A 228371-nucleotide genomic window follows, 5' to 3' on the forward strand; every position below is an offset into this window, starting at 1 on the left:
TCTCCCACCACTCGCTGACCGCCTACGGCCGCGTCGCCCTCGCCGGCGCCGACGTCCCCGTCGCCCGCCCCGAGACCGCCCTGCAGGACCGCCCCGGCTGGGGAGCCGACCTCACCGCCCGCATCGACGACCAGGCCAGCACCCTCCCCGACCGCCACCGGCTCGTCGACGTCCCCGCCGGCACCGACCTCCTCGACGCCCTGCGCGAGGTCCCCGTCGCCCTGTCCACCATGGGCCGCCGCCTCGACGACGACCCCGCCGCCTTCGTCACCGCCGCCGTCGCCGGCACGCACGCCCAGGCCCTGCGATGACCACCCCCCGCGACCGGCTCACCCACCCGGCCGCCCTCCTCGGCCTCACCGCCCTCGTCCTCGCCGGCGCCGCCGCCGCCACCCCCTGGGACCTGCGCCTGCCCACCCTCGGCCTCGACCTCCGCCTCGACGAGGCCCCCACCCCCACCGACAGCGCACCACCACCCCCGAACCCTTTCCCACCGACCCGCCCGAGACCGGCCAGACCCTCGTCACCGTCCTGATCGCCCTCGCCGTCCTCGCCGCCCTCCTCCTGCTCTGGTGGGCCGGACGCCGCATCCTCGCCGCCCTGCGCGACGCACCACCCCCACCCCACGACCCCGACCAGCTCGACCCCGGGCGCGACCTCGGCGCCACCCAGCCCGCCCTGCCCACCGCCGAGCTCGCCGACGCCGTCACCCGCGCCCTGCGCCACCTCGACCAGGCCACCACCCCCACCGACGGCGTCATCGCCGCCTGGGTCGCCCTCGAAGAAGCCGCAGCCACCCACGGCACCGCCCGCGACCCCGCCCAGACCAGCACCGAGTTCACCACCGCCGTCCTCACCACCACCCCCGCCCCCGCCCCCGAGCTCACCACCCTGCGCACCCTCTACCAGCGCGCCCGCTTCACCGACCACCCCGTCACCGACACCGACGTCACCACCGCCCGCACCGCCCTCACCACCATCGCCCGCACCCTCGACGAACCCCCCACGGCAGCACACCCATGAGACGACACCTCCCCTGGATCCTCGCCCTCACCGCCGCCGCACTCCTCACCCTCACCCGCACCCTCGACCCCGCCCACGCCCTCCTCCTGCCCGCCGCAGCCCTCACCCTCCACCACCTCTGGCGAGCCCTCGACGACGGCGACCAGGCCACCTGGCCCGAACCCCCCGACGAGACCCGCCACGGCGCCCGCCACGACCTCTCCGACCTCGGCTGGGCCGCCTTCACCCGCGACGGCCGCGTCTCCGCCCGCGTCACCCGCCGCGTCCACGCCGTCGCCACCCACCGCCTCGCCCCCCACGGCATCCACCTCGACGACCCCACCCACCACGCCGCCGCCGCACACCTCCTCGGCACCGACGTCGTCACCGGCCTCACCTCCCGCCGACCCCCCACCCCCCGCACCCTGCACCGCTGGCTCGACGCCCTCGACCACCTCCCCACCCCACCCGGAAGGCCCCGCCGATGACGCCCCCCGCCCCCCTGCCCGTCCCCGACATCGCCACCCACGCCCGCACCGTCCTCGACGAGATCGGCACCGCCGTCGTCGGCATGCGCGACACCCTCGAGCTGGCGCTCGCGGCGGTCCTGGCAGGCGGGCACGTGCTGTTCGAGGACGTGCCGGGGCTGGGCAAGACGCTGGCCGCACGGTCGCTGGCCACGGCGCTCGGGCTGGACTTCGCCCGCCTCCAGTGCACGCCGGACCTGCTCCCGAGCGACGTCACCGGCTCGAGCGTGTTCGACCCGGCGACGCGGGAGTTCGTGTTCCACCCGGGACCGGTGTTCACGGGGCTGTTCCTCGCCGACGAGATCAACCGGACGGCGCCGAAGACGCAGTCGGCGCTGCTCGAGGCGATGGCGGAGCGGCAGGTCTCGACCGAGGGCACCACCCGCCCCCTGCCGCGACCGTTCCACGTCGTGGCGACGTCGAACCCGGTGGAGTACGAGGGCACCTACCCCCTGCCCGAGGCCCAGCTCGACCGGTTCATGGTGCGGCTCGCCGTCGGGTACCCCGACGCCGCGCAGGAGGTCGACGTGCTCCTGCGCCGGGTGGAGCGCCGTCAGGAGGCCGCGCCGGTCCGCCGGGTCGTCGACCCCGCGACCGTGCTCGCCATGCAGGCCGGGGTGGAGGCCGTCGCCGTGGACCCGGACGTCGCGCGCTACTGCGTCGACCTCGCCGCGGCGACCCGCGGCCACGCGTCGCTCGAGGTCGGGGCGTCGCCCCGCGGGTCGCAGAACCTCCTGCTGCTCGGGCGTGCGGTGGCCGTGCTCGACGGGCGCGACCACGTGCTGCCCGAGGACGTGAAGCGCGTCGCCGTGCCCGTGCTGGCGCACCGGCTCACCCTCACCCCGACCGCGTGGGCGTCGGCCGTGCGCCCGGAGGACGTCGTCACCGAGCTCCTGGCCTCCGTCGCGGGTCCGGCGACCGTGGGACGGGGCCGGTGAGCTTCGGCGCGACCGGCCGGGACGCCGCCCGCGAACGCGGCGAGCGGCGGCCCGGCGAGCCCGTCTGGCGCTGGACGCCGACCGGCGCGGGCTCCGTCGTGCTCGGCGCGGCCCTCCTCGCGGTCGGTCTGCTCACCGGCCGTGCGGACGTCGCCCTCCTGGGCGTGCCCGTGCTGCTGTCCGCGACGTGGGCGGGACGCCCGGGCGCGTGGACGGGCCCCGTCCTCGACCGGCCCACGCACGCCGAGCTCGCCGCCGCGCCGACCTCGGCGCCCGGACGGCTGGGGGCGGTCCTGACGATCGACCCGCCGCCCGGTGCGGAGCTCGTGCAGGTGCGCGTGGCCGCGCCGGGGCACCGGAGCGTCGAGCTGGTCGTCCCGGCCGCGCGGCGCGAGGTGACCCTGCACCTGTCCACCGTGCGCACCGGGCCGCAGCCGACGTTCGTCGTGGACCTGCGCGGGCACGGGCCGGGCGGTGCCACGGCCGAGGACCCGGTGCGGGCCGTCGCCCCGGACCAGCTCGTCCTGCCCGCCGCCATGCCGCTCGGCCGCGTGCCGCTGCCGCCCCGCCTGCGGGGCCTCACCGGTCCGCACACGTCCCGCCGGCTGGGGTCCGGGGACGAGCTGCGCGACATCCATGCGTTCGTGCCCGGGGACCGGCTGCGCCGCATCGACTGGCGCACGACCGCCCGCCGGTCGCCCGACCTGGAGGAGCTGTACGTCCGGCGCACCTTCGCCACGGCCGAGGCGACGACGATGCTCGTGCTGGACTCCCGCGACGACGTCGGTCCCGATCTGCGCACGTGGCGCGGCAGCGGGCCGCGCCGGGTCGACGAACCGACGTCCCTGGACCTCGCCCGGCACGCGGCCGCGTCGGTCGCCGGTGCCGTCGTCGACGCCGGCGACCGGGTCGGCCTGGAGGACCTCGGCCGTCGCCGTCGCCCGTTGCCCGCCGCGGCCGGGCGGCGCCACCTGCGGCGCCTCCTGCTCGGGCTGGCGCTGAGCAGCCCGCTCGGCACGCCGGCCCGGCGGCTGCGCGCGCCCCGGCTGCCCGCCGACGCCGTGGTGTACCTGTTCACCACGGTCCTCGACGACGAGGTGCTGCGTGTCGTGCGGACCTGGCGCGAGCTCGGGCACCGCGTCGTGGTGGTCGACACCCTCCCGCGCGTGCACCCCGTGGCGGAGCCGCACCTGAGCATCGCGTGGCGGGTGACGGCGCTCGAGCGGCAGGACCGGCTCGACCAGCTCGTCGCGGAGGGCGTGCCCGTGGTGCCCTGGGCGGGTGAAGCCCGCGCCTCGGCCTCCGCCCGCCTCGAGGCCTTGGTCCGCGCAGGCGAGCGGCACCGCGCCGCCCCTGCCGGCCCGGTCGCGGGAGGTGCCCGGTGAACGTGTCCGCCGAGCTGCGGTCGTGGCGCGCCCGCCGCCAGGAGCGGCCCCTGCCCGTCGTCGAGGTCGACCACGCCCCCGCCGTCCCCGGGGTCGTGCTGCGCGTCGTGTGCCTGGCGCTGGCCGCCACCCTCGTCGTCTCCGCCGTCTCCCGCGTGCCGCAGGGCATCACGGGGCTCGTCTGGCTGGCCGGAGGGGGCGCCCTGGCCTGGCTGCTGCTCCGTCCCGGCCGGGCCCCCGCCGCGATCACCCTGTGCGTCGCCGCGGTCTCGCTCCTCGCGTCCCCCGCCGCCCCGTTCGACCCGGCCGTGTGGTGGACGGCACCGCTCGGCTACGCGGTGCTGCGCACCGCGTGGTGGGCGGAGCAGGTCGGCCCCGGCGCACGGGTCGAGGTGGCCGCGCTCGTCCGCGCGGGCGGTCGCGACGTCGTCGTCGTGGCGGCCGCGCTGGTGGCCGGCACGCTGGTGACCCTGCTCGTGTCGGGGCCCTCGGCGGTGCTCGTCGCGGCCGGGGGCGGAGCGCTGGTGGTGCTGGTCGTGGTGCTCCTGCGACGATGACCGCCATGACCGACCTGGAGATCCGTCCCTACCGTCCCGGTGACCGCGACGCCGTCGCCGAGGTGTGCGTGCGCACCGCCGCCGGCGGGGGCGACGCGCGCGGCGTGTACTCGGACGACACCCTCATGCCCGACGTGTACGCCCTGCCCTACGTGGACCACTCCCCCGACCTCGCCTTCGTCGTGGTCGAGACCGGTGCCACCGCCGCGGACGACCCGCTGGCCGTCGAGGACGGCCGGATGCTGGGCTACGTCATCGCGGTGGCGGACACCAAGGACTTCGCGGACTGGTGGGAGTCGGACTGGAGCCCGCGGTTCCGTGCACGGCACCCCGAGGTGGGTCCGGCCACCGGGGCCGACCCGGGGTACAGCGAGGCCGCACTCGTCCGGGACGGGACCGACCCCGCGCGGATGGTGCGGGGACTGCGCGGCGGCGAGCTGGAGACGCACCCGGCGCACCTGCACATCGACCTCGTCCCGGAGGCGCAGGGCCGGGGCCTCGGGCGTCGCCTCATCGACACGCTGCGGGCCGCGCTCGTCGAGCAGGGCGTGCCGGGCGTGCACCTCGGCTACGACCCCGCCAACGTCGGCGCGCGGGCCTTCTACGACCGTCTCGGCTTCGACGAGCTGCCCTCGCACCGCCCGGACGCTCCCCTGCTCGGCCTGGCGACCCGGTAGGGGCGCCGCGCCGCTGTCTTCGTAGGCGGTCAGCGGCTTGACGTGCGCTTGGCACACTATTTATACCCGTCTCAGGAGGACGAGGACTGCTCGACGCTCTGACCTCATCCCTGCTCGGAGGTCACCACCTCGACCCCGAGGTCGGGCACGCCCGCATCGCACCAGGCCCGGCGCACCTGCTCGAACCGGGTGGGCAGCGGCGGCCGCGTCGCCCCGTACCGGGCGTTCGTCCGCAGCACGAACCGCCGCCACGAGAGCACCAGCCCCTGCCGGGTGATCGGCAGCCCGGAGGCGACCGTCGTGCCGTTGTCGTGGGTGTGGTGGACCGTGAGCAGCAGCGCCCGCGGCACCGACCCCTCCAGCTCGGCGGCCAGCTCCTCGCGCACCGTCATCCAGTGCCGCAGCACCAGGAGCACGTCGCCGGGCACCCGGTGCCGGCGCGGCGTCCGGTGCTTGCCGTGCCGGACGAGCACCCTTCCCTCCCCTGCGCCCCGCTCCCCCGCCACCCGACCTCGGCCCGCGGCACCTGCCGGCCCGAGGTCGAGGTCGTCCACCCGCACCCGCAGCAGGTCGCCGTAGCGCGCTCCCGTCGCGCGGGTCAGGCCCGCGATGACGGCCAGCCGGACCGTCTCGGGCCGGCCGTCCGGGCGTAGCGCCTCCACCCCCAGGTGCCGCCACACCCACTCCGCCTCGTCGAGACCGACCGTGGGGCGCGGGTACCGAGCAGCCTGCGCCGCGGGGTTCGTCGGGGCCTTGTCGTTCGCATCGTCGCCGGTCACGGGCTCATCCTCGCGCTTGGCACACTTTTCTCCGAGCATCGGTCCGGCGTGTCGCCGATAGCCTCGTGCCGTGAGCTCCATACCGACGCCCGATGCCGACCTGCCGTCGACCCTGGGGAGGGTCGTCGAGCACGAGCTCGTGGTCAAGCGGTCACGCTTCCTGGCCCACCTGGCACCGGTGCGCACCCAGGACGAGGCCGACGACGTCGTCGCCCGGGTGCGCAAGCGGCACTGGGACGCCCGGCACCACTGCGTCGCCGTCGTGCTCGGCACCCACGCGGACACCCGGCGCTCGACCGACGACGGCGAGCCGTCCGGCACCGCCGGGGTGCCGATGCTCGAGGTGCTGCGGCACCGCCGCACCACCGACGTGGTGGCGGTCGTCACCCGCTGGTTCGGCGGCGTCCTGCTCGGCGCGGGCGGGCTGGTGCGCGCCTACTCGGGAGCCGTCGCGGCCGCGCTCGACGACGCCGACCGGGGCGGCCTCGTCCTGGACCGGCGGCGGCTCGTCGAGGTGGCCCTCGACGTGCCGCACGCCGACGCGGGGCGGGTGGAGCACCTCCTGCGCGACTGGGCCACGCACCATGACGCCGTCGTCGAGGACACCCTCTACGCGGCGACGGCGCGGCTGCGGCTGCTCGTCCCGCCGGCTGCGCTGGACAGCCTCGGCGCGGACGTCGGGGCCGTCGGCGCCGGGACGCTGCGCCCCGAGATCGGGGCGCAGCGGGTGGTCGACGTCAGGCGATCCCGGACTCCGTGACCGTCGCGCCGTCTGGGACGGTGCCCGCTCCCCCGTCCGGGGCGGGCAGCGCGGCGTCCCCCTGCACGACGACGTCCGCGCCGAACGTCCAGTCGCCGTCGACGGCCAGCCCGGAGGCCCTGCGCAGCGACGGCGCGCCGGCCGGGAAGCGCGCGTCGAACGCACCGATCGTCTTGTAGTCCTTCGACAGCTGCACGAGCGGCGCGGGCACCTGCGCGACCACGCGGTACGCGTCGGTGAGCTCGTAGACGTCCGAGCGCAGCAGCAGCAGGTCGTTCGTCGTCTTCACCGGCAGGAACCGCTCACGGCCCACCTCGATGGCGGTGGCGCCCTCGAACACCGCGACCGCCGCACCCATCGCGGACTCGATCTGCACGACCTCGGGCGACGCGGGGTCCGTCGGGTCGACCGTCTTGGCGTTGCGGATGAGCGGGAGCTCGAGCACCCCTCCGGTCCGGTCCAGCTCGGCGGCCAGGGCCTCCAGGTCGAACCACAGGTTGTTCGTGTGGAAGTACCGGTGCCGCGTCGGGTCGAGCGAGACCTCGACGTCGTCGGGATGGGTCTGGGCGGTCTCGCGCTGGATGATCCGTCCGTCGGCCTTGCGGACCACCAGCTGGCCGCCCTTGACGTCGGCCGGCGTCTTGAGGCACATCTCGGCGGCGTACGGGGCGCCGGACGCGGCGAACCACGCCGCGATCTCGGCGTCGGGGGCGGCGCCCAGGTTGTCGGAGTTCGAGACGCTCGCGTAGCGGAAGCCCGCGTCCAGGAGTGCGCGGACGATCCCGTGGGCGTGCAGCGCCGGGTACAGGTCGCCGTGGCCCGGCGGGCACCACTCGAGGGTCGGGTCGGCGGGCCAGTCGACGGGCTCGAGAGTGTCGGCCGCCAGCTTCGGCTCGCGGTTCTGCAGGAAGTCCAGCGGCAGCCCCTCGACCGCGACGTCGTCGTAGGGCGCCAGCGCCGCCAGGGTGTCGTCCTGGGTGCGGAACGAGTTCATGAGCACCAGCGGCAGCCGGGCGCCCGTCGCGGCCCGCGCCGCCCGGACCTGGCGGACGATGACGTCCAGGAACGTCAGGTCCTCGCCGTCCTCGGTGCGGCGCACCGTGAGCAGCGACTTGGCCCGGTCCATGCCCATCGACGTGCCGAGTCCGCCGTTGAGCTTGATGATCGCGGTGCGCGCGAGCGCGGCGCCGGCCTCGTCCGGGCCGACGGTCAGGTCGGCGGCGCGGGGCAGGTCCGACAGCGGCTCGACGTCGGCCTCGCGCACGTACCCGCTGACGTCCTCCTCCAGCAGCCGGTAGAACCGCGTGAACACGTCCACCGCGGCGGGCACGACGCCCGCGTCGCGCATCTTGTCCTGGGCCAGCTCGAGTCCGCGTTCGCTCATGCCCGCACCCTAACCGGCGCGCGTGACGCCCGGGTGAACGGCCCGCGACACGTTCGGCGCGAGCCGCCGGACGGCCGTCACTCGAAGGGCGCCGGGTCCCCCGCGCCGACGCGGACCACCTCCGGGTAGCCGGCGGAGAAGTCGACGACGGTGGTCGGCGCCGCCACGACCTCGCCGGACTCCACCACGACGTCGACGACGTGGTCGAGGGCGTCCGCGACCTCCCAGCCCTGCGTCATCGGCTCGGTGTGGTCCGGCAGGATGAGGGTCGAGCTGAGCAGCGGCTCGCCCAGCCCGTCGAGCAGCGCCCGCACGACGCGCGAGTCGGGGATCCGCACGCCCACGGTCTTCTTCTTCGGGTGCGCGAGTCGCCGCGGCACCTCGGGGGTCGCGGGCAGGACGAACGTGTACGGGCCCGGGGTGGCGGCCTTGATCGCCCGGAACTCGGCGTTGTCGAGCCGGACGAGCTGGCCGAGCTGGGCGAAGCTCGAGCAGACGAGCGTGAAGTGGTGCCGGGCGTCCAGCCGCCGGATCTGCCGGATCCGTTCGGTGCCGTCGTGCTGGCCGACCTGGCAGCCGAGGGCGTACCCCGAGTCGGTCGGGTAGGCGATGAGCGCCCCGTCGCGCAGGGCGTCCACGACCTGCTGCACGGCCCGGGGCTGGGGGTCGGTCGGGTGGATGTCGACGACGCGTGCCATCCGGCCACACTACGCCGGAACGGTCGCCCCGGTGCTGGTCAGCGCGCGCAGCAGCTCGTCGGACGACGCGTTCCCGCCGCTGCACATCACGCCGACCCGGCGTCCGGCGAAGCGCGCGGGGTGCGCGAGCACGGCCGCGAGCGCCGCCGCGCCGGCCCCCTCGGCGACGGTGCGGCCCGCGGTGAGGTAGGCGTGCTGGGCCTGCGAGATCGCGTCGTCGTCGACGAGGAGGAAGTCGGTCAGTCCCGCGCGCAGCAGCTCCTGGGTGAGGGCGAAGCCCCGGCCGGTGGCGAGCCCTTCGGCGCGGGTGGCGATCGGGCGGGTGACGAGCTGCCCGGTGCGCCACGAGTCGTGGGCGGCGGGGGCGCCGGCGGCCTGCACGCCGATCACCTCGACGTGCGGGGCGAGGGCCGTGGTGACGAGGCAGGCGGCTGCCGCGCCCGATCCGCCGCCGACGGGCACGACGAGCACGTCGAGGTCGTCGGTGTCCTCGAGGAGCTCGAGGGTGGCGGTGGCCACGCCGGCGACGAGGTCGGGTTCGTCGGCGGCGCTGACGAGGCGGGCCCCGCTCTCGGCGGCCAGCTCGCCCGCGTGCGCCGCGGCGGTGGTGAGGTCGGGCCCGTGGAGGACGACGTCGGCGCCGAGCGCCCGCACCGCGCGCTCCTTGACGGGGTTGGGGTCGCGCGGCATGACGACGGTGCAGGGCAGGTCGACCTGCCGGGCCGCGTGGGCGAGCGCCTGGGCGTGGTTGCCGGTGGAGTAGGCGACGATGCCGCCGGCGGGCAGGTCGCCGCGCAGGGCGAGGTTGAGCGCGCCGCGGACCTTGAAGGAGCCGGTGCGCTGGAGGTTCTCGTGCTTGACGACGAGCCGGGTCGCGGTGACGCCGGCGGCGTGCGCGACGTCGTCGAGGGCCGGGTAGGTGGTCGCGGGGGTGCGCACGACGTGACCGGCCAGCCGGCGGCGGGCGGCCAGGACGTCGCTCAGGGTGGGCGGCTGCGCGGTCATGGTTCCAGCGTCCCCGAGCCCCATCCATCGGTCCAATACGTAGTTTCTCGTCGATGCATCGTCTGCGTCGATCGGTCGTAGGCTGGACGCATGACCGACGTCCCTCCCCCGGCCGCCCAGCTCGACCTCACCCGGCTGCGGGTCCTGGCCGCCGTCGCCCGGACGGGGTCGGTGACCGCGGCCGCGCGCGAGCTGCACTACGCCCAGCCCTCGGTCAGCCACCACCTGTCCCGGCTGGAGGCCGAGGCAGGCATCCCGCTGCTGGAGCGGGCGGGTCGCGGGGTGCGTCTCACCGAGGCGGGGCGGATGCTCGCGGAGCGGGCCGAGGAGATCATCGCCCGCGTGGCGGCCGCGCAGCGTGAGCTGGACGCGCTGGCCGGCCTGCGCGCCGGGCGGGTACGGCTCGCCGCGTTCCCGTCGGCGCTGGCGACCGTGGTGCCCGCCGCCGTGCAGGGGCTGCGCGCGGCCCACCCCGGGCTCGGCGTCACGCTGGTCGAGGCCGAGCCGCCAGAGGCCGTCGCCGCCCTGCGGTCCGGGGAGGTGGACGTCGCGGTCGTCTTCGAGCACCCCGACGTGCGGCACGCCCGCAGCGTCGACGACCTGTCGCCGTTCCGCGTCACCCCGGTGCTGGCGGACTCCGTGCACCTGGTGACCGCTCCGGACGGCGCTCCGACCGGAGCGGACGAGGGCCCCGGTGCGGGCGCGCCGTCCACGGACGACGACGCCGCCGGCACCGCGCTGCTGCGCCGCCATGCCGAGGCGACCTGGATCGCGGGCTGCGAGCGCTGCCGCGCGGACCTGGTGGCCCGGTGCGCGACGGCCGGGTACGCGCCGCGCATCTCGTTCGAGACGGACGACTACGTCGCCGTGCAGGCGCTGGTCGCCGCCGGCGCGGGCGTGAGCCTGCTGCCGGGGCTGGCCCTGCGCGCCCACCGGCACCCCGACGTCGCCACGCACCCCGTCCCGGGGGCGCGGCGCGACGTGCTCGCCCTCACGGTCGGGGAGCCGTCGCCGCCCGCCCGGGCGCTCGTCGAGCAGCTCGTCGCCACGGTCGGCTGACCGGGCCGGGCCCGCCCGCGGGGCGCCCCGCCGACCTCGGGGCGCCGGCGGGACCGCTCAGGCGATGGAGGCCCGCCAGGCCGCGTCCAGCGCGGCGTACCGGCCGCCGGCCGCGGCGAGGTCCGCCGGGGTGCCGTCCTCGACGACCCGCCCGTGCTCCATGACCAGGACCCGGTCGGCGATCTCGACGGTGGACAGCCGGTGCGCGATGACGAGGGCGGTGCGGTCGGCGAGCAGGGTGCGCAGGCCGCGCTGCACGAGCCGCTCCCCCGGCAGGTCGAGGGAGCTGGTGGCCTCGTCGAGGACGAGCACCGCCGGGTCGGCGAGGAACGCCCGGGCGAAGCTGATGAGCTGCCGCTGTCCGGCCGACACCCGCCCGCCACGCTTGTTGACGTCCGTGTCGTACCCGTCGGGAAGCGACGCGACGAAGTCGTGCACGCCCACCGCGCGGGCGGCCGCCTCGATCTCGGCGTCCGTGGCGTCGGGCCGCCCCAGGGCGATGTTCTCCCGCACGGACCCGCTGAACAGGTACGCCTCCTGGGTGACCATGACGACGGCCCGGCGCAGGTCCGTGGTGGACAGGTCGCGCAGGTCCACGCCGTCGAGCGTCACGGCGCCGGCCGACGGGTCGTAGAACCGTGTCACCAGCTTCGCCACGGTGGACTTGCCGGCGCCGGTCGTGCCCAGCAGGGCGACGGTCTGCCCGGCGGGCAGGTGCAGGTCGAGGTCCGGCAGCACCACCGGGCCCGCGCCGTACCGGAAGGTGACGTCCGCGAGGCGCACGTCGCCGCGGGCGGCGCCCAGCGGCACCGGTCGGCGCGGTTCGGCGACCGTGGGCTCCTCGGCGAGCAGCCCCGACACCTTCTCCAGGGCCGCCACCGCGGACTGCAGCGCGTTGTAGAACATGCCGAGCTGCTGGATCGGCTGGAAGAAGCGCTTGACGTAGAGCAGCACGGCCACCAGCGCGCCGACGTCGAGGGTCCCCTCCACGACCCGCCAGCCACCGAGGGCGAGGGCGACGGCGACGGTCACGTTGCCGATGAGGACCAGGCCCGGCTGGTAGCGGCCGTTGACGCCGAAGATCCGCAGGTTCGCGTCGCGGTACTCCTCGCCGAGGCGGGCGTACTCGGCCTCCGAGGCGCGCTCGCCCCGGAACGCCTGCACGGCGCGCATGCCCGTCATCGTCTCGACGAACCGGACGATGAGGCGCGCCGACGCCGTGCGCTGCTCGCGGTAGAACAGCTGGGAGCGGCGCTGGAACCAGCGCGTGAGGAACCAGGCGGGCACGAGGGCGCACACCAGGACGAGGCCGGAGCGCCAGTCCACCCAGAACAGGGCCGCGCCGGTGAACACCATGAGCATGAGCGACGACACCACGCCCGTGAGCCCGCCGTCGAAGAGCTCGCGCAGCGCCTCCAGGTCGGACGTCTGGCGGCTGATGACCCGCCCGGAGGTGTACGACTCGTGGAACTCCAGCGAGAGCCGCTGGGTGTGCCGGAACACGCGGCGTCGCAGCTCCAGCAGGACGCTCTGCGCGACGCGCGACGCGGCGCGCACGTACGCGCCCGCGCAGATCCCGCCGAGGACGGCGGCGAGCAGGTAGGCGCCGCCGACGACGACCAGGGTCGTGGGGTCCCCGTCGGTGAGGGCGGGCAGCGCGGTGTCGATGGCGGCCTGGACCAGCAGGGGTCCGGCCACCTGGCCGACCGTGCTGACCACGACCAGCAGGCCCGCCCACGCGAGCTGCCGGCCACGCGGGCGCAGCAGCCCGCCGAGCAGCGCGAGGGAGCGAGCCCGCACGGCCCGCGAGGCGGCGGCGTCGAGCGTGGTGGCGTCGTCGGCGGCGGCCGTCGTGGCGCGCCGGTCGGTGGGTGCGGTCACGAGCGGACCTCCGTGGTGTCCTCGCGGTGGGCCCAGTCGTCCTCCAGCGAGGCGATGACGTGGCGGTAGTGGGCGTCGGTGGCGAGCAGCTCGCGGTGCGTCCCGACGGCGGTGACGCGGCCGTCGGCGAGGACGGCCACGCGGTCGGCGAGCGCCACGGTCGAGGAGCGGTGGGCGATGACGAGGCTGGTGGTGCCGGCGAGCACCCGGCGCAGCCGCTCGGTGACGGCCTCCTCGGTGGCGACGTCCAGGGCGGACAGCGGGTCGTCCAGGACGAGGACGCGGGGCCGGGCGGCGATGGCGCGGGCGAGCGCGAGGCGCTGCCGCTGCCCGCCGGACAGCGAGTGGCCCTCCTCCCCGACGAGGGTGTCGACGCCCTGGGGCAGGTCGCGCACGAACTGCGCCTGGGCGATGTCGAGCGACTCGCGCAGGAGCCGGTCGCGGGTGTCGGCGGGCAGGTCGGGGTCGACGCCGAGCAGGACGTTGTCGCGCACGGACGCCGAGAACAGGGTGGGGTCCTCGAAGGCGACGGCCACCGCACGGCGCACGTCCTGGCGGCGCATCGCGCGCACGTCCACGCCGTCGAGGAGCACGGCGCCGGCGGTGACGTCGTGGATGCGCGGGACGAGCAGCGCGAGCGTCGACTTGCCGGAGCCGGTGAGCCCGACCAGCGCCGTGCTGGTCCCGGCCGGCAGGTCGAGGTCGAGGTGCTGCAGGACGGGCGGGCCGTCGGGGTGGGCGAAGGTGACGTCGCGCAGGGTGACGTGCCCCTCGACGTCGGCGGGCTCCACCGGGTCCGCGGGGTCGGTGAGCGGGTTCGGGGTGTCGAGCACCTGGAAGAAGCGGTCGACGGCGGAGCGGGCGTTGAGGGTCATCGACAGGGTCTGACCGAGGTCGACGACGGGCCCGTTGATGACGGCAGCGGTGAGGAAGAAGGCGGCGAGCGCGCCGACGGTGATCTGGCCGGTGGAGGCGAGCCACACGCCCAGCACGAGGCACGCGGCGAGCGTGGCCTCGGGGATGAGCTGGAGAGAGGTGGTGACGGTCGCCTGGTTGGAGGCCTTGCGCAGCTCGGTGCGCCGCAGCTCCTCGGCCTGCCCGGTGAACGAGTCGAGGGCCTCGCGGTGCCGGCCGAACGCCTTGAGCACGCGGATCCCGTGGACCGACTCCTCGACGGTGTTGGCGAGGTCGCCGGACTGGTCCTGGGACAGGCGGGCGATGACGCGGTAGCGGCGGGAGAACCGGAACGCGATGACGGTGACGGGGATCGCGCCGGCGAGGTAGACCAGGCCCAGCCACCCGGCGGTGGTCACGAGGAACCCGACGCCGACGACGATCGTGATGGTCGACACCACGAGCTGCAGCAGGCCGAACACGAGCCAGCGGCGCAGGAGGCCCAGGTCGCCCATGGACCGGCTGAGGAGCTGCCCGCCGGGCCAGCGGTCGTGGAAGGCGGCGGGCAGGTCCTGCAGGTGCCGGAACAGGGCGATCCGCAGCGCGGCCTCGACCCGGGTGCCGGGGTACATGACGAGGTTGCGGCGCAGCAGCACCAGGCCGGCCTCGGCCAGGCCGAGGGCGAGGACGGCGAGCGTGGGGCCGACGAGGGCGGTGTGGTCGCCGGTGGCGACGCCGTCCGCGAGCGGTCCCTCGACGAGCGCCTGGAGGACGCGCGGGATCGCGAGCGCGGCGAGGCTGGCGCCGAGGGCGGCGAGCATGCCGCCGAGCAGGCGCGGCAGCGCGGGTCGGACGAACGGCAGGAGGCGGCGGAGCGAGGCGACGGTGCTCAGCTCGGAGCCGACGGGGGCGGGGGGTGCGGTGGGACCCGGTCTGCCGGGATCGGTGGTGGGGGGCATCGGGGTCCATTGTGGCACCGCGCACCCTCACTGTTGCCCCGGCACACCGGGACCCGGGTAACCGCTTCCCGGGGTCGTCCCGACCGCGGTCGCCGTGCCGCCGCACCGTCCGGAGCCCGTACGATGCCGGGCATGGGTGGAGCAGCTGTCGTCGGACTGGTCACGGGTGCGGTGCTGGTGGTGACGGTGCTGGTGGCCGTCGTGGTCTGGTCCGTGCGGCGCCGTCGCGGGCGCGCCGCCGACGCCGCGGCCGAGCTCGACCGGCTCGGCGTCCGGGCCGGGTCCGCGCTGGTGCGCGCCGACGAGCGCGCCCGGCTCGCCGAGGACGAGCTCGCGTTCGCCGAGGCCGAGCTCGGCACCGAGGCGACGGCCGATCTCGCCGGGCACGTGCGCCGGGCCCGCGAGCACGTCGGCGAGGCGTTCCACCTCAACCAGCTCCTGCACGACCACGTCCCCGACACCGACGCGGAGCGACGCGAGTGGTCGGCGCGGATCGTCGGGCTGTGCACCGACGCCGAGGCGGTGCTCGACTCCCTCGAGTCCGGTCTCGCCGAGCGGCGCCGCACCGCGCGGGCGACCCCGGCGGCGCTGGACCGCATCGCCGCGGAGGTCGAGAAGGTCCGCGGCGCCGTCCCTGCCGCGCGCGACGACGTCGCCGAGCTCGCCACCCGCTACGCGCCGTCCGCGCTGCGCCCGGTCGCCGACAACCCGGCCCAGGCGGACCGGCTGCTGGAGTTCGCCGGCCGGGGCCTCGCCGCGGCACGCCGCAAGCTGGACGACGGCGAGCCCACGCAGGCCGCGGCGACCGCCCGGGCCGCCGAGGAGTCGGTCAACCGCGCCCAGGGGCTGCTCAAGGCGGTCCGCGACTTCGAGGCGGACGCCCTCACGGCCGAGGCGGCCCTGGGCGCGATGGTCGCCGAGTCCCGCAGCGAGCTCGCCCAGGCCCGTGCCCTGCCCGCCCCCCAGCGCGCCGGCGCGGTCGACGCCGCAGCCACGGCCCTGCAGTCCGCGCTCGACGCGCTGCCCGCACCCGGCGCCCCGCAGGACCCGGTCGGCTCCCTCACCCAGGTGCGCCAGGCGAACACCGCGCTCGACGACGCCGTGCGCCGCCGCCTGGAGGCCGACGACCGCGCCCGCCGCGCCACGGCGCAGCTCGCCCCCGCCCTGGACGACGCCGAGCGCCAGGTGGCCGCGGCACGTGCCGTCGTCGACGACTACCGCGCCCCGGTCGGCCCCGACGCCCGCACCCGGCTGGCCGAGGCGCAGCGCGAGCTGTCCGCCGCGCGGTCCCTGTCCGAGCCCGAGCGCGCGGTCGACGCCGCACGCCGCGCCGCCGCCCTCGCCGCGGAGGCGGCGACCCTCGCCCACCGCGACATCGCCCGCACCCACCACGGCCAGTCGTGGGGCACGCAGCACGCCGGCCACCGCCCCCGCGGCGGCGGCATGGGCGGCATGGGCGGTACCGGTGCCTTCGGGGCCGTGCTGGGCGGCATGGTGCTCGGCGGGATCCTCGACGACATCGGCGACATGGGCGATCTCTTCGACTGACCGACCCCGGCCCGCGCACCGGCGATTGTGCCGATGCCCCCGGGCCGGAGCGTCCCGCACGCTGGCGGAGCAGCCACGGCACGCGCCGCCGGCCCGGCGTCACCGACGACGCCCGGGTGGGTGCGTGCCCCGTCAGAGAGGACGACACGTGCAGCACTCCACGAGCACCCTGAGGGTGCGTCACCGCATGTCCGGGATCCTGGCCTCGCTCGCCGTCGCCGTCGGCGTCGGCGTCCTCGCCGGCCCCGGGGCCACCGCCGCGGACAACCCCTTCGAGCGCGGTCCCGCGCCGTCGGAGTCGAGCATCGAGGCGTCGCGCGGCTCGTACCAGGTCTCCACCCGCAACGTCTCGAGCCTCGTCACCGGGTTCGGCGGCGGCACGATCCACTACCCGACGACCCGCGCGGACGGCACGTTCGGCGCGGTCGTCGTCTCCCCCGGCTACACCGGCACCGAGAGCTCGATATCCTGGCTCGGCCCACGCCTCTCGTCCCAGGGGTTCGTGGTGCTGACGATGGCCACGAACTCGGTCTACGACCAGCCGGACTCCCGCGCCACCCAGCTCCAGGCCGCGCTGGACTACCTGACGAGCTCGTCCAGCGGGGTGGCCGACCGCGTCGACGCCGGCCGGCTCGCCCTCATGGGCCACTCCATGGGCGGCGGGGGCACCCTGCGGGCCGTGGAGGAGAACCCGGCGATCAAGGCCGCGATCCCCATGACCCCGTGGCACACGGACAAGACGTGGGGCCAGGTGAGCACGCCGACGCTGATCTTCGGCGCCGAGTACGACACGATCGCCCCGCACGGGACCCACGCCGAGCTGTTCTACGGCTCCCTGCCCTCCGGCCTGGACAAGGCGTACCTGGAGCTGAACGGTGCGTCCCACTTCGCGCCGAACACGAACGACACCACGATCGCGAAGTACTCGATCGCCTGGCTCAAGCGGTTCGTCGACGACGACACCCGGTACACCCAGTTCCTGTGCCCCGGTCCCTCGTTCCTCGACCTCGACGTCGAGAAGTACTCCGCCACCTGCCCGTTCTGAGACGCACGCCCCGGGGTCGCGACGTCGTCGCGGCCCCGCGGTGTGCACCGGCACAGTCCGCGCAGGACGCCCGGTCGGGCGGTCCCTACGCTCGGCCCATGTCCGCGACGACGCCGACCCTGCCCTCGGGCCCCTCCGCCCTGGACCGTGGGCTGCGACTGACCGCCCGTGGCCCGGCGCCCGACGCGTGGGCGAGCCTCGTCGTGGCGCGGGACGCACCGTCGGCGACGCCCGCCGAGTCCCTCACCGCTGCCCTCGCGGCCGCGGACGTCGCGTGGGCGGCCGGCGACCATCCCGGCTGCGTGGCGGCCGTGGAGGCGGCGCTGCACGTCGTGGGCGACGAGCCCGGGTTCCTCGCCGACCACCTGACCGGCATGCTGGCGCTGCTCGCCGAGCGCCGCCGGGACGCGGTGGGGCCGCTGCGCCGGGCGGTGACCACGGGGCTGGCCAGCACGAGCCCGCAGGTGCTGGTGCGGTGCTCCGGCACCGCGCTGCTGCTGGGCGACGTCCGGGCGGCGGCCCGGGCCGCCGCCCTCGCCCTCGCCGTGAGCCGCGCGCACCAGGACGCCGGCACGGCGGTCCGCGCGGTCGAGCAGCTCGCCTACGCCGAGCTGCGCGCCGGGCACCACGCGCTCGCGCGCGAGCACGCCACCGCCGGTCTGCGCGCGGCCCGGCGGTCCAGCCTGCTCAACGCGACGGCGCACCACCACGCCGTGCTGGCGCTGGTGGCGTCCGTCCAGGACACCGCCGCGACGACACGCCGCCACGCGGCGGCCGCGACGACGATCGCCCGGCGGCACGGCCTGGCCCAGCCGGTGACGCTGGCGCAGTGGGCGCTGGCGCGGGTCGAGCTGCGCCAGGGGGACGCCGGTGCCGCGGCCGACCGGCTGCGGACGCTGCTGGACGGGGCGGGCGGCGGCGCGCACTTCGCGCTGCGGGGGCTCGTCCTGCCGACCTGGGTCGAGGCCGCGGTCGCGGCGGGTGCCGCGCAGGACGCCCGCGGGCTGCTGCCGGAGCTGGAGCGCTGGGCGGAGCAGGCCGCCGACCCGCAGACGCCCGCGCTCGTGCTGCGGTCGCGCGCCCTGCTCGCCGCGACCGACGAGGCTCACGACCTCTTCGAGCGGGCGCACGCCGCCCACCGGGACGCCGAGGGCGACTTCGAGCGCGCCCGGACCCTGCTGCTGCACGGCCGGTGGCTGCGTGGGCGGCGCCGCCCGGCGGACGCGCGCGACCGGCTCCGGACGGCGCTGACGCTCTTCGACCGGTGCGGGGCACCACCGTGGGCCGCTGCCGCTCGCGCCGAGCTCCGGTCGGCCGGGGCGGCGCGCGCCGACGACCCGGTCGGCGCCGGCCCGGGCGCGCTGGGGGCGCTGACACCGCACCAGCAGCGCATCGCCCGGCTCGTGGCCGCCGGGGGTACCAACCGCGAGATCGCCGCTCGCCTGTCGGTCAGCGTGCGCACCGTGGACTGCCACCTGCGCAACGTCTTCGTGGCGCTCGGCGTGCGGTCCCGGGTCGAGCTGGCGCGCCTGGTCCCCGCCGAGGACGCCTAGAGACCGACTGGACGGTATGCGATGATCGGCGGGCGCCACCGCCGTCGCACCCCGGGAGGGAACATGCCGTCCGCACCGACCGTCCTGCCCCGCCCCGACCGGGCAGCTCCCGTCCCGGCGGGACGCCCCGCCGCACCCGCCCTGCCCGGGCCGGTCCGCCGGCCGGGGCACCCCGACCGCTCCCGGCACCAGCTCGTCGGGCACCTGCTCGACGGGACCTGCCGCACCGGGGACGTACCGTGGATCGCCGCGCGGCTCGGCCTGCCCGTCCACGGGAGGTACACCGTGGTCGCCCTCGCCGGCGGCTCGGCCGCCGCGAGGATCGCCGCCCGCACGCTCGTCGAGGGGCCCGCGCACTGGCACACGACCGCCTCGGGCGCCTACGGGATCGTCGGCGGCACCGCGCCCCTGCGTCCCGACCCGCTGCCCCCGGGCGTCCGGCTCGGCGTCGGGCTCGGCGCACGGGGGCTCGCCCGCGTGGCGCAGGACCGCCGCCGCGCCGACCTCGCCCTGGCGGTGGGGGGCGCCGGTGTCGTCCGCCTCGGCGAGCACCTGCCGGCGGCGCTCGTCGCCGGCGACCACGAGCTCGGCACCCTGCTGGCCCTGCGCGTCCTCGGCCCCGTCCTCGCCACGGGCGACGAGGCGGAGGTCCTCCTGCGCACGCTGGAGACCTGGCTGGACGCCGACGGGTCCACCCGGACCTGCGCCGACCGGCTCGGCTGCCATCGCAACACGGTCACCAACCGGCTGCACCGGATCGAACGGCTCACCGGGCACCGCGTCGACCGCCCGCGCGACGTCGTCGAGCTCGCGCTCGCGCTCGCCCGGGCCCGCTCGGGACCGCTGCCGCCGGCGGCCGCCACCACCGGACCCTGACGCCGCCGCCCGACGTCCCGGCGCCGTCGCCTACCGCCCCGGCGCCGTCGACACCTCGCTCGACACCCCCGTCGGCGGCACCGGGACGGGCCGCAGGTGCACGAGGTGGTCGACCGGCCCGCGGCCCGACCCGACGTCCAGGCCCGGCCCGGCGCGCAGGGCGGCCGTCAGCCACTCCTTGGTCGCCGCGAGCGCCGCCGCCCAGTCGCCCCCGGCGGCGTACCGGGTGGCGAGCCCGCTGGACAGCGAGCAGCCGGTGCCGTGCCCGGCGGTGGTGACGACGCGGGGGGCGGTGAGCTCGACGAGGACTCCCCCGGGTCCGACGAGCGCGTCGGGGGCGAGCGGGCCGTCGAGGTGGCCGCCCTTGGCGACGACGAGCACGCGATGACGGGCGGCCAGCGCCGTCGCCTGGTCGAGCGCGGTGGCCCAGTCGGCGGCGACGGGCGCGCCGAGCAGGGTGGCCAGCTCGGGCAGGTTGGGCGTGACGACGTCGGCCTGGGTGAGCAGGGCACGGACGGCGTCCTCGGCGCGGCGGTCGAGGAGCCGGTCGCCGGAGGTGGCGACCATGACCGGGTCGAGCACGACCGGCGGACGCGTGTCGCCCAGCGCGCCGAGCCAGTCCGCCACGACGTCGGCGACGTCGGCGGTGGCGAGCATCCCGATCTTCACCGCGTCGACGGTGACGTCGGCGGTGAGGGTGGAGAGCTGGAGCGCGAGGAACTCCGGGGGCGGGACGTGCACCCCCGTGACGCCGTGGGTGCTCTGTGCCGTGAGGGCGGTGAGCGCGGCCATCCCGTAGCCGCCGGCCGCGGCCACGGACTTGAGGTCGGCCTGGATCCCGGCGCCTCCCGAGGGGTCGGAGCCCGCGACGGCCAGGACGCGGGGCACGGCGGGGCGGGGGCGGGGCAGGAGGGTCATGGGCGACATCCCTTCGTCAGTACGAGCTGCGTCAGGTTCGACGGGTGTGATCTCAGCGCCTGGCGGCGCACCCCGTGCCGGGTGCCACGGTAGCGCGACGAGGGCGGCCGACCTGCCGGTCGACCGCCCTCGTCGGGTCCTGCGGTGGTGGGGTCAGGCGGAGCGGGGCACCACCTGGCCGAGGACGTCGCGCAGCGTGACCACGCCCACGACGGCCGAGCCGTCCACGACGACGGCGAGCTGCTCGCTGGCGCGCCGCATGCCCGCGAGGGCCTCGTGCACCGGCTGCTCCGCGGTGACGGCGTGGACGGGCCGGGCCAGGTCGGCGGCGGCGCGGCCCGGCGGTTCCAGGAGCGTGTCGCGGACGTGCACGACGCGCGGACGACCGGGGTCGTCGGTGGCGACGAGGATCCGCAGGTGCCCCGTGGACCGTGCGGCGTCCTGCACGTCGGCGACGGTCGCCGTCGCCGGCACCGCGGTCGGGACGGCACCGGGCGGGACGAACGACCCGACGGTGCGGGTCGTGAGGTCGATCGCGCCGGCCAGGGGCGAGCGGACGCTGGCGTCGAGCACACCGACCTGCGCGGAGTGCTCCACGAGGTGCCGGATCGTCGCGGCGTCCTGGCCGCCGACGGCGGCGCTCTCGACCGGTTCGACGCCCGCCCGCCGCACGAGCCGGTTGGCGACGTGGTTGGCGAACGCGAGTAGCGGCCGGAAGGGCAGTACGTACCAGCGCGCCGCGGGCGCCACGAGGACGGCGGCCCGCTCGGGGTGCGCGATCGCCCAGGACTTGGGGGCCATCTCGCCCACGACGAGGTGCAGGAAGGTCACGACCAGCAGCGCGAGGGCGAACGACAGGACGTCGGCGACCCAGGCCGGCAGGCCGGTGGCCTCCAGCACGGGCGTGAGCCAGGCGTCGACCGCGGGCTTGGTGACGGCACCGAGCGCGAAGGTGCACACGGTGATCCCGAGCTGGGCCCCGGCGAGCATGGTCGTCAGCTCGTTCGTGGAGCGCAGTGCGGCGCGGGCGCCCCGGCTGGTGGGCGCCGCCTCCTCCAGGCGGTGGCGGCGTGCACCCAGCAGGGCGAACTCGATGATGACGAAGAAGGCGCTGAGGGCGATGAGCGCCGCGGTGGCGCCCAGCACGAACCACGGGTTGCTCATGACCGGTCTCCTTCGAGGTCCGTGCGCGGGTCGTCCGCGCCGGGGGACGGCGCCTCGGCGACCAGGAGCCGGACCCGGGAGGGCACGCGGCGGGCGACGTCGAGCACGTGGGCGCGCAGGACCCGGCGGGGCGGCTCCTCCAGCGCGAGGTCGGCCGGGTCGACGGGCAGGTCGACGTCGACGACGTCGTCGGTCGCCGGCAGCCCGCCCGCGGCGGCGATGAGCAGGCCGGCCAGGGTCTCGAAGTCGCCGCGGGGCAGCTCGTGGCCGATCGACCGCTCGACCTCGTCGAGGTGGGCGTCCCCGGCCGCGAGCCAGGCTCCCGGACCGTCCGCCACCACGTCCTGCGGCTCGGCGGCGTCGTGCTCGTCGGTGATCTCGCCGACGACCTCCTCGGAGAGGTCCTCGACCGTGAGGATGCCGACGAACCCCCCGTACTCGTCGATCACGCAGGCCAGCTCCTGGCCGGCCGACTCGAGCGCGCCGAGCGCGTCGGGCAGCGCCATGAGGGTCGGGACGACGACGGGCGTGCGCGCGACGGTGGTCACCGGGGCGTCGTCGTCGGGGGCGGCGAGCACGTCGAGGAGGTGGACGACGCCGAGGGGCTCGTCGTCGGCGCCCACCACCGGGTACCGGGTGTGGGCGACCGCCATGAGGGCGCGGACCTCACCGACGGTGAGGTCCGGGGCCACGACGTCCACGCGCGAGCGCGGCACCATCGCGTGCTCGACGTCCCGGCTCGGGAAGTCGAGGATGCGGTCGAGCACGATCGACAGGTCGGCCGGCAGGTCTCCGCTGTCCCGGGCGTCGGCGACGATGTGCTCGAGGTCGTCCGCGGTGGCGCTGGAGTCGACGTCGTGGACGGGCTCGATGCGCACGAGGCGCAGCAGCGCGTTCGCGGACCGGTCGAAGACGGTGATGAGCCAGCCGAAGGCCGCGAGGTAGACCTGGGTGGACCGGGCGAGGCGGAGCGCGAGCGGCTCCGGCGCCGCGATGGCGAGGTTCTTGGGGAACAGCTCGCCGAAGATCATCTGCACGATCGTCGAGGCGGCGAGGGCGAGGACCGTGCCGACGGCCACGCTGACGCCGGTCGGCACGCCGACGACGCCGAGCAGCTCACCGAGCGAGTCACCCACCAGCGGTTCGGCGACGTAGCCGACCAGCAGGCCGGTGACGGTGATGCCGAGCTGCGCGCCGGACAGCATGAAGGAGGTCCGCCGGGTCACGGCGAGCGCGCGGCCCGCCGCGGCGTCACCGGCGGCGGCCCGTGCCCCGAGGCGCGACCGGTCCACGGACATGTAGGCGAACTCCTGGGCCACGAAGTAGCCGTTCGCCGCGATGATCGCGCCGATGGCCACGATTCCCGCGAGGAGGGACAGCCAGGTCGTCAGCACGTCGTCCCCTCCCGGTCGGTTCGCGGGACCCGGCAGGGTCGGGGGGTCGGACTGTGACTCTGGTCGCCGTCGGGCGACCCGGTGGTGCTCACGAGCGTTCTCACGCCTCTCTGTCTGATGATGACGATCACCGACATCAACCGACGGCGGCGCCCGGGAGTTCCCGACACCCGCACGCCGCCCGGGCGGCGCGCGGGCCGTCGCGGACGGTCGCCGGGGGCGGGAGGTCAGGAAGCGAGCCGGGGGCTCGACAGCACGAGGCGGAGCACGTTGCGGGCAGTGCGCTGGAGCTCGCCGAGCGTGATGCCGTCCGCGGCGTGCAGGGACGTCAGCAGCGAGCCGTCGCCGTGGCGGTCGTCGCGGTTCCACGCGCCGGGCATGTGGACGTCCACCTGGGCGCGCACGCGGTAGGCGTCGTTGGTCAGCGCCGGGAAGTCGGGGTCCGTGGCGGGGCGCATCCACCAGTCGGTCATGACGGTGCCGGTGTAGCCCCACTCGTCGCGCAGCACGGTGGTCACGAGGTCGTGGTGGTAGTGCGCCCAGACGCCGTTGACCTTGTTGTACGAGGTCATGATCGTGCGCGGCTCGGCGCGCGTCACGCAGATCTCGAAGCCCCGCAGGTAGATCTCGCGCAGCGCCCGCTCGGAGACGCGGGAGTCGTTGTGCTCGCGGTTGGTCTCCTGGTTGTTCGCCGCGAAGTGCTTGGGGCACGCAGCCAGCCCGGCACCCTGGATGCCGTCCACGGTGGCCGCCGCCATGACGCCCGTGACGAGCGGGTCCTCCGAGAAGTACTCGAAGTTGCGGCCGCACAGCGGGTCGCGCTGGATGTTCATGCCCGGCGCGAGCAGGACGTCGGACCCCTTGGCGGCCATCTCGGCACCCAGGAGGGCGTTGAGCTCGCGCACCAGGTCCGGGTTCCACGTCGAGGCCAGTGCCGTGCCGCAGGGCAGCAGCGCCGTGTGCACGGCGAGCCGGATGCCGGCGGGCCCGTCCGTGGTGGTCAGCGGGGCCACGCCCTTGGCCCGCAGCGCGGCGATCGTGCCGCCCAGCGCACCGGCGTTGCCGGCCTCCCCCAGCGGCGAGTCCATCGTGAAGTCGCCGCGCGTCAGCGCCTCGAGCTCGTCGTCGTCGAGCTGGGCGACGAACGCGTCCAGCGTGGCCCGGCCCGCGGCCACGTCCGCCAGCACGATCTCGACGTCGCCCGTGCGCTCCAGCGGCTCCGGCAGCCCCGCCAGGACCCGGTCGCGCCGCGCCACCGTCGCGGTGGGGACCTTCTCGACGCCCTGCACGGCACGGCCGTCCTCGCCCGGGCGCGCCACGACACGCTCGAAGGCGTGCTCCGGCCGCGGGGCCGCGACCTCGCGCAGGGTGCGCACGACCCGCAGCTCCGGCACCTCGACGGCACCCACCGGGTGCGCGGCCCGGACGTCGGCGCCGACGAGCACCTCGTAGGCGCCCGCCTCGAGGACGTAGGCCGACCGGTGCCCGGTGACCCCTGCGTCGTCGTAGGCGGCGACGTCGGTGAGGTCGAAGGTGACCTCGACGCGCTCGGTGGCGCCGGGGCGCAGCCGGCCGGTCTTGGCGAACCCGGCGAGGTGCCGGGCGGGACGCCCGAGCAGCCCGTGGGGGGCCCGGACGTAGACCTGGACGACCTCGGTGCCGTCGTGGTCGCCGGTGTTGGCGACCTCTGCGGTCACGGTGACGGTGTCCCCGTCGGCGGCGACGGCCACGTCCCGGACGTCGAGGCTCGTGTACGACAGCCCGAACCCGAACGGGTAGAGCACCGTCTGCGGGGCGAACGTCTCGAACCACCGGTAGCCGACGTAGACGTCCTCGACGTACTCGTTGTACTCCTCGGCACCGAAGTTCTCGTGCGTGGGGTAGTCCTCGTAACGGGTCGCGATCGTGGACGTCAGGCGGCCGCCCGCGGGCACCGCGCCGGTGAGGACGTCGACGACGGCCCGCCCGGACTCCATCCCGCCCTGCCAGGCGAGCACGACGGCGTCCAGCGCCTCGTCGCGGGTCCAGGCGAGGTCGATCACGTTGCCGGTGTCCACGACGACGACCGTCCGGTCGAAGGCCGCGCCGACGCGGGCGAGCAGGGTCCGCTCGTCGTCGGTGAGGTAGAAGCTGCCCGGCTCGAGCGCCTGCTCGCGGGCCTCCCCCGCGGCACGGCCGACGACGACGACGGCCAGCCCGGAGCGCGCGGCGACCTCGGCGATCTCCGCCTCGGTCAGCGGCATCTCCGGGTGCGAGCGCGGCCAGGTGCCCCACTCGGGCTCCGCCTCCACCGCGTGCGCGGCGCTCCACTCCTCGTAGCGTGCGGCGAGAGCCTCGTCGACCTGGACGGCCGGGTCGGCGCGCAGCGCGTCGAGCAGGTTCCAGGAGTAGGGCGGGCGGACGTCGCCGCCGGATCCGTACCCGACGGCGAACCAGTCGACCTGCACGCGCCCGAACACCGCGATGGGAGCGCTCTCAGCGAGCGGCAGGACCCCACCCTCGTTCTTCAGCAGCACGATGCCCTCGGCCGCCGCCCGCCGGGAGACCTCGCCGAGACCGTCGGGGATCCACGTGTCGTCGGACCTCAGCTGCACGCGCCCCTGGGCGAGCTGGTCCTCGCTGGCGACCTGACCGATTCCTGCACTGCGCTCGTTCACGCCGAGAACTGTACGCGGCGCGCCACCTTCCGACATCTTCGCAGGTCACGCCGCAGGGCGGGCCGGACGGGAGCACCCGTCGACCCGCCCCGCGTCCGGCGTCGGCGGCCGTCAGCCCTCGACGACGGTGACCGTCACGTCGATGTTGCCGCGGGTGGCGTTCGAGTACGGGCAGACCTGCTCGGCGGCGTCCGCCAGCGCCTGGGCCTGCTCGCGCGGCACGTCGGGCACGACGACCTCCAGCTCCACCGCCAGCTCGAAGCCGCCCTCGCCGTTCGACCCGATGTGGACGCGGGCGCCCACGGAGGTGTCGGCGACCGCGACCTTCTGCTGCCGGGCCACCGCCTGGAGCGCGGAGTGGAAGCAGGCGGCGTAGCCGGCGGCGAAGAGCTGCTCCGGGTTGGAACCCTCCCCCGACCCGCCGAGGCCCTTCGGCGGGGCCATCTCGAGGTCGACGCGCCCGTCGTCGGAACGGACGTGCCCGTCCCGGCCGGCGCCGGTGGACAGGGCCTCGGCGGTGTACCCGATGGTCTGGATCATCGTGCTGGTTCCTCTCGTCGTCCGGTCACGCCGGGTTCGGCGTGACGTGCCAGGAAGTCGTTCGCCGCCCGGAGCCGCTCGCGCAGCTCCGCTGCGCCCTGCGGGTCGGGCGGCATGCGCTCTGCGAGGCACCGCTGGACGTCGCCCAGCTCGTCGTGCAGGGCCCGGCCGGCGTCGGTGAGGGTGACGACGACCACCCGCTCGTCGCCGGCCGACCGGTCCCGTCGGACGACGTCGCGTGCCTCGAGCCGCTTGAGCAGCGGTGACAGCGTGCCCGAGTCGAGGTCGAGGACCCGGCCGAGCTCCCCCACCGTCAGACCAGCGCCGGCGTTGCCGCCGAGCGCCGTCACCACGACGTACTGCAGGTAGCTCAGCCTCCAGGGAGCAAGGAGCTCGGCGTACAGCCGCGTGATCCGCCGCTCCAGGGAGTAGACGGCGAAGCACAGCAGCGGGTCGAGCGCGCGGGAGGCGCCGGAGTCGGGCACCCACACACCATTGCACACCATTAGATTGTGCGCAATACATTGTGGACGGCGGCCAGGAAGCGCTTGCCGCCCTGGTCGCGCTGTGCAAGAGTGCCGGTGAAACCGGTTTCTCCGGTCCGATCCACCACAGGAGGCAACGATGCCTTGCCGACGCACCGCCGCGTCCGCGACCCTCACCGCCCTGCTCGCCGTCGGGGCGCTGGCCGCCACCACGGGACCCGCGCAGGCCGGCGACCGCCATCACCCCCACCGGCCCCACGACCACGACCGCATCGTCGTGGCCGCCGACGGCAGCGGTGACGCGACGACCGTCCAGGAAGCGGTCGACCTCGCCCCGACCGGATCGGCGGAGCGGGTCGAGATCCTCCTCCGCCCGGGCGTCTACCACGGTCGGGTGGACGTGGACGCCGCCCGCACGAACCTGACGTTCGTCGGGGCGACCGGCGACCCGGCGGACGTCGTCATCACCGACGACCGCGCCGCGGGCACCCCGAAGCCCGACGGCGGCACGTGGGGCACGTCCGGCTCGGCGACGATCACGATCTCCGGCGACGGCTTCCAGGCACGGTCGGTCACCTTCGAGAACGCCTTCGACGAGGCCGCCCACCCGGAGATCACCAACCGCCAGGCCGTCGCGGTCAAGACCCGGGCCGACCGCGTCGTCTTCGACGACGTCCGGTTCCTCGGCAACCAGGACACCCTCTACCTCGACACCCCGAGCGTGGACGTCCCGGCGCGCGTCTACGTGCGCGACAGCTACGTCGAGGGCGACGTGGACTTCGTCTTCGGCCGGGCGACCGCCGTCATCGAGGACTCCACGATCAAGGGGCTCAGCCGCGACAGCACCCCGAACGGCTACGTGTTCGCGCCGAGCACGTCGAAGGGGTTCGCCCACGGCTTCCTGGTCGTGGACTCCCGGCTGACGACGAACGCCGCGGACGGCTCGTACTTCCTGGCCCGCCCGTGGCACCCGAGCAGCGCCCCCGACAACGACCCGCGCCTGGTGGTGCGGGACTCGTGGCTCGGCAAGCACCTCGCCGTCGACGACCCGTGGACCACCATGTCCGGCTACGACTGGCTCCCGGGCAGCAACGCCGAGCACCGCAACGTCGGCCCGGGCGCCCGGGTGACGGCCGACCGCCCGCAGCTCACGCGGGCCCAGGCGCGCGACCACGAGGTGGCCGACTACCTGGCCGGTGACGACGGCTGGGCGCCGCACCGCGACCACCGCTGCCGCTGATCCGGTCCACGACGACCGACCCGTGCACGACGACGGGCCGCCACCCTGGGCAGGGTGGCGGCCCGTCGTCGTCGGTGCTCAGTAGCCCGTGTACCGCCCGGGGCGATGGTTCATCGCGAGGATGACGTTGAGGACGACCGCGCCGAGCGCGGACACCAGGACGGTGCCGGGAGCCACGACCGCGAGCGCCGAGAGCACGACGGCGGTGTCCAGGCCCATCTGCACGTAACCCGCCCGCCAGCCGAGGCGGTCCTGCGCGACGAGGGCGACGATGTTGAACCCGCCGAGGCTGGCCCGGTGGCGGAACAGGATGAGGAGCCCGACGCCCGCCAGGACGTTGCCGGCGACGACGCCGTAGACGGGCTCGATCTCGATGTTCCCGAGCATCGCGGGGTGCAACGTGCTGAAGCCCGACACGAGCGCGATCGACAGCCCCGTGCGCACCGTGAAGTCCCAGCCCTTCATGCGGATCGCCAGGAGGAAGAACGGCAGGTTGACGACCGCGAACAGGACCGCGAAGGGCATCGGCAGCACGTAGCTGACGAGCAGCGACAGGCCCGCGGTGCCGCCGGTGACGGCGGAGACCGACCCGAGCAGGAACAGGCCGAGGGAGATGACGAACGTCCCCGTGAGGATGCCGAGCACGTCCTCGGCCACGGTGTGCTTGACGGCGAGCGGTCGGTCCGCGGGGTCGGTGGCGGGGCGTGCGGTGCTCATGTCTCCTCGGGACGGGCGCGGGTGGGCCCGGGTGTCGCTGCCCTGGTGGGGCGGGTGGGTCGGTGGCACGGGTGGTGCCGGGGCGAGCCTAGCGGACCCCGCCGGGCGACATCCCGGCCTCGTGCGCCGCGTGCCAGGATGAGGTCCATGACCCTGCGCTTCGGCCTCAAGCTCGCCCAGGACGCGCCGGTGGAGTCGTTCCAGGAGGTGTGGCGGACGGCCGACGAGGCGGGGTTCGACCACGTCTGGGTGATGGACCACATCGCCTCGCTCGGCGCGGACCCGACCCGGCCGATCTTCGACGCCTGGGCGCTCCAGGCCGCCATGGCCGTGGGCACGTCGCGGGTGCGGATCGGCTGCATGGTCACCGGGAACTCCTACCGGCACCCCGGGATGCTGGCGAAGCTCGCCACGACCGTCGACCACCTGTCCGGCGGGCGCCTGGAGTTCGGCATCGGCGCGGGCTGGAACGAGCGCGAGCACGAGATGTACGGCCTCGACCTCGGGTCGGTGCGCACCCGCATGGACCGGCTGGAGGAGTCCCTGCAGATCCTGCGCTCGCTCTGGACGGCACCGACGACGACGTTCCACGGCGAGCACTACCACCTGACCGCCGCCGTCGCCGAGCCCAAGCCCGTGCAGCGTCCTCACCCGCCGATCTGGATCGGCGGGTCGGGGCCGCGGCGCACCCTGCGGCTCGTGGCGCAGCACGCCGACGCCTGGAACGACACGTCCAGCCCGCCCGAGCGGCTCGCCGAGCTCGGGCAGGTCCTGGACCGGCACTGCGCCGACGTCGGCCGCGACCCCGCCGCGATCCGCCGCACCGTGCAGCTGCGCCTGCGCGAGCACGCGCTGGGCGACCTCGCGCCGCTGGTCGAGCGGTACGCGGCGCTCGGCGTGAGCGAGTTCGTCGTCGTGCTGCCCCCGGAGGGCGACCTGCGCGCCCACCTCGACGACGTCGTCGCCGAGCTGCCGCGGCTGCGGACGGCGGGCTGACCGGCCCCGACCGGCGCGAGCCGCCCTCAGACCGTGCGCGGCACGGGCTCGCCGGGGAACAGCCCCCGGAACGTCCGCTCGAACTGTCGGCGGCCGACCAGCCGGTACATCCACCGGACGGGTCGGGGCGCGCCGGCGAGGAACGACGGCCCGGCGTCGGGCGAGGCGGTGATGAGGAAGCCGAGCTGCGGCAGCAGCCGCGAGCGCGGGATCGCCCCCATGGAGTGCTCCCCCAGCTCCGCCCACTCGGCCTCGGTGAGCACCTTCTCCACGACGGGGATCATCTCGACGACCTCGCGGCGCAGGTGGACCGTGAGCACGGCGAGCATGCGCTCGTAGGCGTCGGCGAGGCGGTCGCCGGTGTCGGGGTCGGCGGTGGCACGCCAGCGCGTGAGCAGCGGCTCGGCCTCGCGCAGCAGCTCTTGGACGCGGGCGTGGTGGGCGCGCATCTGCCCCACGTGCAGCGCGCAGGCGGGGGCCCGGCCCTCGAGGCGGTCCCACAGCAGGGTGTCCTCGCTCTCGTGGTGGACGTGCAGCGTCGCGTCGAGGTCGGCGAGCCACCGGCCCACGAGCTCGCTGCGTGCCGTGTCGCCCGCCGCGACGCCCCGGACGAGCCCGGGAGCGCGTTCGTACCCCCACAGGAAGGCGTTGTGGACGATCCGCATGTCGTCGCCCTGGCACAGTCGTGGTCCGTCCGGCACCGGTGGGGCGGTCTCCCCCGGTGCGGCGACGTAGAAGTCGGTCACGGTCCCTCCCGCTCGCTCGGCGGCGCGCCGGTGCCTGTGCCCGGTGCGCCACCCGGAGGGAGGGCCGTGCCGCGCCCGCTGATACCGGGTGCGGCATGGCCCTTGGCCGTCGGGTGCGGACCTGCTACTTCACCGCACCGCCGAGCGCGCCCGCGGCGATGTACCGCTGCGCGAGGACCAGCAGGACGATGGCGGGGACCGAGGAGATCACGGCGCTCGCCATGACGGGCCCCAGCTCTGCACGTTGCCCTGGAGGTAGTCATAGATGCCGAGGGTGATCGGCTTGATGTCGGCGCCGGTGGTGAGGGTGAGGCCGAACATGAAGTCGCTCCACGCGAACAGGAAGCTGAACAGGCCCGCGGTGATGAGCGAGTTCTTGCTGACCGGCACGATGATCGACCAGAAGGCCCGGAAGTGCCCGGCGCCGTCGACCCGTGCCGCCTCGGTGAGCGCGGGCGGGATGGACCTCATGAAGGCGCTCATGATGAGGATGGCGAACGGGATGCCGTGGGTGGCGTTGGCGAGGATCAGGCCGGCGTAGGTGTTGAGCAGGCCCAGGTCGTTGAACAGGGTGTACAGGGAGTTCGCGATGACGATGCCCGGGATCATCTGCGCGAGCAGCAGCACGAAGAGGAAGATCCCCATGCCCCGCAGCCGGAACCGCGACAGCGCGTACGCGGCCGGCGTCGCGACCACGAGGGACACCGCCACGGCGCCGAGCGCGACGACCAGGGAGGTGACGAGGTTGCCCGTCTGGTCCTCCCAGGCCCGCTGGTAGCCCTCGAAGGTGATGTCGGTCGGGAAGAACGAGCTGTTCGCCGCCGTGCCGCCGCCCTGGAGGGACACGTTGACCATCCAGTAGACGGGGAACAGCATGAACGCGAGGAGCACGATCCCGACGATCGTGTCCCGCAGCCGGGTGGCGTCGGTCGTCTGCTTCACGATGAACCTCACTCATCCACGGCGCGCCGGTTGGCGCGCAGGTACACGACGGCGAAGACCAGCGACACCACGATGAGGATGTTGCTGACGGCCGCCCCGGTGCCGAACGAGAACTCCTGGAACGAGCGGCGGTAGGAGTCCGTGGCCAGGGTCTGGGTGGCGTTGGCGGGTCCGCCGCCGGTCAGGCCCAGGATGATGTCGAGGACCTTGAGGGTGTAGATCACGCCGAGGACGAGCACGACGCTGACGACCGGGCGCAGGTTCGGCCACGTGATGTGCCGGAACGCCTTCCCGCCGGTGGCCCCGTCCAGGGCGCCCGCCTCGTAGAGCTCGTCGGGGATGTTCTGGAGCCCCGAGTACAGCAGCGTCATGTTGAACGGGATGCCGACCCAGACGTTCACCATGATCACCGCCACGAGGGCGACGTCCGGGCTGGTGAGCCAGTGCACCGGCGCGATCCCGACCGTGCCCAGCGCCTCGTTGAGGATGCCGCCGTCCTGGTCGAGGATCCACTTCCAGACGGCGGTGCCCGCGATCATGGGCAGCAGCCACGGCAGCAGGAGCAGGGACCGCAGCACGTTCCCGAGGGGGAACCGGCGCTGGAAGAACAGGGCGAACAGCAGGCCGATGACGAACTGGCCGACGATCGAGCCGATCGTGAACAGCGCCGTGTTGAGCACCGTCGTGCGGAACAGGCTGCTCGAGACGACCTCGACGTAGTTGTCGAGGCCGACCCACGGCGCCTCGCCCGAGACGAAGGTCCGCACCGTGTAGTCCTGGGACCCCATGACGAGGTTCTTGACGATCGGGTACCCGAAGAACACGAGCACGTAGCCGATCGCGGGCACGAGGAACAGCCACTGGGCGGTCCGTTCCCGCAGCCTGGCCCGGCGGCGCCGGGGGTCGGTGCCGGTGTCGGACGCCGCGACGACAGGCGCGGGTCCGGCGGCGAGGGTGGTGGTCATCGTCGGTCCTTCCTCGGTGACGACACGGGCGACGTCGGCGTGCGCATCAGTTCTCCGCCGCTCGTTCGAGGGCGGCCGCGGGCGGCTCGCTGCCGGTCAGCGCGAGCTGCTGGGCGGTGTAGATCTGGGTGGCGGCCTTCGGCCAGTCGGGCCCGAGCAGCGCCGTGCGGGAGCGCGCGGTCTGCACCGTGTCGACGAACGTCGCCACGACCGGGTTGGCGGCCGCGGCCTCGGCGGCCACCTCGGTGTCGGACGGCACGGCGCCGCGGCCGGTGGCCATGGCCAGCTGGTGCTCGCCCCGGGTCACGCAGGCGACGAACTCGCCGGCCTTGGCCATCTTGTCGGGGTTCTGGGTGCGAGGGACGGTGAACGCCTCGCCGCCGAGCGGCGCCTGGAGGGTGTCGCCCGCCTGCGGGACCGGCAGCGGGACGGCGGCGTAGTCGAGACCCTCGGCGGCCTCGAGCGCGGGCATGTTCCACGGGCCGTTGACCATCATCGCGGCGTTCCCGGCGATGAACTGGTCGTTGACGTCGTTCTGCGACCAGTTGACGACGCTGGAGGACGCGAACCCGTCGGCCACGAGTCCCTCGACGAACGTGAGTGCCTCGACGGCCTCGGGCGACGTGAGGTCGTCCTCGTCGGCGCCGTTGCTCCACAGGTAGGGCAGGAACTGCCAGGTGCCCTCGAAGGTGTTGGCGGCGCTGAACGCGATGCCGTAGCGGTCCCCGGTGGTGAGCGCCTCGGCGGCGGCCCGGAGCTCGTCCCACGTGGTGGGCGGCTCGATCCCGGCCTCGGCGAGGGCGTCGACGTCGTAGAAGAGCCCGATCGTGTTGACGACCGGCGCGACGCCGTAGAGGTCGCCGTCGTAGGTCCCGGCGTCGACGACACCCTGAGGGAAGCCCTCGCCGGTGATGCCGTGGTCGGTGAGCGGGCTCAGGGCGCCGGAGGACGCGATCTGCTGGACGTCGGGGTTGTCGAGCATGAGGACGTCCGGCAGCGTGTCGGACGACGCCTGCTGCAGCACGGTCGCGATGAGGCCGGAGCCCGCCACATGGTTGGCCTGCACCTGCATGCCGACCTCGGCGGCGCAGGCGTCGTACACCTCCTGGTAGATCGGCGCGCTGGTGTCCGACAGCGTGTCGGTCACGACCAGCGTGGCGTCGTCGGCGCGGGCGCCGCCGCTGCAGGCGGCAAGGCCCAGGACGACGGCGGCGGCCGACGCCGCGCCGACGGCGGTTCGGGTTCGTCGCACGGTGGAAGCTCCTTCGCTCGGGTCACGTGACGGCGAGGTTAGGCAGGCCGTCGGACGGTTGTCAAAGCGCTTTACCAACTCGGCGCGATGTGCGAGCATCGGTCGCAGCACCGTTCCCGAGCCCGAGGAGAGCCCCGTGGTGACCATGCAGGACGTGGCCGACCGTGCCGGTGTCTCGCTGACGACCGTCTCGTTCGTCGTCAACGGGACCAAGCGCGTCGCCCCGGCCACCCGGGGCCGCGTCGAGGCGGCGATGGCCGACCTCGGCTACCGCCGCAACGTGCTCGCCCGGGCGCTGGCCAGCCGGCGCAGCCACATCGTGGCGCTCGTGTTCCCGGCCCTGCAGCACCGCCTGGGCAGCACCGCGCTGAGCATCGTCACCGCCGCCGCGAGCGCCGCCACCGAGCGCGGGTTCAACGTCGTGCTCTGGCCCGTCGACGACGTCGCCCAGCTCGACGACTACCTCTCCGGCGGGCTCGTCGACGGCGTCCTGCTCATGGAGGTCACGGCCGACGACCCGCGCGTCGCGCTCCTCACCGAACGCGAGGTCCCGTTCGGGCTGATCGGGCGCACCGACGACCCGACCGGGCCGAGCTTCGTCGACATGGACTTCGCCGGGATGGTGACCACCGGGCTGGACCACCTCACCGACCTCGGGCACCGCCGCGTCGCGCTGCTCCTCGGCGACCCCGGCGGCCCCGCCTGGTCGGGCTACGGGCCCGTCGTGCGCACCGAGCAGGCCTACCTCGCCGAGTCCGCGCGCCGCGGGCTGGAGCCGCTCGTGGTGCGTGCCGGCCAGGACCCGCGCTCCGGGCGGCGCGCCGCCACCGCGCTGGCCGCCGACCACGCCGACGTCACGGGCGTCATGGTGCTCGACGAGGCGGCGCTGTCCGGGTTCGTCAACGGGCTGGTCGCGGCAGGACGCGCCGTCCCGGACGACGTGTCCGTCCTGGCGCTGGCGACCTCCGCGGCCGACGTCGCCACGGCGGACCCCGCGGTCAGCGCCGTCGTCGCCCCCGGCTCCGAGCTCGGCACCCGCGCCGTCCACGGCCTCGTCGAACGGCTGGCCGACCCCGCTGCACCGCCCCTCCACGTCCTCCTGCCGGGCACGCTCGAGCTCGTCGGCTCCACCGCCGCCCCGCGCTGAGCAACCCCGCACCTCGCACCACGACCACCGGAAGGCCCCCACCCCATGAAGTTCACCGACGGTTTCTGGCACGCCCGCCCGGGCGTCGCGATCCACTACGCCCGCGAGGTGGACCGTGTCGCCACGGACGGGACGAGCCTGCGCTCGGTCGCCCCGACGAAGGCCGTGCGGCACCGCGGCGACACCCTCAACAACCCGGTGATCACCACGACCGTGTCGTCGCCGATGGAGAACGTGGTGCGGGTGCAGCACGTGCACCACCGGGGCCGCCCGGAACCGCGCCGCTTCGAGCTCGACCTCGTCGACGGCACCGGCGAGGCGAAGGTCGTCGACGGCGAGGGCACCCTGACCACCGGAGACCTGTCCGTCCGCCTCGCGGTCGGGAAGTCCTGGGAGCTGTCGTTCCACGCGGGCGGCCGCCGCCTGACCGGGTCGAGCGGGAAGTCCGCGGCGTGGGCCGACGTCGCCCCCGACGCCGCGGTCGACCACGGCCCGATCGAGCTGCGCCGCGAGGGCCGCACCAGCTACGTGTTCGACCAGCTGGACCTCGGCGTGGGCGAGCTCGTCTACGGCCTGGGCGAGCGGTTCGGCCCGGTGGTCAAGAACGGCCAGACGATCGACATCTGGAACTACGACGGCGGCACGTCCAGCGAGCAGGCGTACAAGAACGTGCCCTTCTACCTGACGAACGCCGGGTACGGGGTCTTCGTCAACGACCCCGGTCACGTCTCCTTCGAGGTCGGCTCCGAGGCCGTGGAGCGGGTGCAGTTCTCCGTGCCGGGCGAGTCGCTCGACTACTTCGTCGTCCACGGGCCCGACCCGAAGACGATCCTGGAGCGCTACACCGCCCTGACCGGCCGCCCGGCCGAGGTCCCGGCCTGGACCTACGGGCTGTGGCTGTCGACGAGCTTCACGACGGACTACGACGAGGCCACGGTGAACTCGTTCATCGACGGGATGGCGGAGCGGGACATCCCGCTGAGCCTGTTCCACTTCGACTGCTTCTGGATGCGCGAGTTCAACTGGTGCGACTTCGAGTGGGACGCGCGCACGTTCCCGGACCCGGAGGGCATGCTGGCTCGGCTGCACGACCGCGACCTGCGCGTGTGCGTCTGGATCAACCCGTACATCGCCCAGCAGTCGCCGCTGTTCGACGAGGGCATGGCCGCCGGCTACCTCGTCAAGCGGCGCGACGGCTCGGTGTGGCAGTGGGACCGCTGGCAGGGCGGCATGGCGCTGGTCGACTTCACCAACCCGGACGCGACCGCCTGGTACAAGGACAAGCTGCGCGTCCTGGTGCGCCAGGGCGTCGACGCGTTCAAGACGGACTTCGGCGAGCGCATCCCGGTCGACGTCGAGTACTTCGACGGCTCCGACCCGGAGCGCATGCACAACTACTACACGCACCTGTACAACGAGGCGGTGCACGAGGTGCTCGCCGAGGAGCGCGGGGCGGGCGAGGCCGTGCTGTTCGCGCGGTCGGCGACCGCGGGCGGCCAGCAGTTCCCCGTGCACTGGGGCGGCGACTCCACGGCGTCGTACGTGTCGATGGCGGAGTCGCTGCGCGGCGGGCTGTCTCTCGCATACAGCGGGTTCGGCTACTGGAGCCACGACATCGGCGGCTTCGAGATGACGCCGGACGCCGGGGTGTTCAAGCGCTGGACGGCGTTCGGGCTGTTCTCCAGCCACAGCCGCATGCACGGCAGCGGCTCCTACCGGGTGCCGTGGATGTTCGACGAGGACGAGTCGGACCCGACGAGCGCCGTGGCCGTCACCCGGAAGTTCGCGCGGTTCAAGAACCGGCTCGCCCCCTACCTGGTCGCCACCGGGCTCGAGGCGCACCGGGCTGGCACCCCGATGATGCGGCCCATGCTGCTGGAGTTCCCGCACGACCCGTCCGTGCCGCACCTGGACCGCCAGTACATGCTCGGGTCCGACCTGCTCGTGGCGCCGGTGTTCGACGCCGCCGGCGACGTCGACCTCTACCTGCCGGAGGGCGGCTGGGCAGGCCTGCTCACCGGCGAGCGCGTCTCCGGCGGTCGCTGGGTGCGCGAGCAGCACGACTTCGACTCCCTGCCCGTGTACGTGCGTCCCGGTGGCGTGATCCCGCTGAGCGCCCACGAGGAGCGGCCCGACGCCGACCACCTCGACGGGCTCACGCTGCTCGTGAACCCCGGCGCGGACGGCTGGTCGCGGACCGTCGAGGTGCGTGACGCCGACGGCGGCCCGGTCGCCTTCGCGGTCCGGCGCGACGGCGACGAGGTCGTCGTCACCTCGCCGATCGGAGCGGGCTGGTCGGTGGAGGTCGTCGGCGGGGGCTGCGCGGCCGCCGTAGACGGCACCGCCCGGGTGTCCGCATGAGCGCCCCGGTGCCCGGCGTCGCCGTGAGCGTCGCCCGGCCGGGCCCGGACTGGTTGGCGGACTCGGTGGCCGCGGCCGGCGGGCGGCTCGTCCCGCCGGGCCCGGACACCGAGGCGCTGCTCTGGTTCGGCGGCGACCTCGCCGACCTCCGCTCGGCCCTCGACGCCGCACCCGGCACCCGCTGGGTGCAGCTGCCGTCGGCCGGGGTCGACTCCTACGCCGACGCCGGGCTGCTCGACTCCCCCGGCATCACGTGGACGTCCGCCAAGGGCGCGTTCTCGCGGCCCGTCGCCGAGCACGCCCTCGCCCTGACGCTCGCCACGCTGAGGCACCTGCCCGAGCGCGCCCGTGCCCGGTCGTGGGGCCGCCCCGCGGGGACCTCGCTGTTCGGGGCGGACGTGCTCGTCCTCGGTGCCGGCGGCATCGCCCGGACGTACCTCGACCTGCTGGCGCCGTTCGGCACCCGCAACGTCGTCGTGCGCCGCCAGGCCGCACCGGTGCCGGGCACCGAGCGGACCGTCACCACGGACCAGCTGCACGCCGAGCTGGCGCGCGCCGACGTCGTCGTGGTCGCCGCGGCGCTCACGACGCGGACCCGGGCCCTGCTCGGCGCCGACGAGCTGGCGGCGATGCGGCCCGGGGCGGTGCTCGTCAACATCGCGCGCGGCGGTCTCGTCGACACCGACGCGCTCGTGGCGGCACTCGCCTCCGGACGGCTCGGCGGCGCCGCGCTCGACGTCACCGACCCCGAGCCGCTGCCGGACGGCCACCCCCTGTGGGACCTGCCGACGGCGCTGGTGACCCCGCACACCGCGGACACCCGGGAGATGATCGAGCCGCTGCTGCGGGCCCGGGTCGAGGAGAACCTGCGCCGGTTCGTCGCGGGCGAGACCCTCGACGGCGTGGTCGACCCCGTGGCCGGGTACTGACCGTGGCGGCCACGACGGCGCCGACGACCGGCCTCGGGGCGCGCGTCCCGGGCGCGGGCGAGGCGCCCTGGCGGGGAACGGTCGTCATGGGGGTCGCAGGGTGCGGCAAGTCGACGGTCGGGGGCCTGCTGGCCGCACGCCTCGGCGTGCGGTTCGTGGACGCCGACGACCTCCACCCCGCACACAACGTCGCCACGATGGCGGCCGGGACGCCCCTGACGGACGCCGACCGCCTCCCCTGGCTCGCCCGGGTCGCCGACGTCCTGAGCCAGGGCGCCGACGCCGGCGAGCCCGTGGTGGTGGCGTGCTCCGCCCTGCGGCGGGCGTACCGCGACGCGCTGCGAGCAGGTGCGGGCGGCGACGTCGCCTTCGTGCACCTGCACGGGGACCGCGCCCTGCTCGCCGAACGGATCGCCGCCCGCGCGGACCACTTCATGCCGCCCGCGCTCCTGGACTCCCAGCTCGCCACGCTGGAGCCGCTGGAGGCCGACGAGACGGGCTTCGTGCTCGACGTCGCCCGGCCGCCCGGCCGCACCGCCGTCGCAGCGGCGGACCGGCTCGGCGGCCACCCGGGCACGGCGCCTGGCGCATGACGGCTCACGCCGGCCGGTCGACCACCGGCCGGCGGGCGGTCTGGACGCCGTACCAGAGGTAGGCGGCCGCGAACAGCAGGCGCTCGGTGACCCCGGAGGTCGCCGCCATGGTCAGGGAGGCGGCGGCCGGCACCACGACGGCCGCGACGACGAGCACGTCGACGACGCCCGGCGCGCCGGCCGGCGTCCCCCGCCCGACACGGACGGCGACCACGCCGGCGACGAACGCCCCGACGGCGACGGCGGCCAGCACGGCGTGCCAGGTCGCCTCGACCTGGCTGCCGGGGCGGCCGTCCCACGCCAGCGGCGCGAACACGGCGAGCAGCACCACCGCCGTGCCGTAGACGCCGTGCGCGGCCCGGGCGACGCTCGACCAGCGATCCACGGACCACGCCGCGAGCGCCAGCACGGCCACGCCGAGCAGCGCCAGACCGGTCCGGGCGAGCCACCCACCCGGGACCCCCTGGGCGGTCGCGTCGGCGACGGTGTGCCGGACCACGTCGTAGGAGTCGGGCAGCACGAGCGGTGCGCACGCGAGGCAGCCCAGGCTCGCCCCGAGCAGGACCAGGACCGTCACCGTCGCACCACGTCGCACCCTCCCAGGGTGCCCGCCCGGCCCGCGGTCCGCTCCCGCGGGACGGTACCGACGCCGCGCGACCGCGAGTCGGCGGGACTGAGACGAACCTCGCAGCCCGGGCGGGGCCGGAACCGCCCGCAGCCTCCCGGACGCCCAGGTTCGTGGCCTAGTCTCGCGACATGGCCACCTTCTCCTCCGTCACCCCTCAGCACGTGCTCGCAGCGATCGCCGAGCACGACGACCGCGGGGCCCAGGCGTTCCTCGGCGTCTACGGGTTCACCCCCACGCCGGGCGTCACGCTGACCCACGACGGGCAGACCTACGACGCGACCGCGATCCTCGCGGTCGCCCACCGGTACGCGACCGGGCGGGCGGCGCTGCCGGAGGAGATGAGCGGCGGCAAGGTCGCGGTGAGCACCCTCCTGACGAAGCGCGGCTTCGAGGTCTCGGGCGGTCGTGCCGCCACCGCCCCGGCGCGCCGCACCACGACGCGCGCCACCAAGGCACCGGCGGCCCCGCGCGTGCGCAAGGCCGCGGAGCCCGAGGCACCTCCGGCGCTGTGCCCCACCTGCTACATGGCGCTGCCCGCCACGGGGATCTGCGACACCTGCTCCTGACCCTCTCTCGCGCAAGGATGTTGCGCTAGCCTTAACCCAAGAGCGCCTCCGGCGAAGGGTGGGCATGTCCGAGAACGACGCGCAGCGGCTCTGGGTCCGCGAGGACCAGCCGCCGGACCTCACCGCGCGGCGGTCCGCGGACCGCCGCGGCGGGCACTACCTGCGCTACTACCCGGCCCACCTCGACGAACGGATGGCGACCTCCGTCGACGCCGCCGCGATGGAGGTCGTGTCGGACGCGGCGGCCGCCGTCGCCGCCGTCGGCGAACGTCTCCGCCAGCGGCCCCTCGCCGTCCTGTACGCGACCCTCCTGCGCAGCGAGTCGATCTCGTCGTCGTGGGTCGAAGGCCTGCACGAGACCCCGCGCAACGTCATGGTCGCCCAGCTCCGCGACCGCGACCCCGGGCTGGCGGGGCACCAGTTCGAGCGCCTCGGGACGGCCACCGGCATCCTCGGCAACCTCGACTCGGTCCGCGAGGGCGTCGCGCTCCTGCGCGAGACGTGGGTGGACTCCTCGATCCACCACATCCACCGCCTCATCGCGCCGCGGGTCCACACCGGCGGGTACCGCGACGTCGACGTCCAGATCGGCGGCTCGTCGAAGCTCACCGCCTCGTACGTCGCCCCGCCCCCCGCCGAGGTGCCGGCCCTCATGGCGAACCTGCTGCACTACGCCAACCACAGCCCGGACAACCCCTTGGTCAAGGCCGCGATCCTCCACGCGCAGTACGAGACGATCCACCCGTACGAGGACGGCAACGGCCGCTCGGGTCGGGTGCTCGTGCACGGCTACCTCGCCCGCGCGGGACTGCTCGACCACGGGGTGCTCCCCCTGTCGGTCGTCCTGCGCCAGGACGTCGACGGGTACGTCCGGGAGCTCACCGCGTTCCGCCACGGCGATGCGGCGGCACGCGGGGAGGCCGTCAGCGGGTTCGTGGCCTGGTTCGCCGACCTCCTGCTCGCCTCGTGCGAGGAAGCAGAACGCACCGCAGCCGAGTCCGAGGCCGTCCAGCGGGACTGGGCGGACCGCGTCGCAGGGTTCCGCTCGGACTCGGGCGTGCACCGGGCGCTCCCCCTGCTGGCGGAGCAGCCGGTCGTGACCGCGCGATACCTCGCGCAGGCCCTCGACGTCTCCGGGGTCACCGCCCGGACGGTCGTCGACCGGCTCGTCGACGTCGGCGTGCTCGAACCCTCGGGCGGCAGGTTCCGACGGTCCGAGGTGTACCAGGCGTCGGCCCTGCTGCGCATGATGGACCGGCTGGTGCCGGGCGTCCAGCCCACGGCGCTCCCCCGGGTGCTGCCAGGCTGAGCCCCCGGACGACGTACGCGTTCTCCCGTACCCTGCGCCGGCAGGTCGGTGGTGATCCCTCATGTCGCGACGGCCCCGCGCCTCCTAGCGTCGAGGTCGACCGGCGCACCGCGCCGGTCCCCCGACCCCAGGAGGACCGCCGTGAAGATCTCCCCCCGACCGGGCGGACGTGCCGCCCGGCCCGTGCGCGCGATCGCGACCGGGCTCGCCGCCGTCGCCCTCGCCGCCGCGGGCGCACTGGCCGTCGTGCCCGCCACCGCCGCTCCGGCCCCGCAGGCCGCCCCCGCGGCGGCCCCGGCTGCGGCCCCGGCAGCGACCGGCACCCAGTGGCTGACCGGCTACTGGCACAACTTCGACAACGGCTCGGTGACGATGCGGCTGTCGGAGATCCCGCAGGCCTACAACCTGGTGGCCGTCGCCTTCGCCGACAACAAGGCGGGCACACCGGGCGGGATCACGTTCAACCTGGCATCAGCCGAGCTCGGCGGGTACACCGTCGCCCAGTTCAAGGCGGACGTCGCCGCGATCCGCGCCCAGGGGCGCAAGGTCGTCATCTCGGTCGGCGGCGAGCGCGGCAACGTCGTCGTGTCCAACGCGACCGAGGCGAAGAACTTCGCCGACACCACGTACGCCCTCATGCAGGAGTACGGGTTCGACGGCGTGGACATCGACCTCGAGCACGGCATCGACGCCACCCACATGGCGGACGCCCTGCACCAGCTCTCCGCGAAGGCGGGTCCCGACCTGATCCTCACGATGGCGCCGCAGACCATCGACTACCAGGCGACCTCCATGGGCTACTACCAGCTCACCCTGGCGATCAAGGACATCCTCACGATCGTCAACACCCAGTACTACAACTCCGGCACCATGATGGGTTGCGACCAGAAGGTGTACCCCCAGGCCACGGTCGACTTCCTCACCGCGCTGTCGTGCATCCAGCTCGAGATGGGCCTGCGCCCCGACCAGGTCGGCATCGGCGTGCCCGCCGTCCCGCGCGCCGCGGGTGGCGGCTACCAGCCGCTCGCGAACGTCGTCAGGGCCGTGGACTGCCTGGAGGTCGGCACCGGCTGCGGCACGTTCCGCCCCGCGACGCCCTACGGCAAGATCGGCGGCGTCATGACGTGGTCGATCAACTGGGACAAGACCAACGGCTACGAGCTCGCGAACACGATCGGCGCGCGCCTCGCCGGCGGTCCGGGCAGCACCCCCAGCCCGACGCCGACTCCGACACCCACCCCGACCCCGACGCCCACCCCGTCGCCGTCGAACCCTCCGGTGACGTGCACGGCCGCCCCGGCCTGGTCGGCCTCGGCGGTCTACGTCGGCGGCAACCGCGTCTCCCACCAGGGTCGGCTCTACGAGGCCAAGTGGTGGACGACCGGCGAGAACCCGACGCAGAGCGGCCAGTGGGGCGTCTGGCGCGACCTCGGCGCCTGCTGAGACCCCGACGACGACGGCGCGACACCTCGACCAGGGTGCCGCGCCGTCGTCGTGCCCGCCCCGTTCCCGCCGGGCGAGGCCCCGGCCGCCTGCCTACGCTGACCCGCATGGCCGAGATCGTGCTGTTCCACCACGCCCTCGGCGTGACCGCCGGCGTCCGCACCTTCGCGGACGCGCTGCGCGGCGGCGGGCACGTCGTCCACCTGCCGGACCTGTTCGACGGCCTGACCTTCGGGACGGTCGAGGACGGTGTCGCCCACGCGGGCGTCGTCGGCGAGGACGTGCTCGCCGAGCAGGCGGCCGCGTACGTCGACACCCTGCCCGCGCAGATCGTCTACGGCGGGATGTCCATGGGCGCCGCCCGCGCCGCCGAGGGCGTCCTGCGCCGGCCCGGCGCCCGGGCGGCGTTCTTCCTCTCCGGGGCCGTCGCCCCGTCGTGGTGGGACGCCATGTGGCCGGACGACGTCCCCTCGCAGGCGCACGTGGCCGCGGACGACCCCTGGCGGGAGCCCGAGGCGGAGGACGAGTACGTCTCCGCCGTCGCGGGCGGCGAGCTGTTCGTCTACCCCGGGTCGGGGCACCTGTTCGCCGAGCCGGGCCACCCCGACCACGACGCCGAGGCCGCCGCCCTCGCGACCGCGCGGGTGCTGGAGCTCCTCGGGACGCTCTGACCTGGAACGTCAGGAGGCCTGCGGGACCTCCGTGTCGCCCCGCAGGATCGACGTCATCTTCTTGCCACGCGCGACCTCGTCGACGAGCTTGTCGAGATACCGGATCTTCTGCATGAGCGGGTCGGTGATCTCCTCCACCCGGTGGCCGCAGATCACGCCCGTGATGAGGGACGCGTTCGGGTTCCACCGGGGAGCGGCGGCGAAGAACTCCTCCATCGTCACCTCGTCGGCGACCACGCGGGCGATCCCGGCGTCGTCGTAGCCCGTCAACCAGGTGATGACCTGGTGCAGCTCGGCGACGGGGTGGCCCTTGCGCTCGACCTTGGTCACGTAGTGCGGGTAGATGCTCGCGAAGCTCATCGCGAAGATCCGGTGTCCTGCCATCGTCCAGCCTCCGGGAAGCGTCGTGCGGTGCGACGACAATGGTCCCACGCCGGCCGCTCGCCCCGTCCTCGACTGGCGCTCCCCCGGCCGGGGCGGCACGGTGGGACGAGGTGCTCGAGCAGCGTGGCACGCCGACCGAACCGGCAGGAGCGATGCCCCGTGTCCCGTGCACCCCAGACCCGATCCGAGCGCCCGTGATGCGCGCCCTCACCTGGCAGGGCCGCGAGCGCCTCGCGGTCGACGACGTCCCCGACCCGCGCGTCGAGCGCCCCACCGACGCGGTGATCCGGGTCACGTCCACGGCGATCTGCGGATCCGACCTGCACCTCTACAGCGTCCTGGGGATGTACCTCGACCCCGGTGACGTCCTCGGCCACGAGGCGATGGGTGTCGTCGAGGAGGTCGGTGCGGCCGCGGGCGACCTGCAGGTCGGCGACCGGGTCGTCGTCCCGTTCACCATCGCCTGCGGTCGCTGCTGGATGTGCGAGCGCGGCCTGCAGAGCCAGTGCGAGACCACGCAGGTCCGCTCCCAGGACAAGGGCGCCGCCCTGTTCGGCTACACCCGGCTGTACGGCCAGGTGCCCGGCGGGCAGGCCCAGTACCTGCGGGTTCCGCACGCCGACTACGGCCCGGTGCGCGTGCCGGACGACGGTGCTCCCGACGAGCGCTACCTCTACCTGTCGGACGTCCTGCCCACGGCCTGGCAGGGCGTCGAGTACGCGGACGTCCCCGAGGACGGCAGCATCGTGGTGCTCGGCCTGGGGCCGGTGGGCCAGATGGTCGCCCGCATCGCCCGGCACCGGGGCGCGGGCACGGTCGTCGCCGTCGACCCGGTGCCCGCGCGGCGGGCCATGGCCGAGCGCCACGGCGTCACCACGCTCGACCCCGGGGCGGTGGGCGACCTGCGGGCGGCGATCCTCGACCTGACCGCGGGGCGCGGGCCGGACGGCGTCGTCGACGCCGTCGGCATGGAGGCGCACGGGTCGCCCGTCGCCGAGGCCGCGCTCAAGGTGGCCTCCCGGCTGCCGGACGCGATGGCCGCGCCGCTGACCGAACGCGCCGGGATCGACCGGCTCGCCGCCCTGCACACCGCGTTCGACCTGGTGCGGCGCGGCGGCACCGTGTCGATCTCCGGCGTGTACGGCGGCGCGGTCGACCCGGTGCCGATGATGCAACTCTTCGACAAGCAGGTCACCCTGCGCATGGGGCAGGCGAACGTCCGGCGGTGGATCGACGACCTGCTGCCGCTCGTCGAGGACCCGGCGGACCCGCTCGGGGTGCTCGACCTGCGCACGCACCGGCTCCCCCTGGAGCAGGCCCCGGACGCGTACCGCACGTTCCAGCGCAAGGACGACGGCTGCATCAAGGTGGTGCTCGACCCCTGGGCGGCCGACGGCGCGGCGTGACCCGGCTCGGTACCGTGGTGCCCGGTCCGTCGTGCCGGCCTGCCGAGCTCGGCCTACGGTGGGAGTGCTCCGCACGTCGAGCCCTGGCGTGTGCGTGAGCGCCGACCCGGAGGCCACGATGCCACCCACCCCGAGCACCACCACCGGACCCCTGGCCGCCGCGCGGTCCCTGGAGTCCGCAGCAGTCCTGGACCGTCTCGCCGCCGTCGTCGACCGGCTGTCCGGTGCCGTCGTCCCGGCCGGCCGCGCGCACCACGCGCTGCGCGGCCGGAGCCTCGGCCATCCCCTGCACGCGGTGCTCACCGACCTGCCGCTGGGACTGTGGAGCAGTGCCGTCGCGCTCGACCTCACGGGTCCTGAGAAGTATGCCGACGCCTCGCGACGGCTCGTGGGGCTCGGTCTCCTCACGGCCGTCCCGACCGTGCTGGCCGGCCTCGCCGACTTCCCGGCGCTCGGCACCCGGGCCCGGCGCGTCGCCGCGGTGCACGCCGCCGTCAACGGCGTGGGCAACGTCCTGTTCGCCACCTCGTTCCTCGCCCGGCATGCCGGCCGCCGCCGGCTGGGCGCCGCGCTGTCCGTCGCAGGCATGGGCGTCGCCGGTGCCGGCGGGTTCCTCGGCGGGCACGTCGCGGGCGGCATGCACGAGCCCGCGCCGCCCACGGCGTGAGCGGCGCGCGCTACGCCGTCATGTCCCCCGTGGCGGGGACGCCGTCGAGCCGCCCGTAGCGCAGGAGCACGGTGCCGCGGGGGCTCGGTGCGGGCGGTTCCAGCAGCTCGAGGTTCGTCGGGACCTCGCTGCCGTCGAAGAGCTTCTTGCCGGCGCCGAGCACGATCGGGTGCACCCACAGGTCGAGCCGGTCGAACAGCTTCTCCCGCAGGAGGGTCTGCACCAGGTCGAGGCTGCCCACGACCTTGACGTGCTCGTGCCGGCCCCGCAGGGCGTGCACCTCGGCCACCAGGTCGGTGTCGAGCCGGGACGACCCCGCCCACGGCAGGTCGGGCTCGCCGCGGGTCGCCACGTACTTCGGCACGCGGTCGAACAAGCGGCCGAACTCGTCGTCCTGGTGCGGCCAGTAGGCGGCGAAGATGTCGTAAGTGCGCCGCCCGAGCAGCAGGGCGTCGGTGCCCTCGTACGCTGCGGCGACCTGGGCACCGGCGACGTCGTCCAGCAGGGGCGCCTGCCAGCCGCCGTACGCGAAACCGCCCGCCGGGTCCTCCTCCGGCCCGCCCGGTGACTGCCCCACCAGGTCGAGGCTGACGAAGAGCTCGATCTCGATGCTTCCCATGGTTCCGTCCCTCCCGTCGTCGTCAGGGGGTGGACCGGACGGCGACGGCGGAGTCATCGGCGCGGCGTCGCAGGTTCAGGACGGACGGGTCAGATGGACGGTCACCGTGTCCCCCACGTCCTTGCCCAGCGCCTTGCGCACCTTCGCGCTCAGCGACAGCATCAGCCCTCCGCCGCCCGTCGGCATGAGCCCGACGTTCGGCAGCGCCACCCCGTCGACGGTGGCGTCCACCCGTACCGAGCGCAAGGAGCCGAAGAGCTCCCGGGCGTCCGGCACCTCGACGCAGGACCACACCTCGCCCTTGACGTCGACGCCGATCGGCGCGGTGAACGTGTGGTCGAGGATCGGGTCCGGGGTCATGATGCTCCTTCGTCGGTGGGTGGTCGTCCGTTCCGACGACGCCGAGCGCCCGGACTCATCGGTCCGCGCGGACGACGGGCCGCTGCACGCTCCCCGGGCACGACGACGCCCGGCACCCCGGGAGGGGTACCGGGCGTCGTCGTGGCCGGAGGCTCAGGCGGTCACGCGGACAGCCCGGCGTAGCGCAGGTCGAAGCGGTCGGCGTTCATGACCTTGACCCAGGCGGCCACGAAGTCCGCGACGAACTTCTGCTGCGCGTCGTCGGACGCGTAGACCTCGGCGAGCGCGCGGAGCTCGGAGTTCGAACCGAAGACGAGGTCGGAGCGGGTGCCGACCCACTTCTGCTCGCCGGTGGCACGGTCGAACCCGGCGTAGGCGTGCTTGCCCGGGTCGAGAGCCTTCCACTCCGTGCCCATGTCGAGCAGGTTCGCGAACCAGTCGTTCGACAGCACGCCCGGGGTGTCGGTGAACACGCCGTAGGCGGAGCCGTCGTAGTTGGTGCCCAGCACGCGCAGACCGCCGATGAGCACGGTCAGCTCCGGGGCGGAGAGGCCGAGCAGGTTGGCGCGGTCGACGAGGCTGTACTCCGCCGGCAGCGGGCTCTTGCCGGAGTAGTTGCGGAAGCCGTCGGCGACGGGCTCGAGCCAGGCGAACTGGTCGAGGTCGGTCTGCTCCTGCGTGGCGTCGACGCGGCCCTGGGTGAAGGGCACCTCGACCTGGACGCCGGCCGCTGCGGCCGCCTGCTCGACGCCGACACCGCCGGCGAGGACGATGACGTCGGCCAGCGACACCTCGGCGCCGGTCTGCTCGACGAAGTCGCGCTGGACGGCCTCCAGGACGGGCAGCACGCGGCCGAGCTCGTCGGGGTTGTTGACGGCCCAGGAGCGCTGCGGCTCGAGGCGGATGCGGGCGCCGTTGGCGCCGCCGCGCTTGTCGGAGTCGCGGTACAACGACGCCGCGGCCCACGCGGTGGAGACGAGCTGGGAGACGGTGAGGCCGGACTCCGCGATCGCCGTCTTGAGCGCGGCGAGCTGGGCGTCGGTCAGGTCGGCGGCCGTGCGCGCAGGCAGCGGGTCCTGCCAGGGCAGGTCCTCGGCCGGGACCTCGGCACCGAGGTAGCGGACCTTGGGGCCCATGTCACGGTGCGTCAGCTTGAACCAGGCGCGGGCGAACGCGTCGGTGAAGGCCTGCTGGTCGTCCTTGAACTTCCGCGAGATCGCCTCGAGCTCGGGGTCGAAGCGCAGCGCGAGGTCGGAGGTGAGCATGCGCGGCTCACGACGACCCTCGGAGTGGGCGAGCGGGACGAGGTCCGCGCCGCCGTCGTCCTTCGGCCGCCACTGCTTGGCGCCGGCCGGGGACTCCATGAGCTCCCACTCGTAGGCGAACAGGATGTGGAAGAACTCGTTGTCCCAGCGGGTCGGGTGATAGGTCCAGGTGACCTCCAGCCCGGACGTGGTGGTGTCGTCGCCGACACCGGTGCCGTGGGCGTTCTTCCAGCCCAGGCCCTGCATCTCGAGACCGGCGGCCTCGGGGTCGGCGTCGAGGTGCTCGTCGGACGCCGCGCCGTGGGTCTTGCCGAAGGTGTGGCCGCCCGCGATGAGCGCGACGGTCTCCTCCAGGTCCATGCCCATGCGGCGGAACGTCTCCTTGACGTCCACGGCGGAGGCCAGCGGGTCCGGGTTGCCGTTCGGGCCCTCGGGGTTGACGTAGATGAGGCCCATCTGGACGGCTGCCAGCGGCTCCTCCAGGTCGCGCTCACCGGTGTAGCGCTGGTCGGCGAGCCACGTGGTCTCGGGGCCCCAGTAGACGTCCTGGTCGGCCTCCCACACGTCGGCGCGACCGCCGCCGAACCCGAAGGTCGGGAAACCCATGTCCTCCAGCGCGACGTTGCCGGCGAGGATCATGAGGTCCGCCCACGACAGGGACTGGCCGTACTTCTTCTTGACCGGCCACAGCAGGCGGCGGGCCTTGTCGAGGCTGACGTTGTCCGGCCAGGAGTTCAGGGGCGCGAAGCGCTGCTGACCCTCGCCGCCGCCGCCGCGGCCGTCGAAGCTGCGGTAGGTGCCGGCCGAGTGCCAGGCCATGCGGATCATGAAGGGGCCGTAGTTGCCGAAGTCGGCGGGCCACCAGTCCTGCGAGTCGTGCAGGACGGCCTGGACGTCGGCCTTGACGGCGGCGAGGTCGAGGGCGAGGAAGGCCTCGCGGTAGTCGAAGCCGTCGTCGAGGGGGTTCCCGACGGCGGGGTTCTTCGCCAGCATGCGCAGGTTGAGCTGGTTGGGCCACCAGCCACGGTTGCCGCCGCCCTCGGTCGGGTGGGGCGCGCGGTCGCCGTGCACGACCGGGCACTGCCCGGCCGCCTCGGTGGCCTCGCCGCCGGTGCCGCCGATGGGCTCGTGGTCATCGCTGACAGGGACGACGCCGTGGTGCTCGTGGGTCATGGAAGTCCTTCCGGTGCTGATCAGATGGGCAGGAGGGGAACGTGTGGGCGCGCTCACTCGCAGGCGAACGCGGAGCCCGCGAGGTAGGGCGGGGTCAGGACGTGGTCGTGACGGCGGCCGCCGGGGCTGCCGCACGGCAGTCGGGGCACAGGCCCCAGTACACGACCTCGGCCTCGTCGATCTGGAAGCCGTGGTCGTCCGACGGGGCGAGGCAGACCGTCTCGCCGACGGCGCAGTCGACGTCGGCGACGACGCCGCACGAGCGGCACACGACGTGGTGGTGGTTGTCCCCCACCCGCGTCTCGTACCGCGCGACGGAGCCGGCGGGCTGGATCCTGCGCACCAGGCCGGACGTCGTCAGGGTGCGCAGGGAGTCGTAGACGGTCTGGTGGGAGACCTCCGGCAGCGCCTGCCGGACGGCGGTGAGGATCGAGTCGGTGTCGGCGTGCGGGAGCAGGTCCACGGCCTCGAGCACCGCGATGCGGGGGCGCGTCACCCGCAGGGATGCCTCCCTCAGCATCTGCAGTGCATCGATCGCCGTCGTCATGACGGACACTCTGCCCTGTTTTCTGGAACGAGTCAAAACATGGACCCGCTCCAGACTGCGGCGTCCAGGGACGCTCCCGGGCGACGCTGCCGCTTCCCGACGGGCCGTCGAAAGGCCGGTGGCGCAGCCCCGGACGATCCCCGGACCAGCGCTGACACCGCACCGCCCGCTCCGTCGCGCGACCGGTTCCCGGGCGCGGCATGATCGAGACGTCCTGCTCACTCGACCCCGGCGACGACCACCCGATCCACCGGTGGGCGACCGCCAGACAGGAGAAGGCATCGTGCGCAGCATTGCTCGTCGCAACGTCGCGACTGGCGCAGCGGCCGCGCTGTTGACAGTCACGTTCGTCACCGCCGGTCAGGCGGCCACCACCACGGCCGACGACCCGCCGCCGGACAACAGGTTCCAGAAGGTCACGCTCAACGATCGACCCGGCGAGCCGATGGACCTCGCCGTCCTGCCCAACAACGACGTCCTGCACGTCACCCGGGCCGGCGACGTCTGGCACAACGACGCGCGCACCGGCGTCAACCGCGTGATCGCCCGGCTCGACGTCTACCAGCACGACGAAGAGGGACTGCAGAGCATCGCGATCGACCCGGACTTCGAGGACAACCACTGGGTCTACATGTACTACTCGCCACCGCTGGACACCCCGGTCGACGACCCCGCGACCGCCGACGTCAACGAGGGCGACGCACCCGTGACGGGGACGCCCGCGGACTTCGAGCCGTTCGAGGGACTCATCCGCTTGTCACGGTTCCAGTACCGCGACGACGAGATCGACCTCGGCTCGGAGCAGCAGATCATCGACGTCCCCGTCGACCGCGGCATGTGCTGCCACGTCGGCGGCGACATCGTGTTCGACTCCGACGGCAACCTTGTCCTCTCGACCGGGGACGACACCAACCCCTTCGCCTCGGACGGCTACTCCCCGATCGACGACACCCCTGGCACGAACCCCGCGTTCGACGCGCGCCGCACGGCGGGCAACACCGACGACCTGCGTGGCAAGCTCCTGCGGATCACGCCGAAGCGCGGCGGAGGCTACACGGTTCCACGAGGCAACCTGTTCCGGCCCGGCACGCCGGGCACCCGCCCCGAGATCTACGCGATGGGGCTGCGCAACCCGTTCCGCATCGAGATCGACCCGGACACGGACGCCGTGTACGTCGGGGACTACTCCCCGGACGCCGGCGTCGCCGACCCCGAGCGCGGTCCGGCGGGTCACGGGAAGTGGACCGTCGTCGACAAGGCGGCCAACTACGGCTGGCCGTTCTGCGCGACGGCCGAGCTGCCCTACGTCGACTACGACTTCGCGACCGGAGAGTCCGGCGAGCCGTTCGACTGCGCCCGCCCAATCAACGACTCCCCGTACAACACCGGGCTGAACCTGCTGCCCCCGGTGCGTCAGCCGGACGTCTGGTACTCCTACGACGTCTCCCCGCAGTTCCCCGAGCTCACCGCCGGGGAGGACGACGGCATCGGCCCGATGGCCGGCCCGGTGTACCAGTTCGACCGCAAGGACACCCTGAAGCCCCGACCGGTCGCGTGGCCGTCGTCCTACGACGGCATCCCGCTGTTCTACGAGTGGACGCGCGACTACGTCAAGGCCATGCACCTCGACCGCCGGGGCAACCTGACGGACATCGAGCCGGTGCTGCCCTCGTTCGTGTTCGACAACCCGATGGACATGGAGTTCGGGCCCAACGGCGCGCTCTACGTCCTCGAGTACGGCGACGGATACTTCGCCGAGAACCCGGACGCCCAGCTCTCGCGGTACGACCACATCGGCCGCCGCGGGAACCACAGCCCCATCCCGGTCATCAGCGCCGACGAGACCACGGGTCTGCCGCCGCTGACGGTCACCTTCTCCAGCGCGGGAACCACGGACCCGGACGGCGACCGCCTCCGCTACGCGTGGGACTTCGACGGTGACGGCGACGTCGACGCGCGCGGGCCTGACGCCACCCACACCTACGACGAGGAGGGCGTGTTCCGCGCGACCCTGACCGTCACCGACGTCGGCGGGCGGGACCGCGGACGGCACGCCTCGGCCGACATCGACGTCGTCGTGGGCAACGAGACCCCGCAGGTGAGCTTCGTGACCCCGGTCCCGGGCCAGGAGTTCTCCTTCGGCGACACCGTGTCCTACGAGGTCACGGTCACCGACGACCAGCCGGTCGACTGCGACCAGGTGGAGGTGACCTTCATCGTCGGCCACGACGAGCACGGCCACCCGCAGTCCACCGCGTCCGGGTGCACCGGTTCGCTCGTCACCACCGTGCCGTCGGGCCACGACCCCGGGAACGACACGCTCCGCGGCGTCTTCGTCGCCGAGTACACCGATCCCGGGACAGACGGCACTCCCGGCCTCACCGGCAGCGACGAGGTGGTGCTCGTGCCCACCGAGTGACAGCACGTCAGGTGCCCGGCCGGCCACGGCCGGGCACCTTCATCGAACTGATGCCTCAACGAAGAGGAGTGTCGAAATGTGTTACGGATACGACGGCGACGAGGCGTTGCGCCGTTCGCTCGACGTCAAGGACGTCCCCGGGCCGAGCAGCCCGTCCCGGCGCGTGCTGCTGCGGGGTGCCCTCGCGGGTGCGGCTGGGCTGGTCGTGACCGGCGCGTCCGCGGGTACGGCGGCCGCCGGGCAGCACCAGCGCGGGAGGCCGGCCCAGCGCCGCCGGGTCCCGCCGGGGCGGATCAGCCTCCAGCTGTGGACCGTGCGCGAGGGCCTGGGTGAGCCGTGGGGGCCCGGCGACTACGACGCGACGCTCACCGCCGTCGCGCAGACGGGCTACCCGCGGATCGAGCAGGCGCTGGGCTACTTCGGCAGGACGGCCAGGGAGCTGCGGGCCTTCTACCGCGAGATCGGTGTGCGAGCGACGTCGTCGCACGACGGCATCTCGGACTCCCGGGCGGCCCTGCACGAGAAGCTCCAGAACGCCGTCACGCTCGGCCAGCGCTACATCGTGGTGCCGTACCTCGCCTCGGACTCCCTGTCGGACTGGACCACCTGGGCCGAGCAGATGAACACCGAGGCCCGGACCGCGCGGAAGTACGGTCTCTCGTACGGCTACCACAACCACGCGCACGAGTTCACCACCGACCTCGGCGGCGGCATCACGCCCTGGGACGTCCTGACCTCGCGCCTCGACCGCCGGTACGTGCACCTCGAGATCGACATCTACTGGGTCGTGACCGCCGGCGTGAACCTCGGGCTCTCCAACGACGACGCCCAGCGGTTCGCCCTCCGCACGATCCGCAGGTCGCCGCTCGACGTGCGTCAGTACCACGTCAAGGACCGGCACACGACGGGCCCCGAGGAGACGAGCCACGCCGACCTCGGCACCGGCTTCATCGACTTCGAGCGGTTCTTCCGCGCGCACCAGGTGGAGGAGTACATCGTCGAGAACGACACCCCGGACGTGACGTACCTCCAGACGGCGGACGTCGGCTACGACTACCTCCGCAGGATCCGCTTCTGACCCCTGTGGCCCGGCGGCTCCGGTCGAGACCGTCGACCGGAGCCGCTCCACCTTGTCACGAAGCCTGCGACTCGAGCACAGACCTGCAGACGTCTCGACTGGAGATCATCCACTGCGTCACCCATTCGTCCCTCGGGGCGGCGGACTTGGACGGCCTCTACGCCTCTGGGTGCGCCGAGTCCGGCGACGGTCTTCGTCCACTCATCGCACTTCGGGTAGCCATCTGCAGTTCGAGCAGGAAGCCCTGGTAGGCATTGAGGTGAATGGCGTGGAGCCCTCCGACGGCCGAGACAGGAATGAGGTAGTAGTCGAGGTCCCCGTCGATCACGAAGAACTCGTCGATCTCGTCCGGGTCGTACGGGCGCCTTTCTCCACTCGTCGTCGAGAGATAGACCTTCCATGACGCACCCTGGCGCACGGTAGTCGTCTTCACCTGGACGCGATGGAGGCCATCGGCCCTGTGGACGATCAGGTCGTACCTGCTCGGCTCCAGCGGCCAAGAGACGTCATGGCCACACAGCGTGAACCATGCGGCAGCCAGGAGCGGACCGGCACGGTCGAGATTGGTGATCTGGGGCCCCCACTCCTGCGAGCTCTCAGTCGGCGCGCCGACATCGAGGTGCGAGGTCGAGAGGCCGAGTCTGGTGGCGTGGCCCTTTGCCGTAGCGACACCGACGCGGCCTATGAGCCCGATGCCGTCTGCGGCCTGAGTCCACGTGGTCGCGTTGGCCACGGCGGCTCGGAGCTGCTCCTCCGTCCAGCGCCGCTGTCCGACGAAGTGTCCGTAATCGAGCCCGAGGTGGTCTGCCCTTGCCCGGACCGATCGAATGGCGCCGGACGACGTACCGGCCAGGCCGAGCGAACCCAGGACTCCTCGCCAGGATCGCGACTCCGCGACCGCTCGACGGAGATCTTCGTCGACGTAAGAACGTTGTCGGGTCACCGGCGCAACCTACCGGCCACCTGCGACACGCGGGCACGGGTGGACTGCGCGGCCGCATCTGCCTCGAACGACATGTCCCGCGTCAAGCTGCTGGCAGATTCTGGGTCTCGGGAAAGTTGGGGATGAGGGGGTCGGCGTAGCCGAGGTGGACCTCCACGGGACGGTTCCAGGCGATGGCTTCGTGGGGGCGCACGGTGTTGTACTCGGTTCGGTAGTCGTCGGCGTGGGCGACCAGGGCCAGGACGTCGTCGACCTCCTCGAGGTAGAGGCGCTCGTACTTCAACGACTGGAGGCCGCGTTCGCGTGAGCCGTTCTGTCCGGGGGTCTTGACCCTCGTGCGAACGTGCCGCAGCTCGGGGTGGGCGATGATGAACGCTTCGAACCGGAACGAGCGGAACGGGCCGCCGTTGTCCGTCACGATCGTCACCGCAGGGATCACGCTCCCGTCGGCGTCACGTGAGCAAGTGTCGATCAGCGGGCCGCCGAACATCGTCTCGTAGTCCGCCAGCGCGGCCTCGATCGCCGCGATCGCGTCGTGCTGGTTCGCGGTCGGGGACACGTGCCACGGATGCTCGTACTTGGACCAGTAGTCCCGGCAGCCCGCGATCCGCCACGTCCCGCCGGTCGTGGTCTCGAACTCGGAGAAGTCCAGCTGCCACACCTGGTTCGGGCCGGTCGGCTCGGTCGCGAACGCGGCCTTGCGTCGCTGGGCGAGCTGACGACGTTCACGCTGGTAGGCCGCGGGCAGGATCAACCCTTCGTCGCGCAGCAACCGCAGCACCGTGGCCTGGGAGACCCGGTGCCCGTCGTGACGCACCATCGCCCAGACCTTGCGATGCCCCCACGCCGGATGGGCGAGAGCGTGCCGGCGAGCCGCTTCCCGCGCGCCTTCCCGCACGGGGCGCGGCCACGGGCCCTTGACCGGCGTGCCGGCCCGGGCGCGAGCCTGCCAGCATCGCCACGACCGCTCGGGCACGCCGACCAGGGAGCAGAACCTCGTGGTCGGCATGCCCGCCTCGACGCGGATCACCTCGAGGTCCTCGAAGGGCCCGGCCTGCCCTCCGCGGACTTCTTCCACACCCGGGCCTCCAGATGCGCCTCGCCGAGCGCCTGGGTCAGCTCGGCGATCTCGGCCTCGAGTTGCTGCTCGCGGGTCGAGGGACCGGACCTCCCGGCAGCCAGACCCGTCTTGCCGGCCTCGAGGAACTGACGCTTCCAGTTCCCCACCGACTGCTCGGACACCTTCGCCCGCCGGGCGGCCTCGGCGACGGTGACCTCGCCGGCCAGGACCGACAACACGATCCTGGTCTTCTCCTCAGCCGGAACAGCTGGTGGTCTTGCCATAAACGATCAGACTCCTCACAGGTCAGGCCCGCAAGCAACGGGCCCTGCCACTAAGTCTGACGCGCGACACACACCAGCCACCGCCTACACCGCCACACCGAAAGCCGCCCCCCACCCCACCAACCGGACCGACAGCCACGACCGGCTACGCCGCGACAAGATCGACAAGACCGGATGCGTCACCCTGCGCATCGCCGGCAAGCTCCGACACATCGGCATCGGACGACCCCACGCAGGAACCCACGTCCTGCTACTCGTCCACGACCACGACGTGCGCATCATCAACGCCGCCACCGGCGAGATCCTGCGCGAGCTCACCATCGACCTCACCCGCGACTACCAGCCACGCGGCACCACCCCCACCGACACATGACAAAGGCCCGAACCCACATTCGTGGGTCCGGGCCTTGCCGATGTCCTGAGACATCACAATGTCGGGCTGACAGGATTTGAACCTGCGACCCCCTGACCCCCAGTCAGGTGCGCTACCAAGCTGCGCCACAGCCCGTCCGGCCTGACCCGGTGCCGGAGCACCAGAACCTGGCCGGTTCGACCCCGGAGGGCCGACCGAAATACTACCCCAGACCGGACGTGGTTCGTGCACCGGGTCGGGGGCGTGTGTCGGGGCTCACCCGACGGGCGCCGGCGCCCCGGCCCGGACGGCCCGGACGACGTGCGCGGTGGCGAGCGCGGCGGCGGCGGCCTCGTACCCCTTGTCCTCGTGCGAGCCCTCCAGGCCGGCGCGGTCGAGGGCCTGGGCGTCGTCGTCGCAGGTGAGCAGGCCGAACCCGACGGGGACGGTGTGGTCGAGCGCGACCCGGTTCAGGCCGTCCGTGGCGGCGGAGCACACGTAGTCGAAGTGGGGGGTGCCGCCACGGATGACGACGCCGAGCGCGACGATCGCGTCGTAGCCGGCCTGGGCGCAGGCCTGGGCGGCGACGGGCAGCTCGAACGAGCCGGGCACGCGCAGCACGTCGGGGGTGACGCCGTGGTCGGCGCAGGCACGCGCGGCCCCGTCGAGGAGGCCGTCCATGACGGTCTCGTGCCAGGAGGCGGCGACGACGGCGACGCGTAGACCGGAGGAGTCGACGGCGCGCGTGGCGGGCGCCCCGTGGCCGCTCATCGGGTGACCTCGGTGAGTCCGGTGGTCATGGTGTCTCCTTCGGGTTCGAGGTGGGGCAGGTCGTGGCCCATGCGGTCGCGCTTGGTGCGCAGGTAGTCGACATTGTCGGGGGCGGGGTGGATGGCGAGAGGGACGCGTGCGACGACGTCCGCTCCCCCGGCGCGCAGGCCGTCCACCTTGTCGGGGTTGTTGGTGAGCAGCCGCACCGCCCCGACGCCGAGGTCGCGCAGCACGTGCGCGGCGGCGGTGTACTCCCGGGCGTCGACGGGCAGCCCCTGGTCGAGGTTGGCGTCGACGGTGTCGCGGCCGGCGTCCTGCAGGGCGTACGCGGTGAGCTTGGCGGCCAGCCCGATGCCACGCCCCTCGTGCCCGCGCAGGTAGACGACGACGCCCCGCCCCTCCTCCACGACCGCGCGCAGGGACGCGTCGAGCTGGGGCCCGCAGTCGCAGCGCAGCGACCCGAAAGCGTCGCCGGTGAGGCACTCGGAGTGCACACGGGCCAGCACGGGCTCACCGTCCGCGAGCGCCGCGAGGTCTCCGGCGACGAGGGCGACGTGCTCGACGCCGGTGAGGGCGTCGCGGTAGCCGACGGCGGTGAGGTCGCCGTGCCGGGTGGGCAGGCGGGTGACGGCCTCGCGCCGCACGAGGGTCTCGGTGGCCTGCCGGTAGGCGACGAGGTCGGCGACCGAGATGATCTCGAGCCCGTGCTCGGCGGCGAAGTCGACGAGGGCGGGGCGGCGCATCATGGTGCCGTCGTCGTGGACGAGCTCGGCGAGCACGCCGACGCTGCCGCGGCCAGCGAGGCGGGCGAGGTCGACCGCGGACTCGGTGTGGCCGCGGCGGGCCAGGACGCCGCCGTCGTGGGCGCGCAGCGGGAGCACGTGCCCGGGCCGGGTGAGGTCGGCGGGGCCCGCGGCGGGGTCGGCGAGTGTGCGGGCGGTCAGGGCGCGGTCGGCGGCGGAGATGCCGGTGGTGACGCCGTGGGCGGCGTCCACGGTGACGGTGTACGCGGTGCGGTAGGCGTCGCGGTTCTCGGTGACCATGAGGGGCAGGGCGAGCCGGTCGAGGGTGGGGCCGTCGGCGGCGACGCAGACGAGGCCGCTGGTGTGGCGGACGACGAACCCCATGAGGGCGGGGGTGGCGGCCTCGGCGGCGAGGACGAGGTCGCCCTCGTTCTCGCGGTCGGTGTCGTCCATGACGACGACGGCGTGGCCGGCGGCGACGGCGGCGATCGCGCGCTCGACGCGGGCGAGCTGGTCGGGCTGGGTGCTCATCGGGCGACCTCCACGGGCTGGGCGGCGGGGAGGACCCCCGCGGCGAGGAGTCTTTCGACGTGGCGGGCGAGGACGTCGGTCTCGAGGTTGACGGTGTCGCCGACGGCGCGGGTGCCCAGGGTGGTGCGGGCGAGGGTCTCGGGGATGAGGCTGACGGTGAACGACGCCTCCCCTGCGGCGACGACAGTGAGGGAGACGCCGTCGACGGCGATCGACCCCTTGGCCACGACGTACCGGGCGAGGTCCGCGGGCAGGGAGATCTCCACGACGTCCCAGCGTTCGCCGGGGGTGCGGGCGAGCACGGTGCCGACGCCGTCGACGTGCCCCTGGACGATGTGTCCGCCGAGGCGGTCGCCGACGGCGAGCGCGGGCTCGAGGTCGACGACGTCGCCGGGGCGCAGGTCGCCGAGGGTGGTGCGGTCGAGGGTCTCGGCCATGAGGTCGGCGGTCCAGGTCTCCCCGTCGTGGGCGGCGACGGTGAGGCAGCAGCCGTCGACGGCGATCGAGTCGCCGAGGCGGACCCCGGCCAGGACGGCGGGCGAGCGGACGGTGAGCCGGGCGGCGTCGGCGGTGCGCTCCAGGGCGACGACGGTGCCGAGCTCGGTGACGATGCCGGTGAACATCTACTGCTCCTTCCGCGGCCGCAGGGCGAGCCGCACGGTGGTGTCGCCGGGCGCGTCGGCGTCGTCGGGCGCGACGAGGGTCACGCCGGTGACGTCGAGCCGGGCGGCGCCGGTGATGGTGGTGATGCCGAGGTCGGCGACGGCGGCCGGACCGGCGCCGAGCAGGACGGGCGCGACGTAGGCGACGACCTCGTCGACGAGCCCGGCCCGCCAGAACGCGGCGGCGAGGGTGCGGCCACCCTCCAGCAGGACGTGGCGCCGTTCGTGGTCCCACAGCTCGGCGAGGGCGGCCCGGGGGTCACGGGTGCGCAGGTGCAGGGCGCGGGAGCCGTCGGGGCCGGGGGAAGCGAGACGCGCGCCGGCGGGCACGTCGCGCAGCCCCATGACGGCGCGCAGCGGCTGGGCACCGACGGCGTCGCGGACGGTGAGGGCGGGGTCGTCGGCGAGCAGGGTCCCGGTGCCGACGAGCACGGTGTCGACGCCGGCACGCAGCCGGTGCACGTCGCGCCGGGCGGCGGCCGAGGTGATCCAGCGGGACGTGCCGTCGGCGGCGGCGGTCCGTCCGTCGAGGCTGGTCGCAACCTTCCAGGTGACGTACGGCCGGCCGAGGGTGACGGCGGTCGTCCACGCGTGGTTGAGGTCCCGCACCCTGGACGCGAGGTCGTCGTCGAGCAGGTCGGCGGCGTCGACGACGTCGATCCCGGCGTCGCGCAGCACCTGGGCCCCGCCCGCGGCGACCCGGTGGGGGTCGGTCTGTGCGTAGACGACCCGCCCGACGCCTGCGTCCCGCAGCGCGTGCGCGCACGGTCCGGTGCGACCGGTGTGGGCGCACGGCTCGAGGGTCACGACGGCGGTGGCGCCGCGCAGGGCGTCGGGACCGACGGCGTGCCGCGCGTTGGTCAGCGCGACGGCCTCGGCGTGCGGGGTGCCCGCGCCGCGGTGGAAACCCTCGGCGAGGGTCGCGCCGTCGGCGTCGAGCAGCACGCACCCGACCCGGGGGTTGCTGCCCAGCACGAGGCCGTCGGTGGCCGCGAGCGTCAGAGCGCGCGCCATCGCGTCCCGCTCGGCGGGGTGGAGGGTGGAGGCCGCCACGTCGGCGGAGGTCATGCGGTGCCCCTGTCGTCCGGTCGCGGACCCTGGGGCGTGGCACGGCGTCGCCGACCGACCGCCGGCAGGGTGCGCGGCGGCACCCGCGTCGCGGAGGGTCCACGACGTCGGCGGACGGGCGGAGGCCGTCGCGTGCGTCTTCCCATCCGGACTTTGACCGTCGGTCCAGGAGTTCCACCTGGTCAACCGGTCACCGTGAGGTGACCGGGTCGCGGACTTTCACCGCCGGTTCGGAATTTCACCGACCCCAGAGCACGCGAGCATCTGCTCGTTCGCGTCGAGACTACACCTCGGCGCGCACCGCGGGAGGAGACGGGTGTCACGCCCGGTCCGGGCACGGCAGGGGCTCAGCGGCGGCGCTTCTCCCGGACGCGCACGCTGATCTGCAGCGGCGAGCCCTCGAAGCCGAACTCCTCGCGCAGGCGGCGCTCGATGAAGCGCCGGTAGCCCGCCTCGAGGAAGCCCGTCGCGAAGAGGACGAACCGCGGCGGACGCGTGGCCGCCTGCGTGGCGAACAGGATGCGGGGCTGCTTGCCGCCGCGCACCGGGTGCGGGTGGGCCGCGACCAGCTCGCCGAGGAACCCGTTGAGGCGGCCGGTGGGGATGCGGGTGTCCCACGACTCCAGCGACGTCTGCAGGGCACGCACCAGCTTGTCGGTGTGCCAGCCGGTGCGGGCCGAGACGTTGACGCGCGGTGCCCACGTGATCTGCACGAGGTCACGCTCGATCTCCCGCTCCAGGTACGGGCGACGGTCGTCGTCCATGAGGTCCCACTTGTTGTAGGCCAGCACCAGCGCCCGACCGGCGTCGACGACCTGCGAGATGACGCGGGTGTCCTGCTCGGTGAGCGGCACGGACGCGTCGACCAGGACGACGGCGACCTCCGCCTTCTCGATCGCGGCCTGCGTGCGCAGCGAGGCGTAGAAGTCCGCGCCGGACGTCTGGTGGACCCGTCGGCGGATGCCCGCGGTGTCCACGAACCAGTACGGGATGCCCTTGATCTGGACCAGCTCGTCCACGGGGTCGCGGGTGGTGCCCGCGATCTCGTCGACCACGACGCGCTCCGACCCGGCGATCTTGTTGAGCAGCGACGACTTGCCGACGTTGGGACGCCCGACCAGCGCCACGCGCCGCGGACCGTCGGGACGCACCTCGCCGAACGCGGAGTGCTCCGGCAGGACGTCGAGGACGGCGTCGAGCATGTCGCCCAGGCCGCGGCCGTGCAGCGCGGACACCGCCCGCGGCTCCCCGAGGCCGAGGGCCCACAGGTAGGAAGCGTCCGCCTCGCCCGCGGGACCGTCGACCTTGTTGGCGCACAGCACCACCGGCTTGCCGGCGCGGCGCAGCAGCTCCACGACACGCTCGTCGCTCGCCGTCGCGCCGACCTGCGCGTCCACGACGAACACCACGGCGTCGGCGAGCGCGATCGCGACCTCGGCCTGCTCGGCCACCTTCGACTCGATGCCCGCGACGTCGACCTCCCAGCCGCCGGTGTCGACGAGCGTGAAGTCGCGGCCCGCCCACTCGGCCGGGTAGCTGACGCGGTCGCGCGTCACGCCCGGGGTGTCCTCGACGACGGCCTCGCGGCGGCCGAGGATGCGGTTGACGAGCGTCGACTTGCCGACGTTCGGGCGGCCGACGACGGCCAGCACGGGAAGCGCCTGGGGCGCGGGCTCGGCGTCGAGGTCGTCCCAGTCGGCGTCCAGCAGGGCACGGTCGGCCTCGTCGAGCTCGAAGTCCTCCAGGCCGGCGCGCAGCGCCCGCTCGCGGGCCTCGTCGTCGGCGTACGACACGGTGACGTCGTCGTCCAGGGCGTCGGCAGGCGTGAGGTCGGGGCCGTCGGCGGGGGTGGTCATGGTGACCATTGTCCCAGGTGCGCGACCGAGGGCACGCCATGGCCCGGCCGGGCGTGACGAGAGTCGCGTCACGCCCGGCCGTCCGGAGCACGCCCGCGGCGTGCAGGTGTCAGGCGGTGACGTGCGCGACGACCGCGAGGACGGCCTCGACCGTCTGGTCGAGGTCCAGGTCGCTGGAGTCGACCGTGGCGACACCGTCGGCCGCCACGAGGAACTGGCTCACCGTGGCGTCGTCGCGGTCCCGGCGCAGCACCTGGTCCTTCGTGGCCTCGACGGCGTCGGCGTCGGCGGCGCCGTGCACCTCCAGCGAACGGCGGCGCAGGCGCGCCTCCTCGCTGGCGGTGAGCAGCACGCGGGCGTCGGCGTCGGGGGCGACGACGGTGGTGATGTCGCGGCCCTCGGCGACCACGCCGCGCCCGCCGGAGAACCCGCCGGTGGCCTCCGCCTCGATGACGGCCCGCTGCCGGCGGCGCAGCTCGGCGCGCACGTCGAGGTTGGTCGCGACCTGCGACACGACCGAGGACACCTCGGTGGTGCGGATCGCCTCGGCGACGTCGTCGCCGTCCAGGCAGACCGTCGGCGCGGCAGGGTCGACACCCATCTCCAGCGGCATCGCGACGACCGCCGTGGCGACCGCGCCCGCGTCGTCCAGCGCCACGCCGGAACGCACGCACCACAGCGTGGCGGCCCGGTACATGGCCCCGGTGTCGAGGTAGGCCAGGCCCAGCCGGGTCGCGACGGCCCGGGAGACGCTGGACTTGCCGGACCCGGAGGGGCCGTCGACGGCGATGGTGACCACAGGTGCTCGCATTCTGCTCGGTGCCCCGGGACGCTCCGGGGCGGGACTTCGGTGGTGGCGGGACGGTGCGGGGTCAGAGGTCGACGGCGCGCATCAGCGTGCCGAGCTCCGTGCGGCCGAGGACGCGGGTGCGCCCGGACTTGAGGTCGCCCAGGGCGATCGGGCCGATCCGGGTGCGCACCAGGCGGGTGACCGGGTAGCCGACCTCCTCGAGCATGCGGCGCACGACGCGGTTGCGGCCCGAGTGCAGCACGACCTCCAGCATGGTGCGCCCCGGCACCGCGTCGACGACGCGCACCGAGTCCATGCGGGCGACGCCGTCCTCGAGCTCGACGCCGTCGGTGAGCTGCTTGCCGACGCGCGGGTAGAACTCCGGGCCCTCGATCTGCACGCGGTACGTCTTGGCGATCTCGTAGCGCGGGTGGGCCAGGCGGTTGCCGAGCTCGCCGTCGTTGGTGAGCAGCAGCAGGCCCTCGGAGTCGGCGTCGAGCCGGCCGACGTGGAACAGCCGCTCGGAGCGGTCGGCGACCAGGTCGGTCAGCGTGGGGCGACCGTCGGGGTCCGACATGGTCGAGACCATGCCGATGGGCTTGTTCACGGCCAGGGTGATCTTGGTCGGGTCGAGCTGGACCCGCATGCCGTCGACGCGCACCACGGCCTTCGTGGGGTCGACGCGCACGCCCAGCTCGGTGACGATCTGGCCGTCCACCTCCACGCGGGCGGCCGCGATGAGCTCCTCGCAGGCGCGCCGCGACCCGAGGCCCGCCTGGGCGAGCACCTTCTGCAACCGGATCCCGTCGGGGTCGTGGACGTCGATCTGCGGGGTGGCGGGGGGCTGCTGGCGCTGGGGGCGGCGGCTCCCGCCGCGGCGTGACGTGGGCATGGGGACCATTGTCGCAGGCGCGGCCGTCGCCCACCGCACCACGGCGGGCGGGCCGCCGTGATCCGCGCCTCACGTCAGTCGACGGCGAGCCCGTCCAGCTCGCCGACCGCCTCCACGCCGGGCAGGTGCGGGGCGAGGGCGGGCAGCTCGTCGAGCGACGTCCAGCCCATGCGGTCGAGGAACTCGCCGGTCGTGCCGAACAGGGACGCACCGGACGTCGGGTCCTGCCCCGTCTCGGCCACCAGCCCGCGGGCCAGCAGCGTGCGCACGACGCCGTCGACGTTGACGCCGCGCACCGCGGACACCTGGCCGCGGGTGACGGGCTGGCGGTACGCGATGACCGCCAGGGTCTCCAGGGCCGCCTGGCTCAACCGCGACGACTGGCCCTCCAGCACGAACCGCCCGACGACGTCCGCGAGCGCCGGGCGGGAGTAGAAGCGCCAGCCCTCGGCGCCCTCGCGCAGCTCGAAACCGCGGGGCCGGGCGCCCTCGTCGCCGCGGTACTCGGCGGCGAGCGCGGCGAGGACGTCCGCGACGACGGGGGCGGGCCGCTGCACGGCGGCGGCGAGCCGGGGCAGCGCCACGGGAGCCTCGGCGACCATGAGGATCGCCTCCAGGGCGGCCGCCAGGCCGCCGGGCAGGTCGTCGACGTCGACGTCGGGCACCTCGGCGGCGGACCGGGCGGACCGGGCCGACGCGGCGGTCGAGTCGTCCTCGGGCGCCACGGACTCCCGGACCTCCGGTGCGGACTGCCGGCTCATGCGACTCCCTCCACGGCGCCCTCGAACTCCTCGAAGGCCTCGAGCTCGACGGACCGTCCGCCGTCGGACGCCTCGTCACCGGCGTCGCCGGTCCAGCGCACGGTGAGCTCACCGAGCGGGACGACCTGGTCGAACGCGACCTGCCCGGCGCGGAACAGCTCCAGCAGCGCCAGGAAGCGGGCCACGACCACGAGGCGCTCGGCTCCCGCGGTGAGGGACCGGAACGTGGCGATCTGGTCGCGGCGCAGGTGCGCCACGACGACCTCGGCCTGCTCGCGCACGCTGACCGCCGGGGCGTGCAGGTGGGCGAGACCGACGACGGGCGGCGGCTTGGGTTCCAGGGCCCGGGCGGCGAGCGCGGCGAGGCGTGCGCCGTCGAGGGTCCAGACCAGGTCGGGCAGCATCGCGGCGAGGTGGGGCTCCAGGGGCACGCCGCGCGGGACGCGCCGCCCCTCGGTGGCGAGCCGCTCGGCCAGCACCGCCGAGACCTCCTTGTACGCGCGGTACTGCAGCAGCCGGGCGAACAGCAGGTCGCGGGCCTCGAGCAGCTCGAGGTCCTCGGCGTCCTCCTCCACGAGGCCGGGCAGCAGCCGGGCGGCCTTGAGGTCGAGCAGGGTCGCGGCGACCACGAGGAACTCGCTGGCGGTGCCCAGGTCCCACGACGGGTGCTCCTCGCCGCGGTCCGCCGCCGCGGCGGCGGCCTGCTCCGACGCGCGGATGTGGGCGACGAAGTCGTCCGTCACCTCCGCCAGCGCCAGCTCGGTGACGTCGAGGCGTCGTGCCGTGATGAGCGACAGGAGCAGGTCGAAGGGGCCGTCGAAGTTGTCCAGGTGGACCTGGAAGGCACCCGCCCGGGCCGCGGTGTCAGGCGATGCTGCCACGGCCCACGAGCTCACGGGCCAGGTGCCGGTAGGCGGCCGCGCCGGCGTGCGTGGGCGCGTACGCGGTGATCGGCTCCGCGGCGACGGACGCGTCGGGGAACTTCACGGTCCGCCCGATGACGGTGTGCAGCAGCCGGTCGCCGAAAGCCTCGTGCACACGGGCCACCACCTCGCGCGAGTGCAGGGTGCGCGAGTCGTACATGGTGGGCAGGATGCCGTCGACCTCGAGGTCGGGGTTGAGCCGGTCGCGCACCTTGTCGATCGTCTCCACCAGCAGCGCCACGCCGCGCAGCGCGAAGAACTCGCACTCCAGCGGGATGAGCACGCCGTGGGCGGCGGTCAGCGCGTTGACGGTGAGCAGGCCGAGCGAGGGCTGGCAGTCGACGAGGATGACGTCGTAGTCGTCGAGCGCGGGACGCAGGGCACGGGACAGCACCGACTCGCGGGCCACCTCCCCCACCAGCTGGACCTCCGCCGCGGACAGGTCGATGTTGGCGGGCACGACGTCGAGGCCCTCGATCGCCGTGGTGCGCACGACGTCGCCGATGTCCACGCCGCGGTCCATGACGAGGTTGTAGACGCTGAGGTCGAGCTCGTGCGGGCTGACACCGACGCCCACGGACGCGGCGCCCTGCGGGTCGAAGTCGACGAGCAGCACCCGGCGGCCGTACTCCGCGAGCGCGGCGCCCAGGTTGATGGTGGTGGTGGTCTTGCCGACCCCGCCCTTCTGGTTGCACATCGCCACGATCCGCGCGGGCCCGTGGCTGCTGCGCGCCGGGGGCACCGGGTAGTGCGGCAGCGTGCGTCCCACGACATCCGTCGCGGGCCCGTCCGCCGTGGCCTCGCGCCCGGGGATCCCGGGCAGCGTGTCGGCAGTCGCCGGTTGCGTCATCTTCTCGCTCCCCCCGGATCGTCGCTCACGTCCGTCACGCTAACACCGGGCCCGGGTGCCGGTGCCGTGCTCGCCCGGCGCGGCGTGGCTTCGCCGCGAGGCGGGCGCGGGCCCCCGCCGACGGTCACGGCGCGCCGTCACAGCGCACGCGGGTGCGCGGCGGCGTAGACCTCGCGCAGCGCGTCGGGCGTGACCATCGTGTAGATCTGCGTGGTCGTCACCGAGGCGTGGCCGAGGAGCTCCTGCACGACGCGCACGTCGGCGCCGCCGGACAGCAGGTGGGTGGCGAACGAGTGCCGCAGCGTGTGCGGGGAGACGTGCTCGGCGAGCCCGGCCCGTTCCGCGCTGCGCTGCAGCACCGCCCACGCGCTCTGCCGGGACAGCCGCGCACCCCGGGAGTTGAGGAACAGCGCGGGGGTGCTGCGGCCGGCGCCGTCGGCGACCAGCACGGGCCGGGCGCGCACGCGGTACGCGTCGACGGCGTCGCGGGCGTACGAGCCGACCGGCACGATGCGCTCCTTGCTGCCTTTGCCGAGCAGCCGCACGACGGCGTCCTCGTGGGTGACGTCGTCGACGTCGAGGCCGACGACCTCGCTGATGCGTCCCCCCGTGGAGTACAGGAGCTCGAGCAGGGCACGGTCGCGCAGCGCCGCCGGCGTGTCGCCCGCCGAGGCCGCCTCGAGCAGCCGGGCCACGGCGTCCACGCTCAGCGCGTGCGGCAGCCGCCGGTGCTGGCTGGGCGCCGTCACCCGCGCGGACGGGTCGTCGACGGCGAGGCCTTCCGCCTGGGCGAAGCGGTGCAGCCCCCGCACGGCCGCGAGCGCCCGCGCGGCCGACGCCGCCGAGAGCGCCCGCCCCCCGTCGGACCCCTCGCGCAGGGCGGTGACGTACTCGCCGACGTCGGCGGGGCCGACCGCCCCGAGGTCGGTGCGGCCGAGGGTGGTGAGGTACGCGGTGTACCGGGCGAGGTCGCGCCGGTACGCGGTGGTCGTGTTGGCCGAGAGCCCTCGCTCGACGCGCAGGTGGGCGAGGTAGTCGCCCAGCGCGGAGTCCAGCGCGGACGCGTTCTCGGTGGTGGCGCTCACGCGCCCATCATGCCCCGGCGGGCGGTGCCCGCCGGCCGGGTCCGGCGGCGCGGCGCGGCGGACGCCCGGGTGGCGCCGGTCAGAACGGGAGGAAGACGTCGACGGCGACGGCGACGAACAGCAGCGTCAGGTAGGTGATGGAGGCGTGGAACACCTTCATCGCACCCGGGCCCTTGGTGGTGCGGCCCTGCGCCTTGCGCAGCATCGAGACGGTGAGCCAGAGGAACCAGCCACCCAGTCCGGCGGCGGCGGCGGTGTAGGCCCACGACATGTCGGCGAGCGGCACCAGTGCGAGCGAGCAGGCCACCATCGCGATGGTGTGACCCAGCATCTCGGCGGCCACGCGCCGGTCGGAGGCGACCACGGGGAGCATCGGCACCCCGGCGGCGGCGTAGTCCTTCTTGAACTTCACCGACAGCGGCCAGTAGTGCGGCGGCGTCCAGAAGAAGATGACGCCGAACAGCGCGACCGCGGCCCAGTCGAGGGAACCGGTGACCGCCGCCCACCCGATGAACACGGGCATGCAGCCCGCGATGCCGCCCCACACGATGTTCTGCGGCGTGCGCCGCTTGAGGATCATCGTGTAGCCGACGACGTAGATCGCGATGGCGCCGAACGTCAGCCAGGCCGCCGCCGGGTTGACCAGCCACGCGAACCACACGAGCGAGACGGCCCCGAGCGCCGTGGCGAAGATCAGCGCGTCGCGCGGCCGGATCTCCCCGGTGACGAGCGGGCGCCGCTTGGTGCGGTTCATCACCGAGTCGATGTCGCGGTCGAGGTAGCAGTTGAACGCGTTGGCCGAGCCCGCGGCGAGCGCGCCGCCGATCAGCGTCTTCACGACGAGCCAGAGGTCGGGCAGCCCGTTCTCCGCGAGGATCATCGTGGGCACCGTGGTGACCAGGAGCAGCTCGATGATGCGGGGCTTGGTCAGGGCCACGTAGGCGCCCACGCGGTCGCGCCACCCGGCCCGGTTCGAGCCGTCGGTGCGGTGCACGGCGGCGCGGGTCGTCGCCGACGGGGTGGACGTCGTGCTGCGGGGTGTGCTCACGCGCGTGCTGGCTTCCGATCGCGGGGACGGACTGGGGCGGGACCATGCTACGACGTCGCCGCACCTCCCACCCGCCGCGACCGGGTCCGGGACCTGTGAGAAAGGCCCGGCGGCGTCCGGTGGCGACGCTCACATCGTGGGACGTTCTGCGATGGTGAACGCGCCGTCGGACGCTCCCCGCTACTGTGGAGGAGCACACCGCAGGGCACTGGTGCCGTCGAGCGCGCCGTCCTGTGCGTTGCGCCCGGCCCCGGGTCCTCGCCGCCGGGCAGGACCGCCACGCCCGGCACCGGCACAGCAAGCATCCCGGGGCGACGCCTCGGGCCAGGAAAGAGGCATTCGTGAACGCGTTCGACCCCGCACTGACGCCCCTCGAGTGGAACGACCTCGACACGCGCGCGGTCAGCTCCATCAAGGCGCTGGCCGCCGACGCCGTGGAGAAGGTCGGCAACGGCCACCCCGGTACCGCCATCTCGCTCGCCCCCGCGGCGTACCTGCTGTTCCAGAAGACGATGCGGCACGACCCGGCGGACCCGCACTGGGTCGGGCGCGACCGCTTCGTGCTGTCCGCCGGCCACTCGTCCCTCACCCTGTACCTGCAGCTGTTCCTCGCGGGCTACGGCATGGAGATGGACGACATCGCCGCGCTGCGCACCTGGGGCTCGCAGACCCCCGGTCACCCCGAGTTCCGGCACACCCGGGGCGTCGAGATCACGACCGGCCCGCTCGGCCAGGGTCTCGCCAGCGCCGTCGGCATGGCCTTCGCTGCGCGCCGCGAGCGGGGTCTGCTCGACCCCGACGCCGCGCCCGGCACCTCGCCGTTCGACCACCACGTGTACGTCATCGCCTCCGACGGCGACCTGCAGGAGGGCGTCACGTCCGAGGCGTCGTCGCTCGCGGGTCACCAGCAGCTCGGGAACCTCGTCGTGATCTGGGACGACAACAAGATCTCGATCGAGGACGACACCGACATCGCCTTCACCGAGGACGTCCTGGCCCGCTACGCGGCCTACGGCTGGCACACCCAGCGCGTCGACTGGACCGGCGGCGGCACCGGCTACGCCGAGGACGTCGAGGGCCTGGCCGCCGCGCTGGACGCGGCCCGTGCCGAGACCGGCAAGCCGTCGATCATCGCCCTGCGGACCATCATCGGCTGGCCGTCGCCCACCAAGCAGAACACCGGCGGCATCCACGGCTCCGCCATGGGTGCGGACGAGGTCGCCGGCCTCAAGACGGCCCTCGGGCTCGACCCGGAGGCGACCTTCGCGATCGACGACGAGGTCCTGGCCCACACCCGCGCCGTCGCGCAGCACCAGTCCGCGCAGCGCGAGGCCTGGGACACCGCCTTCGCGGCGTGGAAGACCGCCTCCCCCGCGGGCGCCGCCCTGCTGGAGCGCCTGACGGCCCGCGAGCTGCCCGAGGGCTGGGCCGACTCCCTGCCCGCGTTCGAGGCCTCGGCCAAGGGTGTCGCCACCCGCGCGGCGTCCGGCAAGGTGCTGTCCGCCCTCGCCGACGTCCTGCCCGAGCTGTGGGGCGGGTCCGCCGACCTCGCCGGCTCGAACAACACCACGATGGACGGCGCCGAGTCGTTCGTCCCGGTCGAGCACGCCACGAAGAAGTTCCCGGGCAACCCGTTCGGCCGCACCCTGCACTTCGGGATCCGCGAGCACGCGATGGGCTCGATCCTCAACGGCATCGTCCTGCACGGGCTGACCCGCCCCTACGGCGGCACGTTCCTGCAGTTCTCCGACTACATGCGCGCGTCGGTGCGTCTCGCCGCGCTCATGGAGATCCCCTCGACGTTCGTGTGGACCCACGACTCGATCGGCCTCGGCGAGGACGGCCCCACCCACCAGCCGGTGGAGCACCTCGCCGCGCTGCGCGCCATCCCCGGCCTCGACGTCGTGCGCCCCGCGGACGCCAACGAGACCGCCTGGGCCTGGCGCGGGATCCTCGAGAACACGTCGAACCCGGCCGGCATCATCCTCACGCGCCAGAACGTCCCGACGTTCCCGCGCGGGACCGACGGCTTCGCCGGCGCCGAGGGCACCCTCCGCGGCGGCTACACCCTCCTGGACACGGACGGCACCCCCGACGTCGTCCTCGTCGGCACCGGCTCCGAGGTGCAGCTCGCCGTCGAGGCGCGCGACCTGCTCGCCGCCGAGGGCGTCGCGGCGCGCGTCGTGTCGCTGCCGAGCCGGGAGTGGTTCGACAAGCAGGACGCCGCCTACCGCGAGTCCGTGCTGCCGCCGTCGGTCAAGGCCCGCGTCTCGGTCGAGGCGGGCATCGCCCAGGGCTGGCGGGACATCGTCGGCGACGCCGGGCGCACCGTGTCGCTCGAGCACTACGGCGCCTCGGCCGACTACCAGACGCTGTACCGCGAGTTCGGCATCACCGCCGAGGCCGTCGCGGCCGCCGCGCGGGAGTCGATCGCCGCCGCCCGCGGCGGCGACACCCCGGGCGGTCCCGCCGCCCCGACCGAGGGTGGCGCAGGCGACCTCGCCTGACCAGCCGTAGATTCCGAGGTGGGGCCCACGTCCCGGCGCCCCACCTCGGGATCTCCCTCGCCGACCCCGTGTCGGTGCACGCCGGGACCCCAGGTACGACGAGAGGACTTCTGATGACGCAGGCCACCGTCCCCGGACCCATCGACGACCTCACCCGCGCGGGTGTCTCGGTGTGGCTCGACGACCTCTCCCGTGAACGCCTCCGCAGCGGCAACCTCGCCGAGCTCGTCGCGACCCGCGGCGTCGTGGGCGTCACGACCAACCCCACCATCTTCGCGGGCGCGCTGTCCGGCGGTGACGCGTACGACGCCGCCCTGGCGGAGCTGACCGGCACCGACGTCGAGGCCGCCGTCGAGCGCATCACCACCGACGACGTCCGCCAGGCCGCGGACGTCCTGCGCCCCGTGTACGACGCCACCGGCACCGTCGACGGCCGGGTCTCCATCGAGGTCGACCCCCGCCTCGCCCGCGACACCGCCGCGACCGTGGCGACCGCCGAGCGCCTGTGGGCCACCGTCGACCGGCCGAACGTCATGATCAAGATCCCCGCGACCGTGGAGGGGCTGCCGGCCATCACCGCCGCGCTCGCCCAGGGGATCAGCGTCAACGTGACCCTCATCTTCTCGATCGAGCGCTACCGCGCCGTCATGGACGCGTTCGTGACGGGCCTGGAGCAGGCCCGCGCGGCCGGGCACGACCTCGCCCCGATCGGCTCGGTCGCCTCGTTCTTCGTCTCCCGGGTGGACGCCGCGGTCGACGCGGCCCTCACCGACGTAGGCACGCCGGAGGCCCTCGCGCTGCGCGGCCGCGCCGCGATCGCCAACGCCCGTCTCGCCCACGCCGCCTACGCGGAGGTCTTCGCCTCCGACCGGTGGCAGGCGCTGGCCGCCGCGGGCGCGCACCCGCAGCGCCCGCTCTGGGCGTCGACCGGGGTGAAGAACCCCGACTACCCCGACACCCTGTACGTGACCGAGCTGGTCGCCCCGGGCGTGGTCAACACCATGCCGCAGGGGACGCTCGACGCCGTGGCGGACCACGGCGAGATCACCGGCGACACCGTGACCGGCCGCGGCGAGGAGGCCGCCGCGACCCTCGCCGCGGTCGAGGCGCAGGGGGTCTCGCTGGACGAGGTCACCGCGCAGCTCGAGGCCGAGGGCGTCACCAAGTTCGAGGTCAGCTGGGACGAGCTCCTCACGACGACCAAGACCGGCCTGGACGCCGCCGGCGCCTGACGTCCACCCACGTACGAGACACGAGAGACGGGGCACCCGTGAGACCGGCCAAGATCACCGCCGAGCACAACCCGCTGCGCGACCCGCTCGACCTGCGCCTCCCGAGGATCGCCGGCCCCTGCGGCCTCGTGATTTTCGGGGTCACCGGCGACCTGTCGCGCAAGAAGCTGATGCCCGCGGTCTACGACCTCGCCAACCGGGGGCTCCTGCCCCCGGGTTTCGCGCTCACCGGCTTCGCCCGTCGCGACTGGGCCGACGAGGACTTCGCGCAGGTCGTCCACGACGCCGTCAAGCAGCACGCGCGCACGCCGTTCCGCGAGGAGACCTGGCAGCAGCTCGCCGAGGGCATCCGGTTCGTGCAGGGCAGCTTCGACGACCCCGAGGCGTTCGAGGAGCTGCGCCGCACGGTGGAGACCCTGGACGCCGAGCGCGGCACCGGCGGCAACCACGCCTTCTACCTGTCGGTGCCGCCCAGCGCGTTCCCCCTGGTGTGCGAGCAGCTCTCGGCCTCGGGGCTGTCGCGGTCGGAGCCGGACGCCTGGCGCCGTGTCGTCATCGAGAAGCCCTTCGGGCACGACCTCGAGTCCGCCCAGGAGCTCGACAGCGTCGTGAGCCAGGTCTTCGAGCCGGAGTCGGTGTTCCGCATCGACCACTACCTGGGCAAGGAGACCGTCCAGAACATCCTGGCGCTGCGGTTCGCGAACCAGATGTTCGAGCCGCTGTGGAACAGCGGCTACGTCGACCACGTGCAGATCACGATGGCCGAGGACATCGGCATCGGCGGCCGCGCCAGCTACTACGACGGCGTCGGCGCCGCGCGCGACGTCATCCAGAACCACCTGCTCCAGCTCCTCGCGCTCGTCGCGATGGAGGAGCCGGTGAACTTCGACGCCGCCGCGCTGCGCGCCGAGAAGATCAAGGTGCTGTCCTCCGTCCGGCTCCCCCGCGACCTGTCCCGGCACACCGCACGCGGCCAGTACGCGGCGGCGTGGCAGGGCGGCGAGCAGGTCGTCGGGTTCCTCGAGGAGGAGGGCTTCAACCCCGACTCCACGACCGAGACGTACGCCGCCGTGCGACTGGACATCGACAACCGCCGCTGGGCGGGCGTCCCGTTCTACCTGCGCAGCGGCAAGCGGCTGGGCCGGCGCGTCACCGAGGTCGCGGTCGTCTTCAAGAAGGCGCCGCACCTGCCCTTCGAGACCTCCCTCACCTCCGACCTGGGCAGCAACGCCCTGGTCATCCGGGTGCAGCCCGACGAGGGCGTCACCCTGCGCTTCGGCGCGAAGGTGCCGGGCACCGCGATGGAGGTCCGCGACGTCACGATGGACTTCGGCTACGGCCACTCCTTCACGGAGTCGTCCCCGGAGGCCTACGAGCGGCTCATCCTCGACGTGCTCCTCGGCGACCCGCCGCTGTTCCCCACGCGCGAGGAGGTCGAGCTGTCCTGGAAGATCCTCGACCCGGTGATCGACCACTGGGCCGGCAAGGGCCGCCCCGAGCCGTACCCGTCGGGCTCGTGGGGTCCGCCGTCCGCCGACGCCATGATGGCCCGCGACGGCCGCACCTGGCGCCGACCCTGACCCGCCGGCACGAAGGAGCACTCCCATGATCATCGACATGCCGGACACCACCGCCAACAAGGTGAGCAAGCGGCTGGACCAGCTCCGCGACGAGGGCGGCGCCGTCGCCCTCGGGCGCGTCCTCACCCTCGTCGTGGTCGCGGCCGAGGCGGACGTCGAGTCCGCCGTCGACGCCGCCAACGAGGCGAGCCACGAGCACCCGTGCCGGGTCGTCGTGGTGGCGCCGTTGGACGAGGTCAGCAGCACCGGCCGGGTGGACGCCCAGATCCGCGTGGGCGGCGACGCCGGCGCGTCCGAGGTCGTCGTGCTGCGCTGCACCGACCCGCTGCGCGACCACCCCGACACCCTCGTCATGCCGTTGCTGCTGCCCGACGCCCCCATCGTGGTCTGGTGGCCGGCGGACGGCCCCGTCGCCCCGGCGTCCGACCCGCTGGGCGCGATGGCGCAACGCCGCATCACCGACTCCACGACGTCCGACGAGCCCGTGGCGATGCTCGCCCGCCTCGCGGAGTCGTTCACCGAGGGCGACACCGACCTCGCCTGGGCACGCGTGACCCTGTGGCGCGGCCTCATCGCGGCAGCCCTCGACCAGCCGCCGTACGAGGCGGTGACGGCCGTGCGGGTGGAGGGTCAGGCGGGCCACACGTCCCTCGACCTGCTCGCGGCGTGGTTGGGCGTCAAGCTCAAGTGCCCGGCCACGGTCGTGCGCACCGGCGGCGAGGACGCCATCACCCGCGTCGTGCTGGAGCGCAAGGAGGGGCCGATCGTCCTCGACCGCCCCGACGGCCGCGTCGTCACCATCAGCCAGCCCGGCAAGCCGGAGCGGCACATGGCGCTCCCGATCCGCGCGCTGTCCGAGGCCCTCATCGAGGAGCTCCGCCGGCTCGACCCGGACGAGATCTACGGCCAGGTGCTCCGCCGCGGCCTCGGCCGCGTCGAGACCGTCGAGGCGGGAGCATGAGCACCCGGCTCGTCGTGGTCCACCCCGACGCCGGCGTCCTGGCCGCCGCGACCGCCGCACGCCTCCTGACCCGCGTCCTGGACGCGCAGTCGGTGCACTCCCCCGTCCACGTGGTGCTCACGGGCGGGACGGTGGGGATCCGCACGCTCGCCGAGGTGGCCGCCAGCCCGCTGCGGACCGCGGTCGACTGGTCCGGCGTCCACCTGTGGTGGGGCGACGAACGGTTCCTGCCCGCCGGGGACCCCGACCGCAACGAGACGCAGGCCCGCGAGGCCCTGCTCGACCTGCTCGTCGCGGAGCACGGGCTGCCGGCGGCGAACGTGCACGCGGTGCCCGGGCCCGGCGAGGGCCCCGCGGACGTCACGACCCCGGAGGAGTCGGCGGCCGCGTACGCGCGCACCCTCGCCGCGCACGCCGTCCCCGGCGAGCCCGTGCCCGCGTTCGACGTGCTGATGCTCGGCATGGGCCCGGACGGGCACGTCGCGTCCCTGTTCCCGCACCACGCGGGCCTGGAGGCGCCCGGCAGCACGGCGGGGGTCCACGGCTCCCCCAAGCCGCCGTCCGAGCGGGTCACCCTGACGTTCGCGGCGATCGGTGCCGCCCAGGAGGTCTGGATCGTGGCCGCCGGGGCCGAGAAGGCCGCACAGGCCGCCGCGGCGCTCTCCGGAGGGCCCGTCACCCAGGTGCCCGCGGTGCGGGCGGTGGGCCACCGGCGCACCCTCTGGCTGCTCGACGCCGCCGCGGCGTCCGAGCACCGCTGACGGCGCGCGCGAGCACACGCGAACGACGAAGGAGGGGCGGGCCCGCACGGGCCCGCCCCTCCTTGTCTCCGGTCACGCGCGGCTGGTCGCGAACCCCCGGCGACGCGCCCGCAACGTGGCGAGCGCCTCCTCCAGGAGAGCCGCACCGTCCTCCTCCGAGCGCCGCTCCTTCACGTACGCCAGGTGCGTCTTGTACGGCTCGTTGCGGATCGGCGCCGGCGGGTTCGCGCGGTCCTGACCGGCGGGGAACCCGCAGCGCGGGCAGTCCCACACCTCCGGCGGCTCGACCTCGTCGAGCAGCGCGAAGCTCGGTCGGATCTCGTGCCCGTTGAGGCACCAGTACGAGACCGTCCGACGGGGGGCCGCCTCACCGCGCTCCTGCTCCCCCAGGGGCCCCGCCCCGACGCGGGAGCCACGGATGGCATGTCCGGCTGATACCACGTGTCGTCCTCACCTTCGATCTAGTGGGAGTGCTCCCACGGACGAACCTCGGCCCGGACCGACGGCCGGGCGCGGATCCGGATGGTGCCGTCAGCCCACCTTGGTGGCGAGACCCAGCAGGACGATGACCACCGTCCAGACCAGGGCGATGCCGATCGTGATCCTGTTGAGGTTCCGCTCGGCGACGCCCGAGCTGCCCGCCGCGCTGGAGATCCCCCCGCCGAACATGTCGGACAGGCCCCCGCCCTTGCCCTTGTGCATGAGGATGAGCAGGATGAGGAACGCGCTGGTGAGGACCAGCAGAACCTTCAGGAGGATGATCAACGCGGCGAACATGTGTCCTCGACTCTCGGTCGCCTTACGGCGGGCTGTCGGCGCCGGGGTTGCCCGGCGGGGTCAAGACTAGGTGAAGAGGACCCCCTGTGGCGAACCCCTCATCCCGGGACGAGAGGGCCACCGCAGGGGGCCGGTGAGGAGCAGCGCTCCCCGGGGGGCTACGTCAGGCGACGTGCGACTGGAAGCGCGCGATCTTCGCGAACTCCTCGGGGTCGAGGCTCGCCCCGCCGACGAGCGCGCCGTCGACGTCCGCCTCGGCCATGATCTGCGCGACGTTGCCGGACTTCACCGAACCGCCGTAGAGCACGCGCACGCCGGCGGCGAGCTCGGCGTCGTACAGCTCGGCGAGCCGGGCGCGGATCGCGCCGCAGACCTCCTGCGCGTCCTGCGGGGTCGCGACCTCGCCGGTGCCGATGGCCCAGACGGGCTCGTAGGCGATGACGACGTCCTTCGCCTGCTCGGCGGGCACGCCCTCGAGCGCCGCGTCCACCTGGGCCAGCGAGTAGGCGACCTGGTCGCCGGCCCTGCGGACGTCGAGGCCCTCGCCGACGCAGAGGATCGGGACGAGCCCCTTGCCGAAGGCCGCCTTGACCTTGGCGTTGACCAGCGCGTCGTCCTCGTGGTGGTACTCGCGGCGCTCGGAGTGGCCGACGGCCACGTAGGTGCAACCCAGGCGCTTGAGCATGGCACCCGACACCTCGCCGGTGTACGCGCCCGACTCGTGCTGCGAGATGTCCTGGGCGCCGTAGCGGACGCCCAGCTTGTCGGCGTCGACCAGGGTCTGCACCGAGCGCAGGTCGGTGAACGGCGCGAGCACCGCCACCTCCACCGCGGAGTAGTCGTGGGAGGCGTCCTTGAGCGTCCACGCCAGCTTCTGGACCGCGGCGATCGCCTCGGCGTGGTCCAGGTTCATCTTCCAGTTGCCCGCCATGAGCGGCGTGCGGTTCGTGGCCACGGGTGTGCCCTTCAGTTCGTGATCGGTAGGTCGTGCGCGGTGCGCGGGGATGCTCAGGCCAGGACGGTGAGGCCGGGGAGCTCCTTGCCCTCCAGCAGCTCCAGGCTCGCGCCGCCCCCGGTCGAGATGTGGCTGAAGCCGGCCTCGTCGAAGCCGAGCCGGCGCACGGCGGCCGCGGAGTCGCCGCCACCGACGATGGAGAAGCCGCCCGCCGCGGTCGCGTCGATGATGCCCTGCGCCACGGCGCGCGTACCGCCGGCGAAGGCGTCGAACTCGAAGACGCCCATCGGGCCGTTCCAGGCGATGGTGCGGGCGTCAGCCAGCTTCGCCGCGAAGAGCGCGCCGGAGTCGGGGCCGATGTCGAGGCCCATCTTGCCGTCCGGGATCGCGTCCGCGGCGACGGTGGTGTGCGGGGCGTCCGCGGCGAACGAGTCCGCCGCGACGATGTCCGTCGGGAGCACGATCTCGACGCCGCCGGCCTCCGCCTGCGCGAGGTAGCCGCGCACGGTGTCGATCTGGTCCTCCTCGAGCAGCGAGGAGCCGACCGAGTGGCCCTGGGCGGCGAGGAAGGTGAACACCATGCCGCCGCCGATGAGCAGGCGGTCCGCCTTGGTCAGCAGGTTCGCGATGACGCCCAGCTTGTCGGAGACCTTCGAGCCGCCGAGCACGACCGCGTAGGGACGCTCGGGGTCGGTCGTGGCGCGCGAGAGCGACTCGACCTCCTGGAGCACGAGGTCGCCCGCCGCGGACGGGAGCACCTTGGCGACGTCGTAGACCGACGCCTGCTTGCGGTGCACCACGCCGAAGCCGTCGGAGACGAAGGCGTCGGCGAGCCGGGCGAGCTCGCCGGCGAGCTCCTCGCGCTCGGCGTCGACCTTCGAGGTCTCGCGGGCGTCGAAGCGCACGTTCTCCAGCAGCGCGACCTGGCCGTCGGCCAGCGCCTCGACGGTGGACCGGGCGGACTCGCCGACGAGGTCGGAGGCCAGCGCGACGTCCTGGCCGAGCAGCTCGCCGAGGCGCGCGGCGACCGGCGCGAGCGAGTACTGCGGGTCCGGCGAGCCCTTGGGGCGGCCCAGGTGGGCGGTGACGACGACGCGGGCGCCGGCGTCGACCAGGCGGGTGAGCGTCGGGAGCGCGGCGCGGATCCGGCCGTCGTCGGTGATGGTGGTGCCGTCCAGCGGCACGTTGAAGTCGGAGCGGACGAGGACGCGCTTGCCGCGCAGGTCCCCGAGAGAGTCGATCGTCTTCATGAGCTCACCTCGTGCTGGTCGTTCGGGTGTGTCGGGAAGGTGGTGGCACGACGACGTCCGCGGGGCGCGGGGCCCGCTCGTCGCGGGGACGGGCGGGGCCGCGCACCCGCGGACGTCGTGGTCACGCTGGGGCGGTGCGGATCGTCAGAGCTTCTCGCCGACGAAGACCGTCAGCGCGACGAGCGAGTTGGAGTAGCCCCACTCGTTGTCGTACCAGGAGACGACCTTGACCTGGTTGCCGATCACCTTGGTGAGCTTGGCGTCGAAGATGCTCTGGTGCGGGTTGGTGACGATGTCCGTCGAGACGATGTCGTCCTCGACGTACTCCAGCACACCCTTGAGCGGGCCCTCGGCGGCGGCCTTGACCGCGGCGTTGACCTCCTCGACCGTCACGTCCTTCGGCGCCTCGAAGGTGAGGTCCGTGGCCGAGCCGGTGATGACGGGCACGCGCATCGCGAAACCGTCGAGCTTGCCCTTGAGCTCCGGGAGCACGAGCGAGACGGCCTTGGCCGCACCGGTCGAGGTCGGCACGATGTTCTGCGCCGCGGCACGCGCACGACGCAGGTCGCCGTGCGGGCCGTCCTGGAGGTTCTGGTCACCGGTGTACGCGTGGATGGTGGTCATCAGACCACGCTCGATGCCGATCGCGTCGTTGAGCGCCTTCGCCAGCGGGGCGAGGCAGTTCGTCGTGCAGGACGCGTTCGAGATGATGTGGTGCGCGGCCGGGTCGTACTGGTCGTTGTTCACGCCCATGACGAACGTCGCGTCCTCGTTCTTCGCCGGGGCGGAGATGATGACCTTCTTGGCACCGGCGGTGATGTGCGCCTTGGCCTTGGTGGCGTCCGTGAAGAAGCCCGTCGACTCGATGACGATGTCGGCACCCAGCTCACCCCAGGGGAGGTTGGCCGGGTCGCGCTCGGCGAGCGCACGGATCTTGTAGCCGTCGACGATGATGTTGTCCTCGTCGAACTCCACGGTCTTGCCGAACCGGCCCAGCACGGTGTCGTACTTGAGCAGGTGCGCGAGCGTCTTGTTGTCCGTCAGGTCGTTGACGCCCACGACCTCGATGTCCGCACCGGACTCGACCAGAGCCCGGTAGAAGTTACGTCCGATGCGGCCGAAGCCGTTGATACCGACGCGAATGGTCACGATAGCCCTCCTCAGGGCGCGCCGGATCTGGCCCGGCGCACACGGTAGATGCCAATCTCATGCGCGCACACGGCGCGCTGATGCTCGCGGTGTCCCCTGGTAGCCCGTGACGATGCCTTCCGGGACCTCACGTCCAGGGGTCACCGTCGTCACCTGACGCCCCCGAGCCTATACCCTCCCGTTGCCGGTCGCAGACCTCGGCCCTCGGTGAGACAGGTGGGCCGCCCACCGCGTCACAGGTCCAGCAGGTCCGGGCTCAGGCCGGCCTCGGTGTCCGGGACGCCGAGATCCATGGCCCGCTTGTCCGCGGTCGACAGCAGGCGGCGGATCCGGCCCGCCACCGCGTCCTTGGACAGCGGCGGGTCGGCGAGCTGCCCCAGCTCCTCCAGGGAGGCCTGCTTGTGCGCCAGCCGCAGCTCGCCCGCCTGGCGCAGGTGGTCCGGCACCTCGTCGCCGAGGATCTCGAACGCGCGCTCGACCCGCGCGCCGGCGGCCACCGCGGCGCGCGCCGAGCGGCGCAGGTTCGCGTCGTCGAAGTTGGCGAGCCGGTTCGCGGTGCCGCGCACCTCGCGGCGGGCACGCCGCTCCTCCCAGGCCTCGCGCGTAGTCACCGCACCGACCCGCTTGAGGAGCGCGCTGATGGCGTCACCGTCCCGCACGACCACCCGGTCCACCCCGCGCACCTCGCGGGACTTCGCCTGCACGCCGAGCCGACGCGCCGCGCCGACCAGCGCGAGCGCCGCCTCCGGACCGGGGCACGTGACCTCCAGCGCCATCGAGCGGCCCGGCTCCGTGAGCGACCCGTGGGCGAGGAACGCGCCCCGCCACACCGCCTCCGCCTCGTCGACGCCGCCCGAGACGACCTCGGGGGCCAGCCCGCGGACCGGACGGCCCCGGGAGTCGAGCAGGCCCGTCTGCCGGGCCAGCGACTCGCCCTCGCGCACCACGCGCACCACGTAGCGGTCGTTCTTGCGCAGGCCGCCGGCCCGCACGACGATCAGCTCGCTGGCGTGCCCGTAGAGGTCCGAGATGGCGCGGCGCAGCCGCGCCGCCGCCGCCTCCGAGTCCAGCTCCGCCTCGATCACGACCCGCCCCGAGATGATGTGCAACCCGCCCGAGAACCGGAGCATCGCCGACACCTCGGCCTTGCGGCACGACGTCCGGGTCACCGTGTAGCGCGCGAGCTCGTCCTTCACCTCTGCCGTGAGAGCCATGCGGTCATCCTGCCACGCGCGCGGGCGTCCGACCGTCCTCAGCAGGGCACGTCGGACGTGCCCTCGAACACGTCCCGGAACGCCGCTGCCAGCAGCAACGGGTCGTGCCGGGCCGAGCCGTCCCGCTGGCGGACCGGGCGCAGGACCAGCCGAGCGCCGAGCGCCGCCGCGGCCTCCGCGAGCGCCGCGGGGTCGTCCACCCCCGACGGGTCCGCCAGGACGACGTCGATCCGCAGACCCGGTGCGTGCTTGCGGAGGGCCTCCAGGTGCTCGGCGTGCGTCAGCCCGTGCGTCTCGCCGCGCTCCGCGCTGAGGTTGAGGGTCACGCAGCGCCGGGCCGTCGTCGCCTCCAGCGCGGCGGCCAGCCCCGGCACGAGCAGGTGCACGAGCACCGAGGAGTACCAGGAGCCGGGACCCATGACCACCCAGTCGGCGTCCAGGACCGCGCGCACCGCCTCCGGGCACGCCGGCGGGTCGGCGGGCACGAGCCGCAGCTGCTCGATCCGACCGTCGGTGACCGCCACCCGGCTCTGGCCCACGACGGTCGAGCGCCCGCCGTCGTCGTGCGCCACGTCGGCCTCCACCACGAGCGGGACGGATGCCATCGGCAGCACCCGGCCGCGCGCACCCAGCAGCCGGCCGACCCAGTCCAGCCCCTGCACGGTGTCCCCGAGCCGCTCCCACAGGGCGACGATGAGCAGGTTGCCCACCGCGTGCCCGTCCAGGTCGCCGCCGGAGGTGAACCGGTGCTGGAGCAGCTCGCTCCACGTGCGGCCCCACTCGGAGTCGTCGCACAGCGCGGCGAGTGCCATCCGCAGGTCCCCCGGCGGAAGCACGTCGAGCTCGTCGCGCAACCGTCCCGACGACCCTCCGTCGTCGGCGACCGTCACCACCGCCGCGATGCGGTCCGACAGCAGGCGCAGGGCGCTCAGGGACGCGGACAGCCCGTGACCGCCGCCCAGGGCCACGACGGAGGGGTCGGAGCCCCGCGGTGCGCCGGACCGCGCGCCCGCGCCGTCGTGCGTGCTCAGGGTCATTCCTTCCCGAGGTCGCGGGCGGTCACCGTGACCTGCTGCCCAGCGACCCGCAGCCGCTCGGCGATCTCGCCCGCGATCGCCACCGACCGGTGCTTGCCGCCGGTGCAGCCGACGGCGATCGTGACGTACCGCTTCTCCTCGGCGAGGTAGCCCGCCAGGACGGGCTCCAGCGCGGCCACGTAGCGGTCGACGAACTCGAGCGCGCCGGGTCGTTCCAGCACGTACTGCCGGACGGCCTCGTCGCGGCCCGTCAGGTGGCGCAGCTCGGTGATCCAGTACGGGTTGGCGAGGAACCGGACGTCGACGACGTGGTCCGCGTCGAGCGGTATCCCGTACTTGAAGCCGAAGGCGAGCACGTTGACGCGCAGGGCGTCGTGGGCGGCGCTCCCCACGATCGCGTCGCGGACCTCCTTGGCGAGGTCGTGGACGCTCAGCACGGACGTGTCGATGACGACGTCCGCCCGCTCGGCGAGCGACGCCAGCACGCGCCGCTCGGTGCCGATGCCGTCGAGGATCCGGCCGTCGCCCTGCAGGGGGTGCGGGCGCCGGACGCTCTCGAACCGCCGCACGAGCACCTCGTCGCTCGCGTCGAGGAACAGGATGCGGTAGCTCGCGCCGCCCGCCTGCAGGTGGTCGAGCGCCTGGGAGAGCTCGGAGAAGTACTCCCGCCCGCGGACGTCCACCACGACGGCGAGGCGCTCCACCGACGAGCCGGCCCGCGTCATGAGGTCCACCAGGGGCACGATCATCAGCGGCGGCAGGTTGTCCACGACGAACCAGTCGAGGTCCTCCAGGACGCCGGCGGCGCGGGACCGGCCGGCGCCCGACATCCCGGTGATGATGAGGACCTCGGGGTCGGAGCGGTCGGGCGCGGGCGTGGCCGCCTCGATCGCGGGGATGCCGGCGGGGACGGTGATGGGCGACGGTTCGCTCATGGACCCAGCATGCCAAACGCGGCCCGGTCGCTCATGACGCCGCACCGGCGGCGAGCGCCTCCACGACCGCCTGGGCGGTGTGGGGTCCGACACCCTTGACCTGGGCGATCTCCTCGACGGTGGCCGACCGGAGCCGCTTGACGGACCCGAACTCGGCGAGCAGCGCCTGCTGCCGCGCCGGCCCCAGGCCGGGCACCCCGTCCAGGACGGACGCGGTCATCCCCTTGCTGCGGCGGCGTCGGTGCTGCGCGATCGCGAACCGGTGCGCCTCGTCACGGACCCGCTGGAGCAGGTACAGCCCCTGGGAGGCCCGCTGCAGGATCACCGGATGGTCGTCCCCGGGGACCCACACCTCTTCCAGCCGCTTCGCGAGGCCGCACAGCGCCACGTCCGTCACGCCCAGCTCGGCCAGGGCGCGTGCCGCGGCGGCCACCTGCGGCGGCCCGCCGTCGACGACGACCAGGTTCGGCGGGTACGCGAACCGCCGCCGGGCGGGCTCGGCCGCGTCGGGGCCGTCGTCCGCGGGCACGCCGTCGCCCGGCACCTCGCCGGCCGGCACCTCGCCGGACATCGCGGGGTGGGCGTGCTGGTCGGCGAGGTAGCGCCGGAACCGACGCGTGATCACCTCGTGCATCGCCGCGGTGTCGTCCGCCGCGCCGTCGCCGTCCGGACCGCGCACGGAGAACGTGCGGTACTCCCCCTTGCGGGGCAGCCCGTCCTCGAACACCACCATGGACGCGGACTGGTAGCTCCCCTGGGTGTGGGAGACGTCGTAGCACTCGATCCGCAGCGGCGCCTCGTCGAGCCCGAGGGCGTCCTGGATCTCCGCGAGCGCCTGGCTGCGGGTCGTGAGGTCGCCGGCCCGCCGTGTGCGGTGCAGCGCGAGCGCCTGCTCCGCGTTCTTGCGCACCGTCTCCGCGAGCTCGCGCTTGTCGCCCCGCTGCGGGACCCGCACGTCCACCTGGGAGCCGCGCAGGCCGCGCAGCCACGCGGTGACCTCCGTCAGGTCCGGCGGCAGGACGGGCACGAGCACCTCCCGGGGCACGGCGTCGCGTGCCGCGGCGCGCGCCTGCGCGGACGGGACGTCCGGGTCGACCGCGTCCTCGACCGCGCCGTACACCTGCTGCAGCAGGTGCTCCACGAGCTCGGCGTCCGTGACGTCCTCGACCTTCTCCACCACCCAGCCCCGCTGGCCGCGGATGCGGCCGCCGCGCACGTGGAAGACCTGGACCGCCGCCTCGAGGTCGTCGCCGACGAGCGCGAACACGTCCGCGTCGGTGTCGTCCGACAGCACGACCGCGTTCTTCTCCGTCACCCGTCGCAGCGCCGCCAGGTCGTCGCGCAGCCGCGCCGCCTGCTCGTACTCCATCGCGGCGGCCGCCTCGGCCATCTGCCGCTCCAGGCGACGCACGAACCGGCCGGTGTCCCCCGCCATGAAGTCGCACAGGTCCGACGCGAGCGCCTGGTGGTCCTCCGGGCTGATGCGCCCCACGCAGGGTGCCGCGCACTTGTCGATGTAGCCGAGCAGGCAAGGCCGCCCGGACTGCTGGGCCCGGCGGTACACCCCGGAGGAGCAGGTGCGCACCGGGAACACGCGCAGCAGCAGGTCGAGGGTCTCGCGGATCGCCCAGGCGTGCCCGTAGGGACCGAAGTAGCGGGTGCCGCGACGCTTGGTGCCCCGCATCACCTGGGCGCGCGGGATCTCGTCACCCATCGTCACCGCGAGGTACGGGTACGACTTGTCGTCGCGGTACTTCACGTTGAACCGCGGGTCGTACTCCTTGATCCAGGAGTACTCCAGCGCGAGCGCCTCGACCTCCGTGCCGACCACCGTCCACTCCACGGACGAGGCCGTGGTGACCATCTGCTGGGTGCGGTGATGGAGGTTCGCGACGTCCTGGAAGTAGCTGGACAGCCGCTGGCGCAGGTTCTTCGCCTTGCCGACGTAGACGACCCGGCCGTGCGGGTCGCGGAACCGGTAGACGCCCGGCGAGGTGGGGATCTCGCCCGGTCGGGGGCGGTACGTCGCGGGGTCGGCCATGGCCACAGACTAGGTCAGACCGCCCACACGACCGCTCGTCGGCGGGGCGGCTCAGACGACCGTCGAGGTCCGCAGCGGCGCCGGGTCGACCAGCACGGGGAAGTTCACGCTGCGCGCGAGGAAGCACAGGGAGTGCGCCCGGTGGTGGAGCTCGGCGAGCCGCTCGTCCGTCGCCCCGGCGCCCGGGTCGACCAGGACGTGCGGGCGCAGCGTCACGTCGGTGAACTGCCCCTCGCCGCGCGCCTCGACGCGCATCGTGCCCGTCGCCTCGTCGGTGTAGCCGCGCACCACGACGCCCGCCTCGGCCGCGAGGTGCAGGAACCACAGCATGTGGCACTGGGACAGGCTCGCGACGAACAGCTCCTCGGGGCTGTACCGGCCGGGGTCGCCGCGGAACGCCGGGTCGGCGCTGCCGGGCAGCACCGGGCGGCCCGGGGCGGTGACGTCGTGGTCGCGCGTGTAGGCCGTGTACGACGTCGTGGCGCCGGCGCCGTCCCCCGCCGCCACGGTGCTGGTGGGCCAGGTGACGGCGACCTCGAACGAGTGCTGGGCTCCCATGCGCCCACCGTAGGGGGTCAGGCGGCGTCGTGCTTCGTGGCCCGCCGCTTCGTGGTCTTCTTCGCCGCGGCCGGGCGGGGCTGCCCGACGGCGACGACGCGGTCGCCGACCGGGACGGCCGGGTGGTCGGCCAGGAGCGGGGCGAGGTAGCGCCCGGTGTGGCTCTCCTCGACCGCTGCGACCTGCTCGGGGGTGCCCTCCGCGACGACCAGGCCGCCGCCGGAGCCGCCCTCCGGCCCCATGTCGACGATCCAGTCGGCGCTCTTGACCACGTCGAGGTTGTGCTCGATGACGAGCACGGTGTTCCCCTTCTCGACGAGCGACTGGAGCACACCGAGCAGCTTGCGGATGTCCTCGAAGTGCAGTCCCGTGGTGGGCTCGTCGAGGACGTACACCGTGCGACCGGTCGACCGCTTCTGGAGCTCGCTGGCGAGCTTGACGCGCTGCGCCTCGCCGCCGGACAGCGTCGGGGCGGGCTGACCGAGGCGGACGTACCCGAGGCCGACGTCGACCAGCGTGGACAGGTGCCGGGAGATCGCCGGGAACGCGGCGAAGAACTCGGCGGCCTCCTCGATCGGCATGTCGAGCACGTCGGCGACCGTCTTGCCCTTGAAGTGGACCTCGAGCGTCTCGCGGTTGTAGCGGGCGCCGTGGCAGACCTCGCAGGGCACGTAGACGTCGGGCAGGAAGTTCATCTCGATCTTCAGCGTGCCGTCGCCCGAGCACGCCTCGCAGCGGCCGCCCTTGACGTTGAAGGAGAAGCGCCCGGGCCCGTAGCCACGGACCTTCGCCTCCTCGGTCTCGGCGAAGATCTTGCGGATCCGGTCCCAGACGCCCGTGTAGGTGGCGGGGTTGGACCGCGGCGTGCGGCCGATCGGCCCCTGGTCGACGTGCACCACCTTGTCGAGGTGCTCGGTGCCGGTGACGCGCGTGTGCCGCCCGGCGACCTGGCGGGCACCGTTGAGCTCGTTCGCCAGGACCGTGTGCAGGATCGAGTTGACCAGGGTGGACTTGCCCGACCCGGAGACGCCCGTGACCGCGGTGAGCACACCGAGCGGGAAGGACACGTCGATGTCGCGCAGGTTGTTCTCCCGCGCCCCGACGACCGTGAGGCGACGCTTCGGGTCGGGGGCGCGCCGCGCGGCGGGCAGCGCGATGCTGCGCCGGCCGGACAGGTACGCGCCCGTCATCGAGCCCTCGGCCTCCAGCAGCCCGGCGTAGTCGCCCGAGTGCACGACCTGTCCGCCGTGCTCGCCGGCGCCCGGGCCCACGTCGACGATCCAGTCGGCGGCGCGGATCGTGTCCTCGTCGTGCTCGACGACGATGAGGGTGTTGCCCATGTCCCGCAGTCGCGTGAGCGTGTCGATGAGACGCCGGTTGTCCCGCTGGTGCAGGCCGATGCTGGGCTCGTCGAGGACGTAGAGGACCCCGACCAGCCCGGACCCGATCTGGGTCGCCAGACGGATGCGCTGCGCCTCGCCGCCGGACAGCGTGCCCGCCGCCCGTTCCAGCGTGAGGTAGTGCAGACCGACGTCGAGCAGGAACCCGAGGCGGGCGTGGATCTCCTTGAGCACCTCGCCGGCGATCGCGGCCTCGCGCGGGCCCAGGTCGAGGCCGTCCAGGTACTCCTTCGACCCCGAGATCGGCATGCGGCAGACGTCCCAGATGGACTTCGTGCCGATCTTCACCGCGAGGACCTCGGGCTTGAGGCGCGCCCCCTCGCACACGGGGCACGGGACCTCGCGCATGAAGGCCTCGTAGCGATCCTTGGACCAGTCCGACTCGGTCTCCCCGTGGCGGCGCTCGAGGAACGTGATCGCGCCCTCGAAGCCGGTCGAGTACTGCCGCTCGCGGCCCCATCGGTTGCGGTACTTGACGTGCACCTCGTGGTTGCGGCCGTGCAGCACCGCGTCCCGGGCTCGCTGCGGCAGCGCACGCCACGGCACGTCGAGGGAGAACTTCATCTCGTCGGCGAGCGCCGACAGGACACGCTCGAAGTACTCCGAGGACGTCTGCGCCCACGGCGCCACGGCACCCTCGCGCAGCGTCTTCTCCTCGTCGGGGACGACGAGGTCGGGGTCGACCTCGAGCCGGAACCCGATGCCGGTGCACTCCGGGCAGGCGCCGTACGGCGCGTTGAAGGAGAAGGTGCGGGGCTCGATCTCGTCGAGGGTCAGCGGGTGGTCGTTCGGGCAGGAGCGCTTCTCGGAGTACTTGCGAACCCTGTCCAGGTCGTCGACGTCGGCGTCCACCAGCTCGATCATGACGAGCCCGCCCGCCAGCCGGAGCGCGGTCTCGACCGAGTCGGTGAGACGGCGGCGCACGCCGTCGCGCGCCACCAGGCGGTCGACGACGACCTCGATGTCGTGCTTGAGCTTGCGCTCCAGCGCCGGCGGGGACGCGAGCTGGACGACCTCGCCGTCGACCCGTGCCCGGGCGAAGCCCTGCGTCTGGAGCTCGGAGAAGAGCTCGGCGTACTCGCCCTTGCGCCCGCGCACCACGGGGGCGAGCACCTGGTACCGCGTGCCCTCCGGCAGCTCGAGGACCTTGTCGACGATCTGCTGCGGGGTCTGCGCGCGCACCGGCTCGTCGCACACCGGGCAGTGCTGCGTGCCCGCGCGCGCGAACAGCAGGCGCAGGTAGTCGTACACCTCGGTGATCGTGCCGACGGTGGACCGGGGGTTGCGGTTGGTCGACTTCTGGTCGATCGACACCGCCGGGCTCAGACCCTCGATGAAGTCGACGTCGGGCTTGTCCATCTGGCCGAGGAACTGGCGGGCGTACGCCGACAGCGACTCGACGTAGCGCCGCTGGCCCTCGGCGAAGATCGTGTCGAAGGCGAGCGACGACTTCCCCGACCCGGACAGCCCGGTGAACACGACCAGGCGGTCGCGCGGGAGGTCGAGGTCGACGTTGCGGAGGTTGTGCTCGCGGGCACCGGAGACGACGAGGCGGTTGCTCACCGCAGCATCGTACGGCGCGCCACCGACCTTCGTACAGGTGTTCTACGACACCCTCGGGCGGTGGCGGGTCGACCGGCCACCGGACGTCGCCGCCCGCAAGGCTCCGACGTGCTTGGATGCGGCCATGGCCACCTTCGTCGTCACGTACGCCTACCGCCCCGACCCTGCCCGGCTCGACGCCGTGCGGCCCGCGCACCGCACGTTCCTCGGGGAGCTGAACGCGCGCGGCGTCGTGCGCGTGTCGGGGCCGCTGCCCGCCACGGCCGACGCGCCCGCTGGCGCCCTGCTCGTCGTGGAGGCCGACGACGCCCAGGACGCCCTGCACACGCTGGACCCCGACCCGTTCCGCGACGCCGACCTGATCGCCGAGCGGTCGGTCCGCGAGTGGCTGCCCGTGATCGGTGGCTTCGCCTCCTGAGTCAGGAGTCGGCGGGCTCCTCGGCGCCGGCCCCGGCGCGCACCCGCCCGCGGGTCCTCAGCAGGCTGGCGACGGTCGCGATCGCGAGCGACCCGATGATCACGGCGAGCGAGAGCCAGATCGGGATCTCCGGGGCCCACGCCACGTGCTCGCCACCGTTGATGAACGGCACCTCGTTCGTGTGCAGGGCCTCGAGCACCAGCTTGACCCCGATGAACCCGAGGATGAACGCCAGCGCGAACGGCAGGTAGACCAGCCGTTCCAGGAGACCGCCCAGCAGGAAGTACAGCTGGCGCAGGCCCATCAGCGCGAACAGGTTGGTCGCGAAGACGATGAAGGGGTCCTGGGTGAGGCCGAAGATCGCGGGGATCGAGTCGAGCGCGAAGAGCAGGTCCGTGGTGCCGATCGCCACGAAGACGACGAGCATCGGCGTCCACAGCCTGCGCCCGTCGACCACGGTACGGATCTTCGCGCCGTCGTAGCCGTCGCTCACCGGGAGCACCCGGCGCAGCCCGCGGATCGCCACGTTCTCCTTGAACTCCTCCTCCTCGTCGCCGCCGGACACCAGCTTGATCGCGGTGTACACGAGGAACGCGCCGAAGAAGTAGAAGATCCAGGTGAACTGCTCGATGAGCGCGGCGCCCGCGAGGATGAACGCCCCGCGGAGCACCAGCGCGATGATGATGCCCACCATGAGCACCTTCTGCTGGTGCTCCCGCGGCACGGCGAACCTGCTCATGATGATCACGAACACGAACAGGTTGTCGACGCTGAGGGAGTACTCGGTGAGCCAGCCCGCGTAGAACTCCCCGGCGGGCTGGATCCCGCCGACCGCCCACACGACGAGGCCGTACACGAGCGCCAGACCCACGTAGAGAGCCACCCACAGGCCGGCCTCGCGCATGGAGGGCACGTGCGGCCGCCGACCGACGACGACGAGGTCGGCGAGGAGGATCGCGGCCATGGCCGCGAGCGAGACCCCCTCGAACCAGAGGGGCAGCTCGTGGGTCACGCGTCCTCCGGTCCCGCCCCCGCGGTCACGCGGTGGTCACGACGTGTCTTGAGCAGCGAGGCCACCGTGGTGATCGTCAGGACCACGACGATGAAGGCGAGCGACACCGTCGTGGAGATCTCGGGGATCGCCTCGACGTGCTCACCGCCGTTGATGAACGGCACCTCGTTCGTGTGCAGGGCGTGGATCACCAGCTTGATGCCGATGAAGCCCAGGATGGCGGCCAGGCCGTAGTTGAGGAAGACGAGGCGGTCCAGCAGCCCGTCAACCAGGAAGTACAGCTGGCGCAGGCCCAGCAGGGAGAAGGCGTTCGCGGTGAAGACCAGGAACGTCTCCTGCGTGAGGCCGAAGATGGCGGGGATCGAGTCGACGGCGAAGAGCAGGTCGGCGCTGCCGATGGCGATCATGACGATGAGCATCGGCGTGATGAACCGCTTGCCGTCGATCTTCGTCGTCATGTGGTGGCCGACGTAGTCGTCGGTCGTCGGGAAGATGCGGCGCGTGAGGCGCAGGACGCCGTTCTCCTGGAACTCCTCGTCGTGGTCGGTGCCCGAACGGGCCTGCGCGATCGCGGTCCAGATGAGGAAGGCGCCGAAGATGTAGAAGATCCACGCGAAGTTCGCGATGAGGGCGGCGCCCGCGAGGATGAACACGGTGCGCAGCACGAGCGCGATGGTGATGCCGATGAGCAGCACTCGCTGCTGGTGCTCCCGCGGGACGCGGAAGCTCGTCATGATCAGGACGAAGACGAACAGGTTGTCGACGCTGAGCGACTTCTCGGTGATGTACCCGGCGAAGTACTCACCGCCGTACGTGGTCCCCCAGACCGCCATGACGACGAAGCCGAACGCCACCGCCACGGCGACGTAGGCGAGCGACCACCAGGCCGACTCCTTGAGGGTGGGGGCGTGCGGTGTGCGCACGTGGCCGACGTAGTCGACGACGAGCATCGCCACGATGGCGGCGACGGTGACGATCCAGACCCAGGGGGCGACATCCATGCGAGACTCCTCCGGTACGCAGCACTGTGACCGAAGGTCTCTTCCGCCACGCACCGCCATGCGCACCCGCACGGTGCGCGGGCTGGTGGTTGCGGGACCGATGGCGCCGGGCCGACGACTGCGCCGACCGTGATGACGACGTCACCGCGGAGGAATACTCCCCTTCAACGAGGTGTCAGCATACGGCACCCGGACGGTGACCGGCGATGGTCGGCACGCCGGTCAGGCGGTCGCGGCGCGCATCTGGCGCAGCTCCTTCTTCAGCCCGCCGATCTCGTCGCGCAGGCGCGCCGCCACCTCGAACTGCAGCTCCGCCGCGGCGGCGTGCATCTGGTCGCTCAGCTCCTGGATGAGCTCGGCGAGCTCGTCGGCGGCCAGCCCGGCGAGCCGGTTGCCCGACGTCGACGCCTCCTTGGGCGAGCCGGGCACCGGCGCCTTCGGTCCGCGCCCCTCCCCCGGCGAGCGCCGGTACCCGCCGGCCAGCAGCTCGGCGGTGTCGATGTCCTCGCGCGCGAGCATGTCGGTGACGTCGGCGATCCTCTTGCGCAGCGGCTGCGGGTCGATGCCGTGCTCGCGGTTGTACGCCTGCTGCTTCTCGCGGCGCCGGTCGGTCTCGTCGAGCGCGAACCGCATCGCCGGGGTGACCTTGTCGGCGTACATGTGGACCTGACCGGTGACGTTGCGGGCCGCGCGGCCGATCGTCTGGATGAGGGAGCGCTCCGAACGGAGGAAGCCCTCCTTGTCCGCGTCGAGGATCGCCACCAGCGACACCTCCGGCAGGTCGAGGCCCTCGCGCAGCAGGTTGATGCCGACCAGGACGTCGTACTCGCCCTGGCGCAGCTCGCGCAGCAGCTCCACCCGGCGCAGCGTGTCGACCTCCGAGTGCAGGTAGCGCACCCGGACGTCCTTGCCGAGCAGGTAGTCGGTGAGGTCCTCGGCCATCTTCTTCGTCAGGGTCGTCACGAGCACCCGCTCGTCGCGGTCGACCCGGTCACGGATCTCGCCGAGGAGGTCGTCGATCTGGCCGGTCGTCGGCTTGACCACCACCTCGGGGTCGACGAGCCCCGTCGGTCGGATGATCTGCTCCACCACGCCGTCGGACTGGGCGAGCTCGTAGCTGCCGGGGGTCGCCGACAGGTAGACCGTCTGACCGATGCGCTCCACGAACTCCTCCCAGCGCAGCGGCCGGTTGTCCATCGCGCTCGGCAGCCGGAAGCCGTGGTCGACGAGCGAGCGCTTGCGCGACATGTCGCCCTCGAACATCGCGCCGATCTGCGGGACCGTCACGTGGGACTCGTCGATGACGAGCAGGAAGTCCTCCGGGAAGTAGTCCAGGAGGGTGTGCGGCGCCGTCCCGGCGTCGCGGCCGTCGATGTGCCGCGAGTAGTTCTCGATGCCGTTGCACGTGCCGATCGTGCGCATCATCTCGATGTCGTAGGTGGTGCGCATGCGCAGCCGCTGCGCCTCGAGGAGCTTGTTCTGGCGCTCCAGGTCGGCCAGCCGTTCCTCGAGCTCCGCCTCGATGCCGGAGATCGCGCGCTCCATGCGCTCCGGCCCCGCGACGTAGTGCGTGGCGGGGAACAGGTGGACGCTCTTCTCCTCCCGGATCACGTCGCCCGTGAGGGGGTGCAGCGTCTGGATCGCCTCGATCTCGTCGCCGAACATCTCGATCCGGATCGCGAGCTCCTCGTAGACCGGGATGATCTCGACCGTGTCGCCCCGCACGCGGAACGTCCCCCGCGTGAATGCCAGGTCGTTGCGCGTGTACTGCATCTGCACGAACCGGCGGAGCATCTCGTCACGGTCGACGACGTCCCCCACGTCGAGCCGGACCATGCGGTCCACGTACTCCTGCGGGGTGCCCAGGCCGTAGATGCACGAGACCGAGGCGACGACGACCGTGTCGCGCCGCGTCAGGAGGTTGGACGTCGCCGAGTGCCGCAGCCGCTCCACCTCGTCGTTGATCGACGAGTCCTTCTCGATGTAGGTGTCCGTCTGCGCGATGTACGCCTCGGGCTGGTAGTAGTCGTAGTAGGAGACGAAGTACTCGACGGCGTTGTTCGGCAGCAGCTCGCGGAACTCCGTGGCCAGCTGCGCGGCGAGCGTCTTGTTCGGCGCCATGACGAGGGTGGGGCGCTGCAGCTGCTCGACGAGCCAGGCGGTGGTCGCGCTCTTGCCCGTGCCGGTGGCGCCGAGCAGGACGACGTCCTTCTCCCCCGCCCGGACCCGTTCCGTGAGCTGGGCGATGGCCTTGGGCTGGTCACCGCTCGGTCGGAACTCGGACACCACCTCGAACGGGGCCACGGTTCGCTGCAGGTCGGTCACAGGACGCATGGACCCACCGTACGTCGCGGCACCGACACCCGCGGCGGCCCGCCGAGCTCAGGCACCCGCACCCCTCGGCGCCGGACGGCCTCAGTGCTCGGCGCCCGCGGCGACGGCCACCTCGGGCAGCTCGCCCCGCGCCGCGCGGACCGCGACGGACGCGACGACGCCGAGCGCCCGCGCGGCATCGGCGACCGGCAGCGCGTCGGCACGCGGCACGTGCACGAACCCGCCGACGACACCGGGAGCCTGCGCGAGGGCGTGCGCGAGGGCGTAGAAGACCGCGTTGCACACGTAGGTGCCGGCGGTGTTGCTGACGACGGCGGGCAGACCGGCGGCGCGCAGCTCCACGAGCGCCGCCTTGAGGGGCAGGCCGGAGAGATAGGCGGTCGGGGCCCCCGGCACGACCGGCACGTCGACCGGCTGCGTACCGTCGTTGTCGGGGATGCGGGCGTCGGCGACGTTGACGGCGACCCGTTCCAGCCGGACCGCGTCGGTGCCGGCGGCCAGGCCGGTGGCGACGACGACGTCGGGACGGTGCGCGGCGACGAGCGCGGCGAGCGCGGACGGCGCGCCGACGAAGGTGACGGGCAGCAGCGCGGTGACCAGCTCGACGTCCGGCGGCAGCGCGCCCGGTTCGGCCGCGAGCCGGCGCACCGCTTCCCAGGACTCGTTGACGGCGTCGCCGCCGAAGGGCTCGAAACCCGTCATCACGACCTTCACGGCCACCTCGCTCTCCTCGGCGACCGAGGCTACGCGACGTCGGGGGGCCGCCGAGGACGACCCCTCGTCGACCTGCGACGACATCCGTGGTGCGCGCACCCGGGACTGATTTGTGAATGCTCCTGCTATATCGCTAGGGTGACGCACGCCACGCGCGCCCGTCCGCCTCTTTCCGGGCCGCGTGGCACCCCACGTCCCCTGCCCGCGGAGAACCATGCGCCACGCCCGTCCGGCCCTCGCCGGCATCGCCCTGCTGTCGACCGCTCTCGCCGGTGCCGCCGTCGTCGGGGCGCCCGCCGCGGCGGCCACCGCCGACGGGTCAGGCCTCACCACCTGCACCACGACCGGCAGCGGCCTGCAGAACGACGTCCTCGCGTCCGACGACGGCACCGCCGTCGTCGTCGGCGGCGACTACACGGCGCACCCGGCCGCCGCCGAGAGCGAGGGCCGGCTCGTCGTGGCGGGGACGACCACGATCGACGCGGGGTACTTCAACCTCGGCCGCGTCGGCGTCGGCTCCGGCGTCGTCGCGCTCGGCGACGTCCTCGTCTCCGGCGGCGACGTCGTCGTGCGGCCCGGCTCCACCCTCGACGTGAACCACGGCGTCACCGGGGGCGGTGACGTCCGCACCGGCGGGGAGGTCACCGGCCGCCTCGAGCTCAACGGCGGGACCGTCCGCGCGGGCGACCCCGCCGCCGCCGGCACCGCGGCCGACCACGTCGCCACCCTGCGCTCGGTCTCCGCGCGGCTCGGCGCGCTGCCGGCCACCGGCACGCTCACCACGGCGGGAGGGTTCCCCGCCCTGGTGGGAGACGGCACGTCGGACCCGCAGGTCTTCACGCTCACCACCGCCGAGGCGTCCGCCCTCGACACCGTCGTCCTCACCGACGTCGGCGACGCGGCGGTCGTCGTGAACGTGGCCGGTCCCGACGGCGTCCTGGACACCGTGCACACGGCGGCGGGCACCGTCGCGGACCGGATCGACGACGGGGCCGCGCTCGGCGCGTGGGCGCCGCGCGTCCTGTGGAACTTCACCGACGCCACGTCCCTCGCGCTCGGCGGCGACCAGCCCAGCCAGCTCGTGGGTTCCGTGCTCGCTCCGCAGGCCGACGTCGTCCAGAGCACGCACACCAACGGGCGCCTGTGGGTCGGCGGCGACCTGGACCTCGGCGGCGCCGGCAGCGGCAGCGGCCTCGAGCACCACAACTTCCCGTGGGAGGGCCTCGTCGAGACCACCTGCGATCCCGGCACGACCGTGCCGACGCCCGCACCGACGACCTCGCCCACCCCCGCGCCGGACGGGACCGCGACGCCGCGGCCCACCCCCGCGCCGACCACCAGCACGGCACCGAGCACCGCACCGAGCACAGCACCGGACGAGGAACCCGGCACCGAGCCGGGCGAGCCCACGACCGCCGAACCGTCGGCGGCCCCGGTGACGGTCGCCCCGGCCCCCGGCGACGACGAGACGCCAGACGCCCGGGACCAGACCGTCGCGGACGGCGACGGCGGCGACGACACGGGAGGCGAGAAGGTCACGGGTGGCGAGCAGCTGCCCCGGACCGGCGCCTCGGTCGGGGCGCTCCTGGCCGTCGTCGGCACGCTGCTCGCCGCCGGCACCGCCGTGCTGCTGTGGCGCCGCCGCCTGGCGGCTCGCTGACCGGTCCGCCCGAGGCGGGTCGTGGCACCCCTGCCGCGCGGACGACGGACCCCCCTTGTACCGTGCACCCAGGAGCACGGGGCAAGGGGGGTTTGTCCGATGAGGTCGACAGCGACAGGGGCCCGCCCGCCCGGCCGGCGGTCCCGCACCGGCGGCACCCTGGCCGTGGCAGCCCTGGCCGCCGTCCTGGCCGCTGCTGGCGTCGTCGTCGCCCCGGGCCAACCGCCCGCGGCCCAGGCGGCACCCGCCGACCTTCTTCCCCCGGCGAGCGGCATCCTGCCGGGTCCGGCGCCGGGCGGCGCCACGCCCGGCGCGTGGGGACCCTGCGTGCCCGACCCGGCCGCGGACGACAGCTGCGCCGGCTGGCTCGTCCCTCCGGGTGCGATCCTCGAGTCGTTCCCCGGCACGGACGACGCCCCGAACGTCGTCGTCGGCGGCGACTTCACCGCGGGCCTGGGGTCCGCGGAGACCGAGGGCCTCCTGGTCGTCGCCGGGGACGCCGACTTCCTCAAGGGCTACAACGTCGGCGTCGCGGGCGGTGGCACCGGGGTGGTCCCGGCCCACCGCGCCGACATGCTGATCGTCGGGGGCGACGCGACGGTGGCGAACCCGAGCGAGGACCCGAACGCCGCCGGGAACCCCGCGACCGTCGGCGTCGGGCTCACCACGTCCGACGGGTCCAACCGTTACGGGACGATCCACGTGGGCGGCGCCCGGAACTTCCGCGACCCCTCGTTCGGCGCGGCCGACACGACGTACGGGGTCCTCGGCAACATCGACACCGCGAACCAGGAACCGCCGGCCACCGAGACGCAGAACGTCCTCGACGGCGACGTCTCGGTGCTCGTGGACGACGGCTACACCGAGCTCTTCGGCGCCGAGGGCAAGATGGCCCGCTACTCCCAGCAGTGCTACGCAGAGCTCAGCACCGAGACCGAGGCGACGACGATCCTCAACGAGGGCGGCAGCCTGTCCCTGGAGCACGGGACGTTCGCGCAGTCGGGAGACGTCGTCACCCTGACGAGCACCGGGTCGGCCGACGTGGTCGAGTTCGTCCTGCCCGCGACGCTCGGGACGGTCGCGAACCCCGTCCAGATCAACATCGTCGGCGCCACCACGGCGCAGACGGTCCTGGTGAACACCCTGGCGGCCGGGACGGTGACGCACTTCATCGGGGACGTCTACTGGGGGGCCGGGGTCGGCGACGAGCTCAACACCCGCGCCCTCGTCGAGGGCCGGCACCTCCTGTGGAACTACCCCTTCACCACGGACCTCGTCCTCGGCGGGGCCACGCAGTTCCCCGGGTCGGTGCTCGTCGGCGACCCGGGCTCGGTCACCCAGATCGGCTTCTCCGGCGCCAACGGACGCATCTACACCCCGGGCGACCTCGTCCACAGCGGCACGGCCACCGCGACCTCCGGGAGCGAGCTCCACGGATACCCGTTCGACGGCGCCCTGGGCTGCATCCGCGAGATCCCCGGCACGTTCTTCGTCACGAAGGAGATCACCGGGGACGGAGCGGACGCGGTGCCGCCGGACGTCACCTTCACCGTGGCCTGGGAGGTCACCGGGCCGGCCGACAGCCCGAACCTCGGCCGCACCGGTACGGTCGAGGTCCTGGCCGACGGCACTCCCGCCCTCGGGCCGGACGACCTGGCCGAGGGCGACGTCGTCACGTTCGCCGAGCCGACCGTGCCGACCGTCGACGGCGTCGTCTGGGGCGCGCCGCAGATCCAGCCGAACCCGCTGACGGTCGCAGGTGACACCGCCGCCACGGTCACCGTGACCAACGAGGCCGTCCTCGTGCGGGGCGGGTTCACGATCCGCAAGGAGGTCACGGGCGACCCCGGCGGCACGACCGACGAGTTCACGGGGACCTGGACCTGCGACGCGGAGGACGTCGACGGCGACGACTCCGGCACGTGGACCCTCGCCGACGGCGAGGAGGCGACCGTCGACGGCCTCCCCGTCGGCACCACCTGCACCGTCGCCGAGGACCCCGTGACCGACGCGAACGGCACCTGGACGACCTCGATCGACCCGGACACCGTGGTCGTCGCCGAGGGCGACGCCTCGGCGACCGTGGTGACGGTGACGAACGAGTTCACGAGCACCGTGGGGGCGTTCACCATCGCCAAGGAGGTCACGGGCGACGACGGGGCCACGCTGACCGAGTTCACGGTCGCCTGGACCTGCACGGCGCCCGACGGTTCCGTCACCTCCGGCACCGCCACCGTCGCCGCCGGCACCTCGTCCGACCCGGTGGGCGGCCTGCCCGTCGGCACGCTCTGCACGGTCGAGGAGGCCGTGCCCGACGACCCGAACGGCACCTGGACCGCCGAGGTCACGCCGTCCGAGATCGTCATCGCCAGCGACGACCCCGCCGACGTGGGTGTCGTGACGGTGACGAACACCTTCACCGTCGATCGTGGAGGGTTCACGATCCGCAAGGAGGTCACGGGCGACCCCGGCGGCACGACCGACGAGTTCACCGGGACCTGGACCTGCGACGCGCAGGACCTCGACGGCGACGACTCCGGCACGTGGACCCTCGTCGACGGTGACGAGGCGACCGTCGACGGCCTCCCCGTCGGCACCACCTGCACCGTCGCCGAGGACCCCGTGACCGACGCGAACGGCACCTGGACGACCTCGATCGACCCGGACACGGTCGTCGTCACCGACGGCGACGTGGCGGCCACGATCGTGACCGTGACGAACGACTTCACGGTCTCCCCGACGCCGAGCCCGTCCGCGCCGACGCCCACGGCCTCGCCGTCCACGGCGGCACCGACGCCGGTCGCCCCGACCGAGGGACCGACCTCGCCCGCCCCCACGGCGGGTCCTGACCTGCCCCGCACGGGCGCCGACGTCGGAGGCTGGGCGATGCTGGCCCTGACGCTCGTCGGGCTCGGCACGGTGGCGGTGCTCGCCGTCCGTCGCCGCGCCTGACGCGGCGCGGCATCCAGCTCAGCCGCCAGGCGCTCCGGCCCCTTTGAATCTGGCCTGCGAGGGCCGGGTCGGCTCGGTCAGGCCTCGAGCTCGTCGGCGTCGAGCTCCTCGGCGATCTCCTGGCGCACCCGCACCCAGAGGTCGTCGACCTGCTCGTGCAGGTGCCCGACGTCCCCGCTGCCGTCCAGCACGACGTCCGCGACCGCGAGCCGCTCGTCGTCGCCGGCCTGGGCCGCCACGCGCGACCGGGCGTCGTCGTCCGTCATGCCGCGCCCGTCCACCAGCCGTGCGACGCGCGCCTCGACGGGCGCGTGGACGACCACGAGCAGGTGGAAGGCACCCACCTGCCCGGTCTCCACGAGCAGCGGGATGTCGTGCACGACGACGGCGTCGGGCGTGGCCGCGGCCGCGGCCGCCTCCCGTTCGGCGGACAACCGGCGGACCTGCGGGTGGACGATCCCCTCGAGGCGGGCCAGGGCGTCGGCGTCCCCGAACACGACGCGCCCCAGGGCGGGGCGGTCCAGCGCCCCGTCGGCGGTCAGCACGCCGTCGCCGAACGCCTGCACGACCTCGTCGAGGCCCACGGTGCCGGGCGCCACCGCCTCGCGGGCCAGGACGTCGTGGTCGATCACCACCGCCCCGAGCTCGGCGAAGCGCCGGGACGCGCTGGACTTGCCGGACGCGATGCCACCTGTCAGACCGATGCGGAACATGGGGACCATCCTGCCGCCGTCCGCCCGGCCGCGCCACGAGCGGGCGCCCGTCGGGACGTGCACGCACCGCCGGGCCGCTCCGGGAACGGCGCAGGCCCGCCGCCCCCGGAGGGGCGACGGGCCTGCGTCGGGCACCGGCGGGTCAGCGACCCGCCGAGGCGTGCTCAGTTGCCGGTGAGCTTCTCGCGGAGCGCCGCGAGAGCCTCGTCCGAGGCCAGCGTGCCGCCGACCTCCTCCTGCACCGCGGGGGCGGAGGAGTACGAGGACGAGGAGGACGACGAACCGCCGCCGGCGACGGCGTCCGCCGCGGCGTCGGCGTCGGCCGACAGCGCCGCACGGACCTGCTCGCGGTGGGACTCCCAGCGGGCGTGCGCCGTGGCGTACTCCGCCTCCCAGGCCTCACGCTGCGTCTCGAAGCCCTCGAGCCACTCGTTGGTCTCCGGGTCGAAGCCCTCGGGGTACTTGTACTCGCCGTTCTCGTCGTACTCGGCAGCCATGCCGTAGAGCGCGGGGTCGAAGTCCTCGGACTCCGGGTCCATGCTCTCGTTGGCCTGCTTGAGCGACAGCGAGATGCGACGACGCTCGAGGTCGATGTCGATGACCTTGACGAACACCTCGGCCCCGACGGTGACGACCTGCTCCGGCAGCTCGACGTGGCGCACGGCCAGCTCCGAGATGTGCACCAGGCCCTCGATGCCGTCCTCGACGCGCACGAACGCACCGAAGGGGACGAGCTTGGTGACCTTGCCCGGGACGACCTGGCCGATGGCGTGGGTGCGGGCGAAGGTCTGCCACGGGTCCTCCTGCGTCGCCTTCAGCGACAGGGAGACACGCTCGCGGTCGAAGTCGACGTCGAGCACCTCGACGGTGACCTCCTGGCCGACCTCGACGACCTCGGACGGGTGGTCGATGTGCTTCCAGGACAGCTCCGAGACGTGGACGAGACCGTCGACGCCGCCGAGGTCCACGAACGCACCGAAGTTGACGATCGAGGAGACGACACCGGGGCGCACCTGGCCCTTCTGCAGCGTCTGCAGGAAGGTGGAGCGGACCTCGGACTGCGTCTGCTCGAGCCAGGCACGGCGCGACAGGACCACGTTGTTGCGGTTCTTGTCGAGCTCGATGATCTTCGCCTCGATCTCCTTGCCGACGTACGGCGCGAGGTCGCGGACGCGGCGCATCTCCACCAGCGAGGCGGGGAGGAAGCCACGCAGGCCGATGTCGAGGATGAGGCCGCCCTTGACGACCTCGATGACGGTGCCGGTGACGACGCCGTCCTCCTCCTTGATCTTCTCGATCGTGCCCCAGGCGCGCTCGTACTGGGCGCGCTTCTTGGACAGGATCAGACGACCCTCCTTGTCCTCCTTCTGGAGGACGAGCGCCTCGACGGCGTCGCCGACGGCGACGACCTCGCCGGGGTCGACGTCGTGCTTGATCGACAGCTCGCGGGAGGGGATCACGCCCTCGGTCTTGTAACCGATGTCGAGGAGGACCTCGTCGCGGTCGACCTTGACGATCGTGCCCTCGACGATGTCGCCATCGTTGAAGTACTTGATGGTCGCGTCGACGGCTGCGAGGAAGTCCTCTTCGGTGCCGATGTCGTTGACGGCAACCTGCGGGGCGGACTTCGTGGTGGAGATGGTCATTGAGTGGGTGCTCCAGTGCGGACAGGACGTAGTACGGACAGGGTCTGGTGCAGGCGTCGCACGGCTGCCGTCGTGCCGGACACGTGTCTCGGCACTGCGGGAGCGCTCGTGACGGTGTCCGACGCCGTCGACGGGAGTGCGCACGGGCGCACTGCACCGCCAGCCATCTTAACGACCGGGGAGGGGCGGGTCAACGCGGCGTCGGGCACACCGCGTCGACCCGCCGCACCGGCCTCAGGCGAGCGCCCGGGCCGTCTCCAACAGGTCGGCCGGCACCTGCTTGACCTTGCCCGCGATGTCGGCGAGCGGCACCAGGACGACGTCCTCGCCCCGCAGCGCGGTCATCACGCCCGACTCCCCCGCCGTCACCGCGTCGATCGCCGCGACCCCGAACCGCGAGCCGAGGATCCGGTCCGCGGGTGTCGGCGTGCCGCCGCGCTGCACGTGCCCGAGCACCGTGACCCGGGTGTCGAAGCCCGTGCGCTCGGCGATCTCCGCGCCCAGCCGCTCGCCGATCGCCCCGGCGACGATCTCGCCGAAGCGTCCGACCTGCGTCTCGTAGCTCATCGACGTGCCCCGGGCGGGCACCGCCCCCTCCGCCACGACCACGATCGAGAAGCTGGCGTGCGCCCGGTGGCGGTGCTGGAGGAACCGCACGATCCTGTCGATGTCGAACGGCTCCTCCGGCGCCAGGACGACCTCCGCGCCGCCCGCGATGCCCGCCGTCGCGGCGATCCAGCCCGCGTGCCGGCCCATCACCTCGACGATCATCACACGGTTGTGGCTCTCGGCCGTGGTGTGGATCCGGTCCACCGCCTCGGTCGCGATCGTCACCGCCGTGTCGAAGCCGATCGACCGGTCGGTCCCCCACACGTCGTTGTCGATCGTCTTCGGCACCGCCACGACCCGCACCCCGGCCTCGGCGACCTTGCTGGCCGCGTGCAGGGTCCCGTCGCCGCCGATGCAGATGACGGCCTCGATCCGTTCCGCCTCCAGGGTGGCCAGGACCGCGTCGAGGCCGCCGTCGTCGGCGTGCGGGTGGTACCGCGCCGTGCCGAGCAGCGTGCCGCCCGAGGCGAGGACGTTGCGGATGTGCTGCCGCGTGAGCGGCATGACGTCGCCGTCGGCGAGCCCCTTCCAGCCGTTGCGGAAGCCGACGACCGAGTGGCCGTGCTCCCCCTCGCCGCGCTTGACCACCGCCCTGATCGCCGCGTTCAGACCGGGGACGTCCCCGCCTCCCGTGAGCAGTCCGACCCGCACCCTGCGCTCCTTCACCTCGACCGATGTCGTCACCGACCAGGCTATCGACCCGCGCGGCACTCCCGGGACGGATGTCACGATGGGCACGTGACGGTCGCACGACACGGGTACCGCGAGGTCCCCGACGACGAGGGTGGCCGGGCCGCCCGCACATGGTGGGACGACAACGCCGCCGAGTACCTCGCCGACCACGGCGACTTCCTCGGTGACGCCGGGTTCCGGTGGGGGCCCGAGGGGGTGACGGAGGCCGACCTCGGCCTGCTCGGCGACGTCCGGGGCGCCCGGGTGCTCGAGGTGGGTGCCGGTGCGGCGCACTGCTCCCGCTGGCTGGCGGGCCGGGGCGCACGGGTCGTGGCCACCGACGTCGCGCCGGCCATGCTCGACGCCGCCGCCCGCATCGACGCGGGGCGAGCCGACACCGTGCCGCTGGTGGAGGCCGACGCCCGCGCGCTGCCGTTCGCCGACGCCACCTTCGACGTGGCGTTCACGTCCTACGGCGCGGTCCCGTTCGTCCCGGACGCCGTCGCGGTGCACGCCGAGGCCGCCCGGGTGCTGCGGCCCGGCGGCCGCTGGGTCTTCTCCGTGACGCACCCCGTGCGCTGGGCGTTCCCCGACGACCCCGGCCCGGGCGGTCTCACCGCGCACCGGTCCTACTTCGACCGGCGCCCCTACGTCGAGTCCGACCCCGCCGGGCACGTGGAGTACGCCGAGTACCACCGCACGCTGGGCGACCACGTGCGCGACGTGGTGGCGGCGGGTCTGCGCCTGCGCGACGTCGTCGAGCCGGAGTGGCCCGCCTGGAACGGCCAGGTCTGGGGCGGGTGGAGCCCGGGTCGAGGCGCCGTCCTGCCCGGGACCGCCGTCTTCGTCACGACCAAGGACTGACCCCGACCGCCGAACCCGTCAGTGCCCGGCGTCGTGCCAGGTCTCCCCCGCGCCGACCGACACGTCCAGCGGCACGTCCAGCGCCACGGCCGCGCCCATCTGGGTGCGCAGCACCTCCTCGACCACCTGCCGCTCGCCCTCGGCGACCTCCACGACCAGCTCGTCGTGGACCTGCAGCAGCAGCCGCGAGCCCAGCTCGCGCTCGTCGAGCTCACGCTGCACACCGAGCATCGCCAGCTTGATGATGTCGGCCGCGCTGCCCTGGATCGGGGCGTTGAGCGCCATCCGCTCGGCCATCTGGCGGCGCTGGCGGTTGTCGCTCGTGAGGTCCGGGAGGTACCGGCGGCGACCGAGGATCGTCGCCGTGTAGCCGGTCGCGCGGGCCTCCTCCACCACGCCGGTGAGGTAGTCGCGCACCCCGCCGAACCGGGTGAAGTAGTCGTCCATGAGTCCCTGTGCCTCGCCCGTGGGGACGCCGAGCTGCTGGGACAGGCCGAAGGCGCTCAGCCCGTAGGCCAGCCCGTAGCTCATCGCCTTGACCTTGGCCCGCATCTCCGGGGTGACGTCCGCCGGAGCGACGTCGAACACCCGCGACCCGACGTAGCGATGGAGGTCCTCCCCCGACCGGAAGGCCGCGATGAGCCCCTCGTCGCCCGACAGGTGCGCCATGATCCGCATCTCGATCTGGCTGTAGTCCGCCGTGAGGAGCTCGGCGTAGCCGTCGCCCACCCGGAAGGCACGCCGGATCCGCCGACCGGCCTCGGTGCGGATGGGGATGTTCTGCAGGTTCGGGTCGGTCGAACTGAGCCGCCCCGTCGCGGCGATGGTCTGCTGGAACGTCGTGCGGATCCGGCCGTCCGGCTGCACGGCCTTGAGCAGGCCCTCGACGGTCGTGCGCAGCTTCGCGGCGTCGCGGTGCGCGAGCAGGTGCGCGAGGAACGGGTGCTCGGTCTTGGCGAAGAGCTCCTGGAGCGACGCGGCGTCGGTCGTGTAGCCGGTCTTGATCTTCTTCGTCCTCGGCATGCCGAGCTGGTCGAAGAGGACCTCCTGGAGCTGCTTGGGGCTGCCCAGGTTCACCTCCCGCCCGATGATCGCGTAGGCCTCCGCCGCGGCGTCCGCGACGCCGGTCGCGAAGTACTGCTCGAGCTCGGTGAGGAAGGCGGTGTCCGCCGCGATCCCGGTGGCCTCCATCCCTGCCAGCACCAGACCGAGCGGCAGCTCGAGGTCCCGCAGCAGGTCGGCCCCGCCGCGGTCGGCCAGGAGCTCGGCGAGCGTGCCGGCCAGGTCGGCGACCGACGCCGCGCGGACCACCGCGTCACCGCCCGGCTCGCCGGCGTCCAGGTCGAGGTCCAGGGCGCCCTGGGCACCGCCGTCCGCCACCGTCAGCTCGCGCCCGAGGTGGCGGACCACCAGGTCGGTCAGGTCGTAGCCGCGCTGGTCCGGGTAGCACAGGTAGGCGGCGAGCTCGGTGTCGAACACGACGCCGGCCAGCGGAAGCCCGCGCGCGGCGAGCATGTGCCACGCCGCCTTCGCGCCGTGCACCACCTTGGGCGCGCCGGGGTCGGCGAGCCACGCGGCGAGGGCCCGCTCGTCGTCGCCGGAGACCTCGGCGAGGTCGACCACGACGCCCTCCGCGGCGCCGTCCCGGCTCGCACCGGCCAGCGCGAGCTGCCAGGCGTCCCCCGCCCCCGGGCGGGCCGTCCCGGAGACGTCCAGGCCGGTCGGCTGCCCCGCACGGGCGCGCAGCCACGGGCCGACCGGGCCGTCGTGGACCGTCACCTCGACGCCCTCGCCGGGGGTGTCGTCGGCGTCCGGGCCGGCCGCGGGGTCGACGGCCAGGAGCCGGTCGCGCAGCGTGCCGAACTGCAGGGTGTCCGAGACCCGGTGCACGGCCTCCCGGTCGAAGCCGGCGAGCGCGAGGTCACCCACGCCCAGCGGCAGCTCCACGTCGGTCAGCAGCGCGTTGAGCTCCCGGTTCAGCCGGACCTGGTCGGCGTGGTCGCGCAGCGCCTCGCCGCGCTTGCCCGTCACCTCGTCCTGTCGGGCCAGGAGCGAGTCGAGGTCGCCGAACTGCTCGATCCACCTCGCCGCCACACCCGGCCCCACGCCGGGCACGCCCGGCAGGTTGTCGCTGGTCTCCCCCACGAGGGCCGCGAGGTCCGGGTAGCGCTCGGGGCGCACCTTGTACTTCTCGACGACGGCGTCCGGTGTCATCCGGGCGAGCTCCGAGACGCCCTTCTTCGGGTACAGGACGGTCACGTCGTCGGTGACGAGCTGCAAAGAGTCCCGGTCCCCGGAGCAGACGAGGACCTCCATGCCTGCCTCCCGGCCCTGCCGGGCGAGGGTCGCCAGGATGTCGTCCGCCTCGATCCCCTCCCGCTGGAGGAACGGGACGTGCAGGGCCTCCAGCACCTCCTGGATGAGCGGCACCTGGCCCCGGAACGTGTCGGGCGTGGCGGCCCGGTTCGCCTTGTACTCGACGTACCGCTCGGTGCGGAACGTGACCCGTCCGGCGTCGAACGCGACGGCGAGGTGGGTCGGCGCCTCGTCCCGCAGCAGGTTGGTCAGCATCGACGTGAACCCGTACACGGCGTTCGTCACCTGGCCGCTGGACGTCACCAGGGTGTCGGGCAGGGCGTAGAACGCCCGGTACGCCATGGAGTGGCCGTCGATGAGGAGGAGCCGGGCCCGAGGTGTCGCACCGGTCTCGGTTCGCGCTGAGGTCGTCACGGGTGCCAACCTATCGCCCATGACCGACACGACGCCGGGCCACCCCCGGACCACCGCCGACTGGCAGCGCGCTGCCGCCGGGACGCTGCTGGAGCGCACCGGGATCGAGCTCGTCGAGGTGGGCGCAGAGCGCACGCTCGGCACCATGCCCGTCGCGGGCAACACCCAGCCGGCCGGCCTGCTGCACGGTGGGGCCACCGCCACGCTGGCGGAGACCCTCGGGTCCGTCGCGGCCCAGGTGCACGCCGGGACCGGGCGCGCGGCCGTCGGCATCGAGCTGAACGTCACCCACCACCGGGGCGTCCGCGAGGGGACCGTGCACGGCACCGCGACGGCGATCCATCTCGGGCGGTCGACGGCGGCCTACGAGATCGTCGTGGTCGACGACGACGGCCGCCGCGTCGCGACGGCGCGCCTGACCTGCATGGTGCTGGGCACGCCCTGAGGGGGCGTCGTCAGGACGCGTCGGCGCCGGTCGCCCGCGACCCTGCCGGGACGACGACCTGGAGGACGTCCTGCTCGGCCTGCGCCGCGCGCTCGGCCTGTGCGGCGTGCTCGGCCTGGAAGGCCCGCAGGTCCACCGGGCCCGTCGGCAGCCCGGCCTCGCGGGCCCGCCGGCGGCGGGCCACCAGGTCCTCGATCGCCGCACGTGTCGCGTCCCGGCGGCGGCGCGGGTCGCCGCGCCGGATGATCGTCGGCCGCGGTGCCGCGTCCTGCGTGAGGCGCCGCTCGAGCACCGCGGTCGTCACGACCCGGTGGCCGGCCGCCGGCGCGAAGCCGAGCTGGGCGAGGAACCGGTGCATGTCGCGGGCACCGGGCGCGGGGGCGCAGTACACGTTCTCCGCGCCGGCCGTGGTGGCGAGCTCCAGGGCGGAGGCGAGCAGCGCACGTCCCACGCCGTGGCGCCGAGCGCCGGGGGCCACCATGATCGCGTCGACGTAGAGGCTCGGGGCGGTCGAGAACAGCCGCGGACCGAGCACGCGCGCCAGCAGGAAACCGACGGTCTCGCCGTCCTCGAGGGCCACCAGGACCTCGCCGCCCGCCGCGACCAGCACGCTGAGGTGCTCGCACAAGCGGCCCGGTTCGGCCGTCGCGACCGCACCGCCCTCCGGGACGTGGGTCGCGGTCAGCTCGGCGACGGCCCGCAGGTCGCTCTCGACCGCGGACCGCACCTCGATCCCTGCTCGCATCGCACCCCCTACCGAAACCTGTGACCGCGCACCGCCGTCGCCCGGGAGGCGAGCGGGAGGGGTCACGAAACGATAACGACTCCCTGGCGACCTTAGCGGTCCCCAGGGAGTCGCACAACGTGTCTCAGGCGCCGCCGACCTGCTCGATGACGGCGTCGGCGACCTCGCGCATGGTCAGACGGCGGTCCATCGACGTCTTCTGGATCCAGCGGAAGGACTCCGGCTCGCTCAGACCCATCTTGGTCATGAGCAGCCCCTTCGCGCGGTCCACGCGCTTGCGGGTCTCGAACCGGTCCTGGAGGTCCGCGACCTCCGACTCCAGGGCACCGATCTGCTGGTACCGCGAGATCGCGATCTCGACCGCGGGCAGCAGGTCGGCCGGCGTGAACGGCTTGACGACGTACGCCATGGCCCCCGCGTCGCGGGCACGCTCGACGAGCTCCGTCTGCGAGAACGCCGTCAGCAGGACGACGGGTGCCGCGTGGGCCTTGCCGATCCGCTCGGCCGCCGAGATCCCGTCGAGCTCCGGCATCTTGACGTCCATCACGACGACGTCCGGCTTGAGCTCCACGGCCAGCTGCACGGCGGTCTCGCCGTCGCCGGCCTCGCCGACGACGTCGAACCCTGCCTCGCGGAGCGTCTCCACGACGTCCATCCGGATGAGCGCCTCGTCCTCGGCGACCACGGCGCGCCGCGACGGCTTCGCGGGCGCGGCAGGTGCCGGAGCCGGCTCAGCGTCGATCATCGGGGGCAGGTCGAGGGGCAGCTTCTCGTCGGTCACGGTTGTCATCGTAGTCCCCCGACAGGCCGGGTGCGCGCATCGCGACCGGTCGCGTGCTGTGACCGTCGGCACGGCCGGCCGCCCCGTCGTCCGACGCCCGGGACGGGTTCGGCGGCGCACCGGCCGGTGTGGTTCGATGGGCCCCGCGCCCCGGTAGCCCAATCGGCAGAGGCAATCGGCTCAAACCCGATCCAGTGTGGGTTCGAGTCCCACCCGGGGCACCCAGGACGCCGCAGGGCCCGCCCACGAGACGTGGACGGGCCCTGCGGCGTCAGGACGTCACTCCGAGCGGGCGTCCGAGCTCGAACCCACCTTGTGCACCAGGATCGAGTTCGTCGTGCCCGGGACGCCGACCGGCGCGCCGGAGACGATGACGACCCGGTCGCCGACCTCGGCCAGCCCGTTCGCCTGCAGGGTCTGGTCGACCTGGCTCACCATCGCGTCGACCGAGCCGACGGCGGGCACCTGGTACGACGTGGTGCCCCACGTCAGGGCCAGCACGTTGCGGACCGACTCCTCCGGCGTGAACGCCAGGTGCGGGATGCCCGAGCGCAGGCGCGACATGCGCTTCGCCGAGTCGCCCGACTGGGTGAACGTCACGAGGTACTTCACCCCGAGCGTCTCGCCGATCTCGGCGGCCGCGCGGGTGATCACACCACCGCGCGTGTGCGGGGTCGAGCCGAGGGGCGCGATGCGCTCCCGGCCGAGCTCCTCGGTCGCCTCGATGATCGAGGCCATCGTCTGCACCGTGATGATCGGGTAGTCACCCACCGAGGTCTCCCCCGAGAGCATGACCGCGTCGGCGCCGTCGAGGACCGCGTTGGCGCAGTCGGAGGCCTCGGCACGCGTCGGGCGCGGGCTCGTGGTCATCGACTCCAGCACCTGCGTGGCGACGATCACGGGCTTGGCGTTGCGACGCGCGAGCTCGATGATCCGCTTCTGGACGAGCGGCACCTGCTCGAGCGGCATCTCCACGGCGAGGTCGCCACGGGCCACCATGAAGCCGTCGAACGCGGCGACGACCTCCTCGAGGTTGTCCACCGCCTGCGGCTTCTCGATCTTGGCGATGACGGGGACGACCCGCCCCTCCTCGTCCATGATGCGGCGGACGTCGTCGTAGTCCGCCGCGTTGCGCACGAAGGACAGCGCGATGAGGTCGGCACCGAGTCGCAGCGCCCAGCGCAGGTCATCGGTGTCCTTGTCGCTCAGGGCGGGCACGGACACGGCCACGCCCGGCAGGTTCAGGCCCTTGTTGTTCGACACGGGGCCCGGCACCTCGACGACCGTGGTGACCCGGGGGCCCTCCACGGCGGTCACGCGTACGCGGACCTTGCCGTCGTCGATGAGGATCGGGTCGCCGACCCGCGCGTCCTGCGGGAGACCGTGGTGGGTCGTGGAGACGAGCTCGCGCGACCCCTCGACGTCCTCGGTGGTGATGGTGAACGTGTCACCCTCGTTCAGGAAGTGCTTCTCGTCACCGGCGAACCGGCCGAGCCGGATCTTGGGACCCTGCAGGTCCACCAGCACGGCGACGTTGCGCCCCGCGTCCTGGGCCGCGGCCCGGACGCCGTGGTAGACGGCCTCGTGCTCCGACTTCTCCCCGTGGCTCCGGTTGATCCGGGCCACGTCCATACCCGCGTCGACCAGCTCCCGGAGCTTCTCCGGGGACGCCGTCGCGGGTCCGATGGTGCACACGATCTTCGCTCTGCGCATGTCTCCAGCCTCGTCGTCGTACGGTCCCGGCGCCACCGGGACCGCGCCCGGGCGCCCCACGGCGCCCGGGTCTCATGTCATCCTCTCAGGGCGACGGTGCGCGGGCCCACCGGGGCCGGCAGCTCCGTGGAGCCCTGGAGGAATGCGTCCACCGCGGCGGCGGTCGCCCGCCCCTCCGCGATGGCCCACACGATCAGCGACTGACCGCGGCCCGCGTCACCGGCGACGAAGACGCCGGGCACGGTGGCCGCGTAGTCCTCGCCACGGTGCACGAGGCCCCGATCGGTCGTGCCGGCGCCCGTCTGGGCGACCAGCGAGTCCGTCTCCGGACCGGTGAATCCCATCGCGACCAGCACGAGGTCCGCGGGGATCTCGTGCTCGGTCCCGGCCTTGGGCGCCCGGCGCCCGTCGGGGAGGTACTCCGTCTCGGCGACGCGCAGCGCCACCACGCGACCCTCGGCGTCGCCCACGAGCTCGACCGTCGAGGCCAGGAAGCGGCGCTCGCCGCCCTCCTCGTGCGACGTCGACACCTCGAACAGGATCGGGTCCGTCGGCCAGGGCTGGCTCGCGGGGCGCTCGCTCGGCGGGCGCTTGCCGATCGCCAGCGTCGTCACGCTCGCCGCGCCCTGCCGCAGGGACGTGCCCACGCAGTCGGAGCCGGTGTCGCCGCCGCCGATGACGATGACGTGCTTGCCCTCGGCGCTCGGCGCACCCTCGACCGGGCTCCCCGCGACCGCCTTGTTGGCGGGGGTGAGGAAGTCCATCGCGTAGTGCACCCCGGCGAGACCGCGGCCCTCGACCACCAGGTCGCGCGGGACGGTGGCCCCGGTCGCCACCACGACGGCGTCGAACCGGCGGCGCAGCGCGTCCCAGGTGATGTTCCTGCCGATCTCCACCCCCGGCCGGAACCGGGTGCCCTCGGCCGTCATCTGCTCCAGCCGACGGTCGATGTGCTTCTTCTCGAGCTTGAAGTCGGGGATGCCGTACCGCAGCAGACCGCCGATCGCGTCGTCCCGCTCGTACACCACGACGGTGTGCCCGGCGCGGGTGAGCTGCTGGGCGGCCGCGAGGCCCGCAGGACCGGACCCGACCACGGCCACGGTCTTGCCGGTGAGCCGCTGCGACACCTGCGGGCGCACCAGGCCGCGCTCGAACGCCTCGTCGATGATCGAGACCTCGACGTTCTTGATCGTCACCGCGGGCTGGTTGATGCCCAGCACGCAGCTCGTCTCGCACGGTGCCGGGCAGACCCGGCCGGTGAACTCGGGGAAGTTGTTCGTCGCGTGCAGGCGCTCGATGGCGTCGGCCCACTGGCCCTGGCGCACCAGGTCGTTCCACTCCGGGATGAGGTTGCCCAGCGGGCAGCCCTGGTGGCAGAACGGGATGCCGCAGTCCATGCAGCGGCCCGCCTGCTCCTGGAGGAACGGCTGGCCCTCCGCACGGTGCGCGTGGGTGTCCTTCCAGTCGCGCAGCCGCACCTCGACGGGGCGGTTCGGCGGGAGCTCACGCTCCCGCACCTTCAGGAATCCGCGGGGATCAGCCACGAGCCACCTCCATGATGCGCTCCCACAGGGTGGGGTCGAAGTCCTCGCCCTCGCCGAGCGGCGTTCCCGCCGCCTCGGCCTCGGCCAGTGCAGCGCGGACGTTCGCCCACGCGGGCGGCAGCACCCGGGAGAACCGGGCGCGCGCGCCGTCGTCGTCCAGCAGCGCGGCGGCGACGGTCGACCCGGTCTCGGCGGCGTGCCGCTCCAGCAGCTCGCGCACCCGGGCCCAGTCGTCGTCCGCGAGCGGACCGACGACGAGCTCGCCCGAACCCACCGACGCGCCGTTCATCGCCGTGGGACGCAGGTCCAGCACGTAGGCGACGCCGCCGGACATGCCCGCGCCGAAGTTGCGTCCGGTCGGGCCGAGCACCAGCACCTCGCCCCCGGTCATGTACTCGCAGCCGTGGTCCCCCACGCCCTCGACGACCAGCGTGGCACCGGAGTTGCGGACGCCGAACCGCTCGCCCACGCGGCCGCGCAGCAGGATCTCGCCCGACGTGGCGCCGTAGCCGATGACGTTGCCCGCGATGACGTTCGCGGCGCCCTCGAGCACGGCGGCCTTGTCAGGGCGGACGACGACGCGTCCGCCGGAGAGCCCCTTGCCGACGTAGTCGTTCGCGTCGCCGAAGAGGCGCAGCGTGACGCCGCGCGGCAGGAACGCGGCGAACGACTGGCCGGCGGAACCCGTGAGCACGACCTCGATCGTGTCGTCCGGGAGGCCCGCGCCGCGGTACCGCTTGGTCACCTCGTGGCCGAGCATGGTGCCGACCGTCCGGTTGACGTTGCGCACGGGGAACTCCATGCGGACGGGCAGCCCGTCCTCGAGAGCGGGCCCCGCGGCCGCGATGAGCTGCTGGTCGAGCGCACGGTCCAGGCCGTGGTCCTGCGCCTGGGTGCGGAACAGGGCGGAGCCGGCCGGGGGCTCGATCCGCTCCAGGACCGGGGCCAGGTCGAGGCCCTGTGCCTTCCAGTGGTCGACGGCGCCGCGGGTGTCGAGCACCTGCACCTGACCGACGGCCTCCTCGATCGACCGGAAGCCGAGCGCGGCGAGGTGCTCGCGCACCTCGGTGGCGATGAACTCGAAGAAGTTCACGACGAACTCGGGGGTGCCGGTGAACCGGCGCCGGAGCTCCGGGTTCTGCGTGGCGACGCCCACCGGACAGGTGTCGAGGTGGCAGACGCGCATCATGATGCAGCCCGAGACCACCATCGGCGCCGTCGCGAACCCGAACTCCTCGGCACCGAGCAGCGCCGCCACGACGACGTCGCGGCCGGTCTTCATCTGGCCGTCGACCTGCACCGTGATCCGGTCGCGCAGGTTGTTCAGCACGAGCGTCTGCTGGGTCTCGGCCAGGCCGATCTCCCACGGCGTGCCCGCGTGCTTGAGCGACGTCAGCGGGCTCGCGCCCGTGCCGCCGTCGTGGCCGGAGATGAGCACGACGTCCGCGTGCGCCTTGGACACGCCCGTCGCGACCGTGCCGACGCCGAACTCGGAGACGAGCTTGACGTGCACGCGGGCGCTCGGGTTCGCGTTCTTGGCGTCGTGGATGAGCTGCGCGAGGTCCTCGATCGAGTAGATGTCGTGGTGCGGCGGCGGCGAGATGAGGCCGACGCCCGGCGTCGAGTGCCGGGTGCGGGCCACCCACGGGTAGACCTTCGGCCCGGGCAGCTGGCCGCCCTCGCCGGGCTTGGCGCCCTGGGCGAGCTTGAGCTGGATGTCGTCGGCCTGCGTGAGGTACTCGCTGGTGACGCCGAAGCGCCCCGAGGCGATCTGCTTGACGCGCGAGCGGCGCTGCGGGTCGTAGAGCCGCTCCGGGTCCTCGCCGCCCTCGCCCGAGTTCGAGCGTCCGCCGATCTGGTTCATCGCGACCGCGAGGGTCTCGTGCATCTCCTGGCTGATCGCGCCGTAGGACATGGCGCCGGTGTTGAACCGCTTCAGGATCTCGCTGACCGGCTCGACCTCGTCCAGCGGCACCGGCTCGCGGCCCTCCGCGAAGCGCAGCAGGCCGCGCAGCGTCATGAGCCGCTCCGACTGCTCGTCGACGCGGTGCGTGTACTGACGGAAGATGTCCATCCGCTTCGAGCGGGTGGCGTGCTGGAGGCGGAACACGGTCTCCGGGTCGAAGAGGTGCTCCTCGCCGTCGCGGCGCCACTGGTACTCGCCGCCGGTGGTGAGGCGCTCGTGCGGCGTGTGGTTGCCCGACGCCGGGTACGCCTCGGTGTGGCGGGCGGCCGTCTCGGCCGCGAGCACGTCGAGGCCGATGCCGGCCAGGCGGCTCGTCGTGCCCGTGAAGTAGTCCTCCACGAGCTCGTGGGACAGCCCGACCGCCTCGAAGACCTGTGCGCCGCGGTACGACATGATCGTCGAGATGCCCATCTTGGACATCACCTTCAGGACGCCCTTGCCGAGCGCCTTGATGAGGTTCTTCACGGCCGTCTCGGGGGCGACGTCGAGGTAGCCGCGGCGGGCCAGGTCCTCGACGGTCTCCATCGCCAGGTACGGGTTGACCGCGGCGGCGCCGTAGCCGATGAGCAGCGCGACGTGGTGCACCTCGCGCACGTCGCCGGCCTCGACCAGCAGCGAGATCCGCGTGCGGGTCTGGCGGCGCAGCAGGTGGTGGTGCACGGCGCTGGTGAGCAGCAGCGACGGGATGGGCGCGCGCTCGGCGTCCGAGTCACGGTCCGACAGCACGATGTGGGTGGCGCCGTCGGCGATCGCGTCGTCGACCTGGGCGAAGATCTCCTCGAGCCGCTCGTGCAGCGCACGGCCGCCGCCGGAGACGTCGTAGAGGCCCCGCACGATGACGGCGCGGAACTCGCCCTCGAGCCGGGCGTCCCGGTCGATGCGGACGATCTTGGCGAGCTCGTCGTTGTCGAGCACCGGGAACGGCAGCAGGAGCTTGCGCGCGTGCGCCGGGGTGTCCGAGAGCAGGTTCGGCTCGGGGCCGATCGCGCCGCCGATCGACGTGACGAGCTCCTCGCGGATCGCGTCCAGCGGCGGGTTGGTCACCTGCGCGAACATCTGCGTGAAGTAGTCGAACAGCAGGCGCGGCCGGCTGGACAGCACCGCGACGGGCGTGTCGGAGCCCATGGCCCCGAGCGGCTCGGCGCCGGTGTTGGCCATCGGCGTGAGGATGACCTTGAGCTCCTCGGAGGTGTACCCGAAGGCCCGCTGCCGCCGCTGGACGGACGCCGGGGAGTGCGCGACGTGCTCGCGCTCGGGCAGGGACTCCAGGGCGATGGAGTTCTGCTCGATCCACTCGGCGTAGGGACGCTGCGCGGCGAGCTGGGACTTGACCTCGTCGTCCTCGACGATCCGGCCCTGGGCCGTGTCCACGAGGAACATGCGGCCCGGCTCGAGGCGACCCTTGCGCACCACGGTGGCGGGGTCGATGTCCAGGACGCCCGCCTCGGAGCCGAGCACGACCAGGCCGTCCTCGGTCACCCAGTAGCGTCCCGGGCGCAGGCCGTTGCGGTCGAGGACCGCGCCGATGAGCGTGCCGTCGGTGAACGTGAGGCAGGCGGGGCCGTCCCACGGCTCGATGAGGTTCGCGTGGTACTGGTAGAACGCCCGGCGGGCCGGGTCCATCTCGGCGTGGTTCTCCCACGCCTCGGGGATCATCATGAGCACCGAGTGCGGCAGCGAACGACCCGACAGGTGGAGCAGCTCGAGCACCTCGTCGAAGCTCGCCGAGTCGCTGGACCCCTCGCTGCACACGGGCAGCAGCGGGGCAAGGTCGCCGAGGACGTCGCTGGCGAGGGTGCCCTCGCGCGCGGCCATCCAGTTGCGGTTGCCCTTGACGGTGTTGATCTCGCCGTTGTGCGCGATGAGCCGGAACGGCTGCGCCAGCGGCCACGACGGGAACGTGTTCGTCGAGAACCGGGAGTGGACCAGCGCGATCTCCGACGCGTAGCGCGGGTCGGACAGGTCCGGGAAGAACGGCTCGAGCTGCGCCGTCGTCAGCATGCCCTTGTACGTGATCGTCCGGGCCGACAGCGAGGCGAGGAACAGGTCGAGCTCGTGCTCGGCACGCTTGCGCAGCCGGTAGGCACGGCGGTCCAGGTCGAGGCCGCCGAGCTCCCGCTCGGGGTCGGCCACGACGACCTGGCGGAACGTCGGCATCGACGCCCGGGCGGTCGGGCCGACCAGGTCGGCCGTCACGGGCACGTCGCGCCAGGCGAGCACGTCCAGCTTCTCCTCGACGGCGATCGCCTCGAAGCGGCGCGCCAGGGCGTCCGCCTCGGCCGGGTCCTGCGGCAGGAAGGCCATGCCGATCGCGTAGCGACCCGCGGGCGGCAGCTCGGCGTCGACGACGTCGCGCACGAACGCGTCGGGGATCTGGGTGAGGATCCCGGCCCCGTCGCCGCTGTTCTCCTCGGCACCCACCGCACCGCGGTGGTCGAGGTTGAGCAGGGCGGTCAGGCCCGCGTCGACGATGTCGCGGCCGGGGGTCCCTCGCAGGGTCGCCACGAAGGCGACACCACAGGCGTCGTGCTCGGACGCGGGGTCGTAGAGGCCCTGCGCCGAGGGGGGCGCGACCCAGTGCTGCGGCGTGGTCATCAACACCGTCCTCCTGTGCGCCCGCACGCGGGCGCGTCTGCTTCTTGCATGGTGGTTCGGGACGTCGTCGGCCCGTCGGATTGCGCGACGCGGTGCTCCGGGTGGGTGACCCGGGTCGCCGACGTCAGGCGTGCGGTGCCGGGTCCTGGTCGGACCCGGCGACCTTCGTTCCCTCGGCGGTCGTGCCGTCGTCGCCCTCCGGGGCGGACGCGTCCGGTCCTCGGGGAGCGTCGTCGGTCTCGGTCTCCGCCTCGGCGGCGTCCTGGTCGCGTGGTGCGCGACCCGGGAGCGCCACACCGTCCTCGCGGCCCGGGCGCAGCCGTCCGATGACGACGAACATGACGAGGGCAGCGAGCCCCAGCACGATCGACGTCCACACGTTCAGCCGCAGACCGAGGACCACCTCGGCGGTGTCGATGCGGAGCATCTCGATCCACACCCTGCCGAGGGTGTAGAGCGCGACGTAGGCCCAGAATACCCTCCCATGACCGAGTCTGTACCGACGGTCGAGCCAGATCAGCAGGGCGGCCGCGCCGAGGTTCCAGAGGATCTCGTAGAGGAACGTCGGGTGGAACAGGGTGCCCTCGGCGAACGAGGTGCCGGTGGCGGTGTTCAGCCGCTGGATGACCTCGGGGTCGATCTCCAGGCCCCAGGGCAGGGTCGTCGGCGCGCCGAAGAGCTCCTGGTTGAACCAGTTGCCGAGCCGTCCGATCGCCTGCGCGACGAGCAGCCCGGGCGCGAGGGCGTCCGCGAAGGAGCTCAGACGCACGCCCTTGCGGCGGCACCCGATCCACGCGCCGACGGCACCGAGCGCGACCGCGCCCCAGATACCGAGACCGCCCTGCCAGATGTACAGGGCACGGACCGGGTCGCCGCCCTCCCCGAAGTAGGGGTCGGGGGTCGAGATCACGTGGTACAGGCGGCCGCCGACGATGCCGAACGGCACGGCCCAGAACACGATGTCGAGCACGTCGTCGGGGTCCCCGCCGCGCGCCTCCCACCGCTTCATGGTCATCCACGCCGCGACGACGATCCCCACGAGGATCGCCAGCGCGTAGGCGCGCACGGGCACCGGGCCCAGGTACCAGACGGACTCGGCGGGGCTCGGGATCGACGCGGCGACCTGGCCGATGGTGGTCACGAAGGTCCTCCGGTGGTGCTCGTACGGGCACGTGCCACGCCGTCGGCGAGCTCGGCGGTCACCCGGCCCAGCGCGTCCAGGCGGGCGGCCCACGGGTCGTCGCCGAGCAGCGTGCGCACCAGTGCGGAGCCGACGATGACGCCGTCCGCGTAGCGCCCGACCTCCGCGGCGTGGTCACCGGTGCTGACGCCGATGCCGACGCAGACGTGCTCGGCGCCCGCGGCGCGGGTGTCCGCGACGAGCTGCTCGGCACGTCGCCCCACGGCCGCGCGGGCGCCCGTGACGCCCATCGTCGAGGAGGCGTAGACGAACCCGCGCGACGCCCGCGCGGTGAGCTGCAGGCGCTCCGGGGTGGAGCTCGGCGCGACGAGGAAGACCTTGTCGAGGTCGTGCTCGTCGGCAGCCGCGACCCACTCGCCGGCCTCGTCGGGGATGAGGTCGGGCGTGATCATGCCCGCTCCACCCGCGGCGGCGAGGTCCCGCGCGAACGCTCCCACCCCGTAGCGCAGCACCGGGTTGTAGTACGACATGACGAGCGTCGGCACGCTGCCGCCCGAGCGGTCCGCGACCGCCTCGACCACCCGCAGCACGTCGCGCACGCGCGCACCGGCCGCCAGCGCGGCCTCGGCGGCGGCCTGGATGACGGGACCGTCCATCACCGGGTCGGTGTACGGCACGCCGATCTCGACGACGTCCACGCCGGCGTCGACCATCGTCGTCACGGCCTCTACCGACCGCGCGACGTCCGGGTAGCCGACGGGCAGGTAGCCCACGAGGGCCGGACGGCCCTGGGCGCGCAGGGCGTCGAGCCGGGCGCCGGTGCGCGAGGTCGTGGTGGTGCTCACCGCTCCTCCTCCGCGTCCGGCAGCAGGCCGAACCATCGTGCGGCCGTGGCCACGTCCTTGTCGCCACGTCCGGAGAGGTTCACCAGCACCACCTGGTCGGTGCGTCCCTCGGCGACGAGGCGGCGGCCGACCCGCAGCGCCCCGGCGAGCGCGTGCGCGGACTCGATGGCGGGGATGATGCCCTCGGTGCGGCAGAGCAGGCGGAAGGCGTCCATGGCCTCGGTGTCGGTCACCGGCTCGTACGTGGCGCGCCCGAGGTCGTGCAGCCACGAGTGGGCCGGGCCGACGCTCGGGTAGTCCAGGCCCGCCGAGACCGAGTGGCTGGGCCGGGTCTGGCCGTCGTCGTCCTGCAGCAGGTACGACCGCGCGCCGTGCAGGACCCCGGGTGCACCACCGGAGAAGCGGGCCGCGTGCCGACCGGAGTCGACCCCCTCGCCGCCGGCCTCGAAGCCGTACAGCTCGACGCCCTCGTCGTCGAGGAACGCGTTGAACAGGCCGAGCGCGTTCGAGCCGCCGCCGACGCACGCGGCGACGACGTCGGGCAGGCGGCCGACGCGGTCGAGCACCTGCTCGCGCGCCTCCTCGCCGATGATCCGGTGGAACTCGCGGACCATCTCGGGGAACGGGTGCGGGCCGGTGACGGTGCCGAGCAGGTAGTGCGTGTCCTCGACGTTGGTCACCCAGTCGCGCAGCGCCTCGTTGATGGCGTCCTTGAGGGTGCGGGTGCCGACGGCGACGGGCACGACCGTGGCGCCGAGCAGCTCCATGCGGGCGACGTTCAGCGCCTGACGGCGGGTGTCCTCCTCGCCCATGTAGACGACGCACTCGAGGCCCAGGAGCGCGGCCGCGGTGGCGGTGGCGACGCCGTGCTGGCCGGCCCCGGTCTCGGCGATCACGCGGGTCTTGCCCATGCGCTGGACGAGCAGCGCCTGCCCGAGGACGTTGTTGATCTTGTGCGAACCGGTGTGGTTGAGGTCCTCGCGCTTGAGGAACACCCGCACGTCACCGGGCTCCCCGCCCGCGTGCGCGGCGAACCGGGGCACCTCGGTCAGCGGCGACGGGCGGCCCGTGTAGTCACGGTGGAGCCGTGTGAGCTCCGCCGCGAACGCGGGGTCGCCCTGCGCCTTGCGGAACTCGGTCTCGAGCTCGTCGAGGGCGGCGATCAGCGCCTCGGGGACGTAGCGGCCGCCGAACGGCCCGAAGTACGGGCCCTGGACGTCGGCGAGCCGGCCGGCCACCTGGTGCGCCAGCGTCTCGGTCAGCGCGTCGCGCACGGGCTGGTCAGGCACGGTCGCTCCTTGGTCGGTGTCGGGGGGTTCGGTCGGGGCGGGCGCCGCCGTCAGGGCTGCGCGGCGGGCCGCACCGACCACAGCGAGGGGTGCGCGCCCGCGGCGACGAGGTCGGCGACGGACCGTCGCGGCTCGCCGTCGGTCACCAGGGCCTCGCCGACGAGCACCGCGTGGGCGCCGGCGCGAGCGTACTCGAGCACGTCGTGCGGCCCGCGCACGCCGGACTCGGCCACACGCACGACGTCGTCGGGGATGAGGGGTGCGAGGCGGGCGAACGTGCCGCGGTCGACCTCGAGGGTCTTGAGGTCGCGGGCGTTGACGCCCACCACCCGCGCGCCGGCGTCGAGCGCCCGGCGCACCTCGTCGGCGGTGTGCGCCTCGACGAGCGCCGTCATGCCGAGGGAGTGCACCCGCTCGATCAGCGACGTGAGCACGGTCTGCTCGAGGGCCGCCACGATGAGCAGGACGACGTCGGCGCCGTGGGCGCGCGCCTCCCACACCTGGTAGGGCGTGACGACGAAGTCCTTGCGCAGCACGGGCACGTCCACCCGGGCGCGGACGGCGTCGAGGTCGGCGAGGCTGCCGCCGAAGCGGCGCTCCTCGGTGAGCACGGAGATGACGCTCGCGCCACCGGCCGCGTACTCCGCGGCGAGGGCGGCAGGGTCGGTGATCGGGGCGAGGTCACCCTTGGACGGGCTGGACCGCTTGACCTCCGCGATGACGGCGACCCTGTCCTCCGACAGCAGCCGGCCGCAGCACTCGAGGGCTCCCGGCACCTTGGCGGCGCGCTCCTTGAGCTCGTCGAGCGAGGTGCGCGCCTGGCGCACGGCAAGGTCTTCGCGAACACCCGCGACGATGTCCTCCAGGACTGTCATGCGTCTCCCCTCCCCCGGTCGTGTCCTGCCATCGTAGGCCCGGTTCGCCCAGCGGATGACCACCGCCCGAGGCGCGAGACGCACCGTCGGCGACGTGGTGCGGATCACGTCCGGCGCGTCAGGAGATCGTTACGGCACCGTGACGCGGCGCACGCCGCCGCCACGCAGCACGACGCCCGCGCCCCGGGGACGGGGCGCGGGCGTCGTGGTGGAGTCTCAGTGACCGGAGCCGGCGCGCTTGGGCACCACGCCCGGCTTGGGCTGGCCGTAGCCCATGTTGCGCAGGACGACACCGACGACGAGGGCGCCCGCGGCGATCGCGAGGCCGACCCAGAACAGCACGAAGGGCACGCCCGGCAGGACGCCGACCGACGAGACGAGGGCGCCCAGGATCACGCCGATCATGGCGGTCCAGGCGGCGACGGTGTGCCCGTGGTTGGTGGGCGGGACCGCCTCCGGCAGGTAGATCGGCTCGGCGGTGCGGTTCTCGGTCATGGGTGTCTCCGGCCTCTCGGTCACGTGATGCGGGGTCAACACTACCGGTCCGCCGAGGGGTCGGTCCCCCCGGACAGGGCGTCCCAGTCGGACTGCGCGTCCGGTGCGGCGCCGACGGCGGGGCCCGGTGCGGCGCCGGCGCGCTCGTGCCGCCCGCCGGAGGCCTGCCACGACGACGCGCCCAGCAGCGCGGCGACGGAGACCAGGACGATCGCGAGACCGACGACGACGGCCAGCCACGGCCACGGCGTCACGCTCACCGCCGAGGTGAGGGTCGTGACGCCGGCCGCGTCCGCCGCGCCGGCCACCGCGGGGGCCTCGGGGTCGAGCAGCACCGCCACCGCCCCGCCACCGACGGCCAGGCCGCCCAGCAGCGCGACCACCAGCGCGACGCGACGCGCCACCGCGCCGGCGAGGGTGGTCGCCAGCGCGCAGGCGAGCGTGACGAACGCCGCCGCGCTGACGGCAGGCGCCGCCGTCGTCCCGGTGACCTCCACCGTGACCTGCGGCTCGAGCGCGGTCGCGACGGTGGTGCGCAGCCACACGGGGGCGGACACGGCGAACGCGGCCCCGCCCAGCAGCAGGAGCGCGACGACCGCCCGCGAGCGGCTCCGGATCGCGGGGCTCATGCGTCGCCCAGGTCGGTGAAGCGGGCCGCGAGCTGGACCGCGCGCACCGCGGCGGCCGCCTTGTTGCGCGACTCCGCGTACTCCAGGGCCGGCACCGAGTCGGCGACGATCCCGCCGCCCGCCTGCACCGACGCCCGGCCGTCGCGCAGGAACGCCGTGCGGATCGCGATGGCCATGTCCATGTTCCCGCCGAAGTCGAGGTACCCGCAGGTACCGCCGTAGATCCCCCGCGACGCGGGCTCGAGCTCGTCGATCAGCGCGATCGCGCGCGGCTTCGGCGCGCCCGACAGGGTGCCCGCCGGGAACGTGGCCCGCAGTGTGTCGAGCGCGGTCGCCCCGTCCCGCAGCCGCCCGACCACGGTCGAGCACAGGTGCATGATGTGGCTGAAGCGTCGGGTCACCATGAACTCGACGACCTCTACGGAGGTCGGCTCGCACACCTTGACCAGGTCGTTGCGCGACAGGTCGACGAGCATCAGGTGCTCCGCGCGTTCCTTGGGGTCGGCGATGAGCTCCTCGCCGAGCTCGACGTCCTCCTCGACCGTCGCGCCCCGGGGGCGCGACCCGGCGATCGGGTAGGTGGTGACGTGCCCGGCGTCGACCTTGACCAGCGTCTCCGGGCTGGACCCGACGACGGCGAAGTCGCGGTCGCGGTGGTCACGGAGCTGGAAGTAGTACATGTAGGGGCTCGGGTTGATCGTCCGCAGCGCCCGGTAGACGTCGAGCGGGTCGGCCGGGCAGTCGAGGTCGAGGCGCTGGGACAGCACCACCTGGAACACCTCGCCGTCGCGGATGGCCTCCTGCCCGGCCCGCACCGCGTCCTCGAACTCGGCGCGGGTCGACCGGAACTCCAGCGCGGGCTCCGGCCCGTCGCCGAGCACGGTCCGCACCGGCGCGGTCGGGCTTGCCAGGCGTGCGGCCAGCGCGTCGAGACGGGCGACGGCGTCGGCGTGCGCCTCGTCGACCCGCTCGTCGGTGGCGTCACCGTTCACGGCGTTCGCCACGAGCCACACGGCGCCCGTGTGGTGGTCGACGGCGACGAGGTCGGTCGCCAGGGTGAGGGCGACCTCGGGCACGTCGAGCTCGTCGGGCGCGGTCGCCGGCAGGGTCGGCTCCCAGTGCCGCACGACGTCCCAGCCCATCGCCCCGACGAACCCGCCCGTCAGCGGGGGCAGCCCGTCGATCGGCTCGCTGCGCAGCGCCTCCAGGGCGGCACCGAGGACGTCCAGGACGTCGCCCTCGGTCGGGATGCCCGCGGGCACGTCGCCGCGCCACACGGCCCGGCCGCCGTCGGACAGCAGCGTCGCGCGCGCCTCCACGCCCACGAACGACCAGCGCGCCCACGCGCCGCCCGCCTCGGCCGACTCGAGCACGAACGTGCCCGGACGGCCCTGCGCGAGCGTGCGGTACAGACCCACCGGGGTGACGTCGTCGGCCAGCACCCGGCGCACGACCGGGATGACGCGGCGGTCCCGGGCGAGGTCGCGGAACGTCTCCAGGCCCGGCCAGGTCGCGCCCCAGGCGAGCTGCTCGGACGTCGGTGCGACGGCAGCGGGGGCGGGCGTGGCGGGCGTGGTGGTCACCGGTTCTCCTCGGGGTCGGGGTGGCCGACGACGGCGGGCAGCGCGCCGCCGGCCTCGAAGCAGGTCCGGGCCCCGGTGTGGCACGCGGCGCCCACCTGGTCGACCCGCACGAGCAGGGCGTCGCCGTCGCAGTCGATCGCGACGGAGCGCACGTACTGACGGTGCCCGGAGGTGTCCCCCTTGCGCCAGTACTCGCCGCGCGACCGGCTCCAGAACGTCACCCGGCCCGTGGTCAGCGTGCGGTGCAGGGCCTCGTCGTCCATCCAGCCGAGCATCAGCACGTCACCGGTGTCGTGCTGCTGCACGATCGCGGCGACGAGCTCGTGCTCGTCCCGCTTGAGGCGGTCGGCGACGGACTTCTCGAGCGAGGTCTGGTTCTGCACGCAGGCATCCTTTCACGCCGGGTCGGCTCCCCGGACGCCGTCTCAGCGGGTCTGGGCCACCCAGCTCGCGTGCATGCGGGCGTACACGCCGTCCGCCGCCGCGAGGTCGTCGTGGTGCCCCACCTCGACGACGTGGCCGTCGTCCACCACGACGACGAGGTCGCTCGCCTCGGCCGTGGAGAGCCGGTGCGCGATGGTGATCGTCGAGCGGCCGGAGGTCAGCGTGTCCAGGGCACGCGCGATGCGCACCTCGGTGGCGGGGTCGACGGCGGAGGTCGCCTCGTCGAGGACGAGCAGGTCGGGCGCCGCGAGGTAGGCGCGCGCGACCGCGACGAGCTGCCGCTCCCCCGCCGACAGCGCCTCGCCGCGCTGCCCCACGTCGGTGTCGAGCCCGCCGGGCAGCCCGGCGACCCAGTCCGCCAGCCCGAGCGCGGCGAACGCCGCCGTGACGCGGGCCCGCACCTCGGGGTCGGCCGGGTCGGCCGTGGGACCGCGCAGGCCGTAGGCCGCGTTGGTGAGCACGGTGCCGTCGAAGAGGAAGCCCTCCTGCGGGACGAGCACCACCCGCTCGCGCAGCCGCGCGAGCGGGATGCGGCGCAGGTCCACGCCGTCCAGCTCGACGCTGCCCTCGGTCGGGTCCATGAGCCGCGTGGCCAGCTTCGCGATCGTCGTCTTGCCCGACCCGGTCCGGCCGACCACCGCGATCTTGCGGCGCGCGGGCAGATCCAGGTCGACGCCGTGCAGCACCTCCGGCCCGTCGGGGTAGGAGTACCGGACGCCCCGCAGCGTGACCCGGGCGTCGCCGCGCGGGCTGTCGGCGGCGTCGGCCCCCGGGTCGGGGACGTCGAGCGGCGTGTCCACGACGGCGATGACGCGCCGCCACCCGGCGACGGCGTTCTGGAGCTCGTTGAGGATCTCCGTGGCCATCTGCACCGGACCGGTGAAGAGCTGCACGAGGAACAGGAAGGCGACGAGCTCACCGGCCGTGAGATGGCCGCCGATCCCGAGGTAGGTGCCCGCCACGACCACGACGGCGAGCACGAGGTTCGCCATGAGCGTGCCGGAGGAGAAGACGGCCGCGACGAGCACCTGGGCGCGGCCCTGCGCCAGCCGCGTCTCCTCGACGGCGGCGTCGATGCGCCGTCCGGTCCGCGCGGCGACTCCGTACGCCCGGACGGTCTCGGCGCCGACGACCGCCTCCGACACCGCGCCCAGCATCGCGCCGACCCGCGCGCGGACCTTGGCGAAGCGGCCGCCGACCGACCGCTGGGCGTGCCGCAGCACGAGGAACAACGGCACGAAGCAGACCCACACCACGACCGTCAGCACCGGCGAGTAGACGGCCATGAGCACCGTGGCCACGGCGATCTGCAGGCTGGAGACGAGCAGCATGATGCCGCCCCACTGGACGAACAGCGAGATCGTGTCGACGTCGCCGGTCACGCGCGAGACGAGCGATCCGCGCCGTTCCGAGCCCTGGGAGAGGGTCGACAGGTCGTGCACGTGCCGGAACGCCCGCACGCGCAGGCCCGCCAGACCGGCCTCGGTGGACCGGAAGAGCCGGACGTTGACCACGGCCGTGCACATCCCGGCCACGACGATCGCGCCCGCGGCGAGGCCCGTGAGGAGGGCGATCCGGCCGGCGTCGGGGCCGCCGGCGGCGAGGATGCCGTCGTCGACGGTGCGCTGCACGGTGAGGGGCACGACCACGCGGCCGGCGGCGGCGACCACGGCGATCGCGAGGGTGAGCCACAGCCCGTGCACGATCTGCGGGGAGATCGCCACGCCGCGGCGCAGCGTGGCGAGCACGCCGAGGTCGCTGGCGACGGCGATGCGGGAGTCGGTCATCGGACGACCTCCTGGTCCTCGTCGGCGACGGACGGCTCGACGGCGGCGTCCGGGTCCTCGACGGCCCGCTCGTCGGCGCGCTCCTCGCGGCGGCGCTCCGTCTCGGCCTCGTAGGCGGTGGCGAGCGCGCGGTACCCGGCGTCGCGGGCGAGCAGCTCGCCGTGGGTGCCGACGTCGACGACGCGTCCGGCCTCCAGGTGCACGACGACGTCGGCCATCGCGACCGACGACATGCGGTAGGCGACCATGACGACCGTCGTCGGCCGCCGGCCGCCCTCGCCGTGGGCGAGCCCCGCGAGGATCTCCTGCTCGACCCGCGGGTCGACGGCGCTGGTGGCGTCGTCGAGCACGAGCAGGCGCGGGCGCCGCACGAGCGCGCGGGCCAGGGCCAGGCGCTGCCGCTGCCCGCCGGACAGGTTCGCGCCGCGCTCGCCCAGCGGCGCGTCGAGGCCGTCGGGCAGCGCGGACACGACGTCGTCGACGCGGGCGAGCCGCAGGGCCTGCCAGACCTGCTCGTCGACCTCGGGCGAGACCTCGTCGGCCAGGGTCACGTTGGCCCGCACCGTGTCCTCGAAGACGAACGTCTGCTGCGCGACGAGCGCGACCTGCGCGGGCACCTGGCCGTCGGCGAGGTCACGGACGTCCGCGCCGTCGAGGCGCACCACGCCCCGCGTGGGGTCGCTCAGTCGGCTCAGCAGGGACACCAGCGTCGTCTTACCGGCACCGGTGGGGCCGACGACCGCGACCGTGGTGCCGGGCGTGACGTCGAGGTCGACGCCGTCGAGCAGCGTGATCCGGCGACCCGCCACCGGCACGTCGACGCCCACGCCCTCCAGCCGGACGGCGAGGCCCTCCTCGCCGCCGGGCAGGGTGCCGGCACCCGCGGCGAGCTCGCCGCGGGTGTCGAGCACCCGGCTGATGCGGTCGTGACCGACCAGCCCGCGCGGCAGCTCGCCGAGCACCCAGCCGAAGGCGCGCACGGGCACGGCCATGAGGGTGAGGAGGTAGGCGGCGGTGACGACGTCGCCGACGTCGACCGCGCCGGTCGACGCGCGCCACGCCCCCACCCCGAGCACCAGCAGGGTGCCGAGGTTCGGCAGGAGCTCGACGACGGGGTCGAAGATCGCCCGCACGACGCCGACGCGCACGTTGGCCTGTCGCAGCGCGTCGGTCCGCTCCGCGAAGCGGGCCTCCTCCCGGTCGGCGGTGCCGAGGGCCTTGACCAGCAGCGCCGCCTCGAAGGACTCGTGCGCGACGTCCGCGACGTCGGCGCGCAGCTGCTGCGCGCGGGTCGCGGCCGGGTCCATGTAGCGCTGGAACACGAGGTTCGCGGCGATGGTGGCCGGGATGACGACGAGCGCCGCGGCGGCGAGCCACGGGTCGATGGCGAGCAGCATCACCGTGGCGACGCCGATCATCACCACGACGCCGAGCGCGAACGGCAGCGGGTTGAACACGCCGGTGGCGGCCTCGACGTCGGCGCTGGCGTTGGACAGGAGCTGCCCGGCCGGGTGCGCGCGGTGCCAGGACATCGGCAGCCGCAGGAACTGGCGGGTCAGGGCGCGCCGGTGGTGCGCCTGGATCCCCACGTACCCCCAGCCGGCCCAGATCCGGCGGAAGGCGACCGAGACCGCGAGGGTGACCGCGACGCCCACGAGCACGAGGCCGGCGAGCCAGACGTCGCCGCGGGCCGCCTCGTCGCCGGCGATGGCGGGCACGACGACGGCGTCCGTGGCCCAGCCGACGGCGCGGCTGATCGCCACGGTGGTCGCACCGAACACGGCGGCGGCCAGCACCGCCAGCAGGTAGAGCCGGGGCCGGGTCCGCATGCCGCGCCACATCAGGGCGGCGCTGCGTCGCAGCCGCGACCCGCTCAGCGTGGCCGGGCGGTCGTCGGCGGGCACCTCGGGCACAGGGGGTCCTCACGTTCCGTCCAGGGGGGTCGAATCGATCCTAGCGCCCCGGGCAACCGGATTCCGCCCGTCGCCGCACGGCCCCCGGAGCGTCAGCGGACGACGACGCCCGCCGCGCGCATCGCGTCCTTGACCTGGCCGACCGTCAGCGCGCCGAAGTGGAAGACGCTGGCCGCCAGCACGGCGTCCGCCCCTGCGCGGGCGGCCTCGACGAAGTGCTCGGGGGTCCCGGCACCGCCCGACGCGATGAGCGGGACCGTCACCCGCTCGCGCACGGCACGGAGCATCTCCAGGTCGAACCCGCCCGTCGTGCCGTCGGCGTCCATCGAGTTGAGCAGGATCTCCCCCGCGCCCAGCCCGGCCGCGCGCTCCGCCCACTCCACGGCGTCGATGCCCGTGCCGCGGCGGCCGCCGTGCGTCGTGACCTCGTACCCCGACGGGGTGGTCACCTCGCCCGTGACCCGACGCGCGTCGACCGACAGGGTGAGGACCTGGTTCCCGAACCGGTCCGCGATCTCCGCGACCAGCTCCGGGCGGGCGATGGCGGCGGTGTTGACACCCACCTTGTCGGCCCCGGCCCGCAGCAGCCGGTCGACGTCGTCCGTGGAGCGCACCCCGCCGCCCACGGTCAGCGGGACGAACACCTGGTCGGCCGTGCGCCGCACGACGTCCACCATCGTCTCCCGGTTCCCGGACGACGCCGACACGTCGAGGAACGTCACCTCGTCCGCGCCCTCGGCGTCGTACCGCGCCGCGAGCTCGACCGGGTCCCCGGCGTCGCGCAGGTTCTCGAAGTTCACGCCCTTGACCACCCGGCCGGCGTCGACGTCCAGGCACGGGATCACACGGACAGCCACGGTCATGCGCAGGTCACCCTTCTTCGGTGGTGCCGGCGGGCTCGCGCCCGCCGGAGGCCTCGTCGGTGGTGCCGCCGTCCTCGCCCTCGGCGGGCGGGACCTCCTCGGTCACCTGGTAGCGGGCGTCGAGGACGTCGACGACGTAGACGATCGTCTCCTCGGCGAGCTCGTTGCCGGTGCCGCCGTGCGCCAGGTTCGGCGGCGCCACCAGCAGGACGCGCGAGCCGACCGACTGCTCCAGCAGGCCCTGGTCCCACGCCTCGACGAGCTGGCCGATCCCGATCGTCGCGGACTGCGGCGCCACGCCCGCACCCCAGCTGGAGTCGACCACCGTCCCGTCGCTCCAGCGCACGGCCACGTAGCGGGCGGTGACGACCTGTCCCACGGAGACCTGCGGGCCGTTGCCGCGCTGCACCGGCTGCACGACGAGCTCCTGCGGCGGGTCCGCGTCGGGCACCACGACGCGCGGCGACCCGTCGGTCTCGCGCAGCACCTGGGGCAGCCCCTCGGGCACCTCCACGGGCTCGCCCGCCGCGACGGTCGGCAGCACGTCCACGACGAGGACGACCGGGACGCCGTCGTCCTCCTCCACGAGGAGCACCCGGGCGCCGACCCGCTTGCCGCGCAGCGAGTCGTAGAGGTTCTGCCCGAGCGCCTCGGGCGTCATGTCGTACCAGGCCGGCGCGTCCTGGAAGGTCGAGGTGATGACGCTCCCGTCGCGCCCGTCCTCGGCGTACATGTCCAGCAGCACCGCGCCACCGTCCTCGAGCACGTCACCGGTGCCCTGCAGCAGGGTGCGCGAACCCGCCCGGGACACGGCGTACGGCTGCGGGTAGTCCAGCTCGGGCGGCGCGCCCTGCGCGCCGACCACCTCGACCGGCACCTGCTCCGGCGGCGCCGAGGGCGTCACCTGCGACCACACCGACGACGAGCAGCCGGCCGCCAGCAGCACCGCCGCGACCGTGGCGCCCGCGAGGGCGCGGCGGAGACGGGTGGTGGGGAGCACCGGGACAGTCTGCCACGACCGACCGGCACCACCTGCGCGCTCACATCGACTCGATGAGCCGCTCCACCCGCTCGTCGACGCTGCGGAACGGGTCCTTGCACAGCACCGTGCGCTGCGCCTGGTCGTTGAGCTTGAGGTGCACCCAGTCGACCGTGTAGTCGCGGCGCGCGTCCTGGGCGGCCCGGACGAAGTCGCCGCGCAGCTTGGCGCGCGTCGTCTGCGGCGGGACGGCCGTCGACTCGAACACCTCGAGGTCCGTGACGATCCGTTCCACCATGCCGCGGGCGGCGAGCAGGTTGTACAGCCCCTCGGTGCGGGAGATGTCGTGGTAGGCGAGGTCGAGCCGGGCGATCCGCGGGTCGTCGAGCTCCAGCCCGTGCTTGGCCCGGTAGCGGTCGATGAGCCGCAGCTTGATCACCCAGTCGAGCTCGCGGTCCACCAGGCTGAGGTCCCCCGACTCCAGCGCGCGCAGCCCCCGCTCCCACAGGTCCAGCACCTGCTTCACCTGCGGGGTGGGGTCCACGTGCGCGTCCACGTGCTCCCGCACCCGCTGGTAGTACTCGGCCTGGATGTCGACGGCCGTCGCGGTGCGCCCGTTCGCGAGCTGGACGAGGTGCAGCCCGGTGGAGTCGTGGCTGATCTCCCGGATCGCCCGGATCGGGTTCTCCAGGCTGAGGTCGCGCACCGGGACGCCGGCCTCGACCAGCCGCAGCACGAGGTCGGTCGCGCCGACCTTGAGCATCGTCGTCGACTCCGACATCGACGAGTCGCCGACGATGACGTGCAGGCGCCGGTAGTGCTCGGCGTCCGCGTGCGGCTCGTCGCGCGTGTTGATGATCGGGCGCGACCGCGTCGTCGCGCTGGAGACGGCCTCCCAGATGTGGTCGGCCCGCTGGGACAGGCAGTACGTCGCTCCGCGCGGGGTCGGCAGCACCTTGCCCGCGCCCGTGAGCACCTGCCGGGTGATGAGGAACGGCACGAGCACGTCGCTCAGCCGGGAGAAGTCGCCCTGCCGGCGCACCAGGTAGTTCTCGTGGCAGCCGTAGCTGTTGCCGGCCGAGTCCGTGTTGTTCTTGAACAGGTGGACCTTGCCCGGCAGCCCCTCGTGCTCCAGGCGCTGCTGGGCGTCCGCGACCAGGCCCTCGAGGATCCGCTCACCGCCCCGGTCGTACGCCACGAGCTGGCGGACGTCGTCGCACTCGGCCGTCGCGTACTCCGGGTGCGAGCCGACGTCGAGGTACAGCCGGGACCCGTTGCGCAGGAACACGTTCGACGACCGGCCCCACGCGACGACCTTGCGGAACAGGTAGCGCGCCACCTCGTCCGCGCTCAGACCACGGCCGTCCTCGGCCGCGCACGTCACCCCGTACTCCGTCTCCAGCCCGAAGATGCGTCGGTCCATGGCCGTCCCCCTCAGTTCTCGTCGCCGGCCAGCAGGCCCGCGAGCGCCTCGCCCTGGAGCCGCCGGAACGCGCGCCGCGGGCGGCGCCGGTCCAGCACGGCGACCTCCAGGCCGGCGGCCGGGATGTCGCGCTCCTCGCCGGCGGGCACGACCGTGCCGTCCGCCGACACCGCGCCGAGCGTGCGCACCGCGAGCCGCAGCGCCTCCGCCAGGCCCATGCCCTCCGACCAGCCGTCCCGCACCCGGGCGGTGAGGTGCTCGGCCTGCCCGCCCATGACGACGAACCCGTGCTCGTCGGCCACGGACCCGTCGTAGGACAGGCGGTACACCTGGTCCTCGGCCGGGGAGGCGCCCACCTCGGCCACCACCAGCTCCACCTCGAGCGGCTTCGACTCGGTGGTGAACACCGTGCCGAGGGTCTGGGCGTACGCGTTCGCCAGCCCGCGGGCCGTGACGTCCGCTCGGTCGTAGGAGTACCCGCGCAGGTCGGCGTAGCGCACGCCCGCCACCCGCAGGTTCTCGAACTCGTTGTACTTGCCCACGGCGGCGAACGCGATGCGGTCGTAGATCTCCGAGATCTTGTGCAGCGCCCGGGACGGGTTCTCCGTCGCGAACGCGATGCCGTCGTCGTGGGCCAGGACGACGACGGACCGGCCGCGGGCGATGCCCTTGCGGGCGAAGTCCGCCCGGTCCTTCATCAGCTGCTCGGGCGAGACGTAGAACGGCATGCTCATGCGCGCACCCCTCCCGCGTCCCCGCCGCGACGGTCCGCGACGATCCGTTCCACGACCACGGCCAGGTCGTCGTCGGCCACCCGCTGGTAGCCCTCCACGTCCACCGTGGCCACGACGGGCCAGATGCGCCGGACGGTGTCCGGCCCCCCGGTGGCGCTGTCGTCGTCGGCGGCGTCGTAGAGCGCCTCCACGGCCACGGCCACGGCGTCCGCGGCGTCCAGGCCGGGGCGCCACAGCTTCTTCAGCGCGCCGCGCGCGAACACCGAGCCCGATCCCACCGAGTGGTGGTCGTGCTCCTCGTAGCGACCGCCGGTGACGTCGAAGCTGAACAGCCGGCCGGTGCCGCGGTCCAGGTCGTAGCCGGCGAAGAGCGGCACGACGGCCAGGCCCTGCATGGCCAGCGGCAGGTTCCCGCGGATCATGGTCGACAGCCGGTTCGCCTTGCCGTCGAGCGACAGCAGGGAGCCCTCGATCTTCTCGTAGTGCTCCAGCTCGAGCTGGAACAGGCGCACCATCTCCACGGCGATCCCCGCCGAGCCAGCGATGCCCACGGCCGAGAACTCGTCCGCCGGGAAGACCTTCTCGATCTCGCGGCTCGCGATGAGGTGACCCATCGTGGCGCGCCGGTCGCCCGCCAGGACGACGCCGCGCGGCGCCCCCGGCCCGCCGAACGTCAGCGCCACGATGGTGGTCGCGTGGGGGGCGAGGTCTGCGCCCGGCGCCCCGCCCGGCGTCGGGCGGCGACCCGGGAGGAGGTCGGGCGCGTGGTCCGCGAGGAACTCCACGAACGAGCTCGACCCCGGCCGCAGGAACGCGTCGGGCAGGCGGCCGGCGGCCTCAGCGGCAGTCGTCACTCACTGACCGCCCTTCTGGACGAAGCCGCGCACGAACGACTCGGCGTTCGACTCCAGCACCTCGTCGATCTCCTCGAGCAGGGAGTCCACCTCGGCGTCGCGCTCCGAGGTCTGGGGGGCCGCCGCGGGCGGCGGGTCCTGGGCGTCGTCGTCGGGCGTGCGGTCGTCGTGCTGTCCCGAGATCCGTTCCTGACCGGCCATGGTTCCGCCTCCTTCGTCGTACCCCGTACGGGTGTGGTCAGCCTATGCCGATCGGGCACCGGTTGGCGCACCCGGCTCACGTGTCGCCGCGCAGACCCGCCAGCAGGGCGGCCGCGTCCGGGCTCGCGTCCAGCAGGGGGCCGATGTGCGCCCGGGTGCCGCGCAGGGGGTCGGGCATCGGCACGCGCTGCAGGGACGCCGTCCCGGGCACGTCGAAGATGACCGAGTCCCAGCTGGCGGCCGACACCTCGTCGGCGTACCGCTCCATCACCTCGCCGCGGAACCACGCGCGCGTGTCGGTGGGCGGGTGGTGCACGGCGTGCGCGACGTCGTCCTCCGACACCAGCCGCTCGACTGCACCCGCCGTCAGCAGCCGGTGGTAGACGCCGCGCTCGGGGCGCACGTCCGACCACTGCAGGTCCAGCGCCCGCAGGCGCGGGTGGTCCCACGCCAGGCCGTCGCGCGTGCGCATGCGCTCCAGCAGCCGCAGCTTCGCGACCCACTCGACCTCCCGCGCGCAGGCACCCGGGTCGACGGCGAGACGGTCCAGCACCGAGCGCCAGCGCTGCAGGACCTCCACCGAGTCGTCGTCGGTGCCGAGCGCGGCCAGCGCCCGCCCCACGATGTCGGCGTACGCGGCCTGGACCTCCAGCGCCGTGGCGGTGCCGCCGTCGGCGAGGTCCAGCGGGCGGCGCAGCCCGAGGTCGCGCGACACCCGGCGGACGTCGCCCACCGGGTCGGCCAGGCGCAGCGCCGCGAGCTCGGCGGCCGCGGGCACCCCCGCCTCGGCGAGCTCGTCGAGGTGCTCGGCCACCCACAGGACCAGCGACGTGGTGCCCAGCTTGAGGAAGGTGGCGACCTCCAGGTGGTTCGCGTCGCCGATGATGAGGTGCAGCCGGCGCCAGCGCGCGCGGTCCGCGTGCGGCTCGTCACGGGTGTTGACGATGGGGCGCCGCAGCGTGGTCTCCAGGCCCACCTCGGCCTCCATGTAGTCGGCGCGCTGGGAGAGCTGGAACCCCGCCTCGTCCCCCGTCGCGCCGAGCCCCACCCGGCCCGACCCGGTGAACACCTGGCGGGTCACGAGGAACGGCGTGAGGACGTCGACCAGGGTGCCGAAGGACAGCCGCCGGTCGACGAGGAAGTTCTCGTGCGTGCCGTAGCTGGCGCCCTTGCCGTCCACGTTGTTCTTGTAGAGCACCACCTCGGCGTCCGGCACCTGCGCGAGGCGCCGGCTGGCGGCGAGCATCACCCGTTCGCCGGCCACGTCCCACACCACCGCGTCCCGCGGGTTCGTCACCTCGGGCGACGAGTACTCCGGGTGCGCGTGGTCCACGTACAGTCGCGCCCCGTTGGTGAGGATGCAGTTCGCCGCGCTCGGGTCGTCGTACTCCTCGGTGGTGGGACGCTCCACCGTCTGGGTCGGGCCGTCCGACGCCGTCGGGCCGGACGGCGCGGGGGCGTCCGGGTCGTCGGTGAGCAGCGACGGGTGCGCGGAGGCCCGCTGCAGGTGGAACCCGCGGGCGTCGGCGAGAGGGTCCTCGTCGTCGTAGTCCCAGCGTGCCGGCGGGTGGCCGGGGCGCCCCCCCTGCACGCTCGCACGGTAGGTCGTCACGACCTGGGAGCTCATGAGCATCGGGTTGGCCATCGGGCGCCCCGGGGACAGCACCCCGTACTCGGTCTCGATGCCCATCACGCGTCGCACGGTCACGACGCCACCCTATGCGCCCTGGTCCGGGTGCTGCCGGGTCGTCCGCGGGCGGCACCGCGCGCGCCGTGCGCGAGGCGGCTCCGGGCGCCGGGGAGCGACACGAGTCAACGGCGACTTAGGATTCTCCCGTGTCCGACTGGTTCGAGTCCGCCGTCCGCGGCGGCGAGTGCGCAGACCTCGCGCGAGGGGTCGACTGGTCGCGCACTCCCCTCGGCGACCCGTCGACCTGGGCGCCCGCCCTGCGCAGCGCCGTCGAGCTGTGCTTCAGCACCCGGTTCGCCGTGCTGGTCACCTGGGGACCCGAGCTCACGATGATCTACAACGACGGCTACCGCGAGATGCTCGGCACCGACCTCCACCCCCAGGCGATGGGCGCGTCGGCGGCCGAGCTGTGGGGGCACGTCTGGGCCGACATCGGCCCGCTGTTCACCGAGGTCCTGGCCACGGGCACCCCGACGTGGGACGTCGACCTGCTGCTGTGGATGCAACGCTCCGGCTACACCGAGGAGACCCGCTTCACCTTCTCGTACAGCCCGCTGCGCGACGAGGACGCCGTCGTCCGCGGCGTGCTGGACATCGCGACCGAGACGACCGACCAGGTGGTGGACCGGCGTCGGCTCGCCCTGCTGGGCAGGCTCGCGACCGCCCTGCAGGGGCACCGCGACCAGGTCGACGACACGGCCCGCATCGTCACGGAGGTCCTGGGCGGCAACCAGGACATCACCGCCGCCCACCTCTACCGCGGCGACGACCCCGTCGCGACCATCGGGCCCGCACCGGACGCGGCGACCACGCTGCTCGCCCGGGTCCACCGCACGGGCCGGGCCGTCTGGCACGACCACCTGCTGGCCACCCCCGTGGGCGACGGCCGACCGGACGGCCCCGCCGAGGTGCTGCTGCTCCGCGGCAACCCGCACCGCCCCCTCGACGCGGCCCACCGGGGCTTCCTCGAGCTGGTGGCCGCCACGATCGGCACCGCACTCGCCGAGGGCGCCGCGCACCGCCGCCGGATCGCCCGCATGCGGACCGTCAGCGACGCCCTGCAGCACGCCATGGTGCCGGACACGCCGCCGTCGTCGCGCTGGGAGACCCGCTACCGGCCGGCGGACGACACCCTCTTCGTCGGCGGGGACTGGTTCGACGTCGTCGAGCTGCCGGACGGGCGGTTCGGGCTGGTGGTCGGCGACTGCGTCGGCCACGGCGTCGACGCCGCCACCAGCATGGGCCGCCTCAGCAGCGCCGGGCGTGCGCTCATGCTGTCGGGGGCGGGGCCCGCCCGCACGCTCGAGCTGCTCGACGACTTCGCCCGCACCGTGCCCGGCACCGAGTTCACCACCGTGTTCTGCGGGGTCGTCGACCGGGCCGCCGGGACCCTCACCTACTCGAGCGCCGGCCACCTGCCGGGACTGGTCGTCCACGACGGCTGCGAGCGGTCGGCGTGGCTCGAGGACGCGCAGGGCACGCCGCTCACCCTGCACCGCGGCCCCCGGCCCGAACGGACCACCAGGCTGTCCCGGGGCGACACCGTCGTGCTGTACACCGACGGCCTCGTCGAACGTCGCGGCGAGCACCTCCGCACCGGCCTCGACCGCCTCGTCGACGTCGCCCGCGAGGCGTGCCGGGGCGAGGTGCTCGCCGACCTCCCCGACCATCTGCTCGGCGGGATGCTGCCCACCGGGGCTCGCGACGACGTCGCGATCGTCGTCTACCGCGCCGACTGACGTCGGCCGACGCGGTCGACGACGTTCGCCCGTCAGAGGTACTGACCGGTCGAGCTCACCGTGTCGATGGTGCGAGGTGCGCCCTGCTCGCCCTTCTTCTGGAAGATCGTGCGGATGAAGACGATGCGCTCGCCCTTCTTGCCGCTGATCCGCGCCCAGTCGTCGGGGTTCGTGGTGTTGGGCAGGTCCTCGTTCTCGTGGAACTCGTCGACGCACGCCGACAGCAGGTGCTCGACGCGGATGCCGCGGTTGCCCGTGGCGAGGAGGTCCTTGATCGCGGACTTCTTCGCCCGGTCGACGACGTTCTGGATCATCGCGCCGGAGTTGAAGTCCTTGAAGTACAGGGTCTCCTTGTCGCCGCTGGCGTAGGTGACCTCGAGGAACTGGTTGTCCTCGTCCTCGGCGTACATGCGCTCGACGACCGAACGGATCATCGCGTCCACGGCGAGACCTCGGTCGCCGCCGTGCACCGTGAGGTCGTCGGCGTTGATCGGCAGGTCGGTGGTGAGGTACTTCGCGAAGATCTCCTTCGCGCCCTCGGCGTCCGGCCGCTCGATCTTGATCTTCACGTCGAGGCGGCCGGGGCGCAGGATCGCCGGGTCGATCATGTCCTCGCGGTTGGAGGCGCCGATGACGATGACGTTGTCGAGCCGCTCCACGCCGTCGATCTCCGCGAGGAGCTGCGGCACGATCGTCGTCTCGACGTCGGACGACAGCCCGGTGCCGCGGGTGCGGAACAGGGACTCCATCTCGTCGAAGAACACGACGACCGGCATGCCCTGGGACGCCTTCTCGCGGGCCCGGGCGAAGATCAGCCGGATGTGCCGCTCCGTCTCGCCGACGTACTTGTTGAGCAGCTCGGGGCCCTTGACGTTGAGGAAGTAGCTCTTGGCCGACGGCTCGCCGTCGCGCTCCGCCGAGACCATGGTGGACAGGGAGCTCGCCACCGCCTTGGCGATGAGCGTCTTGCCGCATCCCGGCGGGCCGTACAGCAGCACGCCCTTCGGCGGGCGCAGACCGTGCTCGCGGAACAGGTCCGGGTGGGAGAACGGCAGCTCGACGGCGTCCCGGATCGCCTCGATCTGCGGCCCGAGCCCGCCGATGTCCTCGTACGCGATGTCCGGGACCTCTTCGAGGACCAGCTCCTCGACCTCGGACTTCGGGACGATCTCGAACACGAAACCGCTGCGGACGTCGACCGTCAACGAGTCGCCGACGCGCAGCGGCGCCCCGGCGAGCGACCCCGCGAGCCGCACGACCCGCTCCTCGTCGGCGCGGCCGACGACCAGGACCCGGTCCTCGCCGAGCAGCTCCTTGACCGTGACGAGCTCGCCGGTGCGCTCGAAGCCGCCGGCGGACACGACCGTCATCGCCTCGTTGAGCTTGACCTCCTGGCCCGCGCGCACGCCGGTCAGGTCGAGGCTGGGGCTGGCCTGGAGGTGCATCTTGCGGCCCGACGACATGACGTCGACCGACCCGTCGTCGTGGGCGGCGAGGAACGTGGCGTACGTGCCCGGAGGCTTGGCGAGGTCGTCGATCTGCTTCTTCAGCTCGACGATCTGGTCGCGGGCAGCGCGCAGGGCGTCGGCGAGGCGTTCGTTCTTGGCGACCAGCAGGGCCAGCTGGGCGTCACGCCCCGCGGGCGTGACCACGGCGTCCGGGCGGGCAGGGTTGTCGGTCATCGCGTCCCCTCTCGTACGGCCCGGGTCGACTCCTCCGACGAGGAGACGTCCCCGGACACAGCACCTTACGGGTCAACACCGACGACGTGTGCGTCATTTCACGGTGCGGTCACGACGTTCACAGGATCAGGACCTCGCCGTGACCGCACCGAAACCTGCTGGGACCTCAGGCGGTCTGCTCGGGGGCCTGCCCGACCTCGCGCCGCACCTTGCGGATCTTCTTGTCCGACACGGGGCGCTCGCCGAGGTCCTCCTCGGTCCACTCCTCGGCCGGGCCGGGGTGCGCCCCCTTGGCGGGCCGACGCTTGCGCTCCGGCGGCACCACGCCGTCGGCGAGACGGCGGGCGCTGACGAGGAACCCGGTGTGCCCGATCATGCGGTGCTGCGGGCGCACGGCGAGACCCTCGAGGTGCCAGCCGCGGACCATCGACTCCCACGCGACCGGCTCGGAGAACCGGCCGTCGGCGCGCAGGTCCTCCGCCGTGCGGGACAGCTGGGTGGCGGTGGCGACGTAGCAGACGAGCACGCCGCCGGGGGCGAGGGCTCCGGCGACGGCGTCGACGTTCTCCCACGGCGCGAGCATGTCCAGCACGACGCGGTCCACGGTGCCGGGCTCCACGACGTCGGCGACCCGGTCGGCGAGGTCGCCGATGTGCAGCCGCCACGCCGGGTGCTCGCCGCCGAAGAACGTCTCGACGTTGCCGCGTGCGATGGCCGCGAAGTCCTCACGCCGCTCGATCGAGTGCAGCTCGCCGGCGTCGCCGACGGCGCGCAGCAACGACATCGTCAGGGCGCCGGAGCCGACGCCCGCCTCGACGACGCGCGCGCCGGGGAAGATGTCCGCCATCTGCACGATCTGCCCCGCGTCCTTGGGGTAGACCACGGCGGCGCCGCGCGGCATCGACAGCACGAAGTCGCTGAGCAGGGGCCGCAGCACGAGGTACTCGATGCCGGCCGTGTTGGTGACGACCCACCCCTCGGGCTTGCCGATGAGGTCGGCGTGGCGGAAGTAGCCCTTGTGGGTGTGGAAGGTCGCGTGCTCGTTCAGCGTGATCGTGTGCATCCGACCCTTGGGGTCGGTGAGCTGGACCTTGTCGCCGACGCGCAGCGGGCCGCGCCGCTCGTCAGCACCGGTGGCGGGAGAGGAAGTCACGGTGGGCCAGTCTACGGGCGGGCGTCGGGCCGCACCGCCGCGGCGACCCGGGCGACGTCGAGGACGCCCACGACACGGCCGTCCGCGACGACGGGTACGACGCGCACGCCGCCCGAGGTGCGGGCCAGGTGGTCGAGCAGGTCGGCACCGCTCGCGCCGACGTCGACGGGAACCGCGGTGCCGAACGGCACGAGGACGGACTCGATCCCGACGGTCTCGGCCTGCCCGGCCGGGACCTGGGCCGCGGCGCGCGGGTCGACCCACCCGGAGGGCGCGCCGTCGTCGGCGACCACGACGACGGAGACCTCGCCGCGCCCGGCCGCGGCCCGACCGGCGTCCACGACCGCAGCGCCGCTGGGGAGCACGACGGCGGGGGTCATGAGCGAGGCCACGGTGATCCGGTCGACGACGTCGCGGCGCTGCCCGTTGCGCATCGCGGCGGAGGCCCCGGACCAGAGGAACGCGCCGATGAGCGCCGCACACATCACGGTGACCACGTCGGCCTGGCGGCCCTGCGTGAGCGGCCACAGCAGCGCCACCGCGACGACGCCGACGCCCACGACGCGCCCGGCCCAGCCCGCGACCAGGTCACCCTTCGAACGGGACCCGGTGGCGGCCCACACCGCCGACGACAGCACCTGCCCGCCGTCGAGCGGCAGACCGGGCAGCAGGTTGAACACCCCGACGAACGCGTTGGAGAACGCCCCCGCGTAGAGGAGCAGCGCGGGCACGTCCAACGACGACTGGGCCTGGAACGCCCCCCAGAAGACCGCCGCGAGCGCCAGGTTGGTCAGCGGGCCGACGATCGCGACCAGGGCGTTGTCTCCTGGACGCTCGGTGCCGGAGTAGGCGGTGTGCCCGCCCCAGAGGGTGAGCGCCACCTCGTCGACGCGACGGCCGCGGGCGTGCGCGGCGAGCGCGTGGGCGGCCTCGTGGCAGAACACGGAGCCGGACAGCAGGACGACGAACGAGAACGACACCACGGCGACGCCGACGAGGTCCATGCGCGGGGCGACGGCACGCAAGTTCGGGGCGAACAGGACGGTGAGGACCACGACGGCGATGACCCAGGAGCGGGTGATGATCACCGGGGCGCCGACGATGCGGCCGACGGTCCAGCCGGGGGAACGGGGAGGCACCCGCCCAGGCTAGCCGGGCGGGCGCCCGGCCCCACCTCTCGCCGCACCCCGGCGCGGCTCAGGAGAGGAGGTCGACGACCTCGCCGCCGGCGATGCGCCGCACGACGTCGAGGTCGACGTCCACGAGGCTCTTGGCCCGGCTGAGGCCGGGGCGCGGCTCGACGGGCAGCACGGCCTCCACCCCGAGGGTGCGGGTCCCGGCGGCCAGCGCCGAGGTGATGCCGGTGGGCGAGTCCTCGATGGCGACGCACTCCCCCACGGCGACGCCGAGGCGGGCCGCGGCGACGAGATAGGGCTCGGGGTCGGGCTTGCCGCGGGAGACCTGGTCCCCGGTGACGAGCGTGGTGAACGCGCCGGGCACGTGCGCGACCACGGCGTCGGCCAGCACGGAGTAGCTCATGGTGACCAGCGCGCAGGGGACGCCCGCGGCCCCGAGCGCGGCGAGCAGCTCCCGGGCACCCGGGCGCCACGGCACCTCGGCGTCGACCTGGTGGCGCACCTTGCCGAGGAGGTGGTCGACGATCCCCGCGACGGGCAGGTCGACTCCGGCGGCCTGGAGCAGCTCGGCGGACACCGTCAGCGGGTTGCCGACGAGCTCGAGCGCCTGCTCGTGCGACCAGGACCCGCCGTGCGCGGCGACGAGCTCGTGCTCGGCCCGGATCCAGTAGGGCTCGGTGTCCACGAGGGTGCCGTCCATGTCCCACAGGACGGCGGCGGGCAGGGGCGTGGTGGCGTCGGAGGTCATGCCCCCATCGTAGGAAGCGCCGCGCCGCGCGTCCGACGACGGGTGGGCACCCGCTGTATAGGGTGACCAGATGAGCACGGAGCAGCCGGCCGGCCGCCATGCCGCACGTCAGACCGTCATGATCGCCGCGTTCGAGGGCTGGAACGACGCCGGGGGTGCCGCCTCGTCCGCGATCGAGCACCTCACGGAGGTGTGGGGCGCGTCGCTGCACACCGAGCTGGACCCCGAGGACTTCCACGACTTCCAGGTGAACCGGCCGATGGTCGGTCCGGGGCCGGACGGCCGGCGGATCATCGCGTGGCCGACGACGACGATCGCGGTGGCGGAGCTGCCCGAGCGACGGGTGGTGCTGGTGCACGGCATCGAGCCGTCGTTCCGCTGGCGGGCGTTCTGCCAGGAGATCCTCGACACGGCCGAGGAGCTGGACGTGCGCACCGTGGTGACGCTCGGCGCGCTGCTCGCGGACGTCCCCCACACGCGCCCGATCCCGATGTCCGCCACGACCGAGAGCGACGGCCTGCAGGCGCTGCTCGACGTCGAGCCGAGCACCTACGAGGGGCCGACCGGCATCGTCGGGGTCCTCCAGCACGAGGCGACGGCGCGCGACTTCCAGTCGGTGTCGCTGTGGGCCGCTGTGCCGCACTACGTGGCGAACCCGCCCTCGCCCAAGGCGACGCTGGCGATCCTGACGCGCGTCGAGGAGCTGCTGGCCGCTCCCGTGCCGCTGGGCGACCTGCCCGAGGACGCCGAGGCGTGGCAGGCGGGCGTGGACGAGCTCGCGGGCGAGGACGCGGAGATCGCCGAGTACGTCTCGCAGCTGGAGGAGGCGAAGGACGCCGTCGAGCTGCCCGAGGCGTCCGGCGAGGCGATCGCCCGCGAGTTCGAGCGCTACCTGCGCCGGCGCGACCCCGGCGCCGGGACCGACAAGCGGTCGGGTCCGCCGGAGCTCTGAACCAGGCTCAGAGGCGGACGCCGAGCAGCGTGTTGACGGCGCGGGAGACGATCCCGGGAGCGCCCTCGTCGTCGCCGGAGGTGTCCCGGCCCGGAGCCAGGGAGCGTTCCGCCCAGGCGTCGACGGCGGCCAGCGCGCGGGGCGCGTCGAGGTCGTCGGCGAGCGCGGCGCGCAGGTCGGCCAGCAGCGCGGTGGCGGACGGGCCGCCGTTGCCGGAGACCGCGGCGCGCCAGCGCTCCAGGCGGGCGACGCCGGCGTCGAGCACGGCGTCGGTCCACTCCCACTCGCAGCGGTAGTGGTGGGCCAGCACGCCGAGACGCACGGCCATGGGGTCGACGCCCTGCGCGCGCAGCCTCGACACGAGCACCAGGTTGCCGCGCGACTTGCTCATCTTGTGGCCCTCGTAGGACACGAGCGCGGCGTGCGCGTGGACGCGCGGTGCGCTGTGCGGGCCCGCGAGCACGCGGCCGTGCGAGACGGACATCTCGTGGTGCGGGAAGACGAGGTCGGCTCCCCCGCCCTGGACGTCGAACGGCAGGCCGAGACCGTCGCGGGCGATGACGGAGCACTCGACGTGCCAGCCCGGGCGGCCCGTGCCGAGCACGCCCGCCTCCCAGGCGGGCTCGCCGGGACGCTCGCGCCGCCACAGCAGCGGGTCGAGCGCGTTCTTCTTCCCCTCGCGGTCCGGGTCGCCGCCGCGCTCGGCGAACAGCGTGGCCATCGTCGCGTCGTCGTACCCGGACACGGTGCCGAACGCCGGGTCGGCCGAGAGGTCGGCGTACACGTCGCCGAGGCCCGGGTCCGCCCCGCCCGCGCCGGGCTCCACCGGGACCCGGTAGGCGGTGCCGTCGGCCAGCATCTGCGCCACGGCGGCGGCGATGGCGTCGACGTGCTCGACGACGCCCGTCCACGGCTGCGGCGGGATCACGCCGAGGGCCGTCATGTCCTCGCAGTACAGCGCGATCTGGTCGCGGGCGAGGTCGCGCCAGTCGACGCCGGTCGCCTCGGCGCGCTCCAGCAGCGGGTCGTCGACGTCGGTGACGTTGGAGCAGTAGACGACCGTCTTGCCGGCGTCGGTCCACGCCCGGTGCAGCAGGTCGAACGCGACGTAGGTCGCGGCGTGACCGAGGTGGGTGGCGTCGTACGGGGTGATGCCGCACACGTAGCTGCGCGCCGTGTCCCCCGGGGCCGGGTCGACCAGCTCTCCCGTCGTGGTGTCGTGCACCCGCACGACGGGACGGCGCCCGTCGACGGGGGCGGGGAGCTCGGGGATCTGCGGGAGGGGCCAGGAACGCACGGCCTCAGGGTACCGGCGTCAGACGTGCGCCCCGGAGTCCGCCTCCAGCACGCCGGTGAGCAGCAGCACCACCACGACGGCCGCGAGCCCGTACCGGTAGTAGACGAACGGCCGGTAGGAGTACGTCGAGATGATCTTGAGGAAGCCGATGAGGACGACGTAGCCGACGGCGAACGCCACCAGGGTCGCCAGCACGATGTCGACGGCGTCCGCGGACCCCGGCGCCGCGTCCCCCGCGGCGGCCTTGGCGATCTGGTAGAAGCCGGACCCGAGCACCGCCGGGACGGCGAGCAGGAACGAGTAGTCGGCCGCCGCCTTGCGGGTGAAGCCCATCGCCAGGCCGGCGGTGATGGTGCCGCCGGAGCGGGACACGCCGGGCACCAGGGCGAGGGACTGCGCGAGACCGAAGCCGATGGCGCGCTTCGGCGTGAGCTCCTCGATCTGGCGCTCCCGGGCGCCGAACCGGTCGGCGACGTCCAGCAGGACGGCGAAGACCACCAGCATGACGACGGTGATCCACAGGTTGCGCAGGGACGTCTCGATGGCGTCCTGGAACAGCAGGCCGAGGACCACGATCGGCACGGAACCGAGCGTGATGTACCAGGCCATCCGGGCGTCGGAGTCGTGAGCGCCCATCCGCGACCGCCAGTCGGAGCCGTGGTCCCCCCGCAAGGAGGTCCACCAGCCCACGCAGACGGCGCGGATGGTGCGGCGGTAGTACAGCAGGACGGCCGTCTCGGTGCCGATCTGCGACACCGCCGTGAACAGCGCGCCCGGGTCGGCGCCGCCGATCAGCTCCCCGACGATGCGCAGGTGCGCGCTGGAGGAGATGGGCAGGAACTCGGTGAGGCCCTGCACCAGGCCGAGGAGGATCGCTTCCAGGGGACTCACGAGCGGCAACCCTACCGGTGACCTGGCCGTGCACGGCGCGGGACCGGACCGGCGCGCCCGGTGCGCCGGTAGGCTCCGCCGCATGGAACGACGGCAGGTGGGCACCTCGGGCCTTCGGGTCTCCGCGCTCGGCCTCGGCACGATGACCTGGGGCCGCGACACGGACGAGGTGGACGCCGGCGACGTGCTGCGGACCTTCCTCGACGCGGGCGGCGACCTCGTCGACACGGCCGCGTCGTACGCGGACGGCGACGCCGAGCGGATCCTCGGCGGCCTGCTCGCCGGGACGGTGGAGCGCGAGGACGTGGTGATCGTCACCAAGGCGGGGGTGCGGCAGGGGGCGCAGGGAGCGCGCCGCGACGCCTCGCGGGGCGGTCTGCTCGGCGAGCTCGACGCGTCCCTGCGCCGCCTCGGCACCGACCACGTCGACCTGTTCCTCGTGGCGTGCCCCGATCCCGTCACCCCGCTGGAGGAGACCGTCTCGGCGCTGCGGCTGGCCGTCACCAGCGGGCGCGCCCGCTACGTCGGCCTGTCGAACCACCCGGCGTGGGCGTCGGCGCGCGCCGCGACGCTGCTCGCCGACGACGGCGTCGGGCTCGCCGCCCTCGAGCTGGAGTACTCGCTGCTGCAGCGCGGCCTGGAACGTGAGATCGCGCCCGCCGCCGCCGCCCTCGGCCTGGGCGTGCTGGCCTGGTCGCCCCTCGGACGGGGCGTGCTGACGGGCAAGTACCGCCGGTCGGTGCCGGCGACGTCCCGCGCGGCCTCGGACCATCTGGCCGGGTTCGTCGCGCAGTACCTGGAGGACGCCGCCTGCGCGGCCGTCGTGGAGGCCGTCGCGACGGCCGCCGACGGCCTCGGGAGAGCCCCGCTGGAGGTGGCGCTCGCCTGGCTGCTCGACCGTCCTGCGGTCGCGGCGGCGGTCGTGGGCGCCCGCACCCCCGCCCAGCTCAAGGGCACGCTCGGCGCGCTCGACCTCGTCCTGCCGCAGGAGGTGCGCGGCGCGCTCGACGACGTCTCCGCGATCGAGGTCGGCTACCCCGAACGCTGGTAGCCCGCGTCGTCACCCGGCGTCGACGGGACGGCCGTCCGCGGCGGCCTCAGCGGGCGCCGGCGTCGACGGCGTCCAACGGGTCCCCGTCGTCGTCCTCGTCGTCCTCGTCGTCATCGTCGTCATCGTCCTCGTCGTCCTCGTCGTCGTCCTCCCCGTCGTCGAGGTAGAACGGCGTCACCTCCGTGTACACCTGGGCGAGGGCGTCCTCGTACACCTCGAACGCGTCGGCGAGCACCTCGTAGGCGTCGTCGACGGCGGGGTCGTCCTCGGCTCGTCGGGTCTCCACGGCGTGGAGGTGGCCCTCGAGTGCGGCGACGAAGCGGTCCAACGCGGCACGCGGATCAGCGGTCATGCTCTGACGTTAGCCGTAGCGGGGGCACAATGGGCAGACGAAGACGGAGGACGACCTGTCCGGGAGGCGACGGATGGCATCGAGCTGGCGCAGGCACGGGCACTACGAGTACCGCGTCGTGACGATCGACCGGGACGTGTCCGTCCCGGACGCTCGCAGGATGCTCACCGAGGAGGCCGAGTACGGCCGGTGGGAGCTGGCCCGCACGCGGCTCTACGTCGGCGGGCACCGCAAGGTCTGGTTGCGCCGCAAGGTGATCCGGGCCGCGTCCACGCTCTGACCGACCCGTGGGCGCGTACCGCAAGTCCCGGCACGACGCACCGGCGGGGTTCTTCGCGACGGAGGCGGCCGGGCTGCGCTGGTTGGACGTCGACGGCGGTCCCCGGGTCGCCCGGGTGCTCGACGTCGGTCCGGGTCACCTCGACCTGGAGCGCCTCGACCCGGCCACGCCGACGCCGACGGCCGCCCGTGCGTTCGGCCGCGCCCTCGCCGCCCTGCACGACGCCGGGGCGTCGGCGTTCGGGGCGCTCCCCCCGGACGCGACCGCCGGGTTCTTCGGCCCCCTGGACGACCCGTTGCCCATGGAGCACGGCTCCTGGACCGACTGGCCGACCTTCTACGCCGAGGCACGGCTGCGACCCGTCGTGGCGCAGGGCCGCGCGCGGGGCGTCCTCGACCGGGCCGACGCGGAGGCGTTCGAGACCGTGTGCGCGGTGCTGCCGCGGCTCGCCGGGCCCGCCGAGCCGCCGGCGCGGCTGCACGGCGACCTGTGGTCGGGCAACGTGCTGTGGGTGCGGGGCGGCGACGGCGGCGAGGCCGTGCTGATCGACCCGGCCGCGCACGGGGGGCACCGCGAGACGGACCTGGCGATGCTCGCCCTGTTCGGCGCACCGCACCTCGACGTCGTCCTGGCCGCGTACGACGAGGCCCACCCGCTGGCGCCGGGGTGGCGCGAGCGGGTGGGCCTGCACCAGCTCTACCCGCTGGCGGTGCACGCCGTGCTGTTCGGCGGCGGGTACGTGGACCGCACCCGCGACCTCGTGGCGCGGCTGGGCGCGCGCTGACCGGCCGGCACCGGCGGCGTCAGCAGGTCGTGAGCAGCCTGTCCAGGACCCGGGTGCCGAACCGCAGCGCGTCGGTGGGCACCCGCTCGTCGACGCCGTGGAACATCCCGGCGAAGTCGAGGTCGGCGGGCAGCCGCAGCGGGGCGAACCCGTACCCGGTGATGCCGAGCCGCGCGAGGGACTTGTTGTCCGTCCCGCCGGAGAGGGTGTAGGGCAGCACGGCGGCACCCGGGTCCTCGGCGTGCAGGGCGTCGACCATCGCGTCGACCAGGCCGCCGGTGAAGGGCACCTCGAGCGCCTGGTCGGCGTGGATCGTCTCGACGCGGACGCCGGGACCCGCGAGCTCGCGCAGCGCCGCGGCGGCCTCCGCCTCGTGGCCCGGCAGGGTCCGCATGTCGATCGTCGCGGACGCCGAGCCCGGGATGACGTTCACCTTGTACCCGGCGTCGAGCTGGGTGGGGTTCGCCGTGTGCCGCACGGTGGCCCCCACGAACTTCGCGGCCGGGCCGAGCGCCGCGACGAGCGCGTCGACCTGCGCGCGGTCGGCGCCGCCCTCGGGGTCGAACGGGAGGCCGGTGAGGTCGGCGACACCGCGCAGCAGGCGCTCGACCGTCGGGGTGAGCGTGTACGGCCAGGCGTGCCGGCCGATGCGCGCCACGGCGGCGGCGAGCTCGGTCACGGCGTTCTCGGTGTTGACCTGCGAGCCGTGCCCGGCCCGGCCGTCCGCGACGAGCCGCAGCCAGGCCAGGCCCTTCTCCGCCGTCTGGACGAGGTAGGCGCGGCGTCCGCCGACCTCGACGGAGAACCCGCCGACCTCGCTGATCGCCTCGGTGGCACCCTCGAACAGCTCGGGGTGGTGGTCCACGAGCCAGCGGGCGCCCAGCACTCCCCCGGCCTCCTCGTCGGCGAACATGCCGATGACGACGTCCCGCGCGGGACGCCGGCCCTCACGGACCATCTGGCGCACGACCGCGAGGATCATCGCGTCCATGTCCTTCATGTCGACGGCGCCCCGGCCCCACAGCAGGCCGTCGCGCTCCTCGCCGGCGAACGGGTCGACCGTCCAGTCCGAGGCCTGCGCGGGCACGACGTCGGTGTGGCCGTGCAGCACGAGCGCGCCGCGCGACGGGTCGGTGCCCTCCCAGCGCGCCACGACCGAGGTGCGACCCGGGGCGGCCTCGAAGACCCGGGGCTCGAGACCGACCTCGGCGAGGAGCTCGGCGACGAGCTCGGCGGCCTGGCGCTCACCCGGCCCGGAGCCGTCGCCGAAGTTCGAGGTGTCGATCCGCAGGAGGTCCTGGCAGAGCCCGACCACCTCGTCCTCGGCGGTGGGGTGCTGCTCGGTGCGCGGGGCGGGGTCGATGCTCACGCGTCCACCGTACCCAGGCCGCGGCGGGCCAGGAGCGGGTCGATCGCGGCGTCCCGGCCGCGCAGGTCGCGGAAGGAGTCGAGCGGGTCCTGCGACCCGCCGCGGGCGAGCAGCAGGCGCCGGAACGCGTCGCCGTTGGCACGCGTGAGGCCGCCGTTCTCGCGGTACCACTCGACAGTGTCGGCGTCGAGCACCTCCGACCAGATGTAGCTGTAGTAGGCGGCGGCGTAGCCGGAGCCCCACACGTGGTTGAAGTACGCGGTGCGGTAGCGCGGCGGCACCGGCGCGTAGTCGAGCCCGGCCTCTGCGAGAGCGGTGGCCTCGAAGGTGGCGACGTCGGCGGGGTCGGTGGGCACCTCGTCGGGGCCGAGCCGGTGCCAGGCCTGGTCGAGCAGCGCGGCGCCGAGGTACTCGGTGGTGGCGAACCCCTCGCCGTCGGCGCGGGCGGCGAGCAGGGTGTCGACCCAGGCCGCGGGCATCGGCTCGCCGGTCACGTGGTGCACGGCGTACGACCGCAGGATCTCGGGCTCCCACGCCCACATCTCGTTGACCTGGGAGGGGAACTCGACGAAGTCGCGCGGCACGCCGGTGCCGGACTGCGACGGGTAGCGCACGTCGGACAGCAGGCCGTGCAGCGCGTGCCCGAACTCGTGGAACAGGGTGATGACCTGGTCCCAGGAGAGCAGGGTGGGTCGCCCGGCCTCCGGCTTGACGACGTTGAGGTTGTTGAGCACGACGGGCCGCTGCCCGAACAGGTGGTTCTGGTCGACGAGGGTGTTCATCCAGGCGCCACCGCGCTTGGTGGGGCGGGTGTACCAGTCGGCGAGGAACAGGCCGAGCCCGGTGTCCGGCTCGCCGGGCTCGGTGGCGTCGAACACCTCGTAGACGCGCACGTCGGGGTGGTAGCCGACCAGGTCGTCGCGCTCGACGAAGGAGAGCCCGTACAGGCGACGGGCGGCCTCGAGGACGCCGTGCTGCACGACGCGCTCCAGCTCCAGGTAGGGGCGCAGCTCGGCGTCGTCGAGGGCGTACCGCTCCCCCTTGACCTGCCCGGCGAGGTGCGCCCAGTCGGCGGCGCGCAGCTCCGCGCCCGGGTCGGTGCGGTGCAGGTGCGCGGCGAGCTCGGCGCCCTCGGCGCGGGCGTTCGCCACGGCCGGCGGGGCGAGGCGGGCGAGCATCTGCGCGACGGCGTCGGCGCTGCCCGCGGTGGCGTCCTCGGCGACGTAGGAGGCATGGTGCGGGTGGCCGAGCAGGCGGGCGCGCTCGGCGCGCAGCCGGGCGATCTCCAGCAGGGTGGCCCGGGTGTCGTGGTCGTCGCCGTGCGTGCCGCGGGTCTCGCTGGCCTGCTGCACGCGCTCGCGCACGGCCGGGTCGGCGAGCGCCCCGACGACGTCCTGACGGGTGGGGAGCTGCAGCACGATCAGCCACCCGCCGGGGTGGCCGGCCTCGGCGGCGGCCTGCGCGGCGGCGGCGACCTCGTCGTCGGAGAGCCCGGCGAGCTCGGCGCGCTCGGTGACGAGGACGGCGGACGCCTTCTCCCCCGCGAGCAGGCGACGGGAGAAGAGGGCCGACAGCTCGGACAGGCGCGCGTTGAGCTCGCGCAGACGCTCCTGCTCGACCGGGGCGAGGTCGATACCGGCGCGGCGCAGGTCCTTGCGCCAGGTGCGCAGGAGCCACGCCTGGTCGGGGTCGAGGGCGACCTCGCCGGCCTCGACCCGCGCGGCCAGGGAGGCGAGCCGGGCGTGCAGGCGCGCGTCCTGGTAGATCGCGTCGTGGTGGGCGGCCAGCAGGGGCGCGACGCGCTCGTGGACGTCCTCCACGTCGGGGGTGGCGTGGGCGCCGACGAGGTTGAACAGCACCTGCGCCGCGCGGTGCAGCAGGCGGCCCGAGCGCTCCAGCGCGTCGAGGGTGTTCTCGACCGTGGCGGGTGCGGTGTCGGTGGCGATCGCGTCGATCTCCGCGCGCTGCTCGGCGAGCCCCTCCAGCAGCGCGGGCTCCAGGTGCTCGACCCGGAGCACCCGGAAGTCGGGGAGCTCGTAGGGCAGGTCGGACGGGCGGGCGAGCGGGTTCTCCGCAGCAAGGGCCATGGCGTCATCCAACACCGTCGCCCGCAGGGAGGTCGAACCGCGGGGGTCGGCCCGCCGGGTGCGTGGCCCCGGGCCCGCGCGCGGTGCGAAACGTTTAGCGCCGTCGGCAGCGCGGGCACGGTGCGGCAACGTGGACTGGTCCCGTCCGGTGAGAACGAAGGAGTTCGACATGCGACGACTCGCAGCCCTGGCCGCCGTGGTGGCCCTGGGCGCAGCTGGCCTCGTGGTGGCGACGGCGCCACCCCCGGCCGAGGCGCACGGCGCCCAGGTCTTCCCCGGCAGCAGGCAGTACTTCTGCTGGGTCGACGGCACCTCCGCGGGCGGCGACATCCAGCCGTCCAACCCCGCCTGCGTCGACGCCGTCGCCGCCAGCGGCAAGACACCGCTGTACAACTGGTTCGGCAACCTCGACTCGAACGGTGCGGGCCGCACGGCCGGGTACATCCCCGACGGGCGGATCTGCGACGGCGGCGGCAACGGCCCCTACGACTTCGAGCCGTACAACGCCCCGCGGACCGACTGGCCGACGACCCACGTCACCGCCGGCGACACCTACCAGTTCCAGCACAACAACTGGGCGGCGCACCCGGGCCGGTTCGACGTGTACGTCACCAAGGAGGGCTTCGACCCGACCGCCCCGCTCGGCTGGGACGACCTGGAGAAGATCGACACCGTCACCGACCCGCCCGCGACGGGCGGCCCCGGCGGGCTGAACTACTACTACTGGGACGTCACCCTGCCGTCCGACCGCACGGGTCGGCACGTCGTCTTCACGCACTGGGTGCGCTCGGACAGCAACGAGAACTTCTACTCCTGCTCCGACGTCGCCTTCGACGGCGGCGACGGCGAGGTCACCGGCCTGGACGGCGACGTCCCGGGCCCGACCCCGACGCCGACCCCCACGGACGATCCGGAGGGCTGCCCCGACGCGGCGCCCGGGGCACCCGGGGCGGCCATGGCCTCGAGCATCACGCAGACGGGCGCGCACGTGATGTGGGGTGCCGCGGAGGCCGGCTGCGTCACCGGCTACGACGTGCTCGACGCCGCCACCGGCGAGGTGCTGGCCTCCACGCACGGGTCACCCATGGTGGACCTCACCGGCCTCGACCCCGGTACCGAGCACTCCGTGGTCGTGCGCTCGCGCAACGACAACACCGACACGACGTCGGCGCCGACGGCGGTCCTGACGTTCACGACCGAGGCCGACGACGGTGAGCCGGAACCCACCCCGACGCCCACCCCGACCGAGGACCCGGTCGGGGCGTGCACCGCGGACTACACCGCGTCCCACTGGGGCAACCATCCCGGGTACACCGGGTCGGTGACCGTGACGAACACCTCCGACGCCGCGGTCACGGGCTGGGTGGTCACCTTCGACTACCCGGGCGGTCAGGAGGTCGACGCGCCGGGCTGGAACGCCACCGTGGCGCAGTCCGGCACCCGGGTCACCGCGACCCATCCGGCGTGGGCCTCCTCGATCGCCCCGGGGGCGTCGGTGACGTTCGGGTTCAACGGCACGGCGACGTCCGCGACGAACCACCCGGACCCCACGGGCTTCACGCTCGCCGGGGTGGCCTGCGACTGACCCGGCCCGGCCGGCGCACGACGCGGCGGGCGCCGGCGGGGAGCACTCTCGCCGGCGCCCGCCGCGTCAGCCCGCCACCACGCCGTCGGCCGTCACCTCCAGCCGCGTGTCGATCCCGGCCCGGTCCAGGAACGACCGGTCGTGGCTGACGACGAGCAGCGCGCCGCGGTAGCCCACGAGCGCCTCGACCAACCGGTCCGCGCCCGCCAGGTCGAGGTTGTTCGTCGGCTCGTCCAGCACGAGGAGCTGCGCAGGCGGGTCGGCGAGCAGCAGCCGGGCCAGGTGCACCCGGAACCGCTCCCCGCCGGACAGCGTCGACACGGGCCGGTCCACCTGGTCGCCGCGCACGAGGAACCGCGCCAGCCGTCCCCGCAGCTCCCCCGGCGTGGCCTCGGGGGCGCCCGAGCGCACCGCGTCGAGCACCGTCGCGTCGTCGTCGAGGTCGTCGAGGCGCTGCGGCAGGTACCCGACGCGGTCCGTGCAGAGCTCGCCCGCCGCCGACGGCCCGTCGACGAGCCTCTCCAGGAGCGTCGTCTTGCCGACGCCGTTCGGCCCGGTCAGCGCCACGCGCTGCGGCCCCGCCAGCACGACGTCCCGTCCGCCCGCGCCCCGCAGCACGGCGATCCGACGGCCCGCCGGGACCTGCGGGTCGGGCAGGTCGACGACGATCCGGGCGTCGTCGCGCACCGTCCGCTGCGCCTGCTCCACCGCGTCGCGCGCCGACTGCTCCGCGGCGAGCGCCGCACCCCGCCGGTTCCCCTGAGACTTCTCCGCCGCGTTGCGGCGGTCGTTCACCACCGCCTTGACGTACTTGCGGTTCGCGGTGTCCGTCCGTCCCTGCCGTTCGGAGTGCGCGATCCGTTCGGCGGCCTTGATCCGCTCGCGGCGTTCGCGGCGCCACGTCTGCTCGGCGTCGCGGACGGCCCTCTGGGCGGCGTCCTGCTCGACGGCCAGCCGCTCCTCGTACGCCGAGTAGGGGCCGCCGTAGGTCGACAGCGACCCGGCGCGCAGCTCGGCGGTGGCGTCCATCCGTTCCAGCAGCTCGCGGTCGTGGGACACCACGACCAGCGCACCGCGCCAGGTGCGCACGAGCTCGCCGAGCCGTTCCCTGGCCGCGCCGTCGAGGTTGTTCGTCGGCTCGTCGAGCAGGGCGACGTCGGCGCGGCCGAGGCGCACGCCGGTCACCGCCGCCAGGACGGCCTCGCCGCCGGACAGCGTGCCGACGGTGCGGTCGAGGACGCCGGGCGAGCTGGGCAGGCCGATCGCAGCGAGCGCGGCGACGGCACGCTCCTCGACGTCCCAGTCGTCGCCGACGACGTCGAAGAGCTCGGGCCGGACGTCGCCGTCGGTGATCGCGCGCACGGCGTCGAGCGGGGCCCGCACGCCGAGCAGGTCGGCCACCGTGGCGTCCGTGTCGAGGGTGAGGCGCTGCGGGACGTAGGCGACCTCGCCGGCGACCGAGACGACGCCCGCGGTGGGTGTCAGGTGCCCCGCGACGAGGCGCAGCAGCGTGGACTTGCCGGTGCCGTTGTCACCGACGAGACCGGTCCGGCCGGTGCCGAACGTGCCGGACACTCCGCTGATCGGGGTGCCGCCGTCGGGCCAGGAGAAGGTGAGGTCGCGCAGGACGACCGCGGCAGGGGTGGGGAGGTGGGAGGGCACGGTGCTCCTCGAGGACGGGTCGGGTGCGCCGACGGCGTCAGTCCACCAGGGATGCACCGGTCCGGGTGCGGGTGGGCAGGCGTCAGCGCGGGGTCGGACCGACCGTCGTGCCCGTCACCTCGAGATCCCTTCGCCCGTCCCCTCTCACCTGCGGCCTGCCCGCGGGGACGCCGTCCACCATCGCACCCGTCGCGGTGGTCGCGCAACGGATATGAAGAACGTCACCGGACGCGCAGCCACTCGTCGAAGGCCTCGGCGCTGGTGAACCGCGGCACGTAGCCGAGGACCTCGGCCAGGCGGGCGTTGTCCAGCACCGGTCGGTACCGCAGGAACCCGACGCGTTCGGGCCCGTGCACGGTCAGCCGCAGCGTCCGCCCCACCCGCAGCGCACCGGCCAGCACCGGCGCCGGGACGTCGAGAGTCTTCTTCCCGAGGCGTCGGGCGATGTCCGCCACCGTCATCCGCCCGTCGCCGCAGACGTTGAACGCGCCCGTGGCCGTACCGGTCGCACCGGCGACGATCGCGCCGGTCACGTCGTCCACCCAGGCGAAGACGAACGGGCTGTCGCTCCCCCGCACGCGCAGGAGCCGCGGGGCGTCCCACAGCGCCGTGATCTGGTTCGACACGCCCGGCCCCAGGATCGTGCCGATGCGCAGCACCACCTGTCCCAGGCCGGGGTGCGCGTCGCGGTAGCGCGCCAGCATCTCCTCGACGAGGCGCTTGTGGCGCGAGTACGTGAACTCGTCGTTGCCCCGCAGCACGTCGGACTCCCGCAGCGGCACCGGGTTGTCGGCGTGGTAGCCGTACGCCGCCCCGGAGGAGGAGACGACGACCCGTCGTACCCCCGCGGCCACGCAGGCGTCCAGCACGTTCCGGGTGCCGTCGACGTCCACGCGACGCTCGGTGGCCTCGTCGAGCGTGCCCGGGTTGACGATCGCCGCGAGGTGCACGACCACGTCGACGCCGTGCTCGGCGACCGCCTGCCGCACCGCGTCCGCGTCGGTGACGTCGAGCGTCACGGCGGTGACGCCGTCGGGCAGGGCGGCGGGGGGCCGGACGTCGGCCGACACGACCGTCGTGACGTCGGACCGGGCCGCGAGCGCGGCGACCGCGTGCGAGCCGAGGAACCCGGACCCGCCGGTGACCAGGACCGTGCTCATGCGACCACCTCCGAGGTGCGGGACCGGGTGCGGCGGGCCCAGACGGTGGCGAGCGCGAGCCCCGCCAGGATGTCCCAGATCCCCCACCATCCGGCGACCACGGCCATGCCGCCGATGCCGTCGAAGAACGTGAAGACGAGCCCGAGGCCGAGACCGGCGTTGCGGATGCCCGTCTCGAAGGTCATGGCCTTGACCTCGCGCGGCCCGAGGCCGCCGAGGCGTCCCGTGAGGTACCCGGTGCCGAGCGCGACGACCTCGTGGCAGAACACCGCCAGCAGCACCATCGAGATGTACGTGACGAAGATCTGGTAGTTGCCCGCGAGCGCCGCCACGATCAACCCGACGAGCGCGACGAGGCTGAACCAGCGCACCGGCTTCTGCAGCCGCGCGGCCACCCGCGGCCAGCGGGCGCGCACGGTGAGGCCGACGGCGAAGGGCACGCCGATGACCAGGGCGATCTCGGTGAACATCTTGGCCGGGTCGAGGCTGACCTCGGCGAGGATGTCGCGGGCCGTGGGGTGCAGGCCGCCCCAGAACGCGATGGACAGCGGCATCGTGAACACGTAGACGGCGTTGGCGACCGCCGTGAACGACACGGACAGCGCGACGTTGCCGCCCGCCCGGTAGGTGAGCACCTGGGAGACGTTCCCCGGCGGGCAGCAGGCGACGAGGATCAGGCCGAGCGCGATCGACGCCTGCAGGTCGAGCGCGAGCGTGAGGCCGAGGGTGACGGCGGGCAGCAGCAGGAGCTGCGCGCCGAGCGCGAGGACCATCGCCTTGGGGGCGCGGCGCACGACGGCGAAGTCGGACGGCGCGGTGTCCAGCGCGATCCCGAGCATGATGAGCCCCAGCACGACGGACAGGACCACGAGGTTGCCGTCGGAGAACGCGACGGCGGCGTCGTCGATGTTCACGCCGCCCCCTGCGGTGCGAGGTCGGCCGCGAGGCGGCGCACGGTGCGCCGGTAGGCGTCCTTGTTGACGTAGTAGCTCATGCGTTCCAGCCCGAGGTAGCGGTATCCGCCGGTGAGATCCGGCCAGGGCTCGGCGAGGCGCGCCCGGAACCGCGCGGCGCGGGCGGCGGCCGCGGCGTCGCCGTCCACCCCGGCGGCGTCCGCCGCGAGGAAGCGGGCGACCAGCTCGGCCTGCTCGGCCCGGCCCTGCCACCCGATGCCGGACGCCTCCAGCATCCCGACGACGAACAGCCCGTTGGCCGACGGCGGCACGACGTTGCAGAACAGCCGCGGCGACGTGCCCGACCCGGGGCCGCCCCACGCGAGGTGCGCGGGGTCGACGAACGGGTAGTCGAGGCGGTAGCCGGTGGCGAGCAGGATCAGGTCGTAGTCACCTGCCGTACCGTCGGCGAAGCGGACGGTGCGGCCCTCGACGCCCGCCAGGTCGGGGCGGACGCGCAGGTCGCCCTGGCCTGCGTGCTGCAGCACCAGGGAGTTCACGACGGGGTGCGACTCGTAGATCTTGTGGTCGGGCGCGGGGAACCCGAACCGCCGCGGGTCGCCATTGAGCAGGGTGAGGAGCCGGGAGTCCACGGCCTGCTTGATCCGGGCGGGCAGCGGGCGGCCCTGGTTGAGGGTGTCGGTGGGGCGGCCCAGGAGGTAGCGGGGCACGAACCAGTACCCGCGTCGCACGGACAGGTCGACGGACGCGGCGCGGTGCACGGCGTCGACCGCGATGTCGCAGCCCGAGTTGCCGCCCCCGACCACCAGGACCCGCTTGCCGGCGAAGACCTCCGCGCTCTTGTAGGCGCTGGAGTGCAGGACCTCGCCGTCGAAGTCCCCGGGCAGGGCGGGGACGTTCGGCTCGGCCAGGGTGCCGTTGGCGACGACGACGTGGCTGTAACGGGCGACGCCGGGGCCGGCGGGGCCGGCGGCGTGCACGTCCCAGCCGGACGCCCCGCTCGCGTCGCCGTCGACCGGCTCGACGGCCGCCACCCGCGTGGCGAACCGGACGTGGCGGCGCAGGTCGAAGGTGTCGGCGAAGGTGCGGAAGTAGCGCAGCAGCTCGCGGTGGCTCGGGTAGTCGACGTCGGAGTCCATCGCCAGCTCGGCGAACTGCGTCGTCGTGCGCGACGAGATGAGGTGCGCCGACTCGTAGACGGTGGACCGCGGGTTGTCGATGTCCCACAGGCCGCCGACGTCGTCGTGGGCCTCGTACCCCGTCCAGGCCAGACCCTCACGGTCCAGCGCCCGCATCGTCGCCAGACCGGACGGACCCGCCCCGATCACGGCGACGTGTCGTTGCAGCGTCATCGCCTCGTGCTCCTTGCTCACCGCCCGCCGAGCGCGGGCCGCACGAGTGTACGGCCCCGCGCAGGGTGCCCCGGGCGGGGCGGCGTCCACCAGGGAAGGGGGTCCGCCGAGGCCGGGGCGGGCGCGGTCAGGCGGCGGCGGTGGGCGCCTCGTCCGGCCACGGCTCGGCCGGCTGCCGCGGGTCGTCGGGCAGCAGCGACGCCATCCACGAGTCGCGCAGCGTGCCGCGCTGCGCGCCGTAGCGACGCAGCGTGCCCTCGAACCGGAAGCCGAGCTTCCAGGCGACGCGACGCGACGCCCAGTTGCCCGTGAACGCCTGCCACTGCAGCCGGGTCAGGCCCAGGCCTTCGGGGTCGAGCGCCCAGTCGACGACCAGCCGGGCCGCCGCGGTCGTGAGACCGCGACCGCGGGCGTCGGGCGCCGTCCAGTAGCCCAGCTCGCCGCGCCGCTGCTCCCCCGGCTCGCCGCCGCAGGACACGCCGACCATCCCGAGCACTGCGCCGTCGACCGACCCCGGGGCCCGCACGGCCCACGTGAAGTCGCGTTCCTGCTCCCACCCGGCGGGCACGAACCCGGAGACGAAGCCCGTGGCGTCCTCGACGGAGTAGGGGGACGGGACGACCGTCCACGCGGCGATCTCCGGGTCGACGCAGACGGCGGCGATGCGCTCGACGTCGGCGCCGGTGGGGACGGACAGGGTGACGGCGCTGCTGCGCAGGACGAACGGCTCCATGGGCGGATCCTGCCAGGCGGTCCGTGGTCCGTCAGGTCCTTTGCGGTGCGTCCCCCGCGGCGGGCGCGTCGTCCCCGGCGGGCTCCTGCTCCGCGGCCGCACCGGCGTCGCCCGCGGCGTCGTCGTCCGGCGAGGCGGAGCTGTCGTGGGCGCGGAGCAGCGGGACCGGCGGGTCCCCCCGCAACGTCGAGAAGACCGTCCACACCACCGCCACGAGCGGCACCGCCACGACCGCCCCGAGGATCCCGGACAGCACCGTCCCGCCGAACACGGCGATCGCCACGACGACCGGGTGCAGCGACACCTGCTTGCCCATGATGAGGGGCTGCAGCACGTGCCCCTCGAGCTGGCCGATGAGGGCGATCCCGACGGTGACGATGAGGGCCGTGACGATCCCCTCGGCGGCGAGCGCCACGACCGCGGCGATGATCATCGCCAGCGGTGCACCGATGAGCGGGATGAACGCGCCGATGAGCACGAGCACCGCGAGCGGCGCCGCGAGCGGCACGCCCAGGATGCTCAGCAGCACGAACGCGAGGATGCCGTCGATGAACGCGATGATGACGGTCCCGCGGGCGAAGCCGGAGAACGTGTACCAGCCGGCGCCCGCCGCCTCCCGGAGCCGGCGCCGGTTGCGCGCCGGAAGCTGGTGGACGAACCAGTCCCACATCCGGCCGCCGGAGTTGACGAAGAAGATCGTGCAGAAGATCGCGAGCGCGATGACCATCAGCGCCTCGAAGACGGATCCCGCGCTCTCCGCGGCCCGGGAGGCGAGCGTGTCGGCGTTGTCGGACAGCCACTGCCCGGCCGCCTGGAACCACTCGTCGAGCTGGTCACCCGTGACGGACAGGCCGAAGGGCAGGTGCTGCAGGAAGTCGAGGATCTGCTGCAGGCCGGTGTCGAACTGCCCGGCCAGCTCCGTCCACTGCCCGGCCACCGACGCCACCACGAACGTCATGAGCCCGCCGAACACGACGAAGCCGGTCAGCAGGGACAGCACGGTGGCCAGCGGCCGGGGCATGACCCGGTCGTAGACGTTCGCGAGCGGTCGGAACACGGACGTCAGCACGAGCGCGAGGAACACCGCGACGAACACGAGCTGCACCTGTGCCGTGGCGTACACCACGAGCGAGAGCCCGACGACGAGCGCCACCAGCCGCCACGACCAGCCCGCGGACGTGCGCAGCCACTGCGGGACGTTCTCCCTCGTCACGCGCCCGTCCTCGCTCGTCACCCTCGCTCCCTCCGCCCGGTGGTGCCAGTGTGTGCCCACCACCGGCTCAGTGCACGGAGAACCCGCCGTCGACGTGGATCGACTGCCCGGTGACGTATCCGGACGCCGCCCCGGCGAGGAACACCGCGGCCCCCGCGAAGTCGGCCGGCACACCGTTGCGGCCCACCAGCGTGCGGTCCGCGAGCGCCGCGACGCGCACCGGATCGTCCTGGAGGCGCTGGTTGAGGGGGGTGAGCACGAACCCGGGCACCAGGGTGTTGGCGGTGACGCCGTGGGCGGACCACGCCTCGGCCTGCGAGCGCGCGAGGGACTCGAGCCCGCCCTTGGACACGCCGTAGACGCCGCTGGTGACGAACGCGCGGTGCGCCTGCTGGGAGCTGACGTGGATCAGGCGACCGTACCCGCGCTCGGCCATGCCGGGCCCGAACCGCTGCCCGAACCAGAACGGCGCCTCCAGGTTGACGGCCATGGTGGCGTCCCACACGTCCGCGTCGATGCTCGCCATCGGCGGGCGCAGGTTGATCCCGGCGCTGGAGACCACGACGTCCGGCTCGCCGAACGGGGCGGCCGCGTCGTCGGCGGCCTGCTGCGCACCGACGCGGGTGGACAGGTCGCCGACCACGACGGCGACGCGGCAGCCGAGGCCGGTCAGCTCGCGCGCGGTGTCCTCCAGGGCCGGGCGGCCCCGGGCGACGAGCACGACGGCGGCACCCGCCCGGGCCAGCGCGGTGGCGATGCCCCGGCCGATGCCGGAGCTGCCTCCGGTGACGACGGCCGTGCGCCCGGCCAGGGAGAACAGGTCCTCGACGTAGCTCATGACGGGAGCGTAGGCCGTGGGCGGGGTGGGGTGGGACGACGCCCGGGACCGGGCTCGTCCGTTGCGGTGGTGGTCGCTGCCGCGGCACCTCGGTGCGCTCGCGATCCGCGCCTACCAGGGTCTGGTCTCGTCGCGGACCGCCGCCCGGTGCCGGTACGTCCCGACGTGCAGCGCCTACGGGCTCGCGGCGGTCCGCACGTTCGGGCTGTGGCGGGGGTCCCGGCTCGCGCTCGGCCGGGTCCGCCGCTGCGACCGGGACGTCGCGCCCGGGACCGCCGACCCGTTGGTCGTGCGTCCGGCCTGAGCGCCGTGGCCGCGATGCGCGCGCCGGCCCCGGACGCACGAAAGGCAGGGAGACCACTCCCTGCCTTTCTCAAGGTATAGCGCACGGGGGGTCTTGCCGCAAGGCCCCCCTGGGGGCGCACCATCGAGTCTTCGGACCGGCTGCACGACCTGCCCCGCAGCCTCGGTCCGCAGTCCCGAGGACGGAGCCCGATGCCCCCGCAGACCCTGCCCCTGTTCGCCCTGCCCGCCGCCCGGGCAGCCCAGGCCGACCCCGCGCTCGTCGCGGCCGACGAGAAGCACCTCACCGCGATCGCCACGCACCTGGCCGCGACGGCGGACGACGTCCGCGACCGTCTCGACGCCGCCCGCCGACTGCCGGCGGGGCGCGGACAGGCCGCGTTCGACCGTGACCAGGAGGTGCACCGGCTGTCCGGCCGGCTGCGGCTGCTGGAGCGGTACGGCGTCGACCTCTGCCTGGGCCGCATGGTCCCGGCCGACGGCGGCGACCCCGTGTACGTGGGGCGCCTCGGCCTGACCGCCGCGGACGGGCGCACCCTGCTCGTCGACTGGCGCTCGGCGGCCGCCGAGCCGTTCTTCCGCGCCACGCACGCCGACCCGCGCGGTCTGTCGAGCCGCCGCCGGTACCGCTGGGCGGACCGCCGGGTCGTCGACTACTGGGACGAGGTGCTGACCCTCGACGGCGACACCACCGGTCTGGCCCCCGACGACGACTCGGCGTTCTTCGGCAGCCTCGCCACCAGCCGGACGGAGCAGATGCGGGACGTGCTGGGCACCCTCGCCGCGGACCAGGACGCCGTCGTGCGGGCGCCCGCGCGCGGCGCGCTCGTCGTGGACGGCGGCCCCGGCACGGGCAAGACGGTCGTGGCCCTGCACCGGGCCGCGTACCTGCTGCACGCCGACCCGGCCGTCGGGGGCCGGCACGGCGGCGTGCTCGTCGTCGGGCCGCACGACGGCTACCTCGCCTACGTCGCGGACGTCCTGCCGAGCCTCGGGGAGGACGGGGTACGGCTGGGCACGCCCACCGACCTGGTGCCCGAGGGTGCGACGGCGCGACCCGAGCCCGACCCACGGGTCGCGGCGCTCAAGGGTGACGCCCGCATGGTCGACGCCCTCGACCCCGCCGTCGCGCTGCACGAGAACCCACCGACCAGCACCCTGCTCGTCGAGACGCCGTGGGCGGACGTCGTGGTGACGCCGCGGGACTGGGCCGAGGCCTTCGCCGCCCCCGACCCGGGCACACCCCACGACGACGCCCGGGACGAGATCTGGTCCGCGCTGCTCGACCTGCTGGTCGACCAGGCGACCGACGCCCTCGACGGCGGGCGGGCGTCGGCGTTCGACGACGAGGGCTGGGGTCGCGACCAGGAGCGGGACGACGGCGCCGAACGCGGGTCCGACGGTGACGACGACCAGTTCGACGCCTACGGCCTGGCCGGCGAGGACCCGACGACGGGACTGCGCCGCGCCCTGGAGGGCAGCGCCGAGCTCGTCCGCGCCCTCGACCGCGCCTGGCCCCTGCTCGACCCGGCGGACGTCGTCGGCGACCTGTGGACCGTGCCCGCGTACCTGCGCCGGTGCGCGCCGTGGCTCACCGCGGAGGAGGCGGACCTGCTCCGGCGGGACGACCCGCACGCCTGGACGACGGCCGACCTGCCGCTCCTGGACGCCGCACGCCGGCGCGTCGGGGACCCTCGCGCCGTGCGCGAGCGCCGGCGCCACGAGGCCGAGCGCGCCGCCGAACGTGCCCGCATGGACGACGTCGTCGAGCACCTGCTCGCCACCGACGACTCCGACCTCGGGGTCATGTCCATGCTGCGCGGGCAGGACCTGCGCACCGCGCTCGACGAGCCCGCCGTCGTCGCGGGGACCGCCGCCGACGCCTGGGCGGGGCCGTTCTCGCACGTCGTCGTCGACGAGGCGCAGGAGCTCACCGACGCGCAGTGGCGCACGATCCTCGCCCGCTGTCCGTCCGGCAGCCTCACCGTCGTCGGCGACCGGGCGCAGGCCCGTCACGGTTTCACCGAGACCTGGGCGCAGCGGCTGGCACGCGTCGGGGTGCGGGACGTCGCCCAGGCCACCCTGACGATCAGCTACCGCACCCCTGCCGAGATCATGGCCGTCGCCGGGCCCGTCGTCCGCGCGGCGATCCCCGACGCCAACGTGCCCACGTCCGTGCGCAGCACCGGCACCGCCGTCCGCCACGGGTCCGCCCGCGACCTCGAGCACGTCGTCGACGCCTGGCTCGACGACCACGCGGACGGCACGGTGTGCGTCGTCGCGGCGGACCCCGGCACCGCGCCGGACCGGCCACGCGTGCACCGCCTCACCCCCGAGCTGACCAAGGGCCTCGAGTTCGACCTCGTCGTCCTGATCGACCCCGCGTCGTGGGGCGACGGCGTCACCGGCGCCGTCGACCGGTACGTCGCCATGACCCGTGCCACCGCCGAGCTCGTCGTGCTCACCTGAGGTCGGTGCCGTTCACCCGCTTCCCGGCGGGTGAGCGGGGGCGTCCGCGCGCACCATCGAACCAGGTCGCCCCGCCCCGGAGGACGGCCCGTCCGGAGGTGACGCGATGACGACGATGCCCGCGTACGACGCCGACCAGCTCGCGCAGGTGCTCGGGATGCTGCCCGACGTCGACGCCGTCGAGCTCAAGCTGACGGTCCCCGACGCCGAGCACCGGCGCGTCGTCGCCGCCCTCGGGATCGACGTGCTCGACGCGCAGATCCGGCAGGTCGCGTTCGTCGACACCCTCGACCTGCGGCTCGCCGCCGCCGGAGTCGTCGTGCGGGCCCGCCGCACCCAGGCCAAGGCCGGCGACGTCACCGTCAAGCTGCGCCCGCTGCTGCCGACCGAGGCACCCGAGCACCTGCGCCGCCGACCCGGCTTCAAGGTCGAGCTCGACGCCTCCCCCGCCGGGTTCACCTGCTCCTGCTCCCTGACCACCGAGGTGAGCGACCGCAGGGTCCGGGCGCTGCTCGACGACTTCGGCACGCTGTCGAAGATCCTCGACCGGGACCAGCGCTCCCTGCTGGAGGAACGGCTCCCCGCCGGCACCGGGCTCGACGACCTCGTCGTCCTCGGACCCCTCACCCTGCTCAAGGCCCGGTTCGCCCCCGAGGGGCAGCAGCGCCGCATGGTCGCCGAGCTGTGGTTCCTGCCCGACGGGACCCGCATCCTCGAGCTCTCGACCAAGACCACACCCGCCGGGGCCTTCCACGCCGCCGCCGAGACCAAGGTGTTCCTCGCCTCCCGCGGCATCGACCTGGGCGCCCCGCAGGAGACGAAGACCCGCGCGGCGCTCGCCGCGCTCGTCGCGCAGCGTGACGTCACAGGGACAGCTTGAAGCCCTCGTGCGACGGTGCGTACCCGAGCGAGCGGTAGAAGCGGTGGGCGTCCGGCCGTTCCTTGTCGGAGGTGAGCTGTGCGAGCGCGCAGCCCCGCGCACGTCCCCGGGCGTGCGCGTGCTCCATGAGCGCACGGCCCACGCCCCGGCCACGGAGCCGCGCGTCCACCCGGACCGCCTCCACGAGCAGCCGCGTCGCGCCCTGGCGAGAGATCCCCGGGACGAACGTCAGCTGCATGCACCCGACGACCTCGCCGTCGAGGGCGGCGACGACGAGCTCGTCGTTCGGGCTGGCCTCGATCGCCTCGAACGCGGCGACGTGCGCGGGCCCGAACGCACCCGTGCGGGCCGCGGCCACCGGGTCGTCGGCGATGAGCTCCACCACGCGGGGCAGGTCGTCGCGGGTCGCCGCACGGAACGAGACAGGCACGGTGGTCGCGGCGGGATCAGGCACGCCCGGAGGCTAGCAGCGTGCCCGATGGTGGTTGACCTAGGCACACGCGGTCGCCGACGGCTCTCACGGGGCGCTGGCTGGTCCTTCGCTGTTCCCGACGGAAACAGCGCCCACGGGTCCACACGCCCGGACGATGCGGACCCTTGCCACATCGAGGTCACTCATCGATGAAGTTCCCCGCGATTCCCCATGACGGCCGAGGACGAACCCCAGTTTGAGGGCGATGTCTCGGCTGGAGCGCATCGTCATCGATCCGGAGGTCGTCCACGGGCGCCCGCGCGTGCGGGGCACCCGCATGCGCGTGACCGACGTGCTCTCGCTGCTCGCCGCCGGCGCGGCCGAATCAGAGATTCTCCAGAACTATCCGTACCTGACTGCAGACGACATCAAGGCGTGCCTTGAGTACGCAGCGGCTCAGGCTGACCACGCCGTCCTGATCGCCTCGTAGCGTCGTGCGGTCCTCATCGACGCACAACTTCCCCCTGCGCTCGCGCGGATGCTGATCGAACAAGGCCATCAGGCCGAGCACGTCATCGATGTCGGCCCGGCCGACGCATCCGACGGCGACCTGTGGCGATACGCGCTGGACAACCAGGCCGTGATCGTCACGAAGGACGAAGACTTCGCCGACATGACCGCGGTCCGTAGCCCGGCGCCAGTCATCGTCTGGGTTCGGATCGGGAACACCACACGACGCGGACTCCTCGAGTGGTTCCAGCCATTGCTCGGACAGGTGGTTGAGATGGTCGAGACCGGCAACAATTTCATCGAACTGCGCTGACTCGACGCTCGGACGACGCGGACGCCTCCATCATCAACGTCACCTCTACGTGCAGCAGTCCCGGGAACAACAGAAAGCCTCCCGGTTGTGGACCCGGGAGGCCTTCGTCGTCGCTGTCTCCACGAGTGTCCGGAGGGGGACTTGAACCCCCACGCCCGATAAAGGGCACTAGCACCTCAAGCTAGCGCGTCTGCCATTCCGCCACCCGGACAGGTGGACCGTGGCGAGGCGTTGCTGCCTCGCTCGGTGCTGGAAAAACATAGCACGCCAGGGGTGGCGAACTCCAAACCGATGGGCGGTGGCGCAGGTCACGGTCACGACCTAGCGTGAGGCGCGATGAGGCAGCGCATCGAGGACTACGGGATCGTCGGCGACCTGCGGACCGTGGCGCTGGTGGGGCGCGACGGGTCCGTCGAATGGCTGTGCCTGCCCGACATCGACGATCCCGCCTGCTTCGCCGCCCTGCTGGGTGACGAGCGGCACGGCTTCTGGCGGATCGCTCCGGCGCAGGGCGGCCCGTGCACCCGCCGCCGCTACCGCGGTGAGACGCTCGTGCTCGAGTCCGAGTGGGACACGCCCGAGGGTCACGTCCGCATCATCGATCTGATGCCGCCGCGGGGCCGCACACCGGACCTCGTCCGGATCGTCGAGGGCGTCTCCGGGCGGGTGGCCATGCGGTCCGAGATGGTCCCCCGTTTCGACTACGGGCACGTTCGCCCCTGGCTGACGGACCGCGGTGACACCCTGCTCGGCAGCCACCTGCACGGCACCGTCGGCGCGGTCGCCGGCCCGGACGCGCTGAGCCTGTCCACGCCTGTCCCGCAGGAGGTGTCCGTCGAGGACGGCGCCGTGCACTCGCGCTTCGAGGTGTCCGCCGGCGACCGGGTGGCGTTCGTCCTCACCCATCATCGCTCGCACGAGCCCGAGCCGGAACCCGTGGACCCGGAGCGCGCGCTGGCCGCGACGGTCGACCACTGGGAGGACTGGGTAGGGCGGACCCGCTACCGCGGCGAGTGGCCCGACGCGGTGCGTCGTTCACTCGTCACGCTCAAGTCGCTCACGTACGCGCCGACCGGGGGCATCGCCGCCGCGGCGACGACGTCGCTGCCCGAGACGATCGGCGGCGTGCGGAACTGGGACTACCGGTACTGCTGGTTGCGGGACGCCTCGTTCACCCTGCTCGCCCTGCTCGGCACCGGGCACACGGACGAGGCGAAGGCGTGGCGGGAGTGGCTGCTGCGTGCCGTGGCCGGCGACCCCACGCAGCTGCGCATCATGTACGGGCTCGACGGCCGACGTCGTCTGCCCGAGTCGACGCTGGACTGGCTGCCCGGCTACGAGGGCAGCGCGCCGGTGCGGATCGGCAACGGCGCGGCCTCCCAGCTCCAGCTCGACGTGTGGGGCGAGACCCTCGTCGCGCTGCACCTGGCCCGGTCCGACGAGCTCGCCGAGGACGTCGACACCTGGAACCTGCAGAAGTCGCTGCTGGACTTCCTCGAGGGCCACTGGGACGACGACGACAACGGCCTGTGGGAGGTGCGCGGGCCTCGTCGACCTTTCGTCCACTCCCGGGTGATGGCGTGGGCCGGCGTGAGCGCGATGGTCCGCGGCGTCGAGCGGTTCGGCCTCGACGGGCCGGTGGACCGGTGGCGCGCGCTGCGCGACGAGATCCGCACCGACGTCCTGACCCGCGGCTACGACGCCGAGCGCAACACCTTCACCCAGTTCTACGGCTCCGAGGGGCTCGACGCCTCGCTGCTGCTCCTGCCCCGCGTCGGGTTCCTCCCGTGGGACGACCACCGGGTGGTGGGCACGGTCGACGCCGTGCAGCGCGAGCTGAGCCACGACGGCCTCCTGCTGCGCTACCACACGCACGCCGACGACCGGGTCGACGGACTCCCCGGGGACGAGGGCACCTTCCTGGTCTGCAGCTTCTGGCTCGTCGACGCCCTGCACGGCATCGGCCGCGACGCCGAGGCACGCGCCCTCTTCGACCGGCTGCTGTCCTTGCGCAACGATCTCGGGCTGCTCGCCGAGGAGTACGACGTGCGCACCGGTCGGCAGCTCGGCAACGTCCCGCAGGCCTTCAGCCACGTGGGCCTGGTCAACTCCGCCCGCATCCTGTCCGGCATCCGGGGCCCGGGCACCGACACCGCCGGGATGCACGAGCATCCCGGCCAGTGAGGAGGACATCGTGCGTGCACTGACCGTCGTCCCCGGGCAGGCCGGCTCGCTGGCCGTCACGGACGTCAAGGACCGCTCCGCGAGCACCGACCTTCTGCTCGTCGACGGGATCGCCGTCGGCGTGTGCGGGACGGACAAGGAGATCGCCGCCGGCGAGTACGGTGCCGCGCCGCCCGGGCACGAACGCCTGATCATCGGGCACGAGTCCCTCGGTCGGGTGCGCGAGGCGCCCGCCGGCTCCGGCTACTCCCCCGGTGACCTGGTCGTCGGGGTCGTCCGCCGCCCGGACCCCGTGCCCTGCGGCGCGTGCGCCCACGGCGAGTGGGACATGTGCCGCAACGGGCTGTTCACCGAGCACGGCATCAAGGAGGTCGACGGCTTCGCCTCGCAACGGTGGACGATCGAGCCCGACCATGCCGTGCGTCTCGACCCGTCGCTCGCGGAGGTCGGCGTGCTGCTGGAGCCCACCACGGTGGTCGCCAAGGCGTGGGACCAGGTCGACAGGATCGGCGCGCGCGCCTGGTTCGACCCGCGGACGGTCGTCGTCACCGGCGCCGGGCCCATCGGCCTGCTGGCGGCGCTCATCGGGGTGCAGCGCGGACTCGACGTCCACGTGCTCGACCGCGTCACCGCCGGACCCAAGCCGACCCTGGTGCGCGACCTCGGGGCGACGTACCACACCGGCCCCCTGCCGGCGGTGGCCGACCACGTGGGAGCGGGGATCATCATCGAGTGCACGGGCGCCCCCTCTGTCGTGGTCGACTCCTTGACCTCGACCAGGCCGTACGGCATCACCGTGCTGACCGGGGTGTCGTCGGCCGGGCGGCACGTCCCGATCGATGCCGGGGCCACGAACCGCTCCCTGGTGCTGGAGAACGACGTCGTCGTGGGGTCCGTCAACGCCAACATGTCCCACTACCGCGCGGGCGCCGACGTCCTCGCCGCCGCCGACGCCGACTGGCTCGGGCGGCTGATCACCCGCCGGGTGCCCCTGGAACGTGCGACCGAGGCGTTCGAGGCCCGGCCGGACGACGTGAAGGTCGTCATCGACCTCTGATCCCCGCCGCCGGGCGGCGACACGCGCCGCGGAGGCCCGCACCGAGACGCTGCGCGGGTGCGACAGTGTGCGCATGGTCGACGAACGTGAGCTGGTCCGGGAGTTCCACACGGCGTTCGACGTGCCGGTCGGCGACGGTCCGCCGGACCTGACGCTGCCCGACGACCGGCTGCGCATGCGGTACCGCCTGGTGGCCGAGGAGTTCGCCGAGCTCACCGGGGCGATCCTCGGGCCCGTCGCGCGCGCCGTCGTCGAACGGGCCGTCGAGGACGTCGCGGGCTCCCCCACCGACGGTGCGGACCTCGTCGCGACGGCCGACGCGACCGTCGACCTGCGCTACGTGCTGCACGGCCTCGAGCTCGAGTGCGGCATCCCCGGCGACGAGGTGTTCGCCGAGGTCCACGCGTCGAACCTGGCGAAGCTCGGCCCCGACGGCACCGCCCTGCGCCGGGCGGACGGCAAGATCCTCAAGCCGTCCGGCTGGCGGCCGCCCGACGTCGCCGGGGTGCTGGCGCGGGCGACGGCGCGGGGCGTCGGCGGCGGCGTGTAGCGTGCTCCGCGACCCGGACCAATCGGTCACCGGGTCGCAGACCGGACGAAGGAGCACACGCGCCATGATGGGTGGGCACCACGCCGCCTCCGGGGCGGCCGCCTGGGTGGCGGTCACCTCCACGACCCCGATCGCGTTCGGCTGGTACCCGGTGTCCGAGGTGGGGGTGATGACCGGCGCGCTGGTCTGCGCGGGCGCCGCCCTCCTGCCGGACGCCGACCACCACAACGGCACCATCTCGCACTCGCTGCCCCCGGTGTCCGAGGCGATCACCAAGCTCGTGTCCGGACTGTCGGGCGGGCACCGCAACGGCACCCACTCGATCCTCGGCATCGCCGCGTTCACAGCCATCGCCTGGCTGGTCGGCAAGCTGTCGTTCCACACCGAGACGTTCGGCGACGTCCTCGTCGGCCCCGGCATCATGGCCGTGCTGCTCATCGCGTTCGCGGTGCGTGCCCTCAAGCTGACCGGGCAGCAGCGCTGGTGGACGTGGAGCCTGTCGATCGCGCTCGCCGCGTTCGTCGCGGTCTTCGCGCCCGAGGAGTGGTACTGGATGCCGTTCTGCGTCGGCCTCGGCTGCGCCGTGCACATCCTCGGCGACTTCCTCACCACGCGGGGGGTGCCGCTGCTCTGGCCGCTGCGGTTCCGCTCGCCGCGCTGGGTCCGTCGGCACCGCTGGCTGCCGTTCGACGACATGTGGAGCCCGAAGGGCAACCTGTCGCTGCCGATCCTCGGCGACGCCGGGTCGTGGCGCGAGTGGGTGCTCATGACCCCGGTGAGCATCTACGCCCTGGTGGGTGTCGCCTGGGCGATGCTCGACCAGATGGGCTTCGACACCCTCGGCGTGTGGGAGAGCGCGACCGCCCTCGTCGCCGGCGCCGTCGGCTGACCGCACCCCGACCCGACCGACGTCACCCGTCCGCCCGCACCCGCGCCACCGTGCGGGCGTGCTCCGCCGCGACGGCCGGGTCGGCCAGTCGCGGGTCGTCCGGCGGGCGCCCGGCCCCGACGGCGTCGAGGTAGCGCAGGTCGGCATCGATTCGTGCGGACGGCCTCCGCGTGGGCACGCCGTGCCCCGGCACCAGCACCGCGGCTCGGGCCACGTACGGGGCGATCCTGTCCAGCCCGGCCCGGTACCCCGCCAGGTCGCCGCGACCGCTGATCTCGTCGAACGGCAGCGGCACCTCGACGTCGCTCAGCAGGTCGCCCGCGAGCAGCACGCGCGCGCCCGGCAGCCACAGCGCGGCGTGACCGGGCGCGTGGGCGCCGTGCTCGACCACCTCGACGTCGGGCAGCGCACCCGCGCCGTCGGGGAGGCGATCTGCTCCGGGCGCGAGCCCTCGCACCCGCCCCAGCTGGGCGAGCACCGCGGGCGGATGGTCCGCCCCGCCGTACCGCTCGGCGTCGAGCCGCGCCTCGGCGAGCAGACGTCGCCGCTCCCGCCCGGCCGTCGCCGCCGTCGTCGCCGTCGCCCAGCGCGGCACGTCACCCAGCGCGGGATGCCAGAGCAGGTGGTCGTGGTGGGCGTGCGTCGCGAACCCCGCGACGACGGCGGCGCCGAGGTGCCGGACCTCGCGCGCGAGGCCCTCCAGCTCGTCGGGCTCCCACGCCGGGTCGACCAGCAGGCCGCACCGCCCGGTCGGACCCGGGCCGCCCAGGACGAGCGTCGTGGTGGTCGCGAGCCGGCGGCTCACCGCGACCAGCACGCCGTCGGCGACGGCCTCGAGCCTCATGGGGGCACGGTATCCGGCGCGCGGCACGTCGGCGGTCCCCCTCCGACGGCGCGCAGGTCCGGCCCGCGCAGGGCTCGGCCGTAATTCGCTGGACCGCGGTCCGGGCGCGGGCGCAGGATCGACCCCGGAGACGCGCACCGGGCGCGTCGGCGCAAGGAAGGAGGGCGACGAGATGGACGTCTTCGTCACGCACGCCCTCCCCACGGGACGGGCGACGACCCCCCTCCTCTGAGGAGCCGACGCGGCTCCTCCCCCTGCCTTGGAGCCCGATCGTGCCTCAGCACACCCCCGACCGTCAGATCCTCACCCTCGACACCGGCACGGACGCCGTCGAACCCGACCCCGACCAGCGGTGGTCGACCTGGCCGAGCATCGCCAAGGGTCAGCGCGGACCGCAGCCCCACCCCGACTGGGTCGTGACCGCTGCCGCCGCGCTCGACACCGAGCTCGGCGTCCTCAAGACCGGCAAGGAGGCCGACGTCTTCCTCGTGGAGCGCGCCGTGCCCGACGACCCGGACCGCTCGGTGCTGCTCGCCGCCAAGCGGTACCGCGACACCGAGCACCGCCAGTTCCATCGCGCCGGCACCTACACCGAGGGGCGGCGCGAGCGCCGCAGCCGTGACCAGCGCGCCGCCCAGGACCGCTCGTCGGCCTGGGGCCGTGCCGTGCGGGCGACGCAGTGGGCGGACGCCGAGTTCGCGACGCTGTGCGCCCTGTGGGAGGCGGGAGCGCCGGTCCCGTACCCGGTGCAGATCGACGGCACCGAGCTGCTGCTGGAGTTCGTCGGTCACATCGACGACTCGGGTGCCGCCGTGGCTGCGCCGCGCCTCGCCCAGTGCCGCCCGGAGCCCGACCTCCTCGCCGACTGGTACGAGCAGCTCCGCACCGCGATGGGCGTCCTGGCGCGGCTCGGCTGGGCGCACGGCGACCTGTCGCCGTACAACGTGCTCGCCGACGGTGAGCGGCTCGTCGTCATCGACCTGCCGCAGGTCGTCGACCTCGTGGCGAACCCGTTCGGCGGCGAGCTGCTGCACCGCGACTGCCGGAACATCGGCGCCTGGTTCTCTGCGCGCGGGCTGGAGGTCGACGTCGACGCCCTGTTCGCGGAGGTGTTCGCCCAGGCCTGGTGACACCGCGCGGCGCTTCCTCCGGCATCGACGACGCGAGCTGCGAGGAACCGCAGCGCCGACGTCGGCGGCCGCGCGGTTCCTCACGGTATCCAGGGCCGCCGTCGACCTCAGGAGCTGCTGAGGTCGCGGCGCAGGTGCCAGCGGGGCAGGCGCCCGCTGGTGGCGAGGGTCCCGCCCACGGTCTCGAACCCCTCGGACTCGAAGAGCGGGACGGTGCCGACGAACGCCGCGCTGACGGGCACCCGCCGGTCGGCCTCCGGCTCGACAGGAAACCCCTCGACGACGCGCCCGCCGCGGGAGCGGGCGTGCTCGACGGCACCGCGTAGCAGCGCCCGGGCGACGCCACGGCCCCGGTGTCCGACGCGGACGACGAAGCACCGCACCACCCACGTCGTCGGCCACTCCTCGGGTTCCCCGACGGGCAGCACCCGGGAGCGTTGCAGGGCGACGGCGGCGCTCCGGGGTGCCAGACCGACCCACCCGACGACGGTCGACCCGTCGACGGCCCGGTCGGTGTCGACCGGCCCCGGTCCGTCGGCACGGGCGCCGCCGCCGTCCGGCTCGTCGAGGTAGGCGAGCAACCCGGGCGGCTCGTGCGCGCAGAGCTCGCGCAGGTGCTGCTCGCGCCCGCCGACGGGCAGGCCGGGCGGCTGGCGCCAGTGCAGGCACCAGCACGCCTCCGCGCGACCGCGCGGGTTGAGCAGGGTGACGACGTCGTCGAACCGTGCGCTGGTGGCAGGTTCGATCCGGTAGGCCATGCGACGAGGGTAGGCACGACGACCGACACCCGGCCGTGACGGCTTGGGCCGGCGAGACGTGGGGGCGGTCGACACGAGCGTCGAGCCGTGCTTGTATATAAGCACCAACTTAAGGAGTAGGTCATGAGCATCGACATCGACCCCGTCGCCACGGCCGGCCTCGTCACCCGCGAGGTCCGCAGCGGTGAGCGGGACGGCACCCCCACGAAGATCGCCGTCGCCCGCCGCAGCTACACCGCCGCCCGCGGCGACGTCTGGGCAGCGGTGACCGACCCCGAGCGGATCCCGCGCTGGTTCATGCCGATCAGCGGCGACCTCGCCGAGGGCGGGCGGTACCAGCTCGAGGGGAACGCGGGCGGGACCGTCGAGCGCTGCCAGGCGCCCGAGGCGTTCGCGGTCACCTGGGAGTTCGGGGGCGGCGTCTCGTGGGTGACCGTCACGCTGCATCCCTTCGACGGCGGCACGATGCTGCAGCTCGTCCACGAGTCGCCCGTCGAGCCGGAGTTCTGGGAGCAGTTCGGGCCGGGCGCCGTCGGCGTCGGCTGGGACATGTCCCTCATGGGCCTCGGCCTGCACCTCGGCTCCGGGGAGTCGATGGACCCCGCCCAGGCCGAGGCCTGGAGCGTCTCTGCCGAGGGCAAGGCCTTCGTCGGCGCGGCGGCGGCCGGCTGGGCCGAGGCGGCCGTGGCCGACGGCGACGACGCCACCGACGCCCACGCCGCGGCCGAGCGGACTGTCGCTTTCTACACCACCGTCCCCGAGGCGTGATGTGACCCCGTCGGCGGCGGGCGGGACGCCCGTCGGAACGCCGGACGCCGTGTTCGCCGCGCTCGGCGACCCGGTGCGGCGGCGGCTGCTGATGCTGCTGCACGAGGTCGGCGAGGCCCCCGTCGGCGGGCTCGTCGCCGCCGTCCGGGCCACGACGACCATCTCCCAGCCCGCCGTCTCCCAGCACCTGCGGGTGCTGCGCGAGGCCGGTCTGGTCCGGGTGCGACCCGACGGCACCCGCCGCCTGTACGCCGTCGAACCCGCCGGGATCGACGCGGCCCGCGCGTGGCTGGCGGCCTTCACCGACCCGTTCGCCCAGCCGCTCGACGCCCTGGGGACCGAGATCGCGCGCGGCCGCCGCGAGCGCCGTCGGGCGGACGAGGTCAGCGGAAGTCCCGCGACCGGGTCGCGAGCGGCAGGCGCAGCACGGCGAGATGCTCGGCGAGCAGGTTGACCGACCCGTCGGACCGCTCGACCCGCCCCCGCACGACGAGGGCGGGGGCGCCGCGCGCCACGGTGCGGAAGCGGCGCCACAGCCCGGGCGAGCAGATGACGTTGAGCAGCCCGGTCTCGTCCTCCAGCGACAGGAACGTCACTCCCCCGGCGGTGCCGGGTCGTTGCCGGTGGGTGACGACGCCCCCGACGGCGACCCGGCGACCGGCCTCCGCCCGGGTGGCGGCCTCGACGGTGAGCACGCCCTGGTGGTCCAGGCCGGGGCGGACGTGCTCCAGCGGGGACGTGGAGTCCGGGGTGACGCCGGTCGCCCACGCGTCGGCGACGTCGACCTCGAGCGGGTCCATGCCGGGCAGCGGCGGCGCGGCCACCCCGACGCTGACGCCCGCCAGCGTGTCGGGGCCCTCCTGACCGAGCGCCCCGGCCGCCCACAGGCCTTCGCGGCGGGTGACGCCGAGGGATCCCAGGGCGCCCGCGGTGGCGAGCGCCTCCAGCCGTGCGGTGGACAGGTCGACGCGGCGGACCAGGTCGTGCAGGTCGCGGAACGGCCCGCCCTCGGCACGCGCGGCGACCATCGCGTCGGCGACGTCGGACCCGAGGCCGCGCACCGCTCCCAGGCCGAGCCGGACGGCCAGACCGGTGTCGACGTCCAGCGGGACCAGCCCGACACCGCCCTCGTCGTCCCCCTCCCCGCCGACCATGCCCTGGCGGACCGTCCGCTGCCCCGGACGGTCCGGCACCGCATGGTCGGCCGCCGTGAGGGAATGCTCGGCGGCAGGGCCCGCGGTCCCGGTCGTCCGCTCGACGCCGGCCAGGGCACCCGACGCGTTGACGTCCGGGCGCAGCACGCGCACCCCGTGGCGGCGGGCGTCGGCCACGAGGGACGCCGGGGAGTAGAACCCCATCGGCTGGGCGGCGAGCAGCCCGGCGTAGAACGCCTCGGGGGCGTGCACCTTGAGCCAGGCGGAGGCGTAGACGAGGAACGCGAACGAGTAGGCGTGCGACTCGGGGAACCCGAAGTCGGCGAACGCCTTGAGCTTGTCGTAGATCTGCTCCTGGACGTCCGGCGGCACGCCGCGCTCCGTCATCCCGGCGTACAGCCGCCCGCGCAGCGCCTCCATGCGCTCCACGGACCGCTTGGACCCCATCGCCCGGCGCAGCCGGTCCGACTCGGCCGGGCTGAAGCCCGCCACGTCGATCGCCATCTGCATGAGCTGCTCCTGGAACAGCGGCACGCCGAGGGTGCGCTTCAGCGACGGCTCCAGCAGCGGGTGCAGGTAGGTGACCGGCTGCCGGCCGCGCGACCGCTCGATGTACGGGTGCACGGACTGGCCCTGGATGGGGCCGGGCCGGATGAGCGCGACCTCCACGACGACGTCGTAGAAGCAGCGGGGCCGCAGCCGCGGCAGCGTCGCCATCTGGGCGCGCGACTCGACCTGGAACACCCCGACGGTGTCGGCGGCGCACAGCAGGTCGTACACGCGCGGGTCCTCCGGCGGCAGGGTGTGCAGCGCCAGCTCCGGCCCGCCGGTGTCCCGCACGGAGGTGAACGCGTACCGGATGGCGGTGAGCATCCCGAGGCCCAGCAGGTCGAACTTCACCAGCCCGGCGTCCGCGCAGTCCTCCTTGTCCCACTGCAGCACGGTGCGGCCCTCCATCCGTGCCCACTCCACCGGGCACACCTCGATGACGGGCCGGTCGCACATCACCATGCCGCCCGAGTGGATGCCCAGGTGCCGCGGCAGCCGCAGGAACCGGTCGGCCAGGTCCACCACCGCGGCGGGGATCTCGCCCTCCTGCTCCGCCGGCGGCGGCGCGTGCCGCGGCACGACGTCGTGCGCGTCGTCCGCCCGCCTCAGCGCGTCCCGGCCCTCCGCGTCGGCGGCCAGCGGGTCGACGGTGCGCCCCTCCCAGAGCTCTGCGACGTGCGCCTCCTTGAGCTCCCGGCGGGTCACGGGCACCTGGCCCCCTGCCCCCGCACCGGCCCCGCCGTCCGGAGCCCCCTCGGCGGCGCGCACGGCGCCCGCGGCGCGGTCCGCGGCCGGGCTCACCGGGTCGGGGCCGCGCAACGACCCCCAGCGCTCGATGGACTTGCTCCACGCGTCGGCCTGCCCGACGTCGTAGCCGAGCGCGCGGGCGGCGTCACGCACGGCGGAGCGCGGCCGGTAGGAGATGACGTTCGCGACCTGCGCGGCGTGGGTGCGGCCGAACCGGGCGTAGACGTGCTGGATGACCTCCTCGCGGCGCACCGACTCGATGTCGACGTCGATGTCCGGCGGGCCGTCCCGTTCCGGGGCGAGGAACCGCTCGAACAGCAGGCCGTGGGTCACGGCGTCGACGGCGGTGATGCCGAGCGCGTAGCAGACCGCGGAGTTCGCGGCGCTGCCCCGCCCCTGGCACAGGATGCCCTCGCGCCGGCAGAACTCCACGAGGTCGTAGACGACGAGGAAGTAGCCGGCGAACCCGAGGTCGGTGATGACGCGCAGCTCGTGATCGAGCTGTGCCCACGCTCCCGGCACCCGTTCCGCGTCCCGCGAGCCGTACCGCTGCGTGGCACCACGGCGCACCAGCTCGGCCAGCCAGCTCGCCTCGTCATGCCCGGCGGGCACCGGGTAGGGCGGCAGGTGCGGCGCGACGAGGTGCAGGTCGAACGCGCAGTCCGCGGCGAGGTCGGCCGCGGTGGTGACGGCGTGCGGGTGGCGGTGGTGCAGGCGCGCCATCTCGGCTGCCGAGCGCAGGTGCGCCGTCGGGGCACCGGGCAGCCAGCCGTCGTGGTCGTCCAGCGAGGAGCGGGCGCGCACGGCGGCGAGCGCCGCGGCGAGGTCGGCGTCGCGGGGCCGGGCGTAGTGCGCGGCGGTGGTCGCGACCAGCGGCAGGCGTGCGTCCCGGGCGAGCGCCGCGAGGGCGGCATGGCGGTCGCCGTCGCGCGGGTCGCCGGTGGCGGTGACCTCGACCGCCACGTTGTCCCGCCCGAACACGGCGACCAGGCGGTCGAGCTCGGCGCGCGCGGCCCGCAGCGGGTCGGGGCCCCCGGCGTCGAGGGCGCGACGTACGGCGCCCTTGCGGCAGCCGGACAGGACCAGCCACTGCCCGGCAGCTTCCTGCCCGAGGCGCTCGAGGTCGTAACGGGCCTTGCCCTTGACCCCCGCCTCCAGGTGGGCGGTGGCGATGGCACGGGACAGGTTCCGGTAGCCGTCCGCACCGCGGGCCAGGACGAGCAGGTGGGTGGCGCGCGGGTCCGGGACTCCGGTGGGCTCGTCGAGCACCGGGGCACCGCCGGGCACGGGGGCGGGCAGGTGCAGCTCCGCGCCGAACACCGTGGGCAGCCCGACGGCACGGGCCGCCTCGGCGAACCGCACCACCCCGTACAGGCCGTCGTGGTCGGTCAGGGCGAGCGCCTCCAGGCCCAGCCGGGACGCCTCGGCGGCGAGCTCGGCCGGGTGGCTGGCGCCGTCGAGGAAGCTGAACGCCGAGTGCGCGTGCAGCTCGGCGTACCGAGCGGGCAGGTCAGTCATAGCAGGCCTCCACCGTCCAGGTGCCCGCGGTCTGGGCGAGCAGCAGCCCGCGGCCGTCGTCGAGCACCACCTGCAGGTGCACGCGCCGCGTGCCACCGCCGTGCCACCAGCGCTCGGCGAGCGGCCAGGGCCCGGCCCAGTCGGTGACGGTGCCGGAGCCGTGCTCCCAGCGCACGGTGGCGGGCGAGCCGCTGGCGGCGAGGCGGGCGTCGACGACGACGTCGTGCCCGGCGGCGTCCAGGACACGGGCGGGCAGCGGCTCGGGCAGCACGGTGGCGGGCGCCGGGCTGGGCAGCGCGCCGGGCCACGGCCGGTCGGCGGGCCGGCCGGGGTCGGCCTCCTCCCCGAAGGGCACGAGCGCGACCCGGCTGCGGGCGTCCCGGCCGCCCTGGAGCCGCACGGCGAGCACGCCCTGCCCGCCGAGCAGGCCCTGGACCCGGTCGACCGCCTGGTGCGCGCGGGTGTCTCCCCCGGCGTCGGGACCCCACAGGCTCGGCTGGTGCGTCCCGGCGGGGGCGACGTCCTCCGCGGCGAGCGCCAGGTGCACCAGCGGGGCGACGTGCGGGGAGTCGCCGGTGCCGGTGCGGCGCAGGGCCGCGTCGGTGAGCCAGCCCTCGAGCTGCCAGCGCACGCGGTCGGTGAGGCGGGCGGCGTCGAGCCCGCCGGCGACGGCGTCGGTGCGCCACAGGCGTTCGAGCTCGCCCTCCGTGGTGCGGGCGGTGATCCGCAGGCGGGAGCAGGCCAGCCCGTGGCCGAGCAGCAGGGCGTGCAGCTCCTCGGCGAGGCGGCGGGCGGCGAACGCTGCGACGTCGACCCGGTCCGCGGGCGGGTCGAGGTCGGTCGCGACGGCGAGGTCGGCCTCGGGGCGCCGACGGGCGGGCGGGCGCTCGTCGAGGCCGCGGGCCAGCCGGTGCGCCCACGTGCCGAGGTCGCCGAAGCGGGCGGCGACGCTCGCGGGCGGCAGCGCGGCGAGGTCGCCGAGGGTGTGCAGCCCGAGCCGCCGCCACAGCCCGGCGGCGTCGCGCACCGCTGTCACGACCCCCGGGTCGCAGACGGCGTGCACGAGGTCGTCGACGGGACGGCCCGCGAGGGCGGCGGCGGACTCCCCCGGCGGCACGACGGCATCGGAGCGGGCGGCGAGGACGGCGGCGAGCAGGCCGTCGGCCACCCCCACCTGGCACTCGTGGCCCGCCTCGGCGACCGCGGCGACGAGCCGTTCGGCCAGCGCCCGCTCCGAGCCGTGGTAGCGGGCGGCGCCCGCGGCGGGCAGGAGCAGCAGGCCGGGCCGGGCGACCTCCAGCCCGGCGACGACGGTCTCCACGGCGAGCGCGACCGGTTCGAACGCGCGGGCGTCACGGGCGTCGTCGACGTCCAGCAGCACGAGGTCGGGGCAGGTCTCCTGCGCCTGACGGCGACGCATGCCGCGCCGCACCCCGGCGGTGCGGGCGACGGCGGTGGTCGCGACGACGCTGCGCCCGGCCCGGGTGCCGCCGCCGGAGCGGGCACCGAGGACGGCGGCGGGCACGTGGGCGTCGAGCCCGGCGGTGGTGAGCGCGGCCACGACCGGCCAGTCGGGGACCCAGAGCACGGCGGTGCGGGTGGTGCTCATCGGACCTCAGGCCGCCCGCAGGTGTCGTCCGCCCGGTGCCGCCGCTCCCCCGCCCGGCGGCGGCGGGAGGTGGTCGACGGCACCGAGGGGGACCTCGACGTCGATCTCCACGGGGCGCGCGACGGCACCTCGGCCGGTGCGCAGCACACGCAGGGTGCGCCGGCGCAGCCAGCCCGCACCGGCGTCGGTGCCGGTCCAGGTGCCGCCCCGGGCGTCGAGGACGACGTGCGCGCCGGGCCAGCGCTGCGTGGCCACGAGCACGACGTCGCGCTGCCGGGCGCGTGCGGCGAGACGACGGCGGTCGGCGTCCGCGAGGGCGGCGCCGGGCCCGACCACGACGACGTCCATGCCGTCGAGGAGCGCGGCCAGCACGGCGGGGGTGTCCGGTCCGGGCGCGGGGACGACGACGGTGCGCTCCAGGTCGAGGCCGGCGTCGGCGGCGGCGAGGAGCCCGACGGCGGGGGCACCGACGAGGGCGGTCCAGGAGCCGCCGCGGGACGGGACGGCGAGGAGCCCGAGGAGCAGGCTGGTGGATCCCTGGACGGCGAGCACGCCGCCCAGCGGCAGGACCCCGCCGGGCAGCAGCGGGGCCAGCGCGGGGTGGACGGGCAGGGTGGTGCGCGGCGGGGCCTGGTCCGCCGGCACGACGAGCGCCCCACGGCGCCTGCCCTGCTCACCGGCGGCCAGCGCGGCGAGCGCCCGTGCCCGGGCGGCGTCCGCGGCGGGCCTGGCCCCCGGCGCCTCGACGGCGACGCTCATGCTGCCCCCTCCCGGCGGTCGAGCTGTCGGCAGGACCGCAGCGCTTCGAACGCATGTTCGAACACCTCTAGTACACGCCCGCGGCGGAGGGGTGTCAACCGCGCTGGTGAGGGCCACGAGAGGCGCGTCGCGCGGGTCGCGCGGAGGCTTTCGCGAGGGCGACGTCGCCGGTCGTGGATCACATACCGTACAGTCGGTATGCTGGCAGGACACCGACGACGAGGAGGTCGTGACCGTGCAGATCACCGGCGCCGTGCTCGAGCGCTGCGGCGCACCCGCACCCTGGAGCGCCTCGAGGCCGTTCACCATCGGACCGCTCGACCTCGACCCCCCGGGTCCCGGCGAGATCGCCGTCCGGATCGAGGCCGCGGGCCTGTGCCACTCCGACCTGTCCGTCGTCGACGGCAACCGGGTGCGCCCCACCCCGATGCTCCTCGGGCACGAGGCCGCCGGGATCGTGGAGGCCGTCGGGGCCGACGTCGGCGCCTGCAGCGGGATCGCCGTCGGCACCCGCGTCGTCATGACGTTCCTGCCCCGCTGCGGGACGTGCGCCGCCTGCGCCACCGACGGCCGGCTGCCGTGCAGCGTCGGCTCCGCGGCGAACGCCGCCGGGGAGCTCGTCGGCGGGGCACGCCGCCTGCACCGCGACGGCGCCGACGTCCACCACCACCTCGGCGTCAGCGCGTTCGCGACCCACGCCGTCGTCTCGGCCACCTCCGTCGTGCCCGTGCCCGACGACGTCCCCGCCGACGTCGCCGCCCTGCTCGGCTGCGCCGTGCTCACCGGGGGCGGGGCCGTGCTCAACGCGGGGCGCCCCGCCCCCGGTGAGCCCGTCGTCGTCGTCGGGCTCGGCGGCGTCGGGATGGCCGCCCTGCTCGTGGCCCGCGCGCTCGGGCACGAGGTGACCGGCGTCGACACCGTGCCCGGCAAGCTCGACCTCGCCCGGGAGCTCGGCGCCGCCCGCGCCCTCACCCCCGCCGACGCCCTCGCCGACGACACCGTGCGGGCCCCCGTCGTCGTCGAGGCCGCCGGGTCGGGCCGCGCCTTCGAGACCGCGTACGCCCTCACCGCCCCCGGCGGGACGACGGTCACCGTCGGCCTGCCCGCCCCCGAAGACACCGCGACGATCGCCCCGCTGAGCCTCACCGCGCAGGCCCGCACCGTCGTCGGCTCCTACCTCGGGTCGGCCGTGCCGAACCGCGACATCCCCCGATACGTGGAACTCTGGCGAGCAGGCCGACTGCCGCTGGAACGGCTCGTCTCGGCCCGCATCGGGCTGGACGAGCTGCCCCGGGCGCTGGACCGCCTCGCCGCCGGCGAGGAGCTGCGCCAGCTCATCACCTTCGACGAGAGGAACCTCACATGACAGCCACCATCTCCCGCGTCGCGGTCGTCACCGGCGGCGCCCGCGGCATCGGCGCCGCCGTCGCCGCCCGGCTGGCCGCCGACGGCCACGCCGTGGCCGTGCTCGACCTCCTGGAGGACGTCGCGGCCGAGACCGCCGCGAAGCTCGTCGCCGACGGGCACCGCGCGATCGGCGTCGGCGTGGACGTCGCCGACGAGCAGTCCGTCGCCGACGCCGTCGCCCGCGTGGACGCCGAGCTCGGCGCCCCGACGATCCTCGTCAACAACGCCGGCATCCTGCGCGACAACCTGCTGTTCAAGATGTCCGCCGACGACTGGGATGCCGTGCTCGGGGTGCACCTGCGCGGTGCGTTCCTCATGACGCGCGCCGTCCAGGGCGGCATGGTCGAGGCCGGGTTCGGGCGCATCGTCAACCTGTCCAGCACGTCGGCGCTCGGCAACCGCGGGCAGGCCAACTACGCCGCCGCCAAGGCCGGCATGCAGGGCTTCACCAAGACGCTCGCCATCGAGCTCGGCAAGTTCGGGATCACCGCCAACGCCATCGCGCCGGGCGTCATCGCCACGGAGATGATCGCCGAGACGGCCCGCCGCGTCGGCGTACCCCTGGAGGACTTCCTGGCGCACATGGCCGCCGAGGTACCGGTCGGCCGCGTCGGGCAGCCTCAGGACATCGCCGCCGCGGCGTCGTTCTTCTGCTCCGAGGAGGCCGGGTTCACCAGCGGGCAGGTCCTCTACGTGGCGGGCGGGCCGCGCGCATGAGCGCGAGGAGCCCCCGCGCAGGGACCCCGAGGGACGAGGAGCACCGCAGCGAGGCACCGCAGCGGTCGTGCCAGAGGGCCACGGCATGAGCGCGCCGATCGTCGTCGAGAGCCCGGCGGCGCTCGCGGGCGCTGTCGGGGAGAAGGCCACGGGCGAGTGGTTCACCGTCGAGCAGCCGCGCATCACCGCGTTCGCGGACGCCACCGAGGACCACCAGTGGATCCACCTCGACGCCGAGCGTGCCGCCGCCGGGCCGTTCGGCGGCACCATCGCGCACGGGTACCTCACTCTGTCGCTGCTGCCCCGGCTCACCGGCGAGCTGGTCGAGGTGGGGCGCACGGCGATGGCCGTCAACTACGGCCTCGACAAGGTCCGGTTCCTCACGCCGGTCCCCGCCGGCGGGCGGGTCCGCGCCACGGTCGAGATCACCGGCGCCGAGCCCACCGGGCAGGGCGTCCGGCTCGCCTCGACGGTCACCGTCGAGCTGGAGGGCGCCGAGCGGCCGGCGCTGGTCGCCCAGACCCTGGCGCTCTACGTCCCGCAGCCCTGACCCTCTGCGTCGAGCATGCGACGGGGGCCCGTCCGGATCACCGGACGGGCCCCCGTCGCATGCTCGGCGGTGCTCACCGCATGGTCGACAGGGCTGGCTCAGACGCGCTCGAGCACCATCGCCATGCCCTGACCGCCGCCCACGCACATGGTCTCCAGCCCGAACCGGCCGCCGGTGGCCTCCAGCCCGTTGAGGAGCGTGGTGGTGATCCGCGCGCCGGTCATGCCGAACGGGTGCCCGACGGCGATGGCGCCGCCGTGCACGTTCAGCCGGTCCTCGTCGACGCCCAGCTCGCGCGCCGACGGCAGGACCTGCGCGGCGAACGCCTCGTTGATCTCCACGAGGTCCATGTCGTCGATCGACAGCCCCGCGCGGGCCAGCGCCTGCCGGCTCGCCTCCACCGGGCCGAGACCCATGATCTCGGGCGACAGCCCCGTCACGCCGGTCGAGACGATGCGGGCCAGGGGCTGCAGGCCGAGCTCCTCGACGACCCGGTCCGAGACGATCACCAGCGCCGCGGCGCCGTCGTTGAGAGGGCACGCGTTGCCCGCCGTCACGGTGCCGTCCGGACGGAACACCGGCTCCAGCGCGGCCAGCTTCTCGACCGTCGTCCCGGCCCGCGGGCCGTCGTCGGCGGCCACGACCGTCCCGTCCGGCAGCGTCACCGGCGTGATCTCGCGGGACCAGAACCCGTCCGCGACCGCCTGGACGGCGCGCTGCTGGGAGCGCGCGGCGAACGCGTCCTGCTCGGCGCGGGTGATGCCGTGCACGGAGGCGAGGTTCTCCGCCGTCTGCCCCATGGCGATGTACGCGTCGGGCAGCAGACCGTCAGCGCGCGGGTCACGCCACGCCTCGGCGCCGCCGACGGCGCGCTTGGCGGTGCGTTCGGTCGCGTCGGCGAACCGGGGGTTCTCCAGTTCCTGCCCCACGATGTAGTCCGACGAGCCCTTGACCATGCGGCTGACGGACTCGGCGCCCGCGGAGACGAAGACGTCCCCCTCCCCCGCCTTGATGGCGTGGAAGGCCATCCGGGTGGACTGGACGCTGGACGAGCAGTACCGGGTCACGGTGGTGCCCGGGACGCCGTCGAGCCCGAGCAGGACGGCGACGATCCGTCCCATGTTCATCCCCTGCTCGCCACCGGGCAGGCCGCAGCCGAGGATCAGGTCGTCGATGCGCGCCGGGTCGAGGGCGGGCACCTGGGCGAGCGCCGCCTCCACCATCCGGGCGGCGAGGTCGTCGGCGCGCAGGTCGCGCAGCAAGCCCTTGTAGGCCCGCCCGATCGGCGAACGGGCGGTGGCCACGATGTAGGCCTCGGTCATGATGAAAAGTCCTCTCTCAGACGAGTTCGTGTCGCGCGTGTCTTCGGTTCCGCGTCACACGAAGGCCGCGTGGCCGGTGATGGAGCGGCCGACGATGAGGTGGTTCATGTCGCGCGTGCCCTCGAAGGTGTAGACGGCCTCGGCGTCGGCGAAGTAGCGGGCCACGCCGGTGTCGAGGGTGATGCCGTTGCCGCCGCAGACCTCACGGGCGAGCGCGACGGTCTCCCGCATGCGCGTGGTGACGAACGCCTTGGCGAGCGCGGCGTGCTGGTCGCGCTGGGTGCCCTCGTCCTGCATCTGAGCGACCCGGACGCACAGGCCGATGCTGGCGGTGATGTTGCCGAGCGCCGTGGCGAGCTTGTCCTGGACGAGCTGGTAGGAGGCGATCGGGTGGCCGAACTGCTCGCGCTCCTTGGTGTACGTCACGGCGGCCTCGTAGGCGCCGATCATCGTGCCGAGGGCCTGCCAGGAGACCCCGTCCCGCGTCACCCGGAGCACGTTCGCGAGGTCGCGGAAGCTGTCGATCCGCTGCAGGCGGTCCGCCTCGGCGACCTCGACGTTCTCCAACGAGATGTCGGCGTTCTGCACGATGCGCAGCGACTGCTTGCGCTCGATCTTGGTGGCGGTGAAGCCCGGGGTGCCCTGGCGCACGAGGAAGCCCTTGACCTGGTCGTCGGCGGTGTCCTTCGCCCAGATCACGACGACGTCGGCGAAGGTGGCGTTGCCGATCCATCGCTTCGCTCCGTTGAGCACCCAGGTGTCGCCGTGGCGGGTCGCGGTGGTGCGCAGTCCGCGGGCGGTGTCGGAGCCGGACAGCGGCTCGGTGAGCCCGAACGCCCCGATGACGTCGCCGTCGGCCATGGGCGGGAGCCACTGCGCCCGCTGCTCGGGCGATCCGCCGAGGCCGATCGAGCTCATCGCGAGCCCGCTGGAGACCCCGATGAACGTGCAGAACGAGGAGTCCACGCGGGCCAGCTCCATGCCGACCCAGCCGCGGAAGACCGCCGAGTTCTCGAACCGGGACGTCTCGTCCCAGGCGGCGCCGACGGAGCCGAGCTCGGCGAACGGCTTGAACAGGTGGACGGGGCACTCGGCCCGTTCCCAGTAGTCGTCGGCCAGGGGCCGCACCTCGCGCTCCATGAAGTCCCGGACGCGCGCCACGGCGTCCTGCTCGACGGGCGTCAGCAGGTCCTGGAAGCCGTAGAAGTCGGCGTCCAGCCGGTCGGGTACCGCGGGTGCGGGAGCCGGCGGGGTGGTGAGAGTCATGTCGCTCCGATCGTCGTCGATCTCGTGATGCCAGTGTGCATCATTCTCGATTATGTTGCACCACCCGAGGCCTTCGGCGCTAGGCTGCGTTCATGCTCACCGCGACCGGCGAGATCGCCGACGTCGGCCTCCGGGCCGCTCCCACGAGGCTCTCGAACCGCCTGGCCCCCGGGGTGCACCCCGACGCGCTGCGCGCGTTCGAGCACGCCCGCGAGACCTTCGTCGCGGGGCGTCGGATCGACATGGGTGGCCTCGCGACCGAGCTCGGCGTCGACCGGACGTCGGTCTTCCGCTGGGTCGGCAACCGCGACGCGCTGCTGGCCGAGGTCCTCTGGTCGCTGGCCGTGCCCACGCTCGTCCAGGCGCGCCGCGCCGCGGCCGACGCCGGCCACGAGGGCGCCGAGCACGTCGCGACCCTGCTGACCCGCTTCGCCACCGACCTCATCCGCGCGGACTACTTCCGCGACTTCCTCGCCCGGGAGCCGGCCCGCGCCCTGCGGCTGCTCACCACCACGGCGAGCCCCGTCCAGCACCGGTACGTCGCGACCGTCGAGCACCTCGTGCGCGCCCACCTCGGGCCCCTGCCGTTCGACGGCGCCATCGACCCGCACGCCCTGGCCTACCTGCTCGTGCGGGTGTCCGAGTCCTTCACCTACGCCGACCTCATCGCCGGCGAGGACCCGAGCCCCGACGCCGCCGGGTCGGCGTTCCGCCACCTGCTGCGCGTCTGACCCGGCCGGGTGCGGCGGCGCCGTGACGCACCGGTCGGCCGCCCGTCCACCGTCCACCCGCCCGACCCGAGAGGACCCCGATGCCCCGCCCCCGCCACCCGTTCGCCCTGCGCTGGAACGACAACGACCAGTACGGGCACGTCAACAACACCGTCTACTACCAGGCGATGGACACCGCGGTGAACACGTGGATGATCCGCGAAGCAGGCCTCGACCCCGCCGGCGACGTCCGCGGGTACTGCGTCGCGTCGTCCTGCGAGTTCCGCGCCCCCGCCTCCTACCCCGACGACCTGGAGGTCCTCGTGGGGGTCGCCCGGGTGGGCACGACCAGCATCACCTGGGACCTGCCGATCGTGCGGGCCGGCGACGACGAGCCGCTCGCGCACGGCCGCTTCACCCACGTGTTCGTCGACGCGGCCACGCAGCGGCCGGTGCCGGTGCCGACGGCGATCCGGGCGGCCGTCGAGGAGCACCTCGGCGCACCCGTCGGCTGATCAGCGCGCGTCCCACCACCGCAGCGCCAGGGTGCCGGTGAGGGTCAGCCACGGCGACGGCTCCCCCACCGGGACGTCGACCTCGAACCAGACGTCGCCCGCGTGCCGGTGCTCGCGGGCCCAGGTGCCGTCGTCGCGGCGCGCCCCGCGGACCACGTCGACGGCGTCGGCGAGACGCCCGTCGGGCGCCGTGCCGTCGTGGGCGGCGGCGCGGCGGAAGTGGTCCAGGGCTCGCAGCACGCTGTAGTCGCCGCGGTACGGGTACTCGAACCGGCGCACCCAGGGCCCCACGACCTCACCGGTCGACAGCCGGTACATCAGCCGCCGGGCCAGCAGGTACTCCTCGCCCGCACGACGCGCCTCCCGGGCGCGGGCGTCGCCGCCCACGAGCTGCTCGTGGTCCAGCAGGCCGGACACCACGTTGAGCGTGGACCAGAACGACGACACCTGCGCGCCGTCGACCCACGAGCAGTTCCACCCGCCGTCGGGCATCCGGCCCCCCGCCGGCCCGACGAGCCGCTCCAGGATCGCGCCGACGTCGACGCCGAGCCAGTCGCCGTTGGCGAGCGTGAAGGCGTTGATGCAGCAGTCGACCTCGCCCTCCCAGTAGGGCAGGTCGTCGTACTCCCAACGGCAGTGGCGGGCCAGGAGGCCCGGGGTGTCCCGCTCGAGCAGCACCACGGGGTCCAGGCCCCACTCGCGCAGCGAGCTCAGCGACCAGGTGGTCGCGGTCCACGGCTGCGGCACCTCGCCCTGGACCGCGAACCACTCCTGGCCACCCGGGAAGAACGCGCCTCGCGCCCACCGGCCGTCGGGATCCTGATGCGCGAGGAGCCGGGCGCCGAAGCCCTCGGTCGCGACGCGCGCCCTCGTCGCCCGCCAGGCGGCGTCGTCCAGCCCCAGCAGGTCGCGCTCGACCTGCCAGCGCAGTGCCGGGTCCGACTCCAGCAGCCACTGCGTGGGCACGCTCATCCGGCGATCGTACGGCGAGGTCACGCCGTGTGCTCCAGGACCGCGGGGAGCAGCCGCCCCCAGGTGTGCGGCGGCGGGACCTGGTGACCTGTCCGGGCCAGGACGAGCAGCCGCGCCCCGGGGATCTCGGCGGCGAGCCGTTCCCCGTGCCCGGGGAAGAGCGGGTCACGGTCCCCGTGGACCACGAGCGTCGGCGCCCCGATGTCGGCCAGGGCTCCTCGGACGGGCGGCCCCGGTGCCAGGGTCGCGTGGTTCGCGGACGCCGCCGGGTCGATGCTCCGGTGCACGGCGCGACGCGCGATCGCGCGCGTGCGCTGCTCGTCGAAGCGCCCGCCCGCCGTGAGCAGGCGGTCCTCGCGGACCGCCGCCTCCACGGCCGCGGCCTCCCCGGGACCGGGACCCGGGCCGCCCCAGAGGTCCGCCAACCCGGGTGCCGGTCCGGGGAGCGGTGTGCCGTCCGACCGGTCGAGCGCGGCGGACGTCGAGATCAGCGTGAGCGACGCGACGCGCCCGGGGTGCTCGACCGCCAGCTCCTGGGCGATGCCGCCGCCCATCGACAGCCCGACCAGGTGGGCCCGGTCGACCTGCAGGGCGTCCAGGACGCGCAACGGGTCCTCGGCCAGGTCGCGGGCCGTGTACCCGGGGTCGCCGGGCGCCCCCGTCGTCGACCGCCCGGTGTCGCGGTGGTCGTAGCGCACGACCCGCCGCCCGCCGTCGGCCAGCGCGACGCAGAGGTCCGTGGGCCACCAGTCCATCGAGGCACCCATCCCGCCGATCAGGATCATCGTCGGCCACGCCGGGGCGCCGACGGCCTGGTAGCACAGGCGCACACCGTCCTGCTCGGCGAACCGTTCCGGACCGAGGGCCTCGCCGTCGGCCGCGCCGATGCGAACCCTTCGGCCGTCGTCGTGGGACGTCACACGTCACCTCCTCCGCGCACTGTCGGCACCTGGACGGACCGCGCCCGTCGGCGGGACTCATCGGTCCGCACAAGATCGTCAGGGCGACGCACGCCCGCGTCGACACGTTCGCCGACATACCGACCGCGCGGTATGCTGCCTGGAGCCCGGCGTCGAGGCCGGGTCCGAGCGAGAGATGAGGTCACCGATGACCGACGTGCCCGGCCTGGACCGAGCGGGGCTGTCCGCCTGGTTGACACGCGAGCACCCGGAGCTCGCCCCCCACCCGGGCTCCCCCCTGACCGCCGAGGTCATCACCGGGGGGCGCAGCAACCTCACCTACCGCGTCGACGGCGCCCGCCGACCGCTCGTGCTGCGCCGCCCGCCGCTCGGCCACGTGCTGTCCAGCGCCCACGACATGCGCCGGGAGCACCGCGTCATCTCCGCGCTCGGGCTCAGCGACGTCCCGGTGCCCGCCGTCGTCGACGTCGTCGACGACACCACGGCCCAGGAGGTCACCGGCACCACGTTCTTCGTCATGGAGCACGTCGCCGGGACCGTCCTGGCGCGGCCCGCGCAGAACGCGTCGTACACCCCCGCCGGGCTCCACCGCCTCGGCATCGCGCTCGCGACGACCCTCGCCGACCTGCACGCCGTCGACCCCGACGCCGTCGGGCTGGGCGACTTCGGGCGCCCCCAGGGCTACCTCGACCGGCAGCTCACCACCTGGCGCCGCCAGTACGACGCCTCCCGCTCCCGCGACCTGCCCGAGCTCGACGCCCTCCAGCAACGCCTCGGGGCCGGGCTGCCGACGACGTCCCGCACCGGCATCGTGCACGGCGACTACCGCCTCGACAACGCCCTCGTCGCCGGGACCGCCGACCACCCGCACGTCGCCGCCGTCCTCGACTGGGAGATGGCCACCCTCGGCGACCCCCTCGTCGACCTCGGCCTGCTCGGCCTCTACTGGGACATCCGGGACCTCACCGGCCACGACACCGTCGTGTCCGCCGTCGTCCCCGACGCCGGCTACCCCACCTTCGACGAGATCGTCGACACCTACGCGGCCCGCACCGGCACGGTGGTGCCCGACCTGTGGTGGTACCGCGCCTTCGCGGCCTACAAGCTCGCCGTGATCCTCGAGGGGATCCACTTCCGCTACCGCGCCGGCGAGACCGTCGGCGACGGCTTCGACGCCATCGGCGACCTCGTCGCCCCCCTCGCGGCCGACGGGCTCGCCCGCGCGACCGCCCGACCCAGGAGCGCCTGAATGGACTTCGCCCCCGACGCCCGCACCGCCGAGCTCACCGAGCAGGTCCGGACCTTCGTCCACGACCACGTCCTGCCCGCCGAACCCGTCCTGGACGCCCAGCTCGCCGCCACACCCGACGACTGGACCTTCCGGCCCGTCGTCGACGAGCTGCGCGCCAAGGCCAGGGCCGAAGGGCTGTGGAACCTGTTCCTGCCCTCCGCACGAGGGGCCGGCCTGACGAACCTCCAGTACGCCCCGCTGGCCGAGCTGACCGGCTGGAGCCCGCGTCTCGCCCCCGTGGCCATGAACTGCGCCGCCCCCGACACCGGCAACATGGAGCTCCTCGCCGAGTTCGGCACCCCGGCGCAGCAGGAGCGCTGGCTCGCACCGCTGCTGGACGCCCGCATCCGCTCCGCCTTCTCCATGACCGAGCCGGACGTCGCGTCCTCCGACGCCTCCCAGATCGGCACCCGCATCCGCCGCGACGGCGACGAGTACGTCGTCACGGGCCGCAAGTGGTGGTCGACCGGCGCGATGAGCCCCGACTGCACGCTGCTCGTCGTCATGGGCAAGACCGACCCCGACGCCGACCGGCACCGTCAGCAGTCGATGGTGCTCGTCCCCCGTGACACCCCGGGCGTGCGCGTCGTGCGCCCGCTGACCGTCTTCGGCTACGACGACCGCGACCACGGCGGGCACGCCGAGATCGTGTTCGACGACGTCCGCGTCCCCGCGTCGCACCTCCTCGGTCAGGAGGGCGACGGCTTCGCGATCGCCCAGGCGCGGCTCGGACCGGGCCGCATCCACCACTGCATGCGCGCCCTCGGCACCGCCGAGCGGGCGCTCGCGCTCGCCGTCGACCGTGCGCACGACCGGTCGACGTTCGGCGTGCCCCTCGCCCAGCAGGGCGTCGTGCGCGAGTGGGTCGCCGAGGCCCGCGTCGAGATCGAGGCCCTGCGGCTGCTCGTCCTCAAGACCGCGTGGCTCATGGACACCGCCGGCAACCGGGCCGCCATGACCGAGATCCAGGCGATCAAGATCGCCGTCCCGCGTGCCGTGCAGCGCATCCTCGACCGCGTCGTCCAGCTCTTCGGCGCCGCCGGGGTCTCCGGCGACCAGCCGCTCGCGGAGATGTTCGCCGGGATCCGCTCGCTGCGGATCGCCGACGGCCCCGACGAGGTGCACCTCGCCTCGCTCGGCCGCGCGCAGCTGCGCCGCTGAGCGACGAGCCGACTCCAGTCAGCGCAAGAAGGCGCCAGTCAGCGCAAGAGAACGCGAGTCAGCGCACGACAACGCGAGTCAGCGCAGGATCCTCCCGGATCCCGCGCTGACTCGCGTTCGCTTGTGCTGACTCGCGCCACACCGTGCTGACTCGCGCTTTCTTGCGCTGACTCGGCGCCACCCGTGCTGACCCGTGCTCACCAGCGCTGACTCGTCGCGTCGCCTCCGGGGGACGACGACGGGACCCGACGCTCCGGGGGGATGGAGCAGCGGGTCCCGTCGGACCGGTCCGCCCGGCGGGTCCGCCGGGCGGCAGATCGTCACTCGGCCGGGACACCCTCCCCCTCGACGGGCGGAGCGGACGGCTCGGCGGTGGACACGGTGTCGCCGTCGAGGCGGTAGGTGGTGCCGACGAAGTCCTGGACGCCGTCGACGACGGTGGTGATCCCGACGGTGTCGTAGCCGCCGTGGTCGTCGGCCGAGTAGGCCAGCGGGGCGATGCCGTTGCCGGTCACCTCACCGGACTCGAGCGCCTCGACCAGCGACTCGCGGGTGGGGTCCTCCCCTGCCCGGGTGAGCGCCTCGACGAACGCGTACCCGACGCTCATCCCGAAGACGGTGTTCCCGTCGAACGGGGCGCCGTCGTTGTACTCCTCGTTGATCGAGGTGAAGAGCTCGACCCAGTCGCTGTCGGGGCTGAAGGGCAGGTAGTTGACGGACACGAACCCCTGGAGGAGCTGCGGGGCGGCCTCGCCGAGGAACCCGGTCAGGGTCGGGTAGTCGCCGCCGGCGGACGCCGCCATCCACGTGGGCATGAAGCCCATCTGGGCGGCGGTGCCGACCGCGAGCGCAGTGAACCCGTTGACGGTGGCGAGCATGACGACCTCGCAGCCGGCGGCCTGGAGGGCGCCGATCTGTGCGGTGACGTCCTGGTTGGACGTGTCGTACGTCTCGGTGGCGGTGACGCCGTCCTCGCCGAGGGCGATCTGGACCCCCTCGAGGAACGTCTCGCCGTAGTCGTCGTCCTGGCCCAGGACGCAGACGGAGCTGTCGGCGTGCTCGTCGGCGGCGTACTGGCCGAGCGCGGAGCCCTCGACGTGGTAGTCCGCGTTGTACCCGAAGGTGTAGGGGTACTCCTCGGGGTCGTTCCAGGCGGTCGACCCGGAGGAGACGAACAGGTCGGGCACCTCGTTCTGGTTGAGGAAGTCCAGGACCGCGGAGTGGGTCGGGGTGCCGAGCCCGTTGAGGATGGCGAACACCTCGTCCTGCTGGACGAGCTCGCGGACGACGGTCTGGGTGGTGGCGGGGTTGTAGCCGTCGTTCTTGACGAGGTACTCGATCTGCCGGCCGTGCACGCCGCCCTGGGCGTTGACGTGGTCGAAGTAGGCCTGGGTGGCGGCGGAGATCGACGAGTAGCCGGCGGCGGCGGGCCCGGACAAGGGCTGGTGGGTGCCGATGGTGATGGTCTCGGCGCTGACGCCGGGCGAGGCCTCGTCCGTGCCGCCGCAGGCGGCGAGCGGGAGGACGAGCGCGGCCGCGCCGAGGGCGGCGATGGCGCGCGCACGGGTGCGTCGGGTGGTGGTGGTCCGCATGGAGGTCACCTCTCTGTGAGCGTTCGCGGGACTTTCCGGCCCGGCCGGAGCCGGTGGGTGAGGGAGCTGACGCGGCCGCCGAGGGCGTGGGACAGCCCTCCCGGCCACACGACGGTGACCGCGACGAGCAGCGCACCGAAGACGAGGACCGCCGCGTTGCCGGCCAGCCGCTGCTCGAGGTCCGCGGGCAGCCCGACACCGGTCACGACCGTGTCGATGAGCCAGGGCACGAGGACGACGAGCGCGGCTCCGACGGCGGCGCCGCCGATGCTGCCGAGACCGCCGACGACGACGGCGACGAGCAGCAGCAGGGAGTAGGCGAGGTCGTAGGCACCGGGGCTGACGCTCTGGGTGACGACGGCCAGGACGGCACCGCCGAGCCCGGCGGAGAGCGCGCCGGCGACGAACGCGCCGGTCTTGACCCGGGCGGGCGAGATCCCGGCGAGGCGGGCGGCGGTCTCGTCGCCGTGCACGGCGCGCATCCGCAGCCCGGCCCGCCCGGAGCGCAGCAGCGCCAGGGGCGTGACGGCGACGGCGGCGACGAGCACGGCGATCCAGGCGTGCCACTGCTCGACCCCGACGACGCCCCGCAGGCCGTCGGGGACGCCCTCGAACGGTGCGCCGACCCCGGCGGCACCGCCGAGGACGGGCACCTGGGTCGTGATGGCGGGCAGGGCGATGACGAGCGCGAGGGTGAGCCCGGCCAGGTAGGGGCCCTTGAGGCGGGCACCGGCGAGGCCGAGCAGGAGGCCGACGGCGCCGGCCAGCACCAGGGCCCCGGCGATGCCGAGCGCGAACCGGGCGGGTCCGCCCAGCCCGGCGTCGGCGGCGGGGGTCGCCGTGAGGGCGTACCCGTAGCCACCGGCGGCCATGAGGACGGCGTGGCCCAGGGAGAGCTGCCCGGTCAGCCCGACCAGGAGGGTCAGGCCGGCGGTGGCGCAGAAGACGGCCGCGACGACGGCGAGCTGGTAGTTGCGGTAGTCGTCGAGCACGAAGGTCGCGCCCACCGCCAGGAGGGTGCACACGGCGGCGCGCAGGAGCACGGCGCGGGTCCGCTGTCGGTCGGTGGTCATGCGGTGCGGGCCTCCTTGGCGGCGAAGATCCCCCCGGGCCGCACGAGCAGCACCCCGGTGAGCAGGACGAGCACGGCGATCGGCGCGAACCCCGCCCCGAGGAACCCGGTGACGAGGCTGACGAGCACGCCGACGACGACGCCGCCGACGAGCGCGCCGACCGGCGAGTCGAGGCCACCGAGGACCGCGACCGTGAACGCGTGGACGAACAGGACGTCGCCGCTGTGGGCGTTGAGCCCCAGCTCGGTGGGCACGAGCAGCATGACGGCCAGGGCGGCGACGGCCGCCGACAGCATCCAGCCGAGCGTCACCATGCGGGGCACGCGGACGCCGAGGAGCCGCGACACCTCGGGCGCCATGGCCGAGGCCCGCATCTGCAGGCCCAGCCCGGTGGCGTTGAACAGCACCGCGAGGGCGACGACGACGCCGAGCGCCACGAGCAGGACGAACAGGTCGTAGGGCGACAGGACGGGGACGCCGCCCACGACGAACGGCTGCTCGGACAGGGGCGCCTGGACGGGGCGGTGCCGCGGCCCGAACGCGATCCCGATCGCGGACTGCAGCACCATGACCAGCCCGATGGCGACGATCATGCCGGGCAGCGGCGTGGTGGCCGGGACGAGCCGGATCAGCCACCGTTCGACGGCGTACCCGACGGCCGCGCCGGTGGCGGTCGCGACGACGAGCCCGAGCCAGAACGACCCGGTGAGGTTCGTGACGGCAAGGCCGACGAAGACGGCGACGACGGCCATGGCGGCCTGGGCGAAGTTCACGATGCGCGCGGCGCGCCAGATGATGACGAGCGAGAGCGCGAAGAGGGCGACGACGAGGCCGCGGGCGATGCCGGTGGCAAGGAGGAAGGCGAGACGGTCCATCAGAACCCCAGGTAGGCGTGGCGGAGGGCCGGGTCGGCGGCGAGCTGCGCGGCCGGGGCGTCGGCGACGACCTCCCCGAGGCCGAGCACGATGCCGCGGTCGGCGATGGACAGGGCGCTGGTGACGTTCTGCTCGGCGAGCAGGACGGTCAGCCCGGTGCGGCGTGCGGCCTCGCGCAGCGTCCCCAGGAGCTGGGCGACGACCCGTGGCGCGAGCCCGAGGGAGGGTTCGTCGAGCAGCAGGACGCGCGGCCGGGACACGAGCGCGCGGGCGAGGGCGAGCATCTGGCGCTCGCCGCCCGAGAGCTGGTGGCCGTAGGCCTGCCGACGGCGGGCCAGCGGCTCGAGCTCGTCGTAGAGCTCGTCGACGGCGGCGCGTCGCGCCCGTCGTCCCGGGATGCGCCAGAGCGCCCCGAGCTGGAGGTTCTCCTCGACGGTGAGCTCGGCCACGACGCTGCGCCCCTCGGGGACCTGCGCGAGCCCGCGGCGGGCCCGGTCCTCGACGGCGAGCCCGGTGAGGTCCTCGGCGTCGAGGACGACGCGGCCGCCGCGGAGCGGGACGAGCCCGGACACGGCCCGCAGCAGGGTCGTCTTGCCCGCGCCGTTGGCGCCGAGCAGGGCGACGACGTCGCCGGCGGCGACCTCGATCGTCAGGCCGTCGAGGACGGGTGCCCCGGCGTACCCGACGACGAGGCCGTCGACGGCGAGGAGGGTCCGGGTCGTGGTGGTGGGCTCGGCCGGCGCGGTCGTGCCGTTGCTGCTCGCGCTCATACCGCGGCCTCCAGCCCCAGGTAGGCCGCCTCGACCGCAGGGTCGTTGCGGACCTCGTCGGGCGTGCCGCAGGCGACGACCCGTCCGAAGTCGAGGACGACGACCTGGTCGGCGAGGCCCATGACGAAGTCGACGTGGTGCTCGACGAGGAGCACCGAGCAGCCCTGTCCGGCGAGCTCCCGCACGACGCGGTCCAGCTCGCCGATGTCCTCGGCGCCGAGCCCGCCCGCGGGTTCGTCGAGCAGCAGCAGCCGCGGCCGGACGACGAGCGCGCGGGCGAGGGCGACACGCTTGCGCTCGGGGTAGGGCAGGGCCGCGACGGGGGTGTGCGCGTGCGCGGCGAGACCGAGACGGTCGAGGGTGCCCAGAGCCGCGTCGACGTCGTCGGCGTGCTGCCGTCGGCGCCGGGCGAGGGGCACGAGCACGTTCTCCAGGGCGGTCATCGCGTCGAACAGCCCGAGCCCCTGGAGCGTGCGCGCGACCCCGAGGTCGGCGAGCCCGGTGGGGCCGGCGGGCGCCGGGCGCCCGCCGACGCGGATCTGCCCGGCGGCGGGTCGGACGAGCGCGCAGACGGCGTTGAACACGGTCGTCTTGCCGGCCCCGTTGGGGCCGATGAGGGCGACGGTGCGGCCGTCGTCGACCGTGAAGCTGACGTCGTCGAGCGCGGTGAGGCCACCGAAGGCGACCGTCAGGCCGGAGACCTCGAGACGGGGGACGTGAGCGGACATCGGCACCTCTTCGTGTCGGACGTGGGACCACCGTAGCGCATAAACCGACTGGCCGGTATGTCGGTCTGGGAGATGTTGCACGTTCGTGACTGGGCCTCGGACTACGCGGAGCACGTGGTCCCGGGTCCGCCCCGCAGGCCGACCCTGGAACGGACCTGCCCACCGTCGAAGGAGCCACCATGTCAACGCTCGCCCACCGGTCACGCCGCCTCGTCGCGATCGTGCTCGCCGTGCTGGTCGTCCTCGGCCTCGCGCCGCTCACCGCGTCCGCCGGTCCCGCCACGGACGCCGCCGCCGGGCGGCACGACCGTGCACGGCCCACCGTCGTCCTGGTCCACGGGGCGTTCGCCGACTCCAGCGGCTGGACCGTGGTCGCCGAGAGGCTCCAGGCGGACGGCTACCCGGTCGTCGCGTTCTCCAACCCCTTGCGCGGCATCGACCACGACGCGGAGTACCTGCGACTGTTCCTCGGCACGATCGAGGGCCCCGTCGTCCTGGTCGGGCACTCGTACGGCGGCGCCGTCATCACCGACGCGGCGACCGGCAACGACCAGGTGCGGTCGCTGGTCTACGTGGCGGCCTACGCCCTCGACGAGGGCGAGTCGGTGGCCGCCGCGAACTCCCTGGGCGGCGGGCACTCCGACGTGATCGACCACCTCGTCCTGCGTCCGTTCCCCGGCGCCGCGGTCGGCGACTACGACGCGTACATCGACCCCGCGTGGTACCCGCGCCTCTTCGCCCAGGACCTCCCGCGTCGCCTGGCCGCCACGATGGCCGGCACCCAGCGCCCCGGTGCCCTCGCCGCCCTGGTCTCGCCGTCCGGCGAACCGGCGTGGCGGACGATCCCGAGCTGGTACGTGGTCGCCACGGAGGACCGCATCATCCCCCCGGAGGCCGAGCGCGCGATGGCCGCCCGGGCGGGCTCGACGACGATCGAGGTCCGCAGCTCGCACGTGGTGATGATGACTCGCCCGCTCACGGTGGTCTCGGTGATCAAGGCGGCCGCCCGGTGAGCGCCGGCCCGGTCGCCACCGGGCTCAGAGGTGGCCGACGCCGTTGATCATCCCGCCGTCGACGACGAGCTCGGCGCCCGTGACGTAGGCGGACGCGTCGCTCGCCAGGTAGAGGAGGGTGCCCGTCAGATCGTCGGGCCGGCCGCCCCGGCGCAGCGGGATCGGCAGGCCGCTCGGGTCGATCCGGGCGGTCATGTCGGTCTCGACGAATCCGGGGTGGACCGAGTTCACCCGGATGCCGTCCGCACCGAGCTCGACGGCGAGCGACTTCGTCAGCCCGCGCACGCCGAACTTGGACGCGACGTACCCGTGCAGGTGGGTGCTGCCCCGCATGCCCTCGACGGACGAGATGTTGACGATGGACCCGCCGCCCCGGGCCCGCAGGGCCGCGACGACGGCACGGCAGCCGAGGTAGACGCCGGTGAGGTTGACGGCGATGACGGCGTCCCACTTGGCCCGGGGGTAGTGCTCGATCGGCCCGGCGTTCGCGATGCCCGCGTTGTTGACGAGCACGTCCAGGCCGCCCCAACCGGCCACGACGTCCGCCACGACGGCGGCCCAGCCGTCCTCGTCGGTGACGTCCAGGCGGGCGAACCGCACCCGGTCGCCGAGGTCGGCGGCGAGCGCGCTCCCCTCGTCCTCCAGCAGGTCGGCGACGACGACGCGCGCACCGGCGTCGTGCAGCGCGCGCACGTACGCGGCACCGATGCCGCGTGCCCCGCCGGTGACCAGGGCGACACGGCCGGAGAGGTCGAACAGGGTGGTGGCCGCCGCGGTCACGACGCGACCTGCACGACGAGGCGGCCCGTGGTGGCGCCGGTCGCGAGCAGCTCGACCGCCTCGGGGGCCTTGTCGAACGGCACGACGTCGGCGACGACCGGACGGATCACCCCGTCGGCGGCGAGCCGGACGAGCTCGGCGTGCGCGGTGTCGACGAGCGCGGGGTCGCGCTGCGCGTACAGGCCCCAGTGCAGGCCGACGACGGAGTAGTTCTTCACCAGGGCGTGGTTGGCGCGCACCGGCGGGATCTGGCCGCTGGCGAACCCGACGACGACGATCCGCCCCTCGAACGCGACGCACTTCGTGGACGCCTCGAACGAGGCCCCGCCCACGGGGTCGAACACGACGTCGGCACCGTGGCCGCCGGTGATCTCCTTGACCGCGGCGGCGACGTCGTCGGAACGCAGCAGGACGTGCTCCGCGCCGGCGGCACGGGCGACGGCGGCCTTGGCGTCGCTGCCGACCACCCCGATCACCCGGGCGCCCGCCGCCCGGCCGAGCTGGCAGGCCGCCGTGCCCACGCCACCCGCGGCGGCGTGCACGAGCAGGGTCTCCCCGGCGGCGAGCCCGGCGCGACGGTGCAGGCCGAACCACGCGGTCTGGTAGGCGACCGTCAGCGCGGCGGCCTGCGCGTCGTCGAGCGGGGCGGGCGCGGGGTGCAGCAGGGCGGCGGGGAGGACGACCTCCTCGGCGAGCACGCCGATGTGGGACCCGACGACCCGGTCGCCGACGGCGACGCGGTCGACCCCGGCGCCGACGGCCGTGACCTCGCCGCACAGCTCGATGCCCGGCACGAACGGCGGCTCGGGGCGGACCTGGTACTGCCCGCGCGCCAGGAGCACGTCGGGGAAGTTCACCGCGACGGCCAGGACGCGGACGGACGCCTCGCCGGGCCCGGGCGGCGGGACCTCGACGTCGTCGAGGCTCATCACCTCGGTGGGTTCGCCGGTGCGGTGCACGCGCCAGGCGCGGGTGGTGCGGGTCATCCGTCCTCCACGGTGATGCTTCGCAGGAAGAGGTCGGCGAGCTGGCTCGCCACCTCGGTCTTGGACTCTGGTCCCGACGGCGAGTACCAGTACGACAGGTAGTGCACGTCGGAGTAGAAGTGGGCGATGAGCACGGGCCGCGGGACGTCCGTGCGCACCACGCCCTCGGCCTGCGCGCGGGCCACGAGCGCCGCGAACTCGTCGTGGTACTCGCGCCGACGACGGGTCACCTCCTGGTTCCGCGCCGGGGTCAGCATGTGCATGCTCCGGAAGAACACCGTGCCCTCGGGCATGAGGTCGATGGACGTCTCGACGACGTCGACGCAGACGGCCCGGATGACGTCGAGGGTCGCGCCGCCCTGCGCGACGATCTCGTCGAGGCGGCGCTTCTGGAGCGTGAGGATCCGGTCGTAGATGGCGAAGAGCAGGTCGTCCTTCGACTGGAAGTAGTGGTACATGGCGCCCTTGGTGACGCCGGCGGCCTCGACGATCTGCTGGACGCTGGTGGTGGCGTAGCCCTGGCTCGCGAAGAGGTCCAGGGCAGCCTTCAGCACGGCGTCGGCGACGGGGGTGGTCTTCATGAGGACATCCTTCACCCGAGCGGCAGGATCGACGCGCCACCGTCGATCCGGAGTGTCTGGCCGGTGATCCACGCCGCGTCCGACGACAGCAGGAACGCGACGGGGCCGGCGACGTCCGCGGGCTCGCCGAGCCGCCGGAGGGGGTACCCGGCGGCCACCTCCTCCTCACGGTCGACGTAGAGCGCCTCGGCGAGGCGGGTCCGCACGACGGCGGGGGCCACGGCGTTGACCCGCAGGCGCGGGGCGAGCTCGTGGGCGAGCTGTGCGGTCAGGTTGATGAGCGCCGCCTTGGAGACGCCGTAGAACGCGATGTTCGGGCTCGCGGTGGTGCCGGCGATCGACGCCGTGTTCACGACGGAGTCCGCCAGCCCGGCCGCGACGGCGTCGCGCGTCCACTCCAGGGCGGCGACGACGTTGACGTCGATGATCTTGCGGATCACGGACGGCTCGGTCTCCAGCGCGGGCCCCCAGGCGGGGTTGATGCCCGCGTTGTTGACCAGGTGGTCGAGTCGGCCGTGCCGCTCGAGGGTGTGGGCGAGCACCTCGTCGCGGTGCGCCGGGTCGTCGGCCTTGCCGGCGACGGCGGAGGCATGATCCTCCCCCAGCTGCGCGACGGCCGCGGCGAGGCTGTCGGCCTTGCGCCCCGTGAGCACGACCCGTCCGCCCTCGGCGACGATCCGCTCGGCCACGGCATAGCCGATGCCGCGGCTGCCGCCGGTGATGATCGTGACCTTGTCCTCGAACCTGCGCACCCGTCACCCCGTCGAACGTCGTCGTCCCGGTCGCCACCACCGCCTGGCGTACCGTCTGGTCGGTTTGTGATGCCGACTCTAGCACCGCTCGGCGTCGCGCGGGACCGCCGACCGGGCGGAACCGGCCCGGCACCCACGTTGCCCCCGCGAGGAGGTCGCGGCAGGGTGGGGCCATGGACTTCACGCGCCCGATCCCCCCGGACCCGTACTCCCTGCTCCCCGTCCCGGCGACGTTCACCCTGACCAGCCCCGACCTCACCGACGGGGCGGCGATGTCGGCCGAGCACGCCGTGGACGGCGGCAACACCTCCCCCGAGCTGTCCTGGTCCGGCTTCCCTGCCGACACGCGGTCGTTCGTCGTGAGCTGCTTCGACCCCGACGCGCCGACGCCCTCGGGCTACTGGCACTGGCACCTGCTGGACGTGCCCGCGGACGTGACCTCGCTGCCGCGCGGCGCCGGGTCCGCGGACGGCGCGCTCCTCCCGGCCGGAGCGTTCCAGCTCACCTCCGACGGCGGCCAGGAGGGCTTCGAGGGTGCCGGTCCGCCGCCCGGGGACCACGCGCACCGCTACGTGTTCGCGGTGCACGCGCTCGACGTCGACTCCCTCGGCCTGTCGACCGACAACACGAACGTGCACGCCGCGTTCAACGTCTACTTCCACACCCTCGCCCGGGCCACCCTCACCGGGACGTACCAGCGATGAACGACCCGACCGCCGCGCTCCTGCCCACCCTGGGCGACCTCGACTGGGTGCCCGCGGTCGGGCGCCCCGACCTGCTGGCGGACCCGGTCGCGGCGGTGCTGACCGCGTGGGCCGGCGTCGACGACCGGGCCGCGACGAGCGTCGCGGTGGCCGAGATCGACCCCGACCACGCGGACACCGCCACCCTCAACACCGTGCACGGGCTGCCGCCCGAGGCGTCGGCCAACTGCGTCGTCGTCGCGGGGCGCCGTGGGGAGGTCGAACGCGTCGCCGCGTGCGTCGTCCCCGCGACCACGGCGGCGGACGTCAACACGCGCGTGCGCAAGCTCCTCGACGTCCGCAAGGCGTCGTTCCTGCCGATGGAGCGCGCCACCCGCGAGACCGGGATGGAGTACGGCGGCATCACCCCGCTCGGCCTGCCGGCGGGCTGGCGGGTGCTCGTGGACGAGCGGTTCCGCGCGCCGGGCTCCCTCGCGCTGATGGGTTCGGGCCTGCGCCGCTCGAAGGTGCTGATGCCGGGACCGCTGCTGTGCGAGCTGCCCGGGGTCGAGGTCGTCGCGGACCTCGGGGTCGTCAGGGGCTGATCAGCACTCGGCGCGGCCGCGGCGCCAGTAGCCCATGAAGGCCACGGACTTGCGGTCGACGCCGCGGTGCGTCACCAGGTGGCGGCGCAGCGTCTTGATGACGCCCGCCTCCCCCGCGAACCACGCGTACAGCGTCGTGTCCTGGACGAGCGGGCGGCCGTCGGCGTCCACCGGGACCTCCCACAGGACGTCGGTGTCGATGTCGACGTCGGCGAGCTCGCCGTCCAGGTCGACGCCGGCGGCCGTGATCGCGGGGGCCGGCACGCCGGGCACCTCGTCGACGGACGCGCGGACGCCGAGGGCCAGCATGCGGTCGGCGGCACCCTGGACGGCGGGCACGAGCAGGTCGCCGTGCTCGCGGTCCTCGCGGGCGAGCCAGGTGACACGGACGCCCGCGGGTGCGACGAGGGTCCAGCGGTCCTCGGCGTGCGGGACCTCGAGGAAGACCTCGCCCACGGCGTCGTCGGGCAGCGACTCGCAGATGGAGGCGATGGCCGGCACCGCCGTCTCGTCACCGGCGAGGAGCAACGCGTGGCTGGTGGCCGGCGGGTTGAACTCGAGCCCGCCGTGCGGGCCGTCGTGCGCGGCGTCGGGCCCGATGATCACGAGCGGCGAGCCGGGGCGGGCACCGTTGGCCCAGCGTGACGCGGGGCCGGTGTCGCCGTGCAGCACGATGTCGACGTCGACCTCGCGCAGGTCCGGCCGCACCGCGCGCACCGTGTAGGTGCGCAGCGGGTTGCGACGCTCCTCGGGCAGCTCGCGCCACGTCGTGAACCAGTCGGGGTTCTGGCGGTCGAGGTACTCCCAGCCGCCGCAGGGGGCGGGCAGGAGGAACTTGATGCGCTGGTCGCGGCCGTTGTCGGCGAACCGGTCGAGGTCCTGGCCGGTGAACGTGATCCGGACGAAGGACGGGCAGAGCCGGGTGACCCGCGAGACCTCGACGTCGAACATCTTGTAGGGCGTCGTCACGCTCGTGGTCTCAGCGGTGGCCGTCTGCGTCATGCAGGCAAGCCTAACCTCGCCAGGAGGGTGGTTGGCAACCACCGTGACCCACGCCACACCGGTCACCTGGGAACACGTCCCACCGGGGCACGGTTGACGCGGGCATGCCCACGGTTCACGTCGACATCTGGTCGGACATCGCCTGCCCCTTCTGCTACGTCGGCAAGCGGAACTTCGAGTCCGCCGTCGCCGCGAGCGACGTCGACGTCGAGGTGACGTACCGCTCGTTCCAGCTCTCCCCCGACATGCCCACCGACGTCTCCGGCACCCACGCCGAGATGCTCGCCGCGAAGATGGGCGTCGACGTCGACACCGCCCGCGGCATGGAGGCCCGCACCACGGGCCTCGCCCGCGAGGTCGGGCTCGACTTCGACTACGAGGCGCTGCACCCGGCCAACACCCTGCTCGCCCACCGGCTGCTGCACCTGGCCAAGGCCCACGGCCTCCAGGGCGAGATGAAGGAGCGGCTGCTGGCCGCCTACTTCACACAGGGCCGCCACGTCGGTCGCCTCGACGAGCTCGTCGACCTCGCGGCCGAGGTCGGGCTCGACGCCACCGAGGTCCGCGCCGCGCTGACCGGCGACGACTACACCGCCGACGTCGAGCAGGACGTCGCGCAGGCCGCCGCCTACGGGATCCGCGGCGTGCCGTTCTTCGTGCTCGACGGCCGGCTCGCCGTGTCCGGCGCGCAGCCTCCCGAGGTGTTCGCGAGCGCGCTGCGCCAGGCCACGGAGCAGGTCGCGTGACCGGGACCGTCCCCACGACCGACGGCCTCGACCCGGCCCCGGCGGCAGCACCCACCGCCGCAGCCTCGCCGTTCGTCGTCGTCGGCGGCGACGCGGCGCTCTGCGAGGGCGACGTGTGCGCCGTCCCGACCGCACCGGACGCGCCCGGCGGCGTCCTCCCGCTGGCGGCTCCCCCGGCCACCTGATCTGATCGGAGCACCACGACCGACAGGGGTGCGCGATGGGGATCGTCACACGCGGGTTCGGCGGGCGCCGCGAGGTCGACCCGGACGTCCCACCGGGGCAGTACGTCACGGACGACTTCCCGGTGCTGTCCACGGGGCCGACGCCGAACGTCGACGAGGACCGCTGGTCGCTGGAGGTCCGGACCGAGACCGGTGAGACACGGCGCTGGGACTGGTCGGCCCTGCTCGCGCTGCCGGCCGAGGACGTCACCACCGACATCCACTGCGTGACGCACTGGTCGAAGCTCGGCACCACCTGGCGCGGCGTCTCCGTGGACACGCTGCTGGCCGACGTCGAGACCTCCGCGGACTTCGTCATGGCGCACTCCTTCGGCGGGTACACCACCAACGTGCCGCTGGAGGACCTCACCGACGGCAGGGCGTGGATCGCCTACGAGTTCGAGGGGGAGCCCCTGGACCCGGTGCACGGCGGCCCGGCCCGGCTGCTGGTGCCGCACCTGTACTTCTGGAAGAGCGCGAAGTGGGTGCGCGAGCTGGAGCTCATGACGACCGAGGACCTCGGGTTCTGGGAGGTCAACGGGTACCACGCCTACGGCGACCCCTGGCTCGAGCAGCGGTACGCGTGACCCCCTGGCTCGCCGCGACGGTGGTCGGCACCCGGGCGCTCACCGCGGCGTCGCGCACGCTCGTCCTGGCCGTCCCCGGCTTCCAGGGTGCGCGGCCCGGCCAGCACGTCGACGTGCGGCTCACCGCTCCCGACGGCTACCAGGCGTCCCGGTCGTACTCGCTGGCCGCGACCGGCACCGACGAGCGGGTCGAGCTCGCCGTCGCCGCCGTGCCGGACGGCGAGGTGTCGCCCTACCTCGTCGAGGTCGCCCGTCCCGGCGACGTGATGGAGGTCCGCGGGCCGCTCGGCGGCTATTTCGTCTGGGACCCGGCGGATCCCTCCCCCGTGCTGCTCGTCGCCGGCGGGTCCGGCGTCGTGCCCCTGGTCGCGATGCTGCGCGCCCGTGCCGCTGCGGGGAGCGGCACGCCGTTCCTGCTCGTGCTGTCCGTGCGGACGCGCGCCGACGTGATGTTCGCCGACGAGCTGAGCGACCCCGGCGACGGGGTGACCGTGCGTCGCGTCGTCACCCGCGAGGCCGACGGCGACCGGCCGGCGGGCAGGCTCGGCGCTGCCGACCTCGACGCCACCGGCTTCGGTCCCGACGACGCACCGGCCGTGTTCGTCTGCGGCCCCACCGGGTTCGTCGAGCACGCCGCCACCATGCTCACCGGGCTCGGCCACCCGGCGGCGCGGGTGCGGACCGAACGCTTCGGAGGCACCTCATGACGCTCCCGCGACCCCTCCCTCTGGACGGCAACGCCGCCGCCGGTCCCCTCGCTGCCGTGCTCGCCGGCGACGCCACCACCGCCACCGCCCGCTGCGCCGGGTGCGGCGCCACCGCTGTGCTGGCCACCGCCGTCGTGTACCGCACCGCCATGGGCACCGTCGTGCGCTGCGCATCCTGCGAGCAGGTGCTCGCCGTCGTGGTCGAGCGCCCCGCCGGCGCGACCGTCTCCGTGCGCGGGTGCGCCTGGGTGCGCGTCGCGGGGTGATCGGGCGGCGGCGCCCACGGCCGCGGGTGCATGATCGTTCACCTCTCCGACGTGTGCACGTTCGGTGACATCGGCACGACGCCGGTCAGGCCGTACGCGTCGCCCAGAACGCCACGGCCGACGCGGCGGCCACGTTGAGGGAGTCCACCGCCCCGGCCATGGGGATCTTCACCACGACGTCCGCAGCCGCGACGGTGCGCGGCTTGAGGCCGTCGCCCTCGGCGCCGAGCACCAGCGCGAGCCGCTCGGGCGGGTCGGCGGCGAGGTCGTCGAGGCTGACCGCGTCGTCGCTCAGCGCGAGGGCCGCGACGGCGAACCCGAGACCGCGCAGCAGGTCCGCGCCACCGACGTGCCCGGCGTCCGAGGCGACCGGCCAGTCCGGGATCCGCGTCCACGGCACCTGGAACACCGTGCCCATCGAGACGCGCACCGACCGCCGGTAGAGCGGGTCCGCGCAGCGCGGCGTCACCAGCACCGCGTCGACGCCCAGCGCGGCGGCGCTGCGGAAGATGGCCCCGACGTTCGTGTGGTCGACGATGTCCTCCAGCACGGCGACGCGGCGCGCCCCGGCGCCGTCGCGAGCGGCACCCAGGAGCTCGGCGACGTCGGGCAGGACGGGGCGGTGCATGGCCGCGAGCGCCCCGCGGTGCAGGTGGAAGCCGGTGATCTGCTCCAGCACGGGCTCGTCGGCGACGTAGACGGGGGCCTCGGGGTGCTCGGCGAGCACGTCGGCCATCGACTCCAGCCAGCGGTCGGCCATGAGGAAGGACCGGGGCCGGTGCCCGGCGGCGAGGGCGCGGCGGATGACGTTGGACGACTCCGCCATGAACAGCCCCTCGGCGGGCTCGCGGACGGTGCGCAGTTTGACGTCGGTGAGGCCGGTGTAGTCGTGCAGGCGCGGGTCGGCGGGGTCGGTGACACGGACGAGGGCGGGATGGTTCACCCGGTGATTCTCCCAGGCGCACCGGGCACGCCGGGCGGTGCCGGGGTCAGGACGCCGGGACGAGCCGGGCGGTGAGCTCGCGCCACACCTGCGTGCCGACGCCGCCGGGGGCACGGTCGAACACGTGGTCGGCGGCAGGCACGAGGACGACGTCGTGGGTCACGCCGTGGGTGCGCAGCACGTCGCCGAGCTGCTGCGTCCCGGCGGCGGGCACGAGGTGGTCGGCGGCGCCGTGCACCATCAGGGTGGGCGGGGAGACGTCGGTGACGTGGACGGCGGGCCAGATGCTCGCGTACCGATCGGGCACCTCGTCGGGGGTGCCACCGGTGTACGTCTCGGCGTAGCGGCGGGCGTCGGCGCCGAGCAGCGGGTCGGGGTTGTCGTGGAACGCCACCGGCGAGGCGACGGGGTACAGGGCGCTGACGGCGGTGACGGGCGGGACGGGACCCTCGCAGGCGGGCGCCAGGGTGCCGGCGGCGCCGCGGTAGGCGACGTCGAGGGCGAGGTTGCCGCCGGCGGAGTCCCCGGCGAGGAGCACCCGGCCGGGGTCTCCCCCGTGGTCGGCGGCGTGCTGCCCGAGCCAGACGAGCGCGCAGGCGACCTGGGCCTCGGCGGTGTCCCAGCGGGGGGTGGTGGCGGTGGCGAGCGGGTAGTCGACGCTCGCCACCAGGTAGCCCTGGTCGGCGAACCAGGTGGCGTGCGCGGCGGTGCCCGCCTGTGCGCGGTGCCCGCCGGTCCAGCCGCCGCCGTGCACCAGCACCACGACCGGCGCGGCGGCGGCCGACGTGCCGGTCCCGCCGTCGGGCAGCCACAGCGACAGGCCGAGGGGGACGCCGTCCTGCTCGCCGTAGGTCACGTCGACGTCGTGGGCGCGGCGGTCCTGCGACACCCGGAACATCTCGGCGATGTCGACGGCGACCTCGTGCTCCTGCGCGACGCGCAGCTGCACGGTGACCACGACGACCGAGCACACGGCCGCGACCAGCCCGGCGCACACCACCACGACCCGCGCGACCGAACCGTGCCGCAGCAGCGCGACGGCTCCGAGCAGGGTGACGACCAGCCCTGCCACGGCGAGCCAGACCGCCCACGCGGACGCCTGCGCCCCGAGATGCCCGAGGCCCGGCACGCCGGGCAGCAGCGCACCGACGGCGACGAGGGCGAGCAGCACCGCGACGACGGCGAGCACGACGACCGTGACGCTGCGCCGACGCCCGTCACGTGGCCTCCGGTCGTGGTGGTCGTCGTCACGGGAGCCGGTCGTCGCGGCCCCCGACCCACCGGCGCGGACCGTCGGGGTCCGGCCGGTGGGCGGGGCGGCGTGGTGGGGCGGGTGCGCGCTCATCGCGGACACCCTCCCACGGACCGGCCCGCTCAGTCACCGTCCTCGTCGTCGTCCGTCAGGGGGGCGGCGAACTGGCTGGCGTACAGCCGGGCGTAGGCGCCGCCCGCCGCGAGGAGCGTCTCGTGGTCGCCCTGCTCGACGATGCGGCCGTGCTCCATGACGACGATGAGGTCGGCGTCGCGGATCGTGGAGAGCCGGTGCGCGATGACGAAGGACGTCCGTCCGACGCGCAACGCGTTCATCGCCTGCTGCACGAGCACCTCGGTGCGGGTGTCGACCGAGCTGGTGGCCTCGTCGAGGACGAGGATCTCCGGGTCGGCGAGGAACGCCCGCGCGATGGTGAGGAGCTGCTTCTCCCCCGCCGACAGCGCGGTGGCCTCGTCGTCGAGCACGGTGTCGTAGCCGTCGGGCAGGGTGCGCACGAACGGGTCGACGTGGGTGGCACGCGTCGCCGCGAGGAACTCCTCCTCGCCGACCTCGGCACCGTCGCGCACGCCGTACCGCAGGTTCTCCTCGATGGTGCCCTTGAACAGCCACGTGTCCTGCAGCACCATGCCGATGCGCGAGCGCAGGTCGTCGCGGGTGAGGGCCCGCGTGTCGACGCCGTCGAGGGTGATGCGCCCGCCGTCGACCTCGTAGAACCGCATGAGGAGGTTGACCAGGGTGGTCTTGCCGGCGCCGGTCGGGCCGACGATCGCGACGGTCCGACCGGGCTCCGCGACGAGGTCGAGGTGCTCGATGAGCGGCTCGTCGGGGACGTAGGAGAACGACACGTCCTCGAACGCGACCCGGCCCTGCACGGTGCCGAGCTGCTCGGGGTCGGCGGGGTCGGGGTCCTGCTCCGGGGCGTCGAGGAGCTCGAACACCCGCTCGGCCGACGCGACGCCGGACTGCAGGAGGTTCATCATCGACGCGATCTGCGTCAGCGGCTGCGTGAACTGGCGCGAGTACTGGATGAACGCCTGCACGTCGCCGATGGACAGCTGCCCCGACGCGACCCGCAGACCGCCGATGACCGCCACGAGCACGTAGTTGAGGTTCGCGAGGAACCCCATCGACGGCTGCATGGTGCCGGAGATGAACTGGGACTTGCGGGACGCCTCGTAGAGCGCGTCGTTCTCGGTCGCGAACTTCTCCGCGGCGGCGGCCTGGTGGCCGTACACCTTGACCAGGGCGTGCCCGGTGAACATCTCCTCCACGTGCGCGTTGAGCCTGCCTGTGGCTGCCCACTGGGCGACGAACTGCGGCTGCGAGCGCTTGGCGATCTGCATGGTGAGGATCACCGACAGCGGCACGGTGACGAGCGCGACGAGCGCCAGCACCCAGGAGATCCAGAACATCATCGCGAGCACGCCCACGACGGTGAGCAGCGAGGTCACGAGCTGCGCGAGCGTCTGCGTGGTCGTCTGGGCGACGTTGTCGATGTCGTTGGTGACGCGGGACAGGATCTCGCCGCGGGCCTGCTTGTCGACGTGGCTCAGCGGGATGCGGTGCAGCTTCGCCTCGACGTCGTCGCGCAGCCGCCGCATCGTGTTCTGCACGGCGACGGTCATGATGCGCGACTGGAGCCAGCCGAACAGGAACGCACCGACGTAGATCGCGAGCACCCACAGCAGGATCTCGCCCAGGCGGGAGAAGTCGACACCCTGGCCGGGCACCACCCCGTCCATCGACGCGAGCATGTCGGCCTGGGTGTCGTCGCCCGCGGCGCGCAGCCCGTCGACGACCTGCGCCATGGTCGCACCCTCCGGCAGGCCTCGGCCGACGACCCCCGCGAAGATCACGTCGGTGGCGTCGCCGAGGATCTTCGGGCCGACGACGGTGAGGGCGACCGAGACGATGCCGCACAGCGTCAGCCAGACGACGCGTGCCCGCTCGGGGCGCATGACGACGGCGAACCGGCGCAGGGAGCCCTTGAAGTCGAGGGCCTTGGCCACGGGGGCCCCGGCCGCGCCCATCGGGCCGCCGGGGCGCCCGGCGGGGCGGGCCGGTGCGGGAGGTGCCTTGCGGTCGGTGCTCACGCCGCCTCCTCGAGGGACATCTGCGACGAGACGATCTCCTGATACGTCTCGTTGCCGGCCAGGAGCTCGGCGTGGGTGCCGCGGCCGACGACGCGGCCGTGGTCGAGGACGACGATCTGGTCGGCGTCGCGGATGGTCGCGACGCGCTGCGCGACGACGATCACCGCCGCGTCCCCGGTCCGTGGTCGGAGCGCTGCGCGCAGTCGGGCGTCGGTCGCGTAGTCGAGCGCGGAGAACGAGTCGTCGAACAGGTAGACGCGGGGCCGGCGCACGATCGCGCGGGCGATGGCCAGGCGCTGGCGCTGCCCGCCGGAGAACGTGGTGCCGCCCTGCGCGACCGGCGCCTCGAGACCCTCGGGCAGCGCCCGTACGAAGTCGGCGGCCTGGGCGACCTCCAGCGCCTCCCACATCTCCGGCTCGGTGGCGTCGGGCTTGCCGTACCGCAGGTTGTCCGCGACGGTGCCGCTGAACAGGTAGGCCTTCTGCGGGACGAGCCCGAGCAGGGAGCCGAGGTCGCCGGAGGCGAGGTCGCGCACGTCGACGCCGTCGAGGAGCACCCGACCCCCGGTGACGTCGAACAGGCGCGGCACCAGGTTGAGCAGGGTCGACTTGCCCGCGCCGGTGGAGCCGATGATCGCGGTGACCGCACCCGGCCGCGCCGTGAACGAGAGCTCGTGCAGCACCGGCTCGTCCGCGCCCGGGTACCGGAACTCGACGGCGTCGAACCGCACCTCGCCGCGCGGCCCCTCCCCGTCGGCGAGGGACGTCAGGGCGACCGGCGACGAGGGCTCGGTCACGGAGGTCTGGGTGCCGAGCACGTCGCTGATGCGGCCCGCGGCGACCGCCGCGCGCGGCACCATCATGACCATCATCGTGCTCATCATGACCGCCATGAGGATGTACATGATGTAGCTGAGGAACGCCATGAGCTCGCCCACCATCAGCTGGCCGGCGTCGACCCGACGACCGCCGAACCACAGCACCGCGACGCTGGACGCGTTCATGATGAGCATGACCATCGGGAAGGCCAGCGCCATGAGCTTGCCCGCCGCCAGCGACGTGTCGTACAGCTCGGTGTTCGTCGCCCCGAACCGCGCGACCTCCCGGCGCTCCCGCACGAACGCCCGCACGACCCGCAGGCCGGTGATCTGCTCGCGCAGGACCCCGTTGATGGCGTCGATGCGCTTCTGCATCGCCCGGAAGTACGGCACCATCCGCCACAGCAGCAGCCCGACGGCGATCCCGAGCACCGGCACCACGACCAGCAGCAGCCCGGAGAGCGCGACGTCCTCCTGGAGCGCCATGATGACGCCCCCGACCAGCATGATCGGGGCCATGACGATGATCGTGAACGTCATGAGGACGGTCATCTGGACCTGCTGGACGTCGTTGGTGGTGCGGGTGATGAGGGACGGCGCGCCGAACTGCCCGAGCTCGCGGGCCGAGAACCCCTGCACGGCGTCGAACAGGTCCCGGCGCACGTCGCGGCCGAGCGCGGTCGCGGTGCGGGCGCCCACGAGGACGGCCCCGATCGCGCACACCACCTGGCCGAGGCTGACGACCAGCATCCAGCCGCCGACCTGCATGATGTAGGCCGTGTCGCCCCGGGTCACGCCCTGGTCGACGATGTCGGCGTTGAGGGCCGGCAGGTAGAGCGAGGCAAGGGTGGCCAGCAGCTGGAGGGCCACCAGGAGCCACACCGCGCCCGTGTAGGGGCGCAGGTAGCTCCGCGCCAGGGAGACGAGCATCAGGGCTCCTCGGGGTGGGGGGTTCCGCTGCCGTGCGCGGGCGCGTCGGCAGGAGCAGGGCGGCCGTCCGGCGCGGACGGGCGGCGGTCGTCGGACACGAGCCCGTGCACGAGGACGTCGGCCACCACGCGGGCGGGTGGTGCGGGGGTCAGCCGGTCGATGCGGCCGTGGGTGCCGGCGATCGAGGCCTCGAGCACCGCGACGGCGACGTCGACCGGCACGCGCAGCCGGTGCGCGTCGGGACGCAGGAGGTCCTGCAGGCCGTGCACGGTGACGTTGCGCTGCAGCTCGCGCTGCCCGAGCAGCCGGGCACGGAGCTCCGTGGCCTGCGCGGACGTCGGGTCGGGGGCGTCGCCCGCCCGCTCGTGCAGGGACCGCAGGACGCTCATCCACCGCACGACCTCGGCCATCCGGGCCCGGCCGAGCTCGATCGCGGCGGTGAGCCGGTCCTCGAGCGGGTCGGCCGGGTCGATGCCCGCGAGCTCGGCGCGGGTGGCCTCGGGACCGGAGGCACGGTGCAGTCCTTCGTACGCGACGGCGCCGACGAGGGTCCGCTTGTCGCCGAACGCCCGGAACAGGGTGCCCTCCGCGACCCCGGCGGCCGCGGCCAGGTCGCGGCTGGTCACCTCGGCGCCGCGTGCGGCGACGAGCGGCAGCACGGCGTCCACGATCGCGGCGCGGCGGTCGGCGGGGGTCATCGGTGTCGCCCGGGTGGCAGGCGGCGTGGTCATGCCGTCGAGGTTAAATGAGTGAGCACTCACTCCGCAACCCGCGGACGGTCCGCACACACGGCAGGGCCGCCGTCCGGGTGGACGACGGCCCTGCGCGGGACCGCGACGGCGGTCGGGTGCTACGGCTGCGGAGGCGCGGGCGGGGTCTCGCCCTCGCCGAGCGTCCGCGGCTGCGCCTGCGGCGGGGGCGGCGCCTGGTGCGTCTCCCCCTGCGGGCGCTGCCCCCGCTCGACCGACGGGTCGAACGGCATTCCCGAGCGGGTGCCCGAGCTCGTGGCGTCCGCCGTGGCGGCCTCCGCCTGGCGGCGCGCCTCGGCCAGCGCCTCGCCCGGGTCCTGCAGCCCGGAGCTCGCCAGCGCGGCCGACAGCCCGGCCCGCGTGCCGCCGTCGCCGCTGTCGTCGCCCGTCGGCTCGGCCGGGATGCCCGGGGTGCCCGGCGTGCCGCCGAACCCCTTGGCGATGGAGCCCAGCGCTGCGGTGAACTCCGTCGGCACGACCCACAGCTTCGACGCCGTCCCGTTCGCGATCTCCGGGAGCATCTGGAGGTACTGGTAGGCCAGCAGCTTCGGGTCGGCGTCGCCCTCGTGGATGGCGCCGAACACCTGGAGGATCGCGCGCGCCTCACCCTCGGCCCGCAGGATCTGCGACTGCGCGTCACCCTCGGCCCGCAGGATCTGGGACTGCTTCTCGCCCTCGGCCGTGAGGATCTGCGACTGCTTGACACCCTCGGCGGTGAGGATCGTGGCGCGGCGGTCGCGCTCGGCGCGCATCTGCTGCTCCATCGCACCCTGGACCGACGCCGGCGGGTCGATCGACTTGAGCTCCACACGGTTGACGCGCACGCCCCAACGCCCTGTCGCCTCGTCGAGCACGCCACGGAGCTGGCCGTTGATCTGGTCACGGCTGGTCAGCGTCTGCTCGAGGTCCATCGACCCGACGACGTTCCGCAGCGTGGTGACGGTGAGCTGCTCGATGCCGGTGATGTAGTTCGCGATCTCGTACACCGCGGACTTCGGCTCGGTCACCTGGAAGTAGATGACGGTGTCGATGCTCACCACGAGGTTGTCCGACGTGATGACGGGCTGCGGCGGGAACGACACGACCTGCTCGCGCAGGTCGACCCCCGCGCGGACCTTGTCGACGAACGGGAAGAGCCAGTGCAGGCCCGGGTCGAACGTCTTGTTGTACCGGCCCAGCCGCTCGATGATGAGCGCTGTGGCCTGCGGGACCACCCGCACCATCTTGAACAGGGCCGTGACCACGAAGACCACGAACGCGAGCAGGACGACCCATCCGATGATGGTCGCTGGTTCCACGAGTACCTCTCTCGGTTGTCAGAACATGGTGCGCAGGAAGGTCAGACGAGCCGGCCGCCGTCGTCGGTGGCCGGCCCCGTCGCCGTGGCGACGGACTGCACGACCGCGGTCGCGCCGTCGATCGCGACGACGCGCACCTCGGTGCCCGGGGCGAGGCGACCGGTGCTGTTCGGGATCCCGTCGTCGGGCAGCCGCGCCGACCACACCTCACCGGCGAGCTTGACCCGCCCGCCGGTCTCGGTCACCTCGGCCAGCACGACGGCGAGCCGGCCGACCTGCGCGGCGGCGTTGGTCTCGACCAGCGGCTCGCGCCGACGCAGGTTGGAGAGCAGCCAGGGCCGCAGCACCGCGAGCAGCAGCACCGCCACGACGCAGGCCACGACGAACTGCAACCAGGGTGGGCCGCCGGCGGCGGCGGTCACGCCCCCGGCCAGCGCTCCCCCGGCCAGCATGATGAACACCAGGTCGAGCGTCAGCATCTCGATCACGGCCAGGACGAGCGCCCCGCCGACCCACCACAACCAGGAGTCCATGATCCCCCTCCGACCACGCCGTCTCTTTGGTCAAGAAAATACCAAAGATCCAGGCGGGCCGGGAGGGTTCAGCGCCCCGCGGGTCGTGCGGCGCGGGCCAGCCAGCGCCCGCCGCCGTGGGCGACGAGCAGATCCATGCCGAAGGCGCGGGACAGGTTCTCGGCGGTGAGGACCTCCTCGATCGGGCCGGCGGCCTCGATCGTCCCGTCGCCGAGGAGCAGCAGGTGGGTGAAGCCCGGCGGGATCTCCTCGACGTGGTGGGTCACCACGACGAGCACCGGCGACGCCGGGTCGCCCGCGAGCTCGGCCAGCGCGCCCACGAGCTCCTCCCGCCCGGCGAGGTCCAGCCCCGCCGCGGGCTCGTCGAGCAGCAGCACCTCGGGGTCGGTCATGAGGGCACGCGCGATCTGGACGCGCTTGCGCTCGCCCTCGCTGAGCGTGCCGTACAGGCGGTCCGCCAGCCCGGCGACGTCGAACGCCGCGAGCAGGTCGTCGGCCCGCGACTCGTCGAGCTCCTCGTACTCCTCGCGCCAGCGGCCCGTCACCCCGTAGGCGGCGGTCAGCACGACGTTGCGCACCGTCTCGTCGCGCGGGATGCGCTCCGCGAGCGCCGCGGACGCGAACCCGATGCGGGGGCGCAGCTCGAAGACGTTGACCTTGCCCAGGCGTTCGCCCAGCAGGTCCACGGTGCCGGCCGAGGGGAACGCTCGGGCGGCAAGGATGTCGAGCAGCGTCGTCTTGCCGGCGCCGTTGGGGCCCAGGACGATCCAGCGCTCCCCCTCGGCGACCTTCCAGTCGATCGAGTCGACCAGGGTCGCCGGACCCCGTCGCACGCTGACACCCTGCAGGTCGAGAACGGCGCTCATGGTGCCCGACCCTACCGGAGCGCCGCGGTGCGGTCGCCACCATCGCCGGCACACCGTCCAGCACCCGGCCCGGCGCGCGCCCCGCGCCCCGCGCCGTCTATCGTGCGGGGTGATGACCCAGTTCACGGCACTGCCCCGGAGCGTCGTGCTCGCGCTGTGGCTCCAGGCCACGGGCGCGTCGCACGGCCTCGCCGTGCGGTCGGTGACGGACGACGACGAGCCGCACGACGTCGTCGGCCTGCCGGGGTCGGACGACGGCGCGACCCTGGCCGAGCTGGTGGCCGCGTTCTCGTCGGGCCCGCGCGAGGTGTGCGCCCTGCTGCCCGCGCCCGGCGACCCGACCGGGGTCCCGGCCGCCGTCGGGGAGGCGGCGGTGGACGCGGGCGAGTGCGTCCTGCTGGCCACCCCGGACGGCGCGTGGGCGGCCGTGCCCCGCGTGACCACGTTCGGCAGCGACCTCGAGCCGGGGCACCTCGTCACGTGGGAGGTGACGCCGGTGCCGCCGTGGTCGACGCTCGTGGCGGGCGCCGTCGGCTCGCTCGCGGAGGCCGAGCGCGAGCTGCGCACCAGCCTGGTCACGGCGACGGAGGCCCTCGACACGCTCGACGTCGCGCGCTGGCGCGACGACGCCGCGGACGCCATCGAGACGGTGCGGCACTCGACGACGGCGGGCTGGCCGGTGCCGGACCTCGAGGGCCGCCGGGCGCGCGTCCTGCAGCTCGCCTGGCGCCTGCTGGCCATCGTCGACCTCGCCACCGCCGACGACGGCGGGGCGGTCAACCTGTGGCAGGTCGACCAGCGCTCGACGGCCCTGCGCGAGGTGCAGCGCACGGCCCGCCGGGCGCTCGGCGCCGCCACGTACGCGGCGGTCCGCTGACCGGTCCCGCGGAGGCCGACCGCCCGACGCGGCCTACTGCGCCCGGCGGTGCACGACCTGGGCGGACGTCTGGTCCCGGGCGAGCATGAGGAGCTGGTCGATGTTGACCCGCGACGGGCGCGTCGCGACCCACGCGACGGCGTCGGCGACGTCCTCGGCGAGCAGCGGCTCGACGCCCGCGTACACGGCGTCGGCGCGCTCCTGGTCGCCCTTGAAGCGCACGAGCGAGAAGTCGGTGTGCACCATGCCGGGGTCGATCTCGCAGACGCGGACCGGCTGCCCGAGCAGCTCCAGGCGCAGCACCCGGGTCATCGCGGCCACGGCGTGCTTGGCGGCGTTGTACCCGGCTCCACCCTGGTACGGCTCGCGGGCGGCGATCGAGCCGATGGTGACGACCTGCCCGTCCCCCGAGGCGACGAGCTTCGGCAGCAGCGCCTTGGTCACCCGCAGCGTGCCCAGCACGTTGACCTCGTGCATCCGTCGCCAGTCGTCGAGGTCCGCGTCGGCGACGGAGTCCGTGCCGAGCGCGCCGCCCGCGTTGTTGACCAGCAGGTCGCAGCGCTCGACCTGCGCGGCGAACGCCGCCACCGACGCGTCGTCGGTGACGTCCAGGGGGATCGCCCGCCCGCCGCACTGCTGCGCGACGTCCGCCAGGAGGTCGGCGCGCCGCGCCCCGAGCACCACGTCGTACCCGGCGTCGGCCAGCGCGCGGGCCGTGGCCGCGCCGATCCCCGAGCTCGCGCCCGTGACGACGGCGACTCCCCTGTTCCGAGCCATGGTGCGGGTCCTTCCGACGTGGGGCCCGCACGGCCGGACGGCGCGGCGGGCGCACCGATGGTAGCCCCGGTGGACCGCTCGGAGCCCACGACCGGCGACGACGCGCGCTACGGCACGGTCCGCACTAGGTTCGACCTCGACGACGCGACGGACGCCGGAGGCACGCATGACCGTGACCGAGCAGGACACGACGGACCGGACCGCCGGACCACGGCACCGCGTGACGGCGGTCGTCCGCCGGGTCCCCTTCACGCTCGCGGTGGTCGCGGCCATGCTGGTGCTCGGAGTCGTCACCGGCGCGCTGTGGAGCCCGTTCGAGGACCACCCCTGGTTCGAGCACGTCGCGTTCGGCGCCCCGGCGTTCGCCGAGGGCCGGTGGTGGACGCCGGTGACGGGGTCGTTCTTCGCGCTGCTGCCCGCCGAGTACCTCGCCGTCGCCGGGGTGTTCCTGCTGCTGGTCGGCTGGTCCGAGCTGCGGCTCGGGACCCGACGGGCCGCGGTCGCCGCGATCACCACGCAGCTCGTGGGCGTGGTCGGCACCGCGGGCGGGCTGGCGCTGCTCACCCGCACCGGGTGGGACTGGGCCGAGCGCACCGCGTCGGTGCTCGACGTCGGCTTCAGCGCGGGCGTCGTCGGCGCGGCGACGGTCACGGCGCTCAGCCTGACGCAGCCGTGGCGGTTCCGGGTGTCGGCCCTGATCACCGTGTACGTCCTGGCCGCCCTGGTCGTCTGGGGCGGCATCGCCGACGTCGAGCACGTCATCGGCTGGCTCGCCGGGCTCGCGCTGGCCCGGCCCCTCCTGGGCGCACGCCTCGACCGGCGCACCTCCACGGGCCGGGTCCAGCGGGCGCGGGTGAACGCCGCCGGCTTCTTCGCGATCTCGGCGCTGCTCGTGCTGCTCGGCACGTTCGCGTCCCCGGCCGGCGGCCCGCTGGGCACCTTCGGCGGCGAGGGCTGGCCGGCCGGCCTCGTGTCCATCACCGTCGACCTCGTCCTCGCGCTCGGCCTGCTGCGCGGGCGCCGGTCGTGGTGGCGGATCGCCGTGGTCCTGACCACGGTGTCGGTGCTGCTGGAGGTGCTGGCGACCGTCGGCGCCGCCCTCGCCGACCGCCACGACCTGCCGCTGCTCGTGCTCATGCTGCTGCTCGACGGCGGTGCGCTGGTGCTGCTCGTGGCCCGCCGGGCGGCGTTCCGGAACCGGCGACGCGCCCGCCTCGACGCCGCGGCCGGGCTCGACCAGGACGCCGCCCGGGAGACGCTCACGCGGCTCGGAGCCGGCCAGCGGCTCTCCTGGATGACGACCTGGGAGGGGAACGAACGCTGGTCGCCGGGCGACACGGACGGCTACGTCGCCCACCAGGTGCACACCGGTGTGGCGGTCGCGCTCACCGACCCGGTCGGGGACGGCCCGATCGGTCGGGCAGAGCTCGTCGACGCGTTCGTGGAGGCCACCCGCGACGCCGGGCTGGGCGCCTGCTTCTTCACCGCGGGTCCGGAGCTCACCGCCCTCGCCACCGACCGCGGGTGGACCGTCGTGACGGTCGCCCAGGAGGCCGTGATCGACCTGCCGGGCCTGGAGTTCCGCGGCAAGAAGTGGCAGGACGTCCGCACCGCGCTGAACCAGGCGGCGAAGCAGGGCGTCACGCACCGGCTCGTCACGCTCGCGCAGGAGCCGCCGGAGGTCCTGGAGCAGGTGCGGGCCATCTCCGCGGCGTGGCTCGGTGACAGCGACCTGCCCGAGATGGCGTTCACGCTCGGCGGGGTGCGCGAGGCGCTCGACCCGGCCGTGCGCGTCGGGCTCGCCGTCGACGCCGACGGCCGGGTGCACGGGGTGACGAGCTGGTTGCCGGTGCACGCGCCCGGCGGGCAGGTCGTCGGCTGGACGCTCGACGTGATGCGCCGCGCACCCGACTCCTTCCGGTACACGATGGAGCTGCTCATCGCGTCCGCCCTGACGACGTTCCGCGACGAGGGCGCCACCGAGGCGTCCCTGTCCGGCAGCCCGCTCGCGCACGGCCAGGACGCGCCCGAGGGTGGCATCGGTGCCGTGCTGGACCAGCTCGCCTCGACCCTCGAACCCCTCTACGGGTTCGACTCCCTGCACCGGTTCAAGCAGAAGTTCCAGCCCCGGGACGTCCCCCTGAGCCTCGTCGTGCCCGAGCCCGCCACCCTGCCGCTGGTCGGCGTCGCGCTCGTGCGCTGCTACCTGCCCGACGCCCGCGCCCGCGACCTCGTCGCCGCGGCCCGCTCGTCGCGGCGGACGCCGGCCTGACCCGACCGGCCCCGGGGCTCAGCCGCGCAGCACCGCGGCGTACACGTCCATGGTGCGCTCGGCGATCGCGGCCCAGGCGAAGTGGTCGGCGGCCCGACGGCGCCCCGCGGCCCCCATCGCGGCGGCACGGCCCGGGTCGGCGACGACGGCGGTCAGCGCGTCGGCCAGGTCCTGCTCGTACCGGGCCGGGTCCACGGGTGTGCCCGTGCCGTCGGTGACCTGCTCGATCGGGACCAGGCGACCGGTGACCCCGTCGTCGACGACCTCCGGGATGCCGCCCGTCGCGGAGGCGACCACCGGCAGCCCGACGGCCATCGCCTCGAGGTTGACGATGCCGAGCGGCTCGTACACCGACGGGCAGACGAACACCGTGGACGCCGCGAGCACCGCACACAGGTCGGGCCGCGGAAGCATCTGCTCGATCCACACCACGCCCGCCTCCTGCCCGCCGCCGCGGACCGTGCGGAGGTCGTCGACCAGCCCACGGACCTCGGCCATGATCTCGGGGGTGTCCGGCGCGCCGGCGCACAGCACCACCTGGACCTCCGGCGGCAGCAGCGCGGCGGCGCGCAGGAAGTGCGGCAGCCCCTTCTGTCGGGTGATCCGGCCGACGAACACCACGGCGGGACGCTGCGGGTCGATCCCGTGCGCGGCGGCGACCCGGGCGACGTCGTCGTCCGCGGGCCGCACCCACCCGTCGAGGTCGATCCCGTTGTGCACCACGTGCACCCGAGCGGGATCGAGCTCCGGGTAGCAGCGCAGGATGTCGGCACGCATCCCGGCCGACACCGCGACCACGCCCGCCGCACCGAGGTACGCCGTGCGCTCCGCCCAGCTCGACACCGCGTACCCGCCACCGAGCTGCTCCGCCTTCCAGGGCCGCAGCGGCTCCAGGGAGTGCGCCGTGACGACGTGCGGCACCCCGTGCAGCAGCCCCGCGAGGTGACCGGCCATGTTCGCGTACCAGGTGTGCGAGTGCACGACGTCCGCGCCGGCGACGTCGTCCGCCATCGCCAGGTCCACCCCGAGGGTGCGCAGCGCCGCGTTCGCCCCCGCCAGGGTCGCGGGCTCGTCGTAGCCGGTGACGTCGGCGACCCCCGGTCGCGGTCCGTCGAAGCAACGCACCCGCACGTCGGCGTGCGCGCGCAGCACGGCGGACAGCTCGGCGACGTGGACACCCGCTCCCCCGTACACGTGCGGCGGGAACTCGCGGGTCAGCAGGTCGATCCGGGGCAGGGTGCTCACGCACGTCAAGGTAGCGCCCTTCGCCGCGTCGTGCGGCATGCGGTCGCCGGAGCCCCTAGGGTTCTGGGCATGGCGTCGTCACACCCCCGCGTCCTGGCCATCGTCCTCGCCGGCGGGGAGGGCAAGCGGCTCATGCCGCTCACCGCGCAGCGCGCGAAGCCCGCGGTCCCCTTCGGCGGGATCTACCGGCTGGTCGACTTCGCGCTGTCCAACATCATCAACTCCCACTACCTGCACGTCATCGTGCTGACCCAGTACAAGTCGCACTCGCTGGACCGGCACATCTCCAAGACGTGGCGCATGTCGTCGCTGCTCGGCAACTACGTGTCGTCCGTGCCGGCGCAGCAGCGCGTGGGCAAGCACTGGTACCTCGGCTCCGCCGACGCGATCTACCAGTGCCTCAACATCATCGACGACGAGCGGCCCGACATCGTCGTCGTGGTCGGTGCGGACCACGTCTACCGCATGGACTTCTCGCAGATGGTCGAGGCGCACGTGGAGTCCGGCGCCCGGGCCACCGTCGCGGCGATCCGGCAGCCCATCGCGATGGCCGACCAGTTCGGCGTGATCGACATCGACCCGAGCGACCCCACGCGCATCCGGGAGTTCCTGGAGAAGCCGGTGAACCCGGTCGGGCTGCCGGACTCCCCCACCGAGGTCCTGGCCTCGATGGGCAACTACGTCTTCGACACCGACGCCCTCGTCGAGGCCGTGACGAAGGACGCGAGCGACCCCGACTCCCGCCACGACATGGGCGGCGACATCATCCCGGCGTTCGTGGCCGACGGCACCGCCGGGGTGTACGACTTCATCCGCAACGACGTACCCGGCTCCACCGACCGCGACCGGGACTACTGGCGCGACGTCGGGACCATCGACGCCTACTTCGACGCGAACAAGGACCTCATCGCCGTCCAGCCGGTGTTCAACCTCTACAACTCCGACTGGCCGCTGCTCACCGGGTACACCGGGCTTCCGCCGGCGAAGTTCGTGCACGCCGGGCCCGGGCGGCTCGGGCACGCGGCAGACTCGATCGTCTCACCTGGTGTCCTCGTCTCCGGGGCGACCGTCGCGGGGTCCATCCTGTCCCCGGGCGTGCACCTGCACTCCTGGGCGACCGTCACCGACTCCGTCGTGATGGACGACGTCCAGGTGCACCGGCACGCCCAGGTCCACCGCGCCATCCTCGACAAGTTCGTGGTGGTGGACGAGCGTGCCCGGATCGGCGTCGACCACGAGGAGGACCGGGCCCGCGGGTTCACCGTCACCCCGTCGGGGATCACCGTCGTCCCGAAGGGTACCCACGTTGCCTGACCGCGCTCCCGCCGCGACCCCGTCCGCCCCGCACGACCCGCAGCACCCTCGGCGACTCGTCGTCACCGACGTCGACTCGACCTTCCTCACCCAGGAGGTCATCGAGCTCATCGCCGAGCACGCCGGCACCCGCGAGGAGGTCGCCGCCGTCACGGAGCGCGCCATGCGCGGCGAGCTCGACTTCGCCGCGTCCCTGCGGGAGCGGGTCGCGACGCTCGCCGGGCTGCCGGTGAGCGTGCTGGACGCCGTGCGCGACGCCGTCGTCCTCATGCCCGGCGCCGCCGAGCTGGTCACGGAGGTGCAGCGGCGCGGCTGGGAGTTCGGGCTGGTCTCCGGCGGCTTCGCCGAGATCCTCGAACCGCTGGCCGCCGCGCACGGCATCACCCGCTGGCGCGCGAACCGGCTCGAGGTCTCCGACGGCGTCCTCACCGGCCGCACGGTCGGGCCGGTCGTGGACCGCGCCTTCAAGGAGGCCACCCTGCGGGAGTGGGCCGACGAGCTCGGCCTGCCGATGGACGCCACCGTCGCCGTCGGCGACGGCGCCAACGACCTCGACATGATCGGGGCCGCCGGGATCGGGATCGCCTTCGCGGCCAAGCCGCTCGTGCGCGAGCAGGCGCCGTACGGCATCGACGGGCCCCGGCTCGACGAGGTGCTGCGGGTCGTCGACGAGGTCGACGGCCGCACCGCCTGAGCGGTGGGCCGGCCCGGCCTCAGCTCGGGCGGCCCACCCGCACGAGGCTGGCGCTGCGCCGGCCCCACTCGGGCCAGGGCTGCTTGACCGCGTGCAGCACCGAGTACGTGGCCGTCGGCACCCCGACGCGCACCTGGGCGAGCGCCCCCTCGTCCGAGCCCTTGTCGGCGACCCAGGCGGCGGTCGCGGCCATCGTGGGCTCGTGCCCGACGACGAGCAGCGTCTTGACCGACGGGTCGACGTCGCGCACGAGGTCCAGCACGTCCGCGACGCTCGCCACGTACAGCTCGTCGCGCACGACGGCCTTCACCTTGCCCCCGCCCCCGCCGAGGTGGCCCCTGGCCAGCTCCCACGTCTGACGGGTGCGCAGCGCCGACGACACCAGGACCAGCTCCGGGACGAGACCCGCCGCCGTCAGCGCCATCCCGACGCGGCTCGCCTGCTTGCGCCCGTTGAGCGCCAGCGGCCGGTCGTGGTCCGGCAGGGAGTCCGAGGAGGGCTCCGCCTTGGCGTGCCGGAGCAGCACGAGACGACGCCCCGGGATCGAGGCGCCGTCCGCGTGCTTGGGCTGCTTCATGGGTGGGTGCTCACTGCCCCATCGCGTGCACGCCGCCGTCGACGTGGACGATCTCGCCCGTGGTCGCCGGGAACCAGTCGGACAGCAGGGCCACGACGGCGCGGGCCGCGGGCTCGGCGGTCGTCTGGTCCCAGCCCAGCGGCGCGCGCTGCGGCCAGTTGTCCTCCATCGTCGCGAAGCCCGGGATCGACTTCGCGGCGGTGGTACGGATCGGGCCGGCGGACACGAGGTTCGCGCGGATGCCGTGCGGGCCCAGGTCGCGGGCCACGTAGCGGTTCGCGGACTCCAGGCCGGCCTTCGCGACGCCCATCCAGTCGTAGACGGGCCAGGCGAACTGCGCGTCGAACGTCAGGCCGACGTACGCGCCGCCGGAGGTCATCAGCGGCTGGGCCGCCGTGATGAGCGACTTGTACGAGTAGGTCGAGACCTGCAGCGCGGTGGCCACGTCCTCCCAGCCGGCGTCGAGGAAGTTGCCGCCCATGACCGACTGCGGCGCGAACCCGATGGAGTGCACGACGCCGTCGAGACGGTCGGTGTGCTCGCGCACCTGGTCGGCCAGCGAGGCCAGGTCGTCGTCGTCGGTCACGTCGAGCCGGACGACGGGGGCCTCCACCGGCAGCCGCTTCGCGAACGCCTGCGTCAGCTTCATCTGGCGGCCGAACGACGTCAGCACGACCTCGGCGCCCTCCTCCTGCGCGAGCCGCGCGGCGTGGAACGCGATGGAGCTGTCCGTCAGGACGCCCGTGATGAGCAGCTTCTTGCCGTCGAGCAGAGCCATGGTGACCTTTCAGTGAAGTTCTGGGTGGAGCGTAACGGGCAGGGCGCCCGTTGGACAGTTCGTCGGTCAGTGCCCCATGCCGAGGCCACCGTCGACCGGGATGACGGCGCCCGAGATGTACCCGGCGGCGTCCGAGGCGAGGAACTGCACGACCCCGGCGACCTCGTCGGTCGACGCGAAGCGGGCGGCCGGGATGGACGCCAGGTACTTCTTCTGCGTGTCCTCGGGCAGGGCCGCCGTCATGTCGGTCTCGACGAACCCGGGCGCCACGACGTTCGCGGTGATGCCGCGCGAGCCGAGCTCGCGGGTGACCGAGCGGGCCATGCCGACCAGGGCCGCCTTCGTCGAGGAGTAGTTCACCTGGCCGGGGCCGCCGTAGAGGCCGACGACCGACCCGACCAGCACGATGCGTCCCGAGCGGGCCCGGATCATGCCCTTGGAGGCGCGGCGCACGCAGCGGAACGTACCGGTCAGGTTGACGTCGACGACCTGCTCGAACTCCTCGTCCGTCATCCGCATGAGGAGCTGGTCGCGGGTCATGCCGGCGTTCGCGACGAGCACGGTGACGGGACCGAGCGTGGACTCGATGTCCGAGAACGCCGCGTCGACCGCCGCGGTGTCCGTGACGTCGGCGACGAACCCGTGGACGCCCTCCGGCAGCTCTCCGCCCCGGTAGATCGTGGCCACGGTGTCCCCCGCCGCCACGAACCGCTCCGCGATCGACCGGCCGATGCCTCGTGCCGCACCGGTCACGACGACGACGCGACCACCGGATGCTGCTGCTGCCACGGGCTGCTCCTCTCGACGACGGACCTGCGGCCCGGGCGCACGTCGGTGCACCTCAGCGACCGTACCCCGCGCGGGGCCGCCGACCCCGCTGGGGGCGCGGCACACGTCCGGAGGCTCGATTGTCGGAAACCTCCAAAGACCTGAGGCCCTCGGTGCGGACGTAGACTTCGACGTATGGGCACGCACGACCCGTCCGAGGTGCACTCGATCACGAGCGCCCCGACGGCGCTCGCCGAGGACCAGTGGCGTCGGATGCGCCAGTACCTGGTCCAGATGGGTGTGCGTATCGTGCTGATCTACCTGGCCGTCGTGTTCACCCGTGGCAGCTGGCTGATGTGGGTGTGCGTCGCCGGGGCGGTGGTCCTTCCGTACACGGCCGTCATCCTCGCCAACGCCGGTCGTGACCGCACCAGCCACGAGGTCGACGCCGTCCCGCCCGAGATGCCCCGCGAGATCGGTCCCGCCCCCACGAGGCCACCGGGGACCGACCACCGCGTGATCGACCACGACGACTCCCCGGAGGACCACTGATGGACGTGCTCGGCCTCGGCGCCGACCCCGTCGCCGCCGACGCGCTCGTCTGCTCCGCCAAGGGCTGCCGCGCCGACGCGCGCTGGGGGCTGCTGTGGAACAACCCGAAGCTCCACACCCCCGACCGGCGCAAGGTCTGGCTCGCGTGCGACGACCACCGCGAGCACCTCGAGCAGTTCCTCGGCGCCCGCAGCTTCTGGAAGCGGACCGTCGGCGTCGACGAGCTGGAGCGCGCGTGACGAGGACCCGCCGCCAGTGGGTCACGCTCGGCCTCGGCGCCGTCGTGCTCGCGGCCCTGTGCGTGACCGCCGCGTTCTGGCAGTGGCACCGCTACACCGACCGCGAGGCGCAGATCGCGCTCGTCGAGGCCAACTACACCTCCGACCCCGTGCCCCTGGACGACGTCCTCGGCGGCCCGGGCGACGTCCTCGCGCCCGACGACGTGTGGCGACCCGCCGTCGTCGTCGGCGAGTACGTCCCCCAGGACACCGTGCTGCTGCGCAACCGGCCCGTCAACAGCACCCCCGGCTTCCACCTGCTGGTGCCGCTGCGCACCCAGCTCGACGGGCAGGACGTCGTGCTCGTCGTCGACCGCGGCTTCGTGCCCCTCGGGGCCGACGCGAGCGAGCCCGCCGCCGTGCCCGACCCGCCCACGGGCGAGGTCGCGGTCACCGTCACGCTGCGCGCCGACGAGCCCGCCTCCGACCACGACGCCAACCAGGCGACCGTCGCCGCGATCAACACCGAGCAGGTCCTCGCCGTCGGCGCCACCGGCGAGGCGCGGGCCGCGGGCGCGACCGTCGGCGCGTACGGCCAGCTCCGCACCGAGGACCCCGCGGCCGACACCGCGCTCGTGCCGCTGCCCGCACCGGACACCGACCCCGGCTCCCACCTCAGCTACGCCTTCCAGTGGGCCATCTTCGCCATCGGGGCCGTCGGGGGGTACGTCGTGCTGTGGCGTCGCGAGACCCGCGCCGCCACCGTCACCGCCGGGCAGCTCCTGGCCGACGACGACCCGCTCGGCGGTTCCCGGCCGCCGCGCACCCGGCGCCGCAAGGTCGACGAGGAGTTCGAGGACGCCCTCGTCGACTCCGCCCACCCGCGCTGACTCGCGAGTCAGCGCGGGTCGGCGCGAGTCAGCGCTGGGCCGTCAGGCCCGGACCTCTCTCGCCTGAGCCTGCGGCTGCGCCTCCGGCTCAGTCAGTCCTTGCTCTCGCCTGAGCCTGCGACTCCGCCGTCGGCGGACGCTCGTCCCTCACGCCCACCGTCGGCTGCGCCTCCGACTCAGGCGAGGGAGATGAGCTCGGCGTAGTCGTCCGACCACAGGTCCTCGTCGCCGTCGGGCAGCAGCAGGACGCGCTCCGGGTGCAGCGCCTCGACCGCGCCGTCGTCGTGGGTGACCATGACGACGGCGCCCTCGTAGGTGTCGAGCGCGCCGAGGATCTCGGCGCGCGACGCCGGGTCGAGGTTGTTCGTCGGCTCGTCGAGGAGCAGCACGTTCGCGGCGGAGACCACCAGGGTGGCGAGCGCGAGGCGGGTCTTCTCCCCGCCGGACAGCACGTGCGCGGGCTTGTCGGCGTCGTCGCCGCTGAACAGGAAGGAACCCAGCACGGACCGCACCTGGGTGTCGGTGAGGTCCGGCGCGGCGTGCCGCAGGTTCTCCACGACGGTGGCGTCCATGTCGAGGGTGTCGTGCTCCTGGGCGTAGTAGCCGATCTTCAGGCCGTGCCCGGGCACGACCTCGCCGGTGTCGGGGGCCTCGACGCCGCCGAGGATGCGCAGCAGCGTCGTCTTGCCGGCACCGTTGAGGCCGAGGATCACGACCCGCGACCCGCGGTCGATCGCGAGGTCCACCCCCGCGAAGACCTCCTGCGAGCCGTAGCTCTTGGACAGCTCGGTCGCGGTGAGGGGCGTGCGGCCGCAGGGCGCGGGCTTCGGGAACCGCAGGGCGGCGACCTTGTCGCTGCGCCGCTCCCCCTCGACGCCGGCGAGCATGCGCTCGGCGCGCTTCATCATGTTCTGCGCGGCGGTCGCCTTGGTGGCCTTGGCGCGCATCTTGTCGGCCTGCGCGAGGAGCGCCCCGGCCTTCTTCTCGGCGTTCGCGCGCTCGCGACGACGGCGGCGCTCGTCCTGCTCGCGCTGCTCGAGGTACGCGTCCCAGCGGAGGTTGTACTGGTCGAGCTCGCCGCGGTTGGCGTCCAGGTGGAACACCTTGTTGACGGTGGCGCGCAGCAGCTCCACGTCGTGGGAGATGACGACGAAGCCGCCCTCGTAGGCCTTGAGGTAGTCCCGCAGCCAGGTGATGGAGTCGGCGTCGAGGTGGTTGGTGGGCTCGTCCAGCAGGAGCGTCTGCACGCCCGAGAACAGGATGCGCGCGAGCTCGATGCGGCGGCGCTGACCGCCCGAGAGCGTGCCGAGCGGCTGACCGAGGACGCGCTCGTCGAGGCCGAGGTTGGTCGTGATGACGGCCGCCTCGGACTCCGCGGCGTACCCGCCCGCGGCGAGGAACCTCGTCTCCAGCTTCGGGTACCGCTCCATCGCCGCGGCCTGGACGGCCGGGTCCTCGCTGGCCATGTTCTTCTCGGCCTCGCGCATCTGCGTGACGATGTGGTCGAGCCCGCGGGCCGACAGCACGCGGTCGCGGGCGAGCACGTCGAGGTCGCCGGTGCGCGGGTCCTGCGGCAGGTAGCCGATCTCGTTGCCGCGCGTGATCTTGCCGCCGGTGGGCAGGGTCTCCCCCGCGAGCGTCTTGGTCAGCGTGGTCTTGCCGGCACCGTTCCGGCCCACCAGGCCGATGCGGTCGCCGGAGGCCACGCGGAACGTGGCCTCGTGGAGCAGGACGCGGGCGCCGATGCGCAGCTCGACGCCGTGGGCGGTGATCAAGGCAGGGGTGTCCTTCGGGAGCGGGGTGGGGACCGTCGGCCAGTCTACGGCTCGGCGGGCCGCCGGGGCAGCGACGCCCGTCACGTGCGAGCCTGTGGCCATGACGGATCAGGGCGGGCTGTTCCCTGGCAGGCAGTTCATCTCCACGGTGCTCGACGCGCTCGAGACGAAGACGACGATGAGCGGCCGGCTGGCACACGTCTACCTCATGCGCGCCGCGATGGCCGGGATCGTCATCGGGATCATGTACGTCACGAACTACACGGTCGTCGCCGCGTTCGCCGGCATCGGCGACGGGTCCCTGGCCGGGCTGGGGACCATGGTCGGCGCGTTGGTCTTCGGCTTCGCGCTGGTGTTCATCTACTACAGCAAGTCCGAGCTGCTGACGTCGAACATGATGATCGTGTCGATCGGGCGCTACCACCGGCGGATCACCCGGTGGCGGGGCGTCCGCGTGCTGGCGCTGTGCTACCTGGGCAACGCCCTGGGCGGCCTCGCGATCGCCCTGGCCCTGCTCGCCTCCACCCTCGTCGACGGCGCCGTGGGCGAGCAGATGCAGGCCTCCGTCGACCACAAGCTCGCCTACCTCGGCGAGGGGCTCGCCGGCTGGTCCGACCTGTTCGTGCGGGCCGTGCTGTGCAACTTCATGATCAACCTCGCCATGCTGCTCGTGTACAACGGGCTCATCAAGGAGGACATCACCAAGGTGCTCGTGATGGTCATGAGCGTCTTCGTCTTCGCGTTCGTCGGGTTCGAGCACTCGGTCGCCAACACGGCGCTCTTCACGATCGTGGGCCTGACGCACGGGATCGACGTCGGCCTCGCGCTGGGGAACCTCGCGATCGTGCTCGCGGGGAACTTCCTCGGCGGCGGGCTGCTCATCGGGTACTACTACGCCTTCGCCAACGACGACCGCCGCTACCTGCGCCGGGTCCGGTCCACCGACGGCACGTAGCCCGCGCTGTCCCGCGACCGGGGCACGCGCCCCTGGAACAAGACCGCCGCGCCCTCCCACGCCTCGGGAGAGGTTGGACACCCCCGGCCCGCCGCCCCTATGCTCCGGACCGCGCCGGTCCGGAATGTCCCGCTGGTGATGAATCCCAGCAGGAGGGGCCTGTCGTGTTCCAGCAGCTGACCGGAGCCGTGTCGTGGTTGTGCGACTCCGGCCGCAGGGTCGTGACGGCCATCGTGGTCAACGTGGCGGTGTGCGCGGGCGGCTTCGCGCTCCTGGAGCGCACCGACTACCTGGAGGGCCTGTACTGGGCGGTGACGACCGCGACGACCACCGGGTACGGCGACCTCTCCCCCACCACGGCGCCCGGCCGCGCGCTGGCGATGTGGCTCATGGTCTCCAGCGTCGCCCTCGTGGCGATCGCGACGGCCCGCCTCGCGGCCCGCCTCGTCCAGGACCCGCACCTGTTCTCCCACGAGGAGCAGGAGGAGCTCAAGGACGACGTCGACGACGTGCGCGACATGCTCGTCCTCGTCTGCGAGCGCCTGCAGATCCCGGTGCCGGAGTCGGTGGAGGAGGCGCACCGCCCGGCGAGCGGTGCGGACCGGTGAGCGTCGCGACCCCCGTCGAGACCTCTCGTCCCGGGCTGCGGGCCGGCGCCGTCTCCCGGTTCGACTCGTCGGTCTTCGGGATCGCCTCGACGGCGCCCGCGTACTCCCTCGCCGTCACGGTGGGGGTCCTGGCCGCCGCCGTCGGCACCGCCGCCCCCACGGCCCTGCTGCTCTCTGCCGTCCCGGTCGTCCTGGTGGCGCTCTGCTTCCGCGAGCTCAACCGGGCCCAGCCGGACTGCGGCACCGCCTACGCGTGGGCGCAGCGCGCGATCGGCCCGCGCACGGGCGCGCTGTCCGGCTGGCTGACGATCGCCGCCTGCCTGCTCGTCATGGCGAACCTGGCGCTGGTGGCCGCCGACTACGCGTTCGTGCTGCTCGGCGCGGACGACCTGGTCGGCTCCACGCCGGCGCGGGCCGTGGTCGGCTCCGCGGGGATCGTCGTCATGGCGTGGCTCGCCTACCGCGGGATCCAGCTCGCGGCCCGGCTCCAGGCCGTGCTCGTCGGCGTCGAGCTCGTGGCGCTGCTGTGGTTCGCGGGTACGGCGCTCGCCGAGGCCGAACGGCTCACCTGGCCCACGTGGCAGGCCACGGGCGTCGGGGGCGTGTCGGGCTGGAGCGCCGCGTTCCTCGCCGCGGTGTTCCTCTACTGGGGCTGGGACTCGTCGTTCTCCACGAACGAGGAGTCCGACGACCCTCGCGAGACGCCCGGGTGGGCCGCGCTCACCGCCAACGCGGTGCTCGTCGTGCTGTACGTCGTCGTCACGTGGGCGGCGGTCACCTGGGCGGGCACCGAGCGGCTCGCCGAGGTCGCCGACGACGACTTCTTCGTCGTCCTGGCCGGTGACCTCATGGGCACCACCGGCGGGCACGTGCTGCTCGCCGCCGTGCTCGTCTCGGGCCTGGCCTCCGCGCAGACCACCGTGCTCCCCACGACCCGCACCATGCTCGCGATGGGTCGCGACGGCGTCGGCTCCCCCCGCCTCGCCGACGTCTCCCGGTTCGGCACGCCCTCGACCGCCACCTGGGTGTTCACGGCCGCGTCGGTCGGCCTGTACGTGCTGCTCGTCTGCCTGTCGGAGGACGTCCTGTACGACTCCGTCGCCGCCACCGCGGTGCTCGTCTCCGGCTACTACCTCGTCACCACCGTCGCCACCCTGCGCTACCCGTGGGCCGACGACGCCGTCCGCCCGCTGTGGCGCGTCGTCGTGCCAGGGCTGGCCGCCGTCGTCTTCGCCGGCGTGCTCGTCGTCTCCGTCGTCGACCTCAGCGGCGTGTCGCTGCTGGTGGTCGCCCTGTCCGTCCTGCTCGGTGTCCCGCTGCTGCGGGGACGCCGCCCTGCCCCGACCTCCCTGGAGGAAGCCCTGTGACCTCGTCCACCCGGCGGATGCGCAGCCGGTCCGTCGCCCTCGGCCTGACGACGGTCGTGGCCGCCTCGCTCACCGGCTGCGCCCCCGCCGCCGACAACCGGGCGATCTGCGTCGACCCGGAGACCCAGCTCCGGGTCGACGACGACCTCTGCGACGAGGACGACGACGACTACGTCTCCAGCAGCTCCGGCGGCGGGCACTACTGGTACTACGTGCGCTCCGGGTCCCGTGCCCCCGCGGTCGGGACGTCGTACGCGACGACGGGCGGCACGTACGACTCGAAGACCCTCACCGGCACCACGGCCAAGGGCGGGGTCTCGTCCGACGGCGGCACCGTCTCCCGCGGCGGCTTCGGCGGCAGCGGCAAGATCGGCTCCTGACCTCCTCTCCCTGCCCGTCCCCTCGAAAGGCTCGACGTGATCGACCTGCTCTCCGCCCTGTCCTACGGCGCCGCGTACTGCGTCGTCGGCACCCTCGTGCTCATCGCGTCCTGGAAGGTGCTGGACGTCCTCACCCCCGGCAAGCTGGGCGAGCACCTGCACACCTCGCACTCCGCGGCCCTCGTGTCGGCGACGTGGATGGTGGCGCAGGGCCTCATCATCTTCACCGCGATCTGGACGAACGCCGAGTCCGCGTTCGGGGTGGCGCTGGCCTGGACGCTGGCGTTCAGCCTCGTCGGCGTGCTGCTCCAGGCCCTCGCGTGGCGGCTCGTCGACGCCGTCACGCCGGGGACGCTCGGCGAGGAGGTCACCGTGCCCGGCCCGGTCGTGCCGCTGGCCGGCGTCAGCGCCGGCGTCATCGTCGCGGTCGCCCTCGTCGTGGTCGCCTCGATCGCCTGATGCGTCGCCACGAGATCACCCCGCGCCTGGGCTGGCGGGAGAAGGTCGAGTCGCAGGGCCTCGTCTTCCCCGTCACCCCGGTCGACGGGCCGGACGGCACCGCGACGGACGTGCCGTACTGGAACGAGTCCGCCTGGTACGACTTCTCGATGGCCGAGGTGGAGCGTCTGGAGTCCGCCACCGACGAGCTGTACGGGATGTGCCTGGAGGCGGCGCGGGAGATGACGCGCCGCTACACCGACGCCGACCTGGGCCTGCCGTCCGGCGCGCTGGCGCTCGCGAAGGCGTCGCTCGACCGGGGCGACCCGTCGGTGTACGCCCGGTTCGACCTCGTCTACGACGGCGTCGGCGCGGCGAAGATGCTGGAGATCAACGGCGACACACCGACCGGGCTGGTCGAGACCGCGGTGGCGCAGTGGGGCTGGCTGGAGGACGTCTTCCCGTACCGGGACCAGTGGAACTCGCTGCACGACCGGCTCGTGCGCTGGTGGACGGACTCCGAGGAGTCCGGCCGGTACCCCGACGGCGTGCACTTCCTGCACTCGGACGTCGACGAGTCCGGCGAGGAGGAGATGACGACCACCTACCTGCGGGACACCGCCGCGCTCGCCGGGGTGCGCACGTACGGCCACCCGATCCAGGGGCTCGGCTGGGACGACGCCGCGGACGCCCGG

The 228371-nt window shown here is 74.0% G+C and carries 212 protein-coding genes, 3 tRNA genes, 2 pseudogenes and 2 riboswitches (2 of these 219 cut by a window edge); of the genes and pseudogenes, 86 read left to right on the top strand and 131 right to left on the bottom strand.

The window, feature by feature from the left end; all coding sequences use genetic code 11:
- From I598_RS03275 to I598_RS03305, 8 genes are all read left to right on the top strand, one after another.
- On the top strand, window positions 1–311 hold the 3' portion of the coding sequence (locus I598_RS03275) for a DUF3866 family protein (RefSeq protein ID WP_068201230.1). The gene continues 874 nt to the left of window position 1, outside the view; the window shows 311 of its 1185 coding nt (coding positions 875–1185); its start codon lies beyond the left edge, outside the window; the stop codon is at window positions 309–311.
- Window positions 308–535 carry a hypothetical protein gene (locus I598_RS18015; RefSeq protein WP_232314247.1) on the top strand — a complete coding sequence of 76 codons (228 nt, stop codon included), beginning with the start codon at window positions 308–310 and terminating at the stop codon, window positions 533–535. Before I598_RS03275 ends, I598_RS18015 begins: the two co-directional genes overlap by 4 nt.
- Window positions 536–759: 224 nt before the next feature.
- Window positions 760–1023: a DUF4129 domain-containing protein gene (locus I598_RS18370; RefSeq protein ID WP_418268510.1), complete on the top strand. Its 264-nt coding sequence runs from the start codon at window positions 760–762 to the stop codon at window positions 1021–1023.
- Window positions 1020–1490, top strand: coding sequence for a hypothetical protein (locus I598_RS03285; RefSeq protein ID WP_068201234.1), 471 nt, complete (start codon window positions 1020–1022; stop codon window positions 1488–1490). The genes I598_RS18370 and I598_RS03285 overlap by 4 nt, the downstream gene beginning before the upstream one ends.
- Complete coding sequence (locus tag I598_RS03290; RefSeq protein WP_068201236.1) at window positions 1487–2467, top strand: AAA family ATPase; 981 nt, start codon at window positions 1487–1489, stop codon at window positions 2465–2467. The genes I598_RS03285 and I598_RS03290 overlap by 4 nt, the downstream gene beginning before the upstream one ends.
- Window positions 2464–3852, top strand: a complete 1389-nt coding sequence (locus I598_RS03295; RefSeq protein ID WP_083972820.1) for a DUF58 domain-containing protein — start codon at window positions 2464–2466, stop codon at window positions 3850–3852. The genes I598_RS03290 and I598_RS03295 overlap by 4 nt, the downstream gene beginning before the upstream one ends.
- On the top strand, window positions 3849–4409 hold the full coding sequence (locus tag I598_RS03300) for a hypothetical protein (protein ID WP_068201238.1): 561 nt from the start codon (window positions 3849–3851) through the stop codon (window positions 4407–4409). The genes I598_RS03295 and I598_RS03300 overlap by 4 nt, the downstream gene beginning before the upstream one ends.
- Before the next feature lie 5 nt (window positions 4410–4414).
- Window positions 4415–5086, top strand: a complete 672-nt coding sequence (locus tag I598_RS03305) for a GNAT family N-acetyltransferase (protein ID WP_068201240.1) — start codon at window positions 4415–4417, stop codon at window positions 5084–5086.
- Window positions 5087–5190: 104 nt separating this feature from the next.
- Here I598_RS03305 and I598_RS03310 read toward each other — a convergent pair whose 3' ends face one another.
- Entirely contained in the window at window positions 5191–5865 is a 675-nt protein-coding gene (locus tag I598_RS03310; protein ID WP_232314248.1) for a site-specific integrase, read from the bottom strand.
- A 70-nt stretch (window positions 5866–5935) separates the two neighbouring features.
- Here I598_RS03310 and I598_RS03315 point away from each other — a divergent pair, with 70 nt between their 5' ends.
- Entirely contained in the window at window positions 5936–6625 is a 690-nt protein-coding gene (locus I598_RS03315; protein WP_232314249.1) for an IMPACT family protein, read from the top strand.
- Here I598_RS03315 and I598_RS03320 read toward each other — a convergent pair.
- From I598_RS03320 to I598_RS03330, 3 genes are all read right to left on the bottom strand, one after another.
- The gene (locus tag I598_RS03320; RefSeq protein ID WP_068201242.1) at window positions 6603–8009 is read right to left on the bottom strand and encodes a UTP--glucose-1-phosphate uridylyltransferase; all 1407 of its coding nucleotides are present in this window, start codon (window positions 8007–8009) and stop codon (window positions 6603–6605) included. The two genes, I598_RS03315 and I598_RS03320, sit on opposite strands and share 23 nt — an antisense overlap.
- A 77-nt stretch (window positions 8010–8086) precedes the next feature.
- Window positions 8087–8707, bottom strand: coding sequence for an L-threonylcarbamoyladenylate synthase (locus I598_RS03325; RefSeq protein WP_068201244.1), 621 nt, complete (start codon window positions 8705–8707; stop codon window positions 8087–8089).
- A gap of 9 nt (window positions 8708–8716) precedes the next feature.
- Window positions 8717–9712 carry a threonine ammonia-lyase gene (locus tag I598_RS03330; protein ID WP_157557147.1) on the bottom strand — a complete coding sequence of 332 codons (996 nt, stop codon included), beginning with the start codon at window positions 9710–9712 and terminating at the stop codon, window positions 8717–8719.
- Between the two features lie 90 nt (window positions 9713–9802).
- Here I598_RS03330 and I598_RS03335 point away from each other — a divergent pair, with 90 nt between their 5' ends.
- The gene (locus I598_RS03335) at window positions 9803–10771 is read left to right on the top strand and encodes a LysR family transcriptional regulator (RefSeq protein WP_068201248.1); all 969 of its coding nucleotides are present in this window, start codon (window positions 9803–9805) and stop codon (window positions 10769–10771) included.
- A 57-nt stretch (window positions 10772–10828) separates the two neighbouring features.
- Here I598_RS03335 and I598_RS03340 read toward each other — a convergent pair whose 3' ends face one another.
- Window positions 10829–12652 (bottom strand): ABC transporter ATP-binding protein, encoded by a 1824-nt coding sequence (locus I598_RS03340; protein ID WP_068201250.1) that lies wholly within the window; start codon window positions 12650–12652, stop codon window positions 10829–10831.
- On the bottom strand, window positions 12649–14505 hold the full coding sequence (locus I598_RS03345; protein WP_068201252.1) for an ABC transporter ATP-binding protein: 1857 nt from the start codon (window positions 14503–14505) through the stop codon (window positions 12649–12651). Before I598_RS03345 ends, I598_RS03340 begins: the two co-directional genes overlap by 4 nt.
- Before the next feature lie 132 nt (window positions 14506–14637).
- Between I598_RS03345 and I598_RS03350 the strand changes: the two genes are divergently transcribed.
- From I598_RS03350 to I598_RS03365, 4 genes are all read left to right on the top strand, one after another.
- The gene (locus I598_RS03350; protein ID WP_157557148.1) at window positions 14638–16053 is read left to right on the top strand and encodes a hypothetical protein; all 1416 of its coding nucleotides are present in this window, start codon (window positions 14638–14640) and stop codon (window positions 16051–16053) included.
- A 187-nt stretch (window positions 16054–16240) separates the two neighbouring features.
- Window positions 16241–17098, top strand: coding sequence for an alpha/beta hydrolase family protein (locus tag I598_RS03355; RefSeq protein ID WP_068204856.1), 858 nt, complete (start codon window positions 16241–16243; stop codon window positions 17096–17098).
- A 98-nt stretch (window positions 17099–17196) separates the two neighbouring features.
- Complete coding sequence (locus tag I598_RS03360; protein ID WP_068201254.1) at window positions 17197–18651, top strand: LuxR family transcriptional regulator; 1455 nt, start codon at window positions 17197–17199, stop codon at window positions 18649–18651.
- Window positions 18652–18714: 63 nt separating this feature from the next.
- A complete protein-coding gene (locus tag I598_RS03365) occupies window positions 18715–19527 on the top strand; it encodes a PucR family transcriptional regulator (RefSeq protein ID WP_198155742.1) in 813 nt (270 codons plus the stop codon).
- 30 nt (window positions 19528–19557) lie between these two features.
- Here I598_RS03365 and thiD read toward each other — a convergent pair whose 3' ends face one another.
- The 6 genes from thiD to I598_RS03395 all read right to left on the bottom strand — a co-directional run bounded on the left by thiD (window position 19558) and on the right by I598_RS03395 (window position 26685).
- Window positions 19558–20445 carry a bifunctional hydroxymethylpyrimidine kinase/phosphomethylpyrimidine kinase gene (thiD, locus tag I598_RS03370; RefSeq protein ID WP_068201258.1) on the bottom strand — a complete coding sequence of 296 codons (888 nt, stop codon included), beginning with the start codon at window positions 20443–20445 and terminating at the stop codon, window positions 19558–19560.
- Window positions 20437–20530, bottom strand: a riboswitch (TPP riboswitch). Its footprint overlaps the gene before it by 9 nt.
- A gap of 68 nt (window positions 20531–20598) precedes the next feature.
- Complete coding sequence (locus I598_RS03375) at window positions 20599–21609, bottom strand: hemolysin family protein (protein ID WP_068201260.1); 1011 nt, start codon at window positions 21607–21609, stop codon at window positions 20599–20601.
- A complete protein-coding gene (locus I598_RS03380; protein WP_068201263.1) occupies window positions 21606–23003 on the bottom strand; it encodes a hemolysin family protein in 1398 nt (465 codons plus the stop codon). Before I598_RS03380 ends, I598_RS03375 begins: the two co-directional genes overlap by 4 nt.
- A gap of 227 nt (window positions 23004–23230) precedes the next feature.
- The gene (locus I598_RS03385; protein ID WP_068201265.1) at window positions 23231–25660 is read right to left on the bottom strand and encodes a beta-glucosidase; all 2430 of its coding nucleotides are present in this window, start codon (window positions 25658–25660) and stop codon (window positions 23231–23233) included.
- Window positions 25661–25771: 111 nt separating this feature from the next.
- Window positions 25772–26200, bottom strand: coding sequence for an organic hydroperoxide resistance protein (locus I598_RS03390; RefSeq protein ID WP_068201267.1), 429 nt, complete (start codon window positions 26198–26200; stop codon window positions 25772–25774).
- A complete protein-coding gene (locus I598_RS03395; RefSeq protein ID WP_232314250.1) occupies window positions 26197–26685 on the bottom strand; it encodes a MarR family winged helix-turn-helix transcriptional regulator in 489 nt (162 codons plus the stop codon). The genes I598_RS03390 and I598_RS03395 overlap by 4 nt, the downstream gene beginning before the upstream one ends.
- Window positions 26686–26824: 139 nt before the next feature.
- Between I598_RS03395 and I598_RS03400 the strand changes: the two genes are divergently transcribed.
- Entirely contained in the window at window positions 26825–27925 is a 1101-nt protein-coding gene (locus I598_RS03400) for a pectinesterase family protein (protein WP_068201271.1), read from the top strand.
- A gap of 78 nt (window positions 27926–28003) precedes the next feature.
- Here the strand turns inward: I598_RS03400 and I598_RS03405 are convergent, their stop codons facing one another.
- Window positions 28004–28642, bottom strand: coding sequence for a YitT family protein (locus I598_RS03405; RefSeq protein ID WP_068201273.1), 639 nt, complete (start codon window positions 28640–28642; stop codon window positions 28004–28006).
- Window positions 28643–28789: 147 nt separating this feature from the next.
- On the opposite strand from I598_RS03405, the gene I598_RS03410 reads away from it, so the two are divergent.
- Entirely contained in the window at window positions 28790–29638 is an 849-nt protein-coding gene (locus I598_RS03410) for an LLM class F420-dependent oxidoreductase (RefSeq protein ID WP_068201274.1), read from the top strand.
- Window positions 29639–29664: 26 nt separating this feature from the next.
- Here I598_RS03410 and I598_RS03415 read toward each other — a convergent pair whose 3' ends face one another.
- From I598_RS03415 to I598_RS03430, 4 genes and pseudogenes are all read right to left on the bottom strand, one after another.
- A complete protein-coding gene (locus I598_RS03415) occupies window positions 29665–30384 on the bottom strand; it encodes a hemerythrin domain-containing protein (RefSeq protein WP_068201276.1) in 720 nt (239 codons plus the stop codon).
- Window positions 30385–30508: 124 nt separating this feature from the next.
- A pseudogene (locus I598_RS03420) lies at window positions 30509–31260 on the bottom strand (carbohydrate ABC transporter permease).
- A 74-nt stretch (window positions 31261–31334) separates the two neighbouring features.
- Complete coding sequence (locus tag I598_RS03425; protein WP_068201278.1) at window positions 31335–32291, bottom strand: carbohydrate ABC transporter permease; 957 nt, start codon at window positions 32289–32291, stop codon at window positions 31335–31337.
- A 46-nt stretch (window positions 32292–32337) separates the two neighbouring features.
- Entirely contained in the window at window positions 32338–33543 is a 1206-nt protein-coding gene (locus I598_RS03430) for a sugar ABC transporter substrate-binding protein (protein WP_068201281.1), read from the bottom strand.
- A gap of 145 nt (window positions 33544–33688) precedes the next feature.
- Between I598_RS03430 and I598_RS03435 the strand changes: the two genes are divergently transcribed.
- Genes I598_RS03435 through I598_RS03450 form a run of 4 tightly spaced genes read left to right on the top strand, consistent with a single transcriptional unit; the run spans window position 33689 to window position 38573 of the window.
- A complete protein-coding gene (locus tag I598_RS03435) occupies window positions 33689–34690 on the top strand; it encodes a LacI family DNA-binding transcriptional regulator (RefSeq protein ID WP_083973512.1) in 1002 nt (333 codons plus the stop codon).
- Between the two features lie 45 nt (window positions 34691–34735).
- Window positions 34736–37051, top strand: a complete 2316-nt coding sequence (gene yicI, locus I598_RS03440) for an alpha-xylosidase (protein WP_068201284.1) — start codon at window positions 34736–34738, stop codon at window positions 37049–37051.
- Window positions 37048–37980: a D-isomer specific 2-hydroxyacid dehydrogenase family protein gene (locus I598_RS03445; RefSeq protein ID WP_068201286.1), complete on the top strand. Its 933-nt coding sequence runs from the start codon at window positions 37048–37050 to the stop codon at window positions 37978–37980. The genes yicI and I598_RS03445 overlap by 4 nt, the downstream gene beginning before the upstream one ends.
- Window positions 37981–37982: 2 nt before the next feature.
- On the top strand, window positions 37983–38573 hold the full coding sequence (locus tag I598_RS03450) for a gluconokinase (protein WP_068201288.1): 591 nt from the start codon (window positions 37983–37985) through the stop codon (window positions 38571–38573).
- Between the two features lie 4 nt (window positions 38574–38577).
- Here I598_RS03450 and I598_RS03455 read toward each other — a convergent pair whose 3' ends face one another.
- The gene (locus tag I598_RS03455; RefSeq protein ID WP_198155743.1) at window positions 38578–39168 is read right to left on the bottom strand and encodes a DUF998 domain-containing protein; all 591 of its coding nucleotides are present in this window, start codon (window positions 39166–39168) and stop codon (window positions 38578–38580) included.
- A 161-nt stretch (window positions 39169–39329) separates the two neighbouring features.
- Here I598_RS03455 and I598_RS03460 point away from each other — a divergent pair, with 161 nt between their 5' ends.
- The 4 genes from I598_RS03460 (at window position 39330) to I598_RS03475 (ending at window position 43190) form a co-directional block, all read left to right on the top strand.
- The gene (locus tag I598_RS03460) at window positions 39330–39767 is read left to right on the top strand and encodes a ScoMcrA-related endonuclease (protein ID WP_068201292.1); all 438 of its coding nucleotides are present in this window, start codon (window positions 39330–39332) and stop codon (window positions 39765–39767) included.
- Between the two features lie 64 nt (window positions 39768–39831).
- Window positions 39832–41076 carry a Fic family protein gene (locus I598_RS03465; RefSeq protein ID WP_083972831.1) on the top strand — a complete coding sequence of 415 codons (1245 nt, stop codon included), beginning with the start codon at window positions 39832–39834 and terminating at the stop codon, window positions 41074–41076.
- A 141-nt stretch (window positions 41077–41217) separates the two neighbouring features.
- Window positions 41218–42519 carry a glycosyl hydrolase family 18 protein gene (locus tag I598_RS03470; protein ID WP_198155744.1) on the top strand — a complete coding sequence of 434 codons (1302 nt, stop codon included), beginning with the start codon at window positions 41218–41220 and terminating at the stop codon, window positions 42517–42519.
- 107 nt (window positions 42520–42626) lie between these two features.
- Window positions 42627–43190 carry a dienelactone hydrolase family protein gene (locus I598_RS03475; RefSeq protein ID WP_068201294.1) on the top strand — a complete coding sequence of 188 codons (564 nt, stop codon included), beginning with the start codon at window positions 42627–42629 and terminating at the stop codon, window positions 43188–43190.
- A gap of 9 nt (window positions 43191–43199) precedes the next feature.
- Here I598_RS03475 and I598_RS03480 read toward each other — a convergent pair whose 3' ends face one another.
- Window positions 43200–43574, bottom strand: a complete 375-nt coding sequence (locus I598_RS03480; protein WP_068201296.1) for a DUF2200 domain-containing protein — start codon at window positions 43572–43574, stop codon at window positions 43200–43202.
- Between the two features lie 197 nt (window positions 43575–43771).
- Here I598_RS03480 and I598_RS03485 point away from each other — a divergent pair, with 197 nt between their 5' ends.
- Both I598_RS03485 and I598_RS03490 read left to right on the top strand, forming a co-directional pair.
- Entirely contained in the window at window positions 43772–44980 is a 1209-nt protein-coding gene (locus tag I598_RS03485; protein WP_068201298.1) for a zinc-dependent alcohol dehydrogenase, read from the top strand.
- A gap of 118 nt (window positions 44981–45098) precedes the next feature.
- Complete coding sequence (locus tag I598_RS03490; protein ID WP_068204859.1) at window positions 45099–45647, top strand: DUF2231 domain-containing protein; 549 nt, start codon at window positions 45099–45101, stop codon at window positions 45645–45647.
- 10 nt (window positions 45648–45657) lie between these two features.
- Here I598_RS03490 and I598_RS03495 read toward each other — a convergent pair whose 3' ends face one another.
- From I598_RS03495 to I598_RS03510, 4 genes are all read right to left on the bottom strand, one after another.
- On the bottom strand, window positions 45658–46266 hold the full coding sequence (locus tag I598_RS03495) for a dihydrofolate reductase family protein (RefSeq protein WP_068201300.1): 609 nt from the start codon (window positions 46264–46266) through the stop codon (window positions 45658–45660).
- A 75-nt stretch (window positions 46267–46341) separates the two neighbouring features.
- Window positions 46342–46626, bottom strand: coding sequence for a DUF1905 domain-containing protein (locus tag I598_RS03500; protein ID WP_068201302.1), 285 nt, complete (start codon window positions 46624–46626; stop codon window positions 46342–46344).
- Between the two features lie 161 nt (window positions 46627–46787).
- Window positions 46788–49064 carry a catalase/peroxidase HPI gene (katG, locus tag I598_RS03505; RefSeq protein WP_068201304.1) on the bottom strand — a complete coding sequence of 759 codons (2277 nt, stop codon included), beginning with the start codon at window positions 49062–49064 and terminating at the stop codon, window positions 46788–46790.
- A 94-nt stretch (window positions 49065–49158) separates the two neighbouring features.
- On the bottom strand, window positions 49159–49611 hold the full coding sequence (locus tag I598_RS03510) for a Fur family transcriptional regulator (RefSeq protein WP_068204861.1): 453 nt from the start codon (window positions 49609–49611) through the stop codon (window positions 49159–49161).
- Window positions 49612–49945: 334 nt separating this feature from the next.
- On the opposite strand from I598_RS03510, the gene I598_RS03515 reads away from it, so the two are divergent.
- Both I598_RS03515 and I598_RS03520 read left to right on the top strand, forming a co-directional pair.
- On the top strand, window positions 49946–52030 hold the full coding sequence (locus I598_RS03515) for a PQQ-dependent sugar dehydrogenase (protein WP_198155745.1): 2085 nt from the start codon (window positions 49946–49948) through the stop codon (window positions 52028–52030).
- Between the two features lie 76 nt (window positions 52031–52106).
- A complete protein-coding gene (locus I598_RS03520) occupies window positions 52107–53108 on the top strand; it encodes a sugar phosphate isomerase/epimerase family protein (protein ID WP_068201307.1) in 1002 nt (333 codons plus the stop codon).
- A 157-nt stretch (window positions 53109–53265) separates the two neighbouring features.
- On the opposite strand, the gene I598_RS03525 is transcribed toward I598_RS03520, so the two are convergent.
- The 3 genes from I598_RS03525 to I598_RS03535 all read right to left on the bottom strand — a co-directional run bounded on the left by I598_RS03525 (window position 53266) and on the right by I598_RS03535 (window position 55350).
- Window positions 53266–54051: a group I intron-associated PD-(D/E)XK endonuclease gene (locus I598_RS03525; protein WP_157557151.1), complete on the bottom strand. Its 786-nt coding sequence runs from the start codon at window positions 54049–54051 to the stop codon at window positions 53266–53268.
- An 82-nt stretch (window positions 54052–54133) separates the two neighbouring features.
- The gene (locus tag I598_RS03530; protein ID WP_232314251.1) at window positions 54134–55027 is read right to left on the bottom strand and encodes an integrase core domain-containing protein; all 894 of its coding nucleotides are present in this window, start codon (window positions 55025–55027) and stop codon (window positions 54134–54136) included.
- Between the two features lie 50 nt (window positions 55028–55077).
- Window positions 55078–55350 (bottom strand): transposase, encoded by a 273-nt coding sequence (locus I598_RS03535; RefSeq protein ID WP_068201315.1) that lies wholly within the window; start codon window positions 55348–55350, stop codon window positions 55078–55080.
- A 46-nt stretch (window positions 55351–55396) separates the two neighbouring features.
- On the opposite strand from I598_RS03535, the pseudogene I598_RS18395 reads away from it, so the two are divergent.
- Window positions 55397–55768 (top strand): annotated as a pseudogene (locus I598_RS18395) (IS481 family transposase); the annotation flags it as partial.
- A 61-nt stretch (window positions 55769–55829) separates the two neighbouring features.
- Here the strand turns inward: I598_RS18395 and I598_RS03540 are convergent.
- From I598_RS03540 to I598_RS03600, 13 genes are all read right to left on the bottom strand, one after another.
- Window positions 55830–55903: transfer RNA gene (locus I598_RS03540), tRNA-Pro, on the bottom strand.
- Window positions 55904–56023: 120 nt separating this feature from the next.
- Complete coding sequence (gene ribH, locus I598_RS03545) at window positions 56024–56518, bottom strand: 6,7-dimethyl-8-ribityllumazine synthase (protein ID WP_068201317.1); 495 nt, start codon at window positions 56516–56518, stop codon at window positions 56024–56026.
- A complete protein-coding gene (locus tag I598_RS03550; RefSeq protein ID WP_068201319.1) occupies window positions 56515–57792 on the bottom strand; it encodes a bifunctional 3,4-dihydroxy-2-butanone-4-phosphate synthase/GTP cyclohydrolase II in 1278 nt (425 codons plus the stop codon). Before I598_RS03550 ends, ribH begins: the two co-directional genes overlap by 4 nt.
- Window positions 57789–58415 carry a riboflavin synthase gene (locus I598_RS03555; RefSeq protein WP_068201321.1) on the bottom strand — a complete coding sequence of 209 codons (627 nt, stop codon included), beginning with the start codon at window positions 58413–58415 and terminating at the stop codon, window positions 57789–57791. The genes I598_RS03550 and I598_RS03555 overlap by 4 nt, the downstream gene beginning before the upstream one ends.
- On the bottom strand, window positions 58416–59522 hold the full coding sequence (ribD, locus tag I598_RS03560) for a bifunctional diaminohydroxyphosphoribosylaminopyrimidine deaminase/5-amino-6-(5-phosphoribosylamino)uracil reductase RibD (RefSeq protein WP_068201323.1): 1107 nt from the start codon (window positions 59520–59522) through the stop codon (window positions 58416–58418).
- Window positions 59523–59650: 128 nt separating this feature from the next.
- A riboswitch (FMN riboswitch) is annotated at window positions 59651–59782 on the bottom strand.
- Between the two features lie 87 nt (window positions 59783–59869).
- Complete coding sequence (der, locus tag I598_RS03565; RefSeq protein WP_083972836.1) at window positions 59870–61378, bottom strand: ribosome biogenesis GTPase Der; 1509 nt, start codon at window positions 61376–61378, stop codon at window positions 59870–59872.
- Window positions 61379–61487: 109 nt separating this feature from the next.
- The gene (gene cmk, locus I598_RS03570) at window positions 61488–62189 is read right to left on the bottom strand and encodes a (d)CMP kinase (RefSeq protein WP_068201325.1); all 702 of its coding nucleotides are present in this window, start codon (window positions 62187–62189) and stop codon (window positions 61488–61490) included.
- 61 nt (window positions 62190–62250) lie between these two features.
- Window positions 62251–63060 carry a pseudouridine synthase gene (locus tag I598_RS03575; protein ID WP_068201329.1) on the bottom strand — a complete coding sequence of 270 codons (810 nt, stop codon included), beginning with the start codon at window positions 63058–63060 and terminating at the stop codon, window positions 62251–62253.
- A 74-nt stretch (window positions 63061–63134) separates the two neighbouring features.
- A complete protein-coding gene (gene scpB / locus I598_RS03580; RefSeq protein WP_083972837.1) occupies window positions 63135–63821 on the bottom strand; it encodes an SMC-Scp complex subunit ScpB in 687 nt (228 codons plus the stop codon).
- Window positions 63818–64702: a segregation and condensation protein A gene (locus I598_RS03585; protein WP_068201330.1), complete on the bottom strand. Its 885-nt coding sequence runs from the start codon at window positions 64700–64702 to the stop codon at window positions 63818–63820. Before I598_RS03585 ends, scpB begins: the two co-directional genes overlap by 4 nt.
- Window positions 64686–65594 (bottom strand): ParA family protein, encoded by a 909-nt coding sequence (locus tag I598_RS03590; protein WP_068201332.1) that lies wholly within the window; start codon window positions 65592–65594, stop codon window positions 64686–64688. Before I598_RS03590 ends, I598_RS03585 begins: the two co-directional genes overlap by 17 nt.
- A 137-nt stretch (window positions 65595–65731) precedes the next feature.
- On the bottom strand, window positions 65732–66679 hold the full coding sequence (gene xerD / locus I598_RS03595; protein ID WP_068201335.1) for a site-specific tyrosine recombinase XerD: 948 nt from the start codon (window positions 66677–66679) through the stop codon (window positions 65732–65734).
- A 79-nt stretch (window positions 66680–66758) separates the two neighbouring features.
- Window positions 66759–67727: a heme o synthase gene (locus I598_RS03600; protein WP_083972839.1), complete on the bottom strand. Its 969-nt coding sequence runs from the start codon at window positions 67725–67727 to the stop codon at window positions 66759–66761.
- A gap of 341 nt (window positions 67728–68068) precedes the next feature.
- Here I598_RS03600 and tkt point away from each other — a divergent pair, with 341 nt between their 5' ends.
- The 5 genes from tkt to pgl all read left to right on the top strand — a co-directional run bounded on the left by tkt (window position 68069) and on the right by pgl (window position 74768).
- Window positions 68069–70234: a transketolase gene (tkt, locus tag I598_RS03605; RefSeq protein ID WP_068201340.1), complete on the top strand. Its 2166-nt coding sequence runs from the start codon at window positions 68069–68071 to the stop codon at window positions 70232–70234.
- Window positions 70235–70347: 113 nt separating this feature from the next.
- Window positions 70348–71466: a transaldolase gene (tal, locus tag I598_RS03610; protein ID WP_068201342.1), complete on the top strand. Its 1119-nt coding sequence runs from the start codon at window positions 70348–70350 to the stop codon at window positions 71464–71466.
- A gap of 38 nt (window positions 71467–71504) precedes the next feature.
- On the top strand, window positions 71505–73046 hold the full coding sequence (gene zwf, locus I598_RS03615; protein WP_068201344.1) for a glucose-6-phosphate dehydrogenase: 1542 nt from the start codon (window positions 71505–71507) through the stop codon (window positions 73044–73046).
- A 25-nt stretch (window positions 73047–73071) separates the two neighbouring features.
- Entirely contained in the window at window positions 73072–74007 is a 936-nt protein-coding gene (gene opcA, locus I598_RS03620) for a glucose-6-phosphate dehydrogenase assembly protein OpcA (protein WP_068201345.1), read from the top strand.
- Entirely contained in the window at window positions 74004–74768 is a 765-nt protein-coding gene (gene pgl / locus I598_RS03625) for a 6-phosphogluconolactonase (RefSeq protein WP_068201347.1), read from the top strand. The genes opcA and pgl overlap by 4 nt, the downstream gene beginning before the upstream one ends.
- Before the next feature lie 72 nt (window positions 74769–74840).
- On the opposite strand, the gene I598_RS03630 is transcribed toward pgl, so the two are convergent.
- The 11 genes from I598_RS03630 to uvrA form a co-directional block, all read right to left on the bottom strand.
- Window positions 74841–75209, bottom strand: coding sequence for an RNA polymerase-binding protein RbpA (locus I598_RS03630; RefSeq protein WP_068201349.1), 369 nt, complete (start codon window positions 75207–75209; stop codon window positions 74841–74843).
- 90 nt (window positions 75210–75299) lie between these two features.
- Window positions 75300–75545, bottom strand: coding sequence for a preprotein translocase subunit SecG (gene secG / locus I598_RS03635; protein ID WP_068201351.1), 246 nt, complete (start codon window positions 75543–75545; stop codon window positions 75300–75302).
- A 163-nt stretch (window positions 75546–75708) separates the two neighbouring features.
- The gene (gene tpiA / locus I598_RS03640) at window positions 75709–76476 is read right to left on the bottom strand and encodes a triose-phosphate isomerase (RefSeq protein ID WP_068204870.1); all 768 of its coding nucleotides are present in this window, start codon (window positions 76474–76476) and stop codon (window positions 75709–75711) included.
- Window positions 76477–76553: 77 nt separating this feature from the next.
- Window positions 76554–77750 (bottom strand): phosphoglycerate kinase, encoded by a 1197-nt coding sequence (locus I598_RS03645; protein WP_068201353.1) that lies wholly within the window; start codon window positions 77748–77750, stop codon window positions 76554–76556.
- A gap of 144 nt (window positions 77751–77894) precedes the next feature.
- On the bottom strand, window positions 77895–78899 hold the full coding sequence (gap, locus tag I598_RS03650) for a type I glyceraldehyde-3-phosphate dehydrogenase (protein ID WP_068201355.1): 1005 nt from the start codon (window positions 78897–78899) through the stop codon (window positions 77895–77897).
- A 233-nt stretch (window positions 78900–79132) separates the two neighbouring features.
- Window positions 79133–80113, bottom strand: coding sequence for a DNA-binding protein WhiA (gene whiA / locus I598_RS03655; RefSeq protein WP_068201357.1), 981 nt, complete (start codon window positions 80111–80113; stop codon window positions 79133–79135).
- Window positions 80114–80151: 38 nt separating this feature from the next.
- Window positions 80152–81150: a gluconeogenesis factor YvcK family protein gene (locus I598_RS03660; protein ID WP_068201358.1), complete on the bottom strand. Its 999-nt coding sequence runs from the start codon at window positions 81148–81150 to the stop codon at window positions 80152–80154.
- Complete coding sequence (gene rapZ / locus I598_RS03665; RefSeq protein WP_068201361.1) at window positions 81147–82085, bottom strand: RNase adapter RapZ; 939 nt, start codon at window positions 82083–82085, stop codon at window positions 81147–81149. Before rapZ ends, I598_RS03660 begins: the two co-directional genes overlap by 4 nt.
- A 31-nt stretch (window positions 82086–82116) precedes the next feature.
- Entirely contained in the window at window positions 82117–84126 is a 2010-nt protein-coding gene (uvrC, locus tag I598_RS03670) for an excinuclease ABC subunit UvrC (RefSeq protein ID WP_068201362.1), read from the bottom strand.
- Between the two features lie 51 nt (window positions 84127–84177).
- Entirely contained in the window at window positions 84178–84684 is a 507-nt protein-coding gene (locus tag I598_RS03675) for an OsmC family protein (RefSeq protein ID WP_083972843.1), read from the bottom strand.
- Between the two features lie 17 nt (window positions 84685–84701).
- Window positions 84702–87647 carry an excinuclease ABC subunit UvrA gene (gene uvrA / locus I598_RS03680; RefSeq protein ID WP_068201365.1) on the bottom strand — a complete coding sequence of 982 codons (2946 nt, stop codon included), beginning with the start codon at window positions 87645–87647 and terminating at the stop codon, window positions 84702–84704.
- Window positions 87648–87771: 124 nt separating this feature from the next.
- On the opposite strand from uvrA, the gene I598_RS03685 reads away from it, so the two are divergent.
- Window positions 87772–88065: a YciI family protein gene (locus tag I598_RS03685; protein ID WP_068204873.1), complete on the top strand. Its 294-nt coding sequence runs from the start codon at window positions 87772–87774 to the stop codon at window positions 88063–88065.
- Window position 88066: 1 nt separating this feature from the next.
- On the opposite strand, the gene I598_RS03690 is transcribed toward I598_RS03685, so the two are convergent.
- From I598_RS03690 to I598_RS03705, 4 genes are all read right to left on the bottom strand, one after another.
- Entirely contained in the window at window positions 88067–89077 is a 1011-nt protein-coding gene (locus tag I598_RS03690; RefSeq protein ID WP_083972845.1) for a TerC family protein, read from the bottom strand.
- Window positions 89074–90078, bottom strand: a complete 1005-nt coding sequence (locus I598_RS03695) for a TerC family protein (RefSeq protein WP_068201367.1) — start codon at window positions 90076–90078, stop codon at window positions 89074–89076. The genes I598_RS03690 and I598_RS03695 overlap by 4 nt, the downstream gene beginning before the upstream one ends.
- Window positions 90079–90300: 222 nt before the next feature.
- Entirely contained in the window at window positions 90301–92412 is a 2112-nt protein-coding gene (gene uvrB / locus I598_RS03700; protein ID WP_068201369.1) for an excinuclease ABC subunit UvrB, read from the bottom strand.
- A gap of 81 nt (window positions 92413–92493) precedes the next feature.
- Window positions 92494–93132 (bottom strand): pyroglutamyl-peptidase I, encoded by a 639-nt coding sequence (locus tag I598_RS03705; RefSeq protein ID WP_232314252.1) that lies wholly within the window; start codon window positions 93130–93132, stop codon window positions 92494–92496.
- A 208-nt stretch (window positions 93133–93340) separates the two neighbouring features.
- Here I598_RS03705 and I598_RS03710 point away from each other — a divergent pair, with 208 nt between their 5' ends.
- Both I598_RS03710 and I598_RS03715 read left to right on the top strand, forming a co-directional pair.
- On the top strand, window positions 93341–94786 hold the full coding sequence (locus tag I598_RS03710; RefSeq protein WP_068201371.1) for a choice-of-anchor A family protein: 1446 nt from the start codon (window positions 93341–93343) through the stop codon (window positions 94784–94786).
- A 165-nt stretch (window positions 94787–94951) separates the two neighbouring features.
- Window positions 94952–97738 carry a DUF5979 domain-containing protein gene (locus tag I598_RS03715; RefSeq protein ID WP_157557152.1) on the top strand — a complete coding sequence of 929 codons (2787 nt, stop codon included), beginning with the start codon at window positions 94952–94954 and terminating at the stop codon, window positions 97736–97738.
- 77 nt (window positions 97739–97815) lie between these two features.
- On the opposite strand, the gene coaE is transcribed toward I598_RS03715, so the two are convergent.
- The 3 genes from coaE to I598_RS03730 form a co-directional block, all read right to left on the bottom strand.
- A complete protein-coding gene (gene coaE, locus I598_RS03720; protein WP_068201376.1) occupies window positions 97816–98451 on the bottom strand; it encodes a dephospho-CoA kinase in 636 nt (211 codons plus the stop codon).
- A 164-nt stretch (window positions 98452–98615) separates the two neighbouring features.
- Window positions 98616–100097 (bottom strand): 30S ribosomal protein S1, encoded by a 1482-nt coding sequence (gene rpsA / locus I598_RS03725; RefSeq protein WP_068201378.1) that lies wholly within the window; start codon window positions 100095–100097, stop codon window positions 98616–98618.
- Between the two features lie 234 nt (window positions 100098–100331).
- On the bottom strand, window positions 100332–101357 hold the full coding sequence (locus I598_RS03730; RefSeq protein ID WP_068201380.1) for a 6-phosphofructokinase: 1026 nt from the start codon (window positions 101355–101357) through the stop codon (window positions 100332–100334).
- Between the two features lie 87 nt (window positions 101358–101444).
- Here I598_RS03730 and I598_RS03735 point away from each other — a divergent pair, with 87 nt between their 5' ends.
- Window positions 101445–102242, top strand: coding sequence for a class I SAM-dependent methyltransferase (locus I598_RS03735; RefSeq protein WP_068201381.1), 798 nt, complete (start codon window positions 101445–101447; stop codon window positions 102240–102242).
- An 18-nt stretch (window positions 102243–102260) separates the two neighbouring features.
- Here the strand turns inward: I598_RS03735 and polA are convergent, their stop codons facing one another.
- On the bottom strand, window positions 102261–104993 hold the full coding sequence (gene polA / locus I598_RS03740; RefSeq protein WP_068201384.1) for a DNA polymerase I: 2733 nt from the start codon (window positions 104991–104993) through the stop codon (window positions 102261–102263).
- On the opposite strand from polA, the gene I598_RS03745 reads away from it, so the two are divergent.
- Complete coding sequence (locus I598_RS03745) at window positions 104992–105417, top strand: hotdog fold thioesterase (protein ID WP_068201386.1); 426 nt, start codon at window positions 104992–104994, stop codon at window positions 105415–105417. The two genes, polA and I598_RS03745, sit on opposite strands and share 2 nt — an antisense overlap.
- Window positions 105418–105427: 10 nt before the next feature.
- Here I598_RS03745 and I598_RS03750 read toward each other — a convergent pair whose 3' ends face one another.
- Both I598_RS03750 and I598_RS03755 read right to left on the bottom strand, forming a co-directional pair.
- Entirely contained in the window at window positions 105428–106162 is a 735-nt protein-coding gene (locus I598_RS03750; protein ID WP_068201388.1) for a GNAT family N-acetyltransferase, read from the bottom strand.
- 124 nt (window positions 106163–106286) lie between these two features.
- Window positions 106287–106907, bottom strand: coding sequence for an ANTAR domain-containing response regulator (locus I598_RS03755; RefSeq protein WP_068204880.1), 621 nt, complete (start codon window positions 106905–106907; stop codon window positions 106287–106289).
- A gap of 183 nt (window positions 106908–107090) precedes the next feature.
- Between I598_RS03755 and I598_RS03760 the strand changes: the two genes are divergently transcribed.
- Window positions 107091–107164, top strand: a tRNA-Leu gene (locus I598_RS03760).
- A 58-nt stretch (window positions 107165–107222) separates the two neighbouring features.
- On the opposite strand, the gene pyk is transcribed toward I598_RS03760, so the two are convergent.
- The 20 genes from pyk to dop form a co-directional block, all read right to left on the bottom strand.
- A complete protein-coding gene (pyk, locus tag I598_RS03765; protein WP_068201390.1) occupies window positions 107223–108656 on the bottom strand; it encodes a pyruvate kinase in 1434 nt (477 codons plus the stop codon).
- A 77-nt stretch (window positions 108657–108733) separates the two neighbouring features.
- Window positions 108734–110200, bottom strand: a complete 1467-nt coding sequence (locus I598_RS03770; protein WP_068201392.1) for a glutamate synthase subunit beta — start codon at window positions 110198–110200, stop codon at window positions 108734–108736.
- A complete protein-coding gene (gene gltB, locus I598_RS03775; RefSeq protein ID WP_068201394.1) occupies window positions 110193–114761 on the bottom strand; it encodes a glutamate synthase large subunit in 4569 nt (1522 codons plus the stop codon). The genes I598_RS03770 and gltB overlap by 8 nt, the downstream gene beginning before the upstream one ends.
- A 124-nt stretch (window positions 114762–114885) precedes the next feature.
- On the bottom strand, window positions 114886–115902 hold the full coding sequence (lgt, locus tag I598_RS03780; protein WP_083972847.1) for a prolipoprotein diacylglyceryl transferase: 1017 nt from the start codon (window positions 115900–115902) through the stop codon (window positions 114886–114888).
- Complete coding sequence (gene trpA, locus I598_RS03785) at window positions 115899–116783, bottom strand: tryptophan synthase subunit alpha (protein ID WP_068201396.1); 885 nt, start codon at window positions 116781–116783, stop codon at window positions 115899–115901. Before trpA ends, lgt begins: the two co-directional genes overlap by 4 nt.
- A complete protein-coding gene (gene trpB / locus I598_RS03790; RefSeq protein ID WP_083973516.1) occupies window positions 116744–118036 on the bottom strand; it encodes a tryptophan synthase subunit beta in 1293 nt (430 codons plus the stop codon). Before trpB ends, trpA begins: the two co-directional genes overlap by 40 nt.
- A gap of 50 nt (window positions 118037–118086) precedes the next feature.
- A complete protein-coding gene (gene trpC, locus I598_RS03795) occupies window positions 118087–118911 on the bottom strand; it encodes an indole-3-glycerol phosphate synthase TrpC (protein WP_068201399.1) in 825 nt (274 codons plus the stop codon).
- A 216-nt stretch (window positions 118912–119127) separates the two neighbouring features.
- A complete protein-coding gene (locus tag I598_RS03800; protein WP_068201401.1) occupies window positions 119128–119406 on the bottom strand; it encodes an HGxxPAAW family protein in 279 nt (92 codons plus the stop codon).
- 41 nt (window positions 119407–119447) lie between these two features.
- A complete protein-coding gene (locus I598_RS03805; RefSeq protein ID WP_068201405.1) occupies window positions 119448–120035 on the bottom strand; it encodes a Trp biosynthesis-associated membrane protein in 588 nt (195 codons plus the stop codon).
- Window positions 120032–121618, bottom strand: coding sequence for an anthranilate synthase component I (locus I598_RS03810; protein WP_068201408.1), 1587 nt, complete (start codon window positions 121616–121618; stop codon window positions 120032–120034). Before I598_RS03810 ends, I598_RS03805 begins: the two co-directional genes overlap by 4 nt.
- Window positions 121615–122001 (bottom strand): phosphoribosyl-AMP cyclohydrolase, encoded by a 387-nt coding sequence (gene hisI / locus I598_RS03815; protein WP_068201410.1) that lies wholly within the window; start codon window positions 121999–122001, stop codon window positions 121615–121617. The genes I598_RS03810 and hisI overlap by 4 nt, the downstream gene beginning before the upstream one ends.
- A 42-nt stretch (window positions 122002–122043) precedes the next feature.
- Entirely contained in the window at window positions 122044–123849 is a 1806-nt protein-coding gene (locus I598_RS03820) for an ABC transporter ATP-binding protein (RefSeq protein ID WP_068201411.1), read from the bottom strand.
- Window positions 123846–125690, bottom strand: coding sequence for an ABC transporter ATP-binding protein (locus I598_RS03825; protein ID WP_068204884.1), 1845 nt, complete (start codon window positions 125688–125690; stop codon window positions 123846–123848). The genes I598_RS03820 and I598_RS03825 overlap by 4 nt, the downstream gene beginning before the upstream one ends.
- 164 nt (window positions 125691–125854) lie before the next feature.
- Window positions 125855–126625, bottom strand: coding sequence for an imidazole glycerol phosphate synthase subunit HisF (gene hisF, locus I598_RS03830; RefSeq protein WP_068201413.1), 771 nt, complete (start codon window positions 126623–126625; stop codon window positions 125855–125857).
- Between the two features lie 7 nt (window positions 126626–126632).
- Complete coding sequence (locus I598_RS03835; protein WP_157557154.1) at window positions 126633–127625, bottom strand: FKBP-type peptidyl-prolyl cis-trans isomerase; 993 nt, start codon at window positions 127623–127625, stop codon at window positions 126633–126635.
- 40 nt (window positions 127626–127665) lie between these two features.
- On the bottom strand, window positions 127666–129027 hold the full coding sequence (gene pafA, locus I598_RS03840) for a Pup--protein ligase (RefSeq protein ID WP_068201415.1): 1362 nt from the start codon (window positions 129025–129027) through the stop codon (window positions 127666–127668).
- Between the two features lie 11 nt (window positions 129028–129038).
- Window positions 129039–129761, bottom strand: a complete 723-nt coding sequence (gene prcA / locus I598_RS03845; protein ID WP_068201417.1) for a proteasome subunit alpha — start codon at window positions 129759–129761, stop codon at window positions 129039–129041.
- Window positions 129758–130615, bottom strand: coding sequence for a proteasome subunit beta (gene prcB / locus I598_RS03850; RefSeq protein ID WP_068201419.1), 858 nt, complete (start codon window positions 130613–130615; stop codon window positions 129758–129760). The genes prcA and prcB overlap by 4 nt, the downstream gene beginning before the upstream one ends.
- Window positions 130616–130816 carry a ubiquitin-like protein Pup gene (locus tag I598_RS17560; RefSeq protein ID WP_068201421.1) on the bottom strand — a complete coding sequence of 67 codons (201 nt, stop codon included), beginning with the start codon at window positions 130814–130816 and terminating at the stop codon, window positions 130616–130618.
- Between the two features lie 76 nt (window positions 130817–130892).
- Window positions 130893–132506 carry a depupylase/deamidase Dop gene (dop, locus tag I598_RS03860; RefSeq protein WP_068201423.1) on the bottom strand — a complete coding sequence of 538 codons (1614 nt, stop codon included), beginning with the start codon at window positions 132504–132506 and terminating at the stop codon, window positions 130893–130895.
- Window positions 132507–132652: 146 nt separating this feature from the next.
- Here dop and I598_RS03865 point away from each other — a divergent pair, with 146 nt between their 5' ends.
- Window positions 132653–134245 (top strand): SpoIIE family protein phosphatase, encoded by a 1593-nt coding sequence (locus I598_RS03865; RefSeq protein ID WP_068201424.1) that lies wholly within the window; start codon window positions 132653–132655, stop codon window positions 134243–134245.
- Between the two features lie 32 nt (window positions 134246–134277).
- Here I598_RS03865 and arc read toward each other — a convergent pair whose 3' ends face one another.
- From arc to I598_RS03885, 4 genes are all read right to left on the bottom strand, one after another.
- Window positions 134278–135927, bottom strand: a complete 1650-nt coding sequence (gene arc, locus I598_RS03870) for a proteasome ATPase (RefSeq protein WP_068201425.1) — start codon at window positions 135925–135927, stop codon at window positions 134278–134280.
- A 166-nt stretch (window positions 135928–136093) separates the two neighbouring features.
- Entirely contained in the window at window positions 136094–137080 is a 987-nt protein-coding gene (locus I598_RS03875; RefSeq protein WP_068201427.1) for a tRNA (adenine-N1)-methyltransferase, read from the bottom strand.
- 11 nt (window positions 137081–137091) lie between these two features.
- Entirely contained in the window at window positions 137092–138219 is a 1128-nt protein-coding gene (locus I598_RS03880; RefSeq protein ID WP_068201429.1) for a site-2 protease family protein, read from the bottom strand.
- Window positions 138220–138277: 58 nt separating this feature from the next.
- Window positions 138278–138964 (bottom strand): HAD family hydrolase, encoded by a 687-nt coding sequence (locus I598_RS03885; protein ID WP_068201431.1) that lies wholly within the window; start codon window positions 138962–138964, stop codon window positions 138278–138280.
- A 70-nt stretch (window positions 138965–139034) separates the two neighbouring features.
- On the opposite strand from I598_RS03885, the gene I598_RS03890 reads away from it, so the two are divergent.
- Entirely contained in the window at window positions 139035–139916 is an 882-nt protein-coding gene (locus I598_RS03890) for a PAC2 family protein (RefSeq protein ID WP_068201432.1), read from the top strand.
- A 7-nt stretch (window positions 139917–139923) separates the two neighbouring features.
- Here the strand turns inward: I598_RS03890 and mshC are convergent, their stop codons facing one another.
- Window positions 139924–141213, bottom strand: coding sequence for a cysteine--1-D-myo-inosityl 2-amino-2-deoxy-alpha-D-glucopyranoside ligase (mshC, locus tag I598_RS03895; RefSeq protein WP_068201433.1), 1290 nt, complete (start codon window positions 141211–141213; stop codon window positions 139924–139926).
- 18 nt (window positions 141214–141231) lie between these two features.
- Window positions 141232–142104 (bottom strand): undecaprenyl-diphosphatase UppP, encoded by an 873-nt coding sequence (gene uppP, locus I598_RS03900; protein WP_068201437.1) that lies wholly within the window; start codon window positions 142102–142104, stop codon window positions 141232–141234.
- 82 nt (window positions 142105–142186) lie between these two features.
- Here uppP and I598_RS03905 point away from each other — a divergent pair, with 82 nt between their 5' ends.
- Window positions 142187–143155 carry an aldo/keto reductase gene (locus tag I598_RS03905; protein ID WP_068201441.1) on the top strand — a complete coding sequence of 323 codons (969 nt, stop codon included), beginning with the start codon at window positions 142187–142189 and terminating at the stop codon, window positions 143153–143155.
- 46 nt (window positions 143156–143201) lie between these two features.
- Here I598_RS03905 and I598_RS17565 read toward each other — a convergent pair whose 3' ends face one another.
- On the bottom strand, window positions 143202–143507 hold the full coding sequence (locus tag I598_RS17565; RefSeq protein ID WP_068201443.1) for a primosomal protein: 306 nt from the start codon (window positions 143505–143507) through the stop codon (window positions 143202–143204).
- A 73-nt stretch (window positions 143508–143580) separates the two neighbouring features.
- Here I598_RS17565 and I598_RS03915 point away from each other — a divergent pair, with 73 nt between their 5' ends.
- Window positions 143581–143787, top strand: coding sequence for a DUF5703 family protein (locus I598_RS03915; protein ID WP_068201445.1), 207 nt, complete (start codon window positions 143581–143583; stop codon window positions 143785–143787).
- A 7-nt stretch (window positions 143788–143794) separates the two neighbouring features.
- Window positions 143795–144571 (top strand): fructosamine kinase family protein, encoded by a 777-nt coding sequence (locus tag I598_RS03920; protein ID WP_068201447.1) that lies wholly within the window; start codon window positions 143795–143797, stop codon window positions 144569–144571.
- 19 nt (window positions 144572–144590) lie between these two features.
- Here I598_RS03920 and I598_RS03925 read toward each other — a convergent pair whose 3' ends face one another.
- Together I598_RS03925 and I598_RS03930 are read right to left on the bottom strand one after the other, a co-directional pair.
- Window positions 144591–145940, bottom strand: coding sequence for a M20/M25/M40 family metallo-hydrolase (locus I598_RS03925; protein WP_232314254.1), 1350 nt, complete (start codon window positions 145938–145940; stop codon window positions 144591–144593).
- Entirely contained in the window at window positions 145937–148027 is a 2091-nt protein-coding gene (locus tag I598_RS03930) for a M3 family metallopeptidase (RefSeq protein ID WP_068201450.1), read from the bottom strand. Before I598_RS03930 ends, I598_RS03925 begins: the two co-directional genes overlap by 4 nt.
- 169 nt (window positions 148028–148196) lie before the next feature.
- On the opposite strand from I598_RS03930, the gene I598_RS03935 reads away from it, so the two are divergent.
- On the top strand, window positions 148197–149612 hold the full coding sequence (locus I598_RS03935) for a lytic polysaccharide monooxygenase (RefSeq protein ID WP_068201451.1): 1416 nt from the start codon (window positions 148197–148199) through the stop codon (window positions 149610–149612).
- 66 nt (window positions 149613–149678) lie between these two features.
- On the opposite strand, the gene I598_RS03940 is transcribed toward I598_RS03935, so the two are convergent.
- The 7 genes from I598_RS03940 to I598_RS03970 form a co-directional block, all read right to left on the bottom strand.
- The gene (locus tag I598_RS03940) at window positions 149679–151274 is read right to left on the bottom strand and encodes an ABC-F family ATP-binding cassette domain-containing protein (RefSeq protein ID WP_068201452.1); all 1596 of its coding nucleotides are present in this window, start codon (window positions 151272–151274) and stop codon (window positions 149679–149681) included.
- A 221-nt stretch (window positions 151275–151495) separates the two neighbouring features.
- Window positions 151496–152434, bottom strand: a complete 939-nt coding sequence (locus tag I598_RS03945) for an NAD-dependent epimerase/dehydratase family protein (protein WP_068201453.1) — start codon at window positions 152432–152434, stop codon at window positions 151496–151498.
- Window positions 152431–153348 (bottom strand): bile acid:sodium symporter family protein, encoded by a 918-nt coding sequence (locus tag I598_RS03950; protein ID WP_068201454.1) that lies wholly within the window; start codon window positions 153346–153348, stop codon window positions 152431–152433. The genes I598_RS03945 and I598_RS03950 overlap by 4 nt, the downstream gene beginning before the upstream one ends.
- On the bottom strand, window positions 153345–154700 hold the full coding sequence (locus tag I598_RS03955) for a flavin-containing monooxygenase (RefSeq protein ID WP_068201455.1): 1356 nt from the start codon (window positions 154698–154700) through the stop codon (window positions 153345–153347). The genes I598_RS03950 and I598_RS03955 overlap by 4 nt, the downstream gene beginning before the upstream one ends.
- Window positions 154701–154827: 127 nt before the next feature.
- Entirely contained in the window at window positions 154828–155433 is a 606-nt protein-coding gene (locus I598_RS03960; RefSeq protein WP_068201457.1) for a GNAT family N-acetyltransferase, read from the bottom strand.
- A gap of 31 nt (window positions 155434–155464) precedes the next feature.
- Window positions 155465–156646, bottom strand: coding sequence for an AI-2E family transporter (locus tag I598_RS03965; RefSeq protein WP_232314255.1), 1182 nt, complete (start codon window positions 156644–156646; stop codon window positions 155465–155467).
- Between the two features lie 67 nt (window positions 156647–156713).
- Complete coding sequence (locus tag I598_RS03970; RefSeq protein ID WP_068201459.1) at window positions 156714–157484, bottom strand: SDR family NAD(P)-dependent oxidoreductase; 771 nt, start codon at window positions 157482–157484, stop codon at window positions 156714–156716.
- A gap of 16 nt (window positions 157485–157500) precedes the next feature.
- Here I598_RS03970 and yidD point away from each other — a divergent pair, with 16 nt between their 5' ends.
- The 3 genes from yidD (at window position 157501) to I598_RS03985 (ending at window position 161136) form a co-directional block, all read left to right on the top strand.
- Window positions 157501–157788: a membrane protein insertion efficiency factor YidD gene (gene yidD / locus I598_RS03975; protein ID WP_083972853.1), complete on the top strand. Its 288-nt coding sequence runs from the start codon at window positions 157501–157503 to the stop codon at window positions 157786–157788.
- A 191-nt stretch (window positions 157789–157979) separates the two neighbouring features.
- Window positions 157980–160256, top strand: coding sequence for an RNA polymerase recycling motor ATPase HelR (helR, locus tag I598_RS03980; RefSeq protein WP_068201461.1), 2277 nt, complete (start codon window positions 157980–157982; stop codon window positions 160254–160256).
- A 106-nt stretch (window positions 160257–160362) separates the two neighbouring features.
- Window positions 160363–161136, top strand: coding sequence for a hypothetical protein (locus tag I598_RS03985; RefSeq protein ID WP_068201470.1), 774 nt, complete (start codon window positions 160363–160365; stop codon window positions 161134–161136).
- Here the strand turns inward: I598_RS03985 and I598_RS03990 are convergent.
- Window positions 161120–161590: a GNAT family N-acetyltransferase gene (locus I598_RS03990; protein ID WP_232314256.1), complete on the bottom strand. Its 471-nt coding sequence runs from the start codon at window positions 161588–161590 to the stop codon at window positions 161120–161122. The two genes, I598_RS03985 and I598_RS03990, sit on opposite strands and share 17 nt — an antisense overlap.
- A gap of 223 nt (window positions 161591–161813) precedes the next feature.
- Between I598_RS03990 and I598_RS03995 the strand changes: the two genes are divergently transcribed.
- On the top strand, window positions 161814–162038 hold the full coding sequence (locus I598_RS03995; RefSeq protein WP_068201474.1) for a DUF433 domain-containing protein: 225 nt from the start codon (window positions 161814–161816) through the stop codon (window positions 162036–162038).
- 48 nt (window positions 162039–162086) lie between these two features.
- Complete coding sequence (locus I598_RS04000; protein ID WP_068201478.1) at window positions 162087–162371, top strand: DUF5615 family PIN-like protein; 285 nt, start codon at window positions 162087–162089, stop codon at window positions 162369–162371.
- A gap of 126 nt (window positions 162372–162497) precedes the next feature.
- Here I598_RS04000 and I598_RS04005 read toward each other — a convergent pair.
- A tRNA-Leu gene (locus I598_RS04005) sits at window positions 162498–162582 on the bottom strand.
- Window positions 162583–162707: 125 nt separating this feature from the next.
- Between I598_RS04005 and I598_RS04010 the strand changes: the two genes are divergently transcribed.
- From I598_RS04010 to I598_RS04025, 4 genes are all read left to right on the top strand, one after another.
- Window positions 162708–164555, top strand: coding sequence for a glycoside hydrolase family 15 protein (locus I598_RS04010; protein ID WP_068201479.1), 1848 nt, complete (start codon window positions 162708–162710; stop codon window positions 164553–164555).
- Between the two features lie 10 nt (window positions 164556–164565).
- Window positions 164566–165612, top strand: a complete 1047-nt coding sequence (locus I598_RS04015) for a glucose 1-dehydrogenase (RefSeq protein WP_068201480.1) — start codon at window positions 164566–164568, stop codon at window positions 165610–165612.
- A 73-nt stretch (window positions 165613–165685) separates the two neighbouring features.
- Entirely contained in the window at window positions 165686–166162 is a 477-nt protein-coding gene (locus tag I598_RS04020) for a pyrophosphohydrolase domain-containing protein (protein ID WP_068201483.1), read from the top strand.
- Between the two features lie 64 nt (window positions 166163–166226).
- Window positions 166227–167051, top strand: a complete 825-nt coding sequence (locus tag I598_RS04025; protein WP_068201485.1) for a metal-dependent hydrolase — start codon at window positions 166227–166229, stop codon at window positions 167049–167051.
- A gap of 22 nt (window positions 167052–167073) precedes the next feature.
- Here the strand turns inward: I598_RS04025 and I598_RS04030 are convergent, their stop codons facing one another.
- Window positions 167074–167895 carry an MBL fold metallo-hydrolase gene (locus I598_RS04030; RefSeq protein WP_068201492.1) on the bottom strand — a complete coding sequence of 274 codons (822 nt, stop codon included), beginning with the start codon at window positions 167893–167895 and terminating at the stop codon, window positions 167074–167076.
- A 272-nt stretch (window positions 167896–168167) separates the two neighbouring features.
- Here I598_RS04030 and I598_RS04035 point away from each other — a divergent pair, with 272 nt between their 5' ends.
- Window positions 168168–169025 (top strand): serine protein kinase RIO, encoded by an 858-nt coding sequence (locus I598_RS04035; protein WP_232314257.1) that lies wholly within the window; start codon window positions 168168–168170, stop codon window positions 169023–169025.
- Between the two features lie 107 nt (window positions 169026–169132).
- On the opposite strand, the gene I598_RS04040 is transcribed toward I598_RS04035, so the two are convergent.
- On the bottom strand, window positions 169133–169783 hold the full coding sequence (locus I598_RS04040) for a GNAT family N-acetyltransferase (RefSeq protein WP_068201494.1): 651 nt from the start codon (window positions 169781–169783) through the stop codon (window positions 169133–169135).
- 123 nt (window positions 169784–169906) lie between these two features.
- Between I598_RS04040 and I598_RS04045 the strand changes: the two genes are divergently transcribed.
- Together I598_RS04045 and I598_RS04050 are read left to right on the top strand one after the other, a co-directional pair.
- A complete protein-coding gene (locus I598_RS04045; RefSeq protein WP_068201498.1) occupies window positions 169907–170551 on the top strand; it encodes an SRPBCC family protein in 645 nt (214 codons plus the stop codon).
- A gap of 1 nt (window position 170552) precedes the next feature.
- On the top strand, window positions 170553–171005 hold the full coding sequence (locus I598_RS04050; RefSeq protein ID WP_083972857.1) for an ArsR/SmtB family transcription factor: 453 nt from the start codon (window positions 170553–170555) through the stop codon (window positions 171003–171005).
- On the opposite strand, the gene I598_RS04055 is transcribed toward I598_RS04050, so the two are convergent.
- Genes I598_RS04055 through I598_RS04065 form a run of 3 tightly spaced genes read right to left on the bottom strand, consistent with a single transcriptional unit; the run spans window position 170935 to window position 176887 of the window.
- The gene (locus I598_RS04055; RefSeq protein WP_068201499.1) at window positions 170935–174519 is read right to left on the bottom strand and encodes a PHP domain-containing protein; all 3585 of its coding nucleotides are present in this window, start codon (window positions 174517–174519) and stop codon (window positions 170935–170937) included. The genes I598_RS04050 and I598_RS04055 overlap by 71 nt on opposite strands.
- Window positions 174512–176128 (bottom strand): Y-family DNA polymerase, encoded by a 1617-nt coding sequence (locus I598_RS04060; RefSeq protein WP_068201500.1) that lies wholly within the window; start codon window positions 176126–176128, stop codon window positions 174512–174514. The genes I598_RS04055 and I598_RS04060 overlap by 8 nt, the downstream gene beginning before the upstream one ends.
- 6 nt (window positions 176129–176134) lie before the next feature.
- A complete protein-coding gene (locus I598_RS04065) occupies window positions 176135–176887 on the bottom strand; it encodes a hypothetical protein (RefSeq protein ID WP_068201502.1) in 753 nt (250 codons plus the stop codon).
- 235 nt (window positions 176888–177122) lie between these two features.
- Here I598_RS04065 and I598_RS04070 point away from each other — a divergent pair, with 235 nt between their 5' ends.
- The 3 genes from I598_RS04070 (at window position 177123) to I598_RS04080 (ending at window position 179561) form a co-directional block, all read left to right on the top strand.
- Window positions 177123–178253 carry a zinc-binding dehydrogenase gene (locus I598_RS04070; protein WP_068204897.1) on the top strand — a complete coding sequence of 377 codons (1131 nt, stop codon included), beginning with the start codon at window positions 177123–177125 and terminating at the stop codon, window positions 178251–178253.
- The gene (locus tag I598_RS04075; RefSeq protein WP_198155746.1) at window positions 178250–179011 is read left to right on the top strand and encodes an SDR family oxidoreductase; all 762 of its coding nucleotides are present in this window, start codon (window positions 178250–178252) and stop codon (window positions 179009–179011) included. The genes I598_RS04070 and I598_RS04075 overlap by 4 nt, the downstream gene beginning before the upstream one ends.
- Before the next feature lie 85 nt (window positions 179012–179096).
- Window positions 179097–179561, top strand: coding sequence for a MaoC family dehydratase (locus I598_RS04080; RefSeq protein ID WP_068201504.1), 465 nt, complete (start codon window positions 179097–179099; stop codon window positions 179559–179561).
- Between the two features lie 98 nt (window positions 179562–179659).
- On the opposite strand, the gene I598_RS04085 is transcribed toward I598_RS04080, so the two are convergent.
- The gene (locus I598_RS04085) at window positions 179660–180883 is read right to left on the bottom strand and encodes an acetyl-CoA C-acetyltransferase (protein ID WP_068201505.1); all 1224 of its coding nucleotides are present in this window, start codon (window positions 180881–180883) and stop codon (window positions 179660–179662) included.
- A gap of 54 nt (window positions 180884–180937) precedes the next feature.
- Entirely contained in the window at window positions 180938–182149 is a 1212-nt protein-coding gene (locus I598_RS04090) for an acyl-CoA dehydrogenase family protein (protein WP_068201507.1), read from the bottom strand.
- 92 nt (window positions 182150–182241) lie between these two features.
- Between I598_RS04090 and I598_RS04095 the strand changes: the two genes are divergently transcribed.
- A complete protein-coding gene (locus I598_RS04095; RefSeq protein ID WP_068201514.1) occupies window positions 182242–182880 on the top strand; it encodes a QsdR family transcriptional regulator in 639 nt (212 codons plus the stop codon).
- A gap of 80 nt (window positions 182881–182960) precedes the next feature.
- Window positions 182961–183374 carry an acyl-CoA thioesterase gene (locus tag I598_RS04100; RefSeq protein WP_068201516.1) on the top strand — a complete coding sequence of 138 codons (414 nt, stop codon included), beginning with the start codon at window positions 182961–182963 and terminating at the stop codon, window positions 183372–183374.
- On the opposite strand, the gene I598_RS04105 is transcribed toward I598_RS04100, so the two are convergent.
- Complete coding sequence (locus tag I598_RS04105; protein WP_068204901.1) at window positions 183375–184346, bottom strand: squalene cyclase; 972 nt, start codon at window positions 184344–184346, stop codon at window positions 183375–183377.
- Window positions 184347–184366: 20 nt separating this feature from the next.
- Window positions 184367–185266 carry an alpha/beta fold hydrolase gene (locus tag I598_RS04110; protein ID WP_198155747.1) on the bottom strand — a complete coding sequence of 300 codons (900 nt, stop codon included), beginning with the start codon at window positions 185264–185266 and terminating at the stop codon, window positions 184367–184369.
- A gap of 187 nt (window positions 185267–185453) precedes the next feature.
- On the opposite strand from I598_RS04110, the gene I598_RS04115 reads away from it, so the two are divergent.
- The gene (locus I598_RS04115; protein WP_068201519.1) at window positions 185454–186515 is read left to right on the top strand and encodes a phosphotransferase family protein; all 1062 of its coding nucleotides are present in this window, start codon (window positions 185454–185456) and stop codon (window positions 186513–186515) included.
- Window positions 186516–187718, top strand: coding sequence for an acyl-CoA dehydrogenase family protein (locus I598_RS04120; RefSeq protein ID WP_068201522.1), 1203 nt, complete (start codon window positions 186516–186518; stop codon window positions 187716–187718).
- Window positions 187719–188038: 320 nt separating this feature from the next.
- Here I598_RS04120 and I598_RS04125 read toward each other — a convergent pair whose 3' ends face one another.
- The 5 genes from I598_RS04125 to I598_RS04145 are packed head-to-tail and all read right to left on the bottom strand — an operon-like array spanning window position 188039 to window position 192756.
- Window positions 188039–189310, bottom strand: a complete 1272-nt coding sequence (locus I598_RS04125) for an ABC transporter substrate-binding protein (RefSeq protein WP_068201523.1) — start codon at window positions 189308–189310, stop codon at window positions 188039–188041.
- 5 nt (window positions 189311–189315) lie between these two features.
- Window positions 189316–190383 (bottom strand): branched-chain amino acid ABC transporter permease, encoded by a 1068-nt coding sequence (locus tag I598_RS04130; RefSeq protein ID WP_068201525.1) that lies wholly within the window; start codon window positions 190381–190383, stop codon window positions 189316–189318.
- Window positions 190380–191258 (bottom strand): branched-chain amino acid ABC transporter permease, encoded by an 879-nt coding sequence (locus I598_RS04135; RefSeq protein WP_068201526.1) that lies wholly within the window; start codon window positions 191256–191258, stop codon window positions 190380–190382. The genes I598_RS04130 and I598_RS04135 overlap by 4 nt, the downstream gene beginning before the upstream one ends.
- On the bottom strand, window positions 191258–192028 hold the full coding sequence (locus I598_RS04140; protein ID WP_068201527.1) for an ABC transporter ATP-binding protein: 771 nt from the start codon (window positions 192026–192028) through the stop codon (window positions 191258–191260). Before I598_RS04140 ends, I598_RS04135 begins: the two co-directional genes overlap by 1 nt.
- Window positions 192025–192756: an ABC transporter ATP-binding protein gene (locus I598_RS04145; protein ID WP_068201528.1), complete on the bottom strand. Its 732-nt coding sequence runs from the start codon at window positions 192754–192756 to the stop codon at window positions 192025–192027. The genes I598_RS04140 and I598_RS04145 overlap by 4 nt, the downstream gene beginning before the upstream one ends.
- 179 nt (window positions 192757–192935) lie before the next feature.
- Between I598_RS04145 and I598_RS04150 the strand changes: the two genes are divergently transcribed.
- Window positions 192936–193769 (top strand): alpha/beta fold hydrolase, encoded by an 834-nt coding sequence (locus I598_RS04150; protein WP_068201529.1) that lies wholly within the window; start codon window positions 192936–192938, stop codon window positions 193767–193769.
- Window positions 193770–193793: 24 nt separating this feature from the next.
- On the opposite strand, the gene I598_RS04155 is transcribed toward I598_RS04150, so the two are convergent.
- Genes I598_RS04155 through I598_RS04170 form a run of 4 tightly spaced genes read right to left on the bottom strand, consistent with a single transcriptional unit; the run spans window position 193794 to window position 196868 of the window.
- Window positions 193794–194549, bottom strand: coding sequence for a glucose 1-dehydrogenase (locus tag I598_RS04155; RefSeq protein ID WP_232314258.1), 756 nt, complete (start codon window positions 194547–194549; stop codon window positions 193794–193796).
- The gene (locus I598_RS04160) at window positions 194546–195535 is read right to left on the bottom strand and encodes an NADPH:quinone oxidoreductase family protein (protein WP_068201530.1); all 990 of its coding nucleotides are present in this window, start codon (window positions 195533–195535) and stop codon (window positions 194546–194548) included. The genes I598_RS04155 and I598_RS04160 overlap by 4 nt, the downstream gene beginning before the upstream one ends.
- The gene (locus tag I598_RS04165) at window positions 195532–196116 is read right to left on the bottom strand and encodes a TetR/AcrR family transcriptional regulator (protein ID WP_068201531.1); all 585 of its coding nucleotides are present in this window, start codon (window positions 196114–196116) and stop codon (window positions 195532–195534) included. The genes I598_RS04160 and I598_RS04165 overlap by 4 nt, the downstream gene beginning before the upstream one ends.
- 11 nt (window positions 196117–196127) lie before the next feature.
- Window positions 196128–196868 (bottom strand): SDR family oxidoreductase, encoded by a 741-nt coding sequence (locus I598_RS04170; RefSeq protein WP_068201532.1) that lies wholly within the window; start codon window positions 196866–196868, stop codon window positions 196128–196130.
- Between the two features lie 173 nt (window positions 196869–197041).
- Between I598_RS04170 and I598_RS04175 the strand changes: the two genes are divergently transcribed.
- Both I598_RS04175 and I598_RS04180 read left to right on the top strand, forming a co-directional pair.
- A complete protein-coding gene (locus tag I598_RS04175) occupies window positions 197042–197572 on the top strand; it encodes a YbhB/YbcL family Raf kinase inhibitor-like protein (protein WP_068201533.1) in 531 nt (176 codons plus the stop codon).
- Window positions 197569–198156, top strand: coding sequence for a YbaK/EbsC family protein (locus I598_RS04180; RefSeq protein ID WP_068201535.1), 588 nt, complete (start codon window positions 197569–197571; stop codon window positions 198154–198156). The genes I598_RS04175 and I598_RS04180 overlap by 4 nt, the downstream gene beginning before the upstream one ends.
- Here the strand turns inward: I598_RS04180 and I598_RS04185 are convergent, their stop codons facing one another.
- The gene (locus I598_RS04185) at window positions 198157–199158 is read right to left on the bottom strand and encodes a siderophore-interacting protein (RefSeq protein WP_068201536.1); all 1002 of its coding nucleotides are present in this window, start codon (window positions 199156–199158) and stop codon (window positions 198157–198159) included. It lies immediately after the preceding gene.
- A gap of 104 nt (window positions 199159–199262) precedes the next feature.
- On the opposite strand from I598_RS04185, the gene I598_RS04190 reads away from it, so the two are divergent.
- From I598_RS04190 to I598_RS04210, 5 genes are read left to right on the top strand one after another with little or no spacing between them, the layout of a single operon-like run.
- Window positions 199263–199904 carry a DsbA family oxidoreductase gene (locus I598_RS04190; protein ID WP_068201537.1) on the top strand — a complete coding sequence of 214 codons (642 nt, stop codon included), beginning with the start codon at window positions 199263–199265 and terminating at the stop codon, window positions 199902–199904.
- A complete protein-coding gene (locus tag I598_RS04195; RefSeq protein ID WP_068201538.1) occupies window positions 199901–200089 on the top strand; it encodes a hypothetical protein in 189 nt (62 codons plus the stop codon). Before I598_RS04190 ends, I598_RS04195 begins: the two co-directional genes overlap by 4 nt.
- 35 nt (window positions 200090–200124) lie before the next feature.
- On the top strand, window positions 200125–200715 hold the full coding sequence (locus I598_RS04200; RefSeq protein ID WP_068201540.1) for a sulfite oxidase-like oxidoreductase: 591 nt from the start codon (window positions 200125–200127) through the stop codon (window positions 200713–200715).
- Window positions 200712–201422 carry an FAD-binding oxidoreductase gene (locus I598_RS04205; RefSeq protein ID WP_198155748.1) on the top strand — a complete coding sequence of 237 codons (711 nt, stop codon included), beginning with the start codon at window positions 200712–200714 and terminating at the stop codon, window positions 201420–201422. The genes I598_RS04200 and I598_RS04205 overlap by 4 nt, the downstream gene beginning before the upstream one ends.
- A complete protein-coding gene (locus I598_RS04210) occupies window positions 201419–201688 on the top strand; it encodes a DUF6510 family protein (RefSeq protein WP_068201544.1) in 270 nt (89 codons plus the stop codon). Before I598_RS04205 ends, I598_RS04210 begins: the two co-directional genes overlap by 4 nt.
- A gap of 85 nt (window positions 201689–201773) precedes the next feature.
- On the opposite strand, the gene I598_RS04215 is transcribed toward I598_RS04210, so the two are convergent.
- The 8 genes from I598_RS04215 to I598_RS04250 form a co-directional block, all read right to left on the bottom strand.
- Window positions 201774–202631 (bottom strand): TrmH family RNA methyltransferase, encoded by an 858-nt coding sequence (locus I598_RS04215; RefSeq protein WP_068201548.1) that lies wholly within the window; start codon window positions 202629–202631, stop codon window positions 201774–201776.
- 46 nt (window positions 202632–202677) lie between these two features.
- Window positions 202678–203976, bottom strand: a complete 1299-nt coding sequence (locus I598_RS04220) for an alpha/beta hydrolase (protein WP_157557155.1) — start codon at window positions 203974–203976, stop codon at window positions 202678–202680.
- Window positions 203977–204005: 29 nt separating this feature from the next.
- Window positions 204006–205934 carry an ABC transporter ATP-binding protein gene (locus I598_RS04225; RefSeq protein WP_083973520.1) on the bottom strand — a complete coding sequence of 643 codons (1929 nt, stop codon included), beginning with the start codon at window positions 205932–205934 and terminating at the stop codon, window positions 204006–204008.
- Between the two features lie 59 nt (window positions 205935–205993).
- Window positions 205994–207745: an ABC transporter ATP-binding protein gene (locus I598_RS04230; RefSeq protein WP_068201558.1), complete on the bottom strand. Its 1752-nt coding sequence runs from the start codon at window positions 207743–207745 to the stop codon at window positions 205994–205996.
- Window positions 207745–208476 (bottom strand): TetR/AcrR family transcriptional regulator, encoded by a 732-nt coding sequence (locus I598_RS04235; RefSeq protein WP_083972859.1) that lies wholly within the window; start codon window positions 208474–208476, stop codon window positions 207745–207747. Before I598_RS04235 ends, I598_RS04230 begins: the two co-directional genes overlap by 1 nt.
- A 119-nt stretch (window positions 208477–208595) precedes the next feature.
- Complete coding sequence (locus I598_RS04240; protein ID WP_068201563.1) at window positions 208596–209792, bottom strand: SPFH domain-containing protein; 1197 nt, start codon at window positions 209790–209792, stop codon at window positions 208596–208598.
- Between the two features lie 41 nt (window positions 209793–209833).
- Window positions 209834–210325 carry an NfeD family protein gene (locus I598_RS04245; protein WP_068201565.1) on the bottom strand — a complete coding sequence of 164 codons (492 nt, stop codon included), beginning with the start codon at window positions 210323–210325 and terminating at the stop codon, window positions 209834–209836.
- 68 nt (window positions 210326–210393) lie between these two features.
- Window positions 210394–211191 carry an ABC transporter ATP-binding protein gene (locus I598_RS04250; protein WP_068201569.1) on the bottom strand — a complete coding sequence of 266 codons (798 nt, stop codon included), beginning with the start codon at window positions 211189–211191 and terminating at the stop codon, window positions 210394–210396.
- A 112-nt stretch (window positions 211192–211303) separates the two neighbouring features.
- Here I598_RS04250 and I598_RS04255 point away from each other — a divergent pair, with 112 nt between their 5' ends.
- Complete coding sequence (locus I598_RS04255) at window positions 211304–212068, top strand: hypothetical protein (protein ID WP_068201571.1); 765 nt, start codon at window positions 211304–211306, stop codon at window positions 212066–212068.
- Window positions 212069–212101: 33 nt separating this feature from the next.
- Here I598_RS04255 and I598_RS04260 read toward each other — a convergent pair whose 3' ends face one another.
- The gene (locus I598_RS04260; RefSeq protein WP_068201572.1) at window positions 212102–212845 is read right to left on the bottom strand and encodes an SDR family NAD(P)-dependent oxidoreductase; all 744 of its coding nucleotides are present in this window, start codon (window positions 212843–212845) and stop codon (window positions 212102–212104) included.
- Between the two features lie 166 nt (window positions 212846–213011).
- On the opposite strand from I598_RS04260, the gene I598_RS04265 reads away from it, so the two are divergent.
- Entirely contained in the window at window positions 213012–215117 is a 2106-nt protein-coding gene (locus I598_RS04265) for a bifunctional lysylphosphatidylglycerol flippase/synthetase MprF (protein ID WP_083972861.1), read from the top strand.
- Window positions 215118–215135: 18 nt separating this feature from the next.
- Here I598_RS04265 and glgA read toward each other — a convergent pair whose 3' ends face one another.
- Entirely contained in the window at window positions 215136–216362 is a 1227-nt protein-coding gene (glgA, locus tag I598_RS04270; RefSeq protein ID WP_232314259.1) for a glycogen synthase, read from the bottom strand.
- Window positions 216363–216431: 69 nt separating this feature from the next.
- On the opposite strand from glgA, the gene glgC reads away from it, so the two are divergent.
- Window positions 216432–217676 carry a glucose-1-phosphate adenylyltransferase gene (glgC, locus tag I598_RS04275; RefSeq protein WP_068201574.1) on the top strand — a complete coding sequence of 415 codons (1245 nt, stop codon included), beginning with the start codon at window positions 216432–216434 and terminating at the stop codon, window positions 217674–217676.
- Window positions 217669–218370, top strand: coding sequence for a phosphoserine phosphatase SerB (gene serB / locus I598_RS04280; RefSeq protein WP_068201576.1), 702 nt, complete (start codon window positions 217669–217671; stop codon window positions 218368–218370). The genes glgC and serB overlap by 8 nt, the downstream gene beginning before the upstream one ends.
- 19 nt (window positions 218371–218389) lie before the next feature.
- Here serB and I598_RS04285 read toward each other — a convergent pair whose 3' ends face one another.
- The 3 genes from I598_RS04285 to fabG form a co-directional block, all read right to left on the bottom strand.
- Window positions 218390–218947, bottom strand: a complete 558-nt coding sequence (locus I598_RS04285) for a SixA phosphatase family protein (protein WP_068201578.1) — start codon at window positions 218945–218947, stop codon at window positions 218390–218392.
- Between the two features lie 10 nt (window positions 218948–218957).
- Window positions 218958–219725: an enoyl-ACP reductase FabI gene (fabI, locus tag I598_RS04290; RefSeq protein WP_068201580.1), complete on the bottom strand. Its 768-nt coding sequence runs from the start codon at window positions 219723–219725 to the stop codon at window positions 218958–218960.
- A 66-nt stretch (window positions 219726–219791) separates the two neighbouring features.
- Window positions 219792–220514 (bottom strand): 3-oxoacyl-ACP reductase FabG, encoded by a 723-nt coding sequence (gene fabG, locus I598_RS04295; protein WP_068201581.1) that lies wholly within the window; start codon window positions 220512–220514, stop codon window positions 219792–219794.
- 174 nt (window positions 220515–220688) lie between these two features.
- Between fabG and I598_RS04300 the strand changes: the two genes are divergently transcribed.
- From I598_RS04300 to I598_RS04310, 3 genes are read left to right on the top strand one after another with little or no spacing between them, the layout of a single operon-like run.
- The gene (locus I598_RS04300) at window positions 220689–221045 is read left to right on the top strand and encodes a DUF3099 domain-containing protein (protein WP_068201582.1); all 357 of its coding nucleotides are present in this window, start codon (window positions 220689–220691) and stop codon (window positions 221043–221045) included.
- Window positions 221045–221284, top strand: a complete 240-nt coding sequence (locus tag I598_RS04305; protein WP_068201583.1) for a hypothetical protein — start codon at window positions 221045–221047, stop codon at window positions 221282–221284. Before I598_RS04300 ends, I598_RS04305 begins: the two co-directional genes overlap by 1 nt.
- The gene (locus I598_RS04310; RefSeq protein ID WP_068201590.1) at window positions 221281–222153 is read left to right on the top strand and encodes an SURF1 family cytochrome oxidase biogenesis protein; all 873 of its coding nucleotides are present in this window, start codon (window positions 221281–221283) and stop codon (window positions 222151–222153) included. Before I598_RS04305 ends, I598_RS04310 begins: the two co-directional genes overlap by 4 nt.
- Before the next feature lie 176 nt (window positions 222154–222329).
- Here the strand turns inward: I598_RS04310 and abc-f are convergent, their stop codons facing one another.
- The gene (gene abc-f, locus I598_RS04315) at window positions 222330–223928 is read right to left on the bottom strand and encodes a ribosomal protection-like ABC-F family protein (protein WP_068201595.1); all 1599 of its coding nucleotides are present in this window, start codon (window positions 223926–223928) and stop codon (window positions 222330–222332) included.
- A 100-nt stretch (window positions 223929–224028) separates the two neighbouring features.
- Here abc-f and I598_RS04320 point away from each other — a divergent pair, with 100 nt between their 5' ends.
- The 6 genes from I598_RS04320 to I598_RS04345 all read left to right on the top strand — a co-directional run.
- Complete coding sequence (locus I598_RS04320; protein WP_068201597.1) at window positions 224029–224883, top strand: formate/nitrite transporter family protein; 855 nt, start codon at window positions 224029–224031, stop codon at window positions 224881–224883.
- A 164-nt stretch (window positions 224884–225047) separates the two neighbouring features.
- Entirely contained in the window at window positions 225048–225491 is a 444-nt protein-coding gene (locus I598_RS17815; protein WP_068201598.1) for a potassium channel family protein, read from the top strand.
- A complete protein-coding gene (locus I598_RS04330; protein ID WP_198155749.1) occupies window positions 225488–226858 on the top strand; it encodes an APC family permease in 1371 nt (456 codons plus the stop codon). The genes I598_RS17815 and I598_RS04330 overlap by 4 nt, the downstream gene beginning before the upstream one ends.
- Window positions 226855–227238 carry a tRNA-dihydrouridine synthase gene (locus I598_RS04335; protein ID WP_198155750.1) on the top strand — a complete coding sequence of 128 codons (384 nt, stop codon included), beginning with the start codon at window positions 226855–226857 and terminating at the stop codon, window positions 227236–227238. Before I598_RS04330 ends, I598_RS04335 begins: the two co-directional genes overlap by 4 nt.
- Window positions 227239–227274: 36 nt before the next feature.
- Window positions 227275–227697 carry a DUF350 domain-containing protein gene (locus I598_RS04340; protein WP_083972863.1) on the top strand — a complete coding sequence of 141 codons (423 nt, stop codon included), beginning with the start codon at window positions 227275–227277 and terminating at the stop codon, window positions 227695–227697.
- A protein-coding gene (locus tag I598_RS04345; protein WP_068201600.1) for a glutathionylspermidine synthase family protein crosses the window boundary here: on the top strand, window positions 227697–228371 show its 5' portion. The gene runs 558 nt beyond the window's last position; the window shows 675 of its 1233 coding nt (coding positions 1–675); the start codon lies at window positions 227697–227699; the stop codon falls past the right edge of the window. The genes I598_RS04340 and I598_RS04345 overlap by 1 nt, the downstream gene beginning before the upstream one ends.

The organism is Isoptericola dokdonensis DS-3 (assembly GCF_001636295.1).
Classification (GTDB): domain Bacteria; phylum Actinomycetota; class Actinomycetes; order Actinomycetales; family Cellulomonadaceae; genus Isoptericola; species Isoptericola dokdonensis.

Excerpts from the sequence above, each read along its gene's own strand:
- prcA (WP_068201417.1), bottom strand. The coding sequence starts at position 129,761 with ATGAGCATGCCGTTCTACGTCTCGCCCGAGCAGCTGATGAAGGACCGG.
- I598_RS17565 (WP_068201443.1), bottom strand. The coding sequence starts at position 143,507 with ATGACCGCTGATCCGCGTGCCGCGTTGGACCGCTTCGTCGCCGCACTC.
- I598_RS04225 (WP_083973520.1), bottom strand. The coding sequence starts at position 205,934 with ATGGGCGCGGCCGGGGCCCCCGTGGCCAAGGCCCTCGACTTCAAGGGC.
- I598_RS03930 (WP_068201450.1), bottom strand. The coding sequence starts at position 148,027 with ATGGCCCTTGCTGCGGAGAACCCGCTCGCCCGCCCGTCCGACCTGCCC.
- I598_RS03905 (WP_068201441.1), top strand. The coding sequence starts at position 142,187 with ATGGAACGACGGCAGGTGGGCACCTCGGGCCTTCGGGTCTCCGCGCTC.
- I598_RS03500 (WP_068201302.1), bottom strand. The coding sequence starts at position 46,626 with ATGACCCCGGACCCGATCCTCGACCACACGTTCACCGCGCCGATCGGC.
- I598_RS03345 (WP_068201252.1), bottom strand. The coding sequence starts at position 14,505 with ATGCCCCCCACCACCGATCCCGGCAGACCGGGTCCCACCGCACCCCCC.
- I598_RS03350 (WP_157557148.1), top strand. The coding sequence starts at position 14,638 with ATGGGTGGAGCAGCTGTCGTCGGACTGGTCACGGGTGCGGTGCTGGTG.
- I598_RS04245 (WP_068201565.1), bottom strand. The coding sequence starts at position 210,325 with ATGGACTCCTGGTTGTGGTGGGTCGGCGGGGCGCTCGTCCTGGCCGTG.
- I598_RS04320 (WP_068201597.1), top strand. The coding sequence starts at position 224,029 with ATGACGGATCAGGGCGGGCTGTTCCCTGGCAGGCAGTTCATCTCCACG.
- I598_RS03475 (WP_068201294.1), top strand. The coding sequence starts at position 42,627 with ATGGCCGAGATCGTGCTGTTCCACCACGCCCTCGGCGTGACCGCCGGC.
- I598_RS04010 (WP_068201479.1), top strand. The coding sequence starts at position 162,708 with ATGAGGCAGCGCATCGAGGACTACGGGATCGTCGGCGACCTGCGGACC.
- hisF (WP_068201413.1), bottom strand. The coding sequence starts at position 126,625 with ATGACCGTGGCTGTCCGTGTGATCCCGTGCCTGGACGTCGACGCCGGC.
- I598_RS03405 (WP_068201273.1), bottom strand. The coding sequence starts at position 28,642 with ATGAGCACCGCACGCCCCGCCACCGACCCCGCGGACCGACCGCTCGCC.
- ribH (WP_068201317.1), bottom strand. The coding sequence starts at position 56,518 with ATGAGCGGCCACGGGGCGCCCGCCACGCGCGCCGTCGACTCCTCCGGT.
- I598_RS03885 (WP_068201431.1), bottom strand. The coding sequence starts at position 138,964 with ATGACCTCCGACGCCACCACGCCCCTGCCCGCCGCCGTCCTGTGGGAC.
- I598_RS04230 (WP_068201558.1), bottom strand. The coding sequence starts at position 207,745 with ATGCTCGTCTCCCTGGCGCGGAGCTACCTGCGCCCCTACACGGGCGCG.
- whiA (WP_068201357.1), bottom strand. The coding sequence starts at position 80,113 with ATGGCTCTCACGGCAGAGGTGAAGGACGAGCTCGCGCGCTACACGGTG.
- dop (WP_068201423.1), bottom strand. The coding sequence starts at position 132,506 with ATGGGCATCGAGACCGAGTACGGGGTGCTGTCCCCGGGGCGCCCGATG.
- trpC (WP_068201399.1), bottom strand. The coding sequence starts at position 118,911 with ATGACAGTCCTGGAGGACATCGTCGCGGGTGTTCGCGAAGACCTTGCC.
- I598_RS04090 (WP_068201507.1), bottom strand. The coding sequence starts at position 182,149 with ATGACTCTCACCACCCCGCCGGCTCCCGCACCCGCGGTACCCGACCGG.
- I598_RS03365 (WP_198155742.1), top strand. The coding sequence starts at position 18,715 with ATGCCGTCCGCACCGACCGTCCTGCCCCGCCCCGACCGGGCAGCTCCC.
- I598_RS03355 (WP_068204856.1), top strand. The coding sequence starts at position 16,241 with ATGTCCGGGATCCTGGCCTCGCTCGCCGTCGCCGTCGGCGTCGGCGTC.
- scpB (WP_083972837.1), bottom strand. The coding sequence starts at position 63,821 with ATGAGCCGGCAGTCCGCACCGGAGGTCCGGGAGTCCGTGGCGCCCGAG.
- I598_RS03480 (WP_068201296.1), bottom strand. The coding sequence starts at position 43,574 with ATGGCAGGACACCGGATCTTCGCGATGAGCTTCGCGAGCATCTACCCG.
- I598_RS03460 (WP_068201292.1), top strand. The coding sequence starts at position 39,330 with ATGGCCACCTTCTCCTCCGTCACCCCTCAGCACGTGCTCGCAGCGATC.
- I598_RS04175 (WP_068201533.1), top strand. The coding sequence starts at position 197,042 with ATGGACTTCACGCGCCCGATCCCCCCGGACCCGTACTCCCTGCTCCCC.
- I598_RS04055 (WP_068201499.1), bottom strand. The coding sequence starts at position 174,519 with ATGACTGACCTGCCCGCTCGGTACGCCGAGCTGCACGCGCACTCGGCG.
- cmk (WP_068201325.1), bottom strand. The coding sequence starts at position 62,189 with ATGCGAGCACCTGTGGTCACCATCGCCGTCGACGGCCCCTCCGGGTCC.
- I598_RS03955 (WP_068201455.1), bottom strand. The coding sequence starts at position 154,700 with ATGACGCTGCAACGACACGTCGCCGTGATCGGGGCGGGTCCGTCCGGT.
- I598_RS04060 (WP_068201500.1), bottom strand. The coding sequence starts at position 176,128 with ATGAGCACCACCCGCACCGCCGTGCTCTGGGTCCCCGACTGGCCGGTC.
- I598_RS04120 (WP_068201522.1), top strand. The coding sequence starts at position 186,516 with ATGGACTTCGCCCCCGACGCCCGCACCGCCGAGCTCACCGAGCAGGTC.
- I598_RS03820 (WP_068201411.1), bottom strand. The coding sequence starts at position 123,849 with ATGACCGACTCCCGCATCGCCGTCGCCAGCGACCTCGGCGTGCTCGCC.
- I598_RS03890 (WP_068201432.1), top strand. The coding sequence starts at position 139,035 with ATGAGCACGGAGCAGCCGGCCGGCCGCCATGCCGCACGTCAGACCGTC.
- I598_RS04085 (WP_068201505.1), bottom strand. The coding sequence starts at position 180,883 with ATGACCGAGGCCTACATCGTGGCCACCGCCCGTTCGCCGATCGGGCGG.
- I598_RS04000 (WP_068201478.1), top strand. The coding sequence starts at position 162,087 with ATGCTGATCGAACAAGGCCATCAGGCCGAGCACGTCATCGATGTCGGC.
- arc (WP_068201425.1), bottom strand. The coding sequence starts at position 135,927 with ATGACCGACAACCCTGCCCGCCCGGACGCCGTGGTCACGCCCGCGGGG.
- I598_RS03390 (WP_068201267.1), bottom strand. The coding sequence starts at position 26,200 with ATGATCCAGACCATCGGGTACACCGCCGAGGCCCTGTCCACCGGCGCC.
- I598_RS04165 (WP_068201531.1), bottom strand. The coding sequence starts at position 196,116 with ATGAAGACCACCCCCGTCGCCGACGCCGTGCTGAAGGCTGCCCTGGAC.
- I598_RS03750 (WP_068201388.1), bottom strand. The coding sequence starts at position 106,162 with ATGCGAGCAGGGATCGAGGTGCGGTCCGCGGTCGAGAGCGACCTGCGG.
- I598_RS04260 (WP_068201572.1), bottom strand. The coding sequence starts at position 212,845 with ATGGCTCGGAACAGGGGAGTCGCCGTCGTCACGGGCGCGAGCTCGGGG.
- I598_RS03485 (WP_068201298.1), top strand. The coding sequence starts at position 43,772 with ATGCGCGCCCTCACCTGGCAGGGCCGCGAGCGCCTCGCGGTCGACGAC.
- der (WP_083972836.1), bottom strand. The coding sequence starts at position 61,378 with ATGACCACCCCCGCCGACGGCCCCGACCTCACGCCTGCCGACGCCCTG.
- I598_RS04135 (WP_068201526.1), bottom strand. The coding sequence starts at position 191,258 with ATGGACCGTCTCGCCTTCCTCCTTGCCACCGGCATCGCCCGCGGCCTC.
- secG (WP_068201351.1), bottom strand. The coding sequence starts at position 75,545 with ATGTTCGCCGCGTTGATCATCCTCCTGAAGGTTCTGCTGGTCCTCACC.
- I598_RS03970 (WP_068201459.1), bottom strand. The coding sequence starts at position 157,484 with ATGAGCTACGTCGAGGACCTGTTCTCCCTGGCCGGGCGCACGGCCGTC.
- pgl (WP_068201347.1), top strand. The coding sequence starts at position 74,004 with ATGAGCACCCGGCTCGTCGTGGTCCACCCCGACGCCGGCGTCCTGGCC.
- I598_RS04095 (WP_068201514.1), top strand. The coding sequence starts at position 182,242 with ATGCTCACCGCGACCGGCGAGATCGCCGACGTCGGCCTCCGGGCCGCT.
- I598_RS04145 (WP_068201528.1), bottom strand. The coding sequence starts at position 192,756 with ATGTCCGCTCACGTCCCCCGTCTCGAGGTCTCCGGCCTGACGGTCGCC.
- I598_RS03320 (WP_068201242.1), bottom strand. The coding sequence starts at position 8,009 with ATGAGCGAACGCGGACTCGAGCTGGCCCAGGACAAGATGCGCGACGCG.
- I598_RS03435 (WP_083973512.1), top strand. The coding sequence starts at position 33,689 with ATGCAGGACGTGGCCGACCGTGCCGGTGTCTCGCTGACGACCGTCTCG.
- rpsA (WP_068201378.1), bottom strand. The coding sequence starts at position 100,097 with ATGACCATCTCCACCACGAAGTCCGCCCCGCAGGTTGCCGTCAACGAC.
- I598_RS04025 (WP_068201485.1), top strand. The coding sequence starts at position 166,227 with ATGATGGGTGGGCACCACGCCGCCTCCGGGGCGGCCGCCTGGGTGGCG.
- I598_RS03935 (WP_068201451.1), top strand. The coding sequence starts at position 148,197 with ATGCGACGACTCGCAGCCCTGGCCGCCGTGGTGGCCCTGGGCGCAGCT.
- I598_RS03290 (WP_068201236.1), top strand. The coding sequence starts at position 1,487 with ATGACGCCCCCCGCCCCCCTGCCCGTCCCCGACATCGCCACCCACGCC.
- I598_RS17560 (WP_068201421.1), bottom strand. The coding sequence starts at position 130,816 with ATGGCCGGTCAGGAACGGATCTCGGGACAGCACGACGACCGCACGCCC.
- yicI (WP_068201284.1), top strand. The coding sequence starts at position 34,736 with ATGAAGTTCACCGACGGTTTCTGGCACGCCCGCCCGGGCGTCGCGATC.
- I598_RS03495 (WP_068201300.1), bottom strand. The coding sequence starts at position 46,266 with ATGGGAAGCATCGAGATCGAGCTCTTCGTCAGCCTCGACCTGGTGGGG.
- I598_RS04140 (WP_068201527.1), bottom strand. The coding sequence starts at position 192,028 with ATGAGCGCGAGCAGCAACGGCACGACCGCGCCGGCCGAGCCCACCACC.
- tal (WP_068201342.1), top strand. The coding sequence starts at position 70,348 with ATGACGCAGGCCACCGTCCCCGGACCCATCGACGACCTCACCCGCGCG.
- I598_RS03645 (WP_068201353.1), bottom strand. The coding sequence starts at position 77,750 with ATGAAGACGATCGACTCTCTCGGGGACCTGCGCGGCAAGCGCGTCCTC.
- opcA (WP_068201345.1), top strand. The coding sequence starts at position 73,072 with ATGATCATCGACATGCCGGACACCACCGCCAACAAGGTGAGCAAGCGG.
- I598_RS04150 (WP_068201529.1), top strand. The coding sequence starts at position 192,936 with ATGTCAACGCTCGCCCACCGGTCACGCCGCCTCGTCGCGATCGTGCTC.
- tpiA (WP_068204870.1), bottom strand. The coding sequence starts at position 76,476 with ATGGCGGGCAACTGGAAGATGAACCTGGACCACGCCGAGGCGATCGCC.
- I598_RS04030 (WP_068201492.1), bottom strand. The coding sequence starts at position 167,895 with ATGAGGCTCGAGGCCGTCGCCGACGGCGTGCTGGTCGCGGTGAGCCGC.
- uvrC (WP_068201362.1), bottom strand. The coding sequence starts at position 84,126 with ATGGCCGACCCCGCGACGTACCGCCCCCGACCGGGCGAGATCCCCACC.
- I598_RS04300 (WP_068201582.1), top strand. The coding sequence starts at position 220,689 with ATGGGCACGCACGACCCGTCCGAGGTGCACTCGATCACGAGCGCCCCG.
- trpA (WP_068201396.1), bottom strand. The coding sequence starts at position 116,783 with ATGGTTCGGCCTGCTGCCGGACGCGGAGGAGGAGCGGTGAGCACCACC.
- I598_RS04040 (WP_068201494.1), bottom strand. The coding sequence starts at position 169,783 with ATGGCCTACCGGATCGAACCTGCCACCAGCGCACGGTTCGACGACGTC.
- I598_RS04130 (WP_068201525.1), bottom strand. The coding sequence starts at position 190,383 with ATGACCACCGACCGACAGCGGACCCGCGCCGTGCTCCTGCGCGCCGCC.
- I598_RS04045 (WP_068201498.1), top strand. The coding sequence starts at position 169,907 with ATGAGCATCGACATCGACCCCGTCGCCACGGCCGGCCTCGTCACCCGC.
- I598_RS03800 (WP_068201401.1), bottom strand. The coding sequence starts at position 119,406 with ATGACCGAGAACCGCACCGCCGAGCCGATCTACCTGCCGGAGGCGGTC.
- pyk (WP_068201390.1), bottom strand. The coding sequence starts at position 108,656 with ATGCGCAGAGCGAAGATCGTGTGCACCATCGGACCCGCGACGGCGTCC.
- I598_RS04185 (WP_068201536.1), bottom strand. The coding sequence starts at position 199,158 with ATGACGCAGACGGCCACCGCTGAGACCACGAGCGTGACGACGCCCTAC.
- ribD (WP_068201323.1), bottom strand. The coding sequence starts at position 59,522 with ATGACCTCCGCCGACGTGGCGGCCTCCACCCTCCACCCCGCCGAGCGG.
- pafA (WP_068201415.1), bottom strand. The coding sequence starts at position 129,027 with ATGGACCGACGCATCTTCGGGCTGGAGACGGAGTACGGGGTGACGTGC.
- I598_RS03445 (WP_068201286.1), top strand. The coding sequence starts at position 37,048 with ATGAGCGCCCCGGTGCCCGGCGTCGCCGTGAGCGTCGCCCGGCCGGGC.
- I598_RS03685 (WP_068204873.1), top strand. The coding sequence starts at position 87,772 with ATGGCCACCTTCGTCGTCACGTACGCCTACCGCCCCGACCCTGCCCGG.
- I598_RS04305 (WP_068201583.1), top strand. The coding sequence starts at position 221,045 with ATGGACGTGCTCGGCCTCGGCGCCGACCCCGTCGCCGCCGACGCGCTC.
- I598_RS03805 (WP_068201405.1), bottom strand. The coding sequence starts at position 120,035 with ATGAGCCCCGCGATCCGGAGCCGCTCGCGGGCGGTCGTCGCGCTCCTG.
- I598_RS03425 (WP_068201278.1), bottom strand. The coding sequence starts at position 32,291 with ATGACCACCACCCTCGCCGCCGGACCCGCGCCTGTCGTCGCGGCGTCC.
- gltB (WP_068201394.1), bottom strand. The coding sequence starts at position 114,761 with ATGACCACGCCGCAGCACTGGGTCGCGCCCCCCTCGGCGCAGGGCCTC.
- I598_RS03755 (WP_068204880.1), bottom strand. The coding sequence starts at position 106,907 with ATGATCGACGCTGAGCCGGCTCCGGCACCTGCCGCGCCCGCGAAGCCG.
- I598_RS03675 (WP_083972843.1), bottom strand. The coding sequence starts at position 84,684 with ATGGGAGCCCAGCACTCGTTCGAGGTCGCCGTCACCTGGCCCACCAGC.
- I598_RS03400 (WP_068201271.1), top strand. The coding sequence starts at position 26,825 with ATGCCTTGCCGACGCACCGCCGCGTCCGCGACCCTCACCGCCCTGCTC.
- I598_RS03360 (WP_068201254.1), top strand. The coding sequence starts at position 17,197 with ATGTCCGCGACGACGCCGACCCTGCCCTCGGGCCCCTCCGCCCTGGAC.
- I598_RS03465 (WP_083972831.1), top strand. The coding sequence starts at position 39,832 with ATGTCCGAGAACGACGCGCAGCGGCTCTGGGTCCGCGAGGACCAGCCG.
- I598_RS03285 (WP_068201234.1), top strand. The coding sequence starts at position 1,020 with ATGAGACGACACCTCCCCTGGATCCTCGCCCTCACCGCCGCCGCACTC.
- I598_RS04190 (WP_068201537.1), top strand. The coding sequence starts at position 199,263 with ATGCCCACGGTTCACGTCGACATCTGGTCGGACATCGCCTGCCCCTTC.
- I598_RS04125 (WP_068201523.1), bottom strand. The coding sequence starts at position 189,310 with ATGCGGACCACCACCACCCGACGCACCCGTGCGCGCGCCATCGCCGCC.
- I598_RS03915 (WP_068201445.1), top strand. The coding sequence starts at position 143,581 with ATGGCATCGAGCTGGCGCAGGCACGGGCACTACGAGTACCGCGTCGTG.
- I598_RS04180 (WP_068201535.1), top strand. The coding sequence starts at position 197,569 with ATGAACGACCCGACCGCCGCGCTCCTGCCCACCCTGGGCGACCTCGAC.
- I598_RS03305 (WP_068201240.1), top strand. The coding sequence starts at position 4,415 with ATGACCGACCTGGAGATCCGTCCCTACCGTCCCGGTGACCGCGACGCC.
- I598_RS03590 (WP_068201332.1), bottom strand. The coding sequence starts at position 65,594 with ATGACGCAACCGGCGACTGCCGACACGCTGCCCGGGATCCCCGGGCGC.
- I598_RS04160 (WP_068201530.1), bottom strand. The coding sequence starts at position 195,535 with ATGACCCGCACCACCCGCGCCTGGCGCGTGCACCGCACCGGCGAACCC.
- I598_RS03550 (WP_068201319.1), bottom strand. The coding sequence starts at position 57,792 with ATGAGCACCCAGCCCGACCAGCTCGCCCGCGTCGAGCGCGCGATCGCC.
- I598_RS03520 (WP_068201307.1), top strand. The coding sequence starts at position 52,107 with ATGTGTTACGGATACGACGGCGACGAGGCGTTGCGCCGTTCGCTCGAC.
- I598_RS04210 (WP_068201544.1), top strand. The coding sequence starts at position 201,419 with ATGACGCTCCCGCGACCCCTCCCTCTGGACGGCAACGCCGCCGCCGGT.
- I598_RS04115 (WP_068201519.1), top strand. The coding sequence starts at position 185,454 with ATGACCGACGTGCCCGGCCTGGACCGAGCGGGGCTGTCCGCCTGGTTG.
- uvrB (WP_068201369.1), bottom strand. The coding sequence starts at position 92,412 with ATGCGTCCTGTGACCGACCTGCAGCGAACCGTGGCCCCGTTCGAGGTG.
- I598_RS03660 (WP_068201358.1), bottom strand. The coding sequence starts at position 81,150 with ATGACCCTGAGCACGCACGACGGCGCGGGCGCGCGGTCCGGCGCACCG.
- I598_RS03490 (WP_068204859.1), top strand. The coding sequence starts at position 45,099 with ATGCCACCCACCCCGAGCACCACCACCGGACCCCTGGCCGCCGCGCGG.
- I598_RS04220 (WP_157557155.1), bottom strand. The coding sequence starts at position 203,976 with ATGAGCGCGCACCCGCCCCACCACGCCGCCCCGCCCACCGGCCGGACC.
- I598_RS03745 (WP_068201386.1), top strand. The coding sequence starts at position 104,992 with ATGACCGACACGACGCCGGGCCACCCCCGGACCACCGCCGACTGGCAG.
- I598_RS03575 (WP_068201329.1), bottom strand. The coding sequence starts at position 63,060 with ATGCCCACGTCACGCCGCGGCGGGAGCCGCCGCCCCCAGCGCCAGCAG.
- I598_RS04100 (WP_068201516.1), top strand. The coding sequence starts at position 182,961 with ATGCCCCGCCCCCGCCACCCGTTCGCCCTGCGCTGGAACGACAACGAC.
- I598_RS03510 (WP_068204861.1), bottom strand. The coding sequence starts at position 49,611 with ATGACGACGGCGATCGATGCACTGCAGATGCTGAGGGAGGCATCCCTG.
- I598_RS04065 (WP_068201502.1), bottom strand. The coding sequence starts at position 176,887 with ATGAGCGTCGCCGTCGAGGCGCCGGGGGCCAGGCCCGCCGCGGACGCC.
- I598_RS18015 (WP_232314247.1), top strand. The coding sequence starts at position 308 with ATGACCACCCCCCGCGACCGGCTCACCCACCCGGCCGCCCTCCTCGGC.
- I598_RS03995 (WP_068201474.1), top strand. The coding sequence starts at position 161,814 with ATGTCTCGGCTGGAGCGCATCGTCATCGATCCGGAGGTCGTCCACGGG.
- I598_RS04080 (WP_068201504.1), top strand. The coding sequence starts at position 179,097 with ATGAGCGCGCCGATCGTCGTCGAGAGCCCGGCGGCGCTCGCGGGCGCT.
- I598_RS03410 (WP_068201274.1), top strand. The coding sequence starts at position 28,790 with ATGACCCTGCGCTTCGGCCTCAAGCTCGCCCAGGACGCGCCGGTGGAG.
- I598_RS04235 (WP_083972859.1), bottom strand. The coding sequence starts at position 208,476 with ATGACCACGCCGCCTGCCACCCGGGCGACACCGATGACCCCCGCCGAC.
- I598_RS03985 (WP_068201470.1), top strand. The coding sequence starts at position 160,363 with ATGACGACGATGCCCGCGTACGACGCCGACCAGCTCGCGCAGGTGCTC.
- I598_RS03945 (WP_068201453.1), bottom strand. The coding sequence starts at position 152,434 with ATGAGCACGGTCCTGGTCACCGGCGGGTCCGGGTTCCTCGGCTCGCAC.
- I598_RS04285 (WP_068201578.1), bottom strand. The coding sequence starts at position 218,947 with ATGAAGCAGCCCAAGCACGCGGACGGCGCCTCGATCCCGGGGCGTCGT.
- katG (WP_068201304.1), bottom strand. The coding sequence starts at position 49,064 with ATGACCCACGAGCACCACGGCGTCGTCCCTGTCAGCGATGACCACGAG.
- I598_RS03695 (WP_068201367.1), bottom strand. The coding sequence starts at position 90,078 with ATGGATGTCGCCCCCTGGGTCTGGATCGTCACCGTCGCCGCCATCGTG.
- I598_RS03335 (WP_068201248.1), top strand. The coding sequence starts at position 9,803 with ATGACCGACGTCCCTCCCCCGGCCGCCCAGCTCGACCTCACCCGGCTG.
- I598_RS04255 (WP_068201571.1), top strand. The coding sequence starts at position 211,304 with ATGACCCAGTTCACGGCACTGCCCCGGAGCGTCGTGCTCGCGCTGTGG.
- I598_RS04105 (WP_068204901.1), bottom strand. The coding sequence starts at position 184,346 with ATGAGCGTGCCCACGCAGTGGCTGCTGGAGTCGGACCCGGCACTGCGC.
- rapZ (WP_068201361.1), bottom strand. The coding sequence starts at position 82,085 with ATGAGCGAACCGTCGCCCATCACCGTCCCCGCCGGCATCCCCGCGATC.
- I598_RS04020 (WP_068201483.1), top strand. The coding sequence starts at position 165,686 with ATGGTCGACGAACGTGAGCTGGTCCGGGAGTTCCACACGGCGTTCGAC.
- I598_RS03330 (WP_157557147.1), bottom strand. The coding sequence starts at position 9,712 with ATGACCGCGCAGCCGCCCACCCTGAGCGACGTCCTGGCCGCCCGCCGC.
- I598_RS04250 (WP_068201569.1), bottom strand. The coding sequence starts at position 211,191 with ATGAGCGCCGTTCTCGACCTGCAGGGTGTCAGCGTGCGACGGGGTCCG.
- I598_RS04075 (WP_198155746.1), top strand. The coding sequence starts at position 178,250 with ATGACAGCCACCATCTCCCGCGTCGCGGTCGTCACCGGCGGCGCCCGC.
- I598_RS04200 (WP_068201540.1), top strand. The coding sequence starts at position 200,125 with ATGGGGATCGTCACACGCGGGTTCGGCGGGCGCCGCGAGGTCGACCCG.
- coaE (WP_068201376.1), bottom strand. The coding sequence starts at position 98,451 with ATGTTCCGCATCGGTCTGACAGGTGGCATCGCGTCCGGCAAGTCCAGC.
- glgC (WP_068201574.1), top strand. The coding sequence starts at position 216,432 with ATGGCGTCGTCACACCCCCGCGTCCTGGCCATCGTCCTCGCCGGCGGG.
- thiD (WP_068201258.1), bottom strand. The coding sequence starts at position 20,445 with ATGACCCTCCTGCCCCGCCCCCGCCCCGCCGTGCCCCGCGTCCTGGCC.
- I598_RS03710 (WP_068201371.1), top strand. The coding sequence starts at position 93,341 with ATGCGCCACGCCCGTCCGGCCCTCGCCGGCATCGCCCTGCTGTCGACC.
- I598_RS03960 (WP_068201457.1), bottom strand. The coding sequence starts at position 155,433 with ATGGAGCCGTTCGTCCTGCGCAGCAGCGCCGTCACCCTGTCCGTCCCC.
- I598_RS03825 (WP_068204884.1), bottom strand. The coding sequence starts at position 125,690 with ATGTGGCGCGGCATGCGGACCCGGCCCCGGCTCTACCTGCTGGCGGTG.
- I598_RS03555 (WP_068201321.1), bottom strand. The coding sequence starts at position 58,415 with ATGTTCACCGGCATCGTCACCGAGCTCGGCACCGTCGTCGCCCTGGAG.
- fabI (WP_068201580.1), bottom strand. The coding sequence starts at position 219,725 with ATGGCTCTGCTCGACGGCAAGAAGCTGCTCATCACGGGCGTCCTGACG.
- I598_RS04265 (WP_083972861.1), top strand. The coding sequence starts at position 213,012 with ATGACCGTGACCGAGCAGGACACGACGGACCGGACCGCCGGACCACGG.
- I598_RS03375 (WP_068201260.1), bottom strand. The coding sequence starts at position 21,609 with ATGAGCAACCCGTGGTTCGTGCTGGGCGCCACCGCGGCGCTCATCGCC.
- I598_RS03325 (WP_068201244.1), bottom strand. The coding sequence starts at position 8,707 with ATGGCACGCGTCGTCGACATCCACCCGACCGACCCCCAGCCCCGGGCC.
- helR (WP_068201461.1), top strand. The coding sequence starts at position 157,980 with ATGCCCCCGCAGACCCTGCCCCTGTTCGCCCTGCCCGCCGCCCGGGCA.
- polA (WP_068201384.1), bottom strand. The coding sequence starts at position 104,993 with ATGGGCGATAGGTTGGCACCCGTGACGACCTCAGCGCGAACCGAGACC.